A 206,699-nucleotide genomic window follows, 5' to 3' on the forward strand; every position below is an offset into this window, starting at 1 on the left:
GCCATCATCGCGCTCAACTCCGCGCTCGAGCTGCCCGCTGTGCTCGATGCCTTCCTGGATGCCGCCACCGGCCTCACCGGGGCCCCCTACGCGGCGATCAACGTCCTGGACGCGCAGGGCCGGTCGCAGGAGTTCCACTCTCGTGGCATGCCCGACGCGGTGGCCGCGATCATCGGCAGGCCGCCGGAGCCCATCGGGGTGCTCGGCCAGATCCCGCGCGAGGGTACCCTCGCCGTGCACGACGTCACGACGCACCCGGCCAGGACTGGCCTGCCTCCAGGACACCCACCCCTGACGACCTTCCTCGGGACGTCGCTGCGCGTGGGCGGCCGAGTATTCGGCCAGCTGTACCTTGCCAACAAGGCTGACGACTTCACCGAGGACGACCGCCACGATGTGCGTGCGCTGGCCGCAGCCGCATCGGTGGCCATCGACCACGCGCAGCTCTACGAGCTCGCTCTCGCGCGCGAGCGATGGCTCGCGGGCGCGCAGCGCATCACCACGCGGCTGCTGTCGGACGATGACGCGGATGCTGGCCTGCAGGAGGTCATCGACACCGCGCTCGAGCTGTCAGCGGCGAGCGCCGCCGCGCTGGTGCTGCCTGGAGTGGGAGACGCCTGGGTCTTGGAGGTCACGGCGGGCGAGGCGGCGCACCGGCTGCTCGGTCTCGAGCTCCCCGAGAACGGCACCGCGATGTCCGTGATTCGCGATGGAGAGGGCATGGTCGCGCCCGAGCCTCCGGGACCGAGCGTCCTCGATGAGATCGCCGACTACGGCCCGAGCCTGTACGCACCTCTCGTCGCGCAAGGCGACACCGTCGGCCTGCTCATGCTGTGGCGACAGCGCGGCGGAGCCGAGTTCGGGCCGTCCGACCTGGCTGTGGCGCAGCGCTTCGCAAGCCAGGCAGCCGTCGCGCTGTCGATGTCGGAGCTGAACCACGTCAAGTCCGTCTCCTCGCTCCTCGAGGAACGCGCCCGCCTCGCCGACGACCTTCACGACTTCGTCTCCCAGGAGCTGTTCGCGACCGCGATGCAGATCGAGGCGATCGCCGAGGACGTGTCGGCGGCGCACGCCGCGCGCCTGCGCTCGACGCTCGAGCACATCAAGCGAGCCCAGCACGAGGTCCGCGGCGTGATGGGCGCGCTGGCGGGCCAGCGCAGCCTCGAGCCCATCGACGAGCGCCTGCGGAGGGAGCTGCTGATCGCGCGCGACATGCTGGGCTTTCGGCCCTCGGTGACCGCGCAGTGGCCCACCCTGCACGACGCCGTCGAGAACGACCCGACGCTCGCCGATGACCTCGTGGCGGTCACGCGCGAACTGGTGTCGAACGTCGCTCGGCACGCGCACGCCGGCGTCGTGTCGATCGACCTGACTGCTGGCGACGGCCGCGCCCAGGTGAGGGTTCAGGACGACGGCGTGGGACCCGCTGGCGCGATGCGGCGTCACTCCGGCACGTCGAACCTCGCGAACCGCGCGCTCCGGCGCAACGGCACGTTCAGCCTTGACGAAGCGACCCCGGGCGCAGAGCGCCCGGGGTGCATCGCAGTCTGGAACGTCGAGGCGCTCGTCTAGCTCTGGCGGCGCCTCCACACGAGCACTCCGGCGACGACGGCCGCCGCCACCGCGACGATGGCGACGATCAGCCACGTCGACATGCCCGAGGCCTCGTCACCGTCGGCGGCGTCGTCGCTCGCGTCCGGCTCCGCCGAGGGTGACTCCTCCGGCGCAGCGGACTCCGGCGCGGGCGCCGGCTCCGTGGCCTCGACCGTGAACTCCACCGTGGTCGACACCTCCTGAGGCGTCGTGGTGGTCACGGTCACGGTCCAGTCGCCGGTGTCCAGGAAAGGCTCCTCGGAGATCCAACGCCCTCGGCCCTCAGCGGATGAGATCAGGCGCACTGGGCCGCGCTCGATCCCGTCGGCCGAGACCGCCGTGACCACGGGATCCATGATGGCCTCGACCCGGTGACCGTCCTCGACGTAGTGAGCGACGACCTGCACGCCTCCGGCGCCGTCATTCTGCACTTCCAACTCATAGGGGCCGCCATGCGCCGCGGCCGCGGGGGCGTGAAGCACGCCCACCGCGACCGCGGCGATCAGCGACACCATCATCATCACGATTCGCATGCTCCTCGAGCGTCCCACCGGGATCCGAGGTGCGACCGTCATGGTCTGGTGCTTCTTCAATGATTTCCTTACTGCGCGATGGAGAAGTAGTCGAACCGCACCGTGGGCGTCACCGTCTGGTTGCTGGTGCCCAGCGTGTACAGTCCCACGGGCCCAGCTGCCGCAGCAGCGTTGGTGTGGGTCGGCGTGAACGGCGTCCACGTCTCCCCATCCACGCTGAACGACCCGCTGAAGACGTTACCCGTCTTCGTGAGACGCAGCCACACGTCGCCCGTGGCAGCAGCCACGTCGATGTTCGGCTGCGGGTTCTGGACCGTTCCGCCGATCTCGCTGCGGAACTCCATGTTGACGTCGCGGGCGCCGCCCACGGCGTTGGTGACCACCAGGTCGAGCTTGACGTAGTTGTCGTCGTCGGCACGGGCGATGAGGCCCGCCTGCTGGTACTGGTGCACCAGCTCCGACGTGTCGACCATCGTCTCGACAGTCCAGTCGCCCTCAAGCTCCTGCACCACGAAGTTGGTCACCGTGGAGTTGTTGGTTCCGTAGATGTCGGTCGGAGCGGTGTCGATCTCCAAGAACCCGTCCGCCACGCGATAGGCGTTGGCGTCCTCGTTCACGACAGTCCAGCGGCACTCCTCGAGGGAGTCACCGTCGAACTGGTCGTCCGGCAGGCAGACCGGCTCGTCGCCGACCACCGTGAAGTAGTCGAAGGCGACCGTCCGGGACTCCGAACCCTGGTTCGGGTGGCCCAGTGCGTAGACGCCCACCTGACCCGCGGCCGCGACCGCGTTGGTGAACTCCTCCGCGAACGGAACCCACGTCTCGCCGTCGACGCTGTACGCGCCGGAGAAGACGTCGCCGGTCTTCGACAGTCGGAACCAGATCATTCCGTCCTCGAGGGTGGCGTCGAGGTTCGGCTGCGGAGTCTGGACCTCGCCGCCGATCTCGCTGCGCATCTCGATGTTCGTGTCCAGTGCCTGTCCGCCCTGGTTGACCGCGAGGTAGTCGATCTTGACGTAGTTGTCATCGTCGGCCAACGCGATCAGTCCGGCCTGCTGGTACTGGCGGTCGATCGTCGAGACGTCCACCGCCGTCTCCACGGTCCAGTCACCCTCGAGGTCCTGCACCACGAAGTTCGTGACTCCGGAGCCTCCCTCGTAGATGTCAGCCGAGGAGGTGTCGATCTCCAGGTTCCCTCCGGTCACGCGGTAGGCCGTGTCGTCCTCGTTGATGATGGTCCACCGGCAGTCGTCCAGGGCGTCGCCCTCGAACTCGTCGTTGGGCGAGACCACCTCGTCACACTCGGAAGGCACGTACTCGGGAATGTCGGTGCTCGCGACGTCGGACTGGTTGCCCGCTGCGTCGGTCGCACGCGCCGTGATCGTCTGCGCTGCGTTGGACAGCTCCACGTCAGCCGTGAACTCGGTCCACTCGCCGCCGTCGATCTGGTACTCCAGCAGCTCGACCCCGCTCGCCTCGTCGTCACCCGTCACCGTGAAGGTGCGGGGCTCGGACGAGAGCTCGGTGTCGATCGACGCCGTGGGAGCCGTGCCATCGATCTTGAACGACACGGACTCGGTCACCGTGGCGGTGTCGGGGTTGGTCGCGCGCACCTCGGCGGTGTGCTCGCCATCCTCGGACACCTCGACTGCCTCGGTGAACGCCACCCAGTCGCCGCCGTCAAGGCTGATCGCGAGCTGGGCGCCGGCCTCGCCGCCGCCGGTCGCGGTGGCGTCCACCGTCACCGACGAGGTGTACCAGTCCGCACCACCATCGGGCTCGGCGGGCGAGACGGTGACGCTCAGCTCGAGCGGCTCCACCTCTTCCGTCGGTCCGAACTGCAGGTGGAAGCGGTACAGGAACGCTGCCATCGCGTCACGGGTGGTCTCGTTGAACGGACGGAACTCGAATCCGCCGTCCACTTCCCAGCCGCGCGTGATGCCGGTGTCAGCCAGCCACGTGATCTCCGTGTAGAACTCCGTGCTGTCCTCCGTGATGTCCAGGAACGGAGACTCCTCGGGGGCGTCCCACTCGGGCTCACCTGCGTAGCGGTAGAGGAACGCCGCCATCGCGTCGCGAGTGATCTCGCTCTCGGGACGGAACTCCTGACCCCTCGGCGTGTCCCAGCCGAGCGTGATGCCCTGCTCGGCCAGCCACAGGATCTCCTCGTAGAACTCCGTGTTCGAGGGCGTGACGTCCACGAACGGAGAGCCACCGGAGGTGTCCACCTCAGGCTCACCTGCGTAGCGGTAGAGGAACGCCGCCATCGCATCACGGGTGATCTCGTTCTCGGGACGGAACTCGAACACGTCGGGCGCGATCTCCCATCCACGCGTGATGCCGCGCGATGCGAGCCACAGGATCTCCGTGTAGAACTCCGTGTTCGTGTGGTTCACGTCGACGAAGGCGCCAGAGCCGTAGGCAGGAACGTAGGAGTTCGCCGTCGCGGACAGGTTGCCCGCCTCGTCGAAGGCCCGCGCCCTGATGGTCTGAGCGTCATCGGTCAGGTCGACCTCGTCCGTGTAGTCCATCCAGTTGCCGCCGTTGATGCGGTACTCGATGGCGTCCACGCCGCTGCCGTCGTCCTCGGCCGTCAGCACCAGGGTGCGGGGCTGCTCGGCGAAGTCGATCTCGATGTCCACCGTCGGGACGGTGGTGTCGATCTTGAACGACACGGACTCCTCGACGGGCTCGGCCCCGGAGCCGGAGGCGCGCACGTCGACCGTGTGCTCTCCGTCCGTCGCGACCTCGACGGGAGCGGTGTACTCGCTCCAGTCGCCGCCATCGATGCGGTACTCACGGTAGACGGTGGACTCGCCGCCGCCGGTCGTGGTGGCCGTCACCGTCACCGGGGACACGTACCAGTCGTTGTCGCCGTCAGCGGTCTCAGGCGAGACCGTGACGTCGAGCTCGATGGGCTCCACCTCGGTGCCGAGCTTTCGGAAGTAGTCGAAGTAGACGGTCGGAGTGACAGTCTGGTTGTTCGTTCCGAGAGCGAACGGACCCACCTTGTTGGCGGCCGCAGCGCCGGCGTTGGTCATCTGGTCCGGGAAGTCGGTCCAGGTCTCGCCGTCGGCACTCATCGAACCGGTGAAGACATCGCCGGTCTTGGTCATCCGCAGCCACACGATGCCGTTGGCAGGAGCGGAGAGCTGCTGTGCGCCCGCCGTCACATTGCCGTCGACCTCGCTGAGGATCTCGATGCCGGTGGCCTTGTTGCCGCCCACGGCGTTGGTCGCCACCAGATCCAGCTTGACGTAGTTGTCGTCGTCGGCACGGGCGATGAGCCCGCCCTGCTGGTACTGGTGCGTCAGCTCCGACGTGTCGACCTTGGTCTCCACCGTCCAGTCACCCGACATCTGCTGCATCACGAAGTTCGTGACACCGGTGCCGTCCTGGTAGATGTCGCCCGCGGCCGGGTCGATCTCGAGCATGCCGTCGGTCACGCGGTACGCCGAGGCGTCCTCGTTCTCCACGGTCCAGCGGCACGCGTTGAGCGAGTCACCGTCGAACTCATCGTTCGGACCGGTGTCCGAGGCGGTGTCGTCCGGCGTGATGTAGAACCAGTCGAACTCCGCGTTGACGATGGCGTCGTCGTTGTCGGCCCCGGCGAGTGCCAGCAGACCGATCTTCGGGTCGACGATGTCACCCATCGGGTACGTGGTCCCGATCGTGGTGAACTCGTTGCCGTCGTCGGAGTACGACGCGGTGAGCGTCGTCCCGTCGCTCGTCAGGCGAACCCAGACGGTGTCGGGGTAGCCAGCGCCCAGCGCCGGAGTGTTGGTCTCCGGGGTGGTGCCGTTCGTCTCGCGAGCGAACTGGAACACGCGGTTCGCGGCAGATGCGTCGCGAGCCTGGATCACCATCTTGGCGTAGTTGTCGTCGTCACCGTAGACGACCAGACCAGCCTGCTGGTACTCGTTCCGAGCCTCGATCGAGACCTTGGTCGTCGCCTCCCACGCGCCGGCAGGAAGGTCCTGCAGGACGATGTTGGGCGTGTCATCACCGCTGTTCTGGTAGATGTCGGTCTGAGTGGCGGGGATGATCAGGTGGCCATCCGCGACGCTCAGGGACTGGTCGATGCGAACCGACCTGTTCCAGCGGTCGGTGTCGAGCGCGTCACCCGTGAAGTCGTCCGAGCGGCCGTCGAAGCACAGCTGCGCGGCGCCCTCGACCGTGATCTGGACATACTCCTCGTTGAAGATGCCCGACTCGTCGTAGGCACGCACCCGGAGCACGTACTGGCCGGGGGTGTCGTAGGTGAACGACTCGGCCTCGGTGCCGGCCACGAAGCCCTCACCGGTGCCCTGGTTCCACTCGAGCGTGACGTCCTCGCCCTCCGGGTCGGAGGCCGTAGCCGTGGCGTTCACGGTGAGCGGCGCGGTGCCGGTCACGGTGTCCACCTGGAGGTCGAGGTCGGGAACGGAGTTGCCGTCCACGCCATCGCCGATCCACTCGAAGTAGTTGACGTTCACGCCGCCCGACATGAGCACGAAGTACAGCTCTCCGGACTCCGAGGGAAGCTCCCCGAGAGTGGCGTCGAAGTACTCGTAGTCCTGCCAGTCGCCCGTGGCCGTGAAGTCGATCTCGCCGATCTCGTCTCCGTCAGGAGCGTTCCAGCGAATCGAGATCGTGCCGTCGCTGTCAAGGGATGCGAGGCGTGCGCGCATGCCGTCGACTCCCTTGAAGTTGATGGGCTCGTACGACCACCAGTCGCCCGGCTCGATGTTCGAGACGTTCTGGCCCTGGTCGAGGTCGCCGTTGTCCTCCACGTCCACGCCAGCACCGGTGTTCCCGGGGAACTCCTCGGTCACGACGCCGGTCGCGTCGAAGAACTCCGCCTCGAGGCGCTTGGGGTTGAGGATGTTGGTGTTCGAGGCCTGGAGCGGAACGCCCACCTCGCCACCGTCATCGGTGTACGAGACGTCCACGACCCAGAAGATGTCCTCGGTGATGCCGTGGCCCTCGTCGCGGATGGTCGGGATGACTCCCGTGCACCCGGTCAGAGCGTCAGAGGGGTGCTGGTGCGCGGCGTGGCCCAGGGCGGGGAGCACGTCCACGTTCTCGCAGACGACCTCGCCGTCAGGGTCCGTCACCGTCACCTGGTACTCGACCTCGTCGCCCCAGGTGAAGAAGCCACCCTGCTCGGGGAAGTCGATCGTCACCGTCGGTGCGGCGTTGCCCACGACGATCCGCACGTTGGCGGTGGCCGTCAGGCCGTTCTCGTCCGTCACCGTGAGCTGAGCGGTGTAGTCGCCCTGCTCGGTATAGGTGTGCGTGGGGTCGGCCTCGGTGCTGGTCGCGCCGTCGCCGAAGTTCCACTCGAGCGTGTAGTCGAGCAGTGCGGGGTGACGCGTCCCCTCGGAGGAGAAGTTCACCGTGAGCTCGTCGCCGGCACCGTTGGTGACGTCGGCGGACGCCCGCGCGATCGGAGACGGGTTGCCCTCCACATAGTCCACGCGGTAGATGCCCGAGCCGGGGTTGTTGGTGCCGTAGCCCACACCCCAGTCGATGATGTAGAGCGAGCCGTCGGGCCCCCACTGGGCGTCCATGACCTGGTCCCAGTCAGGGTTGTCGGCGATCAGGCCAGGCAGCAGCGGCGTGATCGTGGTGATGTCGTCGCGCTCGTCCGTCATGGTGATGACGAACGCCTCGCCGTTGTTCCAGTCACCCAGGAAGGCCTTGCCGTCCCAGTAGGCGGGGAACTTGGTGTCCGACACCAGGTCAGGGTCGTACTTGTACACGTCGCCGCCCATGGGAGCTCCGGTGTAGCCGTTGCTTCCCACGATGGGGAACGGGTTGTCCTGCGCTCCGCGCTCGCCGTAGTACTCGGGGTAGATCACCGGAGGCAGCACGGACATGCCGGTGTTGTTGGGGCTGTCGTTCGTGGGTCCTGCCGGGTCGAACTGCGGGCCCGACGTGTTGTTGGCGAAGTTCCAGTCGTTGTAGCACTTCACGCCGTGGCAGTACGGCCAGCCATAGTTGCCAGGCTCGTCGACGATGTTCCACTCGGTGGTGCCGGCGGGGCCACGGTTGGGGTTGGCCGAGCCGGCGTCCGGCCCGTAGTCGCCCACGACGATCGCACCGGAGTAGGGATCGAGCCCGATGCGGAACGGGTTGCGGAAGCCCATGGCGTAGATCTCGGGACGGGTCTCGTCCGCGGTGTCATCGGCCTCGTCGAAGAGGTTGCCCTCCGGGATCTCGTAGCCGCCCTCGTCGAGGGGCGTGATGCGCAGCACCTTGCCGCGCAGGTCGTTGGTGTTCGCGGACGTCCGCTGCGCGTCCCAGGCGGAACGCCCGGCACGCTCGTCGATCGGCGAGTAGCCGCTCGAGTCGAACGGGTTGGTGTTGTCGCCCGTGGCGAGCACCAGGTTGCCGTCGAGGTCGAAGACCATGTCTCCACCAGCGTGGCAGCACTCGTCGCGCTGGGTCTCGACCATCATGATCAGGGTCTCGCTCGACGGGTCGAAGGTCCCGGAGACCGGGTCGTACGTGAAGCGCGAGATCCGGTTGTGCGGACCGTCGGTGCCCACGTTGGCGGGCGACCAGTAGATGAAGGCGTGGTTGTTCGTCTCGAACTCGGGGTCGAGAACCATGCCGAGCAGGCCGTCCTCGTTGCCGTTGGTGACGTTGAGGTTCAGCGCGGTCGAGGTCTGGTTGGTCTCGGGGTCGATGCGCAGCAGCTCGCCGTTGCGCTCGAGGTAGAAGACCGTACCGTCCTGCGCGACGTTGAGGGACATGGGGTTGCGCGTGTCCTCGTCGAGGGGGACGAGCTCGTACGCGTCGCTGTCCGTGGCGTTGCAGTCGGAGGGGACCACGCCGGCCGCGGTGCGGATTCCCTCGAGCACGTGGCTCAGGAACTCCGGCTCGCTGAACGACGCGCCGGTGTGTCCGCCACCCGTGTACCAGGAACGGCCGCCGTCGTAGTTGTGGCACCAGGCGATCGGGTGATCGCCCATGTCCAGGTTGCCGACGGAGTACGTGTCCTCATCGAGGCTGGCCAGCACGTGGACGTCCTCACGCGGGTTCTCACCGAATGAGTACCACTCGTCCGTGCGGTTCCACACCGCAGGGAGATGCTCCGTCGACGGGTGCGCGAAGTCCTCGACCAGGACGTCAGCGTTCGGCGTGCCCGGCGGGTGCCCATCGAAGTAGGCGCCCACCAGCCCGCCGTACCACTCCCAGTCGTACTCCGTGTCGGAGGCGGCGTGGATTCCCGCGTAGCCTCCGCCGTTCTGGATGTACTGCTCGAAGGCGGCCTCCTGGGTCGCATCGAGAACGTTGCCCGTGGTCGAGAAGAAGATGACGACGTCGTAGTTGGCGAGGTTCTCCTCCGTGAACACGGTGGCGTCCTCGGTCGCGGTCACCTCGAAGCCGTGCTGCTCGCCGAGATCCTGGATGGCGGCGATGCCCGTCGGAATGTTCGGGTGGCGATAGCCCTCGGTCTTCGTGAACAGCAGCGCGTCGAAGCCGGGGGCCTCGTCGCCGACTGCCGCGGCGATGGGCGCAGCCTGCGTCGCGGCGGGGAGAGTGCTCGCCGGGGCTGATGCGGGGGCAGAGGTTGCTGCTTGCGCAGGCGCGGCTGTGGCCATGGCCAACAGTCCGATCAATGCTGCGCTTCCGACGGCTGACAAGAGCCGCTTGCGGGTGGGATGTACGGCGTTGTACAAGGTGTCCTCCTGGACTGCGCTTCGATGCGACGTTCTTACTGCTGGCAGGTCCGACTGCAGACAGCACAATCGAATCCTGAGCCCAACCTAGGAAACCTTTGGGCGGAAGTCAACACAAAGGTGTCACAGGTTGGTCACAAGTCTCGCGATCCCCGGCCCATCGTGATCGCGGCTGGCGTGCAAGGTCGCTCGGGTGCACGAAAATTGGCGTGCCCCGGCCCTTTCTCCCCTTGAATCCAGCGTTGTTGCCGCGTAGAGCGGGCCGGGCACGCACGGGCTCGGCCCGTCATTCGCGCCTTCCGCTCCGCCCCCTCGGAGCCCAAGAACGGCGAGGCGAGACGGAGAACCGTCGTATGGCGCGCGACTTTTGCCAAAGTCCGTCATAAGTGCGCGACGGCGCTGATCAGCCTGGGACCGCGCATGTCAACCGCGGAAGGATCGGGCCGAGCGCTGGGTCGCCCAGGCCACGACTTGGGTGCGCCGCTGCAGGCCCATCTTTGCAAGGATGCTCGTCACATGGTTCTTCACGGTCTTCTCCGCGATGCCGAGCGAGTCCGCGATCTCCTTGTTGGATCGCCCCTCGCCCACGGCGTGGACGATCTTGCGCTCCGTGGGAGTCAGCGCGGCGATGACGTCGTCCTCGTGCACGTCGATGTGCTGGCCGTGCTCGCGCCCGCTCGCGGCGTCTCGTACGGTCTGCGCGATCTGCGCCGAGCTCGCCGTCTTCGCCACGAAGGCATCCGCGCCCGCCGCGCGGGCCGCCTCCCTGGCGCTGTCGTCGTCGTAGCTCGTGAGCACGACGATGTGGACCAGCGGATGGTTCGTGCGAACGTGCTCGACCACGTCGAGTCCGGTCCCGTCCGGGAGGCGGAGGTCCGTGAGGAGCACATCGGGGCGGACCGCGTCGACGCGCCTGATCGCCTGGGCGACGTTCGCGGCCTCGGCGACGACCTCGATCCCGTCCGCCCGGTCGAGCACATCGCAGATCCCACGCCGCACCACCTCGTGGTCGTCGAGCACCAGCACGCGCACGTCAGGCATAGCTGGCATCGTATCGCCCGCGCCCTTCCGTTCCGCGCGGCGCGCGGAGATCGCGCCTAGCCTGGTCGCATGGGCGTTCGCCGTGCCTTCCCCATCGTCACCACACACGACCTGACGCGTCTGGTGGCGTTCTACCGCGCAGCCTTCGACGCCCGGCAGACGTACGCCTTCCCAGACGACGGGGGCGACGTCCTGTACGTGACGCTCGCCATCGGGTATTCGGAGCTGGGCGTCGGCTTCGAAGAGGGCCCCGCGCGCGGCCACGCGGGAGCCTCGCTGTGGCTGTACGTCGATGATGTCGACGAGAGCTACCGCCGCGCGCTCTCCGCAGGTGCTGAGAGCGTGCGGGGTCCCGCCGCCATGCCGTGGGGCGAGCGCGTCGCGCAGGTGCGCGATCCGGACGGTCTCGAGATCAACCTCGGACAGGAGCCCTAGTCAGGCGACTGGCTGAGGTGCGAGGAGCGTAGCGGCGTTGGCACGTCGCGCACCAATGCGTGGCGCGACCGCCGATGCTCTCGCGCCGCAGAGGGCGCCCGCACCTCCGGCACGGCTCGCCGCCGCGCCCGTACGCCTCGAGGGAACGCGAGAAGTACCCGGACTCGCCGTTGACGTTGACGTAGAGCGCGTCGAAGCTGGTGCCGCCCTGCACGAGCGCGCGGGCCATGACGGCGCAGCTCGCGTCGAGCAGGACGCGCGCCTGGGAGGCGCTGACCGCGTGGGCCGGCCTCTCGGGATGCACCCGCGCGATCCACAGAGCCTCGTCCGCGTAGATGTTGCCGATGCCGCTGACGAGGGTCTGATCGAGCAGCACCTGCTTGATCCCGCGCGCGCCGCGCCTCCAGGCGCGCGACGCAGCGGCGGCGTCGAGGCGAGGGTCCAGCGCGTCGCGACCGATGTGCGCGACGGAGCTCGGCAGAGCTGCGAGTTCCGAGCCCGCTCCCCCAGCCAGCGCATCGGCAGTCTCCACCAGCGGCTCGACGTGGAGGTAGCCGAAGGTGCGCTGATCGAGGAAGTCCAACGTCAGATCAGTCCCGTCGCGGTCGAGCGAGAGCCTCGCGCGACAGTGCGGATGCGGCTCGGGAGGCGCGCCCTCGTGGACGCGGAACTGTCCCGACATCCCCAGGTGCGCTGACAGCGCCTCGGCGGGCTCCGCCTCGTCGCCGTGTACCAAGGGCAGCCATAAGAACTTGCCGCGCCTGGCTACGGCGCCGATGCGCGCATCGGCCGTCATGGCCGCGAACTGTGCGGCGCCGCCGGGCAGCAGCCTCACGCACGAGTCGCGACGCACGTGCGCGGCGACGATGCGCGAGCCGGTGATCAAGGAGTCGAGGCCGGCGCGGACCGTCTCGACCTCGGGCAGCTCAGGCACGCGCGACCGCGTCAGTCGGCGGCGGCCGTGACGGCCGTGATGACGGCGTAGGCGGCTTGCGCCGCCTCCTGCTCGGCGTGCTTCTTGGCGGTGCCCGTGCCGGTCCCGAGCACCCGACCGTCGATGGTCACGGTCGCGGTGAACGTGCGCGCGTGATCCGGTCCCGTGCCATCGGCGGCGTAGGTCGGTGCGCCCAGGCCCCGTTCGGCGCACGCCTCCTGAAGAGAGGTCTTCCAGTCGAGCGCGACGCCCGAGCTCGCGGCAGTCGCCAGGGTGGGCGTCATGAGCCTCAGGATGACCTCGCGCGCGACCTCGATGCCATGCGTCAGGTAGACGGCGCCGAAGACCGCCTCGAGGGCATCGCACAGGATCGAGTCCTTGTCCGCTCCGCCCGTGGCGGTCTCCCCCTTGCCCAGCAGGACGCACGGACCGAGCTCGAGCTCGCGCGCGACGACGGCGAGCGCACGCTGTGACACGGACGCGGCCCGCATCTTCGCGAGCTCGCCCTCGGGCAGGTCGGGGTGATCGCGGTAGAGGCGATCGGTGACGACGATGCCGAGCACCGAGTCCCCCAGGAACTCGAGGCGCTCGTTCGTCGGAAGCCCGCCCGCCTCGTAGGCGAACGAGCGATGCGTCAGGGCAAGCACCAGGAGCTCGGGGTCGACGACGACCCCGAGCCGGTGCGCCAGGGCGTCGGCCGCGGCCTGCCCTGGAATGCTCATCTGCTCACCTCGCGCGCGTGGCGCGGGTCTCAGCCCTCGTGCTCGGTGCGCACGGCCTCGGCGTACTGGCGACCGTTGTAGGCGCCGCACGACGGGCATGCGACGTGCGCGAGCTTCTCAGCCCTGCACGCCGGGCACGTGGTGAGGTTCGCAGCGGTGGTCTTCCACTGGGAGCGGCGGGCACGCGTGTTCGAACGCGACATCTTGCGCTTGGGAACTGCCACGGCTAACTCTCTTTCTGTTCTGTCAAGCTCTGGAGTGCCGACCACCTCGGGTCGATCACGTCGTGGGCGTGGTCGGGATCGTCCGCGAGCCGTGCGCCGCACTGGTCGCACAGGCCCGGGCAGTCCGGCCGGCACAGCGGGGTGAACGGCAGCTGAGTCACCACCGCGTCCCGCACCACCTCCTCGAGATCGATGGCCTCGCCATCGAACTCGAAGACGTCCTCCGGCTCCTCGTCCTCGTCACTCACCTGAGGATCGTCGAACGCGAACAGTCCCTGGACCGGAGCCACGACCTGCTGTCGCACCTCGTCCAGGCATCGCCCGCACTCGCCGACGGCCTCAGCCGTGACGGTTCCGGAGACCCAGATGCCCTCGGACACGGACTCGAGACTCACATCGAGGCTCAGTTCCGCGCCCTCCGGCACGCCGATCACGTCGGTGCCGAGAACCGCGGGGGCCGGAAAGACCTCGCTCACCGTCTTCTGCGTGCCTGGGCGGCGCGCCAACTCCCTCGCGGGAATGCGAAACGGTGAGGGAGCGGGACGCTGCGACATTCGCGACTCCCATCCTTCCGGTCCTCCTGGACCTCAGCCCGTGCTCGATCGGCAGGACCGGCGCACTACTCTACGCGATGAGGGGCCCTGCTCTCAACCTGGCGCTCAGCCCGGGGCCGCCACCAGGCCGCCGCTACGCACCAGTGTCTCGCGCGAGGGCCCTCGCGACCGCATCGGCGACGCCCTCCGGCACGTAGGCGGAGATGTCTCCGCCGTGGCGTGCGACGTCGCGCACGAGCGACGAGGCCACGTGGCTCAGGGCATTGTCGCCCGTGACGAACACCGTCTCGATGCCGGTGAGCGAGCGGTTCATGAGCGCCATCGGCCGCTCGTAGTCGTAGTCTGCGCCGCCACGCAGACCCTTCACGATCGCGCCCGCGCCGCGCTCCGAGCAGAAGTCCACCAGCAGTCCGTCGACCACCTCGACGCTCACCCCGGCGATCCCGCTCGTCGCCGCGGCGGCCAGCTCGACGCGCTGGTCGACGCTCAGCAGCGGCGTCTTGGTCGAGTTGTGCGCGACGCCGATCACCACGGAGTCGAACAGCGCCCGCGCGCGGCGCGCGATGTCGACGTGACCGAGCGTCACGGGATCGAAGGTGCCGGGCAGGACGGCGATGGTCATGGCTCGACGCTACCGGAGCCGACCGTGGCTCATCCACCATTGAGAGACGCGGGGCGCGCGAGACCGACGGCCAGGCGCGGCTGCGGCGCTCAGGCGGGGATGCCCGAGTCAGCACCGGCTCAGCGTCGCCCCGCCCAGTGCAGTCGGGTCTCGCCGTAGTCCTTCTCCCGGACCGGCTCGATCTCGGCCGGCCATGGCGCGTCCCCCGCACGCGACGACCATTCGAGCACCACCGGCGCACCATGCGCGAGACGCGGCGCGAGGGCGGCGAGCACCGCCGCGAGGTCGTCGCGGGCGATGTCGTACGGCGGGTCGAGCAGCGCGACGTCCCACGAGTCCGAGGTCCGGCGCAGGTAGCTGAGCGCCTTCTCGCGCACGAGCGCCGCCTGCGCACCGAGGCCCAGGTCGCGCGCATTGCGTTGCAGCACTCGTGCGGCCGGGCTCGCCGCCTCCACGAAGGTCGCGTGGGCCGCGCCGCGGCTGAGCGCCTCGAGGCCCAGTGCTCCCGAGCCCGCGAAGAGATCGATGACGCGCGCCCCGCGCAGCGCGTCATCGTGATCCAGCCGCGAGAACAGCGCCTCGCGCACGCGGTCGGTCGTGGGCCTGGTGCCGCGTGGGGGCACGGCGATGCGGCGCCCACCCAGGGTGCCGGCGATGATGCGGGTCACGGCGCCACTCTACGCACGACCTCATCGCTCGCGCGCTCGAGCACGTGGCCCCGTTGCGGTCACTCGTGGCGGTGCACCACCTGCGCGGAGGTCTGGTCTCGAGGCATGACGAGCATGCTGTCGATGTTGACGTGCGAGGGCAGCGAAGCGATCCAGCGGACCGTCTCCGCGATGTCCTCCGCAGTCAAGGGGTCCATGCGCTCGTACAGCGCTGCCGCGCGCTGCTCGTCGCCACCGAAGCGCACGACGGAGAACTCCGTCTCGACCATCCCTGGGTCGATCTGCGAGACCCGGACGGGCTGCCCGCCGAGCTCGATCCTCAGCACACGCGTCATCGCGGCCACCGCGTGCTTGGCCGCGTTGTAGCCCGCGCCACCGCGATAGGGCTCACGCGCCGCGATCGAGCCGATCGTCACGACGATGCCGTCGCCGGAGGCCACGATCGCCGGCAGCAGCGCCCGCGTCACCCGGAGCGTTCCCATGACGTTCATCTCGAACATGCGCAGCCACTCGGCGTCGTCGGCGTCGGCCACCGAGGCGGTGCCGAGCGCGCCCCCGGCGTTGTTGACCAGCAGGTCGCAGCGCTCGACTCGGGATGCGAATGCCGCGACGGACTGCGGGTCCGTGACGTCCAGATGCAGCGCAAGTCCTCCGAGCTCGCCCGCGAGCGCCTCGAGGCGGTCGATCCGGCGGGCACCGAGCACGACCCTCCACCCGTCGGCCGCGAGCGCGCGGGCGGTCGCCGCCCCGATCCCGCTGCTGGCTCCGGTCACGACGGCTGTGCGTGTGGTCATGGCGTCTCCTTGGGTGCGTGGGCGGCCGTCATCCTCGCTCGAGGAAGCTCTCGCGGTCCTCGCCGAGCCACGTGTCGATGGCCGATGCGAGGGCAGGGTTGCGGTCGAGGCTCGGATCCTCGGCGACGATGGCTCGCGCGATGGCGCGGGCATCGTCGATGACCGCGGCGTCGCGCACGACGCGCAGAAGCCGCAGCGAGTTGCGCCCGCCCGACTGCGCGGAGCCGAGCACGTCGCCCTCGCGCCGCAGCTCGAGATCCTTCTCCGCGAGAACGAAGCCGTCCGTCGTCGACGCGAGCGCGGCGAGGCGGTCGCGGGCCGCCGTACCTTCTGGAGCGCGGGACACGAGCAGGCACACGCTGGGTAGCGAACCGCGTCCCACTCGCCCTCGCAGCTGATGCAGCTGCGAGATCCCGAACCTCTCGGCGTCCAGGATCACCATCATGGTGGCGTCGGCCACGTCGACGCCCACCTCGATGACCGTGGTCGACACGAGCACGGGCGCATCGCCTCCCGCGAAGGCGGCCATCGCGGCGTCCTTGTCCTCCGCGCTCAGGCGGCCATGCATCATTCCGATGCGCACGCCGGCGAGCTCGGGACGCTCCGCGAGCAGCGCTGCCGTCTGGGCGACCGACGCCAGTGGCGCCCGCGCCGCGCCGCGACTCTCGGCAGCCACGTCGAGAAGCGCGCCGTCGTGTTCGCCCGCCGCGCCCTCGGGGTCCGCCACGGTGTCGGCCGCGTCCTGGGCATCGTGGACGGCATCGTCGTCGGCGTCGATGCGCGGACACACCACGTACACGCGGCGACCCGCGTCGACCTCCTCCCGCACACGCGCCCAGGCGCGCGCGAGCCACGCGTCGTTGTCCGCCGGGACCACGTGGGTCGCCACGTCGGCCCGATGCGCTGGCTTCTCGGTCAGCAGTGAGGTCTCGAGGTCGCCGAAGACCGTCATCGCGACGGTCCTCGGAATGGGCGTGGCCGTCATGACGAGCATGTGGGGCGGGTGGTCGCTGCGAGCACGCAATGCGTCCCGCTGCTCGACCCCGAAGCGGTGCTGCTCGTCGACCACCACGAGCCCGAGATCCGCGAACTGCACGCCCTCGCTGAGGAGGGCGTGCGTGCCGACTACGATGCCCGCCACCCCGGAGGCGGCCTCCGCAAGCGCCGCGCGCCGCGCCTTGGAGCCTTGGGAGCCCGTCAGCAGCGTCAGGCGCGTCGCACGGTCCGCTCCCCCCAGCATCCCGCCGTGCGCAAGGGGGCCCATGAGCTGCTCGAGCGTGCGCAGGTGCTGCGCGGCGAGCACCTCCGTGGGCGCCAGCAGCGCCGCCTGGCCGCCGGCATCGACCACCTGGAGCATCGCGCGCAGCGCCACCACGGTCTTGCCCGCCCCGACGTCGCCTTGGAGCAGGCGGAGCATGGGGGTCGACCTCGCGAGGTCTGCCGCGATGGTCTCACCAACGTCACGCTGCGAGCCGGTCAGCGGGAACGGCAGCCGCGCGTCGAGATCGGCGCGCAGGCCGTCGGCTCGCGATGCACGCGGCACCGCCGCGAGCGCCTCCCGCGCCGCCCTGCGGCGTGCGAGCGCCGTCTGGAGCACCAGCGCCTCCTCGAAGCGCAGCCGGTCGCGTCCGCGCTGCCAGTCCGCCTCCTCGGCAGGGACGTGGACGTGCCGCATCGCCTGGAGCAGGGTGGGCAGGCCACGCTCGTTCCGCACGGCCGCGGGAATCGGGTCGAGGACATCGCTCTCGGTGAGCGGATCGAGCACGGTACGCACGGACCGCCCGATGCGCCACGTGGGCACCGCCGCGGCGGCCGGATAGATCGGGATGGGCCGGGACGCCTCGAACACGGCCTCGTCCTCGTCGGCGGCATCCAGCCCCACGATCAGGTAGTCGGGATGCGTGAGCTGGCGTCGGCCGCGATAGTCGCCGACCGTGCCCGTGAACAGACCCGTGCTTCCCGGCTTGAGCTTGGACTCGTGCATGCGCAGCACCCCGGGCCGTTTGGCGAAGAAGGTCAGCTGCAGGGTGTCGGCGCCATCGGTCACGACGGCCTTGAGCATCGCGCCGCCGCGCGAGCGCATGGAACGCACCTGAGCGGTCCGCACCCGAGCCATGACGGTGACGTGCTCTCCGCTGGCCAGCGCGCCGATCGGCGTCAGCTCGCCCGGGCTGCCGTAGCGGCGCGGATAGTGGCGCAGCAGGTCCTCGACGGTCTCGAGGCCCAGCTTCGCCAGCCCGCCGGCCGTGCGAGCGCCGAGCACCTTCGCGAGCGGCTCCGACAGCCGTGACTGCGTGGCGGTCACCGTCGCCGTTCCACCCCGATGAGGACACCAGGCGCGTCCTGCAGGCCGTGGTAGACGTTGACATCCGCGCCGGGGGCCGTGCCGTGGACCGACAACCGCACGGCGTCGGCCACCGCCTCGGGGATGCCGGAGGCGAGGATGAGCGTCACGACCTCGGTGTCGCGGTCGATCATGCGATCGACGTCCTCGTCGAGAGCGTCCCCTGTCGACTGGCCGACGGACGTCGCCCCTGCGGCGTGGGCCATCTGCTCAGCGATGTCCTGTCCTGGTGTCGTGAGCGCGGCGGCGGCCACCGCTGCGATCACCTGGGCCTCGTGCTGCGCGTCGAGCACCGTCAGCGCAGGCTTGCGGCGCTTGCGAGCGAGCTCCTCGGCAGCGGCGCGCAGCGCGGGGTGGCCCGCGACCACGACCGCCGCGGAGGAGGACGCGTCCTTCACGGCGCGACGCAGCGACCGACGCTTGAGGGCGGTCGGGTCAGGGACCACGAGCACCACGGCGCCCGCGTCCGCGAGCGGCTCGGCGATGCCGGGGCAGGACGTCAGGGCGACGATGCCTGTCGCGGCGCGATCCGCGTCGTGACCGAGCCGAACGTTGCGCACCACGATCTGGTGCGCTCGCGAGGCGATGCCGCGCTCGACCGCGAGGTGCGGCTCGTCGGTGTGGACGTGGGCCTGCCACAGGTCGTGCGCGCCCGTCACGGCCACCGAATCCCCGATGGTCTCGAGCTCGCTGGTGAGCGCATCGCGGATGTCGTCGCGAGACGACGCCACGAACATCACCTCGTAGGCGCCCCCGTCGTCGCCGTGCACATGGCCGTCGCAGGAGTCGGTCGCCAGCACTCGTCCCCTGGCGTCCACCTCCCACTCGACCTCGTCGAGAGACTCGAGAGCGCTCGCCCCTGCCAAGGTCTCGGCGAGCATCTCCAGCTGCAGGACCAGTCCTGCGGCGCCGGCGTCCACCACGCCGGCCGCCCTGGCGCTCGGCAGCTGGTCGTGGGTGAGGGCGAGCGCCGCTCGGCCCGCGACCACCGCCGCGATCGCCGTGGCCTCGCGGCCGGCCCCGGCATCCACGGCATCTGCCGCTCCCTTGGCCGCCGCACGCGCCACGGTGAGGATGGTGCCTTCGACGGGCGACCCCACGGCTCGGTAGGCGGCATCCGATGCGGCGTCGAGCGACTGTGCGATCGCTGCGCCATCGACCGCGCTGAGTCCCCCACGCTCATCGATCGCGGACAGGAACCCCGTCAGGTACTGGCTGACGATCACGCCTGAGTTGCCCCTGGCACCCATCAGCGCGCCCCTGGCGAATGCCGCGACGACCTCCCGGTGGGTCGCATCGGTCGCCAGCTTGGCGACGGCGCGATTGCCCTCCTGCAACGTGAGGTAGAGGTTGGTGCCAGTGTCGGCGTCCGGCACGGGGAACACGTTGATGGCGTCGAGCCGATCGCGCGCATGCTTGACTGCGCGCGCGCCAGCATCCAGCCAGCTGCGCAGGTCTGCGCTCTCCGCCATCTCAGCCTCTCGCTCTCGGCGACCAGAGCCCTGCGAGGACCTGTCGCGCCTGGAACCTATGGTGTCATGGAGCCCGGTCGATGGAACGGGCCCGGGTCGATGGCTGCCGCGAGCGATGGGGCACCCGCAGGCGTTTGCTCATCGGCCCTGTCGTCGGCTACCCTAGTGCGGTTGCCTGACATCAGGCTGTCGAACGTGGCGCCGCCCATTCCGGGCCAGGCGCAGGTGAATCTTAGGAGAACTATCGTGGCTGCCAACTGCGACGTCTGCGGCAAGGGACCGTCCTTCGGTCACTCGATCTCGCACTCGCACCGACGTACCAAGCGTCGCTGGAACCCCAACATCCAGCGCGTCCGCGCCGTCGTGGCGGGTACCCCCAAGCGTGTGAACGTCTGCACCTCCTGCCTCAAGGCCGGCAAGGTGCAGCGCGCCGTCTGATCCGGCGCCTTCAGCGCAAGGCCGATGACCCTGGCGGGTCATCGGCCTTCTGCTTTGTCCCGCCACGCCGCTCCGTCTGGGCACCGCGCCCTGGCGCGGCCATGGACGTGTCAGGCGAAGTGGTCCCATCCGGTGCCGCGCGGCCGAGCGCCATCGATGAGCAGCTCGCCGTCGCCTTCACGCACCACGCCCACGACGTGCCACGTGCCAGGGACGGCGGACGCGCGCGGGAAAGTCGCCAGCATGTGGTGATCCTCGCCCCCGCTGAGGGCCCACGCCAGCGCCTCGCTCGCGTCGAGACCGAGCGCGCGCGCGGTGCGGAGAGCGGCAGGGTGCACGGGCACCTCATCGGACCGCACCTCGAGCGTCACCTCCGACGCCCGCGCCATCCGGCTGGCGTCACGCGTCAGACCATCGGAGAGGTCCATCATCGCCGTCGCGCCGTGAAGCGCGCCCTCGAGTCCGGCACCGATGCGAGGGGCGGGACGCAGGAACAGCGACACGGCCTCCTCATCGACCCGCTCGCCGCGCGCGAGCTGCTCGAACCCGGCCTTCGCCGCCCCGAGCGCTCCTGATACGGCGATCACGTCGCCGGCCACCGCATCGGCCCGCGTGACGGGCTCCGTGCCGTGCGTCTCTCCCAGCACCGTCACGGCGACCACGATCTCGTCCGCACCCGACAGGTCACCGCCCACCACTCCGACGCCGTGGGGCTCGCACGCCTCCCGCAGGCCATCGGCGAGGTCGAGCACCCACTGGACCGGCGTGGTCGACGGAGCACACAGCGTGACCTCCAGCGAGGTCGCGACGGCGCCCATCGCGTCGATGTCCGCGAGGTTCTGCATCGCCGCCCGCCACCCCACGTCGGCGCCCGTGGACCACGCGGAGCGAAAGTGCCGGTTCTCGACGAGCACATCGCAGCTCACCACCAGGTCGCCGTCGACTGCGACCACCGCAGCATCGTCGCCTGGGCCGAGGATCTCCGCGTCCGTGCGCGGCAGGCGCGGCGCGAACAGGGCGATGAGCGAGTCCTCATCCATGTCGCCGATGGTCGTCATGCCACGAGCCTACGGTCACGCGGCGTACGGGCCGGCACGCCGCCGCGGCTACGCTGGAAGTCATGTCACACCGCGCCTCGACGGCTCTTGTCGCTGCCCTGGTGGTGGCGCCGCTCGCCGGGTGCGCCCATGCCTACGTGGTCGATCCAGCGCCCTACGCGGCCGATCCCGACTGCGCTCGCGTCATGCTCTCCATCCCCGAGACGGTGGGCGGCCTGGAGATGCGCGCCACCACCTCGCAGGCGACCCAGGCGTGGGGCGACGAACACGAGATCGTCGCGCGGTGCGGAGTCGAGCCGCCTGGACCGACCACGGAGCAGTGCATCGCGGTGTCGACCGCGGCAGCCGATGTCGACTGGTTGATGACGGAGGTGGATGGCGCATGGGTGGCGGTGACCTTCGGCCGCTCCCCCGCGCTCGAGCTCACCGTGCCGCAGGTGCGCGCCGACGAGGCGGTGGGTGATGTGCTCGCCGAGCTGTCGCCGGCCGCGGCGCTCGCTCCGCCCAACGGCCTCGAGTGCAGCTGAGCCGCCGAGCGGACGCCTCGGGCCTCTAGCGCAGGCCCGTCCGCCGAGCGAGCGCTCCCTCGAGAAGGGTCTGCACCAGCTCCGGATAGCTGACGCCGGCCGCGGCCCACATGCGCGGGTACATGCTCGTCGCAGTGAAGCCCGGCATGGTGTTGATCTCGTTGACCGTCACCGTGCCGTCCTCGCCGACGAACACGTCGACGCGCGCGAGCGACTCGGCTCCCACGGCGCGGAAGGCGCGCACCGCGATGTCGGCCACCTGCGCGGCGACGTCGTCCGCCAGCTCCGTGGGGCACCGCAGGTCCACCGCGGCCTCGTCGAGGTACTTCGCGTCGAAGTCGTAGAACTCGTGATCCCCGCCCGTGACGATCTCCCCCGCCGGCGACGCGCGCAGCCCGTCGGAAGCGGCGAGGACCGCCGTCTCGATCTCCCGGCCGGGCACGCCGCGCTCGATCAGCACCTTCGGATCGTGCTTGACCGCGTCCGCGATCGCCTCGTCGAGAGCGCTCCAGGCGGTGACCTTCGAGATGCCCATGCTCGAGCCGGCGCGGGCGGGCTTGACGAAGACCGGAAGTCCCAGCGCCTCGATCTCGGTCCGGTGCGCATCGGCCGTGTCTCCCGGTGCCAGCACCACGTCCGGCGTCACGGGCAGCCCCGCTCCGCGAAGGGCGGTCTTCATGTACTGCTTGTCCATCCCGATCGCCGACGCGAGCACGCCCGAGCCCACGTACCTGACGTCCACCAGCTCGAGGGCGCCCTGGACCGTTCCGTCCTCGCCGAATGGTCCGTGGAGCAGGGGGAAGACGACGTCGACGTCCGCGAGCGCCGAGGTCGAGCCGTCGGCCTCCAGCACACGCCAGGTCCGCTCCGAGGCGTCGCGCGGCGGCAGCACCGTCCGGTCGTCGTGAGCGACTCGTGGCAGCGTGCCGTCGCGCAGCAGCCATGCGTTCGCGTCGCTCGCCGCGGGCACCCAACGCCCATCCTCGGTGATGCCGACGGCGACCACGTCCCATCGGTCGCGATCGATCGCTCCCAGCACGCCGCCTGCCGTCGCGCAGGAGACTCCGTGCTCGGAGGACCGCCCGCCGAACAGGACGGCGACGGTGGGCCTGCTCACCTAGGACACCTCGGCCTTGCGCGGGCGCGACAGCAGCTTGCTCAGCACCTCGCCGATGGGCAGCTCGTGGTGGAGCGTGTCCACGACGGCGTCGCAGATCGGAACGTCGACGTCATGCTCCCGAGCGAGCTCCTGGATCGACAGCGACGTCTGCACGCCCTCGGCTGTCCCACCGGTCCGCGCGATGGCCTCCGCGAGCCCCAGGCCGCGCCCGATGTGCGCACCCAGGGTGTGGTTGCGGGACAGCGGCGACGCGCAGGTCGCGATCAGGTCCCCCATCCCGGCCAGCCCTGAGAACGTGTCGGGGTGGGCGCCCACCGCGACGCCCAGGCGCGTGATCTCGGCCAGGCCGCGAGTGATGACCGTCGCGGTGGTGTTGTGACCGAAGCCCATGCCATCGGTGATGCCCACGCCCACGGCGATGACGTTCTTGAACGCCCCGCACAGCTCGACGCCCACGACGTCGGGGTTGGTGTACGGGCGGAAGTACGACGATGCGGTGGCGGCCGCCACCAGCTCCGCGGCTGCCGTGTTCGTGCCGGCCACGACGGTGGCCGTGGGCTGCTTCACGGCGATCTCGCGAGCGAGGTTGGGGCCGGACACGACCAGCGTGCGGTCGGCCGGGAGATGCCATACCTCGCGCAGGACGTCGCTCATGCGCGCGTGAGTGCCGACCTCGATGCCCTTCATCAGCGATGCGACCACCGCGCCGTCAGGCACGGCGTCCGCGTACTCGCCGATGATCCCGCGCACCTTCTGGGCAGGCAGCGCGATGGCGACGATGTCGGCCCCCTCGAGTGCCTCGCGCGCGTCGGTGGTCGCGACGATGCCTTCCGGGAGATCCATCCCCGGCAGGAACCGGTCGTTGCGACGCTCGGCGTTGATCTGCGCGGCGGCGCCTGCGTCGCGACCCCACAGCGACACCTCGGTGCCGGCGTCGCGCAGCACGGCGGCGAACGTCGTCCCCCACGCGCCGGAGCCCAGCACGGCGGCCCGCGTCATCGGCCGCCTCCCTCTCTGCGCATGTCCCAAGGCTTGTCCGGGGCGGCCTCGCCGCGGATCTGCTCGAGCATGCCTGTCAGGGTATCCATGATCCGGTCGGTCGCGCCGCGCAGCACCCCGATGTCGAGGTCGCGACCCCTGAACTCCGCCAGGTCCACAGCGGGCCCTGCCTTCACGGTGACCGTCTTGCGCGGGAAGAGGTCGACCTTCTTCGAGTACGGCGCGAGCAGCTCCTGGGCGCCCCACTGCGCGATCGGGATCACCGGAACGTCGTGCTCGAGCGCCATGCGCGCGGCGCCGGTGCGGGCGAGCATGGGCCACATGTCCGGGTCCCGCGTGAGCGTGCCCTCGGGGAACACCGCGATCGAGTCGCCCCGACTCAGCAGCTTCACGGCCGCGTCCACGGCTTCGCGAGCGCGCGCGCTGCCGCGCTGCACGGGGACCTGATCGAGCCCGGCGAGCGCCTTGCCCGCCACGGGCAGGTCGAACAGCGAGGCCTTCGCGAGGAAGTGCGGCGCGTACCCGTGGTCGTACAGGAAGTGCGCGAGCGTGAACGGATCCGCGTACGTGACATGGTTGGAGACCGCGATGAAGCCGCGGTCGCTCGGCAGGTTCTCCGCGCCCGACCAGTGGCGCTTGGTCGTCGCGAGCAGCACAGGCTTCACCAGGACCGCGGCGGCGCGGAAGCCTGCGGGAATCTTGGGTGCCATGGCCTACTCGACCGACGCGCCGAGCGCCGCCAGCTTGTCGCGGAAGCTCTCGTACCCACGGTCGATGATGCCGATGCCTGACACGGTCGACGTGCCCTCGGCCGTCAACGCGGCGATCAGGTGCGAGAAGCCGCCACGCAGGTCGGGCACCTCGATGTCGGCCGCCTGCAACGGGGTCGGACCCGAGATCACGGCCGAGTGCAGGAAGTTGCGCTGTCCGAACCGGCACTGCTTGTCGCCCAGGCACTCGCGGTACAGCTGCACGCACGCCCCCATCGCGATCAGCGCATCGGTGAAGCCGAACCGGTTCTCGTACACCGTCTCGTGGACGATGCTCAGTCCCTGCGCCTGGGTCAGCGCGACCACGAGGGGCTGCTGCCAGTCGGTCATGAATGCCGGGTGGACGTCGGTCTGCAGGGCGATCGAGTGGAGATCGCCGCCGGGGTGCCAGAAGCGGATGCCCTCTGGCGTCACCTCGAACTCGCCGCCGACCTTGCGGAACACGTTGAGGAACATGCCCATCGTGCGCTGCTGGGCACCGTGCACCAGGATGTCGCCCCTCGTCGCGAGCGCAGCGGACGCCCACGACCCCACCTCGATCCTGTCGGCGAGCGACGTGTGGTCGTAACCGTGCAGGCGCTCGACGCCCTCGATGGTGATCGACCGGTCGGTGTCCACCGAGATGATCGCGCCCATCTTCTGCAGCGTGTCGATGAGGTCCTTGATCTCTGGCTCGACGGCCGCGTTGTCGAGTCGCGTGATGCCCTCTGCGAGGACCGCGGTCAGCAGGAGCTGCTCCGTCGCGCCCACGGACGGATAGTCGAGCGTGTGCTTGATGCCGTGGAGGCCGCGTGGTGCCGTGAGGTGCAGGCCGTCCCCGGCCTCCTGGACCTGCGCGCCGAACTTGGTGAGGATCTCGAGGTGGAAGTCGATGGGCCGGTCGCCGATGCGGCAGCCGCCCAGGTCGGGGATCACGGCCTCCCCCAGGCGGTGCAGCAAGGGGCCGCACAGCAGGATGGGGATGCGCGACGAGCCCGCGTGGGTCGCGATCTGGAGCGCGTCCGCCGCCTGGAGCGTGGACGTGTCCGCGTGCAGCTCCCCCGACTCCACGTCGTAGTCGACGGCGGCGCCGTGGAGCCGGAGAAGCTCGGACACCACCTTCACATCGCGAATGTCAGGGACGTTGCGCAGCGTCGACGGCGTGGATCCCAGGAGCGCGGCCACCATCGCCTTGGAGACGAAGTTCTTGGCGCCGCGCACCGAGATCTCGCCGCGCAGCGGCACGCCGCCGTGCACGCGGATCGAGTCGGTCATGGCACCCATCTTCCCCCATCAACGGTGAGACGCCCGCATCCACCCCCTATCCGCCGCCGCGGAGTGCCGTACTCTCCAGGGTCCGTGCTCGGCGCGCGTCCTGGAGAGGTGCCGACCCTGGGCGCGCCCCGTGCCACGATGTCCGCATGCCTTCCCATCAGCGACGCGCGGTGTTCGCCGGCCTGACCACGCTCGACGTGATCCACCAGGTCGAGCATCTGCCAGCGCCCAACGCGAAGGTGGTCGCGCTGGACTTCGCCGTCGCCGCAGGCGGCCCCGCCACGAACGCCGCCGTCGCGTTCGCGCATCTGGGCGGATCGCCCGAGCTGCGCACGAGGCTGCCCGAGCATCCGCTGACGGGCCTGATCCGGGCCGATCTCGATGCCTGCGGCGTCGCCCTCGTCGATGCCGGCGGCCTCGATGGTCCGCCCGTCACCGCGTCCATCATGGTGACCCGCGCGACCGGTGAACGAGCCGTCGTCTCTCCCAGCGCATCGGCCGTCATGACGAACCGCTCCCCCGTCGAGCCGGCGTCGCTGGAGGGCGCGAGCGCGGTGCTGGTAGACGGGTATTACCCCGAGATCGCGGTGCCGCTCGCTCGAGCGGCACGCGCGCAGGGCGTTCCCGTCATCATGGACGCCGGCAGCCTGAGGTCGCACACCTCCGACGTGATTCGTGAGGTGGACGTGGTCATCGCGTCCCAGGATCTCGCGACTCCCAGCGGCGCGATCGAGCCCGACGACGTCTTCGCGTGGATCGAGTCGCTGGGTGTCGAAAGGGCCGCGATCACGCGCGGGTCCGACCCCGTCCTGTGGCGCGTACGAGGCGCCGAGGGCGTGGTCCCGATCGCCCCCGTGGCGGTGGTCGACACCCTGGGCGCCGGAGATTTCTTCCACGGCGCGCTGGCCTGGCGCATCGCCTCGCTGGGGATGGACGACGCGCGCCTGGCTGAGGATCTCGCGTGGGCGGTTGCGGCCGTGGGGCCGGCGCTCGGGTCGTTCGGCACGCGAGCGTGGCTGGGACGCGAATAGGGCTCGGCCCGCCGTCGGCGCCCTACTGTCCGGGAACGGTGACGAAGATGTCGAACAGCTCGGGGTGGTGCGCGTGGACCAGCACAGCGAAGACCACGGCGTCGAACAGCAGGTGCACCGCGAGCACGTAGGGAAGCGACTTGAAGCGCGAGAAGATCCACGCCTGGATGAGCGCGAACGGGATCGTGAGCAGCGGCCCCCATTCGCGGTAGCCCAGCTCCCACAGGAAGCTCACGAAGACCATCGCCTGGAGCACGTTCGCGAGCCACATCGGGAAGTGCCGCATGAGCAGGGCGAAGACGGTGCAGATGAAGAACAGCTCGTCCCAGATGCCCACCGCGTTGACCCCGACGAACAGGCGTGCGATCTCGTTGGTGCCCGTGATCTCGGGCCAGTTCAAGTAGGCGCCGGAGCCGATGAAGTAGAACGGCAGGATCAGGTAGCCCAGCAGGATCACGACGCCCAGGTAGATCCACTGAGCACGCGACCAGCGCCGCCCCGTGAACATGGGGAACTTCACGGCGTCGTGCTTCAACCAGTACCTCGCGAGCGCCCAGGGAACCAGTACCGCCCCTCCGAGCGCGAGCGTGAAGCCGAGCATCCCGCTGTTGGACAGGTCCGCCTCGAGTGAGATGGCGGAGATGATGAGCTGGCCGATCGCGATCAGCGTGAGGTCCTTCGCGAGCGCGCGGTCGACGGCGAAGGCGAGCGCGACACCGGCGATGAGCGGCACGTACCCGAGCGGGCGGACGTGGACGGCGAACAGCAGCACGGCGGCACCGCACACCAGCAGCGCCGATGCGACCCTGAGCGCCGTACGCCCGTCACCGAGGAGCGGCGGCGGCACGCGGGACTCGGCTGTCGCTGTCATGGGACGAGCATGGCACGAGCGACGGCAGTCGCCGTCACGCCGCTCGTCAGGCCGGCGACGCGACGGTCCTGGTCAGTCGGGGGTACGCGGCGCCGAGCGTCACCACTCGCACCGCGTTGAGGGTGAGGAAGGCGGTCCAGACGTGGCCGTTCGTGAGGCCCCCCGGCTGGGCGGCGCCCCACACGATCATCGGCACGAACACGCCGAGCACTGACACCATCATCGCCGCGAGCATCAGCCCCGAACGGCCCGCGCCCAGGAACACCCCGTCGAGCCAGTACGCGCCCCACGAGACGAGCGGCAGCAGCGCGATCCATGGCCAGTATTCCAACGCTGTCGTGCGCACCGCAGGCAGGTCAGTGAGCGCCGCGAGGATGGGTTCGCGTGCGATCCAGTAGAGCGCGGTCAGTGCAATGCCGATCGCCACCATCGGGATCGCCGTCGCAATGACCGCGGCATGGAAGTCCGGGACTCGCGCCGCTCCTGCCGCGTGGGCGACCAGGGCCTCCGCCGCGTTGGCGTAGCCGTCGAGGGCGTAGGACGCGACGTTCATCAGCTGCAGCATGATCGCGTTCGCGGCCAGCGTCTCGGGATCGAAGCGGGAGCCGACCGAGGCGACGAATGCGACCACGCCCGTCAGCAGCGCCGTCCGGCCCATGTACGCGCCGTTGAACAGCAGCAGCGCGCGCCAGCCGCGGCGCAAGGTCGCGTCTCGCCAGTCGCGCAGCGTCGCCCGTTGCGCCGCATCGAGCCGCCTCCACAGCAGTGCGACCGCGAGGGCGGCGCCCATCCACTCCGAGCCGAACGTCCCCCACGCCGCGCCCTCGGCCCCCAGACCCAGCCCGCCCACGAGGAACAGGTCGAGCACGATGTTCGCGACGGCCTGAGTGGTCGCGATCACGAGCGGGATGCGGGTGTTCTTGGCGCCGATGAACGACCCCGCGACCACCAGGGTCACCAGCAGGGCTGGCAATGACAGGCTGCGGATCAGCGTGTACGCGAGCGCGGCGTCACGCGCTGGCCCCTCGGGTGCCAGCACATGCAGGATCGCAGGCACGAGCGCCCACATGCCGATGAGCCACACGACGGACAGCGCGGCTGCGAGCGCGCCGGCGCGCTGGATGTGGCGCACGGCTCCGGTCCGGTCCCCCGCACCGAGCGCACGCCCCACGAGCGAGGTGGTGCCCACCCGGAGGAAGGAGAAGACCCAGAACAGCGTCGAGATGACGGCGGCGCCCAGACCCACGGCGCCCAGATCCGTCGCCGTCGCGAAGTGACCGAGAGCCGCGGTGTCGACCAGGCCCGCGAGGGGCACGGCGACGTTGGACGCGATCGCCGGGAGGGCAAGCGCCGCGGCCGCGCGATGCGGCAGGGGCCGGGCGACGCGGCGCCCTGATGGAGCCGCGTTGCCGTCGGCCACGGGCCTACGAGACCGGGCGGGCGGCCTCGATCTCGACCTTCGGCTCCGTCTTCGCAGGCAGAGTCTTCGGTCGCCACGCGGCGCGCGTCGCCTCGAAGGCCGTGATGTCCTCCTCGTTCTGAAGGGTCAGGCCGATGTCGTCGAGGCCCTCCATGAGGCGCCAGCGAACGTAGTCATCGATCTCGAAAGGCACGGTCAGCTCGCCACATGTGACGGTGCGGTCCTCGAGCGAGACGGTGATGTGCTTGCCGGGCTCGGTCTCGATGAGCTTCCACAGCAGCTCGACGTTCTCCTGGCTCACCACGGCCGCAAGCAGGCCCTGCTTGCCGGAGTTGCCGCGGAAGATGTCCGCGAAGCGGCTCGCGATCACCACTCGGAAGCCGTAGTCCTTGAGCGCCCACACGGCGTGCTCGCGCGAGGATCCGGTGCCGAAGTCGGGGCCGGCGACCAGCACGGAGCCGGCCTGGTAGGCGGGCTGGTTGAGGATGAACGACTCGTCCCCGCGCCACGCCGCGAACAGGGCGTCGTCGAACCCGGTCTTGGTGACGCGCTTGAGGTAGACAGCGGGGATGATCTGGTCGGTGTCGACGTTGGAGCGGCGCAGCGGGACGCCGATGCCGGTGTGGGTCGTGAACTTCTCCATGGCGGTACTCCTTACGCGGAAGCGCCGACGAGCAGGTCGGCGCCCTCCAGGTCGGCGGGGCTCGACAGCGTGCCGCGCACGGCAGTCGCGGCGGCCACGAGCGGCGACACCAGGTGGGTGCGGCCGCCCTTGCCCTGGCGTCCCTCGAAGTTGCGGTTCGAGGTGGAGGCGCTGCGCTCCTCCGGGGCGAGCTGGTCGGGGTTCATGCCCAGGCACATCGAGCAGCCGGCGTTGCGCCACTCGGCGCCGAAGTCCTTGAAGATCTGGTCGATCCCCTCGGCCTCCGCCTGCAGCCGGACGCGCGCCGAGCCGGGCACGACCAGCATGCGCAGGCCAGGGGCCATGCTCCGGCCCTGGATGATCTCGGCGGCGGCGCGCAGGTCCTCGATGCGACCGTTGGTGCACGATCCTAGGAAGACCGTGTCGATCTTGATCTCGCGCAGCGGCTGGCCCGGGGTAAGTCCCATGTACTTGAGGGCGTTCTCCGCGGCCTCGCGCTGGTCCGCGTCCGCGATCTCCTCGGGGTTGGGCACCGAGGCGCTGAGCGGCAGGCCCTGGCCCGGGTTGGTGCCCCAGGTCACGAAGGGCTCGAGGTCCGATGCGGCCAGGTTCACCTCGGCGTCGAACACGGCGTCATCGTCCGTGGTGAGGGTCCGCCAGTACTCGACGGCCTCGTCCCAGTCCGCGCCCTCCGGGGCGTGCGGGCGGCCCTTGACGTACTCGAACGTGGTCTCGTCCGGCGCGATGAGGCCAGCGCGCGCGCCGGCCTCGATCGACATGTTGCACACGGTCATGCGCGCCTCCATCGACAGCGACCGGATCGCCTCGCCGCGGTACTCGAGCACGTAGCCCTGACCGCCGCCGGTGCCGATCTTCGCGATCACCGCGAGGATGATGTCCTTCGCGGTGGTGCCCTCGGGAAGCTCACCGTCGACGTTGATCGCCATCGTCTTGAACGGCTTGAGCGGGAGCGTCTGGGTCGCGAGCACGTGCTCGACCTCGGACGTGCCGATGCCGAACGCGAGCGCCCCGAACGCGCCGTGGGTCGAGGTGTGCGAGTCGCCGCACACCACGGTCATGCCCGGCATGGTCAGCCCCAGCTGCGGACCGACGACGTGGACCACGCCTTGGTCGGCGTCGCCCAGCGAGTGGATGCGGACCCCGAACTCGCGCGCGTTGGCGCGCAAGGTGTCGATCTGCGTGCGCGACGTGACATCCGCGATCGGCAGGTCGATGTCGAGGGTGGGGGTGTTGTGGTCCTCGGTCGCGATGGTGAGGTCAGGTCGGCGCACCGGGCGGCCCGCGAGCCGGAGGCCCTCGAATGCCTGAGGGCTGGTGACCTCGTGGCACATGTGGAGATCGATGTAGATGAGGTCGGGCGCGCCGTCCTCACCCTTGCGGACCAGGTGGCTGGCCCACAGCTTCTCCGCGAGCGTGGTTCCCATGATTACCTCCGTGCTGCTTGCTGTCTCACAATCTGAGACGCTAGTATCGCTCTATGGACAATCATAGCGGCGTCGGAGTGGTTGACAAGACGGCGGCCATCCTCGGCGCTCTCGAGAAGGGCCCGGCCACGCTGGCCGAGCTGGTCTCCACCACCCATCTTGCGCGCCCCACCGTGCATCGGCTAGCCCTCGCTCTCGAGCACCATCACCTGGTGGGCCGCGACGCGACAGGAGCCTTCGTGCTCGGGCGCCGCTTCTCCGAGCTGGCGGCGACGGTGGGCGAGGACCGCCTCGTATCCGCCGCACTTCCGGTGCTCACGACGCTGCGCGACCGCACGGGCGAGTCCAGTCAGCTCTACCGCCCGCACGGCGACCAGCGCATCTGCATCGCCGCCGTCGACCGTCCGGTGGGACTGCGCGACTCCATCCCCGTCGGCACCACGATGACCATGACCGCCGGATCGGCCGCGAAGGTGCTGCTCGCCTGGGAGGAGCCCTCGCGCATGCACGTCGCGCTCGCGGACGCCGCGTTCACGGCGGCGGAGCTCGCGCGCGTACGGGAGCTCGGCTACGCCGAGTCGGCGGCCGAGCGAGAGGCAGGCGTCAGTTCGGTGTCCGCCCCAGTGTGGGGCACGGCGGGCACGGTCATTGCCGCCGTGTCCATCTCCGGGCCGATCGAGCGCCTCACCGCCGCCCCAGCCGCCGCTCATGCGGCGGCCGTGACGGATGCCGCGCGCCAGCTCAGCGACGTGCTGCGCCGGACCGAGGGCTGATCGCGCTTCGCTGAGGCCGCGGTCGACGTCGCGGACGTCAGACCCGGCACGCCCATCCGCGGAGACTGTGCGCCTGAGCCCCCGCCGCCTCGCCGCGGCGTGCCAGGGGCGACGTCAAGCCGGATGCTGGCGCCCGTCCGACGCCGAGGGCAAGCACGAGGGTCCGGATGCCTCGAGCGGCAGGTTGCTGCGCGCGCTCATCACCCCTGCTAGACGCCCCATCAAAAAGTGTTAACGTTCCACGACTCCACAATCGAAACGTTTCTTGCTACGTTCCTCTGACATCGGTCGACGCCGCGGTGGCGCTCGACCCGTGCGGGGGACGACCTGGCACCGATGGCTCAAAGGAGAGCAATTGTGAGAACACCAACACTCCGGCGCGCGGCGGCAGCCGTGACCGCCGCCGCGCTCATCGCCGTCGCGGGAGCGACTCCATCATGGGCGGACCTTCCGACAACCGACTTCGAGGCCGACTCCGGTGGCTTCTGGGGCTTCGGCGTCGGCGGCGGCCAGGGCGGCCAGCCCTACGTCGACGGCGGCATGCTGTGTGGCGACAGCACCGGCGACACGCTCTACGCGGGCGGCATGGGCAGGGATGGTTTCACCATCGCCGCCGGCGACAACGTCCTGTCCCTCACCATCCACGCCGACGGCCCGGTGCCCGTGCAGCTCTCGGGTCCGACCGATGACGTCCAGCACGTGAGCCAGGAGGTCGACGTGGACGGGGTCGCTGAGGTGTCGATCCCGTTTACCGTGGATGAGGAGGTCGACCCCGGCAAGCTCATCGTCTTCGTCGGGGAGGCGGGCGACGGGCCACGCACCGTGTGCATCGACGACGTGTCCGTGACGGCCGCGGGAACCGAGTTGATCACCGGCGGCGACTTCTCTGACGGCACCGGCTCGTGGTGGGGCTCGGGACAGCTCTCCATCTCCGCGGAGACGGGCGCCCTGTGCACCGACGTGCCCGCCGGCGGAGGCGACCCATGGGCCCACATCGTGGGCCTCGATGGCGTCACCCTGCCCGCCGGAGCGTACACGTACAGCTTCACGGCATCGGCCACGTCGACCACGGACGAGCAGCCGAGCGTGCGTGCCCTCATCCAGAACCCGACCACCTATGCCACGGTGGTCGACGAGACCGTGTTCCCGACCAGCGAGGGCAGCGAGTACTCCTTCTCCTTCGAGATCACCGAGGACCTCGCAGATCGCCAGATCGCCTTCCAGATCGGCGGCTCCGAGGACGCATGGACGTTCTGCGTCGACGACGTCTCGCTCATCGGCGGTGTGACCATCGAGCCGTACGAGCCCGAGACGGGACCGCGCGTGCGCGTCAACCAGGTGGGCTACCTCGCGCACGGCCCCAAGGAGGCCACCGTCGTCACGGAGGCCACCGAGCCGGTCGCCTGGGAGCTCAGCTCCGACGGCGCGTCCATCGCCTCGGGCACGACCGTCCCGGCAGGTGTCGACGCATCGGCGGGGCTCAACGTCCACGCCATCGACTTCTCCGGCGTGACCGCGCCAGGCATCTACACGCTGACGGCGGACGGCGACACGAGCTACGAGTTCGAGATCGGCACCGACGCTTATCAGCAGCTGCGCTACGACGCCCTCAACTACTTCTACCTCGCCCGCTCGGGCATCGAGGTCGACGGCGCGATCGTCGGCGACGCCTACGCGCGCGCGGCCGGACACGTCTCGTCGCCCGCCGACGGCGTGGCCAACAAGGGCGATCTCGACGTCCCGTGCCAGAACGAGGCCGACGTGGCCACCGTGTACGACGACGGCTATGACTGGGAGCCGTGCGACTACACGCTCGACGTGGTCGGCGGCTGGTACGACGCCGGGGACCATGGGAAGTACGTGGTCAACGGCGGGATCTCGACGGCCCAGCTGCTCGGCACATACGAGCGCACGCTCACCGAGGCGGCGACGGCACCTGAGGCGCTCGCCGACGGCACGCTCAACCTGCCGGAGACCGGCAACGACGTGCCAGATGTGCTCGACGAGGCCAGGTGGCAGCTCGAGTTCATGCTGTCGATGCAGGTGCCCGATGGCGCGCAATTCGCCGGCCTCGTGCACCACAAGATCCATGACGATGGCTGGACTGGCCTGCCCCTGATGCCCGCCAACGACGCCCAGGTGAGGGAGCTGCACCGTCCCTCCACCGCGGCCACGCTCAACGTCGCGGCCACCGCGGCGCAGGGAGCGCGCCTGTTCGAGGAGTACGACGCCGAGTTCGCGTCCGAGCTGCTCGCTGCCGCCGAGTCGACCTGGCAGGCCGCACTGGCCACGCCGGATCTCTACGCGCCCGCGGCGGACGGCGCCGATGGCGGCGGCCCGTACGACGACGACGACGTCACGGACGAGTTCTACTGGGCTGCGGCCGAACTCTTCCTCACGACTGGCGAGAGCGAGTACGAGGACTTCCTCATCGCATCACCCGTTCACGAGGCCGATTCCTTCGCGACCGAGGGCTTCAGCTGGGACAAGCTCGACGCCATCGCGAAGATGAACCTCGCCACCGTCCCCAACGACTTCGCCGAGCGCGATGCCGTCACCGACCAGGTGGTCGCGGGCGCGGCCGGCATCCTGGCGGTACAGCAGGCTCAGGAGTTCGGCCTGGCGCTTCCCGATGACGGGTTCGTGTGGGGATCCAACTCCCAGGTGCTCAACAACCAGGTGGTCCTGGGCACGGCCTTCGACCTCACGGGAGACAGGAAGTATGCCGACGCTGTCATCGAGTCGATGGACTACCTCTTGGGTCGCAACGCGCTCAACTGGTCCTACATCACGGACTATGGCGACGTGACCAGCAAGAACCAGCACAGCCGGTGGTTCGCGAACCAGCTCGACCCCGAGCTGCCCAACCCGCCGGCAGGCTCGGTGGCTGGCGGACCCAACACCCAGACCGGCACCTGGGACCCCACGTTCGCGGCCCTCTACCCCGCGCAGGACTGCGCTCCTCAGCGGTGCTATGTCGACCACATCCAGTCATGGGCGACCAACGAGATCACGGTCAACTGGAACTCCGCCCTGAGCTGGGTCGCATCATGGATGGCCGACGTGGACCAGGCGGACAGGATCGGCAACCCGCCGTTCCCCGACGTCTCCCCGTCGCTCGAGCACTTCGAGGCCGTCACGTGGATGTGGCGCAATGGCTACGCCAACGGCTTCGAGGATGGCACGTTCCGTCCGTTCGCGCCCATCACGCGTGACGCCGTGGCCGCCTTCCTGTTCCGCATGGCCGCACCGGAGGACTACGTGGCGCCCGAGACCCCGCACTTCGCGGATGTCACTCCGGACAGCACGGAGTTCTACACGGAGATCAGCTGGCTCTACGACGCCGGCATCTCCGAGGGCTGGGACGATGGCACCTTCCGTCCGGAGTCGCGCATGACGCGCGACGCCATGGCGGCGTTCCTGTACCGCTACCTCGAGCCCGAGAACTACACCGCGCCGGAGACATCGCACTTCACGGACGTCACCGCGCTCAACACCGAGTTCTACACGGAGATCAACTGGCTGCACGACGCCGGCATCTCCACGGGCTGGGAGGACGGCACGTTCCGCATGGGCTCGCCGGTCACGCGTGACGCGTACTCGGCGTTCCTCTACCGGATCATGGCCGAGTCGGCCTGACTCCGGCACTGCGCGCGGCGCGTCGCTCCGCCGGGAGCGGCGCGCCGCGTCGCTTGTGCTCGCCGTCGGTGAGCTGGGCGGCGGCGCGGCGCGCAGCGCGATAGACGCCCGTCCCGGGCGCGCCCGCCGCGGCGACCACGACCAGGACGAGGTCCGAGCCCACGGCGCGCGTGATGACCTGCTGGGCCGCGCCGTAGATCACGGAGCCCTCAGGGCTCTCGACCCCCACGCTCTGGGCGACGAGCGCGCTCACCGCCGCGAGCGTCGCCGCGGCAGCGGCGCCCTGGTCGCGCGCTTCGAAGGCGAGGTCGTCGTAGTGGGCACGCCCGTCCGCACCGGCGATGATCACGCGGTGAACGCCGGGGTGCGCACGCAGCTCGTGCGCGATCGCCGCACACCTGTCTCGAGGGATCACGCGGTGCGCGCCATGCCGGACAGCACGCGCAGACGCTCCGCCTCCCGCATGACAGCCTCCGCGGCGCTCGCCACGTCCGCGCCGGCATCGAGAAGGATCGCCAGCACGTGCCCTGCGTCGACCGGAGCGAGCACGACGACGCCGTCCTCTCCCACGGTGGTCGAGACGCGAGCCGCGCCGAGGCCGAACGCCGCCGTGGCCGTTGCCGCGAGCCCCAGCATCGCTGCGGTCAGCGCGGCTCCTCCATCGCGTTCCCGCAGCGGGACGTCGTCATACAGGGCGATGCCGTCGGTGCGCGCGATGATCAGGCGTGACAGGCCCGTCAGGTCCTTGCGCAGCCGCGCTCCGACGAGGAGGCCATGCTTGGGGATGATCATGAGGCAGTCTCCCGACGGGCGGATGCCGAGCCATCGACAAGGCCGAGCAGATCCACCAGGAGCGCCCGCGACTGTCCGGCGTCTCGCGGATCGCACGCGACCACTCGGCTCGCATCGACGCCCACGAACTGTGCGATCTGACCGCGTCCCGCCTGTCGCGGATCCCACCGGTTGGCTGCGAGCAGGAACGGCACGTCGGGCGCGAACGAGGCGAACCGTCGGACGATGGACTTGAGCTGCGCCTGGGCCTGGAGCCTGCTGGCGTCCACCAGCAGTACGTATCCCGCCATGCCCTGGGCGAGCATGGGCCACATGAAGTTGAACCGCTCCTGGCCAGGGGTGCCGAACAGAGTCACGCGTTGCTCCCCGGCTGGCGTCGGCAGGTCCACGGTGCCGTGATCCATGGCAACCGTGGTCTGCTCCTTGAGCCGCGAGGTGGCGTCCGAGACGTTTCGCTCGACGCCGATCGCGTTGTCGCACACGGTGGTGACGAAGGTGGTCTTGCCGGACCCGAAGGGCCCGGCAACGACCACCTTCACCACCCCTGTCGGCTGGCCGGGCGTGGCCGCAGGGACATAGCGGTCCGAGACCGCACCCGCATCCATCAGATCTCGAGAGCCGTCTCGATCCCCTGCAGCTGGCGACGCGCCATGGCAAGGTTCGACCGCGAACGGTCGAGGGCCACGTAGATGAAGAGTCCGTGGCCGTTGGGGGCGGTCACGAGGCGAATGAGGTGGATCTGCTTGCCGAGCGTGATCAGGATGTCCTCGATCGCGTCGTCGAGGCCGAGCGAGTCCATCACGCGAAGCTTGGCGCGCACCACCTCGGTGTTGCCAGCCGCTGCGAGCTCGAGGTCGAGACCGCTCCCGGCGGTCGCGAGCGTCATTCCACTGTCGTAATCGACGAGTGCGGCGCCGATCGCACCTTCAATCGTCATCACATTGGTCATCGACTCAGCGGGGTTTGCCATCTTTTTCTCCTTCATAGGACGCAGGCGAAAGTCACCTGCACGGTGTTCGATTGCGGGCGCTCGGCGGATTGGCCATGCCCACTGCGGCGTCAGACTCCTCACTGCGCGCACTGTCCGGACTCCAGTGGGTCGGGAACGGCGCAACCCTACGAGGGCGAGCGATCGGGGTCCAGGGTTGACACGTGTGGGCTATCTCACGGAATACCATCGAGGCGTACGGCATCACACATTCCGACCGGCGCGTTTTGTCATACTTCGTGCCGGTACACCCGGCCAGATTGTCTGAGTTTGCGCATATTGTTCTCGCGCGGTCGCGCTTGAGACTCAAGTTGCTACCAATGTTGAGAACGCAACCAATTCCGCCGCCAGCTAGGGTGCAAATATGACTCCCGACGCCGCGCCCATTGTGATCTTCGACGGCGATTGCGGCCTGTGCAACGGCTTTGTCGCATGGCTGATCCGGCACGATCCCGACGGCCACTTCCTCATCACGGGGAGCGCCGGCGACGTGGGGGCGGCCGCGCTCGATGCCATGGGACTGGAGCGCGCCCTGGCCGCATCGACGCTCGCGGTCGCCACGTCCTCCGGGCCCTTGGTGAGGACCGATGCGGTGGCGGGCGTGCTGCGCGAGCTCGGCGCGCCCTGGCGGTGGGGCGCGGCGATGACGGTCGCTCCCCGCGGCCTGCGCGACCGCGTCTATGACGCGATCGCGCGCCGTCGCCCGCGCCGGCCTGCAGAGTACCCCGCTTGCGGTACTCCGCCACCCGCACTCGTGCGCACGTGGCGTGAACGCCTGGCGACCATCCAGGACGTGAGGGCGCTGCGCGACTGAGCCCGCGCATCGGCCCGTCGCTGCCGCGAAACGGGACCTAGGCAACGAAAAACTCCCCACCGCGTGCGGTGAGGAGTCATCCGTAGCCCCGACGGGATTCGAACCCGCGCTACCGCCTTGAGAGGGCGGCGTGCTAGGCCGCTACACAACGGGGCCCTAGCCGACCATTCACCCTCCCGGGTGCCTGGCGCGAGATAAGACTCTACAGCATGAGCGGGCCTGCGCGCCAATCCGAGTGGGCCATGTACAGCGGCTGCGCTCAGCGCCGCCGGCCCTCGTGAGCCCGTCGCACTCCCCTGCCCCGCGGTCGACCCGCTCTTGCTTCGCCCACGTGCGTTATGTAAACTTGAGCGTATACGACTCAACAACGCGCACACTCACGCATCTACCAGGAGGCTCACCATGACCGCCACGCCGCAGGCTCCTGACACCCAGGAGCAGCAGTCCGCCCTCGAGCAGTTCGGCCAGGACTTCACCGCCCTGGCGGAGTCCGGCTCCCTCGACCCCGTGATCGGGCGTGACGAGGAGATCCGCCGCGTCATGCAGGTCCTCACGCGCCGCACCAAGAACAACGCCGTGCTGATCGGCGAGCCTGGCGTGGGCAAGACCGCAATCGTCGAAGGCCTTGCCCAGCGCATCGTCGCCGGGGACGTGCCGAGCAGCCTGAAGGACCGACGGGTGATCGAGATCGCCATGAGCTCCGTCGTGGCCGGCGCGGCCTTCCGCGGGCAGTTCGAGGAGCGCCTCAAGGCGATCCTCGCCGAGGTGGAGCAGGCCGAGGGACGCATCGTCCTGTTCGTCGACGAGCTCCACACCATCGTGGGCGCCGGCAAGGCGGACGGGAGCGTGGACGCTGGCAACATCCTCAAGCCCATGCTCGCGCGCGGGAAGCTGCGCATGATCGGCGCCACCACGTTGAACGAGTACCGGGAGCACATCGAGACCGACAGCGCGCTCGAGCGCCGGTTCCAGCCTGTCTACGTGGGCGAGCCGTCGATCGAGGACACCGTCGCGATCCTGCGCGGGCTGCAGGACAAGTACGAGGTGCACCACGGCGTGAAGATCACGGATGAGGCCATCGTGTCAGCCGCCCGGCTGTCCGACCGCTACATCTCGGACCGGTTCCTGCCTGACAAGGCGGTCGACCTGATCGACGAGGCCACCAGCGCGCTCAAGATGCAGCTCGACTCCATGCCCATCGAGCTCGACCGAGCACGCCGCCGCATCATGCAGCTCGAGATCGAGCGCACCCAGGTCGCCAAGGACAAGTCCGACCACGCCAAGGCCCGGCGCGACGAGATCGATGGCGACATCGCGCGCCTGCGCCAGGAGTCGGAGGCCCTGAACATGCGCTGGGCGCGCGAGAAGGACCTGATCGTCCGGGTGTCCGCGGCGACGGAGCGTTTGGAGAGCCTGCGCGGCGACCTCGAGCGCGCCGAGCGGTACGGCGAGCTGGAGCGCGCCGGCCGGATCCGCTACGGCGAGATCCCGTCAGCGGAGAAGGAGATGGCCGATGCGCGGCGGGAGCTGGACGCCATCGCGCCCGAGGAGCGCATGCTGCGCGAAGAGGTCACGGGCGAGGACATCGCCGGCGTGGTCGCGAAGTGGACGGGCGTGCCCGTCGAGAAGCTCCTGACAGACGAGTCGGCGAAGCTCGGCCACCTCGAGGAGCGCCTCCACGAGCGCGTGGTCGGCCAGCACCGGGCGATCGCGAGCGTGTCCGATGCCATCCGGCGCGCTCGCGCCGGCATCGCGGACGAGCACCGACCGATCGGCTCGTTCCTGTTCTTGGGCCCCACGGGCGTCGGCAAGACCGAGCTGGCTCGCGCGCTCGCCGAGCAGCTGTTCGACGACGAGCGCGCGATGATCCGCATCGACATGTCGGAGTACATGGAGTCGCACGCGGTCGCCCGGCTGATCGGCTCTCCCCCGGGCTACGTGGGCTACGACCAGGGCGGGCAGTTGACCGAGGCGGTCCGCCGGCGCCCCTACTCGATCGTGCTGTTCGACGAGGTGGAGAAGGCACACCCCGACGTGTGGAACGTGCTGCTGCAGGTGCTCGACGACGGACGGCTCACCGACGGCCGCGGCCGCACGGTGAACTTCACCAACACGATCCTCATCATGACGTCCAACCTGGGCTCCGACCTGGTGCTCGCGTGGGACGGCGAGGACCGCGAGGCGCTCGAGACAGGCCTGAACTGCGAGCTGCGACAGGCCTTCCGGCCCGAGTTCCTCAACCGCCTCGACGACGTGGTCGTGTTCAACCGCATCGACCCGGCGGCCATGGAGGGGATCGTGGATGCCGAGCTCGCCAAGACCGCCGCGCGGCTCGCATCGCAGAAGGACATCGAGCTCACCGTGACGGCCGGGCTGCGCGCCGCGCTCGCCCGCGACGGGTTCGACCCAGCCTTCGGTGCGCGACCGCTCAAGCGCCTCATCCAGACACGCCTGCTCAACGCGCTCGCGAAGGAGATCGTCGACGGCCGCATCGGTGAGGGCGACCGCGTGACCGCCGACTGGGACGGCGACGCGCTCACGCTGCGCACGGGCTGACTCCCGCCGAACAGCGAACCACTGTCCCGGGCGACACCCCGTCCGGCCCCGGCGTTCCCGACAGTTCCGAACATGTCGGCCACGCCATGCCGCGGATTGCGGGGTCGGGCCCGGCCGAACCCGGCGTGTCGCTTGCCGAACGTTCGGAACTGTCGGAGACAAGTGCGCGACGGCGGCGGCGAGAGCGGCGGCACGGGCGGACCGATGCGGTCGCCGGGGACGGCCGATGCGTGGGCGGGGAAAGCGAAAAGACCCGCCGGAGCGGGTCTTTCGTTGCTGGCTGGCCTACCTGGACTCGAACCAAGACTAAAGGAACCAGAAACCTTCGTGCTGCCAATTACACCATAGGCCAACAGGCCGGAGACGAACCCCGACCGGCGCACTACTCTACCGTGCCGCAGCCGCCCCGCCAAACCAGCGCCGCGTCCCTCGACGTCACGGCGATACGGTCGCCGTCGGGGTCGGCTGCACCGGTTCGTCGGCGTCGCCATCGCTCAGGGCGACCCACATCGCCGTCGTGATGGCCGCGACGAGAGCGATCACCACGCCCGCGCTCATCCCGGCGCGGCGCGGCCTGTCGGTTCGGTCAGCGCTGTCGTCGCTCATCACGTCACCGGTAACGCGTCGAGCATCCTGTCCAATGACGTCACCCGAGTGATGCGTGGGTCGAGCTCCATCGACTCCACGCTCCAGCCCCGTCGCGTACCGGGCCGGTCGAGCCAGACGCCGGTCAACCCAGCATCGGCGGCCGCCACGGCATCGAGGTCGGGCTCGTCGCCGACGTACGCGACCTCGGCGGGTTCGAGTCCCAGTCGCCGGCAGCCCTCGAGGAAGACGCGAGGATCGGGCTTGCCGACGCCGAAGGTGTCGACGCCCACGAACATCTCGACGCGCTCCAGCCCGCACGCCGCGAGCTTGAGCTCCTGGTACGCGAGGTCCGCGTTCGAGACCGCGCCGTACGCCAGTCCCGCGTCGTCGAGCGCGTCGAGCAGTGGCAGCGCGTCGTCGAAGGCGCTCCAGCCCTCGCGGAAGTGGCGCTCGAAGCCCGCGTCCCAGATGTCGTACGCCTCGTCGTCCATGGGGTCGCCGCCGAACTCGGCATGCAGCTCGTTGGCACGGCGGTGACGCTGCTCGCGGTGGGACATCTCGCCACGCGTGTGGGCGCGGTACCAGCCGGAGCAGTCGGCCCGCCAGAACTGCACCACCTCATCGGGGTCGAGCCCCTCGCGCAGGTACTCGTCCGCCACGCGCAGGAGCGCGTGCCGAAAGGCACCACGGGTGTCGACGAGGGTGTCGTCGACGTCGAGCAGCACTCCCCTGATCATCGGCCGGCCACCGCCGCGTTCCATCGCGTTCGCGTCAGCTCCATGTCCACCCATTCCTCACCTTCGTCGTGACGGCGCCCGGACTCCACGAACCCGGCCTTCTCATACGCACGAATCGCGCGCGGATTGCGTGCGAGCACCTCGAGCGTGAGGCGTTCGAGTCCCACGGACACGAAGGCGTGGTCCACGAGCAGCGCCGTCGCCTCCGAGCCCAGGCCGCGGCCGTACCAGGCGGATCCACGCAGGGCGATGCGAAAGTTGGCGGACGCCGCCACGCCAGCCTCGATCACCGGCTCGTTGAGGACCACCTCGCCCGCGAACTGTCCGGAGTCGTTGTCCTCGATCACGAGGTCGAGTCGCCCGGACGCGTCCGCGCGAGACGCGGCCCACGCATCGATCTGCTCGCGCGTGAAGGCGGCCGTGGTCGCCGTCAGGTCGTTGCCCTCGACGTCGTGGATCATCTCCCAGACCGCGTCCGCGTCCTGGGCTCGGTACGGCCGCAGGGTGACGAGCTCGCCGACGATCGTGGGCTTGACCCACGGGCCGAGCCCAGCCCTCGCATCGGCCGTCGTCACCGGAGGGGCCTAAAGCGACACGCGCAGCCGGCGCAGCCGGGCGAGGGCATGCTCGCGGCCCAGGATCTCCATCGACTCGAACAGCGGAGGCGAGACGAGCCTGCCGGTGATCGCCACGCGCAGCGGCCCATACGCGAAGCGCGGCTTGATGCCCATCTCGTCCACGAGCACCGCCTGCAGCGCCTCCTGCTGCGCCTCGGGCGAGAAGTCGTCGAGACCTTCGAGGACGCCGACGGCGGCGTCGAGCACCTCGGCGGCGTTGTCGGGCAGCTTCGCGATCGCGGCCTCGTCGTAGGGCAGCTCGTCGTCGCCCACGAACAGGAAGCCCAGCATCCCTGGCGCCTCGCCCAGCAGGTTCATGCGGGTCTGCACGAGCGGCGCGGCCTCCGCGAGGATCTGTTCCTCGTTGGGCGTCAGCTCGCGCGTGTCGGCGCTGGTGAGGTGCCCGCTCGCGTGCAGGTACGGCACCATGCGGTTCACGAACTCCCCGAGGGGCAGCGCGCGCAGGTGGTCCGCGTTGATCGCCTCCGCCTTCTTGAGGTCGAACCGCGCGGGGTTCGGGGTGATGTCGCTGATGTCGAACGCCGCCACGAGCTCGTCCGGCGTGAAGACGTCCCGGTCGGGGCCGATGGACCAGCCCAGCAGGGCGAGGTAGTTGAGCAGGCCCTCGCGGATGAAGCCGCGATCGCGGTGCAGGAAGAGATTGGACTCGGGAGCCCGCTTGGACAACTTCTTGTTGCCCTCGCCGGTGACCATCGGCATGTGGCCGAACTCCGGCACGCGCTCGGCAATGCCGAGCTCGACCATCGCGCGATACAGCGCGATCTGACGCGGCGTGGAGGACAGCAGATCCTCGCCGCGCAGCACGTGGGTGATGCGCATGAGGGCGTCGTCGACCGGGTTCACGAGGGTGTAGAGCGGCTGGCCGTTGCCGCGCACGATCACGAAGTCGGGAATCGAGCCGGCCGGGAACGTGATCTCGCCGCGGACCAGGTCGGTGAAGGCGATGTCCTCGTCCGGCATCCGCACACGGATGACAGCCTGGCGCCCTTCCGCGCGGAACGCGGCCTTCTGCTCCTCGGTGAGGTCGCGGTCGTAGCCGTCGTAGCCCAGCTTGGGGTCGCGCCCAGCAGCCTTGTGCCGCTCCTCGACCTCCTCGGGCGTCGAGAACGACTCGTAGGCGTAGCCACCCTCGAGGAGCTGACGCGCGACGTCCATGTGGAGCTCGTGCCGCTCGGACTGGCGATAGGGAGCGTGCGGGCCCCCCACCTCGGGCCCCTCATCCCAGTCGAGGCCCAACCAGCGCAGGGCGTCGAGCAGCTGCTCGTACGACTCCTGCGAGTCGCGCTCGGCGTCCGTGTCCTCGATGCGGAAGACGAAGGTGCCGCCGTGGTGGCGAGCATGCGCCCAGTTGAACAGCGCCGTGCGGATGAGCCCCACGTGGGGCGTGCCGGTGGGCGACGGGCAGAAGCGGACGCGCACCTCGGGCGCGGCAACGGTCTCGGTCACGATGTCAGGCTCTCCATGGATGGCGGGTGGCCGATGCGCCGGCCGGGTGGGTGAGGAATGCGGAGGTGCGCATCACCGGCGGATCGCGGGGTTGCGCAGCGTGCCGATGCCCTCGATCTCGATCTCGACGATGTCGCCGTGGCTCAGCCGGGTGACGCCGGACGGGGTGCCGGTGAGGATGATGTCGCCCGGGAGCAGCGTGGTGACCTCGGAGGCCATCGCCACCGCCTCGGTGACGTCGCGGATCATGTCCCGGGTGTTGCCGGACTGCGCGGTCTCGCCGTTGATGCGGGACGTGATCTGCGCATCGTCCGCCGCGAGGTCGGTCTCGATCCACGGTCCGAGCGGCAGCGACGTGTCGAAGGCCTTGGCGCGGAACCACTGGTCCTCGGCGCGCTGCAGGTCGCGGGCCGTGACGTCGTTGGCGCAGGTGTAGCCGTAGATGTACTGCTCGGCGTGCTCGGGAGCGACGTCCTTGCACAGCCGGCCGATCACGACGGCGAGCTCCGCCTCGAGCTGGACGTCGTCGGAGTAGCTGGGCAGCACGATGGGGTCGTCGGGACCGATCACGGCGGTGTTGGGCTTGAGGAAGATGATGGGAACCTCGGACGCGGGACCGCGGTGCGGGATCTCCTTGGCGTGGGCCTCGTAGTTCTTGCCCAGGCAGATCACCTTCGAGCGCGGGATGACAGGCGCCAGCAGGCGAACGTCGTCGGTGAGGGGGATGCGCTCGCCGGTCACCTCCCCCGGCGTGTACATCGGATCGCCGGTGAGGACCACCAGCTCCTCCTGGCCTGCCTCTCCGTCGACGACCGCGTACCGCGGCTCGTCACCGGTCGTGAATCTCGCGATGCGCATGACCTCCAGCCTAGCCGCGACTTCCTGGCGGCGAGCACGTGTGCCTACGATGCGAGGCATGACGCCCACCACGGCCGATGCGCTCATCGCGGACGGGGACGCGCAGCTGGCCGCGCTGCTGCACCACGCGGATGCGCTGCCGGACCACGCCGTCCTACCGGAATGGTCCGGGGAACGCGTCGCGGACGTGCTCGCGCACCTGCACGGCTGGCACCTGCTGTTCCTGTCGTGGGTCGCGAGGGAGCGCGCGGGCGTCGAGCCCGCCTTCCCTGCACCCGGCTACACGTGGGATCGCCTCGCCGAGCTGAACGCGCAGATGCTCAGCGAGCACGCGCATCGGCCGTACGAGGAAGTCCGCTGTCTCCTGACCGACTCCCACGCCCGCATGGTCGAGGCCGTGCACGAGCTCGACGACGGCTCCCTCTTCGACAGCGGCGCGCATGCGTGGGCCGGCGATCAGTCGCTGGGCCACGTCGCGCACGAGTGCCTGGGCGCCCACTACCGGTGGGGCGAGAGCGTGCTGGCGGAGTGCACGGCGCCGTGACGCGCCGCATCGATGGGCTCGACGTCGCTCGCGCGATCGCGGTGCTGGGCATGGTCGCGGCCCACGTGGGCGATGACGGCACCAGGGGCGCGGACACCGCCGGGTGGCATTGGCTCTGGGTCTCGCACGGCTTCCCGTCCTCGCTGTTCGCGGTGCTGGCAGGGGTATCGATGACGCTGATGCTGACGCGGCGCGGCACCGTCGCCGCGGCTTCCGTGGGCGCCGACCACCCGCGGGCGACGCGCATCCGCATCGCCACGCGTGGCGCGATCCTCATCTTTCTGGGCGTGGCGCTCACGCTGCTCGGCACCCGCATCGCGATCGTCCTCACGGCGCTGGGTGTGTGCTTCCTGCTCGCGCTGCCGCTGCTGCGGTGGCGCGCGTGGGCGTTGCTGGCGGTGGCGGGGGTGCTCGTCGCGACAGGAGGCTGGGCCGCCGCGGCACTGCGTGAGGCGACTGCCGGCGACCTCCTGGGGACCACGCCGTTCGACGCATTGTGGGCGGATCGTTACCCCGTCGCACTGTGGATGGCGTACGTCCTGGTCGGGCTCGTGATCGGCCGGCTCTCCCTGAGGGCCGACGCGACCGCGGGCGCCCTCGCGATCGTGGGCCTCGCGATCGCCGTGGCGGTGTCGGCCGCCGCTGCGATCGCCTCGGACGGCTCGTGGAGGTGGACGCTCGACTACCACTCGTATTCGCCGGCGGAGGCGCTGCGCAACCTCGGAGCAGCGGGGTTGGTGCTGGGTGCGAGCCTGTGGGTGACGCCGCGAGCGCCGCGCGTGCTCTGGCCGCTGCGAGCCGCCGGCTCGATGGCGCTGACGCTCTACGTGCTGCAGGTGCTGATCGTGTGGATCGCGGGCGACGCGATCATCGTCAGCCCGTCGAACGTCGTTCTGGTGCTCCTGTGCGCCGCACTCGTGGGCTTCGCTTGCGCGTGGAGGGCGTGGCGCGGCCAAGGTCCGCTCGAGCAAGTGGTGTCCGCCGTCTCCGGGGCCGCCGTGGAGACGTGGGCCCCGCGCGCATCGGCGCCACGGTAGTCGGGCGAGCACACGGCCTCGCGACGTAGGCTCGCGACCATGGATGCCGCATCGGACGACGTAGTCGCGTGGCTGCTCGCGGGCGATCCAGCCGTGCGCTGGCAGGTGATGCGCGACCTGCTCGACGCGCCGGCGGCCGCAGTCGACGCCGAGCGTGCCCGCGTCGTGCACGAAGGTTGGGGCGCGCAACTCATGGCAGCCCGCGACCCGGACGGAGGCTGGGCTCGGGCCGCTTTCTGGCCCGAGGGGTTCACGCCCGATGACTGGGAGCGCGAGGGACAGCCCTGGACCGCGACGTTCCCGGTGCTCAGACTTCTCGCTGACCTGGGAGCCGACCCTCGGGACCCCGCGCTGGCCGCGACGCTCGACCGGGTCGAGTCGTCCGTGCGCTGGGAGGAGGGCGGGCAGCCGTTCTTCGCGGGCGAGGTCGAGCCCTGCATCAACGGGCGCGTGGTGTCGCTGACGGTCTGGGCCGGGCGCGACGCGCGACTCATCGTCGAGCGCCTGTTGGGCGAGCAGCTGCCCGACGGCGGCTGGAACTGCGAGGTCGAGCGCGGGGCGACGGTGTCGAGCTTCGACACCACCATCAACGTGCTCGAGGGCCTGGCGGACTACGCCGCAGCGACCGGACGGTCGACCGCGCTCGACCAGGCGATGCGCGCTGGCGAGGAGTACCTGCTCAGTCGCTCGCTCTTCCGCCGGCTGTCGACGGGCGAGGTGGTCGACGAGGTCTACCTCGATCTGTCCTACCCGCCGCAGTGGCACTACGACATCCTGCGCGCGCTGGACCACCTGCGCGCCGCGGGCCGCGATCCGGCCCCGCGCGCGGCCCAGGCGGTCGACGTCGTGCGTTCCAAGCGCCGTCCCGACGGTCGCTGGCCGCTCGAGCGCGTGCACCGCGGCCGCACCCACCTCGACATCGAGGAGCCCGGCGAGCCCAGCCGTCTCATCACGCTGCGAGCGTTGCGGGTGCTGCGCTGGTGGGAGCGGGCACCTCGCTCCTGAGACACTGGTCAGCATGCCCGTCGCCACGCCTGTCGCCCTTCCGCGCGAGGAGTGGCTGGCGCTCGCCCGGGCGCATGAGGCTCGATCCGACGAGGCGACGGCCGGACGCCGCGAGCGCGCCGCGCGCGGCGAGAGTCACGCGATCGAGGACTTCCTCTACGACTACTACTCCACTAGGCCGGCCCAGTTGCGCCGGTGGCACCCAGGCGTCGGCGTGGGCTTGGCGGGAGTCGATGCGCATGCGACGCAGCGCTGGTACGTCACCAGAGACGGGGTGACCGAGTTGGACGTCGACGCCTTCATGGCGGAGCGCGGCGACGGCGTGCGGCACATCCGACGTCTCCTTGCCGCGACCGCGGGGCGTCGGCCCCTGCTCGGATGCTTCGGCATGCACGAATGGGCCATGGTGTACCGAGCGGGCAATGCGGAGCGCCGCCACGGCCTGCCGCTGCGCCTGGGAGCCGATGGCACCGATGCGGCGGTCGAGGCCAACCCCTTGGTCTGCACGCACTTCGACGCGTACCGGTTCTTCACCCCTCAGGCCGCGCCGCGCAATGCGCACGACCTCTCGCGATCGGCACAGCCCGCGATGGACCAGCCGGGTTGCCTCCACGTGAGCATGGATCTGTACAAGTGGGCCATGAAGCTGGGTCCGGCGGCGCCCGGCGACGTGCTGCTCGACTGCTTCGAGCTCGCGCGCGACGTGCGCCGCGTCGACATGCAGGCGTCGCCGTACGACGTGTCGTCCTACGGGCTCCCCGCCATCGCCGTGGAGACACCTGAGGGCAAGTCCGACTACGCGGCGCACCAGCGTGCCTTCGCCCGGCGGGCGGCTCCCCTGCGCTCGCGGCTCATCGAGGTCTGCGACCAGCTGCTGTCCGGCTGACGAGCCTGGCGGCCCTCACGCGCGACGGGCCGCCTCGACGCCTCTGTTCGCGAGCTCGTCGGCACGCTCGTTGCCGGGGTCACCGGCGTGGCCCTTCACCCACACCCACTCGACCCGGTGGCGCGCGACCTGCTCGTCGAGCGCGATCCACAGCTCCTGGTTCTTGACCGGCTTCTTGTCGCGCGTCTTCCAGCCGTTGCGCTTCCAGCCCTTCATCCACGTGGTGACACCGTTCATCACGTACTGCGAGTCGACGTGCAGCGTCACCTGGCAGGGCCTGTTGAGCGACTTGAGCCCCTCGATGACGGCCGTGAGCTCCATGCGGTTGTTGGTGGTCTGCTTCTCGCCGCCGAACAGCTCGCGCTCCTTGACTCCGGCGCGCATCCACGCTCCCCAACCGCCCACGCCGGGGTTGCCCTTGCAGGCGCCGTCGGTCCACATGTCCACTCGAGTCAGCTCAGGCTCCGTCACGCCGCTACCTTAGGTCACTGCGCGCGGGGCGTCGGCGCCCACGCGCGCCGAACCGACGCCGTGGCGACCTGGCTCCGTACGGCACACTGGTCGCCATGGGACGCAGGACAGAGGCCGCGAGCACTCCAGCCGTCGCCGCGCTGGTCTCCGCGGGCGTGCCTCACGGCATCCACCCGTACGATCACGACCCGTCGACCGCGCTGTCGTACGGCTTGGAGGCCGCGCAGGCGCTCGGTGTCGATCCGGCCGCGCTCTTCAAGACGCTGTGCGTGCACGCTGACGGCGTCCTCGCGATGGCGATCGTGCCCGTCACCGGCTCGCTCGACCTCAAGGCCGCCGCCAAGGCGTTGGGTGCCAAGCGCGCGACCATGGCCCCACCAGCCGAGGCCGAACGCGCCACCGGCTATGTGGTGGGCGGGATCTCGCCGCTGGGTGGCCGCAAGCGACTTGCCGCGGTGATCGACGACTCCGCGCTCGCCCTCGACCGCATCTATGTGAGCGGCGGCCGGCGCGGCCTCGATGTCTCCCTGGCCCCCCACGATCTGGTGCGTCTGACCGGCGCGACCACCGCACCCCTCCGGAAGGATCCATGACCGACCTCGCCTCGCCTGCCGCCGACTGGGACCCCGCCTCACGGCTCGCCGAGGTGCGCGCACGGGTGCATGTCGCCGAGGCTCAGGCCGGCCGTGCCGGCGCAGGCGTGCAGGTCATGGTGGCGACCAAGACGTGGGACGCCGATGCGGCGGCTGGGGTGGTGCGCGCGGGCGGCGCCCTCGTGGGCGAGTCGCGCATGCAGGAGCTCGCCGCCAAGGGCGAGGCGCTGCGCGCTGCCGGCGCCCGTATCCACGTCATCGGCCAGCTGCAGCGCAACAAGGCCGCGATCGCCGTCGAGTTCGCGCACTGCGTCCAGACCGTCGACTCCTTGCGCCTCGCCGAGCGCCTGTCACGCCTGTGCCTCGAGGCCGAACGCGACCTCGACGTGATGGTCCAGGTCAACGTGTCGGGCGAGGAATCGAAGGCGGGAGTCGATCCTGGTGAGGCGCTCGCCCTGGCCTCCGCCGTGCAGGACCTGCCCGGCCTCACCGTCACCGGCTTCATGACGATCGGCCTGAACTCCCCCGACGAGTACGCGGTCCGCACGGGCTACCGGCGCCTGCGCGAGATCCGCGACGACGCGCTGATCCTGTCCGAGCGCGGCGATCTGGACCTGCGCGAGGCGTGGCATCTGTCGATGGGCATGTCGTCCGATCTCGAGTGGGCGATCGCGGAGGGCGCGACGATGGTCCGCGTCGGCTCGGCGGTGATGGGCACCCGCGCCACCCCCTAGCGCCCCCCGACCCCATGAGGCAACTCTCGCCCACGCCGCACCGTTGCCCACGCCGCCCCGGCGCCTGCGCATGGGCGCTGCCCCAGCGGCGCACAGGGAACAATGGACGCGATGCCTCCTTCAAGCGCCCCCCTCCTCGACCGCCTGCCCTCGATGCCCCAGGGCGAGGCGCCCGATCCCGACGCGCTCTACGAGGCGTTCGGCGGATGGGCCGCCGATGCGGGCCTCGCGCTGTACCCCCATCAGGACGAGGCGCTCATGGAGATCGTCTCGGGCTCGCACGTGATCCTCGCGACGCCCACCGGCTCGGGAAAGTCGCTCGTCGCGGCCGCCGCCCACTTCGCTGCCCTCGCCGCGCACCGCGCGGGCACGGGCGGCCGCACGTACTACACGGCGCCCTTGAAGGCACTGGTCAGCGAGAAGTTCTTCGCGCTCATCGAGCTGTTCGGCTCGGAGAACGTGGGGCTCATGACAGGCGACTCGGCCGTGAACGCGGACGCGCCGATCATCTGCTGCACCGCCGAGATCCTCGCGAATCTCGCTCTGCGCGACGGCGCCGCGACCGACGCGTCGCTCGTGGTGATGGACGAGTTCCACTTCTACGCCGACCCCCAGCGCGGGTGGGCGTGGCAGGTGCCCCTGCTCGAGCTGCCGCGCACGCAGTTCGTGCTCATGTCGGCGACGCTCGGCGACACCGCGTGGCTGGTCGAGGACCTCACCGACCGCACGGGGCGGGCCGTCGCCGAGGTCACCACGCTCGAGCGGCCGGTCCCGCTGAGCTTCGAGTACTGCCTCGAGCCGCTGCCTGACACCGTCGAACGCCTGGTCGAGACCGGCCGCGCGCCCGTCTACATCGTGCACTTCACGCAGAAGGACGCCGTGGACCGTGCGCAGTCGCTGCTGAGCATGAAGGTCGCCTCGCGCTCGGAGAAGGAGAGCATCGCCGACGCGCTGGGCGACTTCCGCTTTGGCACCGGCTTTGGCAGGACGCTGTCGAAGTTCCTCAGGGCGGGCATCGGCGTGCACCACGCGGGAATGCTGCCCAAGTACAGGCGGGTGGTCGAGCGGCTCACCCAACAGGGACTGCTCAAGGTCGTCTGCGGCACGGACACGCTGGGCGTGGGCATCAACGTGCCCATCCGCACCGTGCTGCTGACGTCGCTCGTCAAGTACGACGGCGAGCGCATGCGCCACCTCACGGCCCGCGAGTTCCACCAGATCGCTGGCAGGGCTGGGCGCGCCGGCTTCGACACCGAGGGCGAGGTCCTGGTGATGGCGCCCGAGCACGTCATCGAGAATCGCAAGGCGCTCGCGAAGGCCGGCGATGACCCCAAGAAGCGCAAGAAGATCGTCCGGAAGTCCGCTCCGGCCGGCTCGGTCAACTGGACGGACGCGACGTTCGAGCGGCTCCGCGATGCGCCCCCCGAGCCGCTGACGTCGAGCTTCGCCGTCACCCACGCGATGGTGCTCAACATCCTTGCGAGGGGAACAGAGAATGCGGCGCTCGGGCGTGAGGCGGAGGATCCGGTGCTCGCGATGGGCGCACTGCTCGGGGCAGTCCACGAGACCGAGGCTCAGCGCGCCGCCCATGTGCGCCAGGCGCTGCGCATCTATCGCTCGCTGCGTGTGGCAGGCGTCGTCGAACGTGTCCGCGTGCCGGACCCCTCGCACCCGCGAGGCGAGCGCCCCACGGTCCGCCTCACCGTCGACGTTCCGCGCCACTTCGCGCTCAACCAGCCGCTGTCTCCGTTCGCACTCGCCGCGATGGACCTGATCAGCATCGACTCGCCGGACCATGCGGTCGACGTCGTGTCGGTCATCGAGGCCACGCTCCAGGACCCGCGCCAGATCCTGCTTGCCCAGCAGCACGCGGCGCGCGGCGAGGCTGTCGCCGCGATGAAGGCGGACGGCATCGAGTACGAGGAGCGCCTCGAGCTCCTCGAGGAGGTGACGTGGCCGCGGCCCCTCGCGGACCTGCTCGAGCCGGCGTTCGTGATGTACCGCCAGTCGAACCCGTGGATTCTGGGTGCCGAGCTGTCGCCCAAGTCGGTCGTACGCGACATGCTCGAGAAGGCGATGTCGTTCGGCGACCTGATCTCCGTGTACGGCCTCGAACGCACCGAGGGCGTGGCCCTGCGTTACCTTGCGGAGGCCTACCGAGCGCTCCGCCAGACCGTGCCCGCCGAGCATCGCACTGAGGACGTGGTCGCCATCACCGAGTGGCTCGGCGAGATGGTTCGTACGACGGACTCGTCGCTGCTCGACGAGTGGGAGCAGCTCATGAACCCAGACGTGGCGCTGGGCGACGACGCGGACCCGGCCTCTGCCGCCGCAGCGCCCGCCGTCGCGGGACCCGCACGCCCCATGACCGGCAACCCCCGCGTGCTCCGGCGCCTGGTCCGCAACGCGATGTTCCAACGGATCGAGCTCGCGGCGCGAGAGGACTACCAGGCGCTGGGAGCGCTCGACGGCGGCGCAGGGTGGGGTGCGGACGCATGGCGCGATGCGCTCGACCCGCTGTTCGTGGCGCAGGGAGACAACGCGATCGGCATCGGTCCCGACGCTCGCTCGGCCGCGCTCGTCACGTTTGTCGAGCCCGGCGGCGACCACCGGGAGGGGCGGGCGCGCGCCGCGTTGGCTGCCGCACCGGACGCGGCCCTGCCCGAAGGCACGTGGCTGGTGCGCCAGGTCATCGACGACCCGGCTGGCGACCACGACTGGGCGATCATCGCTGTCGTCGACCTGGACGCTTCCGACGAGGCCGGCGCGCCCGTCATCGAGCTCCTTCACGTCGGCCCCCAGTAGCGCCCAAGCAGCCTCGAGGATGATCGCTCCCCCTCCTGGAGGGGCGTTGTCTCCGAAGTCCGCCGTGGGCAGGCGTGCTGAAGGGACGCGGTCTCTTCTCCGAGGTGATGACAAGCACCCTTGACACATGAGGCCATGTCAAGCACACTTGTCACGTCAAGGTCGCCTGACAGCACTCATCGCCCTGGGGAGAGCCGATGCGCAACGACGTTCGCGCCCGACGCGAGCAGCAGGGCCTGTCCCAAGCGGCCCTGGGAGAGGCGCTCGGCGTCTCGCGCCAGACCATCAACTCCATCGAGCAGGGCAGGTACGACCCCTCCCTGCCGCTCGCCTTCGCGCTCGCCGCCCACTTCGCCACCACCATCGAGGAGATCTTCCATGTCGACTGAAGGCACGAGGACGATGGCCGCCCCCGTCGCCAAGGCTGCAGGCTTCGTGTCAGGCGCCGCCGCCGTTACCGCCATCGCAGCGATCGCGTACGCCACGGGGCATGACTCGATCGGCAAGGGCGCGATCCAGGGCGGGTCCGTGGTCCTGGGCATCGCCCTTGTGCTGTGGAGCGCCGGACCCAGGCTGGGGCTCGCTTCGCGCGTCGCCAACGGCGTCGCGGATGAGCGCGACGATCGCATCCTCACCGGCGCCTTCGCTGACTCGGCGATGGCCATGGGCATCGCGGCCGTGGGCGGCATGATCGGGTCGTTCTACGGACTGCCGGGGTGGGGCGTGGCCGGCCTGGTGCTCTGGGCGGGGCTGCTCACCTTCCTGGTGTCCACGGTGGCCAGAAGCCGCACCCAGTGACGCCGGTCGCGCGGCCCTGACACGCGCATCGGCCCTCCGCACTCCTCCATGACTGAGCGCCTTACCAGGCATTTCGGCGCTCCGAACACAGGTGAGCCTTGCTGGACTGCGCGCACGCCCTCGCTCTAGCCTGGCGCCATGGACACCCGTGACCACCCCGAGGAGGCGCGCCTCAGCGGCCGCCTCAATTGGCTGCGCGCGGGCGTGCTGGGCGCGAACGATGGCATCGTGTCGGTTGCCGCCCTGGTGGTCGGCGTCGCCGCTGCGACGCCCGGCAACGACACGGCGATCCTCACCGCCGGCATCGCCGCGCTCGCGGCGGGCGCTCTCTCGATGGGCGTCGGCGAGTTCGTCTCCGTGTCCTCACAGCGAGACGCCGAGAAGGCTCAGCTCGCCCGGGAGCGGCGGTGGCACGTCGAGCGACCCGAGTGGGAGCTCGCGCAGCTGGTCCGCCTCAACACGGAGACGGGGATGAGCGAGGAGACAGCGCAGGTCGCCGCGCGCGAGCAGACCGCCAAGGACCCGCTCGCGATCCACGCTCTCATGCACCTGGGGATCGACCCTGACGAGCTCGTGAGCCCTCTGCACGCCGGCATCGCCTCGCTGGTGTCGTTCCTCGCGGGCGGGATCGTCCCGCTGCTGATGATCGTCCTGGTCGGGCCAGCGTGGCAGGTGCCGGCCACCTTCGCGACCGTCGTGGTGATGCTCGCGCTGACAGGAGTCATCTCCGCGACGCTGGCCCGCTCGGGCCGGCCTCGCGCGGTCGCGCGCAACGTGCTGGGAGGCTCGCTGGCCCTCGCTATCACCTACGGCATAGGAGCGGCGGTCGGCGTCGCGGTGTGACGCGCGGGGCCGGGCTGATCAGCGCGAGGCGACGCCCTCCTTGAGCAAGCCGTACACCAGCGAGTCCGACAGCGCCTCGTAGGACGCCTCGATCACATTGGGCCCCACGCCCACGGTCCGCCACATCTCACCGGTCTCGCGGTGCACGGTGGTGATGAGCACGCGCGTGACGGCATCGGTGCCGTGCGAGGCCTCCATGATCCGAACCTTGAAGTCGGTGAGCTCGAACTCCTCGACCTCGGGATAGACGCCGCACACTGCCGACCGGAGCGCATGGTCGAGCGCGTTGACGGGGCCATTTCCCTCACCGACGGCTACCTGACGCGCACCGCCGGCGCGCAGCTTGATGACGGCCTCGGCGTCCGCGTCCGTGGGATCGCCAGGCTTGGACGCTACGCGAACGCGCCACGTCTCGACATCCCAGAACGCAGGGCTCTCCCCCATCTCCGAGCGCAGCAGCAGCTCGAAGGACGCATCCGCCGCGTCGAACGTGTACCCGGCGGCCTCGGCGTGCTTGACGCGGTCGGTCACCCGGCCCAGCAGCTCGTCCTGGCCCGCGAGGTCGAAGCCCAGCTCCTTGCCCTTGAGCTCGATGGACGCCCGGCCCGCCATGTCCGAGACCAGCATGCGCAGGCCGTTGCCCACCTTCTCCGGCTGCGTGTGCTGGTACAGATCCGCGTCCACCCGGATGGCCGAGGCGTGCAGCCCGGCCTTGTGCGCGAAGGCGCTGGCCCCCACGTACGGTTGGCGCGCGAACGGAGCGATGTTGGTGATCTCGGAGATCGCGTGCGCGATGCGGGTCGCCTCGACCAGCCCGTCGCCTTTCAGGACGGTGAGCCCCTTCTTGATCTCGAGGTTGGCCACCACCGCGATGAGGTCCGCGTTGCCGGTGCGCTCGCCGTAGCCGTTGACACAGCCCTGCACGTGCGTCGCTCCCGCGGCGACGGCCGCCATCGAGTTCGCCACAGCGCAGCCGGAATCGTTGTGGGCGTGCATGCCCAGTGGGGTTGAGACGCGGCCGGCGACCGTGCGGACGATCTCGCTCACGTCGTCAGGCAGCATTCCGCCATTCGTGTCGCACAGGCACACGGTGTCCGCGCCGCCAGCGATGGCCGCTTCCAGGGCGCGCACCGCGTAGTCCGCGTCGTAGCGGTAGCCGTCGAAGAAGTGCTCGGCGTCCATGATGACGCGGCGTCCCTCGCCCGCGAGGAACGCGAACGTCTCCTCGATCATGCGGAGGTTCTCGTCGGGCTCGACGCGCAGGGCGCGCTCGGCGTGACGGATGTCGGACTTGCACACCAGGGTGATGATGGGCGCCTCGGAGTCGAGCAGGGCGCGCACCTGCGGGTCCGCCGCCGCCGTGGTGCCGGCGCGGCGGGTCATGCCGAACGCCGCCACTTGGGCGTTGCTCAGGATGGACTCCTTGGCGAGCAGCGAGAAGAACTCCGTGTCCTTGGGCACGGCGCCGGGCCAGCCGCCCTCGATGACGCCCACTCCCAGCTCGTCGAGCAGCGGCGCGATGGCCATCTTGTCCGCGACGGACAGGTTCATGCCCTCCTGCTGCGCGCCGTCGCGCAGGGTGGTGTCGTAGACCTCGACCGTGAGATCCGTCATCGTGTGCTCCTCAAGTCTCGCCGCCGCGAGTCTCTCCCAACAAAAAAGCCTCCCAGGGTGCGGGAGGCTGCGCGTCGGGAGGGTCTCGCCGACGCGCTACGGAATGATGATCGCGGTGTGCATCGGAGTCAGTATGGCACAGCAGTGCCGGTTTCCCAGCGCCGATGCGCCCGTTACCTACGCACCAGCCTTCACCTAGGCGCGAGGTTGCGTCCGCAGGCGTTCCGCGATCGCGTCGACGTCGCGCAGCGTGCCATCGGCGACGGCCATGGTGAGGTCGAATAGATCAGGGTTGGTGAGAGTCAGCTCACGGCCGTTCACGCGCAGGAACATGACGGCAAGCAACGCCGCCAGCCGCTTGTTGCCGTCCACCAGCGGATCGTTGAGACACAGCGAGTGGAGCAGAGCCGCCGCCTTCCCTGTTAACTCTGGGTATGCGTCGCGGCCCATCAGCGTGGTCGCTGGGCGTTCGAGCGCGGACTTGAGCAGCCCTTCGTCTCGGATGGGTCCGATGCGCTCGCGGGCGATCACCCTCACAGCAACCTCGAACGTGGGATTCCGGACAGCCATCACACATTGCCGAGCTTGTCGAGCGCATCACGGTACTTCGCGCTCACGTGCTCGTAGTCGTCCATGTAGTCCGCGTCCGTCGACTCGCCGCGGACCGCCTCATCGACAGCACGCACGATCGCCTCGTTCTTGGACACGCCCCAGCGCTGCGCAAGCGCGGTCAGCTGCGCGTCCTGCTCCTCGGTCATCCGCACGGTCATCGCCACTCGTCCACGGTATCACCGCGGTATCACCCGCTACAGGGGACCCAGTCGCGCCTTGCGCTCTCGCCAGTCCGGCAGGTGATGATCCATCAGCGCGTAGAAGCGCGGGCCATGGTTCAGTTCGAAGAGATGAGCGAGCTCATGAACCAGCACGTACTCGGCCATGTCGAACCCGCGCCGCGCGAGTTCGAGATTGAGCGTGATGCGCCGCGTCGCCGCGCGGCAGCTCCCCCATTGCGTGCGCATGATCCTCAGGCTCACGTGCGGCGGCACGATGTCGAACTCCGCGCACCACACGGGCATGAGCGCGTCGAGCCACTCCTCCAGCATGGCCCGGCACTCCTGGGCCTCCCGACCGCGCACGAGCGGCATCGGTACGGACTCAAGCTCTGCTCTGCGCTCGGCGATCCAGTCGCGGCGGGACGCGACGAAGGCGTCGATGCGCCACAGCGGCATGGTCAGCGGTGCCGAGACTCGAACCTCCAGCGTCCGAGAGTCGACGCGCATCCGCACAGTGCGCATGCGCTTGCGCGTCAGCACGTACGCGGGGACGGAGGCTGGGACAAGCTCAGCGGAATCGGGTCGGGTCATGTCGCAGGACAGTATGCGCCCTCACCACCCCGCGTCGCACGCACGCGACGCGCCCGTGGAGAGCCAGCCCGCGCATCGGCCCTGTGGACGCCGCCGATCCACGCGGCTGCGGCCCTCCCCCCGGACAGCACGATCGTCAGGACACTGCGACTGGCGCGTGCGGAAAGGCCAGGAACGCCGATGCGGCGGCCAGGGCCGAGTTCCAGTTCACCGTGATCTCGTTGGTGGACCACGATTCGATGTGATCGACGTAGGCGGCCTGCGGTGCGCACTCACCGTCAGGGTAGAGGTCGCGGATGATGGGGTCCCACGTGTCGGTCAGCGCGTTGGGACCACCCGCGACGGATCCCCGCGGCGGGTGCGGCAACGCGGGGTCGGCCTGGTGGGCGAACCAACGGGAGTGCTGGTTGCGCACCCACCGGGAGCCGTATCCGGTGACGTAGGACAGCCCCAAGGCGTTACGTCCCAGCAGGTAATCCAAGGACTCCTGGGCGGCGGCGAGGAGCGACTCATCGCCGCTCAGGTCGTACCCGGCGCCTAGCACTTGGATGTTGTCGAGAAGCTGGCTGTTGGACCCCCAGATGAACCCGTCGGGTGGCAGCGCGACTCCCCACGGCTGCTCCTGCTGCACCGCGGCGATGCGCCGTGCCCCGGCGACGACCTGCTCGGCGACGAGGGCTCGGTTGGGAAAGTCGTTGGCCACGGTCGCGAGGTCGATCTTCGCGATCGCTCCCATCGCGTCCCACCGGAAGCCTCCGACGGGGAACGAGTCAGCCTCGTGCACGGGCGACGTCTGCACGAACTCCTCGAACGCGCCCTCGCCGGTCGTCAGGAACAGCTCCACCGCGGCCCAGTAGAACTCGTCGGACACGTCATCGTCGTCGTACGGCCCGCCGCCGTTCGCGCCGTCGGCGACGGGCGCGTAGAGGTCCGGGTGCGCGAGAGCCGCGAGCCATGCGGCGCGGCCGGCCGCGAGGAGCCGATGCGCGTAGGGCTCGTCATAGGGGCGCCACAGGCGTGCGCCTTGAGCGGCCGTCGCGGCAAGGTTGAGCGTCGCTGCAGTCGACGGCCGGTGCAGGTAGCGCGGCCGCGGATCGTCGATGGGCAGCATCGGCAGCCCGGTCCAGCCGTGGTCGTGAACCTTGTGGTGCACCATCCCCGCAAGGGCGTCTCCCTCGGGCACCACCATCGCCATCATGAAGTCGAGCTCCCAGCGCGCCTCGTTCAGCACGTCGGGCACACCGTCGCCGTGCTCGGGCAGGCGCAGCGCACCGTCGCCGAGCGCGGCCACCGCAGCATCCCCCGCACGCAGTGCTCTCTCCCACACGCCCAGCAGTTGCGCCACTGCGATCCCGCCGTTCACCACATATTTGCCGTGGTCGCCGGCGTCGTACCAGCCGCCGGCCACGTCGAGCCGGTAGTCGGCAGACCATCGGGTGCCGTAGAGCGCCTCCGTCTCGTCCGCAGGTTGGCACGCCACGCCCAGGTCGCCCTGGTTCACGTCCGCGCCGCCGGCGACGCTCACGTGCCCCGCCGCTCGGGCGTACTCGGCCCCCACAATGTCGGCCGAGATCTCGATGCCCGAGCGAGCGAGGTAGAAGTAGTTCAGCGCGTCGATCAGCAGCGGCTCGTATAGCCCGTCGCGCACCTCGATCGGGTGCGGACGGCAGCCCGCGATCACCAGGGTGTACGGACCGGGCTCGCGCAGTGGCCCGAAGTCCACGACGTGCACGGCAAGCCCCGACGTCTCCTCGACACCCCGAGGCGACGTGACGCCCGAGGCGACGACTGCGCCGTCACCGTCGCGCACCTGCCATGCCAGCGCGTCGGCGCTTTCCGACACCACGGTGGCGCGCTGCGGCCCGTCAGCGCAGTAGCCGTGCTGATTCACGCGCACGCGCGAGTCCTGAACCTCGTCGTTCACAGAGCGCCCCCTCAGACCACTCGTTGCATCCACCCGTGCTCGTCGGGCGCGCGGCCGTACTGGATGTCGGTGAGGCGACCGCGGATGCTCTGGGTGAGCGCCCCGGCGCCGCCGTCGCCCACCACGAGATCCAGCTCTGGCGCGACGAGCCTTCCGATGGGCGTCACGACGGCGGCCGTGCCGCATGCGAACAGCTCGGTCACGGCGCCGGAGGCGATCCCGTCTCGTAGCTCCGCCAACGGGATGTCGCGCTCGATGACGTCGCGCCCGTCGCCCCGCAGCAGCTCGATCACGGAGTCGCGCGTGACGCCCTCGAGGATGGTGCCGGTCACGCGCGGCGTCCACACGGAGCCGTCGCGGCGCACCGCGAACACGTTCATGCCGCCCAGCTCCTCGACGTACGCATCGTGGATCGCGTCGAGGAAGAGCACCTGGTCGCAGCCGTGATCGGCGGCCTGCTGCTGGGGCAGCATCGACGCGGCGTAGTTGCCTGCGGTCTTCGCCTGGCCCGTCCCGCCGGCTCCCGCGCGGTGGAAGCCCTGGGCGACCCAGATCGACACGGGCTTGACGCCGTGCGGGAAGTAGGCGCCCACGGGCGACGCCATCAGCAGGTACTCGACGGTCATCGAGGGCCGCACGCCCAGGCACGCCTCGGTGCCGATGAGCAACGGGCGCAGGTACAGCGATGTCTCGTCCTGCGCCGGCACCCACGCGGCGTCGACGCTCAGCAGCGCCTCGATCGAGGCGAGGAAGTCCTCCTCTGGCAGCGGAGGCAGCGCCATGCGCGCCGCGGAGGCGGCGAAGCGCGCCGCGTTGGCCTCGGGGCGGAAGAGGTGGATGCCGCCGTCGGCCCACCGGTACGCCTTGAGTCCCTCGAAGACCTGCTGCCCGTAGTGCAGCACGGTCGCGCCGGGGTGGAGCACGAGATCGGAGAAGGCCTCCACGCGCCGTGAGCCCCAGCCGCCCTCGAGCGTCCACGTCGCCTTCGCGAGGTGATCCGACCAGACCGTGCCGAACGGCTGAGAGTCCATGCGCCGCGCCCGCTCGGCATCGGATGCCGGCGTGGGGTTGCGCGTCACCGCGTAGGACAGCGGCTCGCTGGGCGTGGATTGCTCCATCCCGCCACTGTACCTGCGAGGACAGAGCGCCGATGCGCACGTCACGGCGAGCCTCGGGCTCGACATGGGGGTGGCTCACCAGGCGGCGCACGGCGCCGTTCGACGCGCGCGGAGGGCGCGTGAGGATTACGGTCGGAGGACGGCGAACGTGATCAGCGATGGAGGTGGTCGCCGTGGCAGTGACGTATCTCAATCCGGAGTCCATGCATGGCTCCCCCGCCTTCGCGGCGGGTGCCCTCGCTGCCGGCACGCGCACGGTCTACGTGGGCGGTCAGAATGGCACCGACGCTGCCGGCGGCATCCATGGCGACCTGGTGGAGCAGACCGAGCAGGCGCTGCGCAACGTCCTCCATGTGCTCGCGGAGGGCGGCGCGTATCAGGAGGACGTGGTCCGCCTCGCGGTGTATCTCAAGGACGGTGCTGACGTGCAGGAGGGCTTCGCGGCGGCCCAGGAGGTGTGGGGCAACCACGCGGTGCCCATCACGGTGCTGATCGTGGCCGGCCTCGCACGCCCGGAGGCGCTGGTCGAGATCGAGGCGATCGCGGTCCTTCCCTAGGCGCCGCGCACGGAGGTCAGGTCAGCCGCACCAGTCGCACACTCCCGACAGCGGCAGTCCCGTGTAACAGGTCGGGCACGGCTGCACGGTGGGCTCCGCCGGCTTCGAGGCGGCGCGGCTCGACGGCTGTCGCCGCGCCGATGCCCGGGTGGGCTCGTCAGCGGTCGCCGCCTCGGTCTCGGGCTGGGCCAGGCGTGGCTGCGCGATCTCGATGAACTCGCTTGCGCCGCCGCGCGGGTGCAGAGCGACGAAGGTCGAGGTGATGTAGCCCACGGGCTTGGTCTCGCCCGGCAGCTCGAGTGCGATGTGCTCGCGCGAGTCCGGTATCGACACGTGCTCGAAGTCGATGCGCGTCACCGCGGCGCGGACCTTGTCGACCGCTCCGAGCGGCAGTCCGAGGTCCGCGAGCGCGGCATCGAGGGTGCGGAAGTAGGTGCGGGAATCGAGGTCTGCGGCAAAGGTCACCGAAGAATCATTCCCTACTCGCGAAGGTGTGGCGGACAGCCCACGCTCACCGTGAGAGAAGACTCACGTCGACGTGTCGCGGGCGCTCAGCGGCGCGGCGTGAAGATCAGGTCCACCTCGTCGCTCGGTCGCGCCGCCCCCACGCGCTCCAGCAGCACCTGCGGTCCCGGTCCGGGCCGATCGAAGAACCGCACGCCCTGCCCGAGGATGACGGGTGCGATGTGCACGTGGATCTCGTCCACGAGTCCCGCATCGATCGCCTGCGAGGCAATGTTCGCTGAATGGATCTCGACGGCCTTTCCGCGTGCCGCGTCCAGGGCGGTGTCGACCGCCTGGGCGAGCGTCCCGCCCAGCACGGTCCATCCTTCCACCGGTCGCGCATCCTCCGGGTGGTGCGTGAGCACGAACTGCCGTCCGCTCCACGAGCCGCCGTACGGCTTCATGCTCGGGTCCTCGGCGTAGGCGTCGTACGAGCGTCGGCCGGCGATGATCGCTCCCGTCTCCTCCACGTAGCGGTCGATGATCGACTCGTCACCGGTCACGTGCTCGAGGAACGACATGTCGTCATTCGGCCCTGCGACGTAGCCATCCAACGACATCGAACAGTGCCAGCGCACCGGCCCGCGCGCCGCACCGCTCACCTGGGGTCCCTGTACTTCCACATGGTGAGCGACCCGAACACCGCGACCAGGCCGGCCGACCAGATCAGCGTGGTCACGAGCTCCGACCCGACCGGGGTGTCGTTCATGAACGCGCGCACGGCCGTGACGAGATCGGAGACGGGGTTGACGTCCACCCACGCCTGCAGCCAGCCGGGCATGGTCGACGGGTCCACGAAGATGTTCGAGCCGAACAGCAGCGGCATCAGCACGAAGGACGCCACGCCCATGATCGAGCCGGGTGTGCGCAGGATCAACGACAGGAACGTCCAGATCCAGCCGAGCGAGAAGGCGAACACCAGCAGCAGCGCGGTGCCGAGCGCGACGCCCACGAACCCTCCGTCGGGTCGCCAGCCGATCGCGAGGCACACGAGCGACGTCACGATCGCCGCGACGATGAACCGCACGGCGTCGCCCAGGAGCATGCCGACCAGCGGAGATGGCCTCCAGATGGGCAGCGAGCGGAAGCGATCGAACACGCCCTTGTCGATGTCGGTGCGCAGAGTGGTGCCCGTGTACATGGTGATGAACAGGACCGACTGCACCAGCACGCCGGGAGCGATGAACGCGATGTAGCTGTTCACCGAGCCCGCGATCGCGCCCCCGAACAGGTACGTGAACAGCAGCGTCATGATGATCGGGAAGAGCGTCACGTCGAACAGCTGCTCGGGCACGTGCTTGATCTTCAGCAGCGCGCGCCACCCGAACGTCATGGACGTGCTGAGCGCGCTCGGCGGCTTGGGCTTGTCCGCGTTCGCGAGCGCGTCGGTGATCGCGTGCGCCTGAGGCGCGCGCACGTCTGGCGACACCGGCGACGCCGCGTCCGGCGGGGTCTGCGTGGCGACCTCTGCCATGCCTTTGTCGCTCATGCTGCGACCTCCTCGTCGTCTGCGGACTCAGCCGCGTGGCCCGTCAGGGCCAGGAACACCTCGTCGAGGCTGGGCTGGCCCAGGGAGAACTGGGCAAGCTGCAGACCCGACTCCTCGAGCGCGGTCAGCGCACGCGTCACGCGTGCGCGGTCGTCGATGGCGGCGGTGAGCGCCTGCGGGTCGTTCGTGGGCGTGACCTCGACGCCGAGCTCGCGCACCAGGAGCTCGCGCGCGGCGTCGCGGTCGTCGCGCCGCATGACGCGCACCTGCAACGATGCGGCCCCCACGGAGGCCTTGAGCTCGCTCGAGGTTCCCTCCGCGATGATCTTGCCGGTGTCGATCACGGAGATCCGGTCCGCGAGCTGGTCCGCCTCGTCCAGGTACTGCGTGGTCAGCATGACGGTGGTGCCGTAGTTCACCATCGCACGGATGATGTCCCACACCTCGTTGCGAGCGCGCGGGTCCAGTCCGGTCGTGGGCTCGTCCAGGAACAGCAGCTCTGGCGTCACCACGATCGAGGCGGCGATGTCGATCCGCCTGCGCATGCCGCCCGAGTACTTCTTCACCTGCCGGTCGGCAGCGCCCGTGAGGCCGAACGCCTCGAGCAGCTGGTCCGCGCGCTTGATGGCGCCTTGACCGGAGTAGCCGTAGAGCTTGCCGAGCAGCCGCAGGTTCTCCTTGCCGGTGAGGTCCTCGTCGACCGACGCGAACTGCCCGGTCAGGCTGACCCGGGAACGGACCTCGTCGGACTCCTTCGCGATGTCGTACCCGAGCACGGTCGCCGAGCCCGCATCGGCGCGAATGAGCGTCGCGAGCATGCGGATCGCTGTCGTCTTGCCTGCACCGTTGGGTCCCAGGAAGCCGTGGACGCCGCCTCGGGTGATGCTCAGGTCGATCCCGTCGACGGCGCGGGTGTCCCCGTACACCTTCGTCAGGCCGTGCGTCTCGATGGCCAGCTCTGCCATGAACCCTCCCCAGATCCACTAGCGTCATGCATGAAGGTCGCGATATGTTCACAGTGTTCACATCGGCTCCGACAACTGTAAGCGCACATGCCGAGGAGGCGCAAGAGATGCCGCAGACCGCGAGCAGCTACCACCACGGCGATCTTCGCGTGGCACTCGTGGACGCCGGGCTGTCGCTCGCGCGAGAAGGCGGCGTCGACGCCGTCGGCGTGCGAGAGGTGACCCGCGCCGCTGGCGTCTCCCCCGCATCGGCCTACCGGCACTTCGACGACCACCGCGCCCTGGTGGTCGCCGTCGCTCTCGCCGCGCAGGATCGGCTCGCAGAGACGATGGTCGCGCGCATCAGCGCGCTGACGGCCGATGCGGGCAACGCCGCCAGCACAGCGACAGCTCGGTTGCGCGGTGTCGGGCTGGGATACATCGAGTTCGCCCTCGCGGAGCCCGGCTGGTTCGAGCTCGCGCTGCTGACGTTCGACCCTCGCCCAGGCGGCGCACCGGCCGTGATCGTCGACAGCGAGGTGCCTGCGCCCTTCCTCATGCTGGTGGGCGCGCTCGACGAGTGCGCCGCGGCGGGCGTGATCACCGCGGCGCAGCGCGAGCACGCCGAGTGGCCGTGCTGGTCGGCCGTTCACGGTTTCGCCGACATCGCGACGCGCGGGCCGCTGGTGGGTCAGGATCCGGCTGCGCTGGCCGCTCTGGGCGAGCGAGTGGTCGATGCGATCATCGCCGGGCTGCGCGCGTGAGCGGCACGCCGCGCGCCTGCATCGCGGTGTCGAGCACGACCGCCGCGCGGTCGAGCATGTCGACCAGACCGCAGCGAGCGGCCAGGATGCGCAGATCCTCTGCTCGGCCGCTGGCGGTGTCGATCTCGCCCCAGGTCAGCGCAAGCTCTGCGTGCGCCAAGGCGACGTCGGCCCTCACCCATTCGTAGGCGTCGGTCTCACGCGAGCACGCTGCGCTGGCGGTCTGGATCCATTGCCGAGATGCGCTCCGGTCACCGGCGGCGTCGTAGGCGAGCGCCATGACCTTGGCGGACATCCCCTGCCAGCACGCGTCCTTCAGCTGACACGAGAGCTCGAAGGTGGACTCCAGGCTCGCGATGACCTCGCGCGGGTCGGCCCCGAGGGCGAGGTCGACGTGCGCGCCCCACGCCTCGACCCAGGGGCGGAAGGCGGACCAACGCTCTCGCTCGATGATCGCAAGCGACCGGTCCACCCAGCTGCGCGCCTCCGGCAGGTCGCCCTGCCAGTACAGGGTGCGCGCACCCACCCCCAGCGACCACGCCTCTCGTCGCGCCTTGCCCGCCGAGCGCGCGTGAGCGATGGCTGCGCGGAACGTCTCCCGGGCCCTATCGAGGTGGCCGCGATCGTGCAGGTCCATGGCCTCGATCGACGCGACCTGAGCGAGCAGCGCGGGATCGGCACCGGCGAGCTCGCGCGACCACTCCAGGTGCACCGCCGCGGTGACCCGGCGCCCCGCGAGGACCTCGACATTGGCGAGCTCGGACAGCGCGCGCGACGCGATCGCATCGAGTCCCGCATCCGATGCGGCCGCGAGCGCGCCGCCCAGCACCACCGACCCCTCGTCGTCGTGGCTGTGCACGGCATGGACCAGCGCGGTGCCGAGCTCGAGCAGGCACTCCGCGACCATCGCCGTGTCACCCGAATCTTGCGCAGCGGCCGCAGCGCCGCGCAGGCGCGCGATCCCTTCCGCCGCGACACCCGCCGACAGCGCGTCGAGCCCTGACGCCCGCAGGGCCTTGGCAGTGGCGAGTGGCGACACTCCCGCACCCGTCTGCGCGGGCCGGGGCGCGGCGGCGTCACGGAGCGCGGCACTGGGTGCAACTCCCAGCTCCCGCTGCAGCATCGCCGAGCTGGTCTGCGCCTGACGCGCGGCGGCCTCGGTGCGGCCCGTGGCGGCGAGGGCGGAGATGAGCAGCACGTGAGGCCCCTCGTCGAGAGGCTCGCGCGCGACCATGATGCGAGCCAGGTCGACGGCGACGTCGGGCTCGCCCTGCGCGAGCGCACGCAAGGTCGCCTCACGAATGCCCGAGAGCACCTCGGCGTCGACCCTCTCACGCTCGACGAGCAACCAGGTCTCGAACGTGGCGCTGTCGCGCACGTCGACCCGCTCGAGGAACCGACCCTCGGGCGGCAAGCCCGTGAAGCGCCCAAGCGCGGCGACCGTGACGTCGACCTCGATCCCCGGACCCAGGTCACCGCTCAGCGGGTCGCCATGGAACGCCTCGGGTGCGCCGAGCTTGCGGCGCAGCTCCGCCAGGGTCCATCGCAGTGCGCCCATGGGGTCATCGGCCTGCGAGAACAGCTCGTCCACGAGGGTCTGGCGTGACACCGGGTCGGGCGAGCGGATCAGCCTCGCCAGCAGCGCCCATGCCTTGTGGCCGCGCGGTCCGGGCACGCCAACGCCGTCACGCTCCAGCCGCGGACGGCCCAGCAGGCGGATGGTCAGCACCGGCGCGCCTCCCTGGTGGCAGGATGACCTGGCTCAGTGGCTCAAGGCTACGCCTCAAGCCGCGAGGCTGACCCGCAGCGCGCGATCCGGCGAGGCGGCCATGTGGTGCCGTTGCTCAGCACGGATGACCGCGAACGCCCGCTCGCGTGCGATCTCCGTGCCCTCCCAGTCCGTGAGGGCCGCGGCGGCACCTGGCTGCGTCGCACGCGCGGCATCGGCGAGGGCCTCGAGCTCCTCGCGCACTGCGATGGTGCCGTGGGCCATGATGACGTCCGCGAGTTGCTCGACGGTGATGGTGATGTCCATGATCGTGCCCCTTTCCGTGGTCACGCGACCATGGTCGGGTCGGGCCGTGTGACCGCCCGTGTGAGGGCGGGTGTGATGTGCCGTGTGACGCCGGACCGATAACTGCAATTGCACGGTTGCACAACCACACGACTGGTGCAACCATGGAGTTGCACATCGCCAAACCAAGGAGAAGTCATGAACGCCACGCCCCACCCGCCCGCCGTCATCGACCACGAGTCGTTCTCCATCACCCGCACCATCGAGATCGCCGCCCCCGTGGAGAAGGTGTGGGCCGCCGTGACCGAGCCCGAGCACATCGCCCGCTGGCACGCGGACGCCGCGACGCTCACGGCTCCCGAGGCCGGAGGCACGGGCGAGTGGACGTTCGACGGCTACGGCACCTATCCCATTCGTATCGAGGTGATCGACCGCCCGCGCTCGATCACCTATCGCTGGCCCTACGACGACCAGCGCGACCTCTCCGACGCCAACTCGACGGTCTTCACCTTCACCCTCGAGCCCGTCCCGGCCGGCACGAGGCTCACCGTGGTCGAGATCGGCTTCGAAACCCTGTCCGACCCGGCGGAGGCGCTGAAGGGCAACCAGCAGGGCTGGACGGAGCAACTGGACAAGCTGGTCGCCTATGTCGAGGGCGACGCATGACGTCGGACACCCTGGTGCCCACGTTCGCCGCCCTCGGGGACGCCACCCGATGGTCGATCCTCGTGGCTCTGGGCGAGAGGCCAGCGAGCGCATCGGCCCTCGCAGAGCGGCTCCCCGTGTCGCGCCAAGCCATCGCCAAGCACCTCGCCGTGCTGCTGGAGGTCGGGCTCGTCGAGCCCGTGCCCGTCGGGCGAGAGGTGCGCTACCGCGCCCTCGGCGCACGGCTCACCCAGACGGCCGATGCGCTGGCCAAGGTGGGGGCGGCGTGGGAGCGGCGCCTGGCGACCATCAAGGACATCGCGGAAGGGCTGTAGCGCCGGCTCAACCCCCTGTCGGCTGGCGCCGGGCCGTGCCAGGATCGACCCATGAGGTACGCGATCGACGCCGCCGTGGCCCTCGAGATCGCGGCGGGGACACTTGCGGTAGACCCGGCCCACCAGCTGGTGGGCCCGGGCCGGCTGCGCTCGGACGCGATGGGGATCCTCTTCGCGGCGGTGCGCGAGGGCGGTCTCGACGATGGCCAGGCGCGCGGACAACTGGAGGCGCTGGCCTCGCTCAAGATGCGTCTGCTGAACGACCGGGTCTCTCGCGCGGTGGCGTGGAAGATCGCGGTCTCGCGCGAGTGGAGTGACCTCGTGGTGGCCGAGTACCTCGCGGTGGCGTCCCTGCAGGCCGACGCGCTGGTCGCCCTCGACCCGGCGCTCGCCGCCGGGGCCGAGGGCGTGGTCGACCTTGCGCCCGTCGAGGCGCTCGGGCGGAACTCCGGACGCTAGTCGACCAGCCCGACCGACGGGTCGAACGCTACGTACTGCGACACGTCCTTGCCCACACGGTCCTTGGCGTCCTGCGACATGCTCGGGTACGCCCAGCCCACGTCCCTCTGCGCGCCGTCGTTGGTCTGGTAGTACTGCGCCTCGCCGCGCCACGAGCAGGTGTACTGGGTGTCGCTCTTCTCGATCTCCTGGGCGTGGACCGCCTCGGGCGGGAAGTACCACGCGCCATCGATGAACACGAGGTCGTCCTTGTCAGCCTCGGCGAGGACGGTGCCGTTGAGTACTGCCTTCATGGGGTGCCTCCTGGGTGTCGTGAGGGGGGTGGGTCAGGTCTGCTGGACCCGCTCGACGTCCTGCGTGAGTTCCTTGAGCTCGTCGAGGGTGGTGCGCTTGACGTAGGCCGGCGTGTCGCGTTCGACGCGCCAGGACTCGCTCAGGGGGCCAAGGTCCAGCACGTCGTAGCCGAGCACATCGAGGAACTCGGCGACCTTGATCTTGGATGCATGGTCGTTGCCGGCGATGGGTAGCGCGCGCCGGTTCTCCTCGCCTGCCGGAAGGCCGTCCTTCGGGATGTCCTTGGCGGGGATGTTGTTGAACGCCTTGACCACGTGACTGTGCGGCAGGTGCCTCTGCAGCAGCTCTGAGGTGGTCGACTCATTGCTGTCGAGCTCCGCGATGCGACCGTCGCGCTGCGGGTAGTAGTTGTTCGCGTCCATGACGACCTTGTCCTCGAACGCGGCCACCGGGAGGTTGCCGATCGAGCCCAGCGGTATCGCCACCAGCACCAGCTCACCAGCGCTGATCGCCTCCTCGACGGACCCTGCCTTGGCCGCGTCGCCGAGCTCCTTCACGAGGTCGTCGAGCGACTGCGCCCCGCGCGAGTTCGAGATCACCACCTCGAAGCCGTGGTCCACCGCCGCGCGAGCGACGTTCGAGCCGATGTTGCCGGAGCCGATGATGCCGATGGTCGTCATGTGTCCCGGAACGTCCCGGTTCGGGAGCGTATTCCAGGCCGGTGCGGTTGTCGGGTCGGGCGCAAGCTGCCAAGCTGCGGTCATGGAAAGTCCCGAGAGCGCGGCGCTGCGCTCTCGCGTGTTCGAGGTGTTGGCTACTCGCTTCCCCTCCGCGACACTCGTGGATCGGGCCGACTTGCTTGGCTTCACCGTCGATGGCGTCAAGCTTCCGCTGATCGACTACTCACGCGGCATCCGCAATCCTCAGCTGCTCGACGCCACCTTGAGCGTGGTGTCGTCCGCGGACGGCCCTTACGGCGACGAGCAGGTCGCGCCGGGCGTTTGGCGGTACGACTTCCGAGCCGGCGGATCCGGCGGCGACAACCGAAAGCTCATCGAGGCCCACCGGCTGGGAGTCGACATCATCCTTTTCCGCAAACTGCGGCCCAACATCTACCAAGCGGTCTACCCCGCGCGCGTGGCGCACGTCGACGAGGGCGTCGGCCAGGTGCTCGTCACGCTCGACGATCTAGTATCGATAGCTGACCACACGCCTTCCGTTGTTGAGCGGCGCTGGGCTGAGTACATCGCGAAGCACCGCGTGCACCAACCAGCCTTCCGCGGCATGGTGCTGAGGGCCTACGAGACGCAGTGCACGGTCTGCCGGTTCAAGCACGCCGAACTCTTGGATGCCGCGCACATCACCGCAGATGCGAATGAGGCCGGAGACGCAGTGGTGACCAATGGCATGGCGATGTGCAAGATCCATCACGCCGCCTACGACCAGAACTTCCTCGGCATCACGCCGGATTACACGATCACGATCAACGGTGACCTGTTGGCCGAGGTCGACGGACCGATGCTCAAGCACGGCCTGCAGGAGATGCACGGGGCGCACATCACTCTCCCGCGGCGGCGCGCCGAACATCCGGATCGCGAGCGATTGTCACAGCGCTACTTGGAGTTCTCGTTGCGGTAGGCAGCTACGCACTGACTCCACGACGCTGTTCAGAGCGATCGTCGACGGAGGCGAGGATCAGTTGCTCAACGAGTGCATCGCAATCAGATGGGCATTTCGCTTGGCAATCAGCCGCCGCAGGTAAGGAACGAGAACGACACGCTCCGCGAGCCGCCCGAAGAACGGCGAGCTCACGGTAATCACGTCTGTCATCCGTGAACCTTCGCCTCTCTGCTCGAAGCTGTGCTCGTGGATGAATGCCTTGAAGGGTCCAGCGACCTGCTGGTCGACAAAACGCACCGGCGCCTCGACCTCAGTGACCTGCGACGTCATGGTGAACCAGACACCGCAGTGCCGCGCACGCCAGGTGACGGATTCGCCAAGGCTAATCTGACCGGACGTCACACCGGCGATTGCCTTCTCACCTGAGTGAGCCAACGATGCGACATGAGCGTCGATGTCCAGCGAAGCCTCGAACAGCGCATCGGCTGCCACAGACGACTCGGTCACGAGCGTGGAGGTCGACGACACGCAGCCACAGTAGCGCTGAATGTCGTGTCAACGAAGTGGGCCTGTGGACGCACCGAACGGGGGACCCTTGGGCACCTCCCAGTGGCTCAGCCCCGATTGAGCTCCTGCGCGAACATCACGATGATCCCGCTCGGCCCGCGGACATACGTCAGCTTGTAGACGTCCTGATAGGTCGCGACGCCGCGCAGCGGGTGGCATCCATGGCGAGCGGCGATCGCGAGCGCCTCGTCGATGTCGTCGACCGCGAGCGCGACGCGATGCATGCCAATTTCGTGGGGCAGCGTCGGCTCCGTAGGGATCGCGCTCGGATGGATGTACTCGAACAGCTCGATGCGCCCGCCGCGCGGCGCTTCCAGCATGGCGATGTGCGCATGGTTGCCGTCCAGACCGACGGCGGTGTCGGCCCACTCCCCGCTCACCGTGTCGCGGCCGAGCAGAACCAGCCCCAGGTCGGCGAAGAACGCGATCGCCGCCTCGAGGCTCTCCACGGCGATGCCGACGTTGTCGATGCGGACTCCCATAACGGGCACCGTAGCGCGGGACCGCTCACCGCGCGCATCGCACTCGAGCCAGTTACCGTCGCTCACATGGGACGCATCATCGTGGAGCAGCACGTCACCGCGGACGGGTTCGCGGCCGGGCCGGGCGGAGAGCTCGACTGGGTCGACGGGTCGATCACGGACTCCGAGCCCATGGTCAGCCGCATGCTCGCCGAGTTCGAGGACACGAGCGCGATCATGCTCGGGCGCGTGACCTATGAGCTGTTCATCGCCTACTGGCCCACCGCGACCGAGGATCCGCTGGCCGCACCGATCAACACGCTCCCGCGCCACGTCGTCAGCACGACGCTCAGCCGCGCCCCGTGGGGCGAACACGAGCCCGCCACCCTGGAGCCTGGCGACGCGTGCGAGACAGCCGACCGCCTGTCAGCGATGTACGACGGCGACATCATCGTGTGGGGAAGCCTCACCCTCGCATCGGCGCTGCTCGATGGCGGATGCGTCGATCAGGTGCGCCTGCGCGTCGCGCCGGTCATGATCGGAGCGGGCCTTCCCCTCTGGTCGGGCGGCTTCGCGCCTCGCAAGGCACGCCTGGTCGAGAACACCCGGCTCGAGACGGACCAGGTGCTGCTCACCTACGAGCTTCGCTGACGCACCGTTCGCGGCAAACAGCGAACCGGCCCGCGACATGGCAGGTGTCGCGGGCCGGTGCAGTCGGTTCAACTATCCGGCACCCGTGGTGTGGTGCCGTACGAGTTCCATCCTGAGCGAGCTACCTGGGAATCTGCTGAGAGTCCGTTGGGGATGCGCCGTGAGTGTGCTCGATCCTCTCCCACCATGCCTCGAGCATGCGGGCATGCTGCTCCGGGCCGTCGAGCCACGGCTGGTGGCCGCTGCCCTCGAGCATGCGGAACTGCGAGCCCGGTGCGCGATGCGACCACCGCCGCACCGCCTCCGGCCGAGCGAACGGATCGTGCTCCCCGACCGCCCACAGGGACGGCACGTCAAGCGAGCCCACCTCCGCGGGCCCGGGAACCCACGCGCGGCGCGGGCCGCGCCAGTCGGCCGCCAGCCCCAGCAGCGCGAGATCGTTCGCCAGCGTGTCGGTGAACGCCGACAGCGCCGCGCGCCACGCGATCTCCGGCTCCGACAGCCCGTCCGCGTCGATGAGCGCGCGGTGGCCCATGGCTCGAAAGCTCCGGCGCAGGTCCTTCGCCGTCACGGTGCGGCTCGCGATCGCCCGAGCCGCCCATGGCACGGTCGCGACCCTCAGCCCCGCCGGCAGTCTCATGCCGCTGACCGCAGGCACACCGTCGAGCACCAGCGAACGCACCAGCTCCGGATGGCGAGCCGCGAACATGATGGCCGCCATGCCTCCTGCAGAGTTGCCCACCACGTCGACGGGGCCGTCCGAGACGGCGCTCGCCACGGCCGTCATCCACGCGGCGTTGGCGTCGCGCAGAGACTCAGGTGTGAGCTGCGCGAGGTCGAGCGGATCGCTGAGCGCACAGCCCGGCCGGTCGACGACCACGGCCCTGACGCCCTTCAGGTGAGCGACCAGCGGCGCCCACACTCCCCCGGCCGTCGGCGTGCCGTGCACGAGGATGACGGGCCGCACGTCGGCATCCCCCACCCACAGTGCGCGCACACGCCCGCCGATCGGCGGCACGTCCACCCAGATCTCCTCGGGCTGCAGACCGAAGTGAGACCACAGCGACTCCTCGGCGGCCCGGTAGCGCGCATCGTCCCTCTTGGAGGTCACCCGCGCCACGGCATCACCGCGAGAACGTGCCCACCAGCCGCGCCTGCTCGATGACGGCGTCGGCGTACTGGTCCAAGAACTCGCCGCGCGTCGGCTGCCCCTCGACGGGACGCGAAAGGGCGTAGACCCAGAAGAAGTAGTGGTGCGTGCCGTGACCGGGCGGCGGGAACGGGCCCACGTACCCCATGCCGTCGTCGTCGTTGGGGCCGGGACGCCCCGCGTCCGCGGGGATGGGGCCGTCCGTCGCGTCGAGGCCGTAGAGGGTCCAGTGGGTGAACCCGTGCGGCATCGGCGCGTCGGGGTCGTGGCAGATCAGCGCGAGCTCGACAGCGCCGTCAGGCACGCCGTCGACCACCATCTCGGGAGCCGATGCGCCATGCTGCCCCACATAGACGTCGCCGATGCGCTCGCCGTGGGCGATATCGGGGCTGGTCAGTCGCAGGTCCTGCACTGGCATGGCATCTCCTCGTCGTCGGGTCTTCTCCTCCCTCCATCCTGCGCGGTGAAGCTTCCGCACGCGAATCGGCTGCGTCCACGCTGGCCGGGGAATGACGCGATGCGCGAGGTGGTTTCGCCCGGCAAGGAGGTGACAGACATGCTGAGAAGTATCTTCGGAAAGCTCGTGAGCCTGTTCCGCCGCCGGAACTCGAGCCACCACGCCACCACCACGCCTCGTATCTGAGGCACATCCTCGGCGCTCCCCGAGAGGCAGCGCCGACTCGCTTCTGGCGCCGCGACCTCCGGTCGCGGCGCCAGAAGTGCGTGCGGCCCCTACCCGTACGCGGGCACGCAGTGCGACAAACAAGGCCCGCGCATCGGCCCTCGCACGTGAGCTGAGTCGCCGTCAGGCGATGCGGCGCATCCAGCCGTAGGTGTCCTCGTCGCGGCCGTACTGGATGTCCGTGAGCCGCTGACGGATGCCCATCGTGACGTCGCCCGCGACGCCGTCATTGACGGTCACGTCGAACTCGGGCGAAGCGAGACGGCCCACCGGAGTGACGACGGCGGCGGTGCCGCACGCGAACACCTCGGCGATGTCGCCGGACTCCACGCCCGAGCGCACCTCGTCCAGGGTGATGTCCTTCTCGATCACCTTGCGGCCGTCGTCCTCGAGCTGCTGGATCACGCTCGAGCGCGTGATGCCCTCGAGGATGGTGCCGGTGAGGCGCGGCGTCTCGATGGTGCCGTCGCGGCGGACCACGAACACGTTCATGCCGCCCAGCTCCTCAAGGAACCTGCCCTCCTTGGCGTCCAAGAACAGCACCTGCTGGCAGCCGGCCGCGATGGCCTGCTGCTGCGGTAGCAGTGACGCCGCGTAGTTGCCGCCGCACTTTGCGTCGCCCGTGCCGCCGGGGCCTGCGCGGTGGAAGCCCTGTGCCACCCAGATGGACACGGGCTTGATGCCGCCCGGGAAGTACGGGCCCACGGGTGAGGCGATCAGCAGGTAGTCGATGACCCGCGCCGGGCGCACGCCCAGGAACGCCTCGGAGGCGAACATGTAGGGCCGCAGGTACAGGCTGGACTCCTCGGTGCCGGGCACCCAGGGCTCGTCGACGGCGACCAGCGCCTCGATCGAGCCGATGAAGTCCTCGACAGGCAGCGGCGGCAGCGCGAGCCGATGCGCGGAGCGGTTGAAGCGCTCCGCGTTGGCCTGGGGGCGGAACAGGTGGATGCTGCCGTCCTCCCAGCGGTACGCCTTGAGGCCCTCGAAGATCTCCTGCGCGTAGTGCAGCACCGCGGCGGCCGGGTCGAGCTGCAGCGGGCCGTACGGCACCACGCGTCGGTCGCCCCAGCCGTCGCCGTCCACCCACTGCATGCGGGCCATGTGATCGGTGAACTGCGTGCCGAACTTGAGGTCAGCGAGCGCCGCGTTGCGCTCCGCGATCGGGAGCGGGGCCTCGTGCGGGCGCACCTCGAACGCTGCTGCGTTGGAGGCCACGGCGGCGGCCGGTGCGGCAGTCTCGGTCATCTCAGTTCCTTCGGTTCGTGCTGGGGGTGCGTCCTGGCAGGTGCTCGGTGACCAGAACCGCGGGGTTCGAGCACTGAGGACCTGCCAGGACGCGACGCATGGCTGCTAGCCCCGGATCCTGGCCGCGAGGGCGTCGCCCACCTCGGCCGTGGAGCGCTGTCCCCAGCCCTCCGCCGACTTGGCTGCCGCATCGGCCGCCACCGCGCTCTCCACGCGCGATGCCAGCTCCGGGTACCCCAGGAAGTCCAGCAGCAGGCCCACGGACAGCACCGTCGCTGACGGGTCGGCGATCTGCTTGCCCGCGATGTCGGGCGCCGAGCCGTGGACCGGCTCGAACATCGACGGCGCGGTGCGGTCAGGGTTCACGTTGCCGGACGCGGCCAGACCGATGCCGCCGGAGATGGCCGCGGCCTGATCCGTGAGGATGTCGCCGAACAGGTTGTCCGTCACGATGACATCGAACTTGCCCGGGTTCGTGGTCATCACGATGGTCGCGGCATCGATGTGCAGGTAGTCCCAGGTCACGTCGGGGAACTCCGGCGCGACAGCCTCCACCGTGCGGCGCCACAGATGCCCGGCATGCACCAGCACGTTGTGCTTGTGCACCAGCGTCAGCTGCTTGCGATCGCGCTTGGAGGCCACCTCGAACGCGTAGCGCACCACGCGCTCCACGCCGTGGCGAGTGTTGACGGACACCTCGGTCGCGATCTCGTGGGGCGTGTCGACGCGGAGCGCGCCGCCGTTGCCCACGTACGGACCCTCGGTGCCCTCGCGCACCACCACGAAGTCGACCTCGGTCACATCGCGCAGCGGCGACACCTCTCCCGGGTACAGGCGGCTCGGACGGAGGTTCACGTACTGGTCGAGGGCGAACCTGAGCGGCAGCAGCACCCCACGCTCGAGCACGCCCGACGGCACGGACGGGTCGCCGATGGCGCCCAGCAGGATCACGTCATGCTCCCTGATCGCCGCCAGGTCCTCGCCCGTCAGCGTGTCACCCGTGGCGTGCCAGCGCTCGGCACCCAGGTTGAACTCGGTCGTCTCGAACGAGATGTCGGTCCCCTCGGTCGCCGCGGCGAGGCACTTGAGCCCCTCCGCCACGACCTCGGGTCCGATCCCGTCGCCGGGGACGACGGCGAGCTTGTAGGTCTGCGTCACGGCGGCGCTCACTACCGGGCCGTCTGGCCGTCGACGTAGTCGGTGTCGACGTCGTCCTTCCATGCGAACAGCTTGCGCAGCTCGCGACCGGTGGCCTCGATGGGGTGGCCCTCGCCCTTGGCGCGCAGCTCGGCGAACTCCTTGCCGCCGTTGTCCTGGTCGCCGATGAAGCGCTCGGCGAAGGCGCCGGACTGGATGTCAGCGAGCACGGCCTTCATGTTCTCCTTGACCTCGGGCGTGATGACGCGGGGGCCGGACACGTAGTCGCCGTACTCCGCGGTGTCGGACACGGACCAGCGCTGCTTGGTGATGCCGCCCTCCCACATGAGGTCCACGATGAGCTTGAGCTCGTGCAGCACCTCGAAGTAGGCGATCTCGGGCTGGTAGCCGGCCTCGGTGAGGGTCTCGAAGCCGTACTGGATCAGCTGCGAGGTGCCGCCGCACAGGACGGTCTGCTCGCCGAACAGGTCGGTCTCCGTCTCCTCGGTGAAGGTGGTCTTGATGACGCCGGCGCGGGTACCGCCGATGCCCTTCGCGTAGGACTTGGCGAGGTCCCAGGCCTGGCCGGACGCGTCCTTCTCCACGGCGATGATGTCAGGGATGCCGCGGCCGGCGACGTACTCGCGGCGCACGGTGTGGCCGGGAGCCTTGGGGGCGATCAGGATGACGTCGACGCCCTCGGGCGCCTCGATGTAGCCAAAGCGGATGTTGAAGCCGTGCGCGAACGCGAGCGCCTTGCCCTCGGTCAGGTGGGGCTTGATCTCGTCGTTGTAGATGCCACGCTGGTGCTGGTCGGGCGCGAGGATCATGATGACGTCGGCCCACTGCGCGGCGTCCGCGACCGACTGGACCGTGAAGCCGTCGTCCTCGGCCTTGGCGGTCGACCGCGAGCCGTCGCGCAGCGCGACGCGCACCTCGACGCCCGAGTCGCGCAGGTTCTGAGCGTGCGCGTGGCCCTGCGAGCCGTAGCCGACGATCGCGACCTTCTTGCCCTGGATGATGCTCAGGTCGGCGTCCTGGTCGTAGTACATCTCTGCCATGGTTCCTTGTTCTCCTTGAGGTGGGATGCGGTGAGGCTTCGGCAGCGCCGATGCGCTGGCTGGGTTGAGGTCGTGGGTTACGCACTCACGCGCTCGAAGGCGCGCTCGGTGATGGAGCGTGCGCCGCGGCCGATGGCGACCGTGCCGGACTGGACGATCTCGCGAACGTCGTGCGGCTGCAGCGCGGCGAGCAGAGCCCCGAGCTTCTCCGGAGCGCCCACCGCCTCGATGACGAGCGAGTCGGTCGCCACGTCAACGACGTGAGCGCGGAACAGGTCGACGATCTGGAGGATGTCGGCACGCTGGCGCGCGTCGGCCCTCACCTTGACCAGGATCAGGTCGCGCTGGACCGACTTGTCGCGCTCGAGCTCGACGATCTTGAGGACGTGCACCAGCTTGTTGAGCTGCTTGGTGACCTGCTCGAGCGGGAGCTCATCCACGTCGACCACGACAGTGATCCGCGAGATCTCAGGGTGCTCGGTCTGGCCCACGGCGAGCGAGTGGATGTTGAAGGCGCGGCGGCTGAACAGGCCGGCCACGCGGGCGAGCACGCCAGGCTTGTTCTCGACGAGCACCGAGAGGGTGTGGGTGGTCATGCTTCCTCCTCGCTGCGGTCCCACTCGGGGGCGATGCCGCGTGCGTACTGGATCTCGTCGTTGCTGGTGCCGGCCGCGACCATGGGCCACACCATCGCGTCGCGCGACACGGTGAAGTCCACGACCACGGGCTGGTCGTCGATCTCCATCGCACGCTTGATGGTCGCGTCCACGTCCCCATCCGTCTCGCACCGCAGGCCCGCGCAGCCCATGGCCTCCGCGAGCTTCACGAAGTCCGGGATGCGCCGCGTGCCGTGGCCGGTGTGCAGGTCCGTGTTGGAGTACCGCGAGTCGTAGAACAGCGTCTGCCACTGGCGCACCATGCCCAGCGACGAGTTGTTGATGATCGCCACCTTGATGGGGATCTCGTTGATCGCGCAGGTCACCAGCTCCTGGTTGGTCATCTGGAAGCAGCCGTCGCCGTCGATGGCCCACACCGTGCGGTCCGGCTCGCCCACCTTGGCGCCCATCGCGGCAGGCACCGCGAAGCCCATGGTGCCCAGGCCGCCCGAGTTGATCCAGGTGTTGGGCCGCTGGTAGCGGATGAACTGGCTGGCCCACATCTGATGCTGGCCCACGCCCGCCGTGAAGATGGTGTCGGGCCCGGCGATCTCGCCCAGGCGCTGGATCACGTGCTGGGGGCTCGAGTGGCCGTCGTCGGTGGGCGTGTAGCCCAGGCCGTACGTCTCGCGCCAGTCGTCCAGCTGCGCCCACCAGGCCTCGAGATCCGGCCGCCCGTGGCGCTCGTGCTCCACCTCGAGCGCCGGCACCAGCGCCGCGAAGACGTCCTTGAGGTCGCCCACGATGGGCACGTCCACGGCGCGGTTCTTGCCGATCTCCGCGGGGTCGATGTCCGCGTGGACGATGGTCGCGTGCGGGGCGAAGGACTCGAGCTTGCCGGTGACGCGGTCATCGAACCGCGCACCGAGCGCGACCACCAGGTCCGCCTTCTGCAGGGCCGCCACCGCGGACACCGTGCCGTGCATGCCGGGCATCCCCAGGTGCTGCGGGTGCGAGTCGGGCAGCGCGCCGCGAGCCATGAGCGTGGTGACGACCGCCGCCCCGGACAGATCGGTGAGCTTGCGGAGGCCATCGCTCGCGCCGGCGCGGATCACGCCTCCGCCCACGTAGAGCACCGGACGGCGGGCCGTGGCCAGCAGGCGCGCGGCCTCCTGGACCGTCTTCGCGTGCGGGCGTGCACCCGCGTTGAAGCCGGGCAGCTCGATGCGCTCGGGCCAGTTGAAGGTCATGGACTGCTGCTGAGCGGACTTCGCGATGTCGACCAGCACCGGCCCGGGACGGCCGTGCGTGGCGATGTAGAACGCCTCCGCGATCGCCTTGGGAATCTCGTTGGGGTCGGTCACGAGCACGTTGTGCTTGGTGATCGGCTGCGTGATGCCCACGATGTCCGCCTCCTGGAAGGCGTCCGTGCCGATCATGCTCGCGCCCACCTGGCCGGTGATCGCGACCAGCGGGATCGAGTCCATGTTCGCATCCGCGATGGGCGTGACGAGGTTGGTCGCCCCGGGTCCCGAGGTCGCGATGCACACGCCCGGACGGCCCGTGGCGTGGGCGTAGCCCTCGGCGGCGTGGCCGGCGCCCTGCTCGTGCCGCACCAGGATGTGGCGCAGCACCTTCGAGTCCATCAGGGGGTCGTAGGTCGGGAGGATGGTGCCGCCAGGAAGCCCGAAGACGTCTGTCGCGCCGGCCGCCTCGAGCGAGCGGACGACCGCCTCAGCGCCCGTCATCGTGGAGCCTGCGTGCTGCGCGGCCGCCGGAGTGGCGCTCGTGCGGGTGCTCGCCGGCGCTGGGCTCATCAGAGCCGAAGGCTTGGGTGCCCTCACCTGTCCCATCGTCTCTCCCGTTGAGTTTGAAGGTTGCTCGGCGGCTCTCGCATCCGCCTCACATGAGAAAACCCCTCGGCCTGATGGCTGTCGGGGTCTGCGCGCGGACGTTGCCTGGCTGGGACTAGATGTCCGCGCGCCCGGTAACTACGAGAATCGTGTGCATGAGTAGGACTCTACGCCTCCATGGAGCGCGATGTCACCACTTGGACAAAAATCTCACATCGTGGTTCACCGTCTCTCATCGTGAGACACGCCTGTCCAGCCCGTCCGCCCGCGCCCGTCCGTCCAGTCTGAGCGCCGTATGAGGACGCCGGTGTCGGTTCTCGCCCACGCCCGCATCCTGTGAGGAGAATCCGGGGGGCCGCGGCTACGAGTGTCGCCGCGTGAGCCGAACCTCAACCGAGTCGCCCAGGCCCTTCCCCACCTGGTTGCGGACCTTAGCGTTGAGCGACAGCATGTGGCCGCCGCGGCCGGTGACCATGAGGCCCACATTCTCGAGCGCGATGCCGTCGACGGTCGCGTCAACGCGCACGGCGTTGCCCGTGCCGAAGAGCTCGGCGGAGTCCGGCATCTCGACGCACGCCCACATCTCGCCCTTCACCTCCACCCCGATGGGTGCGGTGAAGGTATGGTCAAGCGGGCCGACGCCGTGAATCATGAAGCCAGCCTCCCACGGGAGCCCAGCCCGCGCATCGGCGGTCCAGCCATCCCGGTGGTCGATTCTCGCTCATCAACCCCCCGCAACCGCGCGAGTTGGGCCCAACTCGCGCGCCTCAGGCACTTAATGCACTAGTTGGGCCCAATTCGCCCATCTCGCGGGACGAGCGGGAGCTAGCTGAGGACAGCCCCCTTCGAGGCCGAGCCCACGAGCTTCGTGTACTTCGCGAGCACGCCGCGCGTGTACACGGGTGGCAGCGGCTCCCAGCCCGCGCGGCGGGACTCGAGCTCGGCCGCGTCGACGTGCAGCTCGAGCGTGCCGTTGGCGACATCGAGCGTGATCTTGTCGCCGTCGCGCACGAACGCGATGGGTCCGCCATCCACGGCCTCGGGAGCGATGTGCCCCACGCACAGACCGGTGGTGCCTCCGGAGAAGCGGCCGTCGGTGACCAGCAGCACGTCCTTGCCGAGCCCGGCGCCCTTGATGGCGGCGGTGATCGCGAGCATCTCACGCATGCCAGGTCCGCCCTTGGGCCCCTCGTAACGGATCACCACGCAGTCGCCGGCCTGGATGGTGCCGTCCTCGAGCGCGTCGAGCGCGGCGCGCTCGCGGTCGAACACGCGGGCGGTGGCCTCGAAGACGTCGTCGTCGAAGCCAGCGGACTTCACCACGGCGCCCTCGGGCGCCAGCGAGCCCTTGAGGATGGTGATGCCGCCGGACTTGTGGATCGGATTGTTGAGCGAGCGCACCACGCGACCATCGATGGTCGCGGGCTTCAGCTCCGCCATGTTCTCTGCGAGCGTCCTGCCGGTGACGGTCAAGCAGTCGCCGTGCATGAGCCCTGCCTCGAGCAGGGTGTTCATGACAGCAGGCACGCCGCCCACGCGGTCCACGTCGTTCATCACGAACTGGCCGAACGGCTTCAGGTCGCCCAGGTGCGGCACCTTGGCGGCCACGCGCGAGAAGTCGTCGAGCGTGAGGTCCACCTCGGCCTCGTTGGCGATGGCGAGCAGGTGCAGGACGGCATTGGTCGAGCCGCCGAACGCCATGACCACGGCGATGGCGTTCTCGAACGCCTCCTTGGTCATGATGTCGCGCGCGGTGATCCCCTTGCGCAGCATCTCCACCACGGCCTCGCCCGATTTGGCCGCGTAGTGATCGCGGCGGCGGTCCGCGCTGGGCGGCGACGCCGATCCCGGCAGGGACATGCCGAGCGCCTCGCCCACGGACGCCATGGTGTTCGCGGTGAACATGCCACCGCACGCTCCCTCACCGGGGCAGATCGCCTTCTCGATCGCGAGACGGTCCTCCTCGCTCATGAGCCCGCGAGCGCACGCGCCCACCGCCTCGAAGGCGTCGATGACGGTGACGTCCTTCTCCGTGCCGTCGGAGAGCTTGACGTGGCCGGGCATGATCGAGCCCGCGTACAGGAACACGCTTGCGAGATCCAGCCGCGCAGCGGCCATGAGCATGCCGGGCAGGGACTTGTCGCAGCCGGCCAGCAGGACCGAGCCGTCGAGCCTCTCGGCGCTCATCACCGTCTCCACCGAGTCCGCGATGAGGTCACGCGACACGAGCGAGAAGTGCATGCCCTCGTGGCCCATCGAGATGCCGTCAGAGACGGAGATGGTGCCGAACTCGAGCGGGTAGCCGCCTCCCGCGTGCACGCCATTCTTCGATGCCTGAGCCAGGCGCTGCAACGACAGGTTGCACGGCGTGATCTCGTTCCACGAGCTCGCGATGCCGATCTGGGGCTTGGCGAAGTCGTCGTCGCCCATGCCGACTGCGCGCAGCATGCCGCGCGACGCGGTGGCTTCCAGTCCGTCGGTCACCTGGCGGGAGCGGGGCTTGATGTCGGGCGTCGTCGTCATAGTGGGGAGTGTAGGACGGGCTCGCGGACTGGCGCGGCAAACGCCCGAAAACGCGACTTGACGTTGACGCCGCGTCAACTTCTACCATCGGTGCCATGGACACGACAGCACCCGACGGCACCGTCGACATCGCCCGCGCCGCGCGCCTTGCCGGCGTGAGCAGCCGGACGCTGCGTCACTACGACAGCATCGGCCTGCTAGCTCCCGCGTGGACGGGCGATGACGGACGCCGTCACTACGGACAGGCGGAGCTGCTCCGGTTGCAGCACATCCTGGTGCTGCGCGAGCTGGGGGCCTCGCTCGACACCATCGGCGCCATCGTCGACGCCGACGACCCCGCCGTCACCATCGCGCACCTGCGCGACCACCTCACGGGGCTGACGGCCGAGCGCGACCGCTACGCGCGGCTCGCCGCGACCGTCGCCCGCACCATCGACTCCTTGGAGAAGGGAACCACCATGACCACCGAACAGATCCTCGACGGCTTCGAGCACCGCAGGTACGAGCCCGAGGCCCGCGAGCGCTGGGGCGACCACGCCGTCGACCAGTCCAACGAGCGCTGGGCCGGCCTCGGCAAGGAGGGCCAGCAGCGTCATCTCGACGCCCACCGGGAGATCGTCGAGGCGCTCGGCGCGGCGATCCGTGTGGGGTTCGCGCCCGACAGCGCCGAGGTGCAGGAGATTGTCGCCCAGCACTACGCATGGGTGTCGCTGTTCTGGACGCCCACCGCGGAGACGTACCGGGGCCTCACGCAGATGTACGTCGACGACGAGCGCTTCCGGCGCAACTACGACGAGGTCGCGCCCGGCGCCGCCGCTCTGCTGCGCGACGCCGCGGCCGTGTACGCGGAGCGCGAGCTCTGACGCGCCCTGGAAGGCACCGAGTGCCGCAGACCGTGGCAAGACCAGCACTCAGTGCCTTCCGGGACACAGATTCTCGTGCGGAGGAAGCCGATCCCATCGGCGGGAATGCGCGGCCAGTGCCCCGAGTTGAGACAGGCACCTGCCATCCGCCCGGGATGGCCAACTGTTCCTGAAGGGACGCTCCGTGACGACGCTCGGCCTGCTCATCGGCACCTTGCCCCTGGCCCGCACCCAGCGCCACCTCGCCCGCCTGCTCGCGCAGAGCGCACCCGCGGGCACTCACCTCATCGAGCTGGTCCCTCATGACCTGCCCTACCACGCCCCTTACTCGGACGTTCCCGCCCCCGCTGGCGCGCAGGCGTGGCGCCGCTCGGTCGCCGCGGTCGACGGCCTCGTCATCCTCACGCCCACGATCGAGCGGTCCGTTCCTGGCGCGCTCAAGAACGCCCTCGACTGGGCGGGCAGCTCGACGCTCGCGGGCATGCCGACCGCGATCGCTGGCGTGAGCATCGGCGGCCTGCCGCGCTTCGCGCCGTTGCAGCACCTGCGCACGGTGCTGGCCGATCGGAACGCGGCCGTCCGTTCCCAGCCAGAGACGGTCCTCTTCGCAGCGCCGGAGGCGTTCGACGTCGACGGCACGGCGATCGACCAGGACCTCGTGGCCGAGGCCCGCGACCTGCTGTCCGCCGCCGCGGGCCTCGCCGCGCATGAGCGTCGCGCCCAGGGCGCACCCGCGTCCGACGCGGCGGACGGCGCCGCCACCGAGGTGCTCGCCGCGATCGCGGCGGCTGGTCCGGCTCCCGCCAGCCCAGCCTCCGGCGTTCCGGTCGCGCCCGCGGTCACACCCGCGGCCTGACGCGACGACCTGACGCGACGGCCGAACGCGACAGGCGCGACAGGCGCGACTGGCCCGGCCACGAGCGGGGCGCACGTCCCCGGCGCACGAGCGCGCTCGACCCAGCCCGCGCATCGGCGATCGACAACGTCAGCCGTTTGGGAATAGTTGACGTGTCACGTAATGTTGGCACGAGCGTCGTCGCAGTCGACGACGCTCCCCCAACCCCCACCTGTAAGGAATCACCATGCCCCGCATCGGCATCATCGTCGGCTCCATCGCCGAGGCCTCCATCAACCGCAAGATCGCGCGGATCCTGCCCTCGCTCGCGTCCGACGTCGAGTTCGTGGACATCGACATCGCGAAGCTGCCGCTGTACGACTACGGCCTCGACGGGGACTGGCCCGCCGTCGCAACCGAGTTCAAGGAGAAGGTCGAGTCCGTCGACGGCATCATCATCGTCACCCCCGAGTACTCCCGCTCGATCCCCGGTGCCTTGAAGAACGCCATCGACTGGGCGTCGCGCCCGTGGGGTCAGAACTCGTTCAACGGCAGGCCCGTGGCCATCATGGGCGCCTCCATCTCGCCCGCGGGAACGGCGATGGCGCAGCAGCACCTGCGCAACATCCTCGCGCACTCCGATGCGCCCACCCTCGGCCAGCCCGAGACGTTCTTCCACTACCGCGCGGACGCGTTCGGCGCAGACGGCTCGCTCCAGGACGAGCCGCAGCTCGCGGTGCTGACGAACTTCGTCGAGGCGGCCGTCGCGCACATCGAGCGCAATGCTCGCGTGGCCGCGCACGCGTAACTCGCCCCACGCAGCAGCGCCCGTCCGGGAACACCCGGGCGGGCGCCTTGCGTTGGGCCTGGCATGACGCACCTCTGGTGGGCCCGCCGCGACCTCCGGCTCGACGACAACCCTGCACTGCTCGAGGCTCAGTCCGACGGGCCGGCCGCTGCCGTGTTCGCCTGGACGGAGGCCGTGCACCTCTGGTCCGGCCGACGCCGCGCCCACCTCGCGAGGTCGCTGTGGTCGCTGCGCGACGACACCGGCGGCGCGCTCGCCGTCGCACGAGGGCGCGCCGCCGAGGTCGTGCTGGCGGCAGCGCAGGAGGCCGATGCGCGGGTAGTCTGGGCCGCCAAGGAGTTCAGCCCCGCCGGGGTCGCCGAGCAGCAGGCCGTCTCGGAGGCATTGGAGGGCGACGGGCGGGAGCTGCGGCTTCACGGCTCTCCCTACGCTGTCGCGCCGGGTCGCGTGCTGAAGTCGGACGGCACGCCGTATCGCGTGTACACGCCGTTCCTGGACGCATGGCGTGGACACGGGTGGCGTGCTCCTGCGGAGCGCGCCGACCCTGACGCGTTCGTGTCCCTCGGCAGCCTGGACGACGTGGATCTCGACCAGCGCGCCGCCCACGGGGACTCGGAGGACCCGATCGATCCGCATCACGAGTTCCGGGAGGAGCGGCTGCGCGCGGCGCTCGAGGACTTCATTGACGGCGACGTCGCCGGCTACGCGCAGGATCGCGACCGCCCCGACCTCGACGCGACCTCGCACCTGTCGTCGGCGCTGGCATTCGGGCAGGTCCATCCCCGCACGGTCCTGGCCATGCTCGCCCCCCTGCGCTCGGACGGCTCACGCGTGTTTCAGGCCGAGCTGGCATGGCGCGAGTTCCACGCCGACACCCTGTGGCATGAGCCGCAGGCGCGGCGCGAGTCGCTCACGCCCGTCCTCGCCGAGGACGACTGGGAGACGGGGCGTGACGCGGATGACGCCTTCGTGGCGTGGCGCGACGGCCGCACCGGCTTCCCGCTGGTGGACGCCGGCATGCGCCAGCTCGCGCAGACCGGCTGGATGCACAACCGGGTGAGGATGGTCGTCGCGAGCTTCCTGATCAAGGACCTGAGACTGCCGTGGCAGCGCGGCGCCGACCATTTCAGGCGCGCGCTCGTGGACTACGACCACGCGCAGAACCAGTTGAACTGGCAGTGGGTGGCCGGCACGGGACGCGACGCGGCGCCGTTCTTCCGCATCTTCAATCCGCAGTCGCAGCTCGAACGCTTCGATCCCGACAGGCGATACGTCCAGCGCTGGATCCCCGAGCTCGACACGCCCGAGTACCCCGAGCCCCTGGTCGACCATCGGGAGGAGCGCGAGACGACGCTCCGGCTGCACAAGCGGGCGAAAGCCCGCAGGTAGCGGTACGGTCAGGGTCATGGCCAGTGACGAGGTCGACCGGTGGATGAGCCGCTACGACAATCCCATGCGGGATGTCGTGCAGCGAATCCGCCAGATCATCCTGGCAAGCGACGACCGCATAGGCGAGTGCATCAAATGGGACACGCCCACGTTCACCTATGAGGGCAACCTCGCGAGCTTCTTCCCCAAGTCGACGCACCATGCGACGCTGATGTTCCATCACGGCGCGCTGATCCCGGGCACGTTCAAGCACCTCGAGGGGTCGGGCAAGGAGGGGCGCGTCATGCGCATCGTGTCGATTGCCGAGGCCGAGGAGCGCCGCGACGAGCTCAACGCCATCGTGCAGTCGTGGATCGCGTGGCGCGACGCCGCGCGGCCGTGACCCGGCCGACCCTCAGGCGGGGAACGCCCCCATCGTCACGAAGTTGACGGGGTCGTCGCCGTGGCGCACCGCCTCGACCTGCCGCCGCACGAGGTCCACGTAGCGCCTGTCGGTCATCTTGGTGTTGCCTGCGACGTGCGGGACGATGATGCACCCTGGAGCCGACCACAGCGGATGACCATCCGGCAGCGGCTCGGGGTCGGTGACGTCGAGGGCTGCACGCAGCCGGCCCGACTCGAGCTCGGCCAGCAGGGCGTCCGTGTCCACCACCTTGCCGCGGCCGACGTTGACGATCAGGGCGCCATCCGCAAGCGCTTCCAGGAAGCTGGCGTCGACGAGCCCTGCGGTCTGCTCGGTGAGCGGCGTCACGAGGAAGACGATCTCCGCTGCGGGCAACAGCTCGGGGAGCGCGTCCAGCGCGTGAACCTCGGTGCCGTCGGGCGCCGTGCGCGCGGAGCGCGCGACGCCCACCACCTCCGCCTCGCACGCGCGCAGGCGAGCGCCCAGGGCCGAGCCAATCGAGCCGTACCCGATGACCAGGCACCGCCTGTCAGCGAGCGACGGTGAGAATCCTCCCGGGTCCCACGTTCCGCGCCGCTGCGCATCCCACAAGCGCGGCAAGCGACGCTGGCTCGCGAGCGCGAGGGCCAGCGCCATCTCGGCTGTCCGGGAGTCGTGCACGCCTCTCGCATTCGCGAGCTTCTTACCCGCCGGGACGAACGGTGCCGCGTGCTCGTAGCCCGCCGAGGGCAGCTGGATCACCTGCAGCGTCGGACAGTCGGCCAGGCGGCCGTACGCCTCGCCGCCGTGGATCGAGTGCGGCACGCACGCGATCGTGATGCGCTCCCGCTCGCCGTCGGGAGCAGGACCCTCGCGCGGATCCCACACGATGACCCGGGCATCCTCTCCCAGGTCTCCCAGCGCATCGGCGATCTTCGGATGAGGAACGGCAACAGTGATCACGCCGCCAGTCTGCCACCGCGCCCCCGCCACCTGCTCGTGCGCGAGTTGGGCCCAACTCGCGCATGTAAGACGCTGGGTGCACCAATGGGGCCCCATTCGCCCAATAAGAGTATGCGGCGGGACGCATACTCGCGTATACGTTGTGCCATGCACCCCAACGCGAACCCGTTCAACCCTGGGGCGGGCAGTCCCCCGCACACGCTCGCTGGCCGCGACGCCGAGGTCACCGCGATCACGACCGCGATCGAGCGCTCGGAGCTGCAGCGCGGCGCCAACGGCATCGTGCTGCATGGCCTGCGCGGCACCGGCAAGACCGTCCTGCTCGGCCGCTTCTGCGAGATCGCGAGCGACCGCGGCTGGATCGCGGTGCGGGTCGAGGCCGCGGCCTCCACCAGCGCGACCTTCGCCGAGCAGCTCGTGACCCGCCTCACCCCCCACATGCTGCGCCTCGACCGCCCGAGCGCCGGCGAGCGCGTCAAGCGGGCCCTGGGCGCCTTCAAGTCGTTCTCGCTGTCGGTGGGCCTGCAGGACGTCTCGGCGGGCATCGAGGTGGACCCCCGTCACCTGCTCAGCTACGGCACGTCGATCGAGCACTCGCTCCCCGACATGCTGCGCACCCTCGCCGAGGCGTGCGCGGAGACCCGCACCGGAGTGCTGATCGCCGTCGACGAGATGCATGACCTCTCCCGCGCGGACCTGCGCGCGCTGCTCGCAGTGGGCCAGGAGGCCAACGAGTCGCGCGCACCGCTGCTGCTGTGCGGAGCGGGCCTGCCGGCGCTGCCGCGCCTGCTGTCCGAGGCGCGCACCTACGCCGAGCGCTTCTTCGAGTTCCGCGCGATCACGTGGCTCGACAAGGCTGACGCGCGCCGCGCCTTGGTCGCGCCGGTCGAGGCGCTGGGCGAGTCGTGGACCCAGGACGGCCTCGAGGTGATCCTCTCGTCGGCGGGCGGCTACCCGTACTTCTTGCAGCACTTCGGCCGCGCCGCGTGGAACGTCGCCGCCTACTCCCCCATCTCGGCCAACGACGCCGTCGCGGCGCGGCGGCTGGGCTTCGCGGAGCTCGACCAGGGGTTCTTCCACATCCGCTGGGAGCGAGCGACCGGCGCGGAGAGGTCCTACCTGCGCGCGATGGCGGTCGATGGCGACGGCCCGAGCCGCTCGGGAGACGTCGCGCAGCGCCTCGGCAAGCCCGCCTCCGCGCTCAGCGCGATCCGTACGCGGCTCATCGACAAGGGCATCGTCTACGCACCGGCTCGCGGGCGCATCGGCTTCACCGTCCCCGGCATGGCGACGTACATCCGTCGCCGCGACGAGCAGGAGTAGCACGGTCGCGGCGCCGATGCGCGGGCCGGCTGAGGCGACGGCGCGTGGGCCGTCACGACGACGGCAGCACGAAGGACCACCCGCGGGCGAGAAGCTCGTCGACCACCCGGATCGCTGCATCCACCGTCCCGGCCCTGTCGCCGCCGCCGTCGTGCAGCACCACCAGCGCGCCGGGCACGATGGCCTCGCGCAGGCGAGCCGCGAGCACGTCAGCGTCCTGCTCGACCCAGTCCTCGATGTGACTCGAGAATCCGAGGGGCTGCATCCCGAGGGACACGGCTACCTCGCACGTCCGGCCCCACGACGCGTTGGGCGCGCGCCAGTACGGCACGGGATGGTTCTCGCCGAGCACCAAGCGGATCACCCGGAGGTTCTCGATCAGGTCCGCGCGCACGCGTTCCGGGCTCCAGGCTCCCATGTCATCGAACGACGTCGCATGGTTCGCGATCACGTGACCGTCGCGCGCAATGCGGCGCAGCACCTCCGCACCACCCGGACGCTGGATCTGGGAACCGACGATGCAGAACACCGCAAGGATGCCCCGCTCGGCGAGCGCGGCGAGCAATCGCTCCGTGTCCTCGCCGTTCGGACCGTCGTCGAACGTGAGGCAGCACGCCAAGCGGTCCGTGCCCACAGCCGTCAGCGGCTCGGGGCGAGGGTCGGGGTGCCCACCCGAGGTCGCATCGTCACCGCCGGGAGTCATCGACCCCTCCGAGCGCCCAGGCTCACGCACCCACAGCATCCGTGGCCCGCGCCGCCGGCACGGTCACCTGACGCAGGGTCGCGGGAGGCGGCGCCGAGGTGCCGCGGACGATCAGCTCGGTCGCCATGCGCACGTGATGCTCCCGCTCGACGCCGTTGATGAGGTCGAGCAGCATCGTCATCGCGGCGGCACCCATGGCCTGCATGGGCTGGCGCACGGTCGTGAGGGCGGGGCTGGACAGCGCGGCGTCGGGAACGTCGTCGAACCCCACCACCGAGAGGTCCTCTGGCACGCGCAGGCCGTACTCGTGCGCGACCTCGACGGCACGGATGGCGGTGACATCGTTCGCCGCGAAGATCGCGGTGGGCCGGTCGGGCATCGCGAGCAGCTCTCGAGCGACGGCCGATGCGCGGTCGGGCTGGTAGCGCGTCTCGCGGACGAGCGCCTGGTCGACGGGGATGCCGGCCTCTGCCATGGCGTTGCGGAAGCCCGCTTCGCGCAGGTGGGCCGAGTCGAGCTCGGAGCGCCCGCCCAGGAAGGCGATTCGCGTGTGCCCCAGGGAGATCAGGTGGTCCGTCGCCTGCTCCGCGCCGGTGAAGCTGTCCGCATCGATGGTCGGCAGGCGGTTGGGTCCGTAGTGCGGGTCGACCGCGACCACCGGCACCACGGTGCGCGCGTCCAGCACGGTCGGGGTGACAATCACGGCGCCCGCGATGAGCGTCCCGCCCAGACGGGCGAGCGAGCGACGCTCCCACCCATGGACCTCGCCCCCCGAATGCGCGAGCAGCTCGTAGCCCGAGCCCTCCGCCGCCGCGGCTGCGCCCTTGATGAGCTCCGCGCTGAACGGCTCGAAGCTCGCGACCAGGATGCCCAGGACGTTGGTCTGCTGCATGCGCAGGCTCGAGGCGCTGAGATTGCCGGCGTAGCCGAGCTCGTCGATCACGCCCTGAACCAGCTCGACGGTCTCCTTGGCGACGCCGTAACGGCCGTTGACGACCTTGGAGACGGTGGCAACGGAGACGCCCGCCTTCGCGGCGACGTCGGCCATCTTCACCCTTGGAGCTGGTTCCATGACCGCCATAGTACAGTCGCTCGGGGGTGTGACGAAATCGTTATCGAAATCGTTTGACACTCCGTCGGAGCCGCTGACAGACTGCCCGTGTTCGGCTGGTCAACGAGGACTGAAAGGACCCAGAACATGGCATCCATGCGCAAGGCGAGTGCCGCAGTGGCATTCGCAGCATCGGCGGCTTTGCTGCTCGCAGCGTGCAGCAGCGACGACGCAGGAAACGACCCCACCGACGCCCCCACCGGAGGGGAGTCGTCGGAGGAGAAGGAGCCCGTAACCCTCACGTGGTGGCACAACTCCGTCGCGGGAGACAACGGGCAGAACGACTTGGGCGACTACTGGCAGAGCGTGGCTGACGCGTTCACGGCAGAGAACCCCCACGTCACCATCGAGATCGAGCAGATCCAGAACGAGGACCTGCAGCGCACCCGCATCCCCCTCGCCCTGCAGTCGGGCGACGCGCCCGACCTGTTCCAGGCGTGGGGCGGCGGCGAGCTCGCGACCCAGGTCGAGTCGGGCTACCTGATGGACCTGAGCGAGACCCTCGCGGACGACGTCACCCGCCTGGGCGGCAGCGTTGCGCCGTGGCAGTACGAGGGCTCGACCTACGGTCTGCCCTTCCAGTTCGGCGTCGAGGGCATCTGGTACCGCGAGTCGCTGTTCGAGGAGGCAGGCATCACCGAGGAGCCCGCCACGATGGCAGAGCTCAACGAGGCCGTGCAGGCTCTCAAGGACGCGGACATCACGCCCATCGCGGTGGGCGCGGCCGACGGCTGGCCCGCGGCGCACTGGTGGTACAACTTCGCGCTGCGCTCCTGCCCGCAGGACGTCGTCGCCTCCGCTGGCACGACGTTCGACTTCTCTGACCCCTGCTGGGTCGAGGCTGGCACGCAGCTCGAGGAGTTCATCGGCACCAACCCGTTCCAGGACCAGTACATCTCGACGGTCGCCCAGACCGGCGCGACCTCGTCCGCTGGCCTCGTGGCCACCGGCGAGGCGGCGATGGAGCTCATGGGCCACTGGAACGTGTTCGTGTACGAGGGCTTCACCGACGGTTCGGACGAGGCCATCGCGGCCCTGCACGACGACCTCGGCTGGTTCCCGATGCCCGCGACCGAAGGCGGCGCCGGCGACCCGTCCGCTGCCCTGGGTGGCGGCGACGGCTTCGCGTGCTACGTCGACGCTCCGCCGGAGTGCGCCGAGTTCCTCTCGTTCATCGTGAGCGACGAGAACCAGGCTGGTGCGGCCGAGGCCGCTGGCATCCTGCCCGTGGCGCCTGCCGCGGCGGAGGCCGTGACCAACCCCGTGCTGGTCGAGCTGTCGCAGGTGGCCGGTAACGCCGCCTACGTGCAGCTGTGGCTCGACACGAGCTTCGGCACCAACGTCGGTGGCGCCATGAACGACGGCATCGTCGGCATCTTCGCCGGCACCGGCGACGCGCAGGATGTCGTCGACCTGATGACCGCCGCGGCGCTCACCCAGTAACACTCAACCCGTCCCCCTGATACAAGAAAGCGAGGCTCCCTGGTGACTGCACTGGAGGCCTCGGGTACGGGCAAGGGCCCCGTCGCTGACGCGAAGGCGTCAGCGGCGGGGTCCACCCCTGTCACCCCCGCCCAGCACAACGCACGCAAGGACAACCGACGCAAGTGGATCGAGATCGCGATCTTCGTCGGCCCCGCGCTGCTGATGTTCCTCGCGTTCGTCGTCTTCCCGATGGTGATGGCGGCGCGCTACAGCCTGTACAAGTGGGACTCCCGCCAGCCGTTCGAGCTGGCTGAGTTCATCGGACTCGACAACTACACCCGAGCGCTGTTCGGCGGCACCGATCCGGAGACGCAGGAGATCTTCTGGAAGGCCTACGCGGAGCCGTTCTGGAATGCCGTCGGCAACAACGCGCAGATCATCGCGCTGTCGATGCTCGTCCAGCTCCCGATCGCCATGCTGATCGCGCTGGTGCTCAACCGCAAGTTCCCCGGCCGCTCCAGCGTGCGGCTCATCATCTTCGCCCCGTACGTCCTGGCCGAGGTCACCGCCGGCCTCATGTGGCTCATGCTCCTGGACCCGCGCGGTCCGGTGACGCAGATGGTCCAGGGACTGGGCCTTCCCACGCCACCGCAAGGCTGGCTCGAGGATCCGACGTGGGGCTTCTGGACCTTCTTCTTCATCGTGTCATGGAAGTACATCGGCCTCGCCATCATCCTCTTCCTCGCGGGCCTCGCCGGCGTGCCGGAGGAGCTTCAGGAGGCCGCATCCATCGACGGCGCGAGCTGGTGGCAGGTGCAGTGGCGCATCAACATCCCGCTCATCGGTCCCACGGTGCGCGTGTGGGCGTTCCTGTCGATCATCGGCTCCATCCAGCTGTTCGACATGGCGTGGGTGCTGAACAAGGGCGGATCGACCAACCAGTACGCGACCATCGCGACGCTGATGGTCGACACCGGAACGCAGCGCAACGACGGAGGCTACGCCTCCGCGCTCGCGATCATCATGTTCATCTTCTCCATGGCCGCCGCACTGCTCTACCTGACGCTCGTCATGCGTCGTGACAACGCGGCCCGTGCCCGAAAGGGGGCCTGACATGGCCACCGACACCACCACGCAGAGCTACCGCCAGCCGACCAAGCAGTCGCGCACGCGGACCCGCCTCCAGGGAGACTCCTCGATCTACGTCACGATCTTCGTGGCGCTCATCGCCGTGGGGCTCACGCTGGGACCGATCATCTACCTCGCTCTCGGCGGCTTCCGGTCGAACGGACAGCTGGCGGCGGACCCGACCGGCCTGCCCGATCCGTGGGTGTGGCAGAACTACTGGAACATCCTCACCCAGGGCAACTTCTGGGAGTACACGCTCAACTCGCTCATCGTCGCCGTCGCGACCACCGCGGGCGTGGTGCTGTTCGGCACCATGGCGGCGTACCCTCTCGCCCGCTACGCGTTCAAGGGCCGCGAGGGCATCTTCATCATCTTCACGGCGGGCCTGATGTTCCCGCTCACCGTGGCGATCTTCCCGCTGTTCCTGCTCCTCAACGATCTGGGCTGGGTGGGCGGCTACTGGGGACTCATCGTTCCCCAGATCGCGTTCGCGCTGCCGGTGACCGTGATCATCATGCGGCCGTTCCTCGCCGCCCTGCCGGACGAGCTCGAGGAGGCAGCGTTCATGGACGGCCTCACCCGCGTGGGCTTCTTCTACCGGATGGTGCTGCCCCTGGCGAAGCCCGGCATGGTCACCGTGGGAGTGCTCGCATTCCTCGGCTCGTGGAACGCCTACCTGCTGCCGCTCGTCATCCTCACCGGCCGCGAGGCGCCCACCACGCTGCCTCTGGGCGTGACGCAGTTCCAGGGCCAGAACGCCGCGGACTTCGCCGGCATCATGGCGTACACGTTCCTGGCGATGATTCCCGCCCTGGTGTTCTTCCTGATGATGGAGCGTCGCATCGTCGACGGCCTCTCGGGTGCGGTGAAGGGCTAGGGATGATCGACCAGAACATCAGCCCTCGAGTCAAGGCGATCGTCGCGGACCTCTCCCTCGAGGAGAAGCTCGCTCAGATCGTCGGGTTCTGGGAGGGCGAGGAGGGCGACTCGGTCGCCCCCCTGCAGGGCGAGCAGGCTCACAGCGGCAAGATCGACGACGCGACGACGCACGGCCTGGGCCACCTGACTCGCGTGTACGGCACCAACCCGCACGATCCCGACGAGCGCGCGGCGTACCTGTGGCAGCGTCAGCGCTCGCTGGTGACGGGCACGCGCGCAGGCATCCCGGCGATCGTCCACGAGGAGTGCCTGACAGGCCTGTCGGCGTGGAAGGCTGCGACCTTCCCCGCGCCCCTGTCGTGGGGGGCGACGTTCAACGACTGCCTGGTCGAGGAGATGGGCGCGCTGATCGGCGAGTCCATGTCCGCGCTCGGCATCCACCAGGGGCTCGCCCCCGTGCTCGACGTCGTTCGCGACCCCCGGTGGGGGCGCGTCGAGGAGTGCATCGCCGAGGACCCGTACCTGGTGGGCGCGGTGGGGACGGCCTATGTGCGCGGCCTCCAGTCGCGCGGCGTCGACGCGACCCTCAAGCACTTCGTGGGCTACTCCGCATCGCAGGCCGGACGCAACTTCGGGCCCGTCCACATGGGACCGCGCGAGCTGCGCGACGTCATGCTCATTCCCTTCGAAATGGCCGTGCTCGACGGCAAGGTCGCCTCGGTCATGCACTCGTACGCGGAGATCGACGGCGTGCCCGTCGCTGCCGACCCCACGCTTCTCACGGACGTCCTGCGAGGCGAGTGGGGCTTCGAGGGCACGGTGGTCGCCGACTACTTCGGCGTGGCCTTCCTGCACGTCCTGCACCACGTCGCCGCCGACCTGGGCGAGGCCGCCGGTCAGGCACTCGCCGCTGGCGTCGATGTCGAGCTCCCCACGGGCGACGCCTACCTGGCGCCGCTCAAGGCGGCGATCGAGTCCGGAGCCGTCGACATCGCGCTCGTCGATCGCGCCGCGGCTCGCATCCTCGCTCAGAAGGAGCGCCACGGGCTGCTCGACCAGACGTTCGAGGATGCTCCGCCCACCGGCGTCGACCTCGACTCCCCCGCGCACCGTGACGTGGCGCGGCAGATCGCCGAGCAGTCCGTCGTCCTGGTGTCCAACGACGGGACGCTGCCGCTGCCAGCGGACGCGTCCGCTGGCACGACTGCCGTCATCGGCCCCAATGCCCATCGCGTCTCGGCGCTGTTCGGCTGCTACTCGTTCGCGAACCATGTGCTCGCGCACCGTCCGGGAGTCGAGCTGGGATTCGAGGCGCCTACGCTGCTCGAGTCGATCCGCGACGAGCTGGCCGGCACCGTCACCTATGCCCGCGGCTGCGCCGTGGACGACGATGACCGGTCGGGCTTCGACGAGGCCGTCGCAGCGGCGAGGGCGGCGGACACCGCCGTCGTGGTGGTCGGCGACCACGCCGGCCTGTTCGGTCGCGGCACGTCCGGCGAGGGGTGCGACACCGACGACCTCGAGCTGCCCGGCGTCCAGCGCGAGCTGGTCGAGGCGATCCTCGCGACCGGCACCCCCGTCGTGATGGTCCTCGTCACGGGACGTCCGTACGCCGTGTCGTGGGCCCTCGAGCGCTGCGCCGCCGTGGTGCAGACCTTCTTCCCCGGCGAGGAGGGCGGCCCCGCACTTGCTGGCGTCCTGTCCGGTCGGGTGAACCCCTCCGGTCGCCTGCCCGTCTCGCTGCCCCGCCCAGCGGGAGCTCAGCCGTACACGTACCTGCACCCCGCGCTCGGCGGCGACACGGATGTCACCAACCTGTCGTCCGCACCGGCCGCGGCGTTCGGCCACGGGCTGTCGTACACGACCTTCGAGCACAGTGGCCTCACGGCGTCCGATGCACCCACGGACGGCACCATCACCGTCACGGTCTCCGTCACCAACACCGGCGACCGCGGCGGCGAGGAGGTGGTCCAGCTCTACGGCAAGGACGTCGTCGGCTCGGTGACGCGCCCTGTGGCGCAGCTGCTCGGCTACCTTCGCGTTCAGGTCGATGCCGGCGCGACGGTGACCGTCGAGCTGGACGTCCCGACCACCCGTCTCGCCTTCACGGATCGCTCCATGCGGCGCGTCGTCGAGCCGGGTGCAGTCGAGCTGTGGACCGGCACGTCGAGCACGCGGCTCACCGAGGCCACGGTCGAGCTGACGGGCGAGGTCCACGAGGTCACGCCCGCATCGGCACGACTCACGACGGCTCGCGTCGCGGCCAGCGCCGTGGCCGAGACCGTCGCGCCGGCGACGGCGTGACGGCCCCCGTCCCGGTCGGCGACCACGAGCCCGACTCGCTCGACCATCGCCGGGGCCGCGCGAGCGTGCTCGTGCAGCACGCCGACGGCTCGCCCGTCGCCGATGCGGTGGTCACCGTCGAGCAGGTCCGCCATGCGTTCGGGTTCGGCAACATCGGCTTCGACGTCGCCGAGGGCACCTCAGACCCCCGCCTGGAGGCGCTCTACCTCGACCTGTTCAATGCTGCCACCCTGCCGTTCTACTGGAGGCAGTTCGAGCCCGAGCAGGGGCGTCCTCACACGGACAGGCTGACCGCGGCCGCACGGTGGTTCGTCGATCGCGGCGTTCTCGTCAAGGGGCATCCGCTGCTGTGGCACACCCTGGCCCCCGAGTGGCTGCTTCACGTGGACGACCCCGAGGCGGAGATGCGGGCCCGGGTGACGCGCGACGCGCGCGCGTTCGCCGGACTCGTCGACCTGTGGGACGCCATCAACGAGGCGGTGATCCTCCCCGTGTTCACCGCGGAGGACAACGCCGTGACCCGGCTCGCGCAGACCAAGGGTCAAGTCGAGATGGTGCGCCTGGCCTTCGACTCCGCTCGGGAGGGCAACCCCCACGCGCGCCTGGTGCTGAACGACTTCGACCTGTCGGAGGACTACGAGCACCTCATCGAGGAGTGCCTGGCAGCTGGCATCCAGATCGATGCGATCGGTCTGCAGACGCACATGCACCAGGGGTTCCGGGGCGAGGCGCAGCTCGAGGAGATCCTGGCGCGCTTCTCGCGGTTCGGGCTGCCGCTGCAGATGACCGAGGTGAGCCTGGTGTCGGGCGAGCTCATGCCCGAGCGCATCGTCGACCTCAACGACTACGTGGTCGACTCGTGGCCCTCGACGCCCGAGGGCGAGCAGCGCCAGGCCGACGAGCTCACGCGGCTGTACCGGCTGCTCGTCGCCGAGCCGCTGGTCGAGTCGATCACCTATTGGGGCCTGAGCGACGCCCGCGCGTGGTTGGGCGCCCCGTCTGGCCTGGTGCGCGCGGACGGCACTCCCAAGCCGTCGTATCGGGCGCTGCACCGACTCCTCAAGGAGGAGTGGTGGATGAGCGCCACCGAGGTCCGCACCGACGCCACCGGCCGCTTCGAGCTGACAGGGTTCGCCGGCGACTACCGCGTGACCGGGAATGGCGCGAGCGGCTCGCTCACCCTTCCCCGAGGCGGCACGGGCACGGCCACGGCCACGCTCGCTGCCGCCACCGCATCGGCCCCCGAGGCGACGCGCCCGTGAGGTGAGCGGCGCTGTGAGCACATGGGTGGCGAGGACCAGCCGAACACCCTTTCCATCCATGTGCTCTCAGGGCGGCTCACCGGCCGAGCCGCTTCCGCATTGACAACAGCCCAGCACTGGTGCACGGGCACCGCGCGGGCACCCGTCAGGCGAGCGCCTTCGCCTTGAGCTGCTCGAACTCCGCCTGCGTGATCGCGCCCGCGTCCAGCAGTTCCTTGGCCTTCGCGACCTGGCCCACGGGGTCGGGCGCCGCGCTGGCCTGGAGTCCGGCCATGTAGTCCGCGTGCACGTCACGCTCGGGCACGATGCCACCACGCGTGGAGCGCCGGGCCATGCCCTGCCCGCGCACGATGACGTAGATGAGCGCGCTGAGCCACGGCACGAGGACCAGGAAGATCACCCAGCCTGCCTTGGCCCAGCCCCCCAGCGACGCGTCACTGAAGAGGTCCCACACGCAGCGGAACCAGATGACCACGGCTGTGACCCAGATGAACAGCCACAGCATCCACCACAGCACGTCTCCAAGATTGTCCATGTCCACTCCCCTGCTCGTCATGCCTGTTCAGCGGGCGACCCCATCGGCGTCCCGGTCCCCAGCATGGCCCTCCTCCCCAGCCCTCGCCACTCGAACGCAGCCGCGAGGCCCGGAACACACGACGGCCCCTGTCCCGCATGGAGACAGGGGCCCTCGCGTCAAGCTCGAGTGACGCTAGCCGTCGACCCCAGCGCGCTGGAGGATGATCTCCCGCACGCGGCCAGCATCGGCCTGGCCCCGCGTGGCCTTCATGACTGCGCCCACGATGGCGCCGGCGGCCTGGATCTTGCCGTCCTGGATCTTGGCGAGCACGTCGGGCTGCGAGGCGAGGGCGTCGTCCACGGCGGCCTCGAGCGCCGAGTCGTCCGAGACGACCTCGAGGCCACGGCTCTCCACCACCTCGCGCGGTGAGCCCTCGCCCGCGAGCACGCCCTCGAGGGCCTGGCGCGCGAGCTTGTCGTTGATGGTGCCGGCGTCCACGAGCGACTGCAGCTCGGCCACCTGCGCCGGCGTCACGGGGAGGGACGCCAGTGCCACGTCGCGGTCGTTCGCGGTGCGGGCCAGCTCACCCATCCACCACTTGCGCGCTGCCTGAGGCTTGGCGCCTGCCTCGACCGTCGCGGCGATGAGGTCGAGCGCATCGGCGTTCACCGCGTCGCGCATGTCGGTATCGGAGAATCCCCACTCGTCCTTCAGCCGCGCCCGCATCTTGGCGGGGTGCTCGGGAATGGTCCCCCGCAGCTCCTCGACCCATGCGCGCGAGGGCTCGACGGGCAGCAGGTCCGGCTCCGGGAAGTAGCGGTAGTCCTCCGCCTCCTCTTTGGAGCGGCCCGGCGTGGTCGACCCCGTGTCCTCGTGCCAGTGCCGGGTCTCCTGCACCACAGGCTGACCCGCGAGCAGCAGGCCGGCCTGGCGCGCAGCCTCGTGGTGGATGGCTCGCTCGATCGCGCGCAGCGAGTTGACGTTCTTGGTCTCGGACCGCTTGCCGAACGGGACGGCGTCCTGGTCCTCTCCCGCCACCGCCTTCGGGCGCAGCGACAGGTTCACGTCAGCGCGCACCGAGCCCTGCTCCATGCGGCCGTCGGAGATCCCGAGCGCCTTGACGATGTCGCGGATGGTCGCCACATACGCCCGTGCCACCTCGGCGGTGCGAGCACCGGCGCCCGTGATGGGCTTGGTCACGATCTCGACCAGGGGCACGCCGCCGCGGTTGTAGTCGACGAGCGAGTAGTCCGCGCCCTGGATGCCGCCGGTGCCACCCTTGTGGGTGTTCTTGCCGGCGTCCTCCTCCATGTGGGCGCGCTCGATCCCGATGGTGAAGACCTCGCCGTCATCCAGCACCACGTCGAGCGATCCCTCGAAGCAGGTGGGCTCGTCGTACTGCGAGATCTGGTAGTCCTTCGCGAGGTCAGGGTAGAAGTAGTTCTTCCTGGCGAAGCGGCTCGACTCCCGGATCGCGCAGCCCAGCGACAGGCCCAGGCGGATCGCGGACTCGACCGCCTTCTCATTCGTCACGGGCATGGCTCCCGGCAGCCCGAGGCACACCGGGCAGACCTGCGTGTTGGGCTCGGCGCCGAACTCGTTGGCGCAGCCGCAGAACATCTTGGTCGCGGTGTTGAGCTCGACGTGGACCTCGATGCCGAAGACCGGGTCGAACTGCTCCATGGCCTGCTCGTACGTCAGCGCGGTCACTGCGCCACCTCCAGCTCGGGGGCCTGCGCACTCAAGTGGCCGCCCCACTGCTCGGCGAGCGCCTTCTCGAGCGCGGCGCCGATGCGGTACATCCGGGCGTCCTCGTGCGCCGGGGCGAGGATCTGGAAGCCCGTGGGCAGGCCGTCCTCGGGCGCCGTCCCGCTCGGCAGCGACAATCCGGGGATGCCAGCGAGGTTGGCGGGGATGGTCGCGACGTCGTTGAGGTACATCGCCAGCGGGTCGTCGAGACGCTCGCCCAGCTTGAACGGCGTGGTGGGCGTCGTGGGGCTCACGAGGACGTCGGCCTGCTCGAACGCCGCGGCGAAGTCGCGCTGGATGAGCGTGCGGACCTTCTGGGCCGAGCCGTAGTAGGCGTCGTAGTAGCCGGCGGACAGCGCGTAGGTGCCGAGGATGATGCGGCGCTTGACCTCGTCGCCGAAGCCCTCGGCGCGCGTCGCGCCCATCGTCCTCTCGACGGTCGCCTTCTCGACGCGCAGGCCGAACCGCACCGAGTCGAACTTCGCGAGGTTGGAGCTCGCCTCCGAGGGAAGGATCAGGTAGTAGGCGGCCAGCGCGTACTCGAACGAGGGACAGGACACCTCGACCACCTCGGCGCCGCGCGCCTTCAACAGCTCGAGGCTCTCCTCGAAGCGCTGCTCGACGCCGGCCTGGTAGCCCTCGCCCGAGAGTTCCTTGATGACGCCGATGCGCACGCCGGCGAGGTCCTCCTCGCGGCCCTGGCGGGCGGCGTCGACGCACGACGGCACGGGCTCATCGAGACTGGTGGCGTCCATGGGGTCGTGGCCGCCCATCACCTCGTGCAGCAGCGCCGCATCCTCGACGGTGCGGGCGCAGGGACCCAGCTGGTCGAGCGAGCTGGCCAACGCGATGGCGCCGTAGCGGCTCACCCCGCCATAGGTGGGCTTCACGCCCACGGTGCCCGTGACGGATGCCGGCTGGCGGATCGAGCCGCCCGTGTCGGAGCCGATCGCCAGGGGCGCCTCCCACGCGGCAAGGCTCGCGGCCGAGCCGCCGCCCGACCCGCCGGGGATGCGATCGAGGTCCCACGGGTTGCGCGTGGGGCCGTAGCCCGAGTGCTCGGTGGACGAGCCCATCGCGAACTCGTCCATGTTGGTCTTGCCCAGGATGGGCATGCGCGCCTCGCGGATCTTGCGCGTGACGGTCGCGTCGTACGGCGGCTCCCAGCCCTCGAGGATCCTCGAGCCGGCGGTCGTGGGCATGCCCTTCGTGACGAGGATGTCCTTCACGGCGATCGGCACGCCGGCCAGCGGCGGCAGCTCCTCGCCCGCGGCTCGGGCCGCGTCCACCTCGCGAGCGGTCGCGAGCGCCCCCTCGGCGTCGACGTGGAGGAAGGCATGGACATCGCCGTCGACCGCGGCGATGCGGTCGAGGTGTGCCTGGGTGAGCTCGACGGAGGTCACCTCGCCGGCCTTCATCGCGGCGGCCATCTGCGCGGCCGACGCGCGGGTCCAGTCGGCCATCACGCCTCCTCCCCCAGGATCTGGGGGACACGGAAGCGGCCGTCCTCGGCCTCCGGCGCTCCCGACAGCGCGGCGTCCTGAGACAGCGAGGGGCGGACCTCGTCGGGGCGGTGCACGTTGCTCATGGGGATCGGGTGACTCGTCGCGGGCACATCCTGGCCGGCGACCTCCGCGACCTTGGCGACCGAGTCCACGATGGCCGCGAGCTGTCCGGAGAGCCGGTCCAGATCGTCATCGGTCATGTCGATGCGGGCGAGCGCCGCGAGGCGCGCGACGTCTGCGCGTTCAAGGGAAGACATGGGCAGAAGTCTAGTGGCGGGCGTGCGCCGCCAGGCCCGCTCAGGGCTCCCAGGAGTAGCCCAGCAGGTGGATGGCCGATCCGGACTGCTCGGCACGCTCCGCGTCGGCCTTGCTGAGCCTCTGCACGGTGCCGTCGTCGTTGTCGATCACCGTCCAGTCGAGGTCCTCGCGGCGCTGGAAGCCCATGCGCTCGTAGAGCCGGTGAGCGACGTGCATCGTCTCCATGGTCGACAGCACGATGCGCGACGCGCCTCGGGACACCGCCATGTCCATCGCGGCTTGGGTGAGCTTCGCTCCGATGCCCCGGCCGCGCTCGATCGGTGAGACGGCCAGCATGCGCAGCTCGTACTCGTCGCCCTGCGCGAGCTCGGCGAGGCTCGATCCGGGGGGCACCAGGGTGATGGTGCCGACCACCGCTCCGGAGCCGTCCTCGCCGTCGGCCATCATCAGCAGCTCGGCCTCCTGGGCGCGCAGGTGTGCGTCCTTGAGCTGCGGGATGTAGGGATGCGCCTGGTCCACGAGGCCATCGGCCAGGTAGGCCAGCGCCGTGAGCTGACCGATCTCCGTGAGGCGACTGCCCTCGTTCGGATCGACGGTGCGAATGGTCTCGGCCATGGCTCTCCTTAGGGTTCCCACGGTCGCAGGTGCGTACCAATCTAACGCAGGCCGCTCACGCCGCGTCGGGTCAGGCGTCGAGCGCCGCCGGCCCGCCGGCGAGGAGCGCCTCGAACTGGGCCTCGGTGAGCATGGGAACCCCGAGAGACTCGGCCTTCGCGGCCTTGGACCCCGCGTTCGCTCCCACGACGACGTAGTCGGTGTTCTTGGACACGGATGACGACGCCTTGCCTCCACGCGAGATGATCGCCTCCTTGACCGAGTCGCGGGTGAAGCTCTCGAGCGAGCCGGTGGCGACGATCGTCAACCCTTCGAGGGTGCGCTCGACGGACTCATCGCGCTCGTCCGCCATGCGCACGCCGGCTGCCGCCCAGGCCTCCACGATCTCGACGTGCCAGTCGACCTCGAACCAGCGCTTCACCGATGCGGCGATGACGGGACCGACCCCCTCGACGGCGGCGAGCTCGTCCTCGCTCGCCGCGCGGATGGCGTCCATGGACTCGAACGCCGTCGCGAGTGCGCGCGACGCCGTGGGGCCCACGTGCCGGATCGACAGCGACACGATCACGCGCCACAGGGGCTGCTCGCGGGCCGCGGCGAGGTTCTCCAGGAGTCTCAGCCCGTTGGTCGAGACGTCGCCCGCCTTGCGCTCGACGCCATCCTTCCTCGAGTCGGACTCGAGCGTGAACAGGGGCACGGTCGCGAGGTCGGCCTCGGCGAGGTCGAACAGCCGAGCCTCGTTGGCCAGCACGCCCGACTCGACCAGCGCCGCAGCGGCCTTCTCGCCCAGGACCTCGACGTCGAGCGCGCCACGGGAGCCGATGAAGGCAATTCTGTCCACGATCTGCGCCGGACAGGACTGCGCGTTGGGACAGCGCAGGTCCTTGTCGCCCTCCTTCTGCTCGGCCAACGGCGTTCCGCATGCCGGGCACTCGGCGGGCATCTGCCATTCCACCTCGTCGCCGGTGCGCGCCGCCACCACGGGACCCACGATCTCGGGGATCACGTCGCCCGCCTTGCGCAGCACCACCGTGTCGCCGATCAGCACCCCCTTGCGCTTGACCTCATGCCGGTTGTGCAGGGTCGCGTACGTCACGGTCGAGCCCGCGACCAGCACGGGCGTCATGACGCCGTAGGGGGTGACGCGGCCGGTCCGCCCCACGTCCACCCGGATGTCCTCGAGCCTGGTGTGCACCTCCTCGGGGGGGAACTTGTAGGCGATCGCCCACCGCGGCGCGCGCGACGTGGATCCCAGCTCGGCCTGAGCCGCGCGGTCGTCCACCTTGAGGACGGCGCCATCGATCTCGTGCACAAGGTCATGTCGCTTGGCCTCGAGGTCCTCGAGGTAGTCCTCGATGGGCCCGATGCCGCGCAGCACCTTCGTGAAGGCGCTCACGGGCAGGCCCCACTCCGCGAGGACCTCGTAGATGCCGGATTGAGTGCCGATGCTGGGGTGCGGCCGCGCCGCGCCCCACTCGAGCGCGCCCAGGGCATAGGTGGTGACGTCGAGCGGGCGCTCGGCCGTCACCGTCGCGTCCTTCTGGCGCAGCGATCCGGCGGCGGTGTTGCGAGGGTTCGCGTAGGGCGCCTTGCCCTCCTCGAGCAGCCTCTCGTTGAGCCGCTCGAACGCCTCCACCGGCAGGAACACCTCGCCCCGGATCTCGACCAGCTCGGGCACGTGCCTGCCCGACAGCGTCGCGGGGATCGTGGCGATGGTGCGGACGTTCGCGGTGACGTCCTCGCCCGTGGTGCCGTCGCCACGCGTCACCCCGCGGACGAGCTCGCCGCGCTCGTACGTCAGGGAGATCGACAGCCCATCGATCTTGGGCTCGCACACGATCGGGTGGTCGCCGGCCTCCTTGCCGATGCGCGCGAGCCACGCCGCGACATCGTCGAGCGAGAACGCGTTGTCGAGGCTCATCATGCGCTCGCGATGGCGGACGGACGCGAAGCCCGTCTCGACGCGCGCTGAGCCCACCAGCTGCGTGGGAGAGTCAGGCTCCGCCAGCTCGGGGTGAGCCTCCTCGAGCTCGCGGAGCTCACGCTCGAGAGCGTCGTACTGCGCGTCGGAGATCGTGGGCGCATCGTCCCCGTAGTAGCGGGCACGATGCTCCTCGACCTGCTGCACGAGATCCTGGTGGCGCGCGCGCGGGTCGTCGGACTGTGACGTGGGTGCGGAAGTCTCGCTCACCCCTCTATCTCACCACGCAGGTCCGACGTGCACCGGCCGGGCCGACCCGCGCATCGGCCCTACCCATCGCCGCACCGGCCCGCCTATCCTGGTCCGATGCGCTCCTTGCCCCTCGTCCTCGTCCCGTGCGCGCTGGTGGTCGCTGGGTGCTCTCTCCTCACCTCTCAGGAGCCGTCCGAGGTGCGCGTCACATCGACGGTCACCGCGAGCGCCGAGCCTCGGCCGGTGCCCACTGTGACGGTCACCGAGTCGCCGGTGAACGACCCCACCTACGACCGTCCGCTCTGGCTGGGCCAGGTCCCGCTCGACGTCGAGGAGGACAACCTGGGCGAGCGCGGGCCCACCCCTCCGGAGCTCGAGGACCGCCAGCTCGAGCCTCCGCCATGGCTCCCCGACCCCGTCGATGACGCATGGTTCGCGACCGTGTCGATGGACGTCCCCGAGGACGTGGCCGAGCGGTCGTCATGGGAGCCCAACTGCCCGGTCCACATCGACGACCTCGCCTACGTCACCATGCCCTACTGGGGGTTCGACCAGCAGGTGCACACCGGCGAGATGATCGTCCACGACGACCACGTCGAGGCGGTCGCGGGCGCTTTCGAGAAGATCTTCGACGCGCAGTTCCCCATCGAGGAGATGCGGGTCATCTCCCGCGAGGACCGCGACTCGCCGCCTACGGGCGACCACAATGTCACGTCGGCCTTCACGTGCCGCCTGGTCGTGGGCGCCGCGACGGTGTGGTCGCAGCACGCCTACGGCATGGCGGTCGACATCAACCCGTTCCACAACCCGTTCTACAAGGGCGAGGAGCTGTTCCCGGAGCTGGCGGAGGCGTATCTCGACCGCGACTGGATTCGCCGCGGCATGATCGACGAGCAGTCGGTGGTCTATGACGCCTTCGCCGAGATCGGCTGGGGCTGGGGAGGGCACTGGACCGGACGCGAGGACTGGATGCACTTCTCCGCGACGGGCGGCTGACGCATGGCCCGCACGGTGATCGACGGCGCGTACATCGCGACGGTCGACGGGAGCTCCACCGAGCACGCCACCGGCTACATCGTGATCCGAGACGCGCGCATCGAGGCGGTGGCCGCGGGGCGCGCCCCGAGCGACGTCGTCGACGGCGCGCGCGAGGTCATCCGCGGCGACGGGCTGCTGGCCACGCCGGGACTCGTCAACACCCACCACCACCTCTATCAGTGGCTCACCCGCGGGTACGCGCAGGATGCGATCCTGTTCGACTGGCTCGTCTCCCTGTACCCGGCCTGGTCGCGCATCGACGCGGACCTCGTGGGCGACGGAGCCCTGGGTGCCATGGCCGTGCTCGCGCGCTCGGGCTGCACCACCGTGGCTGACCACCACTACGTGTTCCCGCGCGGCGGCGGCGACATCGTGGGCTCGATCGTGGACGCTGCGCAGACGCTGGGGCTGCGGCTTCACGCGACGCGTGGCTCGATGGACCTGGGCGCCTCCGACGGGGGCCTTCCGCCCGACTTCGCCGTCGAGACCACGGCCGCGGCGCTCGAGGCCAGCGCCGACGCCGTCCACCGCTACGACGATCACTCCTTCGACTCCATGGTGCGCGTCGCGATCGCGCCCTGCTCGCCGTTCTCGGTGACGACGGAGCTGCTGCGCGAGTCCGCAGCGCTCGCTCGCGACCTGGGCGTGCGGCTGCACACCCACGGGGCGGAGACCGTCGAGGAGGAGGCGTTCTGCCGCGAGCGGTTCGGCATGAGCCCGACGGACTACCTCGAGTCCGTCGGCTGGCTGGACGAGGACGTGTGGATGGCGCACTGCGTGCATCTGTCCGCAGGTGACATCGCGAGGTTCGCTGCCTCCGGCACGGGCGTCGCTCACTGCCCGTCATCCAATGCGCGGCTCGCCGCAGGCATCGCGCCGGTGCGCGACATGCTGCGCGCCGGCGTGCCCGTGGGACTGGGCGTGGATGGCTCGGCGTCGAACGAGTCCGGCCAGCTCGGCTCGGAGATTCGAGCGGCGATCCTCGCGGCGAGGCTGCGCGATGGGGCCGATGCGCTGGCTGGCCGCGACGCCTTGCGCGTCGCCACCATGGGCGGGGCTCGGGTGCTGGGTCGCCAGGAGCAGATCGGCTCGATCGAGCCAGGCAAGCTGGCCGACCTCGCGCTGTGGCGGATCGACGGCGTGGAGCACGCTGGCATCGCGGACCCCGTGGCGGCGCTCACTCTGGGGGCCATGCCGCCGCTGTCACGGCTGATCGTCCAGGGCGAGACTGTCGTCGAGGACGGCGACCTGGTGCGGGTCGATGCCGGCGAGGTGGCGCGAGGGGTCTCCCGCGCATCAAGAGCCCTGGCCGACCGGCTCTAGCGCCGCTGCACGGTCGCGCGCAGCGGGTGCTCGTGTCGATGGAGGGCACGCAGGCCGCGCGCGCCGCGGCCGCAGGGTTCCGGCAACACTGCTGGTGATCTCCGGGAACCGGACGATGGCGTCCGCACTCAAAACGATTTGACGACTCGCGCCGCACTCACTTGGATGTGACCATGATCACACCTGCACGTCGTACGCTCGCTGCCTCCGCACTGGCCACGATGGTCCTCACCATGCTGGCCGCTCCGAGCGCCCTTGGGGCCGGAGCCTCCACCTGGCAGGCGCTGTCCATGGCGCTCGCAGCAGGCGGTCGTGTCGAGTTGGAGGCCGATGTGACGGGCGCCGGCGTGAGCGTGTCGGCGGAGCAGACGACGACTCTCGACCTCGCGGGCCATGACCTCACGCTCACCGGCGCGCCAGCCCTCAGGATCGTAGGCGCCGGGCATCTGAGAGTCGAGGACTCGGTGGGCGGCGGCACGCTGACGGCCATCGGCACGGGCAACAACGATGCGGCGATCGGCTCACCCGCGAACTTCCGCGGTGACGGGCTCGGCGCAGGCAGGCTCACCATCGACGGCGCCGATGTGGTCGCCGGGTTCGACCTCGAGTGGGGCAACCCCTCAGGCTCGGCCGTCGGCGGCGGATTCTCCGATGACGGCATGGAGGTCACGGTGGTGGCCGGCTCGCTCTCCGTTGCAGCGGACTTCTCGAGCGCCGCAGGCATCGGTGGAGGCGACGAGGCCGATGGCGGCTCGCTCACGGTGCGTGGCGGGTCCGTCGTGGTCGAGCTGACCTCCTCCTCCCGCGGAGCCGCCATCGGCGGCGGGAACTTGGGTGATGGCGGTTCGCTCTCGGTTTACGGCGGACGCGTCGAGGCCTCGAACACCGGCACCGCCCTCGGGTCAGCAGTGGGCGGCGGCTACCGCGGCGACGGTGGCGTGCTGTCCATGCACGGGGGCACGCTGAGCGCCGTCATCGACGGTGATGGCGCCGGGATCGGCGGCGGTGGCGACGGCGGTGACGGCGGTGACGCGCATGTGAATGGCGGCACGCTGGTGGTCGACCGCGCAGGCGGGCGCTGGGCCGCGGGAATCGGCGGCTCGGGCGCTGGAAACGAAGGGCCGGGTCACGGCGGCTCCGTATGGATCACCGGCGGGTCGCTCGACATCGAGGGCGGGTACAGCGCTTCCACGATTGGCGCAGGCGCGGCCTCGCGGGTCAACCCCGAGCCTCCCGACCATGGCGTGACCGTGCTGCAGGCGCTGCCCGACGCCAGCCTCCCGAGCGTCGCAGCAGGGCCACACGGCTCGCTGCTGGTGTACGCGGGCGTCGCAGGCGATCCGCATGGCCGCGTGGTGAACACCCCCACCGAGGACATCAACGGCACTCACCGCACGCAGATCGACCTGGGCCACCTCGTCACGTTCGACGTCGCGGGAGGCGGGCCGGCGCCGGAGCCCACCCGAGTCGCGCCCGGCTCCGCAGTGGCCGAGCCCCAGGCCCCTTCGCGCACGGGCTTCACGTTCGCGGGCTGGTTCCACGACGGCGCCCCTTGGGACTTCACCGAGCCCGTGTCCGGGGACCTGGTTCTCACCGCACGCTGGACCGAGGACCCGGTCACGCCCGTGAACCTGGTGGATGTCTCCAGCGACCCCGATTCGCCCTTCTACACGCAGTTCCACCGCGAGATCCAGTGGCTGGCCGACAGAGGCATCACCAAGGGTTGGGACGTGGGCGGGGGCAGGCACGAGTTCCGTCCCAAGAACGAGATCACGCGCGATGCCATGGCCGCGTTCATGTATCGCTACGCGGGCTCACCGCCTGTCACGCTGCCCGCGCAGTCGCCGTTCAGCGACGTGACGCCGACGAACACCGCGTTCTACCGCGAGATCATCTGGATGAGCCAGCAGGGGATCTCGACCGGCTGGTCGGTGGGCGGCGGCAAGCGAGAGTTCCGCCCCGGGGAGGAGATCACCCGCGACGCGATGGCAGCGTTCATGTACCGACTCGCTGGCGAGCCCGCCTCGACCCCGCCGACGCAGTCGCCCTTCGTGGACGTGCGAAGCTCCGACCCGTTCTACCGCGAGATCACGTGGCTCGCCGGCAGCGGGATATCGACGGGCTGGCACATCGGGGGCGGCCGATACGAGTACCGGCCCTATGACGAGATCACCCGCGAGGCCATGGCGGCGTTCCTGTACCGCTACGACCAGCTCTGACGCGGCGCCGCCGGACGCCGGCGCATATGGCTCGCGCGGCTGACGAGGTGGATCAGCGCGGGCCGTGCGCAGATGGCGTGTCAGGTCCTGATGTCCGGATGCATCCCCATCCTCGCCAGCACCGTGCTCTCGAGGATCGCCACGAGGTTATACAGGATCAGCGACACCCCGGTCACGACGACCACCGCCGCCCACATGTCGTTGAAGCGGGCCTGCGCGTAGTAGCCGTTGATCACGCCGCCGATGCCGCCGCCGGTCGCGAGCCATTCCGCGAGCAGCGCCCCCGTGATGGCGCCGGGCACGGAGATGCGCACCGCAGCGAAGAACGCGGGCAGGGACGCGGGGAATGCCACGCGCCGCAGCGCCGTCACCGACCCGCCACCGTAGACCTTCACCACGTCGAGCATCTGCGGCGAGGCGGACGACAGTCCGTACGCGATGGTCACCAGCGCGGGGAACAGGACGACGATCCCGCCCATCACCGCCGTGGTCACGAACCCGCGGCCGAAGATCAGGATGATCACGGGCGCGAACGCGATGAGCGGCACGGTGCGCAGCAGCAGCGCGACGGGCATGAGCGCGGCCTCGACGCCCTTGGACAGCTGGAAGACCACGGCGATCAGCACCGCCGCGAGCAGGCCCGCGACGAAGCCGATGGTCGCGTCGCGCATGGTGATCGCGAGGTTCGCCCCCAGCTCGCTGCGGTGCGCGGCGGACTCGGGGTCGGAGACGAGGAACCGCCACACGTCGACGGGCCCCTTCGCGACATAGGGCGACAGGTCGAAGACGATGATGGCGCCCTGCCACAGCACGAGCACGGTGAGAAGCGTGCCCGCGAAGGTGCCGAGCGAGGTCAGCAGCGCGCGCTGGGTGGCGCGGCGCGACTCGGCGCGCACGGCTGCGGCGAGATCCACGCTCTGGCGCGTGTCGATGATGACGGCGGGCGCATCGGTCATGCGGCCACTCCCCTCGCCCACGGGGCGCTCAGCCGCGTCAGCAGTCCGACCAGCAGGTACGCGACGAGCGCGACCACGCCCGAGGCGATGGCGAGGGCCCAGAGCCGAGGCGCGTTGAGCGACTGCTGAGCGATGATCATGGCGGGTCCGACGCCCACCTCGACCTTGCCCAGGTACTCGCCCAGGATCGCGCCCAGGAACGCGGCCGGGACCGCAATCTGAAGGGCGGTCAGCACCGCGGGAAGCGCCGACACGACGCGAACCTTGCGCAGCTGCGCGAAGCGCCCGCCGCCGTACACGCCCACGAGGTCGAGCGCGGCCCTGTCCGCTGACTTCAGCCCGAGCAGCGCGCCCACGACGGTGGTGAAGAACACGCACATGGCCGCGAGGAAGGCCGCGGTCGCGGATGGCTCGCCCGGCGCCGGGATGCCGAGGATCAGCAGCAGCAGGGGCCCGATCGCGACGATCGGGATGCAGTAGGACACCACCGCGAGCTGCATCACCACGCCCTCGAGCCGCGGCACGACCAGCACGAGAGCGCTCAACGCGAGCGCGAGTCCGTTGCCCCACAGGTAGCCCTCGGCCGCCTCGGCGAGCGTGACGGAGAAGTTGCTCCAGTAGAACGCGAAGCCCGACTCGCCATAGCTGGCGACCACCTGACCGGGTGTCGGGATGCCGGCGGCGTCGCCGTTGCTCGCCTGCGCGACCACCGCGATCAGCCACCACAGCCCGATCAGCACGACCGCGCCGCCCAGCGCGGACGCCCACGTGGGCACGGGCCGCGGCATCAGTGGTCCTCGGAGGCGGCGCCGGCTCCACCAGAGTCGCCAGTGCCGAACAGCAGCTCCGAGGCATGATCCACGTACGCATGGAATTCGGGGGTGCGCTGGATGTCGGGGGTGCGCGGGCGCGGCAGGTCGATGTCGATGATCTCCTTGACCCGCCCCGGCCGCGGGCTCATCACCGCGACCTGGTCCGCGAGGAAGATCGCCTCGGTGATGCCGTGCGTGACCAGCAGGGTGGTCGCGGGCTTGGCGGCGAGGATGCGCATGAGCTCGAGGTTGAGCCTCTGCCGCGTCATGTCATCCAGCGCGCCGAAGGGCTCGTCGAGAAGCAACACGGAGGGCTTGAGCACGAGGGAGCGCGCGATCGACACGCGCTGGCGCATGCCGCCCGACAGCTGGGCTGGCTTGGCCTTCTCGAATCCGCCGAGCCCCACGAGCTCGATCAGCTCGGCGATGTAGTCGCGATCCACGGGCACACCCGCGACCTCGAAGGGAAGCCTGATGTTCTTGTGAACGGACCTCCACGGCAGCAGCGCCGAGTCCTGGAACGCGATGCCCAGCTCGTTGTAGGCGCGCAGGTCCTCCGGAGTTCGCCCGTCCACGCGGATCGCCCCGCTGGTGGGCTCCTCGAGCCCGGCGAGGATGCGCAGGATGGTGGACTTGCCGCACCCGGAGGGCCCCAGCAGCGCGAGCAGCGACCCCTGGTCGGTCTGGATGGAGGCGTCCTGCAGCGCCGTCACCGAGCCGGAACGGGTGGCGAACACCTTGGAGAGGTTGTCGATGTGCAGGCCGGTGCCCAGGGTCTCGCCCTGGGCACCGGCCTGAGTCACAGCAGTCACGGAGTGCGTCCGATCAGTCTCAGCCCGCGTAGTCCACGAGCTCGGGGTTCTCCTCGTACACCTCGGTCAGCAGAGACATGTCGAACAGCTGCTCCGCAGTGACGGTGATCCCGGCGCCCTCGAGGGAGGCGATCGTCTCCGCCTGGAGCTCCTCGGAGATGGTGAACAGACCGTTCTCCGCCGTCTCGTCCGACACCACGAGGTCCTCGGCCTGGGTGGTCGCGCCCAGCGCGGACACCTCGGGGATGAGGCCGAGGTCGGAGCCGTACTCCTCGACAGCCAGGCGCGAGCCCTCGGCCGGGTCGAGCACCGCGTCGGTCCAGCCCTTGATCTCCGCGACCAGGAACGCCTTGAGCATCTCGCGGTCGCTCGCGATCGCCTCGTCGGTCACGGTGAACGTCTCAGCGACGAACGGCAGCCCGTTGTCCGCGAACGGCAGGTTGACCGTGTCGTAGCCCTCGTGCTCGAGGATCAGCGACTCGTTGGTGAGGTAGGCGATGAACCCGTCGACCTCGCCCGCGACCAGCGGCGCGGGGTCGTACTGCACCGGCACGATCTCGACATCGTCGGCGGTGAGGCCGTTGGCGGCGAGCAGCGCGGTGAACAGCGAGGTGTTGGAGTCCTGGACGCCGATGCGCTTGCCCACCATGTCCTCGACCGTCGCGATGTTGCCGCCGTCGGCCAGCGACAGCACGGTGAACGGGTTCTTCTGATACGTCGCGCCGATGATCTTCAGCGGCGCCCCCTCGTTGCCGATGCCCGCGCCGATCGACACGGCATCCGACAGCGCGACGTCGACCTGACCCGAGACCAGCTCCGCGACGCCGGTCGACGGGCCCGGGACCAGATTCACCGTCTCGAAGCCGGCCTCCGTGTAGTAGCCCTCCGAGTCCGCGAAGAACTCGCCCGCGAACTCCTCGTTCTTGATCCACGACAGCTGCACCGTGAGGTCGCCGTACGAGGCAGCCTCCGCAGACGCGGTGCCGCTGTCGGCTGCTGTGGGCTCCTCCCCCGACGAGCCCGACGAGCACGCGGCGAGGGTGAGCGCCGCGGCGGTCGCCGCAGCGGCGGCGGCCACGCTCCTGACCTTGGACCCGAACACTTCGGCAAGCTGTGTCATGCGTTTCCTCCCATGATGTGCACGCCCCGGCCATCCCGGTGCGCGGTGCCGCGCCCGTCGCCATCGCCGAGCTGCCCCCTCAGTAGGGCGTCACCTGCTGGACACTATGAGCGCGGTGTTTCGAGCACCGCGCCTGCGGTGTTTCCGGGCCGTTAATTTCTTCACGGATGGTCCCGGCGCTGCGGGAAGCCGTGGCAGATTCGAGTCACGGACCCGCGCCGCGGCGCCGATGCGGTGGCCGGCTTGGATGTCGACAGGGAGAGTGGGAGACGTGGACCTCACGGCGGTGGAGACGATGCGCGAGGCGCGGTCGCGTGCCGACCTCGCCCTCGCGCCTGGCGAGGCCTTCCTCGCCGGCGGGACGTGGCTGTACTCGGAGGCGCAGCCCGACGTCACCGGGCTGGTCGACCTCTCCTCGCTGGGATGGGACGAGCTGGAGCGCACGGCCGCCGGCGACCTGCGCATCGGCGCGATGACCGCTGTCGCCGCGCTCGAGGCGTACGGGCGCACCGAGCCGTTTCCCGCATCGGCCCTGCTGTGGCAGTGCGCGGACTCGCTGCTCGCGAGCTTCAAGGTGCGGTCCGCAGCGACCGTCGGCGGGAACATCGCGAAGGGCTACGCCGCTGGCTCGATGATCGCGCTCGCGGCGACGCTCGACGGCGAGGCGGTCGTATGGCGCGCGGACGGGTCCGACGCCTGGGTGCCGGTCGCGGAGCTGCCGACGGGCAACGGGTCCAGCGCGCTGGGCCGCGGCGACGTGCTGCGGGAGGTCGCCATCCCTGCGGCGTGTCTCGCGGCCCGCACGGCGCACCGCCGCATCGCGCTTGCAGAGCACGGCCGGTCGGGGGCCCTCGTCACGGGCCGGCGGGACGCAGACGGCGCCTGCGTCGTCGTCATCACCGCCGCGACGCTGACGCCGGTCGTGCTTCGCTACGGCGACGTGCCGACTGCCGATGTGGTGGCCGCCGATGCGCTCGCCGCGCCCGGGTACTACGCGGATCCGCTGGGGTCGAAGGACTGGCGGCGGCAGGTGTCGGCCGTGCTGGCCGCCGAGGTGGTCGAGGAGCTCCGGTGAGGATCGACGGACGAGCGGTGGACGGCGCTCCCGAACCGGGACAGTGCCTGCGCACCTTCCTGCGCGAGGCCGGCGCGACCGAGGTCAAGAAGGGATGCGACTCTGGCGACTGCGGAGCGTGCTCGGTCCTGGTCGACGGCGCCCCGGTCCACTCATGCATCACCCCTGCTCAGCGCGCCGTCGGCCGGGACGTGACCACCGCGGGCGGGCTGGCGCCAGGCGACGCCCTGGCGCCGGTGCAGGAGGCGCTCGTCGACCACTTCGGCTTCCAGTGCGGCTTCTGCTCGCCCGGCATGGCCGTGACCGCCTCCACGCTCACGCCCGAGCAGCTCGCCGACCTGCCGCGAACCATGCGCGGCAACCTGTGCCGCTGCACCGGGTACCGACCCATCGCGACCGCCATCAGGCACGGGCTGTGCGGCGACGACGGCGAGTGCGGCGGCTGCGTGCGCGCAGCCGGCGCCCCTGCCGGAGAGGGCGTGGGCGCGTCCGCGTCGCCCGCGCCCGCGCGCCGGATCGTGCAGGGGCGCGAGCGCTTCACGTTTGACGAGGTGCCCGCCGGTCTCGCACACGTCGCCGTCGTGGGGTCGCCCCATGCGCATGCTCGCGTTGTCACCATTGACGCGAGCGCGGCACTCGCGATGGACGGTGTGCTCGCCGTGCTGACGCACGAGGACGCGCCCGACGTGCGCTTCTCGACCGCCAGGCACGAGCACCGCGAGGACGACCCCGACGACACGCGCATCCTCGACACGGTGATGAGGTTCGTCGGTCAGCGCGTCGCCGTGGTCGTGGCGGAGTCCGCCCGCATCGCGCAGCGCGCCGCCGCGCTGATCGCCGTCGACTACGAGGTCCTGCCCGCCGTCCTCGACCCCGAGCAGGCGCGCTCCCCTGGCGCTCACGTGATACATCCTGAGCGGTCGGCAGCCGATCGCGTCGCCGATGCCTCGCGCAACGTCGTCGCGGCCACGCACGAAGGCGACGACGTCGAGCAGGCACTGGGCGCATCGGCCGTCACCACCGCAGGCACCTGGCGGACGTCCCGCGTGTCGCACGCGCAGCTCGAGACGCACGGGTCGATCGCATGGGTCGCGGACGACGGACGCCTCACGGTGCGGACGTCGTCCCAGGTGCCGTTCCTCGTCCGCGACGAGCTGGCGAGGATCCTGGGGCGCTCGCGCGAGTCCGTGCGAGTGTTCACCACCCGGGTGGGAGGCGGCTTCGGCGGCAAGCAGGAGATGTTCACCGAGGACATCGCCGCGCTCGCCGCGCTCGCGGTCGGCCGTCCGGTGGCCTACGAGATGACGCGCGAGGAGGAGTTCGTGCGCACCGCCGTGCGCCACCCCTTCCGCGTCTCGGTGCGCGCAGGGGCGGACGCCGACGGGCGTCTCACCGCGCTCGCCGTGGACGCGCTGAGCGACACCGGCGCGTACGGCAACCATGCGATCGGCGTGCTGTTCCACGGCTGCTCGGAGTCGATGGCTGTGTACGACGTGCCCGTCAAGCGCCTCGACGCCGAGGCCGTCTACACGAACACCGTGCCGTCGGGCGCTTTCCGCGGCTACGGGCTAGGGCAGGTGATCTTCGCCATCGAGTCCGCGCTCGACGACCTCGCTCTGCAGCTCGGCATCGACCCGTTCGAGATGCGGCGCATCAACGCCGCGCGGCCCGGCGACCCGTTGGTGGTCGCAGGCCACGCCGAGGACGACCTGGTGTTCGGGTCATACGGCCTCGACCAGTGTCTGGACCTCGCACAGGCTTCGCTCGCCGAGCCCGACGACGTCCCGGCGCCGCCCGGGTGGCTCGTGGGCGAGGGCATGGCGACGTCGATGATCGCGACCGTGCCGCCGCGCGGCCACCTGGCCGACGCCTCCGTGGCGCTGTCGCCGGACGGCCAGGTGACCGTCAGCGTGGGCACCGCGGAGTTCGGCAACGGCTCGGTCACGGTTCACTCGCAGATCGCGGCCGAGGTGCTCGGGGTGCGGCGGTCGAGCGTGACGGTGATCCATGGCGACACCGACCTCGCGAGTCACGACACCGGAGCATTCGGGTCGACGGGCATCACCGTGGCCGGCAAGGCCGTGCATGCGGCATGTGAGACGCTCCGCGATGCGCTCCTCCGCGCCGGCGCGCAAGCGCTGGGGCTTGCGGCAGAGCAGTGCGAGCTGACGCCCGAAGGCGTGCGGGCGCTCCGCCGTGAGGGCATGGCTCACGACGACGCGGACACCGACGATCCGGCCACCGCCGATGCGACGCCGCTCCCGCGGCTCGCCGCATGGCCGGACGTGATCGCCGCGCTTGAGCCGGCGCATCGGCGTGACGGGCACGCCTGGGCCGACAGCGGACTCGACCAGCGCGTGCGCTCCGTCGCCTTCAACGTGCAGGCCTTCCGCGTGGCAGTGCGTCCCGAGACCGGGGAGGTGCGAATCCTGCGGTCGGTGCATGCCGCGGATGCGGGCGTGGTGATGAACCCCGAGCAGTGCCGTGGCCAGGTCGAGGGTGGCGTGGCGCAGGGCATCGGCTCGGCGCTGTACGAGGAGGTGCTGATCGACGGCGACGGTGCGATCGCAAATCCCGCCTTCCGTCAGTACCGGGTGCCACAGATGGCAGACGTGCCGCTGACGCATGTGATGTTCGCGGACACGTCGGACGAGCTGGGACCGATGGGCGCCAAGTCGATGTCGGAGTCCCCCTACAACCCCGTGGCGCCGGCGCTCGCGAATGCCATCCGCCGTGCAACCGGGGTCAGGCCATTCGAGCTGCCGATGACCCGCGACCGAGTTTGGCGCCTTCTCGCCTAGCCCTCAAAGACCCGGCCAATGGGACCCAATTCGCTCCTTAAGGCCCTGACATGAGCGAATAGGGCCCCATTCGCCGGGTGGGGAGGGCCGATGCGCTGGCTGGGCTCAGGTGGTGGGGATGGGCCTCGCGTGGATGGGGCCCGCGGTCTCGCTCAGGCGCTCGGCACTCGCGCGCCGAGCATCTGCGATGAGCTCACCGACGATGGAGATCGCGGTCTCGGCAGGCGTGACGGCGCCGATGTCCAGCCCGATGGGGCTGCGCAGTCGAGCCAGCGCCGTCTCGCTGACTCCGGCCTCGCGCAGCAGCTCCCGCCTGCGGGCATCCGTCCGGCGCGAGCCCATGGCGCCCACGTAGCCAGCATCGGTCGCAAGCGCGGCGACGAGGGCGGGGATGTCGAAGCGCTCCTCGTGCGTCAGCACGCAGATGGCGTCGCGGGCGCCCAAGCGCGCCCTCGTCACGTACTCCTCCGGCCACGCGCGGATCACCTCGTGCGCATCCGGGTGACGTTCCACCGTCGCGAACGCGGGCCGCGCGTCCACCACCGTGACGCGGTACCCGAGGGGGCGCGCCGCCGTCGCCAGCGCGGACGAGAAGTCGACGGCGCCCACGATGATCAGCTGCGGCGCATTGGTGCGCCTCACCTGCAAGTACCCGCCGGTCACGGTGGCGATGTCCTCGCCGTCGGGCACGGCGCCCGCCGAGACCGCGCCATCGGCGAGCGAGATCTCGACCGACGCGCCGCGCCCCTCGGCGGCGAGGCGAAGCTGCTCCCTCACGTGCGCATCGGCCGGCCCCAGCACGGAAGCGACGACTCCCAGGTGACCGCCGCACGCGAGACCGGCCGCGAGCGCATCGTCGTCCGAGAGCCCTAGGTCTCGCGACGCGCTCCCGAGCGATCCCGTGAGCGCCGCGACCGCGAGGTCGTGGGCCTCGGACTCGACGCAGCCGCCCGAGATCGCGCCGATCACCCGGCCGTCGTCGGTCACCGCCATGGCGGAGCCGACGGCGCGCGGAGCGGAGCCGTGCACGGCCGCGACCGTGACGACGCCCACGCGGTGGCCAGCCTCGAGCGCACGCTCAAGCTCGGCGGCGATGTCCAACATCCTCGCAGTGTACGAGGGCGGTGTTTCGCCGGCGTTGCCGCTGCTTCGCGCCACGGCGGACATGCCGACGTGGGCGGTGCGCCACCAGTGGTCACCGGCTCGACACGCGCGCGCAACATCGGAGTCGTACCCTCGCGGCATGACCGACTTCGACCTCGTGATCCGCGCCGACCGGGTGCTGATCGATGGCCGCTGGCGTGCGCAGGCCCTTGGGGTCAAGGACGGCGTGATCGCGCGCATCGGCCCGCGGCACGCGGAGTGGAGCGCCCTCGAGATCGTCTCGGTGCCGTCCGACCAGGTGCTCATCCCGGGCGTGGTGGACACCCACGTCCACGTCAACGAGCCGGGCCGCACCGAGTGGGAGGGCTTCGCGACCGCGACGCGCGCCGCCGCGGCCGGGGGCGTGACAACCATCATCGACATGCCGCTGAACTCGATCCCACCCACGACCACGGTGGAGGCGCTCGCCCTCAAGCGCAAGGTCGCCGCGCCGCAGGCCAGCGTCGACGTGGGGTTCTGGGGTGGGGCGATCCCGGCGAGTCTCGGTACGCTGCGACCGCTGCACGACGAGGGCGTGTTCGGATTCAAGGCGTTCCTGTCCCCCTCTGGCGTCGACGAGTTCCCGCACCTGACCGCGAGCCAGCTGCGCGAGGCGCTCGCCGAGACGGCCGAGTTCGGCGGCATGGTGATCGTGCATGCGGAGGACCCCGACCGCCTCGAGTCCCACGGCGGGGGGCGCTACTACGAGGACTTCCTCGCCTCACGGCCGGACACCTCGGAGACCAGCGCCATCGCGATGGTCATCTCCGCCCTGCGTGCGACGGGCGGCCGGGCGCACATCCTGCACCTGAGCTCCGCGAAGGCGCTCAACGCGATCCGTGGCGCCAGGGCCGAGGGACTCCAGCTCACGGTCGAGACCTGTCCCCACTACCTGGTGCTCGACGCTGGGCACATCGACGACGGCGCGACCCAGTTCAAGTGCTGCCCACCGGTGCGCGACGCGTCCAACCGCGAGGCGCTGTGGGAGGCGCTGCTCGACGGCACCATCGACTTCATCGCCTCCGATCACTCTCCGGCGACGCCCGACCTCAAGCTCGACGGCGACTTCGGGCGAGCCTGGGGTGGGATCTCTGGCCTGCAGGTGATGCTCGCCGCCGTCGCGAACGGCGCGCGCGAGCGCGACATCCCGCTCGCGACGGCACTGTCGTGGCTGACCGCCAGGCCTGCGGCGTTCGCCGGGCTGGTGGACAAGGGCACCATTCGGGAGGGCGCGCGGGCGGATCTCGTGGTCTTCGCTCCCGACCGCGCGTGGACGGTGGATCCGGCGAGGCTCGAGCATCGCCACGCGGTGACGGCGTTCGGCGGGCGGACGCTTGCCGGCCGGACCCTGCGCACCTGGGTGGGCGGCAGGCAGGCCCACCCGCACATCGACGAGGAGCCGCCCCCTGGCAGGCTGCTGCGGCGCTCAGCCGCCGCTCCCGAGCGCGCGACGGCTCGCTGAGCCAGGATGGACCAGGGCATGCGTGCCCGACGAGAGGACGCCATGGGCATCAGACTGGGAGACCACCAGTACGGCAAGGCCGAGAACCGCATCGTGCGGATCGTCCGCGACAGCGCGCGACACGAGATCCGCGACGTCAACGTGTCGACGTGCCTGCGCGGCACATTCGACGATGCGCACCTGACCGGCGACCAGGCGAACGTGCTGCCCACCGACACCCAGAAGCAGACGGCCTACGCCTTTGCGAAGACGGTGGGTCTCGAGTCGATCGAGCGCTACGGCCTCGCACTCGCCACGCACTTCGTGACGGACATCGAGCCGGTCACGGGAGCGCGCGTCGAGATCGAGGAGTACCCCTGGGTGAGGGTGACAGCGCCCAGCGCCGATGCGCCTGCCGGGAGCGAGCACGACCACGCAGGGCACGACCATGCAGGGCACGACCATGCATGGGTGCGCGCGGGCCAGGAGGTGCGCACCGCCACGGTCACCGTCCAGGACGACGGCGTGTGGATCACGGGCGGGCTCAAGGACCTCACGATCCTCAAGTCGACCGGCTCGGAGTTCCACGGGTTCCTCGAGGACGAGTACACGGTGCTCGAGCCCACCACCGACCGGGTGATGGCGACGTCGCTGGTCGCGCGCTGGCGGTTCGGCGAGATCGACGCGGGCAGCCTCGACTTCGACGGCCTGTACAACCGCGTCAAGGCGATCCTGACGGCGACGTTCGCGAACCACCATTCGCTCGCCCTGCAGCAGACCATGTACGAGATGGGCAAGGCGGTGCTCGAGGCGGTGCCGGAGCTCGTCGAGGTGCGCCTGGCGGCTCCGAACAAGCACCACTTCCTGTACGACCTGGGCCGGTTCGGGATCGACAACGCGGGCGAGGTGTTCCACGCCGACGACCGCCCCTACGGCCTGATCCAGGCCTCCGTGATCCGCGACGACGCGCCCGACGCTGGTCGCGCGTGGGACCAGTACTCGGGACTCGTGTGAGGCCGGCATGACGCGGGTCTATCGCGCTCACATCTTCCACATCGCGGGCGCGCCGGCGCAGGCGGACGTCGCCGCGCACCTCGTGTCCCTCCCCGACGGCGCGATGGCTGTCGACGGCGAGGGAAGGGTCGCGTGGATAGGCGACCACGCGGAACTGCCGGCGACGTTCGCCGAGGCGCCCGTAACCGAGGCGGACTACCTCCTTCCAGGCTTCGTCGACAGCCACGTCCACTTCCCCCAGGCATACGCGACCGCCGCCCACGGCGGCGGGCAGCTGCTCGAGTGGCTCGACCACTGCATCTTCCCCACCGAGGCGCAATACGCGGACCACGAGTTCGCTGACCGCGCGGCACGCTACTTCACGCGCCGTCGCATCGCGGCCGGCACCACCGCGGCGATGGTCTTCGGCTCGGCCTTCCCCGTCGCTCAGGACGCGCTGTACCGCGAGACCCTCGCGGCTGGCCTCCGGATCGTGTCAGGGAGGGGCGTGCAGACGACCGGCCCAGCCACCGCATCGGCCCTCATCACGGGCGAACGCGAAGCGATCGAGCTGGTCGCCGCAGAGATCGACCACTGGCATGCCGTCGACACCGGCGACCCGCGCACCGCGAAGGTGCAGGTGGCGGTCGTGCCGCGGTTCTCGTTGTCGGTGACGCGCACCACGCTGCACGCGATGGGCGAGCTGTATGAGGAGGCTCGCATGCGCGGCGTCTACTTCCACAGCCACCTCAACGAGAACAACCGCAAGGGCGACGGCGAGATCGCGGCGGTGCTCGGCACGTATGGCGTGGACTCCTACCTGGACACCTACGACGGGCGTTTCCTCGAGGGCTCACGCATGGGAGGTCACTCCCTGCTGGGCAGGCGCTCGACGCTCGCTCACGCCGTGCACTCGCAGCCCGGCGAGCTGGCACGGATGGCGGAGACGGGGACCTCGATCGCGCACTGCCCCACGTCGCAGCTCTTCCTGGGCTCGGGCACCATGCCGTGGCGCGCGACCGTCCGCGCCGGCGTCAACGTCGCGCTGGGAACGGACATCGGAGCCGGGGACGAGTGGCTCATCTCGCGCGTGGCCGGCGACTGCTACAAGGTCCACATCTCCGAGCAGGGCGACTCCGGCACCGCTCTGCACCCGGCGGAGCTGCTGTTCGCGGCGACGCTCGCGGGCGCCCGGGCCCTCGACATGGAGCACGCGTTCGGCAACCTCGACGTGGGCAAGGATGCGGACTTCCTGCTGATCGACACGTCGCGGTGGGAGCCGCTCGACGGGATGCTGTCGATGGGCATCCGGTCCGACGACGAGGAGCAGTCGACGCTGGAGGAGCTCTTCACGCTGCTCGTGGGCCTGCGCCAGCCGGCCATCCGCGAGGTCTACGTGCAGGGCGAGCGCGCCGTGGCGCCGCCGCTGTAGCGCTCACTGCCCCCCCCCCACCTGAGTTTCAGGCGGTGCGTGGGGTGGGTCTCGCGAGGCGCGCGTCTCCTGGTGGTGGCCCACCGACGCAGGCCTCGATAGCGTGGACCCAGCCCATCGGAGGAGACTCACCGTGCACCCCATCGCCAAGCGCTGCCTGACCTGGGCGATCGTCCTGGTCGTCGTCGGAGTGCTCGTCAGCATCTTCGGGCCCGACATCGTGTGGTGGTTCGATGACGTTCTCGGAGCCAACGCGGAGGTGGGCGCGTCGATCTTCTCCGTGCTCATGGAGATCATCCGCAGCTTCGCATTGCCCCTCGCGGCGGGTCTCGTCGCAGCGACCATCATCATCCAGACGCTCGCGCCCCGCCCCCTCGTCACAGGTGACGAGGAGGACTGAGCGTTCGCGTCTGACGGGCCTGGCCCGTCCGGCCGGCCGGCGTGTGGAGCCCTCGCGAGCGTGAGAGGATACCGGCCATGGCCCTCGTCACCGACCGCGTGCGTGAGCGCGCCGTCGAGGACTTCGGCACCGCCGCGACGCGCGTGCTCGGTGCCCTCGAGAACCTCTGGATCCCGACCGCGATCGACCCCGAGCGCATCCACGCCGCGGTCGTGATCGCCGCCCGCGGCAGCATCGGCCTCTTCGACGACGCCGCCGAGCACGCCGAGGACGACTGGCGCGATCTCCTGGACCGCGCGGGCCTCGCGGATGGCGACTGGCCCCAGCGCGTCCTCGAGCACTTCGGGCCGTAGGCCAGACTCGATGCGCGCCAGCAGTCACTGAGCGCGAAGAGACCGCCCTGAACCAGCCGTCAGCGACTGCTGAGACGCGAGAACCCCTGGTCGGAGCCGGCCCACGCATCGGCTCCCCGCACGGGTGACCCGGAGGTCCCGGTGACGCGCGAGCCGCACCCGACTAGCCTGGGTCACGTGAATGCACCCATCGATGCCACGACCACGTCCGCCTGGGCCGAGCTCACCTCCCACCGGGACGGCTTCTCCCCCGACCTGCGCGGATGGTTCGCCTCCGACCCCGGTCGCGTCGACCGTCTGAGCCTCCCGCTGGGCGACCTTCACGTCGACCTGTCCAAGAACCTGGTGACGGACGAGGTCCTGAGCTCGCTCGTGAAGCTCGCAGAGGAGACCGGCGTGGCCGAGCGCTACCAGGCCATGCTGGCGGGCGAGCACATCAACACCACCGAGGATCGAGCCGTCCTGCACACGGCCCTGCGTCGCCCCGCCGGCACCGAGCCTGCGCTCGTGGTCGACGGCCAGAACGTCGACGAGGACGTGCACGAGGTGCTCGCACGCATGAGCGAGTTCGCGGACCGGGTGCGCTCCGGCGAGTGGACAGGCGTCACCGGCAAGAAGGTGAAGACCGTCGTCAACATCGGCATCGGCGGCTCCGACCTGGGTCCCGTCATGGTCTACGAGGCGCTCGAGCCCTACGCGACCGCCGGCATCGAGGCGCGCTTCGTGTCGAACATCGATCCGACCGACATGGCGCAGAAGGTGAAGGGCCTCGACCCGGAGACCACGCTGTTCATCGTCGCCTCGAAGACGTTCACCACCCTCGAGACCCTCACCAACGCACGCCTCGCACGTGCGTGGCTGTGGACCACGCTCGCCGAGGCAGGAGTGGACCTCTCGAACGAGGACAAGAAGGCCGATGCGGTCGCTCATCACTTCGTGGCCGTCTCCACGGCGCTCGACAAGGTGGCGGAGTTCGGCATCGACACGGACAACGCGTTCGGCTTCTGGGACTGGGTGGGCGGCCGCTACAGCGTCGACAGCGCCATCGGCCTGTCGCTGGCCATCGCGCTCGGGCCGGACGTGTTCGGCGAGCTGCTCGAGGGCTTCCACACCGTCGACCGCCACGTCGCGGACACCCCGCTCGAGAAGAACGTGCCCGTCCTCATGGGCCTGCTCAACGTCTGGTACGTGAACTTCCTGGGCGCGCAGTCGCACGCGGTGCTGCCGTATGCGCAGCAGCTCCATCGGTTCGCGGCCTACCTCCAGCAGCTCACCATGGAGTCCAACGGCAAGTCGTTGCGCTGGGACGGCTCGCCCGTCACCACGGAGACCGGCGAGATCTTCTGGGGCGAGCCGGGCACCAACGGCCAGCACGCCTTCTACCAGCTCATCCACCAGGGCACGAAGCTCATCCCGGCGGACTTCATCGCCGTCGTGAACCCCGCCTACGACCTCAAGGACGGCGACCAGGACGTCCACAGCCTGTTCCTCGCGAACTTCCTCGCTCAGACCAAGGCACTCGCCTTCGGCAAGACGGCGGAGGAGGTCGAGGCCGAGGGCACCACCGGCGCCCTAGTCGCCGCGCGCACGTTCTCGGGCAACCGGCCCACCACCTCGATCTTCGCGCCGTCCCTCACCCCCGCCGTGCTGGGCCAGCTCATCGCGCTGTATGAGCACATCACCTTCACGCAGGGCGTGATCTGGGGCATCAACTCGTTCGACCAGTGGGGCGTCGAGCTGGGCAAGAAGCTCGCGCTCGAGATCGCCCCGGCGATCGAGGGGGACGAGGCAGCGTTCGAGGCACAGGATGCGTCCACGCAGGCGCTCATCGCCTACTACCGGGCGAACCGGACGTAGCGCACGCGTTCAGAGTTCCCGACGGGTGCCCTGTCGTGGCGGCCGCGGTGGCCCTCGTGCGTGCTGCGGCCCGACACTCACGAACATGCTGCGACGGACATTGCGCGTGTCGCGCCGCGCCGAGCGCTCGGGACCGGCGTGTCGCGCACCCATTGTTCGGAACCGTAGGAGGCGCGGGGCGGGCGTCCAGCTCAGCGCGCGAGAACTCCGCGCGCCGCGTCCTGCAGGAATGCCTCGGCGATGCGTGTCGCACGACGGGGATCGCCAGGCAGCAGGACGTCGCCGGCGAAGGCGCCGTCGGGTGCGGAGATATGCGGGGTGGACACGAGCCTGAGCGTCGACCCGGCGTCAGACGCGGTCGAACGTGTCCGGGTTGGGTCCCTGGCGCCCGTCCTCCCCGCGGTCGAGGCCGTTGATGCGCTCCATCTGCTCGTCGGACAGGCCGAAGTCGAAGATCGCGAAGTTCTCCTCCATGCGCTCGCGGTGCATCGACTTGGGGAAGATGATGTCCCCGCGCTGCACGTGCCAGCGCAGCACCACCTGAGACGGCTCCCGACCCAGCTCGGACGCGATCTCCCGGATGGTCGGATCGTCAACGGCCTCGCCCTTGGCAAGCGGCCCCCAGGCCTCGACCGCGATGGCGTGCTCGTGCGAGGCGGCGCGCGCGGCGTCGTTGCGGAAGAACGGGTGCGCCTCGATCTGGTTGACCACGGGCGCGACGCCCGTCGCGGAGATGATCCGCTCGAGGTGGTCCGGCTGGAAGTTCGACACGCCGACGGAGGTCACGCGGCCCGTCTCCTGCAGCTCGAGCATCACCTTCCACGTTCCCTCGATGTCGCCGTCGTACTGGGTGGGCAGCGGCCAGTGGATAAGGAACAGGTCCACGCGGTCCAGGCCCAGCTTGTCCATCGTCTCGTCGAACGAGCGCAGGGCGTCGTCGCGCTCGTGCTTCGAGTTGGTGAGCTTCGAGGTGACGTAGATGTCGTCGCGAGGGATGCCGGAGTCCGCGATGGCGCGCCCGACGCCCTCCTCGTTCTGATATCCCTGCGCGGTGTCGATGTGGCGGTAGCCCACCTCGAGCGCGGTCGCGACCGTGGACGCGGCCTCATCGGGCGGCACCTGGAAGGTGCCGAAGCCCAGCTGAGGGATGATGGTGCCGTCGTTGAGCGTCACTGTTGAGGTCATGGTCGGGGCAACCCGCGCATCGGCGAGGACATTCCGCGCGGCCGATGCGCGGGTTCAGTCGAGCGCGAGGTACCGGTCGAGCACGGGGCCAAGCTCGTCGAGGAGAGCCTCACGCGGCATCGTCACCAGATGCGGCAGCCGAAACACGTAGCGGGCGATGGCGACTCCGAGCATGTGGGAGCCCAGGAGAACGAGCCCAGCATCCGCCCTCTCGCCGGTGTACTCCCGATCCATTACCCCTCCGCCGAGCGCACGTCGCACCGCCACCGGCACCTCCGAGGCGGCGACGCTCGACCGCACGAGAGCCCTGAGGATGGGACCCGTCTCGTGGTCCTCCCACAGGTCGAGGTATCCCGCGGCCAGGCGGCGCCCGCGGCCGGGCGACTCGTCCCCGAGCACGGCGGCGATCCGTCCTGCCATGGGGGTGCGATCCAGGACGGTCGCCGTGAAGAGGCCCTCCTTGTCGCCGAACCAATGACGGATCATGCCGGCGTCGACACCCGCGCGCTCCGCGACGGCACGCATGGAAGCACGCTCGTACCCACGCTCGGCGAACAGCGCGAGCGCCGCGTCGAGGATCGCCTCGCGCGTATCAGCGTCTCCGGGACGCCGCCCACGGCGTCGTTCGCCCTGCGCAGACATGGCCATCCCGGCATGGTAGTCGCACCGGTTGCCTATTTCCACGAGTGTGGAGTTAACTGGGACGCATCGCACCGTTCGCCGAGGAGAGGCCGTCCATGACCGAGCAGTCCAGCGTGATCGACGTCCAGGGGCTGACGAAGTCCTACGGCAGGTTCAAGGCCCTGAACGGGGTCGACCTCACGGTCGCGAAGGGCGAGGTGCACGGCTTCCTCGGCCCCAACGGCGCCGGGAAGTCGACGACCATCCGCGTGCTCCTCGGCCTGCTCAAGGCCGACGGTGGCACGGTCTCGCTGCTCGGTGGCGACCCCTGGAAGGACGTCGTCGAGCTCCACCGCCGGCTCGCCTACGTGCCCGGTGACGTGTCGCTGTGGCCAAGCATGACCGGGGGCGAGGCCATCGACCTACTGGGCAGCCTGCGCGGGAGTCTCGACGAGGGCCGCCGCAAGGACCTGGTGGAGCGCTTCGAGCTCGACACCTCCAAGCGGGGGCGCCAGTACAGCAAGGGCAACCGGCAGAAGGTCGCGCTCGTCGCAGCGCTCGCCTCGGATGCCGAGCTGCTCATCCTCGACGAGCCCACCTCTGGCCTCGACCCTCTCATGGAGCAGGTGTTCCAGGAGACCGTGCGCGAGGCGAAGGACCGCGGCGTCTCGATCCTGCTCAGCAGCCACATCATGTCCGAGGTCGAGACGCTCACGGACCGCCTCAGCATCATCCGCGACGGCGTCATCGTGCAGACCGGCACGCTGGACGATCTGCGCACGGATACCCAGACGTCCATCGACGTGGTGCTCGAGCGCGTGCCAGACGCCACCGAGCTGGCGCCGCTCGAGAGCGTGACCATCAACGGGCACCGCGTCACAGCGTCGGTCGACCCCGACAAGGTGGGCGAAGCGATGAAGGTGCTCGCGCCGTACGGCATGTCGAAGCTCGCCGTCGAGCCCGCGAGCCTCGAGAGCCTCTTCCTCAGGCTCTACGAGGAGACCCGCGCGTGACCACCGCCCCAGCCATAGCATCGGCCCTGCCGACCCCGCACCGCGACCGCGGCGCGACGACCGGCGCCCGCCTGCTGCTGCGCACCTCGCTCAAGCACGACGGCCGCCTCATGGCGCCGTGGGTCCTCCTCATCACGGTGCTGTCGGTGTCCTCGGTCATCGCGTATCCGCTGGTGTTTCCCGACCAGACCGAACGCGAGGGACTGCAGCAGGCCGTTGCAGCCAACCCCGCCATCGGGCTCATCTTCGGCCCGCCCACCGATCTACTCACCACGGACGGCTTCAACGCGTGGCGCACGCTCGCGCTCGGCGGCTTCCTCGCCGCGATGGGCGCCATCTTCACCGTCACGCGCGCCACGCGTGTGCAGGAGGACTCGGGCCAGGCGGAGCTGCTCGCCTCGGGTGTCATGGGCCGGTCCACCCGCCTCCTCACTGGAGTCGCCATGGCCCTCATCGCGGGCGTCATCACCGGCGTGCTTGCCGGCGCGCTCACCGTGCTGTGCGGCGGAGGCGCCGAGGCCTCGTGGCTGCTGGCCTGCACGTGGACGGTCACCGGCTGGATGTTCGCCGGTTTCGCGGCCGTCGCGGCGCAGATCGGCGCCGACGCGCGCACCTCGACGGCCCTGTCGATCTCGACCCTGGGCACACTTTTCATCCTGCGCGGCTTCGCCTACTCCATCGAGGCGCCCGAGTGGACCATCTGGATCAACCCCTTGGGCTGGATGCAGGAGACGCAGCCGGCCGGCGAGAACCTGTGGTGGCCGCTTGCACTCGGTGTCGCGCTCACCGGGATCCTGCTCGCCGTCGCCTTTCGACTCGAGGGGTCGCGCGACTTCGGTCAGGGCCTCCTCAAGCCCGGCCCGGGCCCTGATCGGGGCCGTGCCCGCGGCCCGTGGGGACTCGCGTGGCGGCTGTCGAAGGGATCGGCGCTGACGTGGACCGACGCGTTCGTGCTGCTGGGGTTCATCTTCGGCTACTTCGCGACATCCATCGTCGACCTCATCGAACCGGGCAGCCCCATGGCCGCGGCGCTGGCGGGCGGCAGTGGTTCAGCGGACGTGCTCGTCGCGTCCTTCCTGGTGATGATCCTGTCGATGATCGGCATCTTCGCCGCCATCCCGAGCGTCCAGGTGATGCTGCGCGTGCGCTCCGAGGAGATGGAGGACCGTGTCGAGCCGGTCATGGCCGGCTCGGTGTCGCGCCCGCGCTATTACGGCGCGAACGTGCTGCTCGCGCTCGTCCTGCCCGTGCTCTACATGGCGGTCGCTGGCGCCGTCGTGGCGCTCCTTGCCGCGCGCTCCGACCTGGGGGTCGAGTTCCGCGAGGTGTGGGTGCAGGCGATGACGATCGTCCCGGCGATCTGGACTCTCGTGGCAGTGTCGGTGCTCGTCGTCGGCGCGCGCCCCAAGGTCGCGGTCGCCGCATGGGCCGGGGTGGTCGCGGCGTTCGTGCTCACGCTCCTGGGCCCGTCGTTCGGCCTGCCCGACTGGGCGCTCGGCATCTCGCCGGTGTGGCACGTTCCCGACGTCCTGCTTTCAGATCCCGATTGGACGGGCCTCATGTGGGTGTCGCTGTTCACGCTGGGATTCACCGCCATCGGCTTCGCCGGATTCAGGCGCCGAGACCTGGCGGTCGAGTAGGGCCGATGCGGCCGCTCAGCTCCCGCGATACGTCGAGTAGGCGAAGGGGCTCAGGAGCAGGGGCACGTGGTAGTGGCTGCCGCCGGCGACCTCGAAGGTGATGAGCACCTCGGGATAGAACGTCGCGACATCTCGCGTCGAGAAGTACATCCCGGTATCGAAGCGCACCTGGTAGACGCCTTCATCGAGCCGATCGGGCCCCAGATCGCCGATGCGGCCATCCGCGTCGGTGACGCCTGAGGCAACGGGCTCCCAGCCCTCGCCTCCTCGCTCCGACAGTGTCACGGCGACGCCTGCTGCCGGTTCTCCGCTCACCGCGTCGAGGACGTGAGTGGTGACGAAGCTCATGCGCTCTGCCCGATCTCTCTCAACCTTGCGGCGGCGATCTGCCGCAGCTGCTCGGCGGTCTCCTCTGTCTCCTCGGCGGGGTCGTTCAGCAGCCGGCGCTCGAGCTCCTCGACGATGTCACGCCGGTCGCGACCGGCCGCGCGGATCAGGAACACGCGGCCGAACTGCGCCTCGTACCGCTCGTTTCCCTCGCGCAGCTGCTCGGCGAGCTGCTCGTCCGCATCGTCGCTCGCGGCCTGCTCGGCGCGACTGAAGCGAGCCTCGGCACCCTCGCCCGAGGCTCGTTCGCCGATGCGCGGATGCGCCGCGAGCGCCTCGTCGATCTCGTCCTCGCTCAAGGGGGTGGCGACGTCCATCGCCGCCTCGACCAGCGCATCGGCGCTGTCGAAGTCCTGCCCCGCCAGCGCATCGGCCACGCGCTCGACGCGCAGCGCGTGCAGCAGCTGCTCTCGCTCGAACCTCATGCGCCCATCGTAGGGTGAGGCGCATGGATGTCACAGGAGTGGTGCTCGCGGCGGGGGCGGGCGAGCGCGCCGGCGGGGCGAAGGCGCTGCGAACCGCGCCCGACGGCACGCCGTGGCTTTCGATCGCCTGCGAGGCGCTGCGCGACGCGGGATGCCGCGAGGTGATCGTCGTGCTGGGCGCTCAGGCCGAGGAGGCCGCCACGCTGGTCCCTCGCGGGACACTGCCAGTGGTCGCCACAGACTGGCACGAGGGGCAGTCGGCCTCCCTCAAGGTCGGGCTGGCGGCGGCCGCGACGTCGAGCGCTGACGCGGTGCTGCTGACGCTGGTCGACCTTCCGGGGCAGACGGCGGCCGCGGGGCGGAGGGTCATGGCGGTAGGCGCGGACGACCCGCGCGGGACCCTCGCGCGCGCACACTATGACGGCGCTCCCGGGCATCCGGTCCTGCTGGGCCGCGATCACTGGACAGAGATCGCGCAGTCCGCCGAGGGCGACCGCGGAGCGCGAGAGTACCTGCGCGACCACCTCGTCTTCGAGGTCGACTGCTCGGACCTGGGGGGCGGAGCGGACCAGGACGTCTGAGCCGCTACTCCTGCGGTGCGCGCACGAGGATCGCGCCCGGCTGGATGCTGAAGGCGACCTTGTCGCACTCGCCCACGTCCTCGCCGTCCAGCTCCAGCATGCGAGGCTTCTCGAAGTCGACCGTCACGGCGGCGACGCGGCGATGCGTGACGGACTCGCTGCTCTCCGCGCTGTCCGATGCCCCGACCAGCCGCTTGAGGCCGTTGTCCCACACCATCGACCTCATGGTGTCGAGCCACCCTGCCAGTCCGTCCGCGCTGAGCACCAGCAGGTCCAGCTCGCCGTCCGACGGGTCCGCGTCAGGCAGCAGCGTGACGCCGCCCGTGAGTATGCCGCAGTTGCCCACGATGACGGTGTGGGCGTCCTCGGTGCGGCGCTCCTCCTCGTCGATCGACAGGCCCATCTCGATGACGTCGCTCGCGGACACCGCCCGGCCGAGCGACTCGACGTAGGCGAGCCAGCCCACCTTGCCCTTGAGGTCCTCATCGGTCTCGGTGATCATGTTCGCGTCCACGCCCACGCCGGCCATCACGGTGAACGCCATGCGTTGCGCTTCGCCCTCGATCTCTGCGCCGATCCACGCGAGGTCGACGGTGCGGGTCTGCCCACCCAGCACCACCTCAAGCGCCTTGCCGATGTCGTTCAGCGGCACGTCCAGGTTGCGGGCCAAGAGATTGCCGGTGCCACGCGGCACGATGCCGAGCGCGGCCTCCGCGCCCGTGTCCGCGAGGCACTCGGCCACCGCGCGCACCGTGCCGTCGCCGCCGGCCGCGACCACGACATCCGCCCCGGCGTCGAGCGCGGCTTGGGTCATGCTGTGGCCCGGGTCCTCGACTGAGGTCTCGTACCAGGCGACCTCGACCTGCGGTCGTTCCTCGAGGAGCGGCGCCAGCGCCTCCTCGAGGTCGTCTCGGCTGGTCTTCGTCGGGTTGAGGACCATGCCGATGTGCTGAGGAGTGCTCACCGGCCCAGGATAGATGCAGCGAACCTGTGCATGCTCGATGCGGTTGCCGCATCGATGAGCACCGGCGCGAGCCGGTCAGTCCGCACTGGCGAAGAACCGCTTGAGCGCAGGGACGCGCCTGATGAGCAGCTGATCGATGAGCAGGAGCGCGATCACCGAGAGGCCGAACAGCGGCAGGAACAAGCCGAGGGCCACCACGATCAGGGCGGTCACCCAGTTGGTGAGAACCGGGAGCTTCGCCTTGGGAGCGCCCGTGGTGCCGCGCGCATAGCCCCGGCGCTTCCACCACATCACAGGACCGGATACGCACATGAAGATGATGCCCAGGCAGAAGGCCGTCGTGATGACGGTGTTGAGCTCTCCGAAGCGGCGACCTTCGTGCCCCGCGATGCCTTGAGCGACTGCCTTGGCGGCGAGCGAGTAGTCGTCGTACCCGTACGTTGCCGCAACTTCGCCCGAGTACTGGTCGACGTGCACCACCTTCTCGAGGGAGGGATCGTTCTCGGAGGGGTTGCCGGCGTTGTACCACATGGTGGCCATCACCGAGTAGACGCCCGTCTCGTCTGCTGGGTACATCACGAGGTACGGCTCCAAAGCGCCCTCGGCGCGGGCGGCAGCCGTCGCCGTGTCGACCGACACCGAGGTCCCCACGGCCGCGGCGCTCTCCGCCGTCTCCGCCTCGGCGATGGTCCACCCGGCAGACGCGGAGGAGCCGTGCGAGGCCTCGATCTGCTCGCCGAGGGTCGACTCGGCGCCGTGGTCGTCGGACCACAGCGACGTCTCTCCCTTGGTCGCGAGCTCCTGTGCCTTCGAGCCCCAGACGGAGGTCCATGGCAGCCCGGACACGACGAGGAACAGGATCCCGACCCCCAGGCCTGCTCCGACCCATGCGTGCATCCACCGCGTCCGAGCACCGCGGGTGCGAGCTCGGCGGGCCTTCGCGCGGGCTGCTCGGCCCTTGAAGAAGAGGATGAAGCCGGTGATCGCGAGCACGATCGCCCAGCATGCGCCGAGTTCGATGATCCGTTCGCCCCACGTCCCCGACATCAGGGTGCCGTGGGTCGTGACGGCCCAGTCGGACAGCAGATCGGACGGAGCGAGGTCCCCGGTGATCTCTGCCGAGTAGGGATCGACGTAGACGTTGCGGGACTCGCCCGCGGCATCCATGTGGAAGACCGTCGCGCGGCCGGCGAGGCTGTCCTGCACGGACAGCACCGTCCACTCGGGGAACTCGGTGACGACCGCCTCCTCCTGGGCGGACAGCGGCAGCCGCTCCTGGCCAGCCGGAACCTCGACCTGCAGCACCCCTGGGTGCATGACAGCGTCGACCTGCGCGCGGAAGAGATAGATCAGACCGGTGACAGCCAGAGTCAGCAGGACCGGGATGACGATCAGCGAGCCGTAGAAGTGCCATCGCCAGAAGGCCCCGAACCAGTTGCTGCGGCGCAGGACGGCTCGGGCGGGGATGTCGTCGCGCGCAGGTGCCGCGGTCTCGGTGCTCATAGGGCTCTTCTCACGTCATCGGGAGGCGTCGATCGCCGTGCGGGCACTCTACAAGACGTAGAACGGGGAGTAAAGGCGCTGAGCGCGCAACTCGGCTGAGCACCCAGGAGCGAAGCGCGCCTGAACGGCCAGCGCCTCCCGCACCGCATCCCTGCCGCACCGCCTCACAGCTGCGTCGTCCGCGATGAGCTCGACGAGCGTCCTCACTGCCTGCTCGAAATGGAGGCCGCGCGGCACCCGCGAGAACGCGACGGCGGTGAGGCGCGCCGCCCGGAGGAGGAGGGTGTGTCGGCCTCGGACGTGGGCGACCTCGTGAGCCACCGCCGCTTCGAACCCCGCGGAACCCAGTGCGCGCGCAAACTCCGACCCAACGAGCACCCGGCCGCGGCCAGCCGGGTCCACGAGCGCGGTCAGGCCGGGCGTTCCCGCGATCACGAGCACCTCCACGCCGTCGCGAACAACGCGGCTCTCCGGGGACGCCGCCAGGCGGGTCAGGGCATCGTCGTAGGGCCGAGCGTCGGCAGAGGCGGACGCCGCTGCTGCTCCGACCGCCGCGGCCAGGCAGCCGAGAACTGCCAGCCCGCACCACGCGGCCACGGTCGAGACCCAGTCTCCTCCGGCGGTCCCCGCTGCGGTGAGGGTCGCCGCATCGGCCACCACGATCCCCAGAGCGGCACTGAGCATGCCTGCGCCGGCGAGCAGGCACGCGAGCCACAGGCCCAGTGCGAGCCGGGGCCTGAACACCCTCCACCGTGCCCGCGTCAACAGCCAAGGCCCCACCGTCAAGGCGAGCAAGCCGGCCAGAGCCGAAGCGAGGGCAGCGATGATCACCCGTCGAGGGCCCGCCGGAGCGCAGCGACATCCTCGGGCGCGAGCGCGCCAGCGAACCGGGCGAGCGCAGCCTGGCGATCGGCCACTCCGTCGAGGACGTGGGCCATCGACTCGGCGGCGTCTGCCGACTCGGCGGCAGCGGGGGCGAACGTCGCTCCGGACGCGTGCGGCTCCCTGATGACGCGCTCCTTGTCCTCCAGTCTCGACAGCACCGTGAGGATGGTCGTGAGCGCCGGCCGATGCGCCTCGGGGAAGGCGTCGCGCACCTCGGCGCTCGTGAGGGGTCCGTCGGCTCGCCACAGCGCCGCCATCACATCCGCCTCCAGCGCTCCTCGAGCCCGTCTCATGCCGTCCTCCCGCGCGCCCTCCGTCACGGCTCCGCTGCCGCGACGGTCTGGTTCGACACAGTGTAGAGCGTTGCGAGTTCGCCGTCGCGACGCCGTCAGGCGTCGATGCGTCCCGCCACCGCAACGTGCGTGCGCCCGCCGATCCACAGCGCGCCATCGCCCTCCGCCACGGCGACCCGCCCGAGGCGACCGAGCGCCGTTCCCTGGCGAGCGAGGAAGGGCGCCGCCAACCGGCCGGACTCGGTGAGCCACTGCGCGAGCGCGGCGTTGAAGCTGCCCGTGATGGGGTCCTCCCGCAGCGGTCCGTCAGTGTCGTTGAAGAACGTGCGGACCTCCACGTCGCCGTCGCCACCGCCCAGACCGGCCACCCCCACCATGACGAGTCCGCGCTGAGGCGACAGCTCCGGGCGCACCGCGAGCACGGCATCGGCGCTGTCCAGCAGCAGTCCGACCCACGGGGGGCCGTTGTCGCACCACGCGGCGTCGACCACGTCCGATGGGTCGATGCGCAGCACGCGGCATGCGGACTCGACGTCGGCCGGGTCGACGGGGCCGGAGCGTCGCCGCTCGGGCGCGCCGAACGCGAGCGACTCGCCATCGATGCGCACGGGCACCAGCCCGGCGCCGCACTCCTGCGTCACCGTGCCTTCGCGCTGCGGCACTCCGCCCGCGTCGAGCCACGCCCGCGCTGTGCCGAGGGTGGGGTGGCCCGCGAACGGGAGCTCGTTCGTGAGCGAGAAGATCCGCACCCGGTAGTCAGCCTCGGACGTGGACGGTTCGAGCACGAAGGTGCACTCGGAGAGGTTGGTCCACGCGGAGATGCGGGCCATCTGGTCGGTGTCGAGGTCGTCGGCGCCCAGCACGACGGCGACGGGGTTGCCGGTGTAGGGGTCGACGCCGAACACGTCGACCTGGCGGAACTCGTGAGCGCTCATGCTGCGACGGTAGCGCCGATGCGCGGGTTCAGAACGGCTGCCGGTGTCAGCGCCTGAGCGTCGTGAAAGGACATGAGTGCCGGAAGAGGGCCCGAGACCAGCACTCATCTCCTGCTGGGGCGGGTCGGGCGCTCAGTCGTGCGCTCGGTCGTGCGCGTCGGCGACGGCGAGGACAGTCGCCTCGAAGGCGTCGAGGGCCAGCGCGACGTCGTCGGCCCGCACGGACTCGTCGCGGTGGTGCGACACGCCGTCCTTGCAGCGGATGAACAGCATGGCGTAGTCGCATAGGTCCGCAATCGCCATGGCGTCGTGGCCCGCCTTCGACAGCAGCCGCATGGGTGCGGCATCTCCCGATGCGCGAATGCCCGCCTCGACGGCAGCGGCCAGCGGCGCGGCGACGTGCGTGGCCCGCGCGGCATGCAGCTCGTGCACATCGAACGCCAGGTTGCGCGATGCCGCGGCCTTGAGCGCCGCCTCCTCGATCTCGCGCCACACCCGATCGCGCAGGGCGTCGGTCTCCGCGCGCAGGTCCAGCGAGAACTCGACGCGGCCCGGGATCACGTTCATCGCGCCGGGGTAGGCGTGCAGGCGTCCCACGGTCCCGATCGCGCCCGCGTCGCGCGCGAGCGCCTCGACGGCGGTGACCACTTCGGACGCACCGAGCAGCGCGTCCCGCCGGCGCCCGTACGGCATGCCGCCGGCATGGCCGGCCTCTCCCGTCATCTGCAGCTCGAAGCGCCGGGCGCCCATGATGCCCTCGACGACGCCCAGCGCCCTGTCCGCGTCCTGCAGCAGCGGGCCCTGCTCGATGTGCGCCTCGAGATACCCGACGATGGACTGACCGCGCAGGGACGCGTCGCCTACGCGCGCCGGGTCGAGCCCGAAGGCGATGAACGCGTCGCGCACGGTGGTGCCGTGAGCGTCTCGCAGGCCCCACCACGACTCTTGCCAGGTGCCCGCGACCGCGCACGAGCCCAGCAGGGTGCGGCCAAAGCGCGTGCCCTCCTCGTCCGCGAAGCCGATCACCTCGAGCCCGAACGGCAGCTCCACGCCCCGCGCGCGCAGCCGTCCCACCACCGCGATCGCCAACAGCGTGCCCAGGATGCCGTCGTACCGTCCCGCCCCTGGCACGGTGTCGAGGTGAGAGCCCAGCAGCAGGATGGGCGCATCGGCCGTAGGCCCCGCCAGCGTGCCGCGCTGGTTGCCGGCGGCATCCTGCCACGCGTCGAGCCCCGCGGCGTCCATCCACTCCCCCACGGTCCAATTGGCGCGCGCATGCTCAGGGGTGAGGTACGCGCGCTCGATGCCGTCCGTGGCCGCGGAGATGCCGGCGAGGACATCGCAGCGCGCCAGCACCTCGTCCGCGGAGAACGGCGTCACACGCCTGCGCCGTAGGTCTCGTAGGCGGCGTCGACTCCCGCTCCCGCCGGTGCGCGATGACCAGCCCGGCGCAGCGCGGCCTCGAGCGCGGCCAGGGTGGTGAGCACGGCATCGGTTCTGGCGTTGTAGCCCATGGTGCCGATGCGCCAGATCCTCCCGTGCAACGGACCGAAGCTGGTCCCGATCTCGATGCCGAAGTCCTCGAGCATCGCCCCGCGCACCGCATCACCGTTCACCCCGTCGGGGATCTCCACGCCCACGACGTTGGTCATCTTGTAGGCCCGCGCGCCGAACGTCGCCAGTCCGAGCGCCGCCGTTCCCGCGCACATCGCGCGTCCATGCAGCTCGTGGCGCGCCCAGGACTCCGCGAGACCTTCCGCGAGCAGGATGCGCGCGCACTCACGCGCGCCGTAGAGCATGGTCGTGGCCTCGGTGTGGTGGTTGAGCCGCCGCTCGGACCAATAGTCGAAGATCTGACCCATATCGAGGTAGTTCGAACGGATGGGCTCGGCTGCGACGGGGTCTCCCGGCGCACGAATCCCCTCCTCCACGGACGTGCGCGCCTCGACCACCTCGGCTGCGCGCGGCGAGAACGTCACAGGTGCGGAGCCGGACGGCCCGCCCAGGCACTTCTGGAGGCCGGCCGTCGCGACGTCGATGCCCCACTCGTCGGTGCGGAACTCGTTGCCGCCCAGCGTCGCGGTCGCGTCCACGTAGAGCAGCGCGCCGTGGCGCTCGCACAGCTCGCCCAGGCCTTCGAGCGGCTGAGCGACGGTGGTGGACGTGTCGCCATGGACCACAGCGAGCACCTTCGGCTGAACGTCGCTGAGCGCCGCCTCGATCGCTTCCTCGGTGAAGACCTGCCCCCACTCGGTCTCGATGGTGTGCACCTCGGCGCCTGCGCGTCGGCAGATCTCCGCGAGCAGGTGCCCGAACCGCCCGAAGATGGGGACGAGCACCCGATCGCCCGGCGCGAGCAGCGACACCAGCGCGGCCTCGATGCCCGCGCGCGACGTCCCGTCGACGAGCATGGTCTGCTGGTTCTCCGTGATGAACACCTCGCGGTACAGGCCCATGACCTCGTTCATGGTCCCCGTCATCCACGGGTCGTACTGGCCCACGAGCTGCGCGGACATCGCTCGCAGCACGCGCGGGTCCGCGGTGATGGGCCCGGGGCCCATCAGCAGCCGCGGCGGGGGGTTCACTGGTGCAGGAACGGTCACCTTCACATCATGCCGTGTGATGGTTACGCAGGCATTTCAGGCGGCCGATGCGGACGTCACGACAGCGCGTCCGTCCAGGCGAGCGCCGCGTCGACGAGGGCGAGGTCACTCCCCCGCGGCCCGACGAGGCACAGCCCTGCCGGGCCGCCGTCGAGCTCGAGCAGCGGCACCGACAGCGCCGGACGGCCCGTGATGCCGGCGACAGCCGAGAGCCCCAACGTGGCTTCCCGCACGGAGTGCAGTCGCTCGGAGCTCGCGTCGAGCGGCGGCGCCACGGAGCTCGCGGAGGGCAGCAGCAGGATGCGGTCGCCGAGCGCAGCGTCGATGGCATCGCGCGCCGCGGCCTTGGCCTGCAGAGCGCGCTGCTCCTGCTCGGCCGTCACGGAGTTCGCCCATGCGAAGCGCTCCGCCACGTCCTCCGCGAGCGCCCCGGGGTGCGCCGCCACCCATTCCTGCCACGCGCGCGCCGCCTCGGCCGACTGCGTGCAGCGGAAGATCTCGAACAGGTCGCGAGGGTGCGGCAGCTCGATGGGCTCGAGCACGTCGAACTGCTGGGCGCGAGCGAGAGCGTCGATGACGCCTGCCAGCCCGTTCCTCACGTCGGCGTCAGCGGTCTCGAACAGCGCGGCGCACACCACCGCGCTGCGCCGGTCGATGTTGCGCTGCGCAGTTGCGTCCAGGGTCGCCTGCGCCGCATGGCCCACCGTCTCGCCGTCGCGGGCGAGCCAGCCGGCGGTGTCGTAGGCAGGCGCGAGAGGCAGCACGCCGTCGAGCGACACCGCGCCGTACGTGGGGCGCAGGCCCCACAGGCCCTGGTAGGAGGCCGGCACGCGAATGGAGCCCGCGGTATCGGTGCCGAGGCCCAGATCCGCTTGACCGCTCGCGACCGCGCTCGCGGGACCGGAGCTCGAGCCGCCCGGGAGGGCACCGGGCGCGGCCGGGTTAGGGGGTGTACCGTACGCGCCGTTGCGCCCCGCGATCGAGTACGCGAACTGGTCCGTCTGCGCGATGCCGCGGATGTGGGCGCCGGCATCGAGGAGCGCCGCGACCGCGGTCGCTGGGAGGCGCTGGCCGCGGCCCTCGGCGAGGTAGGCGGGCACTCCGGCGCCGATGCGGTGCCCGGCGACCGCGAACACGTCCTTGACCGCGACCGACACGCCTGCAAGCGCCCCGTCCTGCGCCCCGGTGACGAGCGGCGAGCCGAGCACCCGCCAGATGCGGGTGTCCATCGCCGGTGGTGGCGCAGACACGTGGGCGGCCACGATGACCCAGCCGCCCGGCGTCGCATGCGCGTTGCCCGCGCGTTCCCACAACTGGGTCACGAGTCCGCGGCCACCCGCGTCGGGAGCGTTGACGCTCGTGACGTAGGCGTGCGTGTCCGTGATGGGGCGGACCTGGATCTCGGTCACCGTGCGCGCGGGAGCTCCACCCCGGCCGGAGCGGAAGCTGTCGATCCGCTCACGTCCCACCAGCAGCCCGTTCGCATCGCCGCGCATCACGTCGGGCCCCTCGCCGAAGAACGCTCCGAGCGTCGCGAGGTCGTCCGCCATGAGCGCGGCCTCGTAGGCCCAGAAGGCGTCGAGCAGCTGCGGCGGCGGCTCGGTCCTGGCGGGCAGCTGCATCAGGGCCTGCAGGTCCTGTGCAGAGTCCAGCTCGGGGTGCTCGGAGGTGTGCGCGTGGTCAGGACTCGTCATGGGGTCTCGCCTCGAAGTCGGAGATACGGATGGCGGCATGGACCCCCTGGACGAGGTCGACCACCTGAGAGATGCGGAAGTCGGTCGCGGCGGAGAGGTAGGCGTAGGCGAGGTGGGCGTCCATGCCGTGACGCGCGGCGAGGATCGAGACGGCCTGGCGCACGCATGCGCGCAGGGCCTCATCGAGGTCCTCGTCCATCCCCGTCGGGTAGAGATAGTCAGCGGACTCACCGAGCGGTCCGGCGAGCTCCCCGAACGCACGCACCGCCTCACGCTCCGGCACGACCGTGAGCCGCAGCGTCGCACGCAGCGACGCCTCGAGCGCGGTCAGCGCCACCTCGCCGTCCCCCTGCGCGAAGTGGGGATCGCCGGCATAGAACAGGGCTTCGCTGACCTGGACGGGCAGGTACAGCCGCGTGCCTGCGACGAGGTCCTTGATGTCGATGTTTCCCCCGTGGGACCCGGGTGGGACGGAGTGCACCCTATCTGAGGTCGCGGTCGCGACGCCCATGATTCCCAGGAACGGCGCGAGCGGGAAGCCCGTCTCCACGGGCCCGCCCTCGCGTGCCGGCAGCCAGCCGCGCCACGCGCCGTCGCGGTCGCGACCGATGCCGCAGAACACGCTCACGTTGTCCGTCCCCGAGGGCATCTCTCCCGCCAGCGCCCCGCGGCCGTGCCGATTCGAGATCACGCCATACGGGACGCGCGGAGTGAGGCCGACGATGTCGACGGCGAGCAGGTCTCCTGGGCGAGCACCGGTCACGCCGATCGGGCCGGTGACCACGTGCGGCCCGTCTTTGTCGGCATCCCGAGCCCCCGACGCGGCGACCTCGACGGCCTCTGCCAACACCGCATCGGCCTCCACGCCGTGGCGGGAGAAGAAGGCGAGCGGATCGCCGCCCTGGTCGGGCAGCAGTCCCTCGTGCGAGAGGGTGTCCACCACCACGGTGGTGCCGGACGACACCGTCGTCACTGGCGCATCGGCGCTGCAGGGAAGCCTGCCCCACAGGGTGGTGCGCGAGGTGACGGGCACGTAGTCGGCGCCCGCAGGAAGGCCCTCGCCGCGGCGCAGGATCCCGTCGTAGTCGCCCATGCGGCCTCGACCTCCCTGGTGTGTGCCCTACTCTGAGTCGAGACTACCGGCGGACCCTGCCGTCGGGTCGAAGGCTGCCTGGAGGACGCGTGCGCGAGCGACTGCGACGGGACGTGGGCCGGACCCATCTGGGCCTCATGCTCGCGCTCACCTTCTCCACCGGCGTCATCGACGCGGTGGGCTACCTCGGCCTCGACCGCGTGTTCACGGGCAACATGACGGGCAACGTCGTGATCCTCGGGATGGGCCTCACCGGCGTCGACGGCCTGCCGGTGCTTGGACCAGTGCTCGCGCTCGTCGGTTTCATGGTGGGCGCCGCGCTGGGCGGCCGCACCCTGCGCACGTTCGACGCCGGATGGTCGGACAAGACGACCATGCTGTTCTCCGTCGTCAGCGTGGTGCTCGTGGCCTCTGCCGTCGTCGCAATCTTCGAGTCCGACCCGCCCCACCCGCTCGCGCTGTCCATCACAGCCGCGCTGGGCGCCGCGATGGGCCTCCAGGCGGCGGTCGCGCGACACATAGCGGTGAAGGACGTGACCACGGTGGTGGTGACCTCGACCATCACGGGTCTCGCGGCCGACTCTGCGGCCGGCGGAGAGGGGCTGAACTTCTGGCGGAGGCGCATGGGCGCGATCCTGCTCATCGGCGCCGGGGCCTGCGCGGGCGCGCTGCTGCTGCAGCTCCACATCGCGGCCGGGATGCTGCTGAGCGCCGCGATCACCGTGGTGGTGACGATCGTGGGCCATCGCTCGCGGCCGCGCCCGGACCTCGTCGACGCGACCGGCCTGTAGCCGGGATCCGAACGTCGGACGCGGCGCATCAGCGCGCGCCGGTCGCCCGCGCGGCACCTTCACTCCGTTCCCTGCGAACTGAGGGCAGGGAACGGCCGCTGTGCAGGCCAAGTCGATCGTCGCCGTGGGACTTGCGCGAACCCCGCTCAAGTCTTAACATGAGTGACATCGGCTCAACTTTGAGTCCGACACCGCTCACGGGCGGTGACACCACGTTTCACAGGAGGTTCACCATGGCACGGGAGATCACTCGTCACGCCGTTCCGGCGACTGCGTCGTCGCTGTGGCAGGACGACTTGAACAGGATGGTCCGCCAGTTCTTCGGCGACTCCGACGCCTCCCTGGCGGGCGCGTTCAGCCCCGCGCTGGACGTCGAGGAGAACGAGGACGGCTTCACGCTGCACGTCGAGCTGCCGGGCGTCTCGCCCGACCAGGTCGATGTCTCGATCGAGGAGAACGTGCTGACCGTAGCCGGCCAGCGCGACTTCTACGCTGACGCCAACGCCGAGGGCTTCAAGCGCATCGAGCGCCGCTTCGGCCGATTCCACCGCGCCGTCCGGCTGCCGGACCGCGTGGACCCCGATCGCATCGAGGCGTCCTACCGCGACGGCCTGCTGACGATCACGGTGCCCAAGGCGGAGTCCGCCAAGCCGCGCCGCATCCAGGTCGCGACCGCCTAGGCGCCAGCGCGCGCATCACAGCGAAGGGCCGGGCTCACCGGCGAGGCGAGCCCGGCCCCGTCGCATCGGGAACGACGGGACGTCGCAACGCACCCGCTCAACGTCCCTCCTCTATCGTGGGGGCATGACCTTCCGCTCACGGACCGGTCGCATCGTCGCGGCCCTGCTCGCCGCCGCCACGGCGGCGACGGTCGCTGGATGCGCATCGGAGACCGGGGACCTCGAGAGCGTCGACAGCCCGCTCGCTCGCTACGACTGGGACGCCTCCGCGAGCATGGAGGCATTGCTCGAGGGAACCCTCGCGATCCGGGACGACTGCATCTACATCGCTCACGAGGACGGCATCGAGACCGTGGCCGCGTTCCCACGCTCGCTCACGCGCTGGGACGCCGCGGCGCAGACCGTGTTCTACGATGACGTCGCCCATCCCATCGGCTCGCATGTCTCCGCAGGCGGCGGGTTCGTCGCGCCGTCGGAGGACATCCCCGAGCTGTCCATTCCCAACGCGTGCGACCTGGGAGCGAGGAACGAGATCTTCCTTGTCCAGGACACGGAGCTGGGCGGCTGAGCGAGACGAGCGCCGCGCGGAATGCGCGGCCATAGCCGGCCGTTGCTCCAGGCATGCGAGCCATCGCCTACTCGGAGTTCGGATCCGCGGACGTCCTGTCGTTGACGGACCTGCCGGATCCGCACGCCGGTCCCGACAGCATGGTCGTCGAGGTGAGGGCGGCCGGCCTCAATCCCGTCGACTACAAGATCCGGCAGGGCCACCTCGACGGCCTCATCGACACCCACTTCCCTGCCGTCCCCGGCTGGGATGTCTCGGGCGTGGTGGTCGAGAGCGGCCTCGACACCCCGGAGTTCAGCGTGGGCGACGAGGTATTCGCCTATGCGCGCAAGGACGTCGTGGCCGGGGGCACGCTTGCGGAGCGCGTCGCCGTCCCGGTGCGCACTGCGGCGCTCAAGCCCGCCGCGCTCGATCACGAGCAGGCGGCGTCCGTCCCGCTGGCTGGCCTCACTGCGCTGCAGGTGCTCCGTCGCTTGGGCGTCACCAAGGACTCCTGCGTGCTCATTCATGGCGCCTCGGGCGGCGTGGGCTCGTTCGCCGTGCAGATCGCGAGGCACCTCGGCGCCCACGTGGTGGGCACGGCCTCGGACCGTAATCACGACTACGTCTGCGACCTCGGAGCCGACCACGTGACCTACGGCGAGGGTCTGGTCGAACGCGCGCTGCGCTCATGCCCGACGGGCTTCGACGTGATCGCCGACTTCGCGGGCGGATCGTCGCTCGACAACACTGTCGCCCTCCTGTCCCCGACCGGCGTGGTCGGCTCGATCGCGGACCCTCGCGCCCGCACCGAGTTCGGTGGACACTACATCTGGGTCCGGCCGGACGCGTCGGATCTCGCTCATCTCGCACGCCTCATCGACGACGGGCACGTCAATGTCCACCTCGACGGCGTGTATCCGCTGCAGCGCGCTGCGGACGCCTACCGCGAGCTCGAGGGCGGGCACACGCGCGGCAAGATCGTGGTCACGATCCCGTGACAGCCGTCCGCTCCTAGGCGGAGTCGCGCTCCACGAGCACCGTCGGCATGATCGTCGTGCGATCACGGCTCTCGTTCCCGCTCAGCACGTCCACCAGGATGTCCGCCATGAGCGCACCCATCTCCTCCGAGGGCTGACGCACGGTCGTGAGAGGCACCTCGCACGCCTCCACTGCGGGGCTGTCGTCATAGCCCACCATGGCGATGTCGCCGGGGATGGACAGGCCCCGCTCGAGCACCACGGGCATGGCGCCGCTCGCCATCAGGTCGGACGCCACGAAGACGCCGTCCACGTCGGGGTACTCGGCGAGGATCTCCCGGATCGCCCGCGCGCCGCCGTGCATGGTGTAGTCGCCGTCGATGACCGGCCCAGGCTCGAGATCGGCGGCCTCGAGCACCTCGCGCCATCCAGCGACGCGGTCGAGGGCGCTCTGCATCGACATCGAGCCGGCGATGGACGCGATCCGCCGGCACCCGCGATCCACGAGCCGTTGCGTGGCGATGCTCGCGCCCTCGACGTTGTTGACATCCACGACGTACGCGTCGATCCCTGGCACGACGGCTCGACCTCCGAAGACCATGGGCATGAGCCCGGCGATCTGGTAGAGCGATCGATCCCCGATGTGGTGGGAGATCACCACCACTCCGTCGACGGCTCCGCCGGCGAGATAGCGCAGCATCTTGGGCTCCGGGGCCTGCGAGGCGACCATCAGGCTCAGCACGTAGTCGGAGCGCTCGAGGCGCTCCGCGATCCCCTTGATGACGCTCGCGAAGTACGCGTCTCCCAGGAAGCGGGTCATGTCCTCCGGCACCACGAGCGCGATCGCGTGGGACTGGTGGCTCGCGAGCGAGCGAGCTGCGCGATTGGGCACGTAGCCCAGTTCCGCGATGGCGCTGCGGACGGCCTGAGCGCTGTCCGGGTGGACCTTGGGCGAGCCGTTGACCACGCGGGACACGGTCGCCCGCGAGACTCCCGCCCTGGCGGCCACGGCCTCGAGGGTGGGCGCGTTGCGGGCGCGGGAGCGGTCGCCACCGGGCGGGGCGGCCGGCTGCTCGCCGGCCGCCCCGGTGTCGATGCGCGGCTCGAGGCCGTGGACCTGGACCAGGACTACCCCTTGACCGCGCCCTGCATGATTCCGGAGACCAGCTGCCGTCCCGTGAAGATGAACAGGATCAGCAGCGGCACGGTCGCCAGCAGCACTCCAGCGAGGACCAGCGAGTAGTCCACGAAGTAGTTCGCCTGCAGCATGGACAGCGCCACCGGCAGCGTCGGGTTCGACTGGTCGAGGATGATGAACGGCCAGAAGAAGTTGTTCCAGCTGGTCACGAACGTGAACATGAACAGCATCGCCGCCGCGGGGCGCGCGGCCGGTACACCCACGTGCCAGAAGGTCCGGATCATGTTGCAGCCGTCCACCCTGGCGGCCTCGATGAGCTCAGTCGGCAACGCCTGCTGCAGGAACTGGGTCATCCAGAACACGCCGAAGGCCGTGACGAGGGCGGGCAGGATCACTGCACCCAGGGTGCCCGTCCAGCCGTAGTCGGCCATCAGGATGTACAGCGGCACCACGCCCAGCTGCACGGGAACGGCCATGGTCGCGATCACGAACACGAAGAGCACGCCGTTGCCCTTGAAGCGCAGCTTCGCGAACGCGAAGCCGGCGAGCATCGACAGCACGACGGTGGACGTCGAGACCGTGGTCGACACCACGATCGAGTTCCACAGCGCCTTCCAGAAGTTGACGGCCGGGTTCTGGATGACGGTCTGGGCGTTCTCGAGGAAGTTGCCGCCAGGGAGCCACGACATGTTGGGGTCGCGGACCGTCGAGGCATCGCCCGATCCCACGAGGAACGACCAGTAGAAGGGGAACAGGGAGGCGATCAGGACCAGCACCAGCGAGGTGTAGACGAACCACCCGGGACGCTGGAGGTTCACGGACGTGCGCGCGCGAAGTCGGGTGGCCATCACTTGCCTCCAGAGGAGTCGGACGAGATGAGCCGTCTCGTCAAGAAGAAGTTGAGCAGGCCGAACACGACGATGATCAGGAACAGCAGCCAGGCGATCGCGGAGGCGCGGCCGAAGTTCAGCTCCCCCCAGCCCGTGTTGTACATGTACATCGTGGTGGTCAGCCATTGCTGATCCGCGCCACCGTCGCCCGTCGTGTCGTACATACGCGGCTCGTCGAAGATCTGGAGTCCGCCCACGGTCGCGGTGATGATGACGAAGATCGCGGTGGGTCGGATCTGCGGCAGGGTGATGGAGAAGAACCGGCGCAGCTTCCCGGCGCCGTCGATGGCGGACGCCTCGTAGAGCTCGCGCGGGATGGCCTGCATCGCCGCGAGCAGGATCAGGGCGTTATAGCCGGTCCAGCGGAAGTTCACCATCGTGGCGATGGCCCAGTGGGAGGCGAGCACGTCCTTGTGCCATTGGATGGGCTCGATGCCGATGTAGCCGAGCCACTCGTTGAACACGCCGTACTCGTCGGCGAACAGCTGCGAGAAGACCAGCGAGACGGCCACGGGCATCATGACGTACGGCACCAGCGTGCCCATGCGCCAGAAGGTCTTGGCCTTCAGGTGGTGATCGAGCATCGCGGCGATGAAGGTCGCCACGATCAGCTGCGGGATCGACGACAGCAGGAAGAAGGTGTTGCGCAACGACACCCAGAACTTGCGGTCGTTCAGGACGAACTCGAAGTTCTCCATGCCGATGAACTCGCCCGAGTTCCGGATGGTGTCCCAGTCCATCAACGAGATGACGGCGGTGTAGCCGATGGGGAACAGGCCGAAGAGCGCGAAGAGAATGAAGAAGGGGGCGATGTACGCGTAGGGCGAGACCTTCAAGTCCCAACGCGCTAGGCGCTGGCGCATGGAGCTGTCCGCGCGCCGGTTGCGGCGCTGCTGGTCAGCCGGAGGCGCCTCGATGTCCGTCGATGCCATGGGGGAGCTCTTTTCGTGTGCAGGTCAGGGCGATGAGAGGGTCCGGGCCGCCCCCGAGGTGGGGACGGCCCGGATCCTTCACATCAGATCAGCTGATCGCCTCGATGTCGGCGACAGCCTTGTCCCAGGAGGCCGCGGGGTCATCCGTGCCCTCCTCGACGCGAGTCAGCGCATTGTTGATCGCGTCGTTGACCTGGAAGTAGTACTCACCCTTGTACGGCGAGGGGACGACAGCCACCGCGCGCTCGGCGAAGATCTCGCCGATGGGAGCGGAGTTGAAGTACTCGTTCACCGCACCGGTGACGGCCGGGTCCTCGTAGGCCGCGACCTGCGACGGGTAGGTTCCGGCGTTCGCGAACGCCTTCGCCATCTGCTCAGGAGCGGTCAGCCAGGCGGCCAGCTTGGTGGCCTCCTCGACGTTGGCGCCGTTGGCGGGCACCGTGAGCCACGAGCCGCCCCAGTTGCCGCCGCCGTTCGGGTACACGTTGGCGACGTTCCAGTCGGTGGTGTCGACCGCGTTGCCCTCGATGACGCCGAGCATCCACGGCGGGCACAGCATGGTCGCGTAGGCGCCGTTCGAGAGACCGGCGAACCAGTCCTCGGACCACTGGCCGAAGTGCGACGACTGCGTCTCGGACGCCGCCGTGAGCTGGTCGTACAGTGCCTTGACCTCGGGGTTCTCGAGGGCGATGATCTCGCCGGTCGCCTCGTCCTCGTAGGCCTGGTCGAGCTGGTTCACCATGCCCTGCCACACGCCGGCGGCCGAGTCGAAGAACGCGGCGCCGCCGGAGCCTGCGACGTAGTCGTCGCCGACGGAGAAGAAGTTCGCCCAGTCACCGTCGAGCAGCGTCGCGACCTCGTCGGGCGAGCTCGGGAGGCCAGCGGCCTCGAACAGCGATGCGCGGTAGCACACGGCCTGAGGGCCGGTGTCGGTGCCGTAGCCGATGAGGCGGCCGTCAGCGTCGGTGGCGCCTGCCTCGACGAAGTCGATCCAGCGGCCCTCGACGTCGGGCGACGACAGGTCGGCGAGGAGGTCCGAGTACTGCATGACCTCGGGCATCCAGTCCACCTCGACCATCTCGACGTCGGCGAGTCCGCCGGGGCCGAGCTTGGTGAAGAAGTTCTCACGGGCGTCACCGGACTCCGCAGCGCGGTTGTAGGTGATCGTCACGTGGGGGTTGAGCTCCATGTACTCCTCGATGAGGTCGTACTGGTACTCGTTCTCGTTCTCCGAGTTGGAGAAGCCCGGCGTGTTGAACGTCGCGATGGTGAGCTCGACCGGCTCGGCGTTCGCCGAGTCCGTGCTCTCCCCCGCGGTGTTCTCCGTGGTCGGGTCGTCAGCGGGGTCCTCGTCGCCACCTGCGCAGCCGGCGAGAGTCAGTGCGAAGACCGTCGCGCCTGCCGTCAGGGCGAGGATCTTCTTGTGTCGCGTGATAGTCACGGTCACTCCTTTGTGATGAGAGGTCGTAGCCGACTCGTTGAGAGCGCTCTCTCATGCGTGAGAGCGCTCCCATGAATCGCCTACACCGTATTGCCGGGGTAGGGCGATGTCAAACCATTTCGAGGCGTCCGAAGCGTTTCGATGCCGATTCGTTACCGACCGCTGTCGAACCGTTACGATTGCACGCTTTCGGGTCACGCGGCGGCAGCGGCCGCGCACGTGTGAGAGACGCAGGCTTGCCCTCCGGCATCACCAGTCAGACCCGCCGAGACCCCACCGTCGCCTGCCCCAGCACACGGCTGCCGTCGTAGACCACGAGCGACTGCCCCGCGGCGACCCCGCGCAGCGGCTCGTCGAGCTCGACGGTGACCCGCGCATCGGCCCTCACCACCGTGCCCGGCACCGGGGCGCCGTGAGCGCGCACCTGCGCCTCGCATCGCACGGGCGCGCTTGCGGGCACGTCCGGAGCGAGCCACACCACGTCCTCGCCGGTGAGCGTCGTCACCGACAGCAGCGTCTCGGGGCCGACGGTCACGACGTTGCGCGCGGTGTCCACGCCCGTGACGTAGCGCGGCGCACCGTCCGCGGCGGGGCGGCCGATGCCCAGGCCCCTTCGCTGCCCCACGGTGTAGGCGTAGGCGCCCTGGTGCTCCCCGACGAGCTCGCCGGACTCATCGACGATGGCACCCGGCCGCTCCCCCAGCGAGCGCTGGAGGAAGCCCTTGGTGTCGCCGTCGGCGACAAAGCAGATGTCGTAGGAGTCAGGCTTGTCGGAAACTCCGAGCCCGCGCGCCGCCGCCTCGGCTCGCACGTGAGACTTCGAGGGCGCCGTTCCCAGCGGGAACATGGAGCGCGCGAGCTTGGCCGGGCCCATCACCGCGAGCACATACGACTGGTCCTTGGCTGGATCGGCGGCACGATGCAGCTCTCGCACGCCATCGTTGCGCAGCTCGATGCGGGCATAGTGTCCGGTGCATACCGCATCGAACCCCAGCGCAGTCGCGCGCTCGAGCAGCGTGTCGAACTTGATGTGCTCGTTGCAGCGCACGCACGGATTGGGCGTGCGGCCCGCCGCGTACTCGTCGAGGAAGTCCTGCACGACGGTGTCGTGGAACTCGTCGGATAGGTCCCACACGTAGTACGGGATGCCCAGCTTGTCCGCCGCGCGGCGCGCGTCGTTGCTGTCCTCGATCGAGCAGCATCCGCGAGATCCGGAGCGGAACTCGTCGCGGTTGCGGCTGAGCGCCATGTGCACGCCCACCACGTCGTGACCTGCCTCGATCGCGCGCGCGGCAGCGACGGCGGAGTCGACTCCGCCTGACAGGGCTGCCAGCACGCGCAAGGATGACCTCTCGTTGGGACCCGTCCATGGTACGTGGCGCCGGACAGCGTCCATCCCCTGTCCAAGCTCGGTCACTTCTGCGACCAACCTCGGGGGGTGGGGTGGGAGTCAGGCGAGCAGGCGGCCACGCAGCGCGGCGAGGGTCTGCGCGTCGCCACCGTGCGCGAGGTACCAGCCCTCGACGCCGCCGTCGTGCTCGTCCCACGCATCCAGGACGCTCTCGATCGCCGCTTCCGGCGCCTCCAGGATCTCGCGAGGTACGGACGCGAGCGGGGTGTCGCCCACGTGGCTAGGCGCGGACGCCATGATCCTGCCCAGCACGCTGGGCATGTGCTCTGCGGTGCGGTGGTAGTCCGCGACGACCGCGTCCCGGCTCACGCCCACGAGCGCCAGGATCAGCGCCGCCGAGACTCCTGTCCGGTCCTTGCCGGCCGAGCAGTGGAAGAGCACCGGGGCGTCCTCGCGCGCGACCTCGGCGACCACCTGCACAAGTCCCGGCGCCGAGCCCGACCCCAGCATGAGCGCGTACAGCTCCTCGAGCGTGCTCAGCCTGGCCATCGCCGCGCCCGTCGGGTCCGCCGCGGAGAGGAGGTCGATCTCGACGGTGCGCACGCCCGGCCCCAGTGGATGGGTCGCGTCCTTCTCCCCCGGTCCCCGCAGGTCGACCACGGTGGCCGGCGGCCACGCCTCCACGCCCGGCGGCTCCGCGTCGCCTTCGAAGGGCGCGTCCGACCGGTACGCGATCCCTGCGCGCAGCCCCGGCGCGGCATCGGCGAGGTCGCGGAGATTGGCGAGTCGGTCGAGCGGAGGCTGCATGACCCGATGCTTCCAGACGTACGGCGCCCACGCGAGTGCCCGGCGCAGCCCCGCCAGCGCGCCGCTCAGCCTGCCCCCGTCAGCCGAGGCGGCTCACGTCCCTCGGGTGCGCCCGGCGCGTCAGCACGTGATCAGCCGAAGACCGCGGAGTCGAACGTCCCGGCGACCTTCCGCGCCCGCTCGACCGCTTCCGGCAGCACCGCGACGAGCGCGTCGATGTCGTCCTGGGTGGTGGTGTGGCCCAGCGAGAAGCGCATGGTTGACGCCGCGTCACGCTCCGACCGTCCCATGGCGATGAGCACGTGGCTCGCCTGCGCCACGCCAGCCGAGCATGCGGATCCGTTGGACGCCTCGACCCCATGCGAGTCGAGCACGAACATCATCGCTTCCGCTGCGCAGCCCGGGAAGATGAAGTGCACGTTGCCAGGAAGACGCGCGGGCCCGGGCTCGGGACCCGACAGGCGGGCGTCCGGCACCGCGTGGCGGATGCGGTCGATCAGCTGGCGCTGCAGCGCGCCCAGCCGCTGCGCCTCAGGCTCGAGCGTCGCCATGGCTTCTGCCGCGGCCACGGACGCGGCGTGGAAGCCCGCGGCATTGAGGGTTCCCGAGCGAACCTTGCGCTCCTGGCCGCCGCCGTGCGTGAGAGGAGTGATGGCGAGGTCGCGGCGCGCGACGAGCGCACCCACCCCCACGGGACCGCCGAACTTGTGGGCGCTCACCGCCATGGTCGCCAGACCAGACGATCGAAAGTCGACCGGCACGTGGCCGACGGCCTGCACCGCATCCGCATGCACCGGGATGTCGTGCTCCGTGGCGATGTTGACGATCTCGCGGATGGGCTGGATGGCGCCCACCTCGTTGTTGGCCCACATCACGGAGATCAGCGCGATGTGGTCGAAGTTCGCGGCGACCTCCGAGCGCAGCGCGTCGAGGTCGACCAGACCATCCGCATCGACGGGCAGCACCACCGCGGTCGCGCCGTGCTCGGCCTCGAGCCAGTGCGCGGGATCGAGACCTGCATGGTGCTCGATCGCGGTGGTCACGATCCGGGTGCGGCGGGGGTCCGCCTGGCGGCGCGCCCAGTACAGGCCCTTGAGCGCGAGGTTGTCCGCCTCGGTGCCGCCCGAGGTCCAGATGACCTCCGTGGAGTGAGCGCACAATGCCCCGGCCATGCGCTCGCGCGCGTCCTCGACCACGGACCGGGCCAGCCGTCCCGACTTGTGCAGGGCGGAAGGGTTGCCCACCCTCGCGAGCTCCTCGACGTACGCCATGCGCGCCGACTCCAGCATAGGAGTTGTCGCGGCGTGGTCGAGGTAGTGCGTGGCCATGGAGCCAGTGTACGGAGCACCAGCGAAGGCGGCACCGATGCGCTTGGGCCTCTCTCCCGTCGCCGCATCCCATGCGCTTCCGAGGCGCGCGAGTTGGGCCCAACTCGCTCGCCTAAGGCCTTAGACGCGCGAGTTGGGCCCAATTGGACGCCGCGAGAGGGGGGTGGGTCAGGAGACCTCGCAGGCCCCGCCGTCGAGCGCGAACTCCTCGACGTCGGACGCGCCCCCGGCCGTCGAGCCGACGAACCCGAACGTCACTGAGCCTCCGGGCCGGATGGTCGCATTCCACGCGAGGTTCTCGACCGACACCGCCGCACCGGTCTGCGTCTCGGCGCCGCTCCACAGGTCGGTGATCTGCTCGTCGCCCGCGAACTCCCATGCGAGCTCCCAGCCGTTGATGGGCTCGTCGCCCGTGTTCGTCAGCCAGATCTGCGAGATGAACCCGCCCGGCCACTGGCCGTGGATGGTGTAGCTCACGGAGCAGGTCGCGACCGGCACGTCCTCGCCCAGCTCGAGCCCCACGAGCACGGGGTCGTGATCGGAGGTGCGGTACATGTCCGGTGCGTACAGCTCCTCGATCTGCGCGAGCGTCTTGAAGTCGACGTTGTAGTCGAGCACCGGCACCTCGTCGGCGTTGATGTGGACGTGAGCGGAGTCGGTGACCTGCTCGGCCAGCGACGCCGACCCGAACACGTAGTCGAGCGAGCCCCACTGACCGTCGAACACGTAGGAGTAGTCCTCGGCGAGGTCGACGTATCCGGCGTCGCGCAGGACGTCGATCGGGTCCTCCTGCGCGTACGAGTTGAGGTCACCGATGATGAGAACGTCGCCGTCCTCCACGCCGGTCGGGTAGGTGCCGACCCAGTCCACGAGCGCCTCCGCCGCGAGGGTGCGGCTGGCGTTCCAGCAGCTCGCGCCGTCGCCCTGGTCCGCGTCTGGTCCGGTGGAGGGGCACGATCCCTTGGACTTCCAGTGGTTCACCACCACCGTGAAGGTCTCGCCGGTCCCGACCTCCTCGAAGGTCTGAGCGACGGACGGACGGTTCTCGTCGTCGTCGAAGCGCGGGTCCACGCCCGAGTCGAGGATCGCGATGTCTCCGACCTCGGTCACGGCTGCCGCGTCGTACAGCATGCCGACTCGGATCACGTCGGTGCCGACCACCCCGGTGTCGACGTACGACCACGAGTCCGTGCCCTCGGCGGCATTGAGCTGCTCCGCAAGGTAGGCGAGCGGCTCGACGCCGGGAGTGTTCTCCATCTCCATGATGCCGATGACGTCCGCGTCGAGCTCGAGCAGCGCGGCGACGAGCTTGTCCGTCTGGCGAGTCAGCTCGATATCCTCGGGCAGCTCGTCGAGGAACGGCGTGTTCGCCCCCCTGCACTCCTGCTCGAAGCCGGTAGGACCACACACATCTCCCGATCCCTCGATGGAGAGGAAGTAGTTGAGCACGTTGAAGCTCGCGACCTTGAGGTCACCGCCCACGGCGGGCGCCTCGGTGGGACGCGGGTTGTTCGACTCGAACACGGGCGCCGGCGCGTCGGGCGACACGGGGCGCACCCGATAGGCGTTGCCGGAGGCGCTGTTGCCCGCCCAGGTATAGGTCATGACGCCGCTCAAGCCCCTGATCGAGTCGCCGCCGCGCAACGGATTGTCCGCGGCCAGCGGCTCTCCCCCGCCGCCGAAGACGATCGGGTCGGGGTTCTGGTTGTTGAGCGCGTCGTCGAGGATGATGCGGCGCAGATCGTTGCTCGCCTGCAGCGCGTTGGCCTCGGCACCGGGCTCCACGACGGCGGTGGGCTGGTCGAGACGTCCGCCCTCGGACAGCGTCACCTGGCCGAACCGCCCGAGCTGATAGAACTCGGTGACGAACAGCTCATGCTCGAAGGTCACGGCCATGCCCTCGTACCGCTCTGCCGCAGCGGCGTCGGCGAACGGCAGGCTCACCGTGGCCGGCGACACGCCTGCGCTCGAGCCGAGCACCGTGACGTCGTCCGGGAAGTCGATCTGCGTCTGACCCTGGAACTCGGAGACCGAGCCGGTGACGGAGACCTCGTCTCCCAACGACACCGCGTCCTCGCTGCCGTGGAAGACGAAGATGCCCTCGGACGTCGCGGGGTCGGCGTCCGCGTCCTCGTCGCGGGACTGGACGTAGAACCCGCGAAGGTTGGGGCTCGGCCCCTCGTAGTCGCCCACGACGACGCCCTCGATCCGCACCGTCTGACCAGCGAGCGGTGACGTCTCCGCAGAGCCCTGCACGGCGCTGATGGGCGTCACCTCATCGCTGAAGACGGTGAAGGTCGAGGCGACGTCGGCGAGCATCCCGTCGGGCGGGTCGTTGGCATCGACATCGGTGACGGCCGATGCGCTCACGGTCACCGTGCAGTCCTCGCCTGAGGCGAGAGGTGCGCCGGGAGTGAGGGCGTACTGGGAGGGGCCGCCCGTGAGCTCAGCGTCGACCGCACCGCTGTCCGAGCACTCGAGCGTGATCGCACCCTCGCCCAGGACGACCGGTTCGGAGAACGTCACGGTGACGGAGGCGTCGACGCTGACTCCCACGGCGCCGTCAGCGGGCGTGATCGATGCGACCGACGGTGCCGCATCCTCGACCGGACCGCCGTCGCAGTCGGTGCTGTGGGATCCCAATCCGTCGAAGGCATCGGTCGCGAACGTCTCCCACTCGAGCGACGCGTCGAAGGCGTCAGACGGATCCGTGTCGCCCGCGCACACCGAGGGAAGGCGGCGCAGCGTGTCGTTCAGGCCACCGCCCGGCCACTCGGAACCGGGGTCGACCCCCACCTGACCGAAGCTGTCCACCACCGCGTCACCGTTGAACAGCACCAGGGCGTCGTCGCCGTTGAACAGCCCGGATCCTGTGGTCTCGTCGGCCACCGCGAGGATGGCGGGGTCTGCACTGCCGGACGCCGCGATGAACACGTCACCAGGCTCGAGAGTGCCGTCCAGGTCGAACGTGGCCGAGCTGGAGGTGTTGCCATTCGAGTACTGCGTGAGGGTGTAAGGCCCGAGGTCGACCGCGGCTCCGGTGCCGTTATAGATCTCGATGGCCTTGTTGTTGCTCGACCCCTCGACGTACTCGGAGATGATCAGATCGGTCGGGTTCTCGGCGGAGGCGGGCAGGGCCGCCGCCGAGCTCACCCCCACAGCGATCACAACGGCTACGGCGGTGGTGCGACGGCGCATGAGCTCTCCCTGGTTTGTCCGGATGATCCCACCGTAGGCACGGGAGTCTGAGGGCGCATCAGGAGCAGGAGAACTCTGGGTGAAACCTGCGTTTCGGTGGTGTTGCGGACGGGCGCGAGCACGGGGCAGGTGCCTCGCCGGGCGACACCAGCGGGCGAATGACGGTCAGGCCCCGCGGTGGGCCTTGATGCGCTCGATCGCCTGCGGGATCACGTCGAACAGCGATCCCACGACCCCGAAGTCGCTGATCTCGAAGATGGGCGCGTCGGGGTCCATGTTGATGCTCACGATGGTCCCGGAGGCCTGCATGCCGCCGCGGTGGTGCACCGCGCCCGAGATGCCGCATGCCACGTACAGCGCTGGCGTCACGGTGGTGCCGGTCTGGCCCACCATGTGCTCGTGGCTGATCCAGCCCTCGTCGGTCGCGTCGCGCGACGCGCCCACCGCACCGCCCAGCAGCTCCGCGAGCTCGGACACCAGGGTGTAGTCGCCCCCGGTGCCACGCCCGCCGGACACCACGACAGGCGCCTCGGACAGCGGGACGCCGTCCTGCTGGGCCACGGGCTCCACGTGCGTGACGCGCTCGCGGGTCTCGGGCAGCTCGACGGCCACGTCGACAACGGTGGCCGCGCCGGGCTGGTCCGCGGGCGAGGCCTGGGTGGTGTTGGGGCGGATGCCCACGATCGCCCGCTCGGCGTCGATCCTGGTGCGCACGTTCCAGGTGGCCGCGAAGACGGTCTGGAAGGTCTCGACCTTGCCCTCGACCAGCTCGGCTCCCGCGGCGTCGACCACCACGCCAGCGCCCGTCAGCACGGCGAGCCGGGTGACGATCTCCTTCGTGACGAACGTCGAGATGACGATCAGCACGGACGTGTCGGCTGTCGCCGCGGCGATGGCCGCGGCAGCCTGCGCCGGCAGGCGCGCGCCGTCCCCGACGGACGCGACCCGCACCTCGGTGGCGCCGTACTCGCCCAGCTGCGCCACCGCATCGGCGCTGGGAGCATCCCCCAGCCAGACGGCGACGGGCGAGCCCAGCGAGCGCGCGAGGGTCAACGCCTCGAGCGCGGGACGAGTGACCTCTCCCCCGCGCTGCTCGATCAGAACGGCGACGCTCATGCGAGTCCCTTCTCGATCAGGAAGTCCGCGAGCTGCGTGCCAGCGTCGCCGGTGTCCGTGACCGTCACGCGGTTCTCGCGCTCGGGTCGCTCAGAGGCCTCGACCACGGTCGTACGGGAGGCCCCACCTCCCACGGCCGCCGCGTCCACGCCCAGGTCCGCGAGGCTCCAGACGGGGATCTCCGCCTTGCGTGCGGCCATGATCAGCTTGAAGTTGGGGTAGCGCGGCTTGTTGGCCTCGTCGGTGACGGACACGACGGCCGGCAGCGGCGCGGTGACGGTCTCGTGGGCGTCGGGCAGGTGACGCTCGATGGTCGCCTGGCCGCCTTCGACGGTGAGGGCCGATGCGAGGGTCAGCTGCGACCAGTCGAGCTCGGCCGCGAGCGCGGTGGGGAGCATCGAGGTGAGGCCGTCAAGAGCGGCCATGCCGGTCACGACGAGGTCGAGCGGCGCCTCCTCACCGACCTTCCGGACAGCGGCCGCGATGACCATCGCGGTACCGAACACGTCTGAGCCCGCGATCGCCTCGTCGCTCACGTGCACCGCGCGGTGGGCGCCCAGCTGGAGCGCCTTGCGCACCGCTGCGACCGCGTCGGGTCCACCCACCGTGAGGGCGACGACCTCGCCCTCGCCGGCGGCCTCGACGATCTGCAGGGCCGCCTCGACGGCGTTCTCGTCGAGCTCGTTCATGGTGCCGTCGTCAGCGGTTCGCGTGACCGTGCCATCGGTGAACGACCGATGGGACTGGAGGTCGGGGACGTGCTTGACCGTGACCAGGATGCGCATGGGGCCAGCCTACCGGTGGGAACCTCACGCGCTCGCAGGACGTTGGGGCTCAGCCACCGCCGCCGACGACAGGAGCCGTCATGCCCTCCCTCCTCCTCGACCAGCAGATCGACGCCTACACGTCCGCAGGACTGCCCGCCCTCGCCGGACTCGCCGAGCCCGACTTCAGGCGACTGTTCGAGCCCGTGCGAGCCAGCGCATCGGCCCTCTCGCAGCATGCCCATGCGGAGTCGGGCCAGCTTCCCTACGTCGCCGTGGTGACGGATGCGGTGATCGATCCGGCGGCTCGGGTGCCGGGGATGCGCCTGTCCGGCTCCGAGCGGGAGGGGATACTCGACCGGAACCACGGTGAGCAGGGCCTCGCGCCGTACCGCGCGCTGCCGGATCTCCAGGTTCCCGACGCACCGGTCTACCTCCTCCTCGGGGTCGACCGCGGCGACGAGTTCCGCGACGTCGCGCCGCGCGAGGCCCTGCCGAGAATCGCCGCCCGCTCTCGCTCTCCCCTGACGATCGCCGAGGGACTGTCGATCATGGCGGCTCACCCCGACTTCCTGCGCAGGAACCACTGCTTCATGCTCGCCGGCTCGTCGCGAGGGGACAAGCGCGTGCCCGCGATCTGGATCTCGGAGAAAGCGCCCAAGCTCGGATGGTGCTTCCAGGGAGTGCCGCACTCGTGGCTGGGCGTGGCTTCTGCCGCATCGCGCATCGGCTGAGCCGAGCCGCCGGCCCGCTCGCCGCCGCACGACGTCGCGGACCGGCGTCGGGAACGTCCCCGCCATCCGTTCGGGCAGAGTCGTGGCCGCGAGGTCGTCCACGCCTCCGTGAACCTGCATGAGCGCGTGGGAACGTTCCTGGCGCGTGCGCGGTTGACATGTCGCGGAACCCCGCACTGGGCAGAATAGGAGCATGATCGTGGAAGGCGTCACCCCCTCCCTCACGCCGCACAGGCTCGGCGTCCACCTCACCGACGGCGGCGTCGTGGTCGGCGTGTACGCCGGCCATGCGACGGCCGTCGACCTGTGCCTGTTCGATGAGTCCGGCTCCGAGACCAGGGTCCCGCTGTTCGGCCCCAAGTCCGGGGTGTGGCACGCGTTCGTTCCCGGGATCGGCGAGGGTCAGCAGTACGGCTTCCGTGCCTCGGGCCCATGGCAGCCCAAGAAGGGCCACCGCTACAACCCCGCGAAGCTGCTCCAGGACCCGTACGCGCGCGGCTACGCCGGCGAGCTCACTCCCATGGACGCCCCCGGAGCGAAGGCGCTGCTGTCGAACCGTGACGGCACGGACACCTCGGCGCTCGTGCCGCGCTCGGTCGTCACGGCCGAGCCCGGCGGCTCCTGGCAGACGCCGCACCCGCGCATCGCGTGGGAGGACACCGTCATCTACGAGCTCCATGTGAAGGGCTTCACACAGCAGATGGAGGCCGTGCCGGAGGAGCTGCGTGGCACCTACGCGGGCCTCGCCCACCCCGCGGCCATCGAGTACCTCACGTCGCTGGGCGTCACCACCGTCGAGCTCCTGCCGGTGCACGCCTTCGCATCCGAGCCGCACCTCGACGACACGGGCCTGTCGAACTACTGGGGCTACTCGACCATGGGGTTCTTCGCTCCCCACGCGCCGTACGCGACCGCGGAGGCGCGCGCCAAGGGCGCTCAGGGCGTGCTCGATGAGTTCGTCGGCATGGTCGATCTGCTGCACCAGGCAGGGCTCGAGGTCATCCTCGATGTGGTGTACAACCACACCGCCGAGGCCGGGTGGGGCGACCGCGTGCTGAACTTCCGCGGGCTCGACAACCACAGCTACTACCGGCACCAGCCCAACAATCCCGGCCACTACGACGACACGACCGGCACCGGCAACACCCTGGACTTCACGCACCCACGCGTGGTCCAGCTCGCGCTCGACTCGCTGCGGTACTGGACCGAGGAGGTGGGGGTCGACGGCTTCCGCTTCGACCTCGCCGTCACGCTCGGGCGCACGGGACACGGGTTCTCGACCCGCCACCCGTTCCTGGTGGGCCTCACCATGGACCCGGTGCTGGGCGGGGTGAAGCTCATCGCCGAGCCGTGGGACGTGGGCCTGGGCGGCTGGCAGGTGGGCAACTTCCCGGCCCCGATGGCCGAGTGGAATGACCGGTTCCGCGACCGCATCCGCTCCTACTGGCTCACCGACACCGCGCGCGGCGGGCGCCACCATCCCACGGCTCCCGAGCTCGCGACCAGGCTCGCCGGCTCCTCCGACCTGTTCGGGCACACCGAGCCGCCGCTCATGCGAGGGCCTATCGCGTCGGTCAACTTCGTCACGGCGCACGACGGCTTCACGGCCCACGATCTCACCGCCTACAACGGCAAGCACAACGAGGCCAACGGCGAGGACAACCGCGACGGCACCGACAACAACCGATCCTGGAACCACGGCTACGAGGGCGACACCGACGAGCAGGAGATCCTCGCGATGCGCCGCCGCTCCATCCGCAACCTGCTGGGAACCACCCTGCTTGCCGCAGGGACGCCTATGCTGCTGAGCGGCGACGAGTATGGAAACAGCCAGGGCGGCAACAACAACGCGTACTGCCAGGACAACGAGATCGGCTGGGTCGACTGGACGCAGGCGGAGTGGAAGGACGACCTGCGCGCCACGGTCGCGCACCTCATCCATCTGCGTCTCTCGCACCGCGTGCTCCGGCCCGCAGAGTTCTACGATGGCCGCGACCACGACCTGCGCGACGGCAACCCGCGCGCGGACTCCGCCTGGTTCACCAACTCTGGCGCCCCGGAGTCCGACGAGTGGTGGGAGGACCCCGCCACGCGCGTGGTCCAGTTCATGCGCTCTCTGCCCGACGAGGGCGAGGCCGATGCGCTGATGATCATCAACGGCTCGCGCGACGAGGTCGAGATCACCCTGCCCATGGACGACGGCAAGGAGTGGCACCTCGCCTGGGACTCGGCGTGGGAGACGCCCGAGGGCGTCGAGAAGGAGACGCTGCGGCCCGGCGCGAGCACGCAGATCGAGCCGACGTCGATCCAGCTCTACCTCACCTGACCCGTCAGGCTGTCTGACCGGACCGGTGCGGAGGGACGGCGACGGGGCCGATGCGCGCTCAGGCGAACGCGCATCGGCCCCCTTTGCCGCGGGTGACCGCTAGTCCGTCACCTCGCGACGCCGGGAGGCGAACGCCATGGCACCCCCGAGCGCGACGAGCGCCAGGGCGATCGCGAGCGGCAGCGCCACGTCGGGCGCTCCGGTCTGGGCCATCTCCCCGGCGCTCGCCGAGACCACGGTCACCTCGAGCGATGCGATGACGTCGCCGTCCTCGTCGAGCGCGAGCAGGTGGTGCACGCCCGGCTCGAGCGTGGTTGGGATGGTCACCGTCGCGGTCGCCGAGGCATTCACCACCGGCGCCACGGCAAGCTGCTGGTACTCGCTCTCGATGCCGAGCTCCACGGTGTCGCCACCGACTGGCGCGACCGTGACGGTCACGGACTGGCCGGGTACGAGGGTCGAGTCGCTGACGGTGATCCGCGGCTCGGCGCCACCGTCGCCTCCGTCGCCTGAGCCGTCGCCCCCGTCACCGGGGTCGCCCGGTTCGTCCGGTTCACCGGGTTCGACGGGGTCGACCGGCTCCTCGGGCACCGCGGCCAGCGAGTCGATGGCGTCCACGATGGCAGCGGTCGCAGCGTCCACGGTCGCCTGCTCCGGTCGCGACTGTGCGAGCACGATCTCGCCACGCTCGACGGCGAGGTCGAGCGCCGCGAGGGACTCGGCCGTGTACGCAGCGCGGTCGATGGCACCCGCATCGGCGATCGCGGACTCGAGCGGCGACGTGTCGACCGACGCGTCCGGGTCGGCGATGCGGAACAGGCTCACGTCGTCGACGTAGGACCAGTCGCCGGTCACGATGTCGGCGTAGATCCACACGTCGACGGCGGCTGCCTCGGTGAGCGTGAAGTCCACCGACCCCGTGTCCTGGTCGGGCCAGCCAGGAAGGCTCAGCTCGACGGTGTGCGAGGCCGCACCATCCCACGCGCCTACCTCGTAGGTGGTGTCGGAGGCGCCGCCGGAGACGTCGTTGCCGCCCGCCGAGGTAGCCGTCAGCCGGTATGTGCCCGCCGGCAGCTCGGCCGTGGTCTGCGAGGCCTCGAGACCGAAGGACGGGCCACCCGTCGCGCTCGACCAGCCACTGAGCGCGAACGAGCCCTCGATGTCGCCGTACGCGGCGACCCAGGCCGTGCCGACCTCTGCGGCGGGCCACTCCGTCGCCTCGATGGTCCACGGAGAGACGTCGTCCACGCCGTTCTCGAACCCGCCGTTGAGGATCCAGTTGCGCTCGGTGACCGTGATGGTCGCCGTGGCCGTCCAGCCGTTCTCGGTGACGCCGCTGACGGTGTAGACGCCGGGGGACGTGATGAGGTCGAGCACGTCGTTCCACGTGACGGTCTCGGTCGTCTCCGACTCGTCGTACGCGACGACGGTCACGGTCTCCGGCAGAGCGATCTCCTCGCCCTCGGTCACCGTCACCACGACGGACTCGACAGTCGGATCGGGCACGGTGCCCTCACCCTCCTCGAGCCCCTCGATCGCTGCTGCGAGCACGTCCTCGGCTGCATCGACCGCGGCCTGGCTCGGAGCAGACGCCGCGAGGATGAATGACGCACGCGCCATCGCGCGGTCGAAGGCGAGCAGCGACACGGCAGTCCACCCGTCCCGCGAGACGGCCTCGCCCTCGGCATGCACCGTCTCGAGCGCGGACGTGTCCGCCTCGACCACGGGAGTCACCTCGACCAGCTGGAACTGGTCGATCGTGCCCCAAGCCCCGGCCGTCAGGTCGAAGGTCGCCGAGACCGTCACCGTCTGACCAGCGGCGACCGAGACCACCGGCGTCCGCGGGCTATGCCACCCCTCATACCCCGACAGCGAGAACGGCGCCGAGGCGCTGGAGATGCCCGATGCGAGAGTGATGCTGGTCGACTCGCCCGCCACCGCCGCTCGGCCCTGCGCCTGCGCCGAGAGCCGGTAGTCGCCGGCGGGGACACCCGTGATGACCTGCGAGATCGAGAACGAGAAGTCCATGCCGCTGTAGAAGTGAGTCGAGCTCGACCCTTCGAAGGGGTCGTCCGGCGCGCTGATGGTGAAGCCAGATCCGGTGCCCGTCCACGGCGCGGCACCATCCTCGAAGCCTGGGTTCACGACCCAGTTCTGGCCGGAGGACGTGCTGTCGACCACCGTGACGACGGCCTCGACCTCGAGGCCGGCCGAGGTCGTGCCGGTGACCTCGTAGGTGCCGGCACCCGTGATCCACGATGGCTGTGCGTTCCAGGTCACCGACTGCTGCTCGGTGGTGCCGTCGGTGTAGGACACGGCGACGGTGGACGGCAGCGACCAGGTGTCGCCCTCGACCACGGTGATCGTCGGCGACGCGACGGAGTCGATGTCGCGCGGGCCCACGGTGCCGTAGCGCACGTAGTCCCAGACGCGGAGCGACTCGAGCGGGTCGCCGTCGTGGTCGAACATGGCCTGGTTGTCCCAGCCCGACCCGCCGTGGTTGGCAGCCGCATCGGCGCTGTAGTCGCCTGCGTGCGAGGACGCCCAGCCGGAGCCGAACTCCTCCCAGAGCAGCTCGTTCGCGGCGAGCTCCTCCGGCGGGCCCACCGGCAGCCACGCCGGCTCCCAGTAGAAGACGCCCAGGCCGGCTTCCCCGACGTTCGCCACGGCGTCGATCACGTCGCGCACCGCGAGCGCCTGACCCTGCACGGACGTCGAGTACTGGTCGTAGGCGGTGCGGATGTTGTTGGGGTAGCCGTCGCCGTCCTCGAGGGTGTACGCCCACGAGGTCTCGGCGACGATGACGTCCTTGCCGTAGGTGTCCGCGACCTGCGAGAGCTGCGCGGTGAGGTTCTCGAGCGTGCCGTGCCAGTACGCGTAGTACGACGATGCGAACACGTCGTAGTCGATGGGCTGCACGCCATCCGCCACTGGGTCCGTGTCGAAGGTCGCGAGCTGCTCCGCGAGCCAGCCGTAGTCGCCGCGCTCGGGATTGGTGAAGTGGATCGCGATCTTGACGTCCTCTCCCAGCGCATCGCGCACGCCGCGCGAGGCGGCGTCGAACAGCACCCCGGAGTCCGGCCACTCCGTCTCCGACAGCAGCAGGCCGGAGTTCTCGTTGCCGATCTGCACCATGCCCACATCGACGCCCGCATCGTCCATCATCGAGAGAGTCTCGACGGTGTAGTCGTACATCGCGTCGGCGCGCTCGGCGAGCGTCAGACCCTCCCACGCCTTGGGCAGTGGCTGCTGGCCCGGGTGCGCCCAGAAGTCCGCGTAGTGGAAGTCGACGAACACGCGCATGCCCGCCGACGTCGAGCGCAGGCCGATCTCGGTGGCGCGCTCGGCATCGACGGTGCCGCCGCCGTAGCCATTGCCGTCGGCATCGAAAGGGTCGTTCCACACGCGGATGCGCGAGTAGTTCACGCCGGCCTCGGCCATCACGTCGAACACGTCCGCCTCGTTGCCGTCGAAGTCCTTGAAGGTCACGCCAGACTCCTCGAGCGACAGGATGGACGAGGCGTCCACGCCGTTCATGAAGTCCTCGGCGAGATCCTCGACGACGGGGACGGTGATGCCCGCCTCGACGGGGTCGGCCGCCGCGGCGGGAGCCACGAGGCCCACGCCCACGACCGCGGTCGCGGAGACGGCCGTGACCGCTCCCAGTGCGCTGCGCATTCTCATGCGTGCTTCCTTTCGATCCTCATTGATCAAGCCCCGGCGCCGGGTGCGTCGCGGCCGGTGCCCGGGTCCTCGGCGGATCCGAGCCCGCGTGCGCCATCTGCCCGGCACGCGAACGGGGTACCTGTCCTGCAGCTCATGTGCTTCTCCCCCGGCCGCCGGTGCACTGCGGCCGGTCGACGCAGCCCGCCAGCGCATCGGCCCGCGGCGAGGCTGTGACCGCTCCCAACGGAGCGTGTGCGAAACGTGCGCGCGGTCGAGCGTCCATGCCTGTGGTCGCCTAGCCCTTCACGGATCCGGCCGACAGGCCGCCCACGATGTATTTCTGGAGCGACAGGAACAGGATGAGCACGGGGATGGCGGCGATGACCGCTCCCGCGGCGAACAGGCCCCAGTTCGCGCTGAGCTGGTTCGAGACCCACTGGTACATGCCGACGGCGAGGGTCCACTGATCCTCGGACACGAGCACGATCTTGGCGAGGATGAAGTCGCCGAAGGCGGCGATGAACGCCAGCAGGCCCACCACCGCGAGGATGGGGGTGACGAGCGGGACGATGAGCTGCCAGTAGATCTGCGAATGCGTGGCGCCGTCGATCTTCGCGGCCTCATCGATCTCCGTGGGGATCGAGTTGAAGAAGCCGTACATGAGGAAGGTGTTCGCCCCCAGCGCGCCGCCCAGGTAGACGCAGATGAGCGCGATCTTGGAGTTGATGCCGAGCGCGGGCGCCACGTTGCCGAGCGCCGTGAGCAGCAGGAACACCGAGATGAACGCGACTGTCTGGGGGAACATCTGGATGATGAGCAGGGCGGTCAGCCCGGGCCGGCGTCCCGTGAAACGGAAGCGCGAGAACGCGTACGCGGCGGCGGCACCCATGAGCACGGCCCCCACCGAGGAGGCGACGCCGACGATCAGCGTGTTGGCCACCCACGTCCAGTACGACGTGTCCCCGAGCGCCTGATAGTTCGCGGCCGAGAACGACGCGAACAGAGCGCCGCCGCTCGACAGCGTGCCGGACTCCGACACCGAGGCGGACAGCACGTACACGAGCGGGAAGACCGCGTAGAAGATGATGATCGCCGCGACGGGATACTTCCATCCCAGCTCCCCCCACCAGCGCGAACGGCGCGTGGGGCCACGGCGGGCGGGGGTGCGGGTGGCAGTCTGATCGGTCATCGTCAGATCTCCTCGAGCTTGCGGGTCTGGCGGAACGCGATCGCGGAGATCACTCCCACCACCACGAACACGACGATCGACAGCGCTGACGCGAGGCCGTAGTCGGCCACACCGCCGTCGACGCCGGAGATGTGGTAGATCGCGGAGATCAGGATGTCCGTCGATCCGAGTCCACTGGTGCCGGGGAAGGGCGGGCCGCCCTCGGTCAGCATGTAGATGATCGTGAAGTTGTTGAAGTTGAACGCGAAGGACGCGATCGCGAGCGGCGCCGTCGACACCAGGAGCAGCGGCAGGGTGATCGAGCGGAACTGGCGCCAGCGGCCCGCTCCATCGATGCGGGCCGCCTCCATGGTCTCCCCCGGCAGCGCCTGGAGCGCGCCCGTGCAGACCAGGAACCAGTAGGGATAGCTCAGCCACAGGTTGACCCACAGCACCGCGAACTTCGCGAGCCACGGATCTCCCAGCCAGTTGATGTCGGCGCCGAAGAAGAACCAGTCGTTGAGGATGCCGAACTCGCGGTTGAGCATGCCTCGCCACAGCAGTGCCGACATGAACGCCGGGAACGCGTACGGGAGGATGAACAGCGTGCGCATGGTGCGTCTGGCGCGGATGCGCGGATCGTTGAAGATGATCGCGAACAGCAGGCCCAGCCCGAAGCTCGTGAGCACCGTGAGGGTCGCGAACGCGAACGTCCACGCCGTCACCTTCAGCAGCGGCCCCGCGAGGGCGGCGTCGGTGATGGCGCGCACGAAGTTGTCGAAGCCCACGGTGACGACCCAGCCCGCAGGCAGCTGCGAGCCGTCCTCGGCGACGAAGTTCCCGGACTCGGATGCCTCGTAGACCACGCCGGTCTCGGTGTCGGTGAGCGTCTGCGCCTCCGGATCCCACTCGAGCGACGACGTGTAGATCGCGGCCGTCGAGGCGTCGCGGGTGCGCAGCGAGCCGTCCTCGGCATCGTCGGAGACGGGCACGCGCAGGTCGATGACGTCCTGCTGGAGCTCGGGGTCGGCGAACAGCTCCGCGCGTGGCACGACCTCCCAGCCGTCGACCTCGGACGGCGCGCCGTCGTTCCCCACCGCGCCATCCACGGGCTCGAGCGGCTGCTCGGCCGTGCCGACCTGGACGTAGCCGTCCTCGTCGACGATCGCGAATCCCAGCTCGTCGCCGCCGGTGACGATCGCGAGCGGGTAACTGAGGGAGTCCTCGACGCGGCGCTCGTCCTGGATCAGGGCCGCATCGACGGCCTGCTCGATCGAGCCGGCATGGCCGGTGCCGTAGTTGGTGAACGCGACGTAGCCGGTGTACGCGAGCGTGAACACCTGGAACACGGCCAGGAACACGAGGCCGGGGTAGATGTACTTGAGCGGCAGCGTGCGCTTGGTGAAGTAGATGACGTCAGCGATCAGCAGCAAAGCCGTCGCGGCCGCCAGGATGCCCCACGCCTCGACATTGATCGCCGACAGGATGATGGAGACGCCGAGCGCATTGACGAGGCCCATCAGCAGGAGCTTCACGACGAAGCCCCAGCCGAGCCCGCGCCACGAGCGCGCAGGCGCCTCCGGCGGCTGCGCGCCTGGCTGCTCCGGGTCCTGGCGCCTCGCGCCCGTCTCGACGGTCATCTGTGCTCCTGCTTCGCTGTCACGCGGTGGATGGTGAGGTGGTGGAGGGTGCCGGGCTGTGGGGGCGGGACGTGCGCCCCCACAGCCCGGACTCCGGGGCGGCGTCAGCCGCCGATGCTGGCCTCGAGCTCCGCGACCATGTCGCTCCAGGTCGTTGCCGGGTCGGTCGCGGTGCCGGTGATCAGCTGGATCTCGGCCGCGTTCCACAGGTCCCACACGGCACCCATCTCAGGGATGGACGGCATGGGCACGCCGAGCGATGCCGACTCGACGAAGCCCGCGGTGACGGGATCCGTGGAGACCTCCTCCGCGAGAGCGGTCAGCGCGGGCACGCGCGGGTCCGCCTCGTACAGGGTGCGCTGGGCGTCCTCGGTCGCCATGTAGTTCACCAGGAACTCGTTGGCGAGCAGCGTGTTCTCGGACTGCGAGGACAGGTAGAAGCCCTGCACGCCCACGAACGGAGCGGCGGTCTCGCCGCCGGCGGACACCATGGGCGACACCTTGAGGTTCATCTCGCCGCCGTCGAAGAACGGCATCCACGGACCCTGCAGGATGAACGGCGACTCACCGTTCGCGAACAGGCTGTTCGAGGTGTCGTAGTCGATGGTGTCCGAGAAGATGCCCGTTCCCGCAGCGCCGTTGTCGTACAGGAACTGCGCGAAGGCCTCGCCGGCCTCGCCGCCCATCCCGACCTCGGTCGTGTAGGAGCCGGAGTCGTCCTGCACGAACACCGGGGCGCCGAACGAGGTCTGCAGCGGGTAGGCGCTGTAGCCGTCACCGGCGGTGCCATTGGTGAACAGGATGAACGGACGGTCCTCGAACCCGGCCTCGTTCGCCATCGTGATCATCTCGTCCCACGTGGTCGGGGCGGTGTCGCCCACGAGGTCCACGTTCTGGATGAGGGCGATCGCCTCTGTGGAGTACGGCAGGCCGTAGAGCTGGCCGTCGTAGGTCATCGCGTCGAGCGCGACCTGCTCGAATCCCTCGGCCTTGTCCCCGAGGTCGAGGGTGTTGACGACGCCGGCCTCGATCAGGGCGCCCAGCCAGTCGTGCGCGCCGACGGTGATGTCGGGCCCCTCGCCGGTGGGGACCTGGGCGACGAAGTCGTTGCGGAGGTCCTCGAAGTTCTTCTGGACCAGCTCGACGGTGGCACCCGTGTCCGCCTCGAACTGCTCGGCGGCGGTCGCGAGTGCGGCCTCACGCTCGGCATCGGTCCAGACGGTCAGGGTGACGCCCTCGCCTGCGGGGGCCTCGGAGGTCTCCTCGGGGCTCGCGGTGTCAGCCGGCGCGTCCGCGGGCTCCGGGTCGCTGCTGCATGCGGCGAGGAGCGCAGCGGTCGCCACGAACGCGGCTCCCATACCAATCTGCTTGCGCATCTTGTGTTCCTTCCATGAGATGGGCCGCATGCGCCTCTCGAGGAGAGATCGCGTCGCTGCGACCGGGTGTTCCTTTCAGCCGACGTGGCCGGAAGGTGTGGTGTGTGGTGGTGATGCTGTCGTTGCCTGCACGGCCTCAGCCGTTCGGGAGGCGGTCACCTGTGATCGCCTCCCTGCCGAGACTGGGCGGTGCGGACGACGGCGACGTCGCCCCCCGCCAGCTCGAGCGTTCCGTCGATCCGGGAGCCGGTCAGCAGATCGGTCCCGATGATCGTCAGCTCTGCGTCAGCGTCGCCGTGGTTGACGACGATGACGAAGTCGTGTGAGTCGCCGCGGCGCGTGACCACCTCGAGAGCCTCGTGGTGCGCGGCCGGGGCGATGCCCGCATCGGCGTAGACGCCGGACATGACGGCGGACAGCTCGGCGGAGCTCAGGCGCGTGCCTACGTACCAGCCCTGTCCGTCACCGTGCGTGTGCCGCGTGATCGCCGGCAGCCCGGCGCCGGGGCCGTCGGCGAATGTGCCGCGCACCTGCGCACCGCACAGGGCGATGTGCTCGGCCCAGACGTCCGCGCTCAGGCGCTCGCCGTCGAGCTCGACGGACATCGTGGCACCCTCCCGCAGAGGCAGGAACTCCTCGACGGTGAGCCCGAGGGCGTCGCGCAGCGGCGCGCCGAAGCCACCCTCGTGGACACGGTCGTGCTCGTCGACGATCCCGGAGAAGCACGACACGAGCAGGGTGCCGCCGCCTGCCACGTAGGAGGTGAGGTTCTCCCCCGCCGCCTTCGTCAGCAGATAGGAGGCCGGAGCGACCACCAGCCGGTACCGCGAGAGGTCATCCTCGGGATGAGCGAAGTCGACGGTCACGTCGTCGCACCACAGCCGCTCGTAGTAGGCGCGCATGCGCTCGCGGAACTGCAGGTCGTCCGACGGACGCCACTCGAGGTCCTGCGCCCACAGCGACTCCCAGTCGTAGAGCACGGCGACGTCGGCCATCACGCGCGAGCCCTTGATCTCCTCGAGCGCCTTCAGGTGCGCTCCGAGCTGCACGACCTCGCGGAACACGCGGGACTGCGGGCCGGCGTGGGGCACCATCGCGGAGTGGAACTTCTCCGCACCCGATCGCGAGGCGCGCCACTGGAAGAACATGATCGCGTCCGCACCGCGACCGAGGTGCGTCATGGCGTTACGACGCATCTCCCCTGGGCGCTTGGCCACGTTGCGGCCCTGCCAGTTGACCGCCGAGGTCGAGTGCTCGAGCAGCATCCAGGGGTTGCCGCGGGCCACGGAGCGAGTGAGGTCGGCCGACAGCGCGAGCGCGATGTGGGCCTCCTCGTCCGCGCACCACAGGTAGTGGTCGTCGGAGACCACGTCGACCTCCCGGCCCCACTTCCACAGATCGGTGTTCCATGACTGATGCGCCATGAAGTTCGTCGTGATCGGCTGCGTCGCATGCGCGCGGATCGCCTCGCACTCGAGCCGAAAGCACTCGCGCAGCTGCTCGTCGGTGAACCGTGCCCAGTCGAGCTTCATCGCCGGGTTCACGGTGGTGGGCGTCGCCGCCGGGGCCACCACGTGCTCCCAGTCGTCGTAGCACTGTCCCCAGAACGCGGTGCCCCACGCTGCGTTGAGTGCCTCGAGAGTCTCGTAGCGCTGCTGCAGCCAGCGCCTCCAGGACGCGACCGCGCGCGGGCCGAAGTCCTCGGCGACCGGGACTCCGTACTCGTTGTGGACATGCCACATCACGACAGCCGGATGGGTGCCGTAGCGCTGAGCGAGCTCGGCCGCCATGCGCTCGATCGCCGCGCGGTACTCCGTCGAGGCGTGGGAGGCCATCCCTCGCGAGCCGAAGCCCATGACCGTGCCGTCGCTGAGCGTGACGCGCGACTCGGGGTACTGGTGGAAGAACCACGCCGGAGGGGAGACGGACGGCGTACCGAGGTCGACCGCAATGCCGTTGGCGTGCAGCAGCTCCAGCAGCTCGTCGAGCCACCCGAACTCGAACAGGCCCTCCTTGGGCTCGAGCAGCGCCCACGAGAAGATGCCGACAGAGACCAGGTTCACGCCGGCCTCCTGCATGAGGCGAACATCCTCGTCCCAGACCTCACGGGGCCATTGCTCGGGGTTGTAGTCCCCGCCATAGGCCAGGCCGCTCAGCGCGGGAAAGGCATCTGCCGTCATGACGCTCCATCGAGTCGGGCGGCATCGCGCCGCGTTCGCGAGTCACCATCGAGACCTACTGTGACCGGTCACAGCGTAACTCCGCCAAGGAGCCGACCCGCAACCGGACGCCCACTTCGTTACGCAACTGTGACCGCTCCCGGCTGCCCGGTGTGCAAACGCTTACATACTGCCGGGCCGTGCGCTCAAGCGCAAATCTCCGCCACAGTCGTCGTCAAACTGTTACCGTTTGCATTCGTCGCACGAGCGTCGCGGGCCGCCGTCAGCCCCCTGCGGGCTAGGCTCTGTCTCCGTGACGACCGAAGGCACGCGCAAGCCCACCATCCGCGATGTCGCCGCGACAGCTGGCGTGTCGCGCGGCACGGTGTCGCGCGTCATCAACGGCGGCCACTGGGTCTCCCCCGCCGCTCGCGAGGCCGTGGAGCGCGCGATCGAGACCACGGGGTACTACGCCAACCACCACGCCCGCTCGCTCGCGACCGGCCGCGCGGACTCCATCGCCTTCCTGCTCACCGAGCCCACCCAGCTCCTGTTCGACGACCCGACGTTCTCGATCCTGCTGCGCGGCGCCGCGGAGGCTGCCTCCAAGCGGCACAAGACGCTCGTGCTGCTGCTCGCCGGAACCGACGAGGAGCGCAGGAACGTCGCCCACTTCGTGGGCGCTCGCCATGTCGACGGCGTGCTGCTGATCTCGTCCCACGAGCGCGATCCGATGCTGGACACGCTCATCGCCTCGGGCGTGCCCACCGTCGCGTGCGGGCTGCCGCTCGGTCACCAGGACGACGTCGTGACGGTCTCCATCGACGAGGTGGGCGCGGCGCGCGAGGCCGTCCGGCACCTGCGTGGCTCCGGTCGACAGCGCATCGCGTTCATCGCGGGCCCCCCCGACACCCCCGGCGGCAAGTATCGCCTGGTCGGCTATCGCGAGGAGCTGGGCGCTTCCCTCGACTCGGCGCTGGTCGACGAGGGTGACTACTCCACAGCGTCCGGCGCCGCCGCCATGGAGCGCATCCTCGAGCGCGCCCCTGACGTCGACGCCGTCTTCGCGGCCTCCGACCGTATGGCCGCCGGCGCGATCCAGACCCTGCGTCGTCACGGCAAGGACGTGCCAGGCGACGTCGCGGTCGTGGGCTTCGACGACTCCGGCCTCGCGGAGCGCCTCGATCCCCCGCTCACCACCATGCGCCAGCCGTTCGACCAGATCAGCGAGCAGATGGTCGAGTCGCTCACGAGCCTCGCGAGCGGCAAGCCAGCCACCTCCACCACGCTGCCAGCGACCCTGGTGAGACGAGCGACCGCCTGAGCGGGCGCATCGTGCCTGCGCTCGCTCGGGCGCTTGCGCCGGGACAACGGGGCCGATGCGCGGGCTTGGTGCCGCGAGCGCGCGAAGCCGGGTAGGTTCGAGACATGGCATTCCCAGGTGAATTGTCCGTGGGCCGGATCCCCGTCGTGGGCGTGCAGCCCTCGCTCGAGGAGGGCCGCTGGCCGGCCCGCGCGGTGGTGGGCGAAGCGGTCCCCATCCAGGCCACCATCTTCCGCGAGGGCCACGACTCCGAGGGCGCCACCGTGGTGGTGACGCGACCGGACGGCAGGCACGACACGCTGCCCATGCCATCAAAGGACTGGGGCAACTCGCTGTATGAGGCGATCTACATCCCCAAGCTCGAGGGGCATCACACGTTCCGCGTCGAGGCATGGTCCGATCCGTACTCCACGTGGGCGCACGCCGCCGAGGTCAAGGTCAAGGCAGGCGTCGACGTCCAGCTGATGCTCGACGAGGGAGTCGCCGTCCTCACTCGCGCCCTGCGGGCCGTGCGCCGCAAGGCTGCTCGCAAGGCGCTGCTCGAGGACGCCATCGCCGCGCTCCAGGACACCGACCTGGCGCCCGAGGCCCGCCTCGCGCCCGCGATCGCGACCCCAGTGCGCGAGGAGCTCACCGAGCGGCCGCTGCGCGAGTGGGTGAGTCCGTCGCGCGAGTACCCGCTGCTCATCCAGCGCGAGAAGGCCCTCGTGTCCGCGTGGTACGAGATCTTCCCGCGCTCGGAGGGCGCCCGACACAACAAGCGCACGGGCGAGTGGAGGTCGGGAACGTTCACCACGGCAGCCAAGCGCCTGCCGGAGATCGCCGCGATGGGGTTCGACGTGGTCTACCTCACCCCCATCCACCCCATCGGGCTCACGCACCGCAAGGGCCGCAACAACTCGCTCAAGGCCGAGCCTGGCGACCCCGGCAGCCCCTACGCGATCGGCGCGGCAGACGGCGGGCACGACGCGATCCACGCGGACCTGGGGACGCTGCGCCAGTTCAAGAACTTCGTCGCCCACGCGCGCGAGGAAGGCCTCGAGGTCGCGCTCGACATCGCGCTGCAGTGCTCCCCCGACCACCCCTGGGTCACCGAGCACCCGGAGTGGTTCACGCAGCGTGCCGACGGCACGATCGCCTACGCGGAGAATCCGCCCAAGAAGTACCAGGACATCTACCCGCTCAACTTCGACAACGATCCCGAGGGCATCTATCACGCGATTCGGGACATGCTGCAGGTGTGGATCGATGCCGGCGTGACGCTCTTCCGCGTCGACAACCCTCACACCAAGCCGCTCACGTTCTGGGAGAGGCTGCTCGCGGACGTCGCACGGACCCACCCCGAGGTGATCTTCCTCGCCGAGGCGTTCACCAGGCCCGCGATGATGCACACCCTCGCGCGCATCGGCTTCCACCAGTCGTACACGTACTTCACGTGGCGACAGAACGCGGAGGAGATGGGCGAGTACCTGGAGGAGCTCGCCGGCGAGTCGAGCTTCTACATGCGGCCCAACTTCTGGCCCACCACCCACGACATCCTCACCCCTGACGTCCAGGCGGGCGGCGCGGCGATCCATCAGGCACGGGCGGTGCTCGCCGCGACCGGCTCGCCGTCCTATGGCATCTACACCGGGTACGAGCTGGTCGAGAACATCCCTCGGCCAGGCGTCGAGGAGCACATCGACAACGAGAAGTACGAGTTCAAGCATCGCGACTGGTCGCGTGCAGGCGACCTCGGCGTGAAGGACACCCTCGAACGACTCAATGCGGCCCGCGCGCGTCACGTCGCGCTGCGCCGCCTGCGCGGGCTCACCGTCCATCGCTGCTCCAACCCCAACATCCTGTGCTACTCGCGCCATGTTCCAGCCGAGGAGTCGCCGACGGGCCGTGCTGACACCGTGATCGTGGCCGTCAGCTTCGAGCCGCACGTGGTCCACGACGCGATCATCACGCTCGACATGGACGCGATCGGCCTGGCGGACGACGCCAGGCTGGTGGTCGACGACGCGCTGACCGACGCGACCTACACCTGGGGCAGGGAGTTCTACGTGAGGTTCGACCCGGCCGTGACCATGGCGCACGTCGCGGGGGTGCGGGCGCTGTGACGAGCGACCCTCACCCTTCCAGGGCCGATGCGCCGGTCGCCTCGAGCGGCGGCCGCCCCCCGGGCGGGGGTGGCGAGTGCACTGGGACCCCTCCCGTCGCGCTAGTGTCGGAGATGATGACGCCCACGCGCGCGCTCGGCCCGCTCACCGCGGGCGCGAGCACGCCATCCGACTCGACAGGCAGGCGGTGAGCAGTGGCAACAAGGGAGTTCGACTCGAGACTTCTCGAGGACGTCGCAGCCGGCACCCACCACGAGCCCCACGCCGTCCTCGGCCCCCACGTCACGCCCGACGGTGTCACGGTGAGGGTGTTGCGGCCGCTTGCGAGCGCCGTCAGCATCGAGACCCTGGACGGCACGTTCGCGGCCACCCACGAGCACAGCGGCGTGTGGAAGGCGCTCCTTCCCGGCGAGGACGCACCCGACTATCGCGTGCACGTGACCTACGGCGGCGAGCCCCAGGTCCAGGACGATCCCTACCGCTTCCTGCCCTCGCTCGGCGAGCTCGACATGCACCTCATCCGTGAGGGCAGGCACGAGGCCCTCTGGGAGGTGCTCGGCGCGACGGTGCGCCGCTACCCCTCCGTGCTCGGCGACGTCCACGGCACCTCCTTCGCCGTGTGGGCCCCCAACGCGCGTGCCGTGCGCGTGGTGGGCGACTTCAACCACTGGCAGGGCGCGTCGCACTCCATGCGCTCGCTGGGCTCCTCCGGGGTGTGGGAGCTGTTCATCCCCGGGGTCGTCGACGGCGACGCCTACAAGTTCGAGATCCTCGGCAAGGACGGCCACTGGAAGCAGAAGGCCGACCCCATGGCGCGCCGCACCGAGGTGCCGCCGCAGACCGCATCGATCGTCACCGAGTCCACCTACGAGTGGCGCGACGCCCCGTGGATGACCCGCCGGGAGAGCGCGGAGCCGCACCGCTCCCCCATGTCCGTCTACGAGGTCCACCTCGGGTCGTGGAAGCAGGGACTGTCGTACCGCGAGCTCGCGCGAGAGCTGGTGGCCTACGTCACGGAGCTGGGCTTCACGCATGTGGAGCTCATGCCCGTCATGGAGCACCCCTTCGGAGGGTCCTGGGGATACCAGGTCACGTCGTACTACGCGCCCACGTCGAGGTTCGGCACTCCCGACGACCTGCGCTTCCTCATCGACGAGCTCCACCAGGCAGGGATCGGCGTGATCCTCGACTGGGTCCCCGGGCACTTCCCCAAGGACGAATGGGCGCTGGGTCGGTTCGACGGCACGCCGCTGTACGAGCATCCCGACCCGCTGCGCGGCGAGCAGCCCGACTGGGGCACGTTCATCTTCGACTTCGGCCGCCGCGAGGTGCGCAACTTCCTGGTCGCCAACGCCGTGTACTGGCTCAAGGAGTTCCACGCTGACGGCCTGCGCGTGGACGCCGTGGCGTCGATGCTCTACCTCGACTACTCGCGGCAGGCCGGCCAGTGGCGGCCCAACATCCACGGCGGGCGCGAGAATCTTGACGCGATCGCGTTCCTCCAGGAGGCGAACGCGACCGCCTACCGCAACTGCCCGGGCATCGTGATGATCGCCGAGGAGTCCACCGCGTGGCCGGGGGTCACGGCGCCCACCAGCGGCGGCGGACTGGGGTTCGGCCTCAAGTGGAACATGGGCTGGATGAACGACACCCTGCGCTACCTCAGCGAGTCCCCGGTCAATCGTTCGCACCACCACCACACGGTCACCTTCTCGCTCATGTACGCGTTCTCCGAGCAGTTCACCCTGCCGCTCAGCCACGACGAGGTGGTGCACGGCAAGGGCTCGCTCCTAGGCCGCATGCCGGGCGATCACTGGCAGCAGGTGGCCGGCGTCAGGGCGCTGCTCGCCTACCAATGGACGCATCCCGGCAAGCAGCTGCTGTTCATGGGCGGCGAGATCGGCCAGGAGGCCGAGTGGTCGGAGGGCCGGTCGCTCGACTGGTGGCACCTCGACGACGCCCTCCATGCCGGGCTCAAGGACATGGTGCGCGACCTCAACGCGCTGTACGCGGCGACTCCGGCGCTGTGGGAGCGCGACGCTGACCCTCAGGGCTTCACGTGGATCGACGCCGAGGACTCTGCTCGCAACGTGCTCGCGTTCCTGCGCTGGGACAGTCGTGGCGAGCCCGTCGCGGTCGTCATCAACTTCGCTGGGGTGCCGCACGAGGGCTACCGCCTGGCGCTGCCGTCGGGCGGCGCGTGGGACGAGGTGTTCAACACCGATGCCACCGCGTACGGCGGCTCCGGCGTGGGCAACCTGGGTCAGGTCAAGGCGACGGGCAAGGCGCAGGGGCCGTTCGACTTCACCGCGCAGGTGCGGCTGCCGCCGCTCGGAGCGGTCATCTTCCGCCCGCATCGCTGAGCCCTCCGAGCCCCACCCGGCCAGCGCATCGGCCCGCCGTCCCTGCGCGAGTTGGGCCCAACTCGCTCGCCTAAGGCCTTAGAGGAACGAGTTGGGCCCAACTCGCGCACCACGCGGGGGGTGGGCGCGGGCTAGAACAGTGCGGAGGCCAGCGACTGACGCGCCTGCGCGACGCGGGGGTCCGTCGGACCCACGACCTCGAACAGCTCCACGAGTCGCGTGCGGATGCGCTCCCGGTCGTCGCCGAACGTACGCCTCACCAGGTCGATGAGGCGGCCGAAGGCGTCCTCGACCTGGCCCCCCATCACATCGAGGTCCGCGACCGCGAGCTGGGCGTCGACGTCATCGGGGTGATCGGCGGCGGCGCGGCGCACGGCGTCGAGGTCGGCCAGGCGGGAGCGCTCCATGAGGCTCACCTGCGCACGGCCAGCCCGCGCCTCGGCGTCCTTGGGGTTCTCGCGCAGCGCGCGGTCGTAGGCGTCGATCGCTGCGGCGTAGTCCTCGCGCTCGATCGCGTCGTAGGCCTCCTGGTGGAGAGGGGGCAGGGGCTCAGGCTCGGGCTCGCCCGCCGGCTCCTGCGGCGCTGCGTCCACGCGACCGGTGACGCCGTTCTGGCGCGCGACCTCGAGCACCTGGTCCAGCACGCCGGCGATCTGCTCGTCGTCCGCGGTCCCCTGGAACAGCGGCGCTGGGCGAGCGGCGATGAGCGCCATCACCGTGGGCACCGCGCTCACCTGGAACGCCTGGGCGAGCCCGCCCTGCACATCGATGTCGCACGTGCCGAGCACGAACTGCCCGGGGTAGCGTGCGACGACAGCGCGCATCCGGTCGACGAGCTCCTTCGACGCGGGTGAGGCGCTCGACAGGAACACGATCAGGATGGGCACCTGAGTGGACTGCTGCGCGAGCTCCTGCAGCGACTGCTCGGTCACCTGAACGGGTGCGGGAAGGGCCGATGCGGTGGCTGGGGCCTCCCCCTCGCTCGCCTGTGTCTGGCCTCCCAAGAGCTGGGAGAGGTCGACGGAGCCGCGCAGGGGCGCTTCAGAGTTCTCGCTGGTCATGCTCGCCTAACTGTCGGAGACACGGATCAGATTGTGCTCGGCCGCGACGACGCCGGGCAGGGCGTCGGCGCCTTCTGCCGGCACGTGGATGACGATGAAGTCGCGGTACGTGTGCGTCACGGTGTCGTCCAGCTCGCCGTCGAGCAGAGGCTCGTCCTCCTCGGCGATCGACACGGTCGCGTCCTCGACGGTGAAGGACGAGCCGATCGACAGGGGTGCGAACACCAGCGCGCCGCCGTCCGCGGTGGCCATCGCGTAGGACGCCTCGAGATCGGGCTCCACCGTCTCGACGTACTCCCCGTCGGCCTCGCTCGCGGCGTCGACGTACGTCTGGCGCGCCGCGAACAGGCGCTCGCGGTAGGTGTCGGGCGCGAACTCCTCATCCCGCTCCGAGCCCTCGCCTGCGATGAGGAGCTCCACATACTGCTCGATCGTCTCCTGCGCCGTGGGGGTGATCGACGAGTCGTCGAGAGCGAGCTGCCCCGCCCCCGTCGACGGACCCGGCATCGCCGGGAGCGTCGCGCCCGGGATCATGTGGGCCCACTCGCGAAGCTGGTAGTCGTCATCGATCGACTCCTGCACCCACAGCATCACGATCGGGGTGTCCTCGTCCGACGGCTGCACGGACACCGTCGCCATGGTGCGCGGCCAGGTCTCGGCGGCGGACACGTAGACCGCCTGCATCTCAGCGGGCAGCATCGTGGGCGCTGGGCCGTCGTCCGCCTCGGCGAGCGTGTACTCCGCACGGCGGATCGTGATCACGTCGCCGCCGACGCGGTCGGTCATGAGCTCGGTGTCGCGGGCGTCGTCGGCCTCGCCGAGCTCGGCCATCGTCTCCTCGATGATGCGCGCGCTCTGCGCGTCCAGGAGGGCGCCCGAGGCCTCGAGCGGGGGTGCCGAGGTCACGGGCGCGGGCACGTCGGAGACGCATCCCGCCAGGGCGATGGCGGCGATCGCGGTCGTCCCGGCGGCGCGCACGGTGCGGCTGATCATGAGCGTCCCTCCTCGCCGTCGGTGGTGTCCGCGTCGGTGGTGTCCGCGTCGGTCGCATCCTCGCTCGGCGCGGAGGGTGCGGACGCGGCAGAGGCGCCGGACGCGGCGGCCGCGGAGGCCGCCCGTCTGGGGGAGGACTCGACCGACGGTGCGGGCCGCTCGTCCTCGTCTACCAGGCTCGCATCGGGCAGGTGCTCGCCGGCGGCCCGGCGGGCGCGACGGCTGCCAGGGCTGGGATCGTCGTCCTCTCCCACACGTTGGCGGTCGGCGATCCACTTCTCACCCTTGGCCTGCGCCGGCCTCAGGTCGACGAACCGCAGGATCAGCGCGATCACGCCGACGACGGTGAGGAACGCGCCCCACCAGATCAGGGGTGTGATCCAGCCATCCTGCACGTCTCGCGTCAGCGACAGGTCGACGTCGGTCAGCGGGGTGCTGTCTCGGCTGACGACCACCAGCACCTCTCCGGCCGGAACGTCGGAGGCCACGATGGACAGGCGGCCGGTGCCGCGCCAGTCCTGCCGCCAGTGATCCTGCGAACCCTCGGCGAGCAGGTCGACCTCCTCAGCGGGCGCAGCCGAGGCTGACGGCGAGGGGCTGGGCGATGGCTCGGGGTCGCTCGGCGAGGGGGTCGGCGACGCCGACCCCGACGGGGACGGCGACGGCTCTGGCTCCGCGACGTCGGTCGCGAGGGTGTCCCAGTCGGGCACGCCGGTCACATACGTCGCGTCGTGCTGCGACAGCCACGCCTGGGCGTCGGAGGGTCGCGCCGTCAGCGCGACGATCTCTCCTTCGCCGGAGAAGCCGATGCGGTTGTCGGCAGCGAAGGCGATCATCTCGGGCTCGTAGGCCACCACGGCGGTCGAGACCGCCGCCGTCGGCGTCACGTCGCGCGGCGGCCGCTGGGCGTCGGCGATGAGGCCGGCGGCGAGCAGCAGCACGCCGATCACGCCTGCGACCAGCGCAGTCGTCCGTAGGCTCACAGTTCCTCCAGGTTTTCCACCGTCCACTCTAGGAGATCACGCTCCGAGGGCGCACCAGGCGGCTTTGTCTGACTCTCGCGCGCGCATTACCCTGGTGGACGGATCAAGCAGCGTCGCCAGACGCCGCCGAAGGAGACCAGCATGCCGGAAGACACCCTCCCGTTTCCAGTAGCGATGCGCGGCTACGATCGCGAAGCGGTCGCTGCCCACGTGGCGCAGCTCGAGGACGCGCTGCGCACCTCGAAGTCCGCGGCGCAGCGCGCTGAGGAGGACGCCGCGCAGGCACGAGCCAAGCTGGACGAGGCGAACAAGACGCTCCGCGAGTCCGAGCAGCCCACCTACAAGGGGCTCGGAGCTCGGGTCGAGCAGCTGCTGCGCTCGGCGGAGGAGCAGTCGTCCGACGTGGTGCAGCGCGCCAACACGCATGCGCAGGACACGGTGGCTCGGGCCAACGTCGCAGCCCAGCAGCTGCGGGCGCGCGCGGACAACGAGGTGGCGGAGATCCTCGCCCAGAGTCGGCGCGAGGCCGAGGAGATCCGAACCGCGGCGGAGTCCGACGCCGCGAACGCGCGGGAGTCCGCGCAGCGCCAGGCGAGCGAGATCGTCGACCGCGCACGTCGCGACGCGCAGCGTGAGGCAGGCGCCATCGAGGCCTCGGCGTCGGAGCTGCGCGCGAACGCCGAGCGTGAGGCCCACACGACTCGTGCGATCGCCGAGCGCGAGACGACGGAGGCACGCGTCGCCGCGCAGCGCGAGGCGATGGAGCTGGTCGAGCAGGCACGAGGCGAGGCCGAGCAGCTGCTCGCCGAGGCGCGCGAACAGCACGAGGCCCTCCTCGCTGAGGCCGACAGCACCCTGGCGACAGCCAGGGACGAGGCGAAGGGCATCCTCGCGGAGGCCGCGGAGGCACGCGCGGCGGCAGATGCCGAGGCGTCGGATGTGCGCTCGACCGCCGAGGCGGATGCGGCAAGCATGCGCAACGAGGCCCAGACCTTCCTCACGCAGGCGAACCGCGAGGCCGAGAGCCTGCGTGCGGAGGCGACCACCGATGCCCGCGACATCCGCGCGGCCGCCGAGCGCGAGGCGCAGGCGCTGCGCGCCGAGACCGACGAGTACGACGAGCTCACCCGCGGCGACGCCGAGCAGTATGCGGCCGCGACCACCCGCGAGGCCGACGACTACGCCGCAGCGCAGCGGGCGGCCGCGGACGAGTACCGCACCGAGACCGAGGACGCCGGACGCACCGCCGCCGCGGCCCTCGTCGCGGATGCCGAGGCCGCGGCGGCCGCCCTGCGCTCCGGTGCGGACGAGTACGACCAGGCGACCCGCGCCTCGGCCGATGCCGACACGACGGCGCTGCGGGAGCAGACGGACGAGTACGACCAGATCACGCGCGCGGCCGCGGACGAGTACGACAGGGCGACTCGCGCTGCGGCGGACGCATACGACAAGGCCACGCGGACGGGCGCGGACGAGCACCTCGACCGCATCCGCATGGAGGCCAACGAGCTGAACCGCACGGTGCGCGCCGAGGCGGATGACATCGCGGCCTCCGTCCGCGCCGACGCTGACGCCTACGCGGAGTCGACCCGCGGCGCCGCCGACGCCCACCTCGCGCAGATCCAGGCCCAGGCGGCCGATCACCTCGAGGCCGCTCGGCGCGAGGCCGACGAGTACGACCGCGCCACGCGCGCCGCTGCGGACGAGCACGGCGCGACCGTCCACGCGGAGGCCGAGGCGTTCGACGCGCGGACCCGCAAGGCCGCGGACGAGTACGCTGGCGCGACCCGCACGGCGGGCGAGAGCTATGCGCGCGGCGTGCGCAAGGATGCCGACGCATATGACGCCAACACCAGACGCACCGCCGACGAGCACGCCGAGACCACCCGGCGCGAGGCCGATGACCACGCGGCGCGGGTGCGGCGCGAGGCCGAGGACTTCGATGCTCACCAGCGCAACGAGACGGCCGCCTACGTCGAGTCCACCCGGCGGGAGGCCGACACCTATGCCGCGCAGACACGTGAGGCCGCCGACCGCGATGCCGCACGCGCCGCACAGGCGGCACAGGACGCGGCCGAGCAGCGACTCGCCGAGGCGAACCAGGAGGCCAAGAGCCTGCTCGCAGCCGCCCGCAAGGAGGCGGAGGCCGAGCGCGCCGCCGCTCACGCGGACGCCGAGTCCGCAGCGGAGGAGGCGCGACGCACGCGCGAGGACCTGCAGGTCGAGGTCGCTCAGAGGCGCGAGGCTGCTGAGCAGGAGCTGAGCCAGCGTCACGAGGAGGCCCAGGCGGAGACCGCCCAGATGGTGGCCGACGCCAGGAGGCGAGCGGACGAGGCGGAGGAGCGGCTGTCCGTCGCGCTCGAACGGGCGGAGGCGGTGCGCCGCGAGGCCGAGACCCACTCGCAGACGCTGCTGTCCAACGCCCGCAACAACGCGGACGAGATCGTGTCGGATGCACGCGAGCACGCCGAATCGATCATCTCGGAGGCCGTCTCCGATGCCGAGCGCGAGCGCACGAACGCCGCGCGCGAGGTCGAGGACCTGCACCAGCAGCGCGAGTCCATCACGGGCTACCTCGATGACCTGCGCGGCCTGCTGGGCAACGATCCCGTGGCGGGTCTGCAGCGGGCGGCCGGCGCGGCGCCGGCGTCCCCTGCCTCAGCGACGTCGGCCCCCGCCGCAGAGCCGGCCAAGAAGAGCTGACGCCGAGCCACTGCCGTCCACCTGCTGACACGGACGAGAACGCCATGACCACCGAGGACGCGGGCGGCGGGATGCTCGAGCCTTCCCCCCACGTGCGGCGCGCTGAGGCGCTCGAGCGCAAGCGGCGGGCGGAGAGCAGGCAGGCCGCCCAGATGGTGCGTCAGTTCGCGGACGCTGCCTCTGCCGCGGGGATCACGCCCGTCCGGTTCACTGCGCAGCCCTACGGCGGCGGCTCCCGGCTGCGCACGAACGTCGAGGGCTGGTACCTCAAGCGTGACCGCACCGTGGGCGTGGGCACGGACGGCCAGTTCTATGTGCTGTCCGTCGCGCCGAGCCTCATGGCGCGCTTCACCGGCGCGCAGCTCGACCCGGCGGACCCGCCGCTCGAGCTGGGCAAGGGCGGCCGCGACGGCGAGTCGATGCCGATGGAGGAGGCGCTCCGCAAGCGGCTCGAGGGCGGCAACGCCTGGGCCACCTGACCCCTTCTCCACGCTCGGTCACCTCTGCGGCCCTGCGGCCGCTCAGCGCCCAAGGCCGGTCACGGGATGCACACGCGGCGCGGCGGGGCGCCGTGCACGAAGTGAGTACGTTCGGCCGGATCGGGCGCGTACGGCCGAAGAGGTGACCAACCCACAGGTGAGCGTGGGGGCGTTCCGTCAGGAGAGCAGGGGCAGCAACGCGCGCGCGACCTCGACGGGCGCCTCGACCGCAGCCAGATGTCCGACGCCTGGAACCACCACCGGCTCGACGCCGGCGGCCGCGGCCATCGCGGCGCCGTCCTCGCGACGCACCACGGAGTCCAGCTCGCCGAGAACCACAACGACGGGAGCGTCGACGCCGCGCAGAACCTCGGTGCGATCGGGCCGCGCTGCCATCGCCCGCTGACCCCAGGCGATGCCGTCGCCGCCCTGACGCGCGACGTTCGCTGCGGCCCACTCGACGAGCTCCTCGCGCGCCGCCCGCTGCGTGCCGATGAGCCCTTCAGCGGATGCGCGAGGGTCGGGCATGCCGTCCTCGTGCTCGACGCTGGTGGCGAGCGACAGCCGCTTGTCCCGCGCCCCGTCGTCGTCGGCCGTCGCCTTCGTGCAGACGAGCCCCAAGCCTGCCACGGCATCGGGCCAGCGCTCGGCGACTGCGAGCGCGACGTAGCCGCCCATGGAGCAGCCGATCCACACCGCCGCGTGAGCTCCGGTCGCCTCGCGCATCGCCAGCACGGCAGCGTCCGCGACGAGCTCGAGCCCAGGCTCCTCGTCCGTGAGCGGCATCTCGCCGATGCCGGGCATGTCAAAGGTGATGACATCGCCCTCGACCTGGTCGCCCCAGGCGGCGATCAGGGGCTCCCACTGTGCCCGGTCGACGGGGAACGCGTTCAGCAGCACCACCGGAGCGGCAACGGGCTCCGGCACCGCCGGGACGGCCCCGTCAGCGGTCTCCTCTGTGGTCTCCTCTGTGGTCTCGCCGGTGGAGAGGTCTGGTGACTCGTCGGTCTGGCTCACGGTTTCTCCCTCGAGGGGTGAGTCGGGGCTGCCGGTCACTCCTATTGCACCACGTCCTCGTCGACGGCGTCAGCAGGCACCTCGGTGGGCAGGGGCGCGCGATCAGGGGCGACGCGCTCGACGATGGCGTCAAGCACGATCCGCACGTACTGCTCCCCCACCCACAGGTGCTTGGCTCCCTCGACGGGCACCAGGTCGAGCTGCGCGAGGGGAGCGAAGCGCTCGCGTGCCTCGTCCGGCTTCAGGAAGTCGTCGTGCTCGGGCACCAGCGCGGTCACGGGCCTGCCCGATCGGGCCCACTCCTCGAGGTCCTCTGGCCTCGCGCGGTGCAGCGGAGGAGACAGCAGGATCGCGCCCTCGACGTCGAGCTCCGCACCGTGCATGAGAGCGAGCTCGGTGCCGAAGCTCCAGCCCACGAGCCACCGGTGCGGCAGCCCACGGGCGACGGCGAAGTCCACGGCGGCCCGCACATCGGCTCGCTCCCCCACGCCCTCCTCGAATGCGCCGTCCGATGTCCCTCGCGGCGACGAGGTGCCGCGCGTGTTGAACCGGATCACGGCGACGTTCGCCAGGTGCGGCAGGCGCCATGCAGCCTTGCGCAGCACGTGCGAGTCCATGAAGCCGCCGTGCGTGGGCAGCGGGTGCAGGGTGATGAGCGTCGCGGTCACCTCTCCCGCGGCGGGCAGCGCGAGCTCGCCCACGAGCTCCAGTCCGTCCTCGGTGGTCAGCACGATGTCCTCGCGGATGGCGGGCAGCACCGTCATCGAGCGGATCTCGGTCGTCTCAGCCACGTGTCCTCCCGAAGGTGTTCCAGCAGTGCGTGTGCCAGTGGCGCCGCTGCGCCGCGGCGGCGTCGGCGCCGAACAGCCCGTCCGTCGGCCACGCGACCAGATGCTGGACGTCGCCTGGAATCTCCTGGCGGCAACCAGGACAGGTGTAGGTCTTGTCCGACGGCCGTGGCGTGACCACGACGTACTCCTCGCCGCGCGGACCGATCTCACGCCTGCTGCCGGTCGCGTTCGCGAGACGGTCGACGTCGAGCTCCTCGTGCGGCTGCCGGTAGGGCCGCTTGGAGGAACGGCGCTTGGACGGCATGGCACCAGTCTACGGTCGGCCGATGCGCTCGCTGGCGTGCCGGCTCGACCTTCAGAAGGTGCGTGGCGGCGTGTCGGCCAGCCGCTCGGCCTCCTCTGCGGGGACCAGCTCGCGGCGGCGGAGCACCTCACGGTAGTAGTACGCCGAGTCCTTCCAGCGGCGCTCGAGGGTGTCGTAGTCGACCCGCACGATCCCGAACCTCTTGGCGTAGCCCTGGGCCCATTCGAAGTTGTCCATGAGGGACCACGCCATGTAGCCGCGCACGTCCGCGCCCTCGGCGATCGCCTTGAGGACCGCGTCGAGGTGACCGTGCAGGTAGTCCACGCGATCGGCATCGCGGACGCGCCCGTCCTCGTCGACCACGTCATCCCACGCCGAGCCGTTCTCCGTGACGTACAGCGGCTTGCCGGTCTCGCGATGAGTCTTGAGGAGGTGCGCGTGGAAGGCGGACGGGTCCACGTTCCAGCCCATCGCCGTCCTCTTGCCGGTGGGGGGCATGAACTCGATCTCCTCGTCGCCGGCCCACGGTGAGTTCGCGCCGGCCTTGTGGCCGTCGGCGAGCGTGGCGAGCTCGGACTGCGCCGCGGCCTTGTTCGGGTTGTGGCGCACCACGTGCGAGGCGTAGTAGTTAATGCCGAACCAGTCGACGGCGCCCTTCATCTCGGCGAGGTCGCCGTCGTGCACGAACGACCAGTCCGTCAGGTGCGCGGTGTTGGGCGCCAGCACCTCGGGGTAGCTGCCCTCGATGAACGGCTGGTGCCACATGGTGTTGGCCAGAGCGTCGATGTGCGCGGCGGCGGCGATGTCCTTCGGGTTGGACGGGTCCCACGGGCGCGGCGTGTGGCAGTTGTTGACCAGCCCCACCTGGATGTCGGCGTTCACGGCCTTCATGGCGCGGTAGGCGCGGGCGTGGGCGAGGTTGAGGTGATGCGCGGCCGTCAGGGCCTCGACATCGTCCGCGTGGCCGGGCGCGTGCGCGCCGGCGCCGTAGCCGACGAACGAGCTGACCCATGGCTCGTTGAAGGTGGTCCACATCTCGACGTCGACGCCGAACTCCTCGACCATGCGCACCGCATAAGGCACGAACGCGTCGACGGTCTCACGGCTCAGCCAGCCGCCGCGGTCCTCGAGCTCCTGCGGCAGGTCCCAGTGGTACAGCGTGATGAGCGGCTTGATGCCCTTCTCGACCAGGCGGTCCACGATCCCGCGGTAGAACGCGATGCCCTCAGGATTGAACTCGCCAGTGCCGCCCGGCTGCACGCGCGGCCACGCGATCGAGAAGCGATACGCCTCGAGGCCGAGCTCGACCATCATGTCGATGTCCTCGGCCCACCGGTGGAAGTGGTCGCACGCGACATCGCCGTTGTCCCCGCCCACCACCTTTCCCGGCGTGGCGCTGAACGTGTCCCAGATCGAGGGGCCACGCCCGCCCTCGCGGGCGCCTCCCTCGATCTGGTACGAGGCGGTCGCGGCTCCCAGCAGGAAGCCGTCGGGGAAGCGTGAGGGCGTCGTCGTCATGCGGTCCAGGGTAATGGAACGATTCGACATTTTCTACCAGCCGGTCAGTACCGTCTCGGCGGTGCCGCAGCGAGAGCGCATCGGCGCTGCGTCCCCGTCACCCGCCCATCGGCGCATGACTGCGGACGGTTCTCGCAAGGGCGCCAGCACCACGGCCCGGCAGGCGCCGGCTTCAGGCGTGTCACGCCACCGTACCCGCAGAACTGCGGCGCCGATGCGGCAGCTGGGCTCCGCTCAGAACAGCCGCGTCGTGGGGTCATCCGCTCCGCGCATCGCGTCGTAGTCGAGGATGACGCACCGAATGCCACGGTCCTGGGCGAGCACGCGCGCCTGCGGCTTGATCTCCTGCGCGGCGAACACCCCCTCGACGGGACTGAGCAGCGGGTCGCGGTTCATGAGCTCGAGGTAGCGGGTGAGCTGCTCGACGCCGTCGATCTCGCCGCGACGCTTGATCTCGACCGCCACCGATGCGCCAGTGGGCGACTTCGCGAGGATGTCCACGGGGCCGATGGCCGTCATGAACTCCCTGCGCACGAGCGTGTGGCCGTCCCCGAGCAGCGCGATCTGGCTCGCGAGCAGCTCCTGCAGGTGCGCCTCGACGCCGTCCTTGACGAGGCCGGGATCGACGCCGAGCTCATGCTCGGTGTCAGCGAGCACCTCATGCAGCTCGATCTCGAGGCGATCGTCAGTCTTGTCATGCTGGACGGTCCACACCTGGGTGACTCCCGCCTCGGCCTGCTCTGTGGTCGGCGCGACCTCGCGCGTCGTGCACGGCGGGCTCATCCAGTTGAGCGGCTTGTACGAGCCGCCGTCAGAGTGCAGCAGCACGGATCCGTCGGCCTTGACCATGATGGCCCTGATCGCGAGAGGAAGATGCGCGCTGAGCCGCCCGGAGTACCGGGCGGCGCAGCGCGCGATGACGACGCGCACGAGCGGTCAGCCCTCGTCGGACTCCGCCGGCGTGCAGCCGATGGTGATCACGTTGTGGTCGAAGGACACGAAGCCCTGCTCGATCGCGAACTCGTGCGTCTGACTGCCCTCGCGGACACGCACGGTGCCCGCCCTGAGCAGCGCGAGCACGGGCTCGTGGTTCGCGAGCAGCCCGATCTCACCCTCGACGGAGGGCGCGATCACGCGGTCGGCGGTCCCTGACCACAGGGTGCGGTCCTGGGCGACGACGTCGACGGTGAGGGCTCCGGCCATGATCAGCCGATCTCCTTCTGGATGCGGTTCCAGTTCTTCTCGAGGTCCTCGAGACCACCGATGTTGAAGAACGCCTGCTCCGAGATGTGGTCGTAGGCGCCGTTGACCAGACCCGAGAACGCCTCGATGGTCTCGTCGAGCGGGACCGTCGAGCCGGGCACGCTGGTGAACTGGGTGGCCATGTAGGTGTTCTGCGAGAGGAACTGCTGGATCTTGCGCGCACGGGCGACGATGATCTTGTCCTCCTCGGACAGCTCGTCCACGCCGAGGATCGCGATGATGTCCTGCAGCTCCTTGTTGCGCTGCAGGATCGACTTCACGTCGTTCGCGGTCTCGTAGTGCTTCTGGCCCACGTAGCGCGGGTCGAGGATGCGCGAGGTCGAGGCGAGCGGGTCGATCGCGGGGTAGAGACCGCGCGAGGCGATCTCACGCGACAGCTCCGTGGTCGCGTCGAGGTGCGCGAACGTCGTGGCCGGGGCCGGGTCGGTGTAGTCGTCAGCGGGGACGTAGATCGCCTGCAGCGAGGTGATCGAGTGACCACGCGTCGAGGTGATGCGCTCCTGGAGCTGACCCATCTCGTCCGCGAGGTTGGGCTGGTAGCCCACCGCCGAGGGCATGCGGCCCAGCAGGGTCGACACCTCGGAGCCCGCCTGCGTGAAGCGGAAGATGTTGTCGATGAACAGCAGCACGTCCTGCTTCTGCACGTCGCGGAAGTACTCCGCCATCGTCAGCGCCGACAGTGCCACGCGCAGACGCGTGCCCGGCGGCTCGTCCATCTGGCCGAACACGAGCGCGGTCTGCTTGATGACCCCCGACTCGGTCATCTCCTCGATGAGGTCGTTGCCCTCACGGGTGCGCTCGCCCACGCCGGCGAACACGGAGACGCCATTGTGGTTGTTCGCGACGCGGTAGATCATCTCCTGGATGAGGACCGTCTTGCCGACGCCCGCACCACCGAAGAGGCCGATCTTTCCGCCCTGCACGTACGGCGTGAGGAGGTCGATCGACTTGATGCCGGTCTCGAACATCTGAGTCTTGGACTCGAGCTGGTCGAAGGCCGGGGGCTTGCGGTGGATGGGCCAGCGCTCGGTGATCTCGATGGTCTCGCCATCCTCGGCGTTGAGCACCTCGCCGGTCACGTTGAACACGTGGCCCGTGGTGACGTCGCCGACGGGAACCGAGATGGGAGCGCCGGTGTCCTCGACGATCGCGCCGCGCACCAGGCCGTCGGTGGGCTTCAGGGCGATGGCGCGCACCATGTTGTCGCCGAGGTGCTGCGCGACCTCGAGCGTCATGTGCAGGATGCCCTCGTCCTCGCCCTGCGCGGACAGGTCGATGTCGACCGTGAGCGCGTGGTAGATGTCGGGGATCGCGTCCGCGGGGAACTCGATGTCGACGACGGGGCCGATCACTCGAGCGACGCGGCCGGTCACGGGGGTCGCGGGAGCGTCCTTGGCCTCGGCCGGGGTCGCGTCCGCGGGCTTCTTCGCGGTCTTCGCGGTGGGGGTCATGGGTGTCTCGCTTCCGATCACGAGGCCGCGAGCGCATCCGCGCCCGAGACGATCTCGCTGATTTCCTGGGTGATCTCGGCCTGGCGCGCCGAGTTGGCGAGCCGGGTGTACTGACGAATGATGTCCTCGGCGTTCGAGACCGCGGTGTTCATCGCGCGCTGGCGGTTGGCCAGCTCGGACGCCGCGGACTGCAGCAGGCAGTTGTAGACACGGATCTCGATGTAGCGCGGCAGCGCGGCATCGAGCACCGCCTCGGGAGAGGGCTCGAAGTCGTACAGGGGCTCGACGTCCTCCCCCGGCTCCGCCACGCCCTCGACGATCTCGAGCGGCAGCATGCGGATGACCCGCGGCTCCTGCGACACCATGGAGGAGAAGTGCGTGTAGACGATGTGGAGCTCGGAGACGCCGCCCTCCTCGGCCGGCGCGACGAACGCCTCGTAGAGCGTGTTGCCGATCTCGCGGGCCGTCTCGAGGGTCGGCGCGTCCGAGCCGCCCGTCCACTGCCCCGCCATCTCGCGATGCCGGAAGTTGAAGTACGACACGGCGCGGCGACCGACGGCGTAGTGGACGACCTCCTTGCCCTGCTCGATCAGACGCTCCCGCAGCCGCTCGGCCTCGCGGATGGCGTTGGCCGAGTAGGCGCCCGCCATGCCGCGGTCAGCGCTCACCACGAGCACCGCGACACGGTTGGTGTCGGTGCGCTCGGTGGTCAGCGGGTGGTCGACGCTCGAGTGCGTCGCCACCGCGCTGATCGCGCGCGTCAGTGCCTTCGCGTACGGGGCCGCGGCGGTGACACGGTCGCGAGCCTTGCCGATGCGAGAGGCCGCAATGAGCTCCATCGCACGGAAGATCTTCTTGAGCGACTGTGTCGACCGGATCCGCTGCCGGTAGACGCGCTGCTGTCCGCCCATCGGTCCCTACTTCTTCTTCTTCGCGACGATCTGCTCCTGCTCGGACTCGGCGTCGCCGCCGCCCTCGATCGCCGCATCCGTCGTCAGCTCGGCGCCCTCCGAGGCGAGGAACGTCGACAGGTAGTCGTCGACGGCGCTCTCGAGTGCCGCCTCGGTCTCGTCCGTGAGCTTGCCGGACTCGGCGATGTCGGTGAGCACCGACGTCGAGCGGCGCAGGTGGTCGAGGAGCTCGCGCTCGAAGCGCAGCACGTCCGCCACCGCGACCTTGTCCAGCTTGCCCTTGGTGCCCGCCCAGATCGAGACGACCTGCTCCTCGACCGGGTAGGGCGAGTACTGGGGCTGCTTGAGCAGCTCCATGAGGCGCGCGCCTCGCGTCAGCTGCTGGCGCGAGGCCGCATCGAGGTCGGACGCGAACATCGCGAATGCCTCGAGAGAGCGGTACTGCGCGAGGTCGATCTTGAGCGTTCCGGAGACCGACTTCATCGCCTTGACCTGGGCAGAGCCACCGACGCGCGACACCGAGATGCCGACGTCGATCGCGGGACGCTGGTTGGCGTTGAACAGGTCGGACTGCAGGAAGATCTGGCCGTCAGTGATCGAGATGACGTTGGTCGGAATGTACGCCGACACGTCGTTCGCCTTGGTCTCGATGACGGGCAGGCCGGTCATCGATCCGGCGCCCATGTCGTCCGAGAGCTTCGCGCAGCGCTCGAGCAGGCGGGAGTGCAGGTAGAAGACGTCGCCGGGGTACGCCTCGCGGCCCGGCGGGCGGCGCAGCAGCAGCGACACGGCGCGGTAGGCCTCGGCCTGCTTCGACAGGTCGTCGAAGATGATCAGGACGTGCTTGCTGTCGTACATCCAGTGCTGGCCGATGGCCGATCCGGTGTACGGCGCGAGGTACTTGAAGCCCGCAGGGTCCGAGGCGGGGGCAGCGACGATCGTCGTGTACTCGAGCGCTCCGGCCTCCTCCAAGGCGCCACGCACGGACGCGATGGTCGAGCCCTTCTGGCCGATCGCCACGTAGATGCAGCGCACCTGCTTCTCGGGGTCGCCGGTCTCCCAGTTCGCCTTCTGATTGATGATCGTGTCGATCGCGATCGCGGTCTTGCCGGTCTGGCGGTCGCCGATGATCAGCTGGCGCTGGCCGCGGCCGATCGGGATCATCGCGTCGATCGACTTGAGGCCGGTCTGGAGGGGCTCGTGCACCGACTTGCGCTGCATGACGCCAGGAGCCTGGAGCTCGAGCGCGCGGCGCGAGTCCGTCTCGATGTCTCCCAGGCCGTCCACGGGATTGCCCAGCGGGTCGACGACGCGGCCGAGGTATCCGTCGCCCACGGCGACGGAGAGGACCTCACCCGTGCGGTGGACCTCCTGGCCCTCCTCGATGCCGGTGAACTCGCCGAGGACCACGACGCCGATCTCGCGGACGTCGAGGTTGAGCGCGAGGCCCAGCGTGCCGTCCTCGAAGCGCAGCAGCTCGTTGGCCATGCAGCCCGGCAGGCCCTCGACCTGCGCGATGCCGTCGGCAGCGAGGACCACGCGGCCCGTCTCCTCGCGCACGACGCCCGAGGGCTCGTACGACTTCACGTAGCTGTCGAGCGCGTCCCGGATTGCCTCGGGACTGATCGTCAGGTCAGCCATGTCTCTTCTCTCCTGTCACTTCCGCGTCGGACGCGGGTGTTGGTCTTCGCTAGCCGACGAGTCGTCGTCGTGCCTCGTCGAGCCGGCCGAGGACAGTGCCGTCCACCACCTCTGACCCGACCTGAACTCGGATGCCGCCCAGGACCTCGGGGTCCACGGCGACGTTGATCTGCATCTCACGGCCGTACGCATCCTCGAGGATGCCGGCGAGCCGCTGTCGCTGTGCTGCGCTCAGCTCCACGGCGGCCGTCACGTTCGCGACGGAACGACCCCGGCGGTCGGCCGCCAGCTCGAGCAGGGCGTTGATCGCGGGGATGAGCCGGCGACCGCGCGGCACGCCGACCACGCGCGTGAGCAGCGCGTGGGTGGTCGGGTGCAGCTTGCCGCCGAGCGTCGCCTCGAGCAGGGCGAGCCGCTGCTCCTTGGACGCGGAGCGGTTGCTCATCGCCACCAGCAGGTCCCGCTCGGCGGTGAGGATCCGCTCCACGCGGAACAGCTCCTCCTCGACCGCCTCGAGCGTGCCGGCGTTCTCCGCGTGGGCGAAGAGTGCGAGCTCGCCCGCGTCGTCGATCGACTCCGCGAGGTCAGCCTCCTCCGACCATCGGCCGGAGGCGAACGCGGTCACCGCGTCCACCGTGCGCGGGTCGAGAGAGCCGAACAGCTGCTTCACCAGCGAGGCCTTGTCCGTCCCTGGCCGCGCCGGGTCCGTCAGGGCGCGCCGCAGCGATCCCGACGAGTCCAGGGCGTCGACCACGGCGAACAGCTGCTCGGCGAGCACGATGCCGTCCTTGCCCGCCGCCGTGGCCACGGGGTCGAACTGGCGCATCGCATCGTCGCGCGATGCCTGGCTGGTTCCGCGCATCGGCTCTATCCCTTCGCCTTCTCTGACGACACCTGGGCCTCGAGGTCATCGAGGAAGGAGTCGATGATCCGCTGCTGGCGAGCGTCGTCCTTGAGGGACTCGCCCACGATGCGGGACGCGAGCTCGGACGCGAGCGCGCCCACCTCGGTGCGCAGGGACACGATCGCCTGCTGGCGCTCGGCGTCGATCTGCTTCTGAGCGGTCTCGACCAGGCGCTGAGCGTCGCTCGCCGCGGACTCGCGGGTCTCCGAGACGATCTGTCCGGCCTCGGAGCGAGCGTCCTCACGAATGCGGGCTGCCTCGGCGCGAGCCTCGGTGAGCTGTGCCGTGTACTCCTCGAGCGCTGCGGCGGCCTCGGACTGCGCCTCCTCCGCCTTCTTGATGCCGCCCTCGATGAGCTCCGCGCGCTCGTCGAGCACCTTCTGGAGCTTCGGGAGGATCACCCTCATGAAGACCACGACGATGATCAGGAAGATGACCGTCGACCACAGGATGTCGTAATTGGCGGGGATGAGCGGGTTCTGGGCAGTCTCCCCGTGCTCGTCCGCCGCCAGCACGACGATCTGGCTGAGTGCAGTCATGGCTTAGGTGAAGAGGAAGCCGGTGACCAGACCGAGCAGCGCGAGCACCTCGACGAACGCGACACCGATGAACATGGTCGCGCGCAGCTGGCCGGCGACCTCGGGCTGACGGGACATGCCCTCGATGGTCTTGCCGATGAGGATGCCCAGGCCGATGCCGGGGCCGGTGGCCGCGAGGCCGTAGCCGACGGTCGCGATGTTGCCGTTCAGCTCCGCGAGAGTGGTGACGTCCACTGTGTTTTCCTTCCGTTGGAGCGACGTCGCTCGACGCCGCACATCTGTATGGGGTTTAGTGCTCTTCCTCGATGGCCATGTTGATGTACACCGACGACAGCATGACGAACACGTAGGCCTGCAGCGCCGCGACGAAGATCTCGAACAGCGTGAAGGCGAAGCCAGCAGCGAAGGTGACGGTGCCCATCGCCTTCATGGCTCCGGCGGCCTCGAAGAAGAAGTACTGGGTGGCGGCGAAGCACAGCACCAGCAGCAGGTGCCCTGCCATCATGTTCGCGGCGAGTCGCAGCGCGAGAGTGGCGGGGCGCAGGATGAACACCTGCAGGAACTCGATGGGCGTCAGCAGGACGTAGATGCCCTTGGGCACGCCCGGCGGGAACAGCGACAGCTTCAGGTAGCCGCCCAGTCCGTGCTGCTTGACGCCGACCGCGAGGTAGAGCACGTAGACCCAGATCGCCATGATGATCGGCAGGCCGATCAGCGATGTGCCCGCGATGTTGATGAACGGGATCACGCCCGTGATGTTGAACGCCAGGATCGCGAGGAACAGCGTGGTGAGGAACGGCAGGAAGCGCTTGGCGTTCTCCTTGCTCATCACCTGCTCGACGATCTGCACCCGCACGAAGTCGAGCATCAGCTCCACCACGGACTGGCCGCGGCCCGGGACGACCTTGGCCTTGCGGGCGACGAGCCAGAAGATCAGGATCAGCACCGCGGCGGCGATGACGCGCGCCAGCATGATGCGGTTGAACTCGAAGATGGTGCCCTCGCCAAAGATGGCCGGCGGGAAGAACTCCTCGACCGTCGGGGCGTGGAAGCCGTCGGAGTAGAACAGCCATCCGAAGAGGCCGGTGGTGTCGCCGTCGTCGGCCGCGAGCTCGGCTGCGGCCGTCGTGGCCGCACCCAGGGCTAGATTCGCCACAGAAGTCTCTCCAGGGGTTAGAGCTGGCGCGGGGCGAAGGGCCCGGCGCGCCGTTACCTTGATGCCCCAGAATCCTAACGTAGTCAGGGGGGTCTGACGAACGCGAGCGACGATTTATTCGTCGTTCTCGCGCGCGCTCGTATCCACGTAGGGAATGCGCGCGCTCCTGATCACCCAGAAGTCCACGACGAGCGTGCCCAGCACCCCCGCGACGGCGAATCCCGCGAACAGCTCACGATGGAACCCCTCGACGTCCTGGAGCACCAGCAGGGCGACGATGATGATGAGCATCTTGACCAGCCACGAGCCCCCCAGGATCGCCGCCATGATGTGCGGCTCGCGGTCATGGCCGATCACCATCGCTACCTGCGTCGTGATGCCGGCGAGCGCCGCGACGAGCACCCCGATCTCCGCGGCCACGAGCCCTGCGGTGCCGCCCACCACGAGCCCGACGGGCACGGCGATGATCGCGAGGGCGACCACGAGGATCGCGGTGAAGCGCAGCGCCTTGCGGTAGGTGGTGGACTCGGCGGTCATGGTCGCTCCTTGGTGCCGGCCGATGCGCGCGCTGGGCTGGCATCGGCCGTGTCGGTCGGGTGGTGGTCGTCACGATGGTCGGCGCTGTCGTCGTTCCGGTGGTGGCCTTCCGGGGTGATCCGCTGCAGGGGCCTCGCGTGGTCACCCGCCGAGCGCCAGCCGCGCGACAGGCGTCGCCTCAGCGCCGGGGAGAAGGTCACGAGGCAGGCTGCGATCACGCCGGTGCCGACCAGCACCAGGGACTGCTCCCACGGCAGGAACACCAGCGACACCGTGCCGAATGACAGCACCGCCGTCCAGACGTAGAGCACGCCAACGGCCCAGCGGTGGGAGTGACCGGCGCGCAGCAGCACGTGGTGCAGATGGTGCGCATCGGGCATGAAGGGCGACTGGCCCTTGAGGAGGCGCCGCACCACCGCGAGCGTCATGTCGATCAGCGGCACGGCGACCACCATGAGCGGCAGCACGATGGGGATGAAGGCGGGGATGCGCTCGCGTTCGGAGACCACGGTCGGGTCGATCTGGCCGGTCACGACGATCGCCGCGCCCGCGATGGTGAGCCCGAGCACCATCGATCCGGAGTCTCCCATGAAGATGCGCGCGGGGTGGAGGTTGTGCGGCAGGAATCCGATGCACGCCCCGACCAGCACCGCCAGGATGAGCGACGCGAGCGACGAGTAGTCCCCCGGCGATGCGGATCGTGCGAGCACGTACGTGTACGTCAGGAAGGCAGCTCCGCCGATCGCCACCATGCCGGCAGCCAGCCCGTCGAGTCCGTCGACGAAGTTGACCGCATTCATCGCGACCACCACGACGATGACGGTCGCGGCGAGGGACAGGTACGAGCTGCCGATGGTGAGGCCCGCGATCGGCACCGTCACGAGCTGCACGCCGCCCCACGCCATGACGAGAGCGGCGAGCACCTGGCCGGCCAGCTTCGCCATCCAGTCGAGGTCCCAGATGTCATCGGCCATGCCCAGGGCGCACACGATCGCGGCTCCCGCGAGCACGCCCCACACTGCCCCCGAGTTCTCGAACACGGGCGCGAGGAAGGGCACATTGGGAGCGATCACGATGCCCGCGGCGAGCCCCAGGAACATCGCGATGCCGCCCAGCCGCGCGGTGGGCAGCTTGTGGACGTCCCGGTCTCTGACCGCGGTCACCGCTCCTGCCCTGAAAGCGAGGTGGCGCATGGCCGGGGTCGCGGCGTACGCCATGAGGGCGGCGACCGCGAGCAGGGTCAGATAGACCTTCACCCGCTGGTTCCCGGGGCAACGCCGGGCTCCGGCGCGAAGGCCGCGGCGCCCACGATCTCGACCAGCCGCTCGCGGCTCACTCCCCCGTCGCGCACCACGCGAAGACCGGCGGCGTCGGTCGCGTCGACGATCGTCGACGCCGTCCCGAGGGGACTGTCGCCGCCGTCCAGATAGACGGCGACCGCATCGCCCAGCTGCGCACGCGCATCGTCCGCGCTGATGGCGGCCGGCTCGCCCGTCCTGTTCGCGCTGGTCACCGCGAGCGGGCCCGTGCGGCGCAGCAGCGCGAGGGCCGCCTCGTGATCAGGCATCCGCAACGCGACGGTGCCGTGGGTGTCGCCCAGATCCCACGCGAGGGACGGCTGGGCATGGACGATCACCGTGAGCGCGCCCGGCCACAGCTGCTCCATGAGCGCGCGCGCGGCGCCGGGCACGTCGCGCGCGAGGCCGTCGACCGTGCGGACGTCCGGGATCAGCACCGGCGGCGGCATCTGCCGACCCCTGCCCTTGGCGGCGAGCACGGCGGCCACGGCGGTCGCATTGAACGCGTCAGCGCCCACTCCGTACACGGTGTCGGTCGGGAGCACCACCACTGCACCGCGCTGCACCGCGTCGACGGCGGCGTCGAGGCTCGGGCCCCACGTCGCGGGGTCGAAGCACGGGTAGATCACAGGGACAAGTGTGTCAGACGCCCACACGAGTCGCGATCAGCATGCGGTCACGTCCGGTCAGGTCCTGCTCCGTGCGCGCGTCCGCCCAGAACTCCGAGCGCTCCACGAAGGCGCGCAGGGCCGGGCCCTGGTCGTCGGCGTGCTCCATGATGAGCCTGCCGCCGATGCGCAGCAGGCGCGCGGCCTCATCGATGATGGCGCGCGGGATCTGGAGGCCGTCCGCGCCCATCCCGTAGAGCGCCTCCGGCGGGTCGAAGTCACGCACCTCCGGGTCGCGCGGCACGCCGTCCGGCGGGATGTACGGGGGGTTGGTCACGACCACGTCGGCACAGCCGTCGAACAGGTGCAGGCAGCGGCGCGCATCGCCCAGCACGGTGCGCACGCGGGGCCGGACATCGGCCGGCAGGGAGCGTGCGTTGAGGCGCAGGTAGACCTGCGCGCCCTCGCTCATCTCGACCAGCGTGACCTCCGCGTTGTCGACCTCGCTCGCCACCGCCAGCCCGATGGCGCCGGAGCCGGCGCACAGGTCGGTGACCCGCACCTTGCCGTCGCGATTCGGGGACGACGCCCGCGCCGCGTCGATCGCGGCCTGCGCCACGACCTCCGTCTCGGGCCTGGGAATGAACACGCCGTCGCCCACCTGCAGGGTGAGATCCCTGAAGTGCGCCTTGCCAGTGATGTGCTGGAGCGGCTCGCGGCTCATGCGCCGCTCGACCCGTGCCTCGAGGAGGTCCAGGTCCAGCGGGTTCTCCGGCCAGTGATCGTCCCTCGCCGCGGCGGTGCGCACGCGGCCCGGCTCCCAGCCGAACGTGTGAGCCATGAGGGCCACCGCATCGGCCTCAGGAGAGGGGACCCCTGCCTCGGAGAGCCTGCGAGTGATGTCCTTGAGTCGAGCGCCGACGGATGGCACTAGGCGTCGGAGGCTTCGAGTCGGGCGGCCTCATCCGCATCGATCGCCGACTGCACGACGGGTCCCAGGTCTCCTGCAAGCACGTGGTCAAGGTTATAGGCCTTGTACCCGGTGCGGTGGTCGGCGATGCGATTCTCCGGGAAGTTGTAGGTGCGGATCCGCTCGGAGCGGTCCACGGTGCGCACCTGCGACTTGCGCAGGTCCTGCGCCTCGGCGGCGGCGGCCTCGCGCTGAGCCGCGAGCAGGCGTGCACGGAGGATGCGCATGGCCGACTCCTTGTTCTGGAGCTGGCTCTTCTCGTTCTGACAGCTCACGACGATGCCCGTGGGTTCGTGCGTGAGGCGCACGGCGGAGTCGGTGGTGTTGACCGACTGGCCGCCAGGGCCGGAGGAGCGGTAGACGTCCACGCGCACGTCGTTCATGTCGAGCTCGACCTCCTCGACCTCCTCGACCTCGGGGTAGACGAGCACGCCAGCGGCGGAGGTGTGGATGCGGCCCTGGGACTCGGTGGCGGGCACGCGCTGGACGCGGTGCACGCCGCCCTCGTACTTCAGGTGGGCCCACACCCCGTCCTCTGGCTCGACGGCGCCCTTGGACTTCACAGCGACCGAGATGTCCTTGTAGCCGCCCATGTCGGTCGGGGTCGCCTCGAGCACCTCGGCCTTCCAGCCGCGGGACTCGGCGTACTTGAGGTACATCTTCAGCAGGTCGCCCGCGAACAGCGCCGACTCCTCCCCGCCCTCGCCGGACTTGATCTCGAGGATCACGTCCCTGGCGTCGTCGGGGTCGCGCGGGATGAGGATGCGGCGCAGCGCCTCGGTCGCATCGGCGGCCGCCTGCTCGAGCGCGGGCACCTCTTCAGCGAAGTCGGGGTCGGCCTCGGCCATCTCCTTGGCGGCGGCGAGGTCGTCCTGCGCGGCCTCCCAGGCGCGATGCGCGGCGACGACGCGGCCGAGCTCCGCGAACCGACGGCCCAGCTGGCGCGACCGACCGGCGTCCGAGTGGACGTCGGGGTCGGCGAGCTGGCGCTCGATGTCGGCGTACTCGTCCAGCAGCGGCTGGACGGCGGCGAAGGCTTCGGCCACGTCGTCGTCGCGTGAAGTGTGTGGTGTCCGGCGTTACTTCTGGTTGCCGTAGCGCTTCTGGAAGCGCGCGACGCGGCCGCCGGTGTCCATGATCTTCTGCTTGCCGGTGTAGAACGGGTGGCAGGCGGAGCAGACCTCGGCGTGCATGACGCCCTCGGTCACGGTGGACTTGGTCTCGAACGTGTTGCCGCAGGTGCACGTGACCGTGGTAGTCACGTACTCGGGGTGGATGTCCTTCTTCATGATCTCCCTTTGAGGTGCCTCCGGGTCCGACGGGCAGATCTTGCGAGCGGTGAACCGGATGGCCAGCGATCTATTCTGCCATGCCTGTCAAGCCGTCGCCCAATCGCTCACCCAGCACGCGCATCGGCGCTGCTCTCTTTCTCCGGCGCCGTCCCCCGGCGCCGTCGCCCGACGCGCTGGCAGGTCCTCAGTGCTCATCCGGGGCGAATCTGAGCACTCACGACCTGCTGGCGCGCAGTGGTTCTCCACAGATCCGAGTTCCCGTGCCCGCGACAGGCGGCGCAATGGTCGGATGCCACCTATGCGACCGTCACTCGGACAAGGGCAGCTGGCACCGTTCCTCGCCTCGCACTCGCACGCATTCACACGGGCCGAGCTCGTCGCTGCCTGGTCCCGCCGTCAGCTTGACGCCGCCCTTGCGAACGGCCTCGCGACGCGACTGCTCACGGGGGTGTACTGCGGCACCTCTCACGGGAGTGACCCGAGAGTCCGGGGTGAGGCGCTCACGCTCTGGCAGCCACGCGGGGCGCTGACGGGCTCGGGCGCGCTGCACCTCTACGCTCCGCGGCTACCTGCTCCCCAGCGGATGGACTTCGTCGTGCCGCTCGGGCATCGCCTGCGGCCCCGCCCGTGGGTGAGGTTGCGGCAGACCGGTCCCGTGCGCGCGACGATCCTCGCCGGCGGCGTCCCGAGCGTCGAGATGCCTCGCGCACTGCTCGATGCATGGAGATACGCGCCAGCGGCCGAGCGCCGCAACGTGCTGTGGGAGGCGCTCTGGGCGCGAGTGTGCACGTGGCGCCAATTGTGGCGTGAGCTCGAGCGAACGCCCCAGGTGGCTGGCCGGCGCGACCTGGAGCGGGTGCTCGGATGGTTCGCGGAGGGGGCGACCACGCCACTCGAGGTGCGGGCCAGGCATGAGGTGTTCGCCGATGCACGCTTCCGCGAGTTCGAGTGGCAGGTCCCGGTCGCGCTCCCGCACCGCCGAGCCACGGTCGACATGCTGCATCGGTGCGCGATGGTCGCGGTCGAGCTCGACGGCGACCGGTATCACTCCACGCGCCACGCCCGCGATGACGATCGCGAGCGCCAGACGGACCTCGTGGCGGCCGGCCTCGTCGTGCTGCGCTTCGGGTGGGCTGACATCACGCAGCGACCGGAGTGGTGCCGTGAGCGGCTCCTGACCACGGTCGCTGGGCGGCTCGCGTCGCCTGGCAGGTGGTGAGTGCTCACCTACGCCGATCCTGGGCACTGACGACCTGCCAGCGCGCCCGGGGAGGGAGCCGCGGGGAGGGAGCGCATGGAGGCTTCACAGGGCCGATGCGCGGGCCCGGTTGTGCATCGCCGTGGACGCTGGGCGATGGTTCTGGCATGAGGGGGTATGAATGCACCACACATGAGTGACCTCGACCGCCTGCTCGCCCGCTCCGCTCCCCCGTCCGCACCCGAGGGGCGGGCGCTCGTCGCCGCGCTCGGTGCTCTCGTCGATGAGACTCGCGCCGCCGCGAGCCCTCGGCGACGGCGCCTCAGGAGTCCGTGGGCGGTCGCCGGGCTGGTGGTTGGAGCCACTGCGCTGGTCGGCGGCGCCGCCTACGGCGCTGTGACCTTGACCGACGCGAGCGACGCGTGGATGGACCTCACGGCGCAGGCCGAGACCACGGCGACGCGCTTCGAGTGGCAGACCACCCTCCCTGACGGCACCAGATGCGTCGAGCGCCTCACCGGTCTCGAGCTCACCGCAGAGCAGACGGCGATCGTCGAGGCAGCGCTGGCCGATCCCCAGCAGCTGCTCGACCTCGACGCCGGCGCCGTCCGCGACGACTTCCTCTCCCACTACGACGCATCGGAGGCACAGCAGGAGATCGCCGACCGGGAGACCTGGGAGTCGTGGATCGATGCCGGCTACGGGGCGGTCGCCGCGATCGACGTGAAGGCGGGCCGAGGCGACCTGACGGAGGACATGCTCGACGTCATCCCTGGCAGTGCCCAGAACGAGGTGTTCCTCCAGTCGTCGATGAGGGTGGTGCTCGACGGCATCACCGCGCAGGGCGTCGATGCGATGGCGCACCTGACCCCCGAGACGGCGTGCGAGGCGGGCGAGTGAGCGCCGCGGACCGCGGCCTCGAGCAAGCGATGCGCGAGCATGGCGCGGACATCCTGCGCTACCTGCAGCGCCGCTCCCCCGAGGCCGCCGCCGATCTGCTGGGCGACACCATGCTGGTGGCGTGGCGACGCAAGACGGACGCCCCAAGCAAACCGGACCAGCTGCGGCCGTGGCTGTTCGGCATCGCGCGCATGTGCCTCCGGGGTCACGGTCGCGACGAGTCGCGCCGACTGAGGCTCACCGAGCGCGTGGCGGCGCTCGCGCCGATCCCCTCCGAGCCGGACGACGCGCTCGCGCTGGACGTCCGGGCCGCCATCGCGGCACTGCCGGAGGCTCAGCGCGAGCTCGTCGAGCTCGTGCACTGGGAGGGCCTCTCGATCACGGACGCCGCGACCATCGTAGGCACCAACCCATCGACCGCCCGTTCGCGCTACGCCAAGGCGAGAAAGGCGCTCGAGGCGACCCTCGCATCGGCCCTGTGCGGTGGCGCGCCCCGGTAAGGCTGCGCGCCAGCAGGTCCTGAGTGCCCCTTCTGGGCCGATTCAGGCACTGAGGACCTGCCAGCACGCACGCGCCGAGTGCACGGAGACGGCGCGCAGCGGCCGATGCGCGGGCGGCGTACCAGCCGGACACGCAGCAGGGCCCCGCACCACCTGGCGGCGGCGCGGGGCCTTCGTGCTGAGGAGCAGAGTTACTTGGCGAAGCCGTCCTCGTCGTCGTCCTTGCCCGGCGTGGTCTTGGCGACCTGCATGAGGAACTCCGCGTTCGACTTGTTCTCGCGCAGCTTGCCCAGCAGCAGCTCGGTCGCGGCCTGCGGCTCGAGCGCGGTGAGCACTCGGCGGAGCTTCCACATGACCTTGAGCTCCTCGGTGGAGACCAGGATCTCCTCGCGGCGCGTGCCGGAGGAGTTGACGTCGACGGCCGGGAAGATGCGGCGGTCGGCGAGCTGGCGCGACAGCCGCAGCTCCATGTTGCCGGTGCCCTTGAACTCCTCGAAGATGACCTCGTCCATCTTCGATCCCGTGTCGACGAGCGCCGTCGCGAGGATGGTCAGCGAGCCCCCGTTCTCGATGTTGCGCGCGGCGCCGAAGAACTTCTTGGGCGGGTACAGCGCGGACGAGTCGACGCCTCCGGAGAGGATGCGGCCGGAGGCGGGTGCGGCCAGGTTGTAGGCCCGGCCCAGGCGGGTGATGCCGTCGAGCAGCACCACGACGTCCTGGCCCAGCTCGACCAGGCGCTTGGCACGCTCGATCGCGAGCTCCGCGACCTGCGTGTGGTCGACGGCGGGCCGGTCGAACGTCGAGGCGATGACCTCGCCCTTGACGGAGCGCTGGAAGTCGGTGACCTCCTCGGGACGCTCGTCGACGAGGACCACCATGAGGTGCACCTCGGGGTTGTTCGCCGTGATCGCGTTGGCGATCGACTGCATCACCAGCGTCTTGCCGGCCTTGGGCGGCGACACGATGAGACCGCGCTGGCCCTTGCCGATGGGCGCGACGATGTCGATCACGCGGTTGGTGAGGTTGCGCGGCTCGGTCTCGAGGTGCAGGCGCTCCTGGGGGTACAGCGGGGTGAGGTCGCCGAACTCCTTGCGGCTCCTCGCCTCCTCCGGGCTCACGCCATTCACGGTGTCGACGGTTGCGAGCGCGTTGAACTTCTGGCGCTGGCCTCGCTCGCCCGGACGGGGCGGACGCACGGCGCCCGTGATCGCGTCGCCCTTGCGCAGCCCGTACTTCTTGACCTGATTCATCGACACATAGACGTCCGACTTGCCGGACAGGTAGCCGGTGGTGCGGATGAAGGCGTAGTTGTCGAGCACGTCGACGATGCCGCCCACCGGGCTGAGCTCCTCGTCGTCGCGAACCTCGTCCTCGTCCTGACGCACCTGCGTGGTGCCCCCGCCCTGGTTGTCGTCGCGGTCGCGCCCACGGCCTCGGCCGCGGCCCCGGCCGCGGCGGCGGCGGCCTCCGCGCTCGTCGTCGTCATCGCGGTTGGCGGAGTCGCCGTCGCGAGCACCGTCGGCCCTGTCGGACGACTGGTCGGCACCCTTGTCGGAGCCCGCGGTCTGCACGGCCTCCGCCGCGCGGCGCGCACGCTCGTCACGGTCGTCGGTACCGGAGCGGCCGCCCGAGCGCGGGTTGCGGCCACCCTGCCGGCGGTTGTCCTGCGACTCCCCCTGCTTGCCATCGGAGTCGGCCTTGTCGGGCGCGGCGTCCTCGGAGGCGTCCTGGCGAGACTCGCCGGGAGCCCCCTGTCCCGAGCTGGCGCGACGCGAGCCGCCGCGCTGCTGCGGCGCGTCCGTCGACGGCGCCGGCGCATCGGCCTTGCTCTCCGCAGGGGATTTCTTGGACGGCACGACGCCGCCATTCTTGATGGCCTCCACGAGGTCGCCCTTGCGCATCTTCTTGACGCCGGAGACGCCGAGCTCGGAGGCGAGCGCCTGCAGCTGGGGAAGCTTCATGGCGTTGAGGGCCGCGCTGTTGTCCGCCGCGGCCACGGTGGTGTCTGTCACTGAGTAGTCCTTTTCTTCGCACGAGCCGGGTTGGCTCAAGACAGTGCGAGCAATCCCCGACGTCCGGGTACGCGCGTACGCCGTCGTTCGCGGTTGCCTGAAAGCCTGGGGAGTGCGATCCGCCGCGGCTGGTTGCCGTCCGGGGGATGCCTTGCCAGGCTACCACTGCTGCGACGCGTGCCCAACCGCCGTGCATGACGTGCCTGCATGGGGCCGATGCGCTCGCGAGTCCCGCTCGTCCGACGACGACGGCTAGCGTCGCGTGGGCGCGAGCGGTTGCCGGGCGACGGTGGCGGCCCTAGATTCTGAAGTGGCGCAGCGAGCGCGGCGCACGTCGACGAGCGAGGAGGGCGTGATGACGCTGGGACCCATCGAGGTCGTGACGATCGGATTCGAGTCCGGTCGGTTCCGAGGAGAGATCATTCCCGAGCTCGAGCGGCTCGTCGACGCGGGGGTCATCAGCGTCGCCGACGGCGTGTTCGTCCAGCGGGTGTCGGAGGACGAGACGGCCATCGTCGAGTTCGGCCAGGATGACGAGAGCTCCGACGTGGCCCGGGTGGGCGCCCTCATCGGCGAGGCGCTCGAGCTCATCAGCGACGAGGACGTCGAGATGCTGACCGACCAGCTGCCCGTCGGGGCAGCGGCCGCGATCCTGGTGTTCGAGCACACGTGGGTCAAGCCGCTGCGCGACGCCATCGCAGCGGCGGGCGGCGAGCTGATCGACTCCATCCGGGTCCCCGGACTGGTGGTGCAAGAGGTCCTGGACTCGATCCAGGCCGAGGACGAGGAGAAGTAGTCATGCCAGGAAGAATCGGTCGCCCGGGACTCATCGGGACCATGGCCCGCACCGCGGTCATCTCCGGCACCGCCACGGCCGTCTCCGGCGGCGTCGCACGCCGACAGAACGCCCGCTTCCAGGCGAAGCAGGAGCAGCAGTACGTCGAGCAGCAGCAGGCCTACCAGGTGCAGGCCAACCAGGCCGAGCTCGCGTCCATGCAGGCTCAGCTCGCGGCGGCGCAGGCGGCCCCGGCCATCACCCCGAGCGCGGGCGACGACATGATGGCGCAGCTGACCAAGCTCGCTGAGATGAAGAACGCCGGCATCCTGAGCGACTCCGAGTTCGCCGCTGCCAAGGCAAAGCTTCTCGGAGCATGACCGGGTATGGCGCCCTCGTGCGTCATACCCGGTGGGGGGCCAAGCTCAACACGGTCGAGTACATGCGCTCGGCCGCGCTCTTCGAGGGCGCGACCGTCCGCTCCCAGTACACGCGCTTCTGGCTCCTCCTGATCCTCGCCTCAGCGATCGCGACCGCGGGCATCGTCGCGAACTCGACGGCTACCGTGATCGGCGCGATGATCGTGGCGCCCCTCATGCGTCCCATCCAGGGAACCATGCTGGCGACCGTGCTCGGCGACCGCCGCCAGCTCGCGCGATCGATCGGTCTCATGATCGCCGGCGCCACGGCAGCGATGGGAGTGGGCTTCCTCCTCGGACTCATCGTGGTGCAGGAGGTCACGGCACAGACCAACGATCAGATCGCGGCCAGGGTCTCCCCCGGCGTGGTCGATCTCTTCGCGGCCCTCGCGACTGGTGCGGTGGGGTCGATCGCGCTCGTGCGCTCCGACATCTCGGACACGCTTCCCGGAGTGGCGATCGCGATCTCGCTGGTTCCACCGCTCTGCGCCGCGGGTCTCGCGCTCGAGTCCGGCGAGCCAGGGCAGGCAATCGGCGCGGTGCTGCTGTTCGTCACGAACGTCGCAGCGATCCTCGCGACCGGTGCGGTCATCATGGCGGTCTACGGGTACTCCAAGCTCAGGCTCCTCGAGTCGGAGGACCAGGAGGCCGAGCGTCGGCGGCGCGTCAAGGCGTACGTCACCATGGCAGCGCTGGTCCTGCTGGTGTCAGGGCCGCTCGCGTACTCCACGGCGAAGGCGATCGAGGATCGCTCGCGGATGGCCACCATCACTGACTATGTCGAGCAGGTGACCGCAGACACGCGGTGGTCGATCGTGAGCATCACGCCTCGAGAGGAGGACACCATCCACGTGCTCCTCAAGGGCACCGAGCCCCTCCCCGACATGGACGTCGCCTACGAGCGCATGGCGGACGCTGGCATCGATGCCGAGAAGGTCGTGGTGGAGTTCATCCCGAGTCACACGTTCGACATCGACGGCGAGCGCGACTCGTTCTGAGGCACGCCGCGGGTCCGTGGGCCGGGCCACCAGTTCCACTGTCCCAGCAACGTCATCGTCGCGGGCAGCAGCAGGCCGCGAATGAGCGTGACATCGATGGCGATGGCGACCACCATGCCGATGCCAACCTCCTTCATCGCCGTCAGGGAGCTGAGCGCGAAGCCCAGGAACACCAGGCTGATCGCGATGGCGGCAGTGGTCACGACGGGCCCGGTCGCGGTGATGCCCCGCATGACTGCCACGCGGTTGGCCTCGCGGGGGTCCATCGCACGATCCCGTTGCCGCCATGCCTCGTGGATGCGCGACAGGAGGAACACCTCGTAGTCCATCGACAGGCCGAAGGCGAGCAGGCCGATGAACAGCGGGGTGGTCACGTCGAGCGCTCCCCACGGCTCGACGCCCAGCGCGGACGCCGCCCAGCCCCACTGGAAGATCGCGACCAGCACGCCCAGCGTCGCCGCGATCGTGAGCGCGTTCAGCAGCAACGCCTTGACCGGCACGACGACCGACCTCGTGAGCGCGAAGAGCAGCGCCAGCGTCGACAGCACGACGAGGGCGAGCGCGAATGGCAGGCGCTCGGCAAGGTGGTCCCGGGAGTCGACCACCTCCGCTGCGGGGCCGCCCACCGTCATGTCGAGCGGCGTCTCCATGGCGCGGATCTCGCGCACGAGCGCCTGGGCGGCGGCCCCTGTGGACGTGCCGACGGGCGTGAACTCGGCCACCGTGACGCCAGTGGGAAGGTCCGGCACGGCGCGCGCGTCATCGACCCCCTCGAGGTCGTAGATGCCGTCCAGGAGCGCGGTCGTCTGGGGCTCGCTCACCGGAGCCTCCACCACCACCACGATGGGCTCCACGCCCAGGTCCTGGAAGCCGGTGGTGATCGCCTCATAGGCACGCCGCTCGGGAGAGCCACTGGGCAGGGACTGGACGTCGGAGCCGCCGAGCGTCAAGGAGGCCACGGGCGCGGCCACCAGCACGAGCACGACTGTGGTCGCGCTGGCGATCAAGCCGGGGCGAGCCTGGCTCGCTCGGGTGAGCCGAGCGAGCAGCGTGACTCGCTGCGCGGACGTCGGCCGCACCCATGGCCGACACCACGTCCGCACCCCGCGGGGCGGGACGTGGCGGTGCATGAGCAGGATCATGGCTGGCACGAACGTCAGCCCGGTGGCAGTCGCGACCAGCACCGCCACCGCGCCCCCCGCCGCCATGCCGGACAGGAGCGGGTCGCCGAGGACGAGCATGCCGGCCAAGGCGATGCAGACCGCGAGCCCAGAGACGAGGACCGCTCGGCCCGCTCGGGCTGCCGCCCGTGCGACGAGGTCGCGAGGGGCCGATGCCGGTGTCGCCTCTCTCTCCTCGCGGAAGCGCCAGATCACGAGGAGGCTGTAGTCGACAGCGAGTCCCAGGCCGAGGATCGTCACCACGTTCACCGCGAACTCGTTGACAGCGACGGCGGTCATCACACCCCGCAAGACCAGCAGCGAGCCGCAGATAGCGACCAGCGCGGTCAGCACCGGAAGCGCCCCGACTCGGAAGCCGCCCAGGATCGTCACGAGGAGGATGAGGAGAATGACGACGGCGACGGCCTCGCCCGTCGCGGTGTCCTGGATCGCGCGCTGGACGAAGGCCTCTTGGCTCACCAGCTCGCCACCGATGAGGACCTCGGGCACCGGGAGGTCGCGCAGCAGCGTGCCCACCTCATCGGCGGTGGCGAGCGCCTCCTCCTCGGAGAGGGAGGGGTCGAGCTCGATGGAGACCAGAGAGCTGCGCGCATCATCGCCGATGAGGCCGCCCGAGGTGTAGGCATCGGTCACCTCGACGACCCCCGGCAGTTTGCGGAGACGCTCCATGACTGCTGGCGCCGCCTCCGTCAGCTCGAGGGAGAAGAAGTCCTGGCCGGTCAGCACCGCCGTGACGATCTCACCCTCGGGGTCGAGCTCGGCGAGGCGCGCCTCGACCTCCATGGACTCTGTGCCACGCGGAGCGCCATCGACGTCGCTGGTCTGGTCGAACACCGCGCCGCCGAAGACTGCGCCGAGCACGGCCACGACCGCCCACACGAAGACGACCGCACGGGGCGCCTTGGCGACGAACGCACCGAGTCGGTCAAGCACCAGAGTCACTCCTCACGTGGCGAAGAAGCCGAACGGCCCCCCTGAGACGGAAGGTTATCCCGTCCAAGGGAGCCGCTTGCAGGCCTGCGAGTAGCAGTGCCCACGTGGGGAGGAGCCCCGGCACCACGCATGGCGCCGGGGCTCCTCGCTGCCAGGTTCCTAGGCGACCATGTCGTGGTAGCGGTACAGGAACGCGGCCATCGCATCGCGAGTGGTCTCGTTGAACGGACGGAACTCCAGACCACGAGGCGAGTCGTAGCCCTGCGTGATGCCCGTGTGAGCCAGCCACGTGATCTCCGTGTAGAACTCCGTGTTCGAGTCCGTGATGTCCACGAACGGAGACTCCTCAGGAGCATCCCAGTCCGGCTCACCCGCATAGCGGTACAGGAACGCCGCCATCGCATCACGGGTGATCGGCTGCGTGGGACGGAACTCCTGACCCCTGGGCGT

At 70.1% G+C, this 206,699-nt stretch carries 192 protein-coding genes and 2 tRNA genes (1 of these 194 cut by a window edge); 68 read left to right on the forward strand and 126 right to left on the reverse strand.

Features of this window, described 5'->3' with window-relative positions:
* Positions 1–1,572: the 3' portion of a GAF domain-containing protein gene (locus tag B7K22_RS01670; protein WP_084038054.1), read on the forward strand. Its footprint begins 39 nt before the window's first position; 1,572 of the gene's 1,611 nt are visible here — the last part of the coding sequence; the start codon falls outside the window, past its left edge; its stop codon occupies positions 1,570–1,572.
* Here the strand turns inward: B7K22_RS01670 and B7K22_RS01675 are convergent.
* From B7K22_RS01675 to B7K22_RS01685, 3 genes are all read right to left on the reverse strand, one after another.
* A complete protein-coding gene (locus B7K22_RS01675) occupies positions 1,569–2,126 on the reverse strand; it encodes a hypothetical protein (RefSeq protein WP_084038055.1) in 558 nt (185 codons plus the stop codon). The genes B7K22_RS01670 and B7K22_RS01675 overlap by 4 nt on opposite strands.
* A 68-nt stretch (positions 2,127–2,194) precedes the next feature.
* A complete protein-coding gene (locus B7K22_RS01680) occupies positions 2,195–9,718 on the reverse strand; it encodes a ThuA domain-containing protein (protein ID WP_084038056.1) in 7,524 nt (2,507 codons plus the stop codon).
* 501 nt (positions 9,719–10,219) lie between these two features.
* Entirely contained in the window at positions 10,220–10,837 is a 618-nt protein-coding gene (locus tag B7K22_RS01685; protein WP_234983262.1) for a response regulator, read from the reverse strand.
* A 69-nt stretch (positions 10,838–10,906) separates the two neighbouring features.
* Here B7K22_RS01685 and B7K22_RS01690 point away from each other — a divergent pair, with 69 nt between their 5' ends.
* On the forward strand, positions 10,907–11,272 hold the full coding sequence (locus B7K22_RS01690; RefSeq protein ID WP_084038057.1) for a glyoxalase/bleomycin resistance/extradiol dioxygenase family protein: 366 nt from the start codon (positions 10,907–10,909) through the stop codon (positions 11,270–11,272).
* Here B7K22_RS01690 and mutM read toward each other — a convergent pair.
* The 9 genes from mutM to B7K22_RS01735 form a co-directional block, all read right to left on the reverse strand.
* Positions 11,250–12,206 (reverse strand): bifunctional DNA-formamidopyrimidine glycosylase/DNA-(apurinic or apyrimidinic site) lyase, encoded by a 957-nt coding sequence (mutM, locus tag B7K22_RS01695; RefSeq protein ID WP_084038058.1) that lies wholly within the window; start codon positions 12,204–12,206, stop codon positions 11,250–11,252. The genes B7K22_RS01690 and mutM overlap by 23 nt on opposite strands.
* Before the next feature lie 11 nt (positions 12,207–12,217).
* On the reverse strand, positions 12,218–12,928 hold the full coding sequence (rnc, locus tag B7K22_RS01700; protein WP_200807346.1) for a ribonuclease III: 711 nt from the start codon (positions 12,926–12,928) through the stop codon (positions 12,218–12,220).
* A 29-nt stretch (positions 12,929–12,957) separates the two neighbouring features.
* On the reverse strand, positions 12,958–13,152 hold the full coding sequence (rpmF, locus tag B7K22_RS01705; RefSeq protein ID WP_084038060.1) for a 50S ribosomal protein L32: 195 nt from the start codon (positions 13,150–13,152) through the stop codon (positions 12,958–12,960).
* Positions 13,153–13,154: 2 nt separating this feature from the next.
* On the reverse strand, positions 13,155–13,628 hold the full coding sequence (locus B7K22_RS01710) for a DUF177 domain-containing protein (protein ID WP_234983263.1): 474 nt from the start codon (positions 13,626–13,628) through the stop codon (positions 13,155–13,157).
* 211 nt (positions 13,629–13,839) lie between these two features.
* Positions 13,840–14,328 (reverse strand): pantetheine-phosphate adenylyltransferase, encoded by a 489-nt coding sequence (coaD, locus tag B7K22_RS01715; protein ID WP_084038062.1) that lies wholly within the window; start codon positions 14,326–14,328, stop codon positions 13,840–13,842.
* 119 nt (positions 14,329–14,447) lie between these two features.
* On the reverse strand, positions 14,448–14,996 hold the full coding sequence (gene rsmD, locus B7K22_RS01720; protein ID WP_084038063.1) for a 16S rRNA (guanine(966)-N(2))-methyltransferase RsmD: 549 nt from the start codon (positions 14,994–14,996) through the stop codon (positions 14,448–14,450).
* A 59-nt stretch (positions 14,997–15,055) separates the two neighbouring features.
* On the reverse strand, positions 15,056–15,790 hold the full coding sequence (locus B7K22_RS01725) for an SDR family NAD(P)-dependent oxidoreductase (RefSeq protein WP_084038064.1): 735 nt from the start codon (positions 15,788–15,790) through the stop codon (positions 15,056–15,058).
* A gap of 28 nt (positions 15,791–15,818) precedes the next feature.
* Positions 15,819–18,095 carry an ATP-dependent DNA helicase RecG gene (locus tag B7K22_RS01730; protein ID WP_084038065.1) on the reverse strand — a complete coding sequence of 759 codons (2,277 nt, stop codon included), beginning with the start codon at positions 18,093–18,095 and terminating at the stop codon, positions 15,819–15,821.
* Positions 18,092–19,606: a DAK2 domain-containing protein gene (locus tag B7K22_RS01735; protein WP_084038066.1), complete on the reverse strand. Its 1,515-nt coding sequence runs from the start codon at positions 19,604–19,606 to the stop codon at positions 18,092–18,094. Before B7K22_RS01735 ends, B7K22_RS01730 begins: the two co-directional genes overlap by 4 nt.
* Before the next feature lie 246 nt (positions 19,607–19,852).
* Between B7K22_RS01735 and rpmB the strand changes: the two genes are divergently transcribed.
* Entirely contained in the window at positions 19,853–20,044 is a 192-nt protein-coding gene (gene rpmB, locus B7K22_RS01740; RefSeq protein ID WP_061962473.1) for a 50S ribosomal protein L28, read from the forward strand.
* A gap of 110 nt (positions 20,045–20,154) precedes the next feature.
* Here rpmB and thiL read toward each other — a convergent pair whose 3' ends face one another.
* Positions 20,155–21,102 (reverse strand): thiamine-phosphate kinase, encoded by a 948-nt coding sequence (gene thiL / locus B7K22_RS01745; RefSeq protein ID WP_084038067.1) that lies wholly within the window; start codon positions 21,100–21,102, stop codon positions 20,155–20,157.
* A 62-nt stretch (positions 21,103–21,164) separates the two neighbouring features.
* Between thiL and B7K22_RS01750 the strand changes: the two genes are divergently transcribed.
* Entirely contained in the window at positions 21,165–21,629 is a 465-nt protein-coding gene (locus B7K22_RS01750; RefSeq protein WP_084038068.1) for a DUF3515 family protein, read from the forward strand.
* A gap of 25 nt (positions 21,630–21,654) precedes the next feature.
* Here the strand turns inward: B7K22_RS01750 and B7K22_RS01755 are convergent, their stop codons facing one another.
* From B7K22_RS01755 to murA, 4 genes are read right to left on the reverse strand one after another with little or no spacing between them, the layout of a single operon-like run.
* Positions 21,655–22,746, reverse strand: coding sequence for a D-alanine--D-alanine ligase family protein (locus B7K22_RS01755; protein WP_084038069.1), 1,092 nt, complete (start codon positions 22,744–22,746; stop codon positions 21,655–21,657).
* A complete protein-coding gene (locus tag B7K22_RS01760; RefSeq protein WP_084038070.1) occupies positions 22,747–23,748 on the reverse strand; it encodes an NAD(P)H-dependent glycerol-3-phosphate dehydrogenase in 1,002 nt (333 codons plus the stop codon).
* Complete coding sequence (locus B7K22_RS01765; RefSeq protein WP_084038071.1) at positions 23,745–24,458, reverse strand: 1-acyl-sn-glycerol-3-phosphate acyltransferase; 714 nt, start codon at positions 24,456–24,458, stop codon at positions 23,745–23,747. Before B7K22_RS01765 ends, B7K22_RS01760 begins: the two co-directional genes overlap by 4 nt.
* Before the next feature lie 3 nt (positions 24,459–24,461).
* Complete coding sequence (gene murA, locus B7K22_RS01770) at positions 24,462–25,772, reverse strand: UDP-N-acetylglucosamine 1-carboxyvinyltransferase (RefSeq protein ID WP_084039644.1); 1,311 nt, start codon at positions 25,770–25,772, stop codon at positions 24,462–24,464.
* A 146-nt stretch (positions 25,773–25,918) separates the two neighbouring features.
* Between murA and B7K22_RS01775 the strand changes: the two genes are divergently transcribed.
* Positions 25,919–26,803 carry a PfkB family carbohydrate kinase gene (locus B7K22_RS01775; protein WP_084038072.1) on the forward strand — a complete coding sequence of 295 codons (885 nt, stop codon included), beginning with the start codon at positions 25,919–25,921 and terminating at the stop codon, positions 26,801–26,803.
* Between the two features lie 22 nt (positions 26,804–26,825).
* Here the strand turns inward: B7K22_RS01775 and B7K22_RS01780 are convergent, their stop codons facing one another.
* The 4 genes from B7K22_RS01780 to leuC are packed head-to-tail and all read right to left on the reverse strand — an operon-like array spanning position 26,826 to position 31,182.
* Entirely contained in the window at positions 26,826–27,674 is an 849-nt protein-coding gene (locus tag B7K22_RS01780; RefSeq protein ID WP_084038073.1) for a type II CAAX prenyl endopeptidase Rce1 family protein, read from the reverse strand.
* 46 nt (positions 27,675–27,720) lie between these two features.
* Positions 27,721–29,094: an MATE family efflux transporter gene (locus tag B7K22_RS01785; protein ID WP_159448714.1), complete on the reverse strand. Its 1,374-nt coding sequence runs from the start codon at positions 29,092–29,094 to the stop codon at positions 27,721–27,723.
* Positions 29,095–29,098: 4 nt separating this feature from the next.
* On the reverse strand, positions 29,099–29,737 hold the full coding sequence (gene leuD / locus B7K22_RS01790) for a 3-isopropylmalate dehydratase small subunit (protein WP_084038075.1): 639 nt from the start codon (positions 29,735–29,737) through the stop codon (positions 29,099–29,101).
* Positions 29,738–29,748: 11 nt separating this feature from the next.
* Positions 29,749–31,182, reverse strand: coding sequence for a 3-isopropylmalate dehydratase large subunit (gene leuC / locus B7K22_RS01795; protein ID WP_084038076.1), 1,434 nt, complete (start codon positions 31,180–31,182; stop codon positions 29,749–29,751).
* Positions 31,183–31,235: 53 nt separating this feature from the next.
* Between leuC and B7K22_RS01800 the strand changes: the two genes are divergently transcribed.
* Both B7K22_RS01800 and B7K22_RS01805 read left to right on the forward strand, forming a co-directional pair.
* Entirely contained in the window at positions 31,236–31,955 is a 720-nt protein-coding gene (locus tag B7K22_RS01800; protein WP_084038077.1) for an IclR family transcriptional regulator, read from the forward strand.
* A 357-nt stretch (positions 31,956–32,312) separates the two neighbouring features.
* A complete protein-coding gene (locus B7K22_RS01805; protein ID WP_144276190.1) occupies positions 32,313–35,594 on the forward strand; it encodes a glycoside hydrolase family 9 protein in 3,282 nt (1,093 codons plus the stop codon).
* On the opposite strand, the gene B7K22_RS01810 is transcribed toward B7K22_RS01805, so the two are convergent.
* Genes B7K22_RS01810 through B7K22_RS01825 form a run of 4 tightly spaced genes read right to left on the reverse strand, consistent with a single transcriptional unit; the run spans position 35,575 to position 37,356 of the window.
* Positions 35,575–36,009: a roadblock/LC7 domain-containing protein gene (locus tag B7K22_RS01810; protein ID WP_084038079.1), complete on the reverse strand. Its 435-nt coding sequence runs from the start codon at positions 36,007–36,009 to the stop codon at positions 35,575–35,577. The two genes, B7K22_RS01805 and B7K22_RS01810, sit on opposite strands and share 20 nt — an antisense overlap.
* Positions 36,006–36,386 (reverse strand): roadblock/LC7 domain-containing protein, encoded by a 381-nt coding sequence (locus B7K22_RS01815; protein WP_084038080.1) that lies wholly within the window; start codon positions 36,384–36,386, stop codon positions 36,006–36,008. The genes B7K22_RS01810 and B7K22_RS01815 overlap by 4 nt, the downstream gene beginning before the upstream one ends.
* Positions 36,383–36,991, reverse strand: a complete 609-nt coding sequence (locus B7K22_RS01820) for an ATP/GTP-binding protein (protein ID WP_084038081.1) — start codon at positions 36,989–36,991, stop codon at positions 36,383–36,385. Before B7K22_RS01820 ends, B7K22_RS01815 begins: the two co-directional genes overlap by 4 nt.
* Entirely contained in the window at positions 36,991–37,356 is a 366-nt protein-coding gene (locus tag B7K22_RS01825) for a hypothetical protein (RefSeq protein WP_084038082.1), read from the reverse strand. Before B7K22_RS01825 ends, B7K22_RS01820 begins: the two co-directional genes overlap by 1 nt.
* Before the next feature lie 382 nt (positions 37,357–37,738).
* Here B7K22_RS01825 and B7K22_RS01830 point away from each other — a divergent pair, with 382 nt between their 5' ends.
* Positions 37,739–38,188 carry a thiol-disulfide oxidoreductase DCC family protein gene (locus B7K22_RS01830; protein WP_084038083.1) on the forward strand — a complete coding sequence of 150 codons (450 nt, stop codon included), beginning with the start codon at positions 37,739–37,741 and terminating at the stop codon, positions 38,186–38,188.
* Positions 38,189–38,271: 83 nt separating this feature from the next.
* On the opposite strand, the gene B7K22_RS01835 is transcribed toward B7K22_RS01830, so the two are convergent.
* Positions 38,272–38,344, reverse strand: a tRNA-Glu gene (locus tag B7K22_RS01835).
* Positions 38,345–38,590: 246 nt separating this feature from the next.
* On the opposite strand from B7K22_RS01835, the gene B7K22_RS01840 reads away from it, so the two are divergent.
* Positions 38,591–40,744 carry an ATP-dependent Clp protease ATP-binding subunit gene (locus B7K22_RS01840; RefSeq protein ID WP_084038084.1) on the forward strand — a complete coding sequence of 718 codons (2,154 nt, stop codon included), beginning with the start codon at positions 38,591–38,593 and terminating at the stop codon, positions 40,742–40,744.
* Between the two features lie 277 nt (positions 40,745–41,021).
* Here B7K22_RS01840 and B7K22_RS01845 read toward each other — a convergent pair.
* The 6 genes from B7K22_RS01845 to B7K22_RS01865 all read right to left on the reverse strand — a co-directional run bounded on the left by B7K22_RS01845 (position 41,022) and on the right by B7K22_RS01865 (position 45,011).
* Positions 41,022–41,096: transfer RNA gene (locus B7K22_RS01845), tRNA-Gln, on the reverse strand.
* An 83-nt stretch (positions 41,097–41,179) separates the two neighbouring features.
* Positions 41,180–41,350, reverse strand: coding sequence for a hypothetical protein (locus B7K22_RS11995; protein ID WP_159448716.1), 171 nt, complete (start codon positions 41,348–41,350; stop codon positions 41,180–41,182).
* Positions 41,350–42,093, reverse strand: a complete 744-nt coding sequence (locus B7K22_RS01850) for an HAD family hydrolase (protein ID WP_084038085.1) — start codon at positions 42,091–42,093, stop codon at positions 41,350–41,352. Before B7K22_RS01850 ends, B7K22_RS11995 begins: the two co-directional genes overlap by 1 nt.
* Positions 42,066–42,644 (reverse strand): GNAT family N-acetyltransferase, encoded by a 579-nt coding sequence (locus B7K22_RS01855; protein WP_084038086.1) that lies wholly within the window; start codon positions 42,642–42,644, stop codon positions 42,066–42,068. The genes B7K22_RS01850 and B7K22_RS01855 overlap by 28 nt, the downstream gene beginning before the upstream one ends.
* A 9-nt stretch (positions 42,645–42,653) precedes the next feature.
* Positions 42,654–44,153 (reverse strand): glutamate--tRNA ligase, encoded by a 1,500-nt coding sequence (gene gltX, locus B7K22_RS01860; protein ID WP_084038087.1) that lies wholly within the window; start codon positions 44,151–44,153, stop codon positions 42,654–42,656.
* A gap of 72 nt (positions 44,154–44,225) precedes the next feature.
* Positions 44,226–45,011 (reverse strand): fumarylacetoacetate hydrolase family protein, encoded by a 786-nt coding sequence (locus B7K22_RS01865; protein ID WP_084038088.1) that lies wholly within the window; start codon positions 45,009–45,011, stop codon positions 44,226–44,228.
* Between the two features lie 58 nt (positions 45,012–45,069).
* Here B7K22_RS01865 and B7K22_RS01870 point away from each other — a divergent pair, with 58 nt between their 5' ends.
* From B7K22_RS01870 to B7K22_RS01885, 4 genes are read left to right on the forward strand one after another with little or no spacing between them, the layout of a single operon-like run.
* Positions 45,070–45,555 carry a ClbS/DfsB family four-helix bundle protein gene (locus B7K22_RS01870; RefSeq protein ID WP_159448717.1) on the forward strand — a complete coding sequence of 162 codons (486 nt, stop codon included), beginning with the start codon at positions 45,070–45,072 and terminating at the stop codon, positions 45,553–45,555.
* On the forward strand, positions 45,552–46,592 hold the full coding sequence (locus B7K22_RS01875; RefSeq protein WP_144276191.1) for a heparan-alpha-glucosaminide N-acetyltransferase domain-containing protein: 1,041 nt from the start codon (positions 45,552–45,554) through the stop codon (positions 46,590–46,592). Before B7K22_RS01870 ends, B7K22_RS01875 begins: the two co-directional genes overlap by 4 nt.
* Before the next feature lie 39 nt (positions 46,593–46,631).
* Entirely contained in the window at positions 46,632–47,597 is a 966-nt protein-coding gene (locus B7K22_RS01880) for a hypothetical protein (protein WP_084038091.1), read from the forward strand.
* A 13-nt stretch (positions 47,598–47,610) separates the two neighbouring features.
* Positions 47,611–48,483: a 3-methyladenine DNA glycosylase gene (locus B7K22_RS01885; protein ID WP_084038092.1), complete on the forward strand. Its 873-nt coding sequence runs from the start codon at positions 47,611–47,613 to the stop codon at positions 48,481–48,483.
* 15 nt (positions 48,484–48,498) lie between these two features.
* Here the strand turns inward: B7K22_RS01885 and rnhA are convergent, their stop codons facing one another.
* Positions 48,499–48,924 (reverse strand): ribonuclease HI, encoded by a 426-nt coding sequence (gene rnhA, locus B7K22_RS01890; RefSeq protein WP_084038093.1) that lies wholly within the window; start codon positions 48,922–48,924, stop codon positions 48,499–48,501.
* 125 nt (positions 48,925–49,049) lie between these two features.
* Here rnhA and ybaK point away from each other — a divergent pair, with 125 nt between their 5' ends.
* From ybaK to B7K22_RS01920, 6 genes are all read left to right on the forward strand, one after another.
* Positions 49,050–49,547, forward strand: coding sequence for a Cys-tRNA(Pro) deacylase (ybaK, locus tag B7K22_RS01895; protein WP_084038094.1), 498 nt, complete (start codon positions 49,050–49,052; stop codon positions 49,545–49,547).
* Positions 49,544–50,281 carry a YggS family pyridoxal phosphate-dependent enzyme gene (locus B7K22_RS01900; RefSeq protein ID WP_084038095.1) on the forward strand — a complete coding sequence of 246 codons (738 nt, stop codon included), beginning with the start codon at positions 49,544–49,546 and terminating at the stop codon, positions 50,279–50,281. The genes ybaK and B7K22_RS01900 overlap by 4 nt, the downstream gene beginning before the upstream one ends.
* A 102-nt stretch (positions 50,282–50,383) precedes the next feature.
* On the forward strand, positions 50,384–53,086 hold the full coding sequence (locus B7K22_RS01905; RefSeq protein ID WP_371327640.1) for a DEAD/DEAH box helicase: 2,703 nt from the start codon (positions 50,384–50,386) through the stop codon (positions 53,084–53,086).
* A 197-nt stretch (positions 53,087–53,283) separates the two neighbouring features.
* Positions 53,284–53,475 carry a helix-turn-helix transcriptional regulator gene (locus B7K22_RS01910; protein ID WP_084038096.1) on the forward strand — a complete coding sequence of 64 codons (192 nt, stop codon included), beginning with the start codon at positions 53,284–53,286 and terminating at the stop codon, positions 53,473–53,475.
* Entirely contained in the window at positions 53,465–53,884 is a 420-nt protein-coding gene (locus B7K22_RS01915; RefSeq protein WP_144276192.1) for a hypothetical protein, read from the forward strand. Before B7K22_RS01910 ends, B7K22_RS01915 begins: the two co-directional genes overlap by 11 nt.
* A 138-nt stretch (positions 53,885–54,022) precedes the next feature.
* Positions 54,023–54,727, forward strand: a complete 705-nt coding sequence (locus B7K22_RS01920) for a VIT1/CCC1 transporter family protein (RefSeq protein ID WP_084038098.1) — start codon at positions 54,023–54,025, stop codon at positions 54,725–54,727.
* Between the two features lie 18 nt (positions 54,728–54,745).
* On the opposite strand, the gene cimA is transcribed toward B7K22_RS01920, so the two are convergent.
* The 6 genes from cimA to B7K22_RS01950 form a co-directional block, all read right to left on the reverse strand.
* Positions 54,746–56,341 carry a citramalate synthase gene (cimA, locus tag B7K22_RS01925; protein WP_084038099.1) on the reverse strand — a complete coding sequence of 532 codons (1,596 nt, stop codon included), beginning with the start codon at positions 56,339–56,341 and terminating at the stop codon, positions 54,746–54,748.
* Positions 56,342–56,536: 195 nt separating this feature from the next.
* On the reverse strand, positions 56,537–56,878 hold the full coding sequence (locus B7K22_RS01930; RefSeq protein ID WP_234983264.1) for a type II toxin-antitoxin system death-on-curing family toxin: 342 nt from the start codon (positions 56,876–56,878) through the stop codon (positions 56,537–56,539).
* A gap of 32 nt (positions 56,879–56,910) precedes the next feature.
* Complete coding sequence (locus B7K22_RS01935; RefSeq protein ID WP_084038101.1) at positions 56,911–57,111, reverse strand: hypothetical protein; 201 nt, start codon at positions 57,109–57,111, stop codon at positions 56,911–56,913.
* Positions 57,112–57,147: 36 nt separating this feature from the next.
* Positions 57,148–57,705, reverse strand: coding sequence for a M48 family metallopeptidase (locus tag B7K22_RS01940; protein WP_200807347.1), 558 nt, complete (start codon positions 57,703–57,705; stop codon positions 57,148–57,150).
* A gap of 136 nt (positions 57,706–57,841) precedes the next feature.
* Entirely contained in the window at positions 57,842–59,629 is a 1,788-nt protein-coding gene (locus B7K22_RS01945; protein ID WP_234983265.1) for a glycoside hydrolase family 9 protein, read from the reverse strand.
* Between the two features lie 11 nt (positions 59,630–59,640).
* On the reverse strand, positions 59,641–60,747 hold the full coding sequence (locus B7K22_RS01950) for a branched-chain amino acid aminotransferase (protein ID WP_084038103.1): 1,107 nt from the start codon (positions 60,745–60,747) through the stop codon (positions 59,641–59,643).
* A 173-nt stretch (positions 60,748–60,920) separates the two neighbouring features.
* On the opposite strand from B7K22_RS01950, the gene B7K22_RS01955 reads away from it, so the two are divergent.
* Positions 60,921–61,304 carry a RidA family protein gene (locus B7K22_RS01955; protein WP_200807348.1) on the forward strand — a complete coding sequence of 128 codons (384 nt, stop codon included), beginning with the start codon at positions 60,921–60,923 and terminating at the stop codon, positions 61,302–61,304.
* 21 nt (positions 61,305–61,325) lie between these two features.
* Here the strand turns inward: B7K22_RS01955 and B7K22_RS01960 are convergent, their stop codons facing one another.
* The 4 genes from B7K22_RS01960 to B7K22_RS01975 form a co-directional block, all read right to left on the reverse strand.
* Positions 61,326–61,769 carry a hypothetical protein gene (locus tag B7K22_RS01960; protein ID WP_084038105.1) on the reverse strand — a complete coding sequence of 148 codons (444 nt, stop codon included), beginning with the start codon at positions 61,767–61,769 and terminating at the stop codon, positions 61,326–61,328.
* Between the two features lie 86 nt (positions 61,770–61,855).
* Complete coding sequence (locus B7K22_RS01965; RefSeq protein ID WP_371327641.1) at positions 61,856–62,431, reverse strand: dihydrofolate reductase family protein; 576 nt, start codon at positions 62,429–62,431, stop codon at positions 61,856–61,858.
* Positions 62,407–63,297, reverse strand: coding sequence for an ABC transporter permease (locus B7K22_RS01970; RefSeq protein ID WP_234983267.1), 891 nt, complete (start codon positions 63,295–63,297; stop codon positions 62,407–62,409). The genes B7K22_RS01965 and B7K22_RS01970 overlap by 25 nt, the downstream gene beginning before the upstream one ends.
* A complete protein-coding gene (locus tag B7K22_RS01975; protein ID WP_084038108.1) occupies positions 63,294–64,262 on the reverse strand; it encodes an ATP-binding cassette domain-containing protein in 969 nt (322 codons plus the stop codon). The genes B7K22_RS01970 and B7K22_RS01975 overlap by 4 nt, the downstream gene beginning before the upstream one ends.
* Positions 64,263–64,306: 44 nt before the next feature.
* Here B7K22_RS01975 and B7K22_RS01980 point away from each other — a divergent pair, with 44 nt between their 5' ends.
* Positions 64,307–65,005 carry a TetR/AcrR family transcriptional regulator gene (locus B7K22_RS01980; protein ID WP_234983268.1) on the forward strand — a complete coding sequence of 233 codons (699 nt, stop codon included), beginning with the start codon at positions 64,307–64,309 and terminating at the stop codon, positions 65,003–65,005.
* Here the strand turns inward: B7K22_RS01980 and B7K22_RS01985 are convergent.
* The gene (locus B7K22_RS01985) at positions 64,983–66,734 is read right to left on the reverse strand and encodes a BTAD domain-containing putative transcriptional regulator (RefSeq protein WP_084038110.1); all 1,752 of its coding nucleotides are present in this window, start codon (positions 66,732–66,734) and stop codon (positions 64,983–64,985) included. The genes B7K22_RS01980 and B7K22_RS01985 overlap by 23 nt on opposite strands.
* Positions 66,735–66,788: 54 nt before the next feature.
* Entirely contained in the window at positions 66,789–67,064 is a 276-nt protein-coding gene (locus B7K22_RS11775) for a hypothetical protein (protein WP_144276193.1), read from the reverse strand.
* 153 nt (positions 67,065–67,217) lie between these two features.
* Between B7K22_RS11775 and B7K22_RS01995 the strand changes: the two genes are divergently transcribed.
* Genes B7K22_RS01995 through B7K22_RS02005 form a run of 3 tightly spaced genes read left to right on the forward strand, consistent with a single transcriptional unit; the run spans position 67,218 to position 68,458 of the window.
* Entirely contained in the window at positions 67,218–67,685 is a 468-nt protein-coding gene (locus tag B7K22_RS01995) for an SRPBCC family protein (RefSeq protein WP_084038112.1), read from the forward strand.
* Positions 67,682–67,999, forward strand: coding sequence for a metalloregulator ArsR/SmtB family transcription factor (locus tag B7K22_RS02000; protein ID WP_084038113.1), 318 nt, complete (start codon positions 67,682–67,684; stop codon positions 67,997–67,999). The genes B7K22_RS01995 and B7K22_RS02000 overlap by 4 nt, the downstream gene beginning before the upstream one ends.
* A 51-nt stretch (positions 68,000–68,050) precedes the next feature.
* Complete coding sequence (locus tag B7K22_RS02005; RefSeq protein WP_084038114.1) at positions 68,051–68,458, forward strand: hypothetical protein; 408 nt, start codon at positions 68,051–68,053, stop codon at positions 68,456–68,458.
* Here B7K22_RS02005 and B7K22_RS02010 read toward each other — a convergent pair.
* A complete protein-coding gene (locus tag B7K22_RS02010) occupies positions 68,455–68,751 on the reverse strand; it encodes a DUF427 domain-containing protein (RefSeq protein ID WP_084038115.1) in 297 nt (98 codons plus the stop codon). The two genes, B7K22_RS02005 and B7K22_RS02010, sit on opposite strands and share 4 nt — an antisense overlap.
* Positions 68,752–68,784: 33 nt before the next feature.
* Positions 68,785–69,432, reverse strand: coding sequence for an NADPH-dependent F420 reductase (locus B7K22_RS02015; RefSeq protein ID WP_084038116.1), 648 nt, complete (start codon positions 69,430–69,432; stop codon positions 68,785–68,787).
* Between the two features lie 82 nt (positions 69,433–69,514).
* Here B7K22_RS02015 and B7K22_RS02020 point away from each other — a divergent pair, with 82 nt between their 5' ends.
* Positions 69,515–70,390 carry an HNH endonuclease gene (locus B7K22_RS02020; protein WP_159448718.1) on the forward strand — a complete coding sequence of 292 codons (876 nt, stop codon included), beginning with the start codon at positions 69,515–69,517 and terminating at the stop codon, positions 70,388–70,390.
* A gap of 57 nt (positions 70,391–70,447) precedes the next feature.
* On the opposite strand, the gene B7K22_RS02025 is transcribed toward B7K22_RS02020, so the two are convergent.
* Both B7K22_RS02025 and B7K22_RS02030 read right to left on the reverse strand, forming a co-directional pair.
* A complete protein-coding gene (locus tag B7K22_RS02025; protein ID WP_084038118.1) occupies positions 70,448–70,900 on the reverse strand; it encodes an SRPBCC family protein in 453 nt (150 codons plus the stop codon).
* Positions 70,901–70,986: 86 nt separating this feature from the next.
* The gene (locus B7K22_RS02030) at positions 70,987–71,421 is read right to left on the reverse strand and encodes a VOC family protein (RefSeq protein WP_084038119.1); all 435 of its coding nucleotides are present in this window, start codon (positions 71,419–71,421) and stop codon (positions 70,987–70,989) included.
* Between the two features lie 66 nt (positions 71,422–71,487).
* Here B7K22_RS02030 and B7K22_RS02035 point away from each other — a divergent pair, with 66 nt between their 5' ends.
* Positions 71,488–72,051 (forward strand): dihydrofolate reductase family protein, encoded by a 564-nt coding sequence (locus B7K22_RS02035; RefSeq protein ID WP_084038120.1) that lies wholly within the window; start codon positions 71,488–71,490, stop codon positions 72,049–72,051.
* A gap of 121 nt (positions 72,052–72,172) precedes the next feature.
* Here the strand turns inward: B7K22_RS02035 and B7K22_RS02040 are convergent, their stop codons facing one another.
* The 9 genes from B7K22_RS02040 to ilvD all read right to left on the reverse strand — a co-directional run bounded on the left by B7K22_RS02040 (position 72,173) and on the right by ilvD (position 82,301).
* On the reverse strand, positions 72,173–73,162 hold the full coding sequence (locus tag B7K22_RS02040; RefSeq protein ID WP_159448719.1) for an alpha/beta fold hydrolase: 990 nt from the start codon (positions 73,160–73,162) through the stop codon (positions 72,173–72,175).
* 13 nt (positions 73,163–73,175) lie between these two features.
* Entirely contained in the window at positions 73,176–73,619 is a 444-nt protein-coding gene (locus tag B7K22_RS02045; protein WP_084038122.1) for a YbhB/YbcL family Raf kinase inhibitor-like protein, read from the reverse strand.
* Positions 73,620–74,006: 387 nt separating this feature from the next.
* Positions 74,007–75,131 carry a branched-chain amino acid aminotransferase gene (locus B7K22_RS02050; RefSeq protein WP_084038123.1) on the reverse strand — a complete coding sequence of 375 codons (1,125 nt, stop codon included), beginning with the start codon at positions 75,129–75,131 and terminating at the stop codon, positions 74,007–74,009.
* Positions 75,132–75,236: 105 nt separating this feature from the next.
* On the reverse strand, positions 75,237–76,289 hold the full coding sequence (locus B7K22_RS02055) for a 3-isopropylmalate dehydrogenase (RefSeq protein ID WP_084039650.1): 1,053 nt from the start codon (positions 76,287–76,289) through the stop codon (positions 75,237–75,239).
* Between the two features lie 11 nt (positions 76,290–76,300).
* Positions 76,301–77,329: a ketol-acid reductoisomerase gene (gene ilvC, locus B7K22_RS02060; protein WP_084038124.1), complete on the reverse strand. Its 1,029-nt coding sequence runs from the start codon at positions 77,327–77,329 to the stop codon at positions 76,301–76,303.
* Between the two features lie 77 nt (positions 77,330–77,406).
* Complete coding sequence (ilvN, locus tag B7K22_RS02065; protein ID WP_084038125.1) at positions 77,407–77,925, reverse strand: acetolactate synthase small subunit; 519 nt, start codon at positions 77,923–77,925, stop codon at positions 77,407–77,409.
* A complete protein-coding gene (locus tag B7K22_RS02070) occupies positions 77,922–79,778 on the reverse strand; it encodes an acetolactate synthase large subunit (RefSeq protein ID WP_084038126.1) in 1,857 nt (618 codons plus the stop codon). Before B7K22_RS02070 ends, ilvN begins: the two co-directional genes overlap by 4 nt.
* 361 nt (positions 79,779–80,139) lie before the next feature.
* On the reverse strand, positions 80,140–80,430 hold the full coding sequence (locus B7K22_RS02075; RefSeq protein ID WP_084038127.1) for a DUF1905 domain-containing protein: 291 nt from the start codon (positions 80,428–80,430) through the stop codon (positions 80,140–80,142).
* A gap of 173 nt (positions 80,431–80,603) precedes the next feature.
* Positions 80,604–82,301, reverse strand: coding sequence for a dihydroxy-acid dehydratase (gene ilvD / locus B7K22_RS02080; protein ID WP_084038128.1), 1,698 nt, complete (start codon positions 82,299–82,301; stop codon positions 80,604–80,606).
* Positions 82,302–82,396: 95 nt separating this feature from the next.
* On the opposite strand from ilvD, the gene B7K22_RS02085 reads away from it, so the two are divergent.
* The 5 genes from B7K22_RS02085 (at position 82,397) to B7K22_RS02105 (ending at position 86,578) form a co-directional block, all read left to right on the forward strand.
* A complete protein-coding gene (locus tag B7K22_RS02085) occupies positions 82,397–83,164 on the forward strand; it encodes a MerR family transcriptional regulator (RefSeq protein ID WP_084038129.1) in 768 nt (255 codons plus the stop codon).
* Between the two features lie 184 nt (positions 83,165–83,348).
* Complete coding sequence (locus B7K22_RS02090) at positions 83,349–84,020, forward strand: NADPH-dependent FMN reductase (RefSeq protein WP_084038130.1); 672 nt, start codon at positions 83,349–83,351, stop codon at positions 84,018–84,020.
* Positions 84,021–84,246: 226 nt separating this feature from the next.
* Positions 84,247–84,807: an NADPH-dependent FMN reductase gene (locus B7K22_RS02095; protein ID WP_234983269.1), complete on the forward strand. Its 561-nt coding sequence runs from the start codon at positions 84,247–84,249 to the stop codon at positions 84,805–84,807.
* Between the two features lie 63 nt (positions 84,808–84,870).
* A complete protein-coding gene (locus B7K22_RS02100; RefSeq protein ID WP_084038132.1) occupies positions 84,871–86,196 on the forward strand; it encodes a deoxyribodipyrimidine photo-lyase in 1,326 nt (441 codons plus the stop codon).
* Between the two features lie 16 nt (positions 86,197–86,212).
* A complete protein-coding gene (locus tag B7K22_RS02105; RefSeq protein WP_084038133.1) occupies positions 86,213–86,578 on the forward strand; it encodes a DUF1801 domain-containing protein in 366 nt (121 codons plus the stop codon).
* 12 nt (positions 86,579–86,590) lie between these two features.
* On the opposite strand, the gene B7K22_RS02110 is transcribed toward B7K22_RS02105, so the two are convergent.
* Positions 86,591–87,541 carry a 2-hydroxyacid dehydrogenase gene (locus B7K22_RS02110; RefSeq protein WP_234983270.1) on the reverse strand — a complete coding sequence of 317 codons (951 nt, stop codon included), beginning with the start codon at positions 87,539–87,541 and terminating at the stop codon, positions 86,591–86,593.
* A 147-nt stretch (positions 87,542–87,688) separates the two neighbouring features.
* Here B7K22_RS02110 and B7K22_RS02115 point away from each other — a divergent pair, with 147 nt between their 5' ends.
* Positions 87,689–88,864 (forward strand): AAA family ATPase, encoded by a 1,176-nt coding sequence (locus B7K22_RS02115; protein WP_159448720.1) that lies wholly within the window; start codon positions 87,689–87,691, stop codon positions 88,862–88,864.
* A 52-nt stretch (positions 88,865–88,916) separates the two neighbouring features.
* Here B7K22_RS02115 and B7K22_RS02120 read toward each other — a convergent pair whose 3' ends face one another.
* Positions 88,917–89,567 (reverse strand): polysaccharide deacetylase family protein, encoded by a 651-nt coding sequence (locus B7K22_RS02120; protein WP_159448721.1) that lies wholly within the window; start codon positions 89,565–89,567, stop codon positions 88,917–88,919.
* 22 nt (positions 89,568–89,589) lie between these two features.
* On the reverse strand, positions 89,590–90,639 hold the full coding sequence (locus tag B7K22_RS02125) for a LacI family DNA-binding transcriptional regulator (protein ID WP_084039654.1): 1,050 nt from the start codon (positions 90,637–90,639) through the stop codon (positions 89,590–89,592).
* Positions 90,640–90,765: 126 nt separating this feature from the next.
* Between B7K22_RS02125 and B7K22_RS02130 the strand changes: the two genes are divergently transcribed.
* The 5 genes from B7K22_RS02130 to B7K22_RS02150 are packed head-to-tail and all read left to right on the forward strand — an operon-like array spanning position 90,766 to position 97,676.
* Positions 90,766–92,121, forward strand: coding sequence for an ABC transporter substrate-binding protein (locus tag B7K22_RS02130; RefSeq protein ID WP_084038136.1), 1,356 nt, complete (start codon positions 90,766–90,768; stop codon positions 92,119–92,121).
* A gap of 42 nt (positions 92,122–92,163) precedes the next feature.
* Positions 92,164–93,216 carry a carbohydrate ABC transporter permease gene (locus B7K22_RS02135; RefSeq protein ID WP_084038137.1) on the forward strand — a complete coding sequence of 351 codons (1,053 nt, stop codon included), beginning with the start codon at positions 92,164–92,166 and terminating at the stop codon, positions 93,214–93,216.
* Position 93,217: 1 nt separating this feature from the next.
* Positions 93,218–94,108 carry a carbohydrate ABC transporter permease gene (locus B7K22_RS02140; protein ID WP_084038138.1) on the forward strand — a complete coding sequence of 297 codons (891 nt, stop codon included), beginning with the start codon at positions 93,218–93,220 and terminating at the stop codon, positions 94,106–94,108.
* A 2-nt stretch (positions 94,109–94,110) separates the two neighbouring features.
* Complete coding sequence (locus B7K22_RS02145) at positions 94,111–96,414, forward strand: glycoside hydrolase family 3 N-terminal domain-containing protein (RefSeq protein ID WP_084038139.1); 2,304 nt, start codon at positions 94,111–94,113, stop codon at positions 96,412–96,414.
* A complete protein-coding gene (locus B7K22_RS02150) occupies positions 96,411–97,676 on the forward strand; it encodes an endo-1,4-beta-xylanase (protein ID WP_084039656.1) in 1,266 nt (421 codons plus the stop codon). The genes B7K22_RS02145 and B7K22_RS02150 overlap by 4 nt, the downstream gene beginning before the upstream one ends.
* A 145-nt stretch (positions 97,677–97,821) precedes the next feature.
* Here the strand turns inward: B7K22_RS02150 and B7K22_RS02155 are convergent, their stop codons facing one another.
* From B7K22_RS02155 to ligA, 6 genes are all read right to left on the reverse strand, one after another.
* The gene (locus B7K22_RS02155) at positions 97,822–98,211 is read right to left on the reverse strand and encodes an SHOCT domain-containing protein (RefSeq protein ID WP_084039658.1); all 390 of its coding nucleotides are present in this window, start codon (positions 98,209–98,211) and stop codon (positions 97,822–97,824) included.
* A gap of 174 nt (positions 98,212–98,385) precedes the next feature.
* The gene (gene gatB, locus B7K22_RS02160; RefSeq protein WP_084038140.1) at positions 98,386–99,903 is read right to left on the reverse strand and encodes an Asp-tRNA(Asn)/Glu-tRNA(Gln) amidotransferase subunit GatB; all 1,518 of its coding nucleotides are present in this window, start codon (positions 99,901–99,903) and stop codon (positions 98,386–98,388) included.
* Positions 99,900–101,405 (reverse strand): Asp-tRNA(Asn)/Glu-tRNA(Gln) amidotransferase subunit GatA, encoded by a 1,506-nt coding sequence (gene gatA / locus B7K22_RS02165; RefSeq protein ID WP_084038141.1) that lies wholly within the window; start codon positions 101,403–101,405, stop codon positions 99,900–99,902. Before gatA ends, gatB begins: the two co-directional genes overlap by 4 nt.
* Complete coding sequence (gene gatC / locus B7K22_RS02170; RefSeq protein ID WP_084038142.1) at positions 101,405–101,704, reverse strand: Asp-tRNA(Asn)/Glu-tRNA(Gln) amidotransferase subunit GatC; 300 nt, start codon at positions 101,702–101,704, stop codon at positions 101,405–101,407. The genes gatA and gatC overlap by 1 nt, the downstream gene beginning before the upstream one ends.
* Positions 101,705–101,744: 40 nt before the next feature.
* The gene (locus tag B7K22_RS02175) at positions 101,745–102,320 is read right to left on the reverse strand and encodes an N-acetyltransferase (RefSeq protein ID WP_084038143.1); all 576 of its coding nucleotides are present in this window, start codon (positions 102,318–102,320) and stop codon (positions 101,745–101,747) included.
* A 70-nt stretch (positions 102,321–102,390) separates the two neighbouring features.
* Positions 102,391–104,511, reverse strand: a complete 2,121-nt coding sequence (gene ligA, locus B7K22_RS02180) for an NAD-dependent DNA ligase LigA (protein WP_084038144.1) — start codon at positions 104,509–104,511, stop codon at positions 102,391–102,393.
* Positions 104,512–104,607: 96 nt separating this feature from the next.
* On the opposite strand from ligA, the gene B7K22_RS02185 reads away from it, so the two are divergent.
* From B7K22_RS02185 to B7K22_RS02195, 3 genes are all read left to right on the forward strand, one after another.
* Complete coding sequence (locus B7K22_RS02185; RefSeq protein ID WP_084038145.1) at positions 104,608–105,489, forward strand: M15 family metallopeptidase; 882 nt, start codon at positions 104,608–104,610, stop codon at positions 105,487–105,489.
* Between the two features lie 3 nt (positions 105,490–105,492).
* Complete coding sequence (locus tag B7K22_RS02190) at positions 105,493–106,854, forward strand: 8-oxoguanine deaminase (RefSeq protein ID WP_084038146.1); 1,362 nt, start codon at positions 105,493–105,495, stop codon at positions 106,852–106,854.
* 173 nt (positions 106,855–107,027) lie between these two features.
* Positions 107,028–109,073 (forward strand): S-layer homology domain-containing protein, encoded by a 2,046-nt coding sequence (locus B7K22_RS02195; protein ID WP_144276197.1) that lies wholly within the window; start codon positions 107,028–107,030, stop codon positions 109,071–109,073.
* A gap of 80 nt (positions 109,074–109,153) precedes the next feature.
* Here the strand turns inward: B7K22_RS02195 and B7K22_RS02200 are convergent, their stop codons facing one another.
* Genes B7K22_RS02200 through B7K22_RS02215 form a run of 4 tightly spaced genes read right to left on the reverse strand, consistent with a single transcriptional unit; the run spans position 109,154 to position 112,773 of the window.
* Positions 109,154–110,029: an ABC transporter permease gene (locus B7K22_RS02200; protein ID WP_084038148.1), complete on the reverse strand. Its 876-nt coding sequence runs from the start codon at positions 110,027–110,029 to the stop codon at positions 109,154–109,156.
* Complete coding sequence (locus B7K22_RS02205) at positions 110,026–110,817, reverse strand: ABC transporter permease (RefSeq protein ID WP_084038149.1); 792 nt, start codon at positions 110,815–110,817, stop codon at positions 110,026–110,028. Before B7K22_RS02205 ends, B7K22_RS02200 begins: the two co-directional genes overlap by 4 nt.
* Entirely contained in the window at positions 110,817–111,653 is an 837-nt protein-coding gene (locus B7K22_RS02210) for an ABC transporter ATP-binding protein (RefSeq protein WP_234983271.1), read from the reverse strand. The genes B7K22_RS02205 and B7K22_RS02210 overlap by 1 nt, the downstream gene beginning before the upstream one ends.
* A 19-nt stretch (positions 111,654–111,672) precedes the next feature.
* A complete protein-coding gene (locus B7K22_RS02215) occupies positions 111,673–112,773 on the reverse strand; it encodes an ABC transporter substrate-binding protein (protein ID WP_084038150.1) in 1,101 nt (366 codons plus the stop codon).
* Between the two features lie 271 nt (positions 112,774–113,044).
* Between B7K22_RS02215 and B7K22_RS02220 the strand changes: the two genes are divergently transcribed.
* Positions 113,045–113,848, forward strand: coding sequence for an FAD binding domain-containing protein (locus B7K22_RS02220; protein WP_159448722.1), 804 nt, complete (start codon positions 113,045–113,047; stop codon positions 113,846–113,848).
* Positions 113,845–116,649, forward strand: coding sequence for a molybdopterin cofactor-binding domain-containing protein (locus B7K22_RS02225; RefSeq protein WP_200807351.1), 2,805 nt, complete (start codon positions 113,845–113,847; stop codon positions 116,647–116,649). The genes B7K22_RS02220 and B7K22_RS02225 overlap by 4 nt, the downstream gene beginning before the upstream one ends.
* A 105-nt stretch (positions 116,650–116,754) precedes the next feature.
* Here B7K22_RS02225 and B7K22_RS02230 read toward each other — a convergent pair whose 3' ends face one another.
* Positions 116,755–117,753: an XdhC family protein gene (locus B7K22_RS02230; protein ID WP_084038153.1), complete on the reverse strand. Its 999-nt coding sequence runs from the start codon at positions 117,751–117,753 to the stop codon at positions 116,755–116,757.
* A gap of 139 nt (positions 117,754–117,892) precedes the next feature.
* Between B7K22_RS02230 and allB the strand changes: the two genes are divergently transcribed.
* The 6 genes from allB to pgi all read left to right on the forward strand — a co-directional run bounded on the left by allB (position 117,893) and on the right by pgi (position 124,268).
* Complete coding sequence (gene allB / locus B7K22_RS02235) at positions 117,893–119,254, forward strand: allantoinase AllB (protein ID WP_084039662.1); 1,362 nt, start codon at positions 117,893–117,895, stop codon at positions 119,252–119,254.
* Positions 119,255–119,296: 42 nt separating this feature from the next.
* Positions 119,297–120,247, forward strand: a complete 951-nt coding sequence (pucL, locus tag B7K22_RS02240; RefSeq protein ID WP_084038154.1) for a factor-independent urate hydroxylase — start codon at positions 119,297–119,299, stop codon at positions 120,245–120,247.
* A 7-nt stretch (positions 120,248–120,254) separates the two neighbouring features.
* Positions 120,255–121,658, forward strand: a complete 1,404-nt coding sequence (locus B7K22_RS02245; RefSeq protein WP_084038155.1) for an amidohydrolase family protein — start codon at positions 120,255–120,257, stop codon at positions 121,656–121,658.
* Positions 121,659–121,791: 133 nt separating this feature from the next.
* Complete coding sequence (locus B7K22_RS02250; RefSeq protein WP_084038156.1) at positions 121,792–122,058, forward strand: hypothetical protein; 267 nt, start codon at positions 121,792–121,794, stop codon at positions 122,056–122,058.
* A 77-nt stretch (positions 122,059–122,135) separates the two neighbouring features.
* Positions 122,136–122,411 (forward strand): hypothetical protein, encoded by a 276-nt coding sequence (locus B7K22_RS02255; RefSeq protein ID WP_084038157.1) that lies wholly within the window; start codon positions 122,136–122,138, stop codon positions 122,409–122,411.
* Between the two features lie 177 nt (positions 122,412–122,588).
* Entirely contained in the window at positions 122,589–124,268 is a 1,680-nt protein-coding gene (pgi, locus tag B7K22_RS02260) for a glucose-6-phosphate isomerase (protein ID WP_084038158.1), read from the forward strand.
* A 191-nt stretch (positions 124,269–124,459) separates the two neighbouring features.
* On the opposite strand, the gene B7K22_RS12395 is transcribed toward pgi, so the two are convergent.
* From B7K22_RS12395 to B7K22_RS02270, 3 genes are read right to left on the reverse strand one after another with little or no spacing between them, the layout of a single operon-like run.
* On the reverse strand, positions 124,460–124,594 hold the full coding sequence (locus B7K22_RS12395) for a hypothetical protein (protein ID WP_255372162.1): 135 nt from the start codon (positions 124,592–124,594) through the stop codon (positions 124,460–124,462).
* A 22-nt stretch (positions 124,595–124,616) separates the two neighbouring features.
* On the reverse strand, positions 124,617–125,453 hold the full coding sequence (locus tag B7K22_RS02265; protein ID WP_084038159.1) for an aldo/keto reductase: 837 nt from the start codon (positions 125,451–125,453) through the stop codon (positions 124,617–124,619).
* Positions 125,454–125,507: 54 nt separating this feature from the next.
* Entirely contained in the window at positions 125,508–126,101 is a 594-nt protein-coding gene (locus B7K22_RS02270; RefSeq protein WP_084038160.1) for a TetR/AcrR family transcriptional regulator, read from the reverse strand.
* Positions 126,102–126,190: 89 nt separating this feature from the next.
* Here B7K22_RS02270 and B7K22_RS02275 point away from each other — a divergent pair, with 89 nt between their 5' ends.
* Together B7K22_RS02275 and B7K22_RS02280 are read left to right on the forward strand one after the other, a co-directional pair.
* On the forward strand, positions 126,191–127,087 hold the full coding sequence (locus tag B7K22_RS02275) for an ABC transporter ATP-binding protein (protein WP_084038161.1): 897 nt from the start codon (positions 126,191–126,193) through the stop codon (positions 127,085–127,087).
* Positions 127,084–128,727 carry an ABC transporter permease gene (locus tag B7K22_RS02280; RefSeq protein ID WP_234983272.1) on the forward strand — a complete coding sequence of 548 codons (1,644 nt, stop codon included), beginning with the start codon at positions 127,084–127,086 and terminating at the stop codon, positions 128,725–128,727. Before B7K22_RS02275 ends, B7K22_RS02280 begins: the two co-directional genes overlap by 4 nt.
* A 15-nt stretch (positions 128,728–128,742) precedes the next feature.
* On the opposite strand, the gene uraH is transcribed toward B7K22_RS02280, so the two are convergent.
* Both uraH and B7K22_RS02290 read right to left on the reverse strand, forming a co-directional pair.
* Positions 128,743–129,075: a hydroxyisourate hydrolase gene (gene uraH, locus B7K22_RS02285; protein WP_084038162.1), complete on the reverse strand. Its 333-nt coding sequence runs from the start codon at positions 129,073–129,075 to the stop codon at positions 128,743–128,745.
* The gene (locus B7K22_RS02290) at positions 129,072–129,539 is read right to left on the reverse strand and encodes a 2-oxo-4-hydroxy-4-carboxy-5-ureidoimidazoline decarboxylase (RefSeq protein ID WP_084038163.1); all 468 of its coding nucleotides are present in this window, start codon (positions 129,537–129,539) and stop codon (positions 129,072–129,074) included. Before B7K22_RS02290 ends, uraH begins: the two co-directional genes overlap by 4 nt.
* 23 nt (positions 129,540–129,562) lie before the next feature.
* Between B7K22_RS02290 and B7K22_RS02295 the strand changes: the two genes are divergently transcribed.
* Positions 129,563–130,120, forward strand: coding sequence for an NTP transferase domain-containing protein (locus tag B7K22_RS02295; protein WP_084038164.1), 558 nt, complete (start codon positions 129,563–129,565; stop codon positions 130,118–130,120).
* A gap of 4 nt (positions 130,121–130,124) precedes the next feature.
* Here the strand turns inward: B7K22_RS02295 and B7K22_RS02300 are convergent, their stop codons facing one another.
* The 9 genes from B7K22_RS02300 to B7K22_RS02340 form a co-directional block, all read right to left on the reverse strand.
* A complete protein-coding gene (locus B7K22_RS02300; protein WP_234983273.1) occupies positions 130,125–131,084 on the reverse strand; it encodes a diacylglycerol kinase family protein in 960 nt (319 codons plus the stop codon).
* Between the two features lie 75 nt (positions 131,085–131,159).
* Entirely contained in the window at positions 131,160–132,587 is a 1,428-nt protein-coding gene (locus B7K22_RS02305; protein WP_084038165.1) for a PepSY domain-containing protein, read from the reverse strand.
* 48 nt (positions 132,588–132,635) lie between these two features.
* Positions 132,636–133,331 carry a hypothetical protein gene (locus B7K22_RS02310; protein ID WP_144276198.1) on the reverse strand — a complete coding sequence of 232 codons (696 nt, stop codon included), beginning with the start codon at positions 133,329–133,331 and terminating at the stop codon, positions 132,636–132,638.
* Positions 133,332–133,414: 83 nt separating this feature from the next.
* Positions 133,415–133,765 carry a BlaI/MecI/CopY family transcriptional regulator gene (locus B7K22_RS02315; protein ID WP_084039668.1) on the reverse strand — a complete coding sequence of 117 codons (351 nt, stop codon included), beginning with the start codon at positions 133,763–133,765 and terminating at the stop codon, positions 133,415–133,417.
* Positions 133,766–133,860: 95 nt separating this feature from the next.
* The gene (locus B7K22_RS02320) at positions 133,861–134,700 is read right to left on the reverse strand and encodes a PhzF family phenazine biosynthesis protein (protein WP_084038167.1); all 840 of its coding nucleotides are present in this window, start codon (positions 134,698–134,700) and stop codon (positions 133,861–133,863) included.
* A 132-nt stretch (positions 134,701–134,832) separates the two neighbouring features.
* Positions 134,833–136,080 (reverse strand): allantoate amidohydrolase, encoded by a 1,248-nt coding sequence (locus B7K22_RS02325; RefSeq protein ID WP_084038168.1) that lies wholly within the window; start codon positions 136,078–136,080, stop codon positions 134,833–134,835.
* On the reverse strand, positions 136,077–137,261 hold the full coding sequence (locus B7K22_RS02330) for an alanine--glyoxylate aminotransferase family protein (protein WP_084039670.1): 1,185 nt from the start codon (positions 137,259–137,261) through the stop codon (positions 136,077–136,079). The genes B7K22_RS02325 and B7K22_RS02330 overlap by 4 nt, the downstream gene beginning before the upstream one ends.
* A 98-nt stretch (positions 137,262–137,359) precedes the next feature.
* A complete protein-coding gene (locus B7K22_RS02335) occupies positions 137,360–138,997 on the reverse strand; it encodes an AtzH-like domain-containing protein (protein WP_200807352.1) in 1,638 nt (545 codons plus the stop codon).
* A complete protein-coding gene (locus tag B7K22_RS02340; protein ID WP_084038169.1) occupies positions 138,984–140,090 on the reverse strand; it encodes an acetamidase/formamidase family protein in 1,107 nt (368 codons plus the stop codon). Before B7K22_RS02340 ends, B7K22_RS02335 begins: the two co-directional genes overlap by 14 nt.
* A gap of 89 nt (positions 140,091–140,179) precedes the next feature.
* Here B7K22_RS02340 and B7K22_RS02345 point away from each other — a divergent pair, with 89 nt between their 5' ends.
* The 4 genes from B7K22_RS02345 (at position 140,180) to B7K22_RS02360 (ending at position 143,109) form a co-directional block, all read left to right on the forward strand.
* The gene (locus tag B7K22_RS02345) at positions 140,180–140,881 is read left to right on the forward strand and encodes a YoaK family protein (protein WP_234983274.1); all 702 of its coding nucleotides are present in this window, start codon (positions 140,180–140,182) and stop codon (positions 140,879–140,881) included.
* A 233-nt stretch (positions 140,882–141,114) separates the two neighbouring features.
* A complete protein-coding gene (locus B7K22_RS02350) occupies positions 141,115–141,561 on the forward strand; it encodes an Hsp20/alpha crystallin family protein (protein ID WP_159448723.1) in 447 nt (148 codons plus the stop codon).
* Positions 141,562–141,685: 124 nt separating this feature from the next.
* On the forward strand, positions 141,686–142,129 hold the full coding sequence (locus B7K22_RS02355; protein ID WP_084038171.1) for a hypothetical protein: 444 nt from the start codon (positions 141,686–141,688) through the stop codon (positions 142,127–142,129).
* A gap of 53 nt (positions 142,130–142,182) precedes the next feature.
* Positions 142,183–143,109, forward strand: coding sequence for an NADP-dependent oxidoreductase (locus tag B7K22_RS02360; protein ID WP_084038172.1), 927 nt, complete (start codon positions 142,183–142,185; stop codon positions 143,107–143,109).
* A gap of 13 nt (positions 143,110–143,122) precedes the next feature.
* Here the strand turns inward: B7K22_RS02360 and B7K22_RS02365 are convergent, their stop codons facing one another.
* The 10 genes from B7K22_RS02365 to B7K22_RS02410 all read right to left on the reverse strand — a co-directional run bounded on the left by B7K22_RS02365 (position 143,123) and on the right by B7K22_RS02410 (position 156,074).
* The gene (locus B7K22_RS02365) at positions 143,123–144,097 is read right to left on the reverse strand and encodes a LacI family DNA-binding transcriptional regulator (protein ID WP_234983275.1); all 975 of its coding nucleotides are present in this window, start codon (positions 144,095–144,097) and stop codon (positions 143,123–143,125) included.
* A 119-nt stretch (positions 144,098–144,216) separates the two neighbouring features.
* Complete coding sequence (locus tag B7K22_RS02370; protein WP_084038174.1) at positions 144,217–145,074, reverse strand: carbohydrate ABC transporter permease; 858 nt, start codon at positions 145,072–145,074, stop codon at positions 144,217–144,219.
* A complete protein-coding gene (locus B7K22_RS02375) occupies positions 145,074–146,048 on the reverse strand; it encodes a carbohydrate ABC transporter permease (RefSeq protein WP_084038175.1) in 975 nt (324 codons plus the stop codon). Before B7K22_RS02375 ends, B7K22_RS02370 begins: the two co-directional genes overlap by 1 nt.
* A gap of 88 nt (positions 146,049–146,136) precedes the next feature.
* Complete coding sequence (locus B7K22_RS02380; protein ID WP_234983276.1) at positions 146,137–147,489, reverse strand: ABC transporter substrate-binding protein; 1,353 nt, start codon at positions 147,487–147,489, stop codon at positions 146,137–146,139.
* Between the two features lie 256 nt (positions 147,490–147,745).
* The gene (gene mnmA, locus B7K22_RS02385) at positions 147,746–148,831 is read right to left on the reverse strand and encodes a tRNA 2-thiouridine(34) synthase MnmA (protein WP_084038176.1); all 1,086 of its coding nucleotides are present in this window, start codon (positions 148,829–148,831) and stop codon (positions 147,746–147,748) included.
* Positions 148,832–148,939: 108 nt separating this feature from the next.
* Positions 148,940–149,647, reverse strand: a complete 708-nt coding sequence (locus tag B7K22_RS02390) for a tyrosine-protein phosphatase (protein ID WP_084038177.1) — start codon at positions 149,645–149,647, stop codon at positions 148,940–148,942.
* A gap of 131 nt (positions 149,648–149,778) precedes the next feature.
* Positions 149,779–150,975, reverse strand: coding sequence for a cysteine desulfurase family protein (locus tag B7K22_RS02395; RefSeq protein WP_084038178.1), 1,197 nt, complete (start codon positions 150,973–150,975; stop codon positions 149,779–149,781).
* Between the two features lie 168 nt (positions 150,976–151,143).
* Positions 151,144–154,173, reverse strand: coding sequence for an ExeM/NucH family extracellular endonuclease (locus B7K22_RS02400; protein ID WP_084038179.1), 3,030 nt, complete (start codon positions 154,171–154,173; stop codon positions 151,144–151,146).
* Positions 154,174–154,338: 165 nt separating this feature from the next.
* Positions 154,339–155,289, reverse strand: coding sequence for an electron transfer flavoprotein subunit alpha/FixB family protein (locus B7K22_RS02405; protein WP_084038180.1), 951 nt, complete (start codon positions 155,287–155,289; stop codon positions 154,339–154,341).
* The gene (locus tag B7K22_RS02410; protein WP_084038181.1) at positions 155,286–156,074 is read right to left on the reverse strand and encodes an electron transfer flavoprotein subunit beta/FixA family protein; all 789 of its coding nucleotides are present in this window, start codon (positions 156,072–156,074) and stop codon (positions 155,286–155,288) included. The genes B7K22_RS02405 and B7K22_RS02410 overlap by 4 nt, the downstream gene beginning before the upstream one ends.
* Positions 156,075–156,154: 80 nt before the next feature.
* Here B7K22_RS02410 and B7K22_RS02415 point away from each other — a divergent pair, with 80 nt between their 5' ends.
* Positions 156,155–156,787, forward strand: coding sequence for a DUF5701 family protein (locus B7K22_RS02415; protein WP_084038182.1), 633 nt, complete (start codon positions 156,155–156,157; stop codon positions 156,785–156,787).
* 193 nt (positions 156,788–156,980) lie between these two features.
* Complete coding sequence (gene glgX / locus B7K22_RS02420) at positions 156,981–159,113, forward strand: glycogen debranching protein GlgX (protein WP_084038183.1); 2,133 nt, start codon at positions 156,981–156,983, stop codon at positions 159,111–159,113.
* Between the two features lie 99 nt (positions 159,114–159,212).
* Here the strand turns inward: glgX and B7K22_RS02425 are convergent, their stop codons facing one another.
* From B7K22_RS02425 to B7K22_RS02445, 5 genes are all read right to left on the reverse strand, one after another.
* Positions 159,213–162,797: a glycosyl hydrolase 53 family protein gene (locus B7K22_RS02425; RefSeq protein ID WP_084038184.1), complete on the reverse strand. Its 3,585-nt coding sequence runs from the start codon at positions 162,795–162,797 to the stop codon at positions 159,213–159,215.
* Between the two features lie 277 nt (positions 162,798–163,074).
* Positions 163,075–163,968 carry a sugar ABC transporter permease gene (locus tag B7K22_RS02430; protein ID WP_084038185.1) on the reverse strand — a complete coding sequence of 298 codons (894 nt, stop codon included), beginning with the start codon at positions 163,966–163,968 and terminating at the stop codon, positions 163,075–163,077.
* Between the two features lie 2 nt (positions 163,969–163,970).
* Positions 163,971–165,587, reverse strand: a complete 1,617-nt coding sequence (locus tag B7K22_RS02435; RefSeq protein WP_084038186.1) for an ABC transporter permease subunit — start codon at positions 165,585–165,587, stop codon at positions 163,971–163,973.
* Positions 165,588–165,691: 104 nt separating this feature from the next.
* Positions 165,692–166,963: an extracellular solute-binding protein gene (locus tag B7K22_RS02440; RefSeq protein ID WP_084038187.1), complete on the reverse strand. Its 1,272-nt coding sequence runs from the start codon at positions 166,961–166,963 to the stop codon at positions 165,692–165,694.
* A gap of 155 nt (positions 166,964–167,118) precedes the next feature.
* On the reverse strand, positions 167,119–169,143 hold the full coding sequence (locus tag B7K22_RS02445; protein ID WP_084038188.1) for a beta-galactosidase: 2,025 nt from the start codon (positions 169,141–169,143) through the stop codon (positions 167,119–167,121).
* Between the two features lie 292 nt (positions 169,144–169,435).
* Here B7K22_RS02445 and B7K22_RS02450 point away from each other — a divergent pair, with 292 nt between their 5' ends.
* From B7K22_RS02450 to glgB, 3 genes are all read left to right on the forward strand, one after another.
* A complete protein-coding gene (locus B7K22_RS02450; RefSeq protein WP_084038189.1) occupies positions 169,436–170,446 on the forward strand; it encodes a LacI family DNA-binding transcriptional regulator in 1,011 nt (336 codons plus the stop codon).
* A gap of 104 nt (positions 170,447–170,550) precedes the next feature.
* On the forward strand, positions 170,551–172,551 hold the full coding sequence (locus tag B7K22_RS02455; RefSeq protein WP_084038190.1) for an alpha-1,4-glucan--maltose-1-phosphate maltosyltransferase: 2,001 nt from the start codon (positions 170,551–170,553) through the stop codon (positions 172,549–172,551).
* Between the two features lie 194 nt (positions 172,552–172,745).
* Positions 172,746–174,914 (forward strand): 1,4-alpha-glucan branching protein GlgB, encoded by a 2,169-nt coding sequence (glgB, locus tag B7K22_RS02460; protein WP_084038191.1) that lies wholly within the window; start codon positions 172,746–172,748, stop codon positions 174,912–174,914.
* Positions 174,915–175,045: 131 nt separating this feature from the next.
* Here glgB and B7K22_RS02465 read toward each other — a convergent pair whose 3' ends face one another.
* Genes B7K22_RS02465 through B7K22_RS02475 form a run of 3 tightly spaced genes read right to left on the reverse strand, consistent with a single transcriptional unit; the run spans position 175,046 to position 177,951 of the window.
* On the reverse strand, positions 175,046–175,975 hold the full coding sequence (locus B7K22_RS02465) for a tetratricopeptide repeat protein (protein WP_084038192.1): 930 nt from the start codon (positions 175,973–175,975) through the stop codon (positions 175,046–175,048).
* A 6-nt stretch (positions 175,976–175,981) separates the two neighbouring features.
* On the reverse strand, positions 175,982–176,968 hold the full coding sequence (locus B7K22_RS02470) for a hypothetical protein (protein WP_084038193.1): 987 nt from the start codon (positions 176,966–176,968) through the stop codon (positions 175,982–175,984).
* Positions 176,965–177,951, reverse strand: a complete 987-nt coding sequence (locus tag B7K22_RS02475; protein ID WP_084038194.1) for a hypothetical protein — start codon at positions 177,949–177,951, stop codon at positions 176,965–176,967. The genes B7K22_RS02470 and B7K22_RS02475 overlap by 4 nt, the downstream gene beginning before the upstream one ends.
* Before the next feature lie 141 nt (positions 177,952–178,092).
* Here B7K22_RS02475 and B7K22_RS02480 point away from each other — a divergent pair, with 141 nt between their 5' ends.
* A complete protein-coding gene (locus B7K22_RS02480; protein WP_144276199.1) occupies positions 178,093–180,654 on the forward strand; it encodes a hypothetical protein in 2,562 nt (853 codons plus the stop codon).
* A 44-nt stretch (positions 180,655–180,698) separates the two neighbouring features.
* Positions 180,699–181,133 (forward strand): hypothetical protein, encoded by a 435-nt coding sequence (locus B7K22_RS02485; protein ID WP_144276200.1) that lies wholly within the window; start codon positions 180,699–180,701, stop codon positions 181,131–181,133.
* Between the two features lie 177 nt (positions 181,134–181,310).
* On the opposite strand, the gene B7K22_RS02490 is transcribed toward B7K22_RS02485, so the two are convergent.
* The 19 genes from B7K22_RS02490 to rpmE all read right to left on the reverse strand — a co-directional run bounded on the left by B7K22_RS02490 (position 181,311) and on the right by rpmE (position 197,330).
* Positions 181,311–182,150, reverse strand: a complete 840-nt coding sequence (locus B7K22_RS02490) for an alpha/beta fold hydrolase (RefSeq protein WP_234983277.1) — start codon at positions 182,148–182,150, stop codon at positions 181,311–181,313.
* A 41-nt stretch (positions 182,151–182,191) separates the two neighbouring features.
* On the reverse strand, positions 182,192–182,914 hold the full coding sequence (locus tag B7K22_RS02495; RefSeq protein WP_234983383.1) for an alpha/beta hydrolase: 723 nt from the start codon (positions 182,912–182,914) through the stop codon (positions 182,192–182,194).
* A gap of 19 nt (positions 182,915–182,933) precedes the next feature.
* Positions 182,934–183,245, reverse strand: coding sequence for a hypothetical protein (locus B7K22_RS02500; protein WP_084038198.1), 312 nt, complete (start codon positions 183,243–183,245; stop codon positions 182,934–182,936).
* Between the two features lie 51 nt (positions 183,246–183,296).
* Entirely contained in the window at positions 183,297–184,763 is a 1,467-nt protein-coding gene (locus tag B7K22_RS02505) for a glycoside hydrolase family 1 protein (protein ID WP_084038199.1), read from the reverse strand.
* Positions 184,764–184,997: 234 nt separating this feature from the next.
* Positions 184,998–185,693 (reverse strand): endonuclease NucS, encoded by a 696-nt coding sequence (nucS, locus tag B7K22_RS02510; RefSeq protein ID WP_084038200.1) that lies wholly within the window; start codon positions 185,691–185,693, stop codon positions 184,998–185,000.
* 6 nt (positions 185,694–185,699) lie between these two features.
* Entirely contained in the window at positions 185,700–185,966 is a 267-nt protein-coding gene (locus B7K22_RS02515) for a F0F1 ATP synthase subunit epsilon (protein WP_084038201.1), read from the reverse strand.
* 2 nt (positions 185,967–185,968) lie between these two features.
* Positions 185,969–187,477: a F0F1 ATP synthase subunit beta gene (atpD, locus tag B7K22_RS02520; protein ID WP_084038202.1), complete on the reverse strand. Its 1,509-nt coding sequence runs from the start codon at positions 187,475–187,477 to the stop codon at positions 185,969–185,971.
* A 17-nt stretch (positions 187,478–187,494) separates the two neighbouring features.
* A complete protein-coding gene (locus B7K22_RS02525; protein ID WP_084038203.1) occupies positions 187,495–188,388 on the reverse strand; it encodes a F0F1 ATP synthase subunit gamma in 894 nt (297 codons plus the stop codon).
* 6 nt (positions 188,389–188,394) lie between these two features.
* Positions 188,395–190,029, reverse strand: a complete 1,635-nt coding sequence (gene atpA / locus B7K22_RS02530; protein ID WP_084038204.1) for a F0F1 ATP synthase subunit alpha — start codon at positions 190,027–190,029, stop codon at positions 188,395–188,397.
* A 49-nt stretch (positions 190,030–190,078) separates the two neighbouring features.
* Positions 190,079–190,891, reverse strand: coding sequence for a F0F1 ATP synthase subunit delta (locus B7K22_RS02535; RefSeq protein WP_084038205.1), 813 nt, complete (start codon positions 190,889–190,891; stop codon positions 190,079–190,081).
* A 5-nt stretch (positions 190,892–190,896) separates the two neighbouring features.
* Positions 190,897–191,472: a F0F1 ATP synthase subunit B gene (locus B7K22_RS02540; RefSeq protein WP_084038206.1), complete on the reverse strand. Its 576-nt coding sequence runs from the start codon at positions 191,470–191,472 to the stop codon at positions 190,897–190,899.
* Positions 191,473–191,475: 3 nt separating this feature from the next.
* Entirely contained in the window at positions 191,476–191,706 is a 231-nt protein-coding gene (gene atpE / locus B7K22_RS02545; protein ID WP_084038207.1) for an ATP synthase F0 subunit C, read from the reverse strand.
* A gap of 55 nt (positions 191,707–191,761) precedes the next feature.
* Complete coding sequence (atpB, locus tag B7K22_RS02550) at positions 191,762–192,541, reverse strand: F0F1 ATP synthase subunit A (RefSeq protein WP_371327664.1); 780 nt, start codon at positions 192,539–192,541, stop codon at positions 191,762–191,764.
* A gap of 201 nt (positions 192,542–192,742) precedes the next feature.
* Positions 192,743–193,165, reverse strand: a complete 423-nt coding sequence (locus B7K22_RS02555) for a hypothetical protein (protein ID WP_084038209.1) — start codon at positions 193,163–193,165, stop codon at positions 192,743–192,745.
* Positions 193,162–194,421 (reverse strand): MraY family glycosyltransferase, encoded by a 1,260-nt coding sequence (locus B7K22_RS02560; RefSeq protein WP_084038210.1) that lies wholly within the window; start codon positions 194,419–194,421, stop codon positions 193,162–193,164. Before B7K22_RS02560 ends, B7K22_RS02555 begins: the two co-directional genes overlap by 4 nt.
* Entirely contained in the window at positions 194,418–195,092 is a 675-nt protein-coding gene (locus B7K22_RS02565) for an L-threonylcarbamoyladenylate synthase (protein ID WP_371327642.1), read from the reverse strand. The genes B7K22_RS02560 and B7K22_RS02565 overlap by 4 nt, the downstream gene beginning before the upstream one ends.
* Before the next feature lie 13 nt (positions 195,093–195,105).
* Complete coding sequence (gene prmC, locus B7K22_RS02570; protein WP_159448724.1) at positions 195,106–196,002, reverse strand: peptide chain release factor N(5)-glutamine methyltransferase; 897 nt, start codon at positions 196,000–196,002, stop codon at positions 195,106–195,108.
* Positions 196,002–197,087, reverse strand: coding sequence for a peptide chain release factor 1 (gene prfA, locus B7K22_RS02575; protein WP_084038211.1), 1,086 nt, complete (start codon positions 197,085–197,087; stop codon positions 196,002–196,004). The genes prmC and prfA overlap by 1 nt, the downstream gene beginning before the upstream one ends.
* Positions 197,088–197,120: 33 nt before the next feature.
* The gene (gene rpmE / locus B7K22_RS02580; RefSeq protein ID WP_084038212.1) at positions 197,121–197,330 is read right to left on the reverse strand and encodes a 50S ribosomal protein L31; all 210 of its coding nucleotides are present in this window, start codon (positions 197,328–197,330) and stop codon (positions 197,121–197,123) included.
* Between the two features lie 658 nt (positions 197,331–197,988).
* Between rpmE and B7K22_RS12000 the strand changes: the two genes are divergently transcribed.
* The 3 genes from B7K22_RS12000 to B7K22_RS02595 all read left to right on the forward strand — a co-directional run bounded on the left by B7K22_RS12000 (position 197,989) and on the right by B7K22_RS02595 (position 199,931).
* On the forward strand, positions 197,989–198,552 hold the full coding sequence (locus tag B7K22_RS12000) for an endonuclease domain-containing protein (RefSeq protein WP_159448725.1): 564 nt from the start codon (positions 197,989–197,991) through the stop codon (positions 198,550–198,552).
* 171 nt (positions 198,553–198,723) lie between these two features.
* The gene (locus B7K22_RS02590; protein WP_084038214.1) at positions 198,724–199,431 is read left to right on the forward strand and encodes a hypothetical protein; all 708 of its coding nucleotides are present in this window, start codon (positions 198,724–198,726) and stop codon (positions 199,429–199,431) included.
* Positions 199,428–199,931: an RNA polymerase sigma factor gene (locus B7K22_RS02595; RefSeq protein ID WP_200807353.1), complete on the forward strand. Its 504-nt coding sequence runs from the start codon at positions 199,428–199,430 to the stop codon at positions 199,929–199,931. Before B7K22_RS02590 ends, B7K22_RS02595 begins: the two co-directional genes overlap by 4 nt.
* 191 nt (positions 199,932–200,122) lie before the next feature.
* On the opposite strand, the gene rho is transcribed toward B7K22_RS02595, so the two are convergent.
* Entirely contained in the window at positions 200,123–201,892 is a 1,770-nt protein-coding gene (gene rho, locus B7K22_RS02600; protein WP_084039684.1) for a transcription termination factor Rho, read from the reverse strand.
* A gap of 406 nt (positions 201,893–202,298) precedes the next feature.
* Between rho and B7K22_RS02605 the strand changes: the two genes are divergently transcribed.
* The 3 genes from B7K22_RS02605 to B7K22_RS02615 are packed head-to-tail and all read left to right on the forward strand — an operon-like array spanning position 202,299 to position 204,135.
* Complete coding sequence (locus tag B7K22_RS02605) at positions 202,299–202,739, forward strand: DUF6325 family protein (protein WP_144276202.1); 441 nt, start codon at positions 202,299–202,301, stop codon at positions 202,737–202,739.
* 2 nt (positions 202,740–202,741) lie between these two features.
* Positions 202,742–203,098 carry an SHOCT domain-containing protein gene (locus B7K22_RS02610; protein ID WP_084038216.1) on the forward strand — a complete coding sequence of 119 codons (357 nt, stop codon included), beginning with the start codon at positions 202,742–202,744 and terminating at the stop codon, positions 203,096–203,098.
* The gene (locus B7K22_RS02615) at positions 203,095–204,135 is read left to right on the forward strand and encodes a TIGR00341 family protein (protein WP_084038217.1); all 1,041 of its coding nucleotides are present in this window, start codon (positions 203,095–203,097) and stop codon (positions 204,133–204,135) included. The genes B7K22_RS02610 and B7K22_RS02615 overlap by 4 nt, the downstream gene beginning before the upstream one ends.
* On the opposite strand, the gene B7K22_RS02620 is transcribed toward B7K22_RS02615, so the two are convergent.
* Both B7K22_RS02620 and B7K22_RS02625 read right to left on the reverse strand, forming a co-directional pair.
* Positions 204,096–206,249, reverse strand: a complete 2,154-nt coding sequence (locus B7K22_RS02620; RefSeq protein ID WP_084038218.1) for an MMPL family transporter — start codon at positions 206,247–206,249, stop codon at positions 204,096–204,098. The genes B7K22_RS02615 and B7K22_RS02620 overlap by 40 nt on opposite strands.
* A gap of 159 nt (positions 206,250–206,408) precedes the next feature.
* Positions 206,409–206,699: S-layer homology domain-containing protein (locus B7K22_RS02625; RefSeq protein WP_200807354.1), on the reverse strand; the 291-nt coding region annotated here is incomplete at its 5' end.

It is taken from the genome of Demequina sp. NBRC 110053, from assembly GCF_002090095.1.
GTDB lineage: Bacteria > Actinomycetota > Actinomycetes > Actinomycetales > Demequinaceae > Demequina.

What these genes read in the sequence shown, in the direction of transcription:
- B7K22_RS02330 (WP_084039670.1), bottom strand. Translation starts at nt 137,261, where the DNA reads ATGGGCCCCGGGCCCATCACCGCGGACCCGCGCGTGCTGCGAGCGATG.
- B7K22_RS01950 (WP_084038103.1), bottom strand. Translation starts at nt 60,747, where the DNA reads ATGGAGCAATCCACGCCCAGCGAGCCGCTGTCCTACGCGGTGACGCGC.
- B7K22_RS01880 (WP_084038091.1), top strand. Translation starts at nt 46,632, where the DNA reads ATGGATGCCGCATCGGACGACGTAGTCGCGTGGCTGCTCGCGGGCGAT.
- B7K22_RS02515 (WP_084038201.1), bottom strand. Translation starts at nt 185,966, where the DNA reads ATGGCCGGAGCCCTCACCGTCGACGTCGTCGCCCAGGACCGCACCCTG.
- B7K22_RS01840 (WP_084038084.1), top strand. Translation starts at nt 38,591, where the DNA reads ATGACCGCCACGCCGCAGGCTCCTGACACCCAGGAGCAGCAGTCCGCC.
- B7K22_RS01825 (WP_084038082.1), bottom strand. Translation starts at nt 37,356, where the DNA reads ATGGCAAACCCCGCTGAGTCGATGACCAATGTGATGACGATTGAAGGT.
- ybaK (WP_084038094.1), top strand. Translation starts at nt 49,050, where the DNA reads ATGGGACGCAGGACAGAGGCCGCGAGCACTCCAGCCGTCGCCGCGCTG.
- B7K22_RS02590 (WP_084038214.1), top strand. Translation starts at nt 198,724, where the DNA reads ATGAGTGACCTCGACCGCCTGCTCGCCCGCTCCGCTCCCCCGTCCGCA.
- ilvD (WP_084038128.1), bottom strand. Translation starts at nt 82,301, where the DNA reads ATGACGACGACGCCCGACATCAAGCCCCGCTCCCGCCAGGTGACCGAC.
- B7K22_RS02495 (WP_234983383.1), bottom strand. Translation starts at nt 182,914, where the DNA reads ATGACGGTGCTGCCCGCCATCCGCGAGGACATCGTGCTGACCACCGAG.
- coaD (WP_084038062.1), bottom strand. Translation starts at nt 14,328, where the DNA reads ATGACCATCGCCGTCCTGCCCGGCACCTTCGATCCCGTGACGCTCGGT.
- B7K22_RS02215 (WP_084038150.1), bottom strand. Translation starts at nt 112,773, where the DNA reads ATGACACAGCTTGCCGAAGTGTTCGGGTCCAAGGTCAGGAGCGTGGCC.
- B7K22_RS01915 (WP_144276192.1), top strand. Translation starts at nt 53,465, where the DNA reads ATGTCGACTGAAGGCACGAGGACGATGGCCGCCCCCGTCGCCAAGGCT.
- B7K22_RS02535 (WP_084038205.1), bottom strand. Translation starts at nt 190,891, where the DNA reads ATGCGCGGAACCAGCCAGGCATCGCGCGACGATGCGATGCGCCAGTTC.
- B7K22_RS01780 (WP_084038073.1), bottom strand. Translation starts at nt 27,674, where the DNA reads ATGACAGCGACAGCCGAGTCCCGCGTGCCGCCGCCGCTCCTCGGTGAC.
- B7K22_RS02125 (WP_084039654.1), bottom strand. Translation starts at nt 90,639, where the DNA reads ATGGAACCAGCTCCAAGGGTGAAGATGGCCGACGTCGCCGCGAAGGCG.
- B7K22_RS02000 (WP_084038113.1), top strand. Translation starts at nt 67,682, where the DNA reads ATGACGTCGGACACCCTGGTGCCCACGTTCGCCGCCCTCGGGGACGCC.
- B7K22_RS01690 (WP_084038057.1), top strand. Translation starts at nt 10,907, where the DNA reads ATGGGCGTTCGCCGTGCCTTCCCCATCGTCACCACACACGACCTGACG.
- B7K22_RS02290 (WP_084038163.1), bottom strand. Translation starts at nt 129,539, where the DNA reads ATGAGGTTCGAGCGAGAGCAGCTGCTGCACGCGCTGCGCGTCGAGCGC.
- B7K22_RS02435 (WP_084038186.1), bottom strand. Translation starts at nt 165,587, where the DNA reads ATGACCGTCGAGACGGGCGCGAGGCGCCAGGACCCGGAGCAGCCAGGC.
- B7K22_RS01830 (WP_084038083.1), top strand. Translation starts at nt 37,739, where the DNA reads ATGACTCCCGACGCCGCGCCCATTGTGATCTTCGACGGCGATTGCGGC.
- atpA (WP_084038204.1), bottom strand. Translation starts at nt 190,029, where the DNA reads ATGGCTGACCTGACGATCAGTCCCGAGGCAATCCGGGACGCGCTCGAC.
- B7K22_RS02465 (WP_084038192.1), bottom strand. Translation starts at nt 175,975, where the DNA reads ATGACCAGCGAGAACTCTGAAGCGCCCCTGCGCGGCTCCGTCGACCTC.
- ilvC (WP_084038124.1), bottom strand. Translation starts at nt 77,329, where the DNA reads ATGGCAGAGATGTACTACGACCAGGACGCCGACCTGAGCATCATCCAG.
- B7K22_RS02035 (WP_084038120.1), top strand. Translation starts at nt 71,488, where the DNA reads ATGGGACGCATCATCGTGGAGCAGCACGTCACCGCGGACGGGTTCGCG.
- leuC (WP_084038076.1), bottom strand. Translation starts at nt 31,182, where the DNA reads ATGGGAACCACGCTCGCGGAGAAGCTGTGGGCCAGCCACCTGGTCCGC.
- B7K22_RS02405 (WP_084038180.1), bottom strand. Translation starts at nt 155,289, where the DNA reads ATGAGCGTCGCCGTTCTGATCGAGCAGCGCGGGGGAGAGGTCACTCGT.
- rho (WP_084039684.1), bottom strand. Translation starts at nt 201,892, where the DNA reads ATGAAGCTTCCCCAGCTGCAGGCGCTCGCCTCCGAGCTCGGCGTCTCC.
- B7K22_RS02445 (WP_084038188.1), bottom strand. Translation starts at nt 169,143, where the DNA reads ATGACGGCAGATGCCTTTCCCGCGCTGAGCGGCCTGGCCTATGGCGGG.
- atpD (WP_084038202.1), bottom strand. Translation starts at nt 187,477, where the DNA reads ATGACCCCCACCGCGAAGACCGCGAAGAAGCCCGCGGACGCGACCCCG.
- B7K22_RS02440 (WP_084038187.1), bottom strand. Translation starts at nt 166,963, where the DNA reads ATGCGCAAGCAGATTGGTATGGGAGCCGCGTTCGTGGCGACCGCTGCG.
- B7K22_RS02095 (WP_234983269.1), top strand. Translation starts at nt 84,247, where the DNA reads ATGCCCCGCATCGGCATCATCGTCGGCTCCATCGCCGAGGCCTCCATC.
- B7K22_RS02030 (WP_084038119.1), bottom strand. Translation starts at nt 71,421, where the DNA reads ATGGGAGTCCGCATCGACAACGTCGGCATCGCCGTGGAGAGCCTCGAG.
- B7K22_RS01870 (WP_159448717.1), top strand. Translation starts at nt 45,070, where the DNA reads ATGACGCCCACCACGGCCGATGCGCTCATCGCGGACGGGGACGCGCAG.
- B7K22_RS02320 (WP_084038167.1), bottom strand. Translation starts at nt 134,700, where the DNA reads ATGAGCGCTCACGAGTTCCGCCAGGTCGACGTGTTCGGCGTCGACCCC.
- B7K22_RS11995 (WP_159448716.1), bottom strand. Translation starts at nt 41,350, where the DNA reads ATGAGCGACGACAGCGCTGACCGAACCGACAGGCCGCGCCGCGCCGGG.
- B7K22_RS02360 (WP_084038172.1), top strand. Translation starts at nt 142,183, where the DNA reads ATGCGAGCCATCGCCTACTCGGAGTTCGGATCCGCGGACGTCCTGTCG.
- B7K22_RS02400 (WP_084038179.1), bottom strand. Translation starts at nt 154,173, where the DNA reads ATGCGCCGTCGCACCACCGCCGTAGCCGTTGTGATCGCTGTGGGGGTG.
- pucL (WP_084038154.1), top strand. Translation starts at nt 119,297, where the DNA reads ATGGGCATCAGACTGGGAGACCACCAGTACGGCAAGGCCGAGAACCGC.
- B7K22_RS01865 (WP_084038088.1), bottom strand. Translation starts at nt 45,011, where the DNA reads ATGCGCATCGCGAGATTCACGACCGGTGACGAGCCGCGGTACGCGGTC.
- B7K22_RS02015 (WP_084038116.1), bottom strand. Translation starts at nt 69,432, where the DNA reads ATGACGACCATCGGCATCATCGGCTCCGGCAACATCGGCTCGAACGTC.
- B7K22_RS01885 (WP_084038092.1), top strand. Translation starts at nt 47,611, where the DNA reads ATGCCCGTCGCCACGCCTGTCGCCCTTCCGCGCGAGGAGTGGCTGGCG.
- B7K22_RS02430 (WP_084038185.1), bottom strand. Translation starts at nt 163,968, where the DNA reads ATGACCGATCAGACTGCCACCCGCACCCCCGCCCGCCGTGGCCCCACG.
- gatC (WP_084038142.1), bottom strand. Translation starts at nt 101,704, where the DNA reads ATGTCTTCCCTTGAACGCGCAGACGTCGCGCGCCTCGCGGCGCTCGCC.
- ilvN (WP_084038125.1), bottom strand. Translation starts at nt 77,925, where the DNA reads ATGACCACCCACACCCTCTCGGTGCTCGTCGAGAACAAGCCTGGCGTG.
- B7K22_RS02105 (WP_084038133.1), top strand. Translation starts at nt 86,213, where the DNA reads ATGGCCAGTGACGAGGTCGACCGGTGGATGAGCCGCTACGACAATCCC.
- B7K22_RS02245 (WP_084038155.1), top strand. Translation starts at nt 120,255, where the DNA reads ATGACGCGGGTCTATCGCGCTCACATCTTCCACATCGCGGGCGCGCCG.
- B7K22_RS02615 (WP_084038217.1), top strand. Translation starts at nt 203,095, where the DNA reads ATGACCGGGTATGGCGCCCTCGTGCGTCATACCCGGTGGGGGGCCAAG.
- B7K22_RS01920 (WP_084038098.1), top strand. Translation starts at nt 54,023, where the DNA reads ATGGACACCCGTGACCACCCCGAGGAGGCGCGCCTCAGCGGCCGCCTC.
- B7K22_RS02415 (WP_084038182.1), top strand. Translation starts at nt 156,155, where the DNA reads ATGCCCTCCCTCCTCCTCGACCAGCAGATCGACGCCTACACGTCCGCA.
- B7K22_RS02540 (WP_084038206.1), bottom strand. Translation starts at nt 191,472, where the DNA reads ATGACTGCACTCAGCCAGATCGTCGTGCTGGCGGCGGACGAGCACGGG.
- B7K22_RS02295 (WP_084038164.1), top strand. Translation starts at nt 129,563, where the DNA reads ATGGATGTCACAGGAGTGGTGCTCGCGGCGGGGGCGGGCGAGCGCGCC.
- B7K22_RS02455 (WP_084038190.1), top strand. Translation starts at nt 170,551, where the DNA reads ATGGCATTCCCAGGTGAATTGTCCGTGGGCCGGATCCCCGTCGTGGGC.
- B7K22_RS02140 (WP_084038138.1), top strand. Translation starts at nt 93,218, where the DNA reads ATGGCCACCGACACCACCACGCAGAGCTACCGCCAGCCGACCAAGCAG.
- B7K22_RS02505 (WP_084038199.1), bottom strand. Translation starts at nt 184,763, where the DNA reads ATGACGACGACGCCCTCACGCTTCCCCGACGGCTTCCTGCTGGGAGCC.
- B7K22_RS02190 (WP_084038146.1), top strand. Translation starts at nt 105,493, where the DNA reads ATGGCCCGCACGGTGATCGACGGCGCGTACATCGCGACGGTCGACGGG.
- B7K22_RS02115 (WP_159448720.1), top strand. Translation starts at nt 87,689, where the DNA reads ATGCACCCCAACGCGAACCCGTTCAACCCTGGGGCGGGCAGTCCCCCG.
- B7K22_RS02130 (WP_084038136.1), top strand. Translation starts at nt 90,766, where the DNA reads ATGGCATCCATGCGCAAGGCGAGTGCCGCAGTGGCATTCGCAGCATCG.
- B7K22_RS02350 (WP_159448723.1), top strand. Translation starts at nt 141,115, where the DNA reads ATGGCACGGGAGATCACTCGTCACGCCGTTCCGGCGACTGCGTCGTCG.
- B7K22_RS02480 (WP_144276199.1), top strand. Translation starts at nt 178,093, where the DNA reads ATGCCGGAAGACACCCTCCCGTTTCCAGTAGCGATGCGCGGCTACGAT.
- B7K22_RS01910 (WP_084038096.1), top strand. Translation starts at nt 53,284, where the DNA reads ATGCGCAACGACGTTCGCGCCCGACGCGAGCAGCAGGGCCTGTCCCAA.
- B7K22_RS02195 (WP_144276197.1), top strand. Translation starts at nt 107,028, where the DNA reads ATGATCACACCTGCACGTCGTACGCTCGCTGCCTCCGCACTGGCCACG.
- B7K22_RS01765 (WP_084038071.1), bottom strand. Translation starts at nt 24,458, where the DNA reads ATGGCACCCAAGATTCCCGCAGGCTTCCGCGCCGCCGCGGTCCTGGTG.
- B7K22_RS02010 (WP_084038115.1), bottom strand. Translation starts at nt 68,751, where the DNA reads ATGAAGGCAGTACTCAACGGCACCGTCCTCGCCGAGGCTGACAAGGAC.
- B7K22_RS02525 (WP_084038203.1), bottom strand. Translation starts at nt 188,388, where the DNA reads ATGGGCGGACAGCAGCGCGTCTACCGGCAGCGGATCCGGTCGACACAG.
- B7K22_RS01680 (WP_084038056.1), bottom strand. Translation starts at nt 9,718, where the DNA reads ATGGCCACAGCCGCGCCTGCGCAAGCAGCAACCTCTGCCCCCGCATCA.
- B7K22_RS02230 (WP_084038153.1), bottom strand. Translation starts at nt 117,753, where the DNA reads ATGTTGGACATCGCCGCCGAGCTTGAGCGTGCGCTCGAGGCTGGCCAC.
- B7K22_RS02270 (WP_084038160.1), bottom strand. Translation starts at nt 126,101, where the DNA reads ATGGCCATGTCTGCGCAGGGCGAACGACGCCGTGGGCGGCGTCCCGGA.
- B7K22_RS02205 (WP_084038149.1), bottom strand. Translation starts at nt 110,817, where the DNA reads ATGCCGCGGCCCGTGCCCACGTGGGCGTCCGCGCTGGGCGGCGCGGTC.
- B7K22_RS02395 (WP_084038178.1), bottom strand. Translation starts at nt 150,975, where the DNA reads ATGGCCACGCACTACCTCGACCACGCCGCGACAACTCCTATGCTGGAG.
- B7K22_RS02315 (WP_084039668.1), bottom strand. Translation starts at nt 133,765, where the DNA reads ATGAGACGGGCTCGAGGAGCGCTGGAGGCGGATGTGATGGCGGCGCTG.
- B7K22_RS02100 (WP_084038132.1), top strand. Translation starts at nt 84,871, where the DNA reads ATGACGCACCTCTGGTGGGCCCGCCGCGACCTCCGGCTCGACGACAAC.
- B7K22_RS02485 (WP_144276200.1), top strand. Translation starts at nt 180,699, where the DNA reads ATGACCACCGAGGACGCGGGCGGCGGGATGCTCGAGCCTTCCCCCCAC.
- B7K22_RS02390 (WP_084038177.1), bottom strand. Translation starts at nt 149,647, where the DNA reads ATGCAGCCTCCGCTCGACCGACTCGCCAATCTCCGCGACCTCGCCGAT.
- B7K22_RS02555 (WP_084038209.1), bottom strand. Translation starts at nt 193,165, where the DNA reads ATGACCGCCGAGTCCACCACCTACCGCAAGGCGCTGCGCTTCACCGCG.
- B7K22_RS01775 (WP_084038072.1), top strand. Translation starts at nt 25,919, where the DNA reads ATGCCTTCCCATCAGCGACGCGCGGTGTTCGCCGGCCTGACCACGCTC.
- B7K22_RS02605 (WP_144276202.1), top strand. Translation starts at nt 202,299, where the DNA reads ATGACGCTGGGACCCATCGAGGTCGTGACGATCGGATTCGAGTCCGGT.
- glgX (WP_084038183.1), top strand. Translation starts at nt 156,981, where the DNA reads ATGATCGTGGAAGGCGTCACCCCCTCCCTCACGCCGCACAGGCTCGGC.
- B7K22_RS02470 (WP_084038193.1), bottom strand. Translation starts at nt 176,968, where the DNA reads ATGATCAGCCGCACCGTGCGCGCCGCCGGGACGACCGCGATCGCCGCC.
- rnc (WP_200807346.1), bottom strand. Translation starts at nt 12,928, where the DNA reads ATGAGCATTCCAGGGCAGGCCGCGGCCGACGCCCTGGCGCACCGGCTC.
- B7K22_RS01820 (WP_084038081.1), bottom strand. Translation starts at nt 36,991, where the DNA reads ATGGATGCGGGTGCGGTCTCGGACCGCTATGTCCCTGCGGCCACGCCC.
- B7K22_RS01760 (WP_084038070.1), bottom strand. Translation starts at nt 23,748, where the DNA reads ATGACGCGGGCCGCCGTGCTGGGCTCCGGCGCGTGGGGGACGACGTTC.
- B7K22_RS01975 (WP_084038108.1), bottom strand. Translation starts at nt 64,262, where the DNA reads ATGGCAGAGCTGGCCATCGAGACGCACGGCCTGACGAAGGTGTACGGG.
- B7K22_RS02050 (WP_084038123.1), bottom strand. Translation starts at nt 75,131, where the DNA reads ATGACCGAGACTGCCGCACCGGCCGCCGCCGTGGCCTCCAACGCAGCA.
- B7K22_RS01970 (WP_234983267.1), bottom strand. Translation starts at nt 63,297, where the DNA reads ATGAGCGACAAAGGCATGGCAGAGGTCGCCACGCAGACCCCGCCGGAC.
- B7K22_RS02200 (WP_084038148.1), bottom strand. Translation starts at nt 110,029, where the DNA reads ATGACCGATGCGCCCGCCGTCATCATCGACACGCGCCAGAGCGTGGAT.
- B7K22_RS01800 (WP_084038077.1), top strand. Translation starts at nt 31,236, where the DNA reads ATGGACAATCATAGCGGCGTCGGAGTGGTTGACAAGACGGCGGCCATC.
- B7K22_RS01675 (WP_084038055.1), bottom strand. Translation starts at nt 2,126, where the DNA reads ATGCGAATCGTGATGATGATGGTGTCGCTGATCGCCGCGGTCGCGGTG.
- B7K22_RS02425 (WP_084038184.1), bottom strand. Translation starts at nt 162,797, where the DNA reads ATGAGAATGCGCAGCGCACTGGGAGCGGTCACGGCCGTCTCCGCGACC.
- B7K22_RS02275 (WP_084038161.1), top strand. Translation starts at nt 126,191, where the DNA reads ATGACCGAGCAGTCCAGCGTGATCGACGTCCAGGGGCTGACGAAGTCC.
- B7K22_RS02020 (WP_159448718.1), top strand. Translation starts at nt 69,515, where the DNA reads ATGGAAAGTCCCGAGAGCGCGGCGCTGCGCTCTCGCGTGTTCGAGGTG.
- B7K22_RS02410 (WP_084038181.1), bottom strand. Translation starts at nt 156,074, where the DNA reads ATGCGCATCCTGGTCACGGTCAAGCACGTCCCCGACCTCCAGTCCCAT.
- B7K22_RS02355 (WP_084038171.1), top strand. Translation starts at nt 141,686, where the DNA reads ATGACCTTCCGCTCACGGACCGGTCGCATCGTCGCGGCCCTGCTCGCC.
- murA (WP_084039644.1), bottom strand. Translation starts at nt 25,772, where the DNA reads ATGACCGACTCGATCCGCGTGCACGGCGGCGTGCCGCTGCGCGGCGAG.
- rnhA (WP_084038093.1), bottom strand. Translation starts at nt 48,924, where the DNA reads ATGTGGACCGACGGCGCCTGCAAGGGCAACCCCGGCGTGGGCGGTTGG.
- thiL (WP_084038067.1), bottom strand. Translation starts at nt 21,102, where the DNA reads ATGACGACCATCGGCGACATGGATGAGGACTCGCTCATCGCCCTGTTC.
- B7K22_RS02375 (WP_084038175.1), bottom strand. Translation starts at nt 146,048, where the DNA reads ATGGCATCGACGGACATCGAGGCGCCTCCGGCTGACCAGCAGCGCCGC.
- rpmE (WP_084038212.1), bottom strand. Translation starts at nt 197,330, where the DNA reads ATGAAGAAGGACATCCACCCCGAGTACGTGACTACCACGGTCACGTGC.
- B7K22_RS02610 (WP_084038216.1), top strand. Translation starts at nt 202,742, where the DNA reads ATGCCAGGAAGAATCGGTCGCCCGGGACTCATCGGGACCATGGCCCGC.
- B7K22_RS02305 (WP_084038165.1), bottom strand. Translation starts at nt 132,587, where the DNA reads ATGAGCACCGAGACCGCGGCACCTGCGCGCGACGACATCCCCGCCCGA.
- B7K22_RS02005 (WP_084038114.1), top strand. Translation starts at nt 68,051, where the DNA reads ATGAGGTACGCGATCGACGCCGCCGTGGCCCTCGAGATCGCGGCGGGG.
- B7K22_RS02155 (WP_084039658.1), bottom strand. Translation starts at nt 98,211, where the DNA reads ATGGACAATCTTGGAGACGTGCTGTGGTGGATGCTGTGGCTGTTCATC.
- B7K22_RS01905 (WP_371327640.1), top strand. Translation starts at nt 50,384, where the DNA reads ATGGACGCGATGCCTCCTTCAAGCGCCCCCCTCCTCGACCGCCTGCCC.
- B7K22_RS02370 (WP_084038174.1), bottom strand. Translation starts at nt 145,074, where the DNA reads ATGGCCACCCGACTTCGCGCGCGCACGTCCGTGAACCTCCAGCGTCCC.
- B7K22_RS02075 (WP_084038127.1), bottom strand. Translation starts at nt 80,430, where the DNA reads ATGATTCACGGCGTCGGCCCGCTTGACCATACCTTCACCGCACCCATC.
- allB (WP_084039662.1), top strand. Translation starts at nt 117,893, where the DNA reads ATGACCGACTTCGACCTCGTGATCCGCGCCGACCGGGTGCTGATCGAT.
- B7K22_RS02265 (WP_084038159.1), bottom strand. Translation starts at nt 125,453, where the DNA reads ATGACCTCAACAGTGACGCTCAACGACGGCACCATCATCCCTCAGCTG.
- B7K22_RS01980 (WP_234983268.1), top strand. Translation starts at nt 64,307, where the DNA reads ATGTTCACAGTGTTCACATCGGCTCCGACAACTGTAAGCGCACATGCC.
- B7K22_RS01850 (WP_084038085.1), bottom strand. Translation starts at nt 42,093, where the DNA reads ATGGAACGCGGCGGTGGCCGGCCGATGATCAGGGGAGTGCTGCTCGAC.
- cimA (WP_084038099.1), bottom strand. Translation starts at nt 56,341, where the DNA reads ATGACGGATCTCACGGTCGAGGTCTACGACACCACCCTGCGCGACGGC.
- B7K22_RS01935 (WP_084038101.1), bottom strand. Translation starts at nt 57,111, where the DNA reads ATGACCGTGCGGATGACCGAGGAGCAGGACGCGCAGCTGACCGCGCTT.
- B7K22_RS02085 (WP_084038129.1), top strand. Translation starts at nt 82,397, where the DNA reads ATGGACACGACAGCACCCGACGGCACCGTCGACATCGCCCGCGCCGCG.
- gatA (WP_084038141.1), bottom strand. Translation starts at nt 101,405, where the DNA reads ATGGCCGACTGGACCCGCGCGTCGGCCGCGCAGATGGCCGCCGCGATG.
- B7K22_RS01815 (WP_084038080.1), bottom strand. Translation starts at nt 36,386, where the DNA reads ATGATCATCCCCAAGCATGGCCTCCTCGTCGGAGCGCGGCTGCGCAAG.
- B7K22_RS01750 (WP_084038068.1), top strand. Translation starts at nt 21,165, where the DNA reads ATGTCACACCGCGCCTCGACGGCTCTTGTCGCTGCCCTGGTGGTGGCG.
- leuD (WP_084038075.1), bottom strand. Translation starts at nt 29,737, where the DNA reads ATGGAGAAGTTCACGACCCACACCGGCATCGGCGTCCCGCTGCGCCGC.
- B7K22_RS01685 (WP_234983262.1), bottom strand. Translation starts at nt 10,837, where the DNA reads ATGCCTGACGTGCGCGTGCTGGTGCTCGACGACCACGAGGTGGTGCGG.
- B7K22_RS02045 (WP_084038122.1), bottom strand. Translation starts at nt 73,619, where the DNA reads ATGCCAGTGCAGGACCTGCGACTGACCAGCCCCGATATCGCCCACGGC.
- B7K22_RS02145 (WP_084038139.1), top strand. Translation starts at nt 94,111, where the DNA reads ATGATCGACCAGAACATCAGCCCTCGAGTCAAGGCGATCGTCGCGGAC.
- B7K22_RS02175 (WP_084038143.1), bottom strand. Translation starts at nt 102,320, where the DNA reads ATGGCCGAGACCATTCGCACCGTCGATCCGAACGAGGGCAGTCGCCTC.
- B7K22_RS01940 (WP_200807347.1), bottom strand. Translation starts at nt 57,705, where the DNA reads ATGACCCGACCCGATTCCGCTGAGCTTGTCCCAGCCTCCGTCCCCGCG.
- B7K22_RS02255 (WP_084038157.1), top strand. Translation starts at nt 122,136, where the DNA reads ATGGCCCTCGTCACCGACCGCGTGCGTGAGCGCGCCGTCGAGGACTTC.
- B7K22_RS02070 (WP_084038126.1), bottom strand. Translation starts at nt 79,778, where the DNA reads ATGGGACAGGTGAGGGCACCCAAGCCTTCGGCTCTGATGAGCCCAGCG.
- B7K22_RS01995 (WP_084038112.1), top strand. Translation starts at nt 67,218, where the DNA reads ATGAACGCCACGCCCCACCCGCCCGCCGTCATCGACCACGAGTCGTTC.
- B7K22_RS02120 (WP_159448721.1), bottom strand. Translation starts at nt 89,567, where the DNA reads ATGACTCCCGGCGGTGACGATGCGACCTCGGGTGGGCACCCCGACCCT.
- B7K22_RS02335 (WP_200807352.1), bottom strand. Translation starts at nt 138,997, where the DNA reads ATGACGAGTCCTGACCACGCGCACACCTCCGAGCACCCCGAGCTGGAC.
- uraH (WP_084038162.1), bottom strand. Translation starts at nt 129,075, where the DNA reads ATGAGCTTCGTCACCACTCACGTCCTCGACGCGGTGAGCGGAGAACCG.
- B7K22_RS01725 (WP_084038064.1), bottom strand. Translation starts at nt 15,790, where the DNA reads ATGACCACACGCACAGCCGTCGTGACCGGAGCCAGCAGCGGGATCGGG.
- B7K22_RS01735 (WP_084038066.1), bottom strand. Translation starts at nt 19,606, where the DNA reads ATGGCGGAGAGCGCAGACCTGCGCAGCTGGCTGGATGCTGGCGCGCGC.
- B7K22_RS02185 (WP_084038145.1), top strand. Translation starts at nt 104,608, where the DNA reads ATGCGCTCCTTGCCCCTCGTCCTCGTCCCGTGCGCGCTGGTGGTCGCT.
- B7K22_RS01900 (WP_084038095.1), top strand. Translation starts at nt 49,544, where the DNA reads ATGACCGACCTCGCCTCGCCTGCCGCCGACTGGGACCCCGCCTCACGG.
- B7K22_RS02500 (WP_084038198.1), bottom strand. Translation starts at nt 183,245, where the DNA reads ATGCCGTCCAAGCGCCGTTCCTCCAAGCGGCCCTACCGGCAGCCGCAC.
- B7K22_RS02340 (WP_084038169.1), bottom strand. Translation starts at nt 140,090, where the DNA reads ATGGGCGACTACGACGGGATCCTGCGCCGCGGCGAGGGCCTTCCTGCG.